Origin of the sequence: Cytobacillus gottheilii, from assembly GCF_900166665.1 — a bacterium.
GTDB classification, from domain to species: domain Bacteria; phylum Bacillota; class Bacilli; order Bacillales; family Cytobacillaceae; genus Cytobacillus; species Cytobacillus gottheilii_A.
The window spans coordinates 2154158-2330322 of sequence record NZ_LT800494.1; the positions used below are offsets into that span (position 1 = coordinate 2154158).

Genomic DNA, 176165 nt, shown 5'->3' on the forward strand with positions numbered 1-176165 from the left:
AAGCTTGAATCAGTTCTTCGTCCGTCACTGTAAAAGCCTCATCTGAGATTCCCATTTCGGCAGCCAGCAGCCTGAAAACCTCAGTATTTGATTTTGCTTCACCAAACGGTTCAATAACCGGCTGCTGCAGCTGGACATAGTGATGCCAATAGGATGCATAGAAATCAGTGTTCTCATAAGACGAAGTTGCGGGCAAAACAATATCTGCCATCTTCGCTGTTTCCGTTAAAAACAGATCATGAACAACTAAAAATAAATCATCACGGAGCAGGCCTTGTCGCACCTTATTTGCACTTGGTGCCACAACAGCAGGATTGCTGTTATATACAAACATGGATCGCACAGGATCTTCGGTTTGAAGCAGGGCATCACCGATTTGGTTCATATTAATGACACGGGTTTCTTTGTTTGCCAGTAAGTCCGGTCGCTGTAGCTGATCTTCATTGTGAGCCAGGAACCCGGAATTAGATTTGATGGCTCCTCCGCCCTTTTTTGCCCAATGTCCGGTGACAGCAGGCAGACAGGAAATGGCTCTAGTCGCCATTCCTCCATTATCATGATGCTGAAGACCGTTTCCAATTCGTATAAAAGCGGAAGGAGAAGTAGCATACATAGTGGCCAGCTCATGTAGATCTTCTACTGATACCCCGGTAATCGCAGCTGTTTGTTCGGGAGTAAATGATTTTACATGCTCTCTCAGCTCTTTATGACCAACTGTATGTTCCTGCATAAAGGCTTCGTCAACTAGATTATTGTTGAAGAGAATATGCATTAAACCAAGTGCAAGCATGCCGTCGGTACCTGGCTTGATAGGAATAAACCAATCCGCAAGCCTGCCAGTCTGGTTTTTATGCACATCGATGACAACTATTTTAGCTCCATTTTTTCTCGCTTTCTGAGCAAGCATAACCTGGTGCATATTCGTGCTGACTGCATTTATTCCCCAGAAGATGATGAGTTTAGAGTGAATGGTATCCTCGGGATCTACGCCGATATTTCCCCCCATCGTATACGAATACCCTTTTGTACCGGCAGATTGGCAGATTTTTCGGTCAAGCTGAGAAGCGCCTAATTTATTGAAAAATCGCCGATCCATTCCTTCTGATGTAATGAGACCCATATTTCCATAAAAGCTATACGGCAAAATACTTTCAGTACCATGTTCCTGGATTAGCTTTTTCCAGCGGGATGTTATTTCTGCGATCGCTTCTTCCCATGAAATACGCACAAATTTGCCTTCACCTTTATCTCCAATTCGCTTAAGCGGATATTGCAAGCGATTTTCATCGTATAACCTGCTTGTCATATGTCTTACTTTATTGCAGATGCTTCCCTGTGTTACAGGGTGATTAGGGTCTCCTTCGATTTTAGTGATTTTTCCGTCTTCCTTATGAATAAGAAGCCCGCACTGATCAGGGCAATCAAGAGAGCAAACAGATGGAAAGACTCCGTTTTTTTGATCTATATAAGATGTCATAAAAATAAACTCCTTTATTGAATGGCAGACTGTTAGTTGAAAATGATAAAAGGATCAGAAGGATAAGTAAATGTAAAAAACGATAAAGATTCAGTAAAAAACAGTCTATCGTAACTTTATAATTTATAAATTATTACTATCATAAGATAGTTTATTTCAACCCGCAATAAGAACGTATTGGCTATTGATGTTTTTCTTTAAGGATAAGGTATAAATCTGTGTAAAAACGTTTCTGCTGCTATTGCCAAAAAAGAATATAATATAAGATAATAAAGGGTGTTTCGGATTCCTAAATAAGCAACAAGTAAGGAGTATACTATGCATCAAACGAATACAACTTTAGAAAAAATAAAGCAAATCACCATTCTTTTACTTCCAATCTTAATTACTCAGCTTGGAATGTTCTCGATGGTATTTTTTAATACGATCATGTCAGGGAAGTATCATTCAAGTGATCTTGCAGGAGTTGCGATCGGCACGTCTATCTGGAATCCAATCTTTACAGGTTTAAGCGGAATATTAATTGCTGTCAGCCCGCTTGCTGCACAAAAATTCGGTGAGAAAAAAACAGAAGATGTTGCCTCTATTGTTAAGAATGGGATACATTTAGCCATTGTGATTGCTATCATCGTCCTGTCAGCTGGATATTTATTTTTAGATGAGTTATTGCTTTTTATGAGTTTAGAGCAGCATGTTCATCATACTGCCTATCATTACTTAATTGGTCTTAGTTTTGGCATCCTTCCACTATTTCTCTTTAATGTATTGCGTTCCTTTATATATGCCTTAGGGAAAACAAGAATCATTATGGTGATTTTATTAATGGCACTTCCAATCAACTTAGTACTAAACTATGTGCTAATTTTTGGCGCATTTGGGTTTCCGGAACTCGGAGGAGCGGGAGGAGGGTATGCAACTGCGGTTACTTATTGGTGTATCCTTGCTATGACTTTGCTTGTCATAATCAAACAAGAACCGTTTTCTCGGTTTAAGATAATGAACAATTTGCGCGGTTTTGATCCAAAAGGAAGTGCAGAAATTTTAAAAATAGGTGTGCCGATGGGATTATCGACTTTTTTCGAAACAAGTATGTTTGCCGCTGTAACGATCTTAATCAGTAAATTCAGTATTACTACTATAGCATCCTATCAAACTGCCTTAAATATTGTCTCCTTTTTATATATGATTCCAATTAGTGTATCAATGGCGCTGACAGTGTTAGTAGGCTTTGAAGTGGGAGCCAAACGCTATAATGATGCAAGAATTTACAGCTGGCTGGGCATAAGCATGGCCATGCTCGTTGCTCTTTTTACGGGATTATTGGTTGTACTGTTCAGGGAACAGGTGGCAGGGTTTTATTCGAATGAACCAGCAGTTATTTCATTAACTGGAAGCTTTTTAATTTATGCGCTGTTTTTCCAGGTTTCAGATGCTCTGCAGGTTACCGCACTGGCTGCTTTACGAGGGTACAAAGATGTAAATATAGCATTTGTAATCACCTTGATTGCTTATTGGGGTGTTTGTCTTCCTCTTGGTTATTTTTTATCCCACTATACAGAGATGGGGGCAACAGGTTATTGGATTGGCCTAACTGCGGGGCTATTGGCTGCAGGAATTGCTCTGATGGGAAGGTTGCTGCTGATTCAAAAGCGCCTTAAGATGGGGATCAGACAAAGCCATGCCTAGATAGAATGCTGTGATATCTTAACGTAACAGGTAGTATTGATAGAAATAGCAAACAACGATCTTGGCTGAACTAAGTAAGAGTACTTCCGTGCAGCTTTATATATGAAGTTGCAATAAAAGAAGCTGAGAAGATATTTATCCTAACATTAAAGCCAAACGAGGGATTAATATTTATTTGAAATGAAGCGGAGGACACTCGGCTCATAGTGAAATAGAGGAAAGGGGGAGACCCCTCGGAATGCGAGTGTCCGCAGCGCAATGTAAAGGACTTGTTGCAGCTAAAGGAATGCTATTATATTCGTTTTTACAATAGTGATTAAAGTTTTGACTAATTATATTTCGCCAGATTGTCCCCATTCTTCATATAAACCAGTTCCGTTGCAGCCATGGCAATTTAGAGATTCACTATTATACAAATACATGCTTGCTGGAAAAATAAGAAATCCTCGGCCATTGCAATCAGGGCATTTATTTTCTTCTTTCATTTTAGACATGTGATCTTCATATTTTGCGTTTTTCCAATTTTGAAAGGAACCAAACAATCCCATTGCTATTCACCTCGCATTTTTCCTTATTTTGTATAAGAAACTTTTATTTTATACATTATATTAAAGGTCAGGCGAATTGGTTTATGCTCATAAGGAGAGAAACAAAATTTTTATTATGCAATTTCAAAAAAACAGGAGTATAATAACCCATTAATAGCTATAAAAAGCTAGAGTGTAGACAAATTAACTTAAAAAAGGAGTCTTTGTAATGGAGATTTTGCAGCAGTTATTGGACACATATGCCTCGTTTTTTGATTGGAACATGTGGGGAGAAGTTTTAAGTGACCCTGTTTCATGGGGGTACATTGGCACACTGGTTGTACTTGAAGGCCTTTTATCTGCAGATAACGCTCTTGTCCTGGCTGTAATGGTTCGGCCGCTGCCTAAAGATCAGCAAAAGAAAGCATTAACATATGGACTTATCGGTGCATATTTTTTTCGTTTTTTATTTATCGGGTTAGGGATGCTGCTTATTAAGTTCTGGTGGATTAAAGCGCTTGGTGCAGCATATTTAGCGTGGATTGTTGTGAAACACTTTTGGCTGGGAGAAAATGAAGAGGAAGTTACAGAGAAAAAGAACAAAGGCTGGCTGACCAAAACCTTTGGCGTTTTTTGGGCTACCGTCATTTCGGTAGAATTATTAGATTTAGCTTTTTCTGTTGATAGTATTTTAGCTGCCTTTGCTGTTTCTGAAGAGGTTTGGATATTATTGATCGGCGGTATGCTTGGCATTTTAATGATGAGAACAGTTGCAAAAGGATTTTTGTACTTAATTGAAAGAGTCCCTGAACTTGAAAATACTGCATTTATTCTTATTGGAATTATAGCAGCCAAAATGCTTCTGAGCGTTTTCGGAATTGAAATTAGTCATATGGTATTCTTTTCAATCATTATATTAGCCTTCTTATGTACATTTGTTGTTCATTTCTTAAATAATAGACATAATCATCATGATAAAACGATTTAAATATAGATAGTTATATCACTTATAAGATAGTAAAGGCATCCTGTGATGGTAGATGAGACAAAATTAAATTAACATTTCTAAAACACGAATATTCAATATTATGGTTTGGATATTTAAACATGCCCGTTACATTGCGCTGCGGACCCTCGCTTTCCGTGGGGAGGAAGCTGAGCCTCCTCGGAGCAAAGCTCCTGCGGGGTCTCACCTTTTCCTCTATTGCCCACAGGAGTCGAGGGTCCTCCGCTCCATTTCACTCATTAAAGAGATATAATTTAAAATAACAAATAATAATAAGCCGAATGATTAGAAAGAACATTTTCTGATCATTCGGTTTTTTTAGTCTTGTTAAATATTTATGCCTATTCTCTCCTTTTGTTTCAATGACCATCAATTTTCCATCTGTCAATAAAATAAAATTGATCTTACACATAAAGCCTTAATGTTAAGCACAAAAGCATTCAGAAGAAGTTAATTGGAAAAGCGTTTACAAAATAGGAAGTCTGTACTATTGTAAACATCTGTCAAAGTTTTTAGAATAATTATATATTTCAGAATAAGGGAGTGAAGAGATAAATGGAAAATACGGCTAAAGAGCTGAAAAAGACAGAAGAGACTATTAACTATGAACAAATCGCAAACAGTACAGAGTTTAAGCAGCTTATTCAGCAAAAGAAAAGGTTTCTCGCACCATTAACTATTTTCTTTTTAGTTTTTTATTTCACTTTGCCTATCTTAACATCCTATACGACTATACTGAATCAGCCAGCGATCGGCTCAATTACATGGACATGGGTTTACGCTTTTGCGCAATTTATAATGACTTGGGTTTTATGTATGATTTATGTAAGAAAAGCAGCTAAATTTGATCAGGATGCAGATGCAATTGTTGATCAGTATACCGATAGGGGAGATCAAACAGAATGAGTACTATTGGATTGAGCTTATTTGTTTTTATCGTTGCTGTGACATTAGTGATTACTTATTGGGCTGCCAAAAGGACAAATACAACAAGTGAGTTTTATACTGCAGGAGGCGGTCTGACAGGCTGGCAAAACGGACTCGCTATAGCCGGTGATTATTTATCAGCGGCCTCGTTTCTGGGAATTGCAGGTGCTATTGCTTTGTTTGGGTTTGACGGTTTCTTTTATTCCATTGGTTATTTGGTTGCTTATCTAGTTGTGTTATATATTGTTGCAGAACCGTTGAGGAATTTAGGGAAATATACAATTGCGGACATGATTAATGCGCGTTTTGATCAAAAAAAGGTTAGAGGCGTTGCAGCATTAAGTACGATTACAATCGTCATTTTTTATATGATCGCACAACTGGTCGGCGCAGGTGCACTTATTCAATTACTGTTAGGCATAGATTATTGGATTGCTGTTTTATTAGTTGGTGTGATGATGACAACATATGTGCTTTTCGGCGGAATGACAGCGACAAGCTGGGTCCAGATCATTAAAGCAGTTTTATTAATGCTTGGTACCGTGATTATTTCAGTTCTTGTATTAGCAGAATTTAATTTCAATATTTTCTCTATGTTTGATCAAATGAAAACGTTAACAGAACATGGAGAGAGTTATCTGAATCCTGGAGTTAAATATACGAATTCCTTAGACACAATCTCAATGATGGCAGCGCTTGTATTAGGTACGGCGGGCTTGCCTCATATCTTGATGAGATTTTTTACCGTAAAAGATGCAAGAACAGCAAGAAGCTCTGTTGTTACGGCTACTTGGGTAATTGGAATCTTCTATATTTTAACCATTTTCTTGGGTTTTGGAGCTGCTGCATTCGTAGGTTCAACAGATATCATTGCAGCCAATTCAGCCGGAAATATGGCGGCACCACTGCTGGCACAGGCTCTTGGCGGTGATTTGCTTATGAGTTTTGTAGCAGCAGTTGCATTTGCGACCATTTTAGCCGTTGTTGCAGGTCTTGTTCTTTCAGGTGCTTCGGCTTTTGCACATGATATTTACGGGCAAATTATTAAAAAGGGCAAGATCACGGAGAAGGAGCAAATGGTTGCTGCCAGGTATGCGTCTGTAGCAGTGTCGGTTTTATCTATTTTGCTGGCTCTATTTGCACAAAAAATGAATGTTGCCTTTCTTGTTTCGTTGGCCTTCTGTGTCGCTGCAAGCGCTAATCTGCCAGTCATCATCTTTACGATCTATTGGAAGCGATTTAATACTGCAGGTGCTATGACGGGAGTTCTCACAGGGTTAATCACTGCGTTAGTACTTGTTGCCATTAGTCCAAGTGTTTTAAGTCCGGAAGCTGGCGCTGCGATCCTTACAGGAGATCCTATATTCCCATTAACAAATCCTGCGATTGTCTCCATACCAGCAGGCTTTATAGGAGCATATATTGGCACGATCGTTTCAAATAAAAGAGATGAAAAGAAATACGCGGAAGTGATGGTTAAAGCGAATACGGGCATAAAGTAAAGGAAAAAAGAGGCTGGGACATAAGTATTTAACACAACCACAGAACCGAATGATTAGGGAGTGAATATTTCTAATCATTCGGTTTTTTATTTGTTTAACATTTAACATTACTAAACATGAGTGAAATGGAGCGGAGGACCCTCGACTCCTATGGGCAATAGAGGAAAAGGTGAGACCCCGCAGAAGCTTTAGCTTCGAGGAGGCTCAGCTTCCTCCCCATGGAAAGCGAGGGTCTGGAGCGCAATGGAACGGGCTTGTGTAAACACGTAAACCTTAAAATGAACATTCGTGTTTTACAAATAGGAATTTTGTTTTGTCTAACCTCTTTTTAAATTGGAGATTTATTTCTAAAATTAGTCAATCTCTATTGACTTACAGTAAATAGGTATGATAAATAATTTATGTTAGCACTCTTGGTTTTAGAGTGCTAACATAGAAGTAGAAAGGGGAGATTACAATGGAAAAAAAGCAATTCCAAGCCGAATCAAAACGCCTTTTGGAAATGATGGTTAACTCTATTTATTCTCAAAAGGAAGTGTTTCTGCGAGAATTGATCTCAAATGCAAGTGATGCGATTGATAAGATTTATTATAAAGCTCTAACAGATGATCAGTTAACGTTTAGTAAAGACAGTTATTACATAAAAATAACCCCAAATAAAGAAAATCGTACTTTAACAATCCGTGACACTGGAATTGGGATGACAAAAGAAGAATTGGAAAATAACTTAGGAGTAATCGCAAAAAGCGGCTCCCTGGCCTTTAAATCAGAAAATGAGATTAAGGATGGCTATGATATCATCGGCCAATTTGGTGTAGGGTTTTATGCAGCGTTCATGGTCGCTGATACTGTCACGGTCATCACCAAATCTCTGCATAGTGACCAGGCATTTAAGTGGACTTCAGATGGAGCGGATGGTTATACAATTGAGCCTTGGACAAAAGACGATGTAGGAACGGAGGTTATCTTATCAATAAAAGATAACTCAGAGGAAGAAAACTATGATGACTATTTAGAAACATATCGTCTTCAATCCATTATTAAAAAGTATTCAGACTTTATTCGTTATCCTATCAAAATGGAGACAACGAAAAGCAGCCTAAAAGAAGGCACTGAAGATGAGTATGTAGATGAAACAGTTGAAGAAACGATTAACAGCATGGTTCCAATCTGGAAAAAGAATAAAAGTGAGTTAACAGAAGAGGATTATGAATCTTTTTATCATGAGAAGAGATATGGCTTTGATCAGCCGTTAAAGTCCATTCATATTAATGTAGATGGAACGATCAGATATAATGCGATTTTGTATATCCCTGAGACTGTTCCTTTTGACTATTATTCAAAAGAATTCGAAAAAGGACTTGAGTTATATTCCAGCGGTGTTTTAATCATGGATAAGTGTTCAGATCTGCTTCCGGATCATTTTGGATTCGTGAAAGGGCTGGTCGATTCTGAGGATCTTTCTTTAAATATCTCCCGTGAGATGCTGCAGCAGGATCGTCAATTAAAGCTGATTGCAAAAAATATCAGCAAAAAAATCAAAAGTGAACTGCAAAGCTTATTAAAGAATGACCGTGAAAAATATGAAAAGTTTTATCAGGCATTTGGCCGACAGCTTAAATTTGGCGTATACAATGATTTTGGCGCCAATAAGGAAGCATTGCAGGATCTGTTAATGTTCTATTCTTCTAAAGAAAAGAAACTCGTCACGTTGGATGAATATATATCCAGAATGCCTGAGGATCAAAAATACATCTATTATGCTACAGGAGCTACGAATGAGCGCATCAGCAGACTTCCGCAAACAGAGCTTGTAGCCGACAAAGGCTATGAAATTCTGTATTTCACAGATGATGTAGATGAATTTGCCATTAAAATGCTGATGAGCTACAAAGAAAAAGAATTTAAGTCTGTATCCAGCGCAGATCTTGGCATAGAAGATGACCAGCAGGATGATCAGGAAGAAAATAATGAGCAATATGCAGACCTTTTCAGCAGCATGAAAGAACTGCTGGAAGGAAAGGTGAAAGATGTTCGTCTTTCAAAACGGTTAAGAACCCATCCAGTTTGTCTAACTGCTGATGGAGAAGTAACAATTGAAATGGAAAAGGTTCTCAGCATGATGCCGGATAACCAAAATGTACAAGCTGAGAAGGTATTGGAAATCAATCCGCATCATGAAGTAATGACTGCTCTTCAGCAGGCATTCAACCAAGATCAAGAAAAACTGGCATTGTATACAAACCTTCTTTATCATCAGGCATTGCTGATTGAAGGCTTGCCGATCGAAGACCCTGTGGAATTCACCAACAATATCTGTAAGGTTATGGTATAAATCATTTTCTAATGGATTGATAAGGATTCATACTTTTTTTGATTAAATAATTTTGAAGTGGCTCAGACATAAAGATGTAACACGACCATATGAGGCTGGGACATAGGTATTTAACAAACGCATAGAACCGAATGGTTAGGAAGTCATCTTTCTAATCATTCGGTTTTTTTATTTATGATTATAAAATATATCTTATTAAAATGAGTGAAATGGAGCGGAAGAGACTCGAATCCTGTGGGCAATAGAGGAAAGGGTGAGACCCCGCAGAAGCTTTGCTTCGAGGAGACTCAAGCAACTGATCCCACGAAAAAACAGGGTTCGCAGGGCAGGCGGAACGGACTTGTTTAAATATTCATTTTATTGTTGTTGTAAACTAATGTAAAATACTTACTAATGAATGCTTAAAACCTTGTCATTAGCATCTTAGGAAATCTGTTATATAAGACTTTTTACACTCACAGATCACTTAAACGTCAATCAAAAATGCGTCAATAGTTTGAATTAACAAAATAATCGATAGAATTATTGTGAAGATCATAAAAATGACGCTAAAATATAAAAAGAAGAATAACGGCAATTCAACTCTTATGAGACAGCTTTGTAAAGGGGAGTAAGTGAAGATGGATTTACTTATACGCAGCATGACGGAGGGATATGCCAAAGCAATATTAGACTGGAAATATGAGAAACCTTATGATTTTTATAATATTGAACCAGAGGAAGGACAGCTTCAAGAACTGTTAGATGGTACGTATTTTGCCGTTGTAAACAGTGTTGATGAATTATGCGGCTTTTTTTGTGTCGGCAATGCAGCAAGAATACCTGCAGGACATCAGGCAAGTGTGTATGAAGCTAACTGTGTGGATGTTGGTTTTGGAATGAAACCAGAACTTACCGGCCTAGGCAATGGCAGCTATTTTTGCATGCTAATTTTAGAATTTGTAGAACGGGCCAATCCATGTTTGCCACTAAGATTAAGCGTTGCACATTTTAATAAAAGAGCAATCAAATTGTATAAAAAACTTGGCTTTGAAATGGAGAAATTCTTCAGTACTGAAAACGGCTTATTTGTTACAATGATAAAACCTAATACAAATGGATGAGCCAGCGTACATTGATTGACATAGGGCTCTATCATATAAGAATGAAAACTGATGAAACGTTAAGGATACGAAGCTGTGGCATAGGTATACAACATAACGGGAAATCCGAATGATCGAAAGTATTTCTAATCATTCGAATTTCCCGTTTTTTTTATTATCATCTTTAAACAAGAATGAAATCAAGGGGAGGCGATTTGTCTGGAATGTGCTAATGAGGGAAAGTGTATTCTCTTTTATATGTTTTCCAATTCTTTTAAAGGAATTAGGAAAATTCACAAATAAAAAGTGGCGTCCATATTAGACACCACTTTAAAAGGTCAAGCTTTCTTTCTTATGATTAAGCTCATATACAACAGAATGGAAATAAGAACAGATGCAGCAGATACAATATAGATACTGCTATACCCTAGCATGTGAGCCACTTGGCCGAATGTAATCGCTCCGATCCCAACTCCTAAATCAAAGGAAGAAAAAAATGTAGCATTTGCCATGCCTCTGCGGTTAGCAGGAGCTTCCTTTACTGACCATGCTTGAAGTGCTGGCTGGACGGTGCCAAAGCCTAAACCATACAAAACAGCGGCAGCATAAAGAACGAAACTATTCGGCAGCCAAGCAAGTAAGCACATAGCAGCCATAATCAGCAGTGCCCCTGGAATAAAGACGGCCCGATGTCCTTTTTGGTCATATAATCTGCCTGCAAAGGTTCTGCTGATGAGCAATGCTACTGCATACAGAAGGAAATACCATTCTATTCCTGAAATATTGCTTTGAGCTGCATAAATGGGTAAAAATGATGCGATTCCTCCGAATGTAACTGTAATAAAAAATAATAGCAATGAAGGCTGAAGCGCGCTCTTTTCATATACATCCCATTTTTTCTTTGCTTGAAGGGTCTGTTTTTCTACTTTCTTATATTTAATATTACCTGCGAGGAGTAACGAGGTTAATCCAAGTGCACCGCATATTAAAAATAGCTGCTGAAACGTTAAAACACCAACGAGTGCCAGACCTAACGTCGGACCAAAAGCAAGAGCGATATTCCCTGAAAGCCCATAATATCCCATACCCTCGCCGCGGCGCTTTGCGGGTATGATATCTGTAGCGATTGTGCCGGACGCAGTAGTGGAAAAGCCCCATCCAATTCCCTGGATAATCCTGATGGCGAGCAAAAGTGCCAGACTGGTTGCAAATCCAAATGATCCAACAGATAAAACAAAGATTGCTAGACCAATTAAATAGACGTATCTTCTTCCTTTAGACTCTAAAGCATGGCCTGCATAAGGTCTAAGCAATAAAGCAGAGAAGGTAAATATGCCTACGACAATTCCAATGAGCTGATCATTTCCGCCAAGTTCTTCAACAAAGAGGGGAAGTGTTGGCAATGTCATTTGAAAACCGAGGAATACAAAGAAATTAGCCAGACAAATGAAAACAAAGTCCTTTGTCCAGATTTTCTCGGGCTTTCCTTGCGTCTTGGCATCATCTGCTTGTTTTGATTGCCCCATTTATACTCCTCCTTTTAACCGATAAATGTTCACTTATTTAGTTTTCCTAAATACAACACTCACTATTGTACAGGAAAAAGATAGAAAAGCATATCTTAAAGACCTAACAGTGTCTGTTCATATCAAATGTTTAAATAGTGGCATGCTGTGGTAAATTAGAAATATAGGAAGAAAAAAGAATTGAAAAATCAGAAAACTTTTGCTATAATTGAAAAAAGTCAAGGGGTTGATTTCAAATGGAAAGACACACGCTATATTCACCGCATCAGTCTGAGGAAAATATGGTCTCACACCTAGCGGAAAAGGTGTTAAATGAAGCATTACTAACGTATAAAATTCAAAAGCTTCGCAATGAAATTGATAAGACCCTAGAAAATCGCGACCAAGCGTTATTCATGAAATTGACAAAAGAGTTAAATGACCTAACAGAACAATTAAATTAATGAACTCAAACAGTCCTTCACTTAAAGGGCTGTTTTTCTGTTCGGCCATTATAAAAAAATACATAAGTAAAGAAAGGATTTACGATGAAATCAAAAAAAATCGGAAGCTATAAAAACGGCCTGAAAAACTGTATTACGGATGTAGAAGGTGTTAAGGTTGGTCATGTGACAATTGATGAACCATTGGACCATACAGATGAATATGCCTGTACAGGGGTGACCGCCATTTTACCTCATAGCGGCAATCTCTTTAAAGAAAAAGTGATTGCAGCAAGCTATGTTATAAATGGGTTTGGGAAAACGACGGGACTTGTGCAGCTTGATGAGCTAGGTACAATAGAATCTCCAATTATGCTGACCAATACGTTTGCTGTCCCAGCCGTAACTCAAGGAACGCTGCAATATATGCTTCAGCACAATGAGGAAATTGGAGATACAACAGGAACAATTAATATTATTGTAGGGGAATGCAACGACAGCTATTTAAATTCTATAAGAACATTCCCTGTAAAGCCGGAAGATGCCATATCAGCAATTGAAAAGGCAGCAGATCATTGTGAAGAAGGAGCAGTTGGAGCTGGAAAAGGAATGGTCTGTTTTGGCTATAAAGGGGGGATTGGGACAGCATCCAGACAAATACCGTATGTGGATAATCAAGAATTTGTCATTGGCTGCCTTGTGCTAAGTAATTTTGGCAACCCAGCTGATTTTAATTATAAAAAATACATAAATGATATTGATCCTGATTCAATAAATAAACCAGAAGATGGTTCAATCATAATGGTTATAGCTACAGACGTCCCTTTAAGTGATAGACAACTTAAACGGCTGGCCAAAAGAAGTGCGGTTGGTTTAAGCAGAACAGGCAGTCATATAAGCCATGGCAGCGGTGATATTGTCATAGCCTTCTCAACGGCCAATAAAGTGCCTCATTACTCTGATGCGTCTTTTACTGAACAAGGCAGCATTATACGTGAAGAGCAAAAAATCATGGATGACATTTTCTCCTCTACTGCAGATGCAGTAGAAGAAGCAATTATTTCTTCATTAGTAAATGCAAAAACGACCTTAGGTAGAAAAGAAAGAGTCGTTAAATCAGTAATTGGATAAGAAAATCATTTCATGCCGGAAAATCTGCTAATTTTTCCGGTATTTTTTATGTTTTTTTCCTCATACTAACAAGTATAAATATTGGCATTACTGCTAACATTCTCTTTCTGGAGTGTGGAAAAATGTTCTGGTCAAGAAAAAAGAATCAAGCTTCAGCAGAGGAAAAAAAAACAATAGAAACGATTCAGACGGTATTTCATCAATTAAGTGCATCAGATGATTTTAAACAATCTTTTGTTACAAACAAAAATAGAATATTTTGCATCGGGTATTATGAAACACTTACCGATTCAAATGTGCTGCATAGCGATATTCTGCCTAACGTGCAAAAAGCAATGAACATTGAAGAGTTTACGTCACTCCTGCCATTTGAGGATCTGACGATATCCAAAGACGTAACGATCATTCAGGACGCTTTACTGAAAGGATCTGTCTGTATTTTTGAAAGTAAAAGTACACATCAGTTCTGTTTAATAAAGGCAAAGTCAGCGAAAGAGAGACAGGTAGCACCGCCTGAGGTAGAGTTTAGTGTTGTTGGTCCTAAGGAAGCATTTGTAGAAAGCTATGAAACGAATATTCATTTAATTCGTAAAAGATTACCTGTTTCAGATCTAATTGTGAAAGAGAGGACGGTAGGAAGACTCTCAAAAACAAAAGTAGGCGTATTATATATTGAAGGCATCGCAAATAAAGAAAATTATAACACTGTTCTTCAGCGGATAGAGGACTTGAATATTGACCAAATTGTTGATAGTTCATATTTGACTCAGCTGATTCAAGATAATCAAAATTCACCGTTTCCTCAGTTTATTGATACTGAGCGTCCAGATCGGATTGCCAGTGTGTTAGGAGAAGGAAAAGTTGCCATTATTGTGGATGGAGCGCCACATGCACTGATCGGCCCTACAACTATATTTGAATTTTTCTCAGCATTTGAGGATTACTATTTAAATTGGCTCGTTGCATCGTTTTTTAGATTAGTCCGCTTTTTTGCTGTTTTATTTTCTATTTTGGTCACACCGCTGTATGTAGCGGTATTAACTTATCACTACGAACTGATACCCAAAGACATGGTTAGCACGCTTGTGACATCACGGACAGCTATACCGCTTCCGCCCATACTTGAAGCACTTATACTAGAGCTGGCGATTGAATTGCTTCGTGAAGCAGGAGCAAGACTGCCGACAAAGGTTGGACAAACAATCGGTATCGTTGGCGGGATTGTTATTGGTACTGCCTCAGTTGAAGCGGGTTTAACAAGTAACGTACTATTAATTATCGTGGCTTTGGCTGCTTTGGCTTCTTTTACTACACCAGTTTATCAAATGGGCAATACGATCCGTCTAATCAGATTCCCTTTTTTGCTTATGTCCCACTATATTGGTCTAATCGGTGTCGCAATCAGTTTTTGTTTTTTGCTGATTCACCTTCTGCGCCTTTCTTCACTAGGCAGACCTTTTCTTGAACCGCTTTATCCGTTACGAATATTTGACCTGAAGGATGCACTGATCCGTTTGCCTTTTTTATATCAATCAAAGCGTCCAATTCAGGCACAAACAGAAGACACACTAAAGTTTAGTGCAAGCAAAGCGAAGCAAAAAAACGAAGGAAATTGAATTTAAGTGAAATGAGCGATTCTTATGCAGCAAAAAGAAGTACAGGTATCTCCTTTTCTCGTTTTCTTTTTAATACATGCCATTCAAGTGGGCGTAGGGATATTAGGCTTTCAGCGAATTGTGATTAGGTCAGCGGGCAATGATGGCTGGATTGCTGTTATTGCTGCTGGAATCGTCGTAAGCATCGTCATTTTTATCATGTATATGCTGCTAAATCGCCACAAAAAAGACATTCTGCAAATACAGCAAGAGCTATTTGGGAAATTTATTGGCTCTATATTTGGTCTCGTATGGATCATTAATTGGATATTATTAACAGTAACAGTTTTAAGCAGTTTTATTGAAATCGTAGAAGTATGGGTTTTTCCAACGATTAATATTTATATAATTGCATTTATCTTTATCATTCTCATCTATTATTGCTTAACAGGTGGATTTCGAGTAGTTGCAGGGATCTGTGTATTAGGAACGATTATTCCGCTCTATTTATATTTAACCTTCTTATTCCCTCTTGAACACACTCACTTACGCAATATACTCCCTATCTGGAATCATCATCTAAAAGAGATGACGATTGCCACGAAGGATATGTCGTTAAGTTACTTAGGGTTCTCAACCCTATTAATGTATTATCCTTTTATCAAACATGCTCATAAATCACAAAAATGGGCTCATTTTGGCAATATATTTACCTGTTTCATTTATCTTTTCCTCATGATCATCACAATTGGTTACTTTAGTGAAAAGCAAGTAAGTCATCATATTTGGGCAACTTTATCACTATGGAAAATCGTAGAGCTACCGTTTGTGGAAAGGTTCGAATATATAGGGATTACATCCTGGGTATTAATGATACTGCCCAATATATGTGTGCTTGTTTGGTCAGCATCACAAGGGATCGGCAGAATGGTTAAGATTAAACAAAAAAAAGTGGTTATAGTTATACTCACGACCGTATACGTCTTAACCGTTTTCATGAAGGGCAGGGAAAGAATCGATTATCTTAATGAACTTTCAGCTAAATTAGGACTTTTCCTATTATTTGGATATATTCCTGTCTTAACTGTTTATTCTTATCTTAGGAATAAAATAAAGGAGAAGAAGAAATGAAGAAAATGCTCTATATCTTAATAGCCGCTATTAGTCCCTTTTTAAGCGGCTGTATGAATATTAATACAAATATTCTTGATGAGATTCAGTTATCTTCCGCAACAGGCTATGAATTAGTAGATGAAAATCTATATGAAGTCACTGTCGTTTATCCAGTCTATCAAAGTGGAGGTGTTGTTAAAAATAAAACTTTAACAACGACTTCTGACTTAAGCAAGGAAGTTAGAGATAAATTGAATTTAAAGTCAGAAAAACCGTTGTTAAGCGGAAAAATTGAAGTAGCATTATATGGCGAGAAGTTGGCGAAGAAGGGAATCTCACCAATATTGGATTCGCTGACCAGGGATCCATCAGTTGGCTCAAACGTTGTCATAGGAGTGGTTGAGGGCAGCCCTAAAGAAATACTAGAGCAGCAATATGGAGAAACAGATAATGGCATATTTTTATCTGACTTGATTGAACAAAATATTGAAGCAGGCATAATTCCAAAAACAAATCTCCATTTATTTATGTATGGGCACTATGCAGAGGGACTGGATCCGATCGCACCAATTATTGGATTGGCAAATGGTGAACTTACGTTAAAGGCAATTGGGTTATTTGATCATGACCGACTTGTAAGTCAAGTGAAAGAGAAGGATTTTTCCCTTTTAAGAGTATTGATGGAGCATAAAAGCAAGAATGATTCGTTTTCAGTAGAAATTGATGATCATGAGAGAGCTTCTATTTCTGTTATTGGAACGACATTAAAATATAAGATTACAAAGCCGATGGAGCCGAGTGATATTCACATCCAATTAAAAATAAATGCATATATTCGAGAATTTGTTGATGGAGGATTAAAAAGAATAAAAGTAGAAGAAATTGAAAAGGCATTTGAAAAAGATATCAAAGAAAGAGGAAATAGACTTGTGAAGCATTTTCAAGACCTAGGGATTGATCCGCTTGGAGTGGGCGAAGAAGTTAGAACAAGAACCCGCAATTGGGACGCTGAGAAATGGGATGATCTCTATTCATCAATCAGTATTCATATTGAACCGGAAATAAGCATCACGGAAACGGGCGTCTTAGAGTAGCTGATATCAAACAGTATTGTAAGTTACAACCTTGATGATTATTTGTTCTTCCTCTAGAATGGATGTATAACTGAGAGTATAAAAGATAAGTGTAGATTTCTGCTCTTACATATGGAGGGGTAAATAATGATTAAATTCGGGGTTATTGGAACGAACTGGATTACAGAAAGCTTCCTGAAAGCTGCAAATGAAATTCAAGATTTTCAATTACAGGCTGTGTACTCAAGAACAGAGGAAAAGGCTCGGAAATTTGCAGATCAATATGGGGTAAGCACCATTTTTACAGATTTAGAGGAAATGGCAATGAGCAGCGAAGTTGATGCAGTATACATAGCTACTCCAAACTCTCTGCATGCAGAGCAAGCAATTCTCTTTTTGAAAAATCAAAAGCATGTCTTATGTGAAAAGCCTATAGCATCGAATCAAATAGAGTTTAAAGAAATGATGAGAACAGCAAAAGATCACAAAGTGCTGTTGATGGAAGCGATGAAATCCACATATATGCCTATATTTAAAAAGGTAGAGGAACAAATCGAAAAAATTGGACAAGTACGCAAATATTTTGCCAGCTATTGTCAATACTCTTCCAGATATGATGCTTATAAAAATGGTCAGGTCCTAAATGCTTTTGATCCTGCATTTTCCAATGGATCCTTAATGGATATTGGCGTATATACGATCTATCCGCTTGTGAAACTGTTTGGTAAACCAAAGGAAATATTGGCTTCTTGTATCAAGCTTGAAACAGGTGTTGATGGTCAAGGAAGCATCATTATGAAGTATGATGACAAGGAGGCGGTTGTCTTCTTTTCTAAAATTGCTGATTCAAATCTTCCTGCTGAAATTCAAGGAGAAAAAGGAAGCATTATCATTGATCGAATCAGTTCCCCACAAAAGGCAGGAATTGTATTTAGAGGCGGAGAATCAGAAGATCTCACAGTCTTGCAGGAACATGATCCAATGTATTATGAAACGAAAGCATTCATTGAACTGATTAAAAATGGGAAAACAGAATCTGACGTGAATTCTTTTGAAACGTCACTCGCTGTATTAGAAATTATGGATGAAGCGAGAAAGCAAATGGGAATTGTTTTTCCAGCGGATCAGAAGGCACTAAACAATTAAAGTAAACATATGTAATGGCAACCCAGGGTAACTTTAAGCAGGGGTGCTGAGCCTGCACAAGAAGCTCGCATTGATCAGGCACAGCACCAGCCCCGCCGAAGAGTGATAATTAGATGATCTCTCTAAGAGCAACAGATTTGTTCCAAGCAGCCTTTTGGTAAGCTCAAATCAGGTTATTGCGGCAGTCAATATTACAAATATGAAAAAGCCTATCATTGCAACAATGCCAACCGGCAGACCAAATTTAGCCCATTCCTTGCTGGTGATTTGAAGTTTCCCGGCAGCAATGATATTCGGGATGTTTCCAGGTATTAACATTCCGCCGCTTAATAAAAGACCCATTAAAATCATTTGCACGGTAAATTGTGACATAGAAGAGCTAATTTCAGCAGCAGCTAGTGTGGCATTATCAAGAAGTGCTGAAATGATATTAATCCAATATAAATAAAAAGGATCAAGAGCTAGCAAATAGCGATTAATTAATGGTTCAAAGCCTGCGCCAAGGAAGGTTAACCCCATGACAAAAAAGTAGATCTTTAATGCCCGAACAAAGATCTCTTCATAGCTTTCCGAATTTGGCTTCTTACTGAAAGAAGCCCGCCCATCTGCTGGCGGATGAACAAATAGAATGGTTAACAGGGCAAAGAAAAGAATGGCAGCAATAACCTGTGGTCCAATTAAAGTAAATAATAAGAAGAAATCACCATGTAATTTGCTTACAGCAATGGTTGCCAGCGGTTCGCCAATTGGCGTTAATGCGGCACCAGAGCCAATTGCAAAACAAGCCAGTACGACAAATCGAATCTCGGATGCCCGGTCCAGCCGCAAAGCACTTACAATTACGACAAGTACCAACGCAGCAATAATTGCTGTAATCAAACTGGAAATAATGCCAAGCAAAATGACTACACTTGCTGAGAATAATCGAAAGGGCATTTTTCTGCTGAATCGGATAATCGATTTCTCCAGAGGAATCTGCAGCCATTTGAATAATAACCCTGCAATAAATACAGCAATAGCAATATTAATTGGATCACTCGCAGCCTTAACGAATAAGACTCCATCAAAAACTCCGCTCAAGACAGCTGCCAGCAACCCCATCGTAAATAAGAAAAATTCTAAGTTTTCCTCAACAAATCTTACAGTAAAAGGTAATAACATAACGAGCGCAAATATAATGAGCAATCCAAAAAACATAATCAAACTCCAATTAATTGTATTTCCACTTTATGATGCGGATATTTGATGTATATGTTTTAGATTGGACAAACTTTACAACTAGTTCACTTTGTTATGCTATAAACTGTTTAACGCCGTGCCTGTAATATTAAATTCAGGCTCTTTGATTGCAAGCTTCGGAGTTTGCCGTTCAATACTGTTTTCACTTCCCATTAAAAAGTCTCCAACTTGTGCAGAGGAAGCCCCTTTCTGATCATCTAATTGATTATAAATGAATTTTTCCATCATGCATCTCCTTTCATTTAGAACAAAAGGGGACTATGTAACACCTTCTGCTCCAGTCGTTTTTTTATTATATTGTTATGCTTTGCCTAATGTGTAACATATTCAGGAATTTATCGTTCCTTTTTAACGTATAAAAAAGGAACTGAGGCAAAGAGTTAAAAACCGTATTTAATTGTTATTGGCATATAATAATAGGAAGCTGTATAATACAGATATTGTACCGCAAAACAGAGAGGTGTATAACAATTGGAAATCGGCATTACATTTTTAGGACATGCAGCAATCGCTATCTTTTTAGCTATAGACGCTCCGAAACATGGAAAGAGTTCTGTCTTGTGGGCTATCTTAGGGTTTTTCTTCGGAATACTTGCTTTAGGAATATATTTTATTCAAACAGGAAAAAAAGTAGTCGGATGGATTTTAATTTTGATCTTTGCCCTTATTGTCATCCTTTTTTTTATTTTCTTTGCCGTTCTTCTTTCATTTTTATTTCAGTCATTTACTTAATCCATGCTGGCTTTCGCATGGATTTTTCTTTTTTTTAGAGAACTGAATATAAAGTGCTGTTTATTTATTTGTGCAATGATGCTTTACTGCGGTAGAATAAAGGGTATGAATTTTGTTGAAAAGGTGATGTTTTTGAATAAGAGAAAGCTGCATGTTATGGATATTGCTCATCATCTCTTTATTGAAAAAGGCTTTCAGGCAACTTCTATACAAGAAATCTTAGAAAGCAGCCGAATTTCCAAAGGGACTTTTTACAATTATTTTTCCTCTAAAAGTGAATTATTAATCGAAATAATTAAATGGCTTCATGAAAAGCTCGAAGATGAACGAAGTTCCATGCTCATTGGAGCTGATTTAAAGGATAAATCGGTTTTTTGCAGGCAAGTGGTTATCCAAATGAAAAATAATAAACGAAATAAGCTGTTAAATTTATATCGTGAAATCTTTGCCAGTAAAGATGCGGAACTCGTTCGTTTTATCAAGCATCGTCAAGTAATGGAAATTCGCTGGTTGATGAAACGATTCAGTGATATTTGCGGAGAAGATAAGAAGCCATATTTGCTTGATTGTGCCATCATGTTCTTGGGAATCATTCATCAAAATATTCAATATAACAGATTAGATGAAGATACAGAAAACGATAATATTGAAAGGGTAATTGAATACAGTGTGAATCGCATATTGTATATGGTTGAAGAGGTATCTCTTCATGAAGCACAGTTGTTAGATCCTGCGATTATTAATAAATGGCTGCCAACTCACTCAAAGGAAGAAATAGAATTCAGTGAGCGAATTGAATTGCTTCACGCTCAGCTGCAAAATATTATCCATAATTCCCATTTTGATACGGAAGAGAAGGATCGATTGACAGAGCTGATTGAATTTATTAAAGAGGAATTATTAGAAGTTAAGAAAGTTAGACATTTTGTTATTGAAAGCGCATTGAAGTCAATATCAACCAATGAAGTCATATCGCAAAATGTTTATTTTCAAAGGTACATGGACATCGTTCGGCATAACATTCACTGATGTTCAGTGATGTCAATAAGCAGAGATAGACAAAACATTCATAATGAACGAACAGGATGGATGAGCAACGTAAATATAAAAATAAACATACTAAGATTAGTAGCACAGACCAAGGCCATGGTTTGTGCTACTATTTTTATATAGTAGAAGTGAAGGAAGGTCGAACAGCCTCTGGGGCCACATAAGAGTCCGTATTAAAAACAGACCAACTTCACACCCTTATTTGAATCAGTTTAGTATGTTGGGTCCATAGAGATCGTGTATAAGAAAATGGAATCGGTAAGGCAATGTGAAGACTTCTATGATTGGCTAAAAAGGAGAAGGTTTTATGCAACATGTCATCGCTTTAGATATAAGTAAAGGCAAAAGTCATTTTGTCATTTACAACCGTTATAAGCGCTGTGAATTTGAAGGAGAAATACATCATACACGTGCTGATTTTGAACGCCTTCAAAGTCGTATTGAGGAGCTATCTTCTCTCGATGGGGAACAACCTGAAATCGTGTTTGAAGCAACAGGCGTGTATTCAAAACCGATAGAAAAGTTCCTTTGTGATTACGGTTATACCTATTACCGAATGAATCCACTAGAAGCGAACTTACAAATGGCTACAATGCGTCGCCATAAAACAGATATCAATGATGCACACGAACTTGCCAAATCACATTTTAAAATGGAACGCGAGAAAACCTATACGCAAGATGAGTATTATGAACAAATGCGTGCAATAACACGGTATTATGATGAAACAGCTGAAGAGATGACCTACTTACGCAGCCGAATGCATGCAATTTTACAATTATCATTTCCAGAATTGGAACGGCTAATTACACCTAAATCAGCTCTGTTTTTAAATTTTGTCCAGCTGTACCCACATCCGGCATTATTGTTGGCCCATTCAAAAACAGTCATCAAAAATAACTTAAAGAGGAATACACAAAAGAACTTATCTGCAGAACGTGCTGAGAAAAAAGCCATTGTTTTACTTGAAGCTGCACAACATTCGTATCCGGCAATTGAATCCAGTGACATTCGCTGTGAGCAGGTAAGAGATTACGCACGTCGGATTGCGGATTTAAAGGACAAAAAGGAACAGCTCATTAGACAAATGGCTGAGCTATCTATGAAAAGAAAGGAGTTTAAGATTTTACGTTCTATTCCTGGAATTGGTGACGCAACGGCATGCCGATTAATTGGGGAGCTAGGTGATATTAGACGCTTTAAAAACTCGAAGCAAATAAACGCTTATGTTGGGATCGATATCATGCGGTATCAATCTGGGAATACACATTATCAAGATCGTATCAATAAGCGAGGGAATAAGAAATTAAGAAAGATTCTTTTCTTTATGATGAAAACAATGCTTATGAGAAAAAAAGTGCCTAATCATCTCGTTGACTATTACTACAAACTAAAAAAGCAACCTCAAGGTAAGCCCCATAAGGTTGCGATTGTAGCGTGTATGAATAAGTTTTTGAAAGTCGCATTTCATCTTATTACACACGGCATATTATACGACTATGAGTCCGCACTACCAGCTCAAAAATCGTAAGTAAGGATAATTAAACTATAGCACAATGGCCTTGCGAAAAAAAGTAAACTCGTTAGGTCTTTTTGTCATACACATGATTTATTTACTAGAGGGCTGTCCCCCTGCTAGACAAAAAACATAACCTCGAGCAAATAATTTTTAAAAAAACTATTGACTGGAGGTAAGAAAGAGGCTGGGACATAAGTATTTAACACNGCATAACATTCACTGATGTTCAGTGATGTCAATAAGCAGAGATAGACAAAACATTCATAATGAACGAACAGGATGGATGAGCAACGTAAATATAAAAATAAACATACTAAGATTAGTAGCACAGACCAAGGCCATGGTTTGTGCTACTATTTTTATATAGTAGAAGTGAAGGAAGGTCGAACAGCCTCTGGGGCCACATAAGAGTCCGTATTAAAAACAGACCAACTTCACACCCTTATTTGAATCAGTTTAGTATGTTGGGTCCATAGAGATCGTGTATAAGAAAATGGAATCGGTAAGGCAATGTGAAGACTTCTATGATTGGCTAAAAAGGAGAAGGTTTTATGCAACATGTCATCGCTTTAGATATAAGTAAAGGCAAAAGTCATTTTGTCATTTACAACCGTTATAAGCGCTGTGAATTTGAAGGAGAAATACATCATACACGTGCTGATTTTGAACGCCTTCAAAGTCGTATTGAGGAGCTATCTTCTCTCGATGGGGAACAACCTGAAATCGTGTTTGAAGCAACAGGCGTGTATTCAAAACCGATAGAAAAGTTCCTTTGTGATTACGGTTATACCTATTACCGAATGAATCCACTAGAAGCGAACTTACAAATGGCTACAATGCGTCGCCATAAAACAGATATCAATGATGCACACGAACTTGCCAAATCACATTTTAAAATGGAACGCGAGAAAACCTATACGCAAGATGAGTATTATGAACAAATGCGTGCAATAACACGGTATTATGATGAAACAGCTGAAGAGATGACCTACTTACGCAGCCGAATGCATGCAATTTTACAATTATCATTTCCAGAATTGGAACGGCTAATTACACCTAAATCAGCTCTGTTTTTAAATTTTGTCCAGCTGTACCCACATCCGGCATTATTGTTGGCCCATTCAAAAACAGTCATCAAAAATAACTTAAAGAGGAATACACAAAAGAACTTATCTGCAGAACGTGCTGAGAAAAAAGCCATTGTTTTACTTGAAGCTGCACAACATTCGTATCCGGCAATTGAATCCAGTGACATTCGCTGTGAGCAGGTAAGAGATTACGCACGTCGGATTGCGGATTTAAAGGACAAAAAGGAACAGCTCATTAGACAAATGGCTGAGCTATCTATGAAAAGAAAGGAGTTTAAGATTTTACGTTCTATTCCTGGAATTGGTGACGCAACGGCATGCCGATTAATTGGGGAGCTAGGTGATATTAGACGCTTTAAAAACTCGAAGCAAATAAACGCTTATGTTGGGATCGATATCATGCGGTATCAATCTGGGAATACACATTATCAAGATCGTATCAATAAGCGAGGGAATAAGAAATTAAGAAAGATTCTTTTCTTTATGATGAAAACAATGCTTATGAGAAAAAAAGTGCCTAATCATCTCGTTGACTATTACTACAAACTAAAAAAGCAACCTCAAGGTAAGCCCCATAAGGTTGCGATTGTAGCGTGTATGAATAAGTTTTTGAAAGTCGCATTTCATCTTATTACACACGGCATATTATACGACTATGAGTCCGCACTACCAGCTCAAAAATCGTAAGTAAGGATAATTAAACTATAGCACAATGGCCTTGCGAAAAAAAGTAAACTCGTTAGGTCTTTTTGTCATACACATGATTTATTTACTAGAGGGCTGTCCCCCTGCTAGACAAAAAACATAACCTCGAGCAAATAATTTTTAAAAAAACTATTGACTGGAGGTAAGAAAGAGGCTGGGACATAAGTATTTAACACAACCACAGAACCGAATGATTAGGGAGTGCATCTTTCTAATCATTCGGTTTTTTATTTGTTTAACATTTAATATTTCTAAACATGAGTGAAATGGAGCGGAGGACCCTCGACTCCTATGGGCAATAGAGGAAAAGCTGAGACCCCGCAGGAGCTTTGCTCCGAGGAGGCTCAGCTTCCTCCCCATGGAAAGCTAGGGTCTGGAGTGCAGGTGGAACGGGCTTGTGTAAACACGTAAACTTTGAAAATGAACATTCGTGTTTTACAAATAGTAGTTTCGTTTTGTCCCAGCCTCTTTTTGTAGCTCTTTTCCAATGTTACTACATTATGAATTCGAATTGGACCCAGTGAAAAATAAGCGGAGATTTTACCCTTTTTACGAAGAAGTCCATTGCCCGCCATTTACATGCAAGGTTTGCCCAGTCATAAAGCGGGAGTCATCTGAGGCAAGGAAGACAAATGCTGGTGCTAATTCAAATGGCTGACCCATTCTGTTCATTGGATTTCCAGCCAGTGCAACCTGATCGGCTGAAAAACTGGAAGGAATTAGCGGTGTCCATACTTTTCCTGGAGCAAGCGCATTTACACGAATGCCGTCCTTTACTACATTATTTGCCAGTGCACGCGTGAAGCCAACATTCGCAGCCTTTGTAGCTGTATAGTCAATCAGCAGATCATTGCCTTCATATGCAACAATCGAAGCCGTATTGATGATTGAACTGCCTGCCTTTAAGTATTTCAGTGCTGCTCGTGTCGTATAAAAATGAGAATAAATATTCACTTTAAATGTATCATCAAATTGTTCATCACTTATATCCAATAAGCTATTTTGGTGGAATTGAATGCCGACATGATTGCATAGAATATCGAGCTTTCCGAATACTTCTACCGTTTCTTCTACTATTTTTATACACTGCTCTTTATCCCGCAGATCTCCTGGCAATAATAAACAGCGTTTGCCGATTGCTTCAATTCTTCTTTTTGTCCGATCAGCATCCTCGTGTTCATCGAGATAGGCAATGGCGACATCGGCACCTTCTTTAGCAAAAGCAATGGCTGCGGCTGCACCCATTCCGCTGTCTCCACCAGTAATTAAGGCCGTTTTTCCGCTAAGTTTTCCGCTTCCTCTATAATTAGGATTTTCAACAATCGGTTTTGGCACCATTAAACTTTCTTCACCTGGCTGGCGATATTGACGCTGCTCTGGTACTGCGAGAGGAATTTCCTCATATCTTGTTATTTTCCCGAAATTCGGATACATTGGATATTCTTGCTTTCCAAGATGTTCATACTCATTGTTAGACACAGTATTGCCTCCTTTTCGTGCAGTCAAATTACCTTATGATGCATATGCCCAATTTGTGCCTGGGTATTGATGCATGCCTTTAAAAAAGACATGCTCAAATCTAGGAGGATTTGCATATAGTGTTCACGACTGGAGTTAAGGGAGGAGACGAGAAAGAAATGCTGCCATATTACGTAAATTTAGAAGTGAAATACTTACTGATCGACGAAACAAGTGACAAAGAGGAAGTTTTTTATGCTAATAACGAAATTCCATTTGAATTGGCTAAAATTGGCCCAAGACCGCCTTACTATACAAATCCTAAATACGAGCCATATTTTACGAAGCTATAAGAGTTACCTTACTGCGATGACAATTGTTAAGATTTATTGTTTCACGCATAAAAAAAAGGAATCCAAGAATATACTGGATTCCTTTTTCAATGCCTTTAATGACCATTTATCCTTCTATTACAATACGTACATAAACACGCTTAAAAAATGAGCAGTGGTTCCAAGCATAATAAAAATGTGAAAAATTTCATGAAACCCCAAATGTTTGAACTCAAGAAATTTTGGCTTAACGGCATAAATAACTCCGCCAATTGTGTACAAGACACCACCGAAGATTAATAAGAAAACACCTGTAGTGCTTAATGTTTCACTTAACGGTGCAAACGCAAAAATAATAATCCAGCCCATTCCAATATAAAGGGCGGTAGAAAGCCAGCGAGGGCAGTTAAACCAGATCATCTTAAAGGTAATACCCAATACTGCAATAACGGATACGATTGTAAATAAAACCCACCCGGTTACTCCGTTTAGACTAATTAAACAGAAAGGAGTATAAGAACCAGCAATCAAAACAAAAATCATTGAATGGTCCAGGCGTCTTAGAAAAGCAATCACTTTGTCCTTTGCAATGACCATATGATAGGTCGCTGAAGCGGCATAAAGCAAAATCATACTAATTCCAAAAATAATCACAGCTGTAATGGCAATTGCAGATGTTGTTGTCATTGCTGCCTTGACCACCATGGCAAGTAAGGCGATAAAAGAGAGTATCGCTCCGGCAAGGTGGGTAAGTCCGTTAATAGGTTCTCGAATATAAGATGTCATGGCTGCATCCTCCTTCATTTTTACATCATTGTGCTATCGTTTTTATGTAGTATTGATAACTACTTATAATAATATACGTATTTTATCATGTAGTCAACATTTACATACTAGAAAATATAAAGTAATATGAACATACTAATACTTTGGAAATAGAGGGTTTAAACAAAATGAAGGAAATGACTGATATCTTGAATAATATGGCTTTGGACAAGCATATTTCATTAGAAGAAATCCCGCAGATCGACCTATATATGGATCAGGTTATTCAGCTGTTCGAAAATAAATATTTAGAAGCAAAACGTAATGAAGATGAAAAAGTATTAACCAAAACAATGATTAACAACTATGCAAAAGGGAAACTGTTTTTTCCTGTTAAAAACAAGAAATATTCTAAGGAACATATCATCCTGATTAGCCTCATCTACCAATTAAAGGGAGGCTTATCTATAAATGATATCAAAACAACACTGGATGGGCTTAATGAAAAGCATCATGATTCAGCGTTTGAATTAGAAGATTTCTATAATAGTTACCTCAAAATTTTCAAACAAAACATCGAAGATTTTAAAAGTCATGCGGAAGATAAGCAGAAAGAAACCATTGATCTGATACAGCAATCGTTTCAGGAACAAGAGGACGAGCTAAAGCAAATTCTTCTAATAACATCCATTGTACAGATGAGCAATTTGTACAGACGGCTGGCTGAAAGATTAGTGGATGAATTAACTCCACCACAAAAAAGCTAAAGCCTAGCTAGTATAAGGCAGTGAATAATGAATATGAAAAAGGCTCTCCATACCCCGACATAGGATATTGGAAAGCCTTTTTGCATTTTTATTTATTGTTATATTTTTTCATTACTTCTGAAACAATCTCATAGGAACGCAGTCGGTCACGATGATCATAGATTTGTGCATTGACAATGATTTCATCTGCACCAGTCTCAGCAATAAAAGAAGACAATTTTTCTTCAATTACGGAAGCATCTCCAACAATGGAGGATCCCAGCTGCTTATCAAGAATTGCCTTTTCATATGGAGTACAAAATGCTTCAATTTCATCAATTGGCGCTTTTAATTTTCCCCGTTCATTGCGGATTAAGCCAAGAAAGGATTGCTGCATGGATGTGGCTATTCTTTTGGCTTCTTGTTCTTCATCTGCTGCAATTACATTTACACCAACCATAACATAAGGCTCGCTAAGAACAGGGGAAGGAGTGAAGCTTCTTCTGTATAAATTAATAGCAGGAATGGTATTCTCAGGTGAAAAATGACTAGCAAAGGAGAACGGCAATCCAAGCTGACCCGCAAGCTGTGCACTAAAACCGCTTGAGCCTAACAGCCAAATCGGAATGGAAAGACCTTCACCTGGAACTGCAGATACAGCCGGAGTATGTTCACTTAATGAAGGATTAAAATAAGCTCTCAATTCCTCCAGCTGTTCAGGAAAGTCATTGCCGTCACTGTGCCGATCTCTGCGCAATGCCATTGCCGTCACTTGGTCTGTACCCGGTGCGCGTCCTAATCCAAGATCAATTCGGTTTGGGAAAAGGGATTCAAGTGTTCCAAACTGTTCAGCAATGACTAATGGAGCATGATTGGGCAGCATAACACCGCCTGAACCGACTCTAATGGTTGAAGTGCCTGCAGCAACATGGCCAATAACTACTGAGGTGGCAGAGCTTGCAATGCCAGGCATATTATGATGTTCTGCCAGCCAGAAGCGCTCATACCCCCACCTTTCTGCATGCTGTGCTAAATCTAAAGTGTTCATTAAGGAGTCTCTCACCGTACTATTTTCAACGACAGGTGCTAAATCCAGTACCGAATATTTTACGTTTGTCATCTGTTCTCAGCTTCTTTCTAATAAAAATGTAAGTACATACATTCTAACAATTGTGTCCGCTGTGACCAAAAATAATGCTTAAGATACTGGTAACCTTATGTTATAAAAAAGCTTTTGTTTTATAGAAAAACAAAGTAAATGACAATGGCCAAAACAATGCGATAAATGGCAAAAGGTATCAGTTTAATTTTGTTAATAAGCTTTAAAAAGAATTTAATCGAAAGCAGTGCAAAAAGAAAAGCACTAATAAAACCGGCAATAAAAAAGGGTAATGCTTCTAATGTAAAGTACTGCCAATTTTTTAATAACGATAAAAAGCTGGCACCAGCCATAATGGGAACTGCCATAATAAAAGTGAAGTCAGCGGCAGCCCGATGGCTTAATCCCAATAAAACACCGCCAGAAATGGTGGAGCCAGAACGTGAAAAGCCAGGCCATAGTGAAAAACATTGGATAAGTCCAATTGAAAAAGCCTGCTTATATGTAATCTGTTCCACTGTGTCAACCTTTGGCTTTTTAGTGGAAAGTAAATCAGCAGCGATCATAAATAATGCTCCAATAACGAGGCCGATTACGACTGTTTTGGTTGTAAACAAATGCTCGTCAATATAATCCTCAAATAAAACGCCTAATATACCAGCTGGAATTAAGCCTACAATGACAGTTGAAAGCTTAAGCTTTTGTCGATTTTCAGATGTGTTTTCCTTTTTCTTCGATAAACCTAGCATTTCTATAAATCGGTCTTTAAAAATAATAACAACCGCCAAAATGGATCCCAGCTGAATGACAACTTTAAAAGTGTTCGCCGTATATTTTGATAAAAAAGATTCGGTCTGCAGCCACATATCATCCACAATAATCATATGACCAGTAGAGGAAATAGGGGCAAATTCCGTTAATCCTTCCACTATACCTAAAATAATTGCCTTCAAGATCATTAAAATATCAAATTCCATTTTTTGTTCTCCTTTTTCTTTTCTTTTCTTTTCATGCCACTTAATAGACGAAGAAAGTTACCATATTCCCTTCAAGTAAACCATTAAATTTTTTAATGGCTCTTTTCTAATATATTGTTGTTTTTGGACAAGTTTTCTATTTATAAAAAACTAGTGGATTGGAGCATAAGATGAGAGACTCCTGCGAGAGGAGTGGGACGGGTGAAATCCCGCAAGACCGTAAGTGACGATGATGCTCAAGCTGACCACCCCGCGGAAAGGAAGCATCTGGAGCGGAAATTAACTCCTGCTCAATAAAGTTCCTAGCACCAGTTTTTGCGAAAACAGCCTTTATAATTTTGATATATAAAAGGGAAAATGGCATCCGTATTTTGTATATGTAATAGGTAAGAATAAAAATCTGTAAGTAATATAATGATAAAAGTATTTAAAGAACGTCATTTTGCAGTGTAATTATTGGATATTTAGAATAAAAAAAGGTTATTATGATAGGAATGAAGGGTACAAAAAAACAAAAATGATTGAAATGGGGAAGATTTTTTGGTTATTGCTATTATATTTTTCATGTTAATGTCTTTTTTCTTATCTGGGAGTGAAACAGCATTAACAGCTGTTAACAAAATGAAATTAAAGACGCGTGCTGAAAATAATGATAAAAAAGCTGCTAAATTACTTGATACCGTATCAAAGCCAGACGAATTGATTACGGCAATTTTAATTGGTAATAACATTGCCAACATTATGCTGCCAACATTAGTCACGATCATTGCCATTGAATATAACTTTAATGTTGGGGTTGCGACTGGTATTTTAACGGTTGCACTTATTATCTTTGCGGAAGTATTACCTAAATCTATTGCGGCCTCTCTTTCCGAAAAAGTTTCTTTTATTGTATTCCCAGTTATTAGAATCTTAATGTTTATATTAAAGCCATTGACGTTCCTGCTTTCCAAATTTACGAGAATGGTTATACGACTGGTATCAAAAGATGATCCAGATGCGGTTTCCGTTTCTAGAGAAGATTTGATCACGATGGTTGATATAGCAACTGTTGAAGGTACATTTAAGTCTGAAGAAAAACAAACGATTAAAGGTGTTATTGATTTTTACAGCTTGGATGTAAGGGATGCCCTTAAAACTCCGCGAATGGATATCATCGGGATTCCATATGATTCTGAATTTGAAGTTGCACGTGATATTGTGTTAAACAATCATTACACGAGATATCCAGTTTATAAAGACAATATGGATAATATCATTGGTGTTTTTCATTCTAAATATTTATTATCCTGGTCTGTAGAGGATGGCAAAACACTTCATGATTATACAGATAATGAACCTCTTTTTGTGTATGAGTTTCATTCAATTGAAAAAGTCTTTAAGCTCATGACTAGAGAACGAAAGCACTTGGCGATTGTCCTGGATGAATATGGTGGTACTCGAGGAATTATCAGCCATGAAGATATTATTGAAGCGATGCTTGGACAAGAAATTGAGGATGAAACAGATGAAGATGCTACCATTTTAATTGATGAACTAACAGATACGCATATTATCTGTAATGCCAAACTGGCCATAAGACGAATTAATGATGTATTCAAAAGCAGAATTCCAGAAGATGAGGACATTCTGGCAGGCTTCTTATTAAAAGAGCTTGGCTATTTCCCTGAAGAAGGGGAAAAGTTTGATTATCAGCACCTGGAATTTGAAATATTGTCAGTTGTCGATAACCGAATTGATCAAGTAAAGATTGAAAAGAAAGTGCCCATAATTGAATAAAACAAATTAAATAAAAGTAAGCTGGAAGTAATTTTCCAGCTTGCTTTTTTACATTCGGTGCTTCAAAAGGTTTTGACCCACCAACTATTTTAATCTGTATAGAAATTCTCAGTATAGTAAGGCTGCCGATTTTCATTGAAAGCGACTCCGACTCCCAGGTATTCATAATCATCACGAAGAATATTTTCTCTATGTCCTAATGAGTTCATTAATCCTTCGTGTGCGAAAATACTGCTGAATTGTCCAGACGCCAGATTTTCACCCGCAATTCGAAAGACAAGGTTATCTTCTTTCATTCGATCAAAAGGAGACTCGCCTTCAAGATTATTGTGATCAAAATAATTGTTTTCTGCCATATCATCACTGTGTTTGCGAGCGGTAACTCTAACATGATCATCCCAAGTTAATGCATTAATTCCTCTGCTTACTCTTTCAGCATTGGTAATATCAAATAATTGATATTCAAAGCCTTCCATTAATGCCTCATTTGGTTCACCATAGAATCCGCTCTTTTCAGCTTCTAAAGACCCGTCAATGATTTGCATTGCTTTCACCTTATGATCGTTATGCTGATCATAAAAAACGGTTACATAGCTGTCGTTTAACTCGAATATATCATAATCGCGAACTTCCTCAAATTGATAGTAGGTAAATCCTTTTCTTATTTTCGATAGCGGAGTGCCTAATTGTTCAAGAACAGCTTGCTTATCCGATCCAAAGGCGATTGTATAGCTAGAAGTGATGACATCCTGATTAGAGTACAGTCCGGCAGCCAAGTCATCCATATAAGTAACCATTACAAAATTGTGATAGTTGTCATGATAAGTATGCCATTGCTGACCATATTCGTTTGATGTCGACCGCTCAGGTTTTCCTAATTTATTTTCAATATCAGAACGGGAATCGCCCATTTCAATATTCATTATGGAAAAGCTTGCTGCATCTGGTGGTGTTAATTCCGGCTGTTCAACTGAAATTTCATCTTGCTGTTGTTCCTGATCGGCTACGCCTTGGAATGTAGAAACAAGGTCATTAATAAAAGCTTCTGCATTTTCTTTGAAGGATGTGAAGAATGTAGAAACTTCTTCACTTTCTTTTAAGGCTAGCAAATCGTTCTTTAAATTTTCCAGAACAGAGGCATCTGCTTGTTGTTCTGCTTCATTTGTCAATGCCGGCCAAGCTGTATATAAAACTGCAACGAAAAGAGACAAGACAATTAATTTACGCACATGTTCACCTGCTTAAAAATGATTAGTTTATTACATCATGAAGAAAGTTGAAAGACAAGAGGATTAGGAAGGTTTTCTTCCTTCCTTTTTTACCCTTAATTTAGAGAAAATAAAACACAGATCTATTCCTTTTGTTTTTTCAGCTCTTAAATGGGTAACATAAGAGAAAGAAGATACCTGTTTTACAGGTTGAAGAGGGGGATAAAATGAAACTGACACCAGAGCAGAGAATTGAATTGCATGGATTTAATAACTTAACAAAATCATTAAGCTTTAACATGTATGATATTTGTTATACAAGAACAAAAGAAGAAAGAGAAGCATATATTGAATATATTGATGAACAATATAATGCAGAGAGATTAACTTATATCTTAAAGACTGTTTCTGATATTATTGGTGCTCACGTGCTAAATGTTGCTCAACAGGATTATGTTCCACAGGGAGCTAGTGTAACAGTATTAGTGTCAGAAGGACCAGTTGTGGAGGTGCCAACAGAATCATTTGATGAGTCACCAGGACCATTGCCTGATTCAGTTGTCATGCAGCTGGATAAAAGTCATATTACGGTTCATACATATCCTGAGTACCACCCGGATGAAGGAATCAGTACCTTTCGTGCAGATATTGATGTATCAACCTGCGGGGAAATTTCCCCTTTGAAAGCCTTGAATTTTTTAATTCATTCGTTCGATACGGATATTATGACGATAGATTATCGGGTCCGAGGGTTTACGAGGGACAAGGATGGGCAAAAGCTATATATTGACCATGATATCAGCTCAATCCAAAACTATATCCCTGAAGAAGTGAAAGAAGAATTTGATATGATCGACGTTAATATTTATCAAGCTCATACGTTTCACACAAAATGTAAAATAAGGGAGTTTGATCTTAACAATTATTTATTTGGCTATACGAAAGACAAACTCACTGAGCAAGAGGAAGAAGAAATAACAGAGCGGCTGCAGACAGAGATGGATGAAATATTTTACGGAAAGAATATTCTTTAGCAAAGAGGCTGGGACATAAGTATTTAACACAACCACAGAACCGAATGATTAGGGAGTGAATATTTCTAATCATTCGGTTTTTTATTTGTTTAACATTTAATATTTCTAAACATGATTGAAATGGAGCGGAGGACCCTCGACTCCTATGGGCAATAGAGGAAAGGGTGAGACCCCGCAGGAGCTTTGCTCCGAGGAGGCTCAGCTTCCTCCCCATGGAAAGCGAGGGTCTGGAGCGCAGGTGGAACGGGCTTGTGTAAACACGTAAACCTTAAAAATGAACATTCGTGTTTTACAAATAGTAATTTTGTTTTGTCCCAACCTCTTTTTGTTGTAAATTAATTTAGAAAATTTTAACTATTGGCGTGATTTCTATATTATAATCTTAGCAATATATGAAAGGGGGAGTATCCTGTGAGTGCCTGTTTTATTTGCAATAAATATGCTGGTGACTTGCCTGCTTCAAATCTGCTCATCTATGAAGATGAGTATGTGTATGCTGGTCATATTGATCGAGATGGTCAGCCAAACTACCTTGGTCACATGATGATTGATTTAAAAAGACATGCGCCATCGCTTGCTGATATGACGATGGAAGAAGCAAGATCTTTTGGGATGATGATGACTAAATTGAGTAGGGCACTAAAAGAAAGTGAGCAGGCTGAACATATTTATGCCTATGTGATGGGTGATGCAGTCCCGCATTTGCATATGCACCTTGTCCCAAGATATCCTGGTACACCCAAGGAACATTGGGGTCCAAACGCCGTTTATCATTGGGATGAGGCTCCAATGGGAAATGAAGTTGAAGTTCAAAGTCTTTGCTACCGTATAAGAAAACATCTGGAAAATGTAAATGAATAAATATGATGATTTTAAATGGATCGGCAGTCAGGAGACCTTTATAGATACGCCCAATCTAGTAAGAATTCATTCTCTCTCCTTGGGAAGGTTTGGCGGTCATTCAAGTGCAGGTCAGGCAAAAAATGAAGATGGTTGTTTAATCTGGTGTGATGAAAAAGAAGATTGGGAGTTTGTCATTCTGCTTGATGCCCATCATTCTGCAGAAAGTGCTCAGTTGATTTTAGATGAATTTGAAAAGGAAAAAAGTACGATAAAGAACGTGCTATCAGAGCCTATTCGAGGTGCTTTTAAAAAGCTTGAACAAACAGTACTCCAATTGTTTCATTCGGAAGAGTTTATAGCATCTTGCCAACAGGTTACAGGAGAAACAGCTTGTTTGATCGTATTCCGTAAAGATCAATATGTCTGGTGGTTTTCTGTCGGTGACTGTGTATTTTATCTGTTTCATAAAGAATTGGCCGCCTTAGGTCAGTTTGCAGTTAATCAAAGACAATTTTATGAATGGATCGGCAGGGTCAATACTTTTGAACAGGAAGTTCCTTGTTATAGTGTTGGAATTCGGGAATTAAGAACGGGAGAAAATCGTCTGTTTTTAACAACAGATGGTTTGCTTGAATGTCCAAATGAACCATACGCTCACCCAATACATATATATAATTCTTTCGTAAATTCAAAAAACGATACAACCGCCATGTTGTCTATGTTAAAGGTGATTCAGCATAATCATGTCAAAGATAGTACGACCATGGTTACATGGAAAATTAATAACAATAAGGAAGCTGCTCAGCCAAGCTTATAGGAATAAAGAGCAGGTATCCAAAATAAAACTCTATAACAAACTCAACAAGGCTACTTTTATGTACCCTTGTTTTTTTTATTTTCGGCAGTGAGCAATTTCGAGACGTTTCAAGTTTTTTCGGGTCGTCACTATAACGTAAAAAAATTGTACTACGAAATGCTCATGACTCATATCATAATTACTAGAAATGAGTCTGGGACATATGTATTTAGCCTAGTGGTACTTCCGAATGATTAGACGAAAAAACTTCTAATCATTCGGTTTTTGTTTGTGATTTTTGAGTGAATTGGTGCGGAGGAGCCTCGACTCCTTTGGGCAATAGAGGAAATGGTGAGGTCCAGCAGGAGTAGATTTGACGTGGAGTATCAGCTTCTGAGTCTACGAAAAAAGTGTTCCGCAGTGCAATTGGAACAGACTTATTTAGATACCCAATCCATGAAATTAAACATTCGTGTTTTAGAAATTTTATTATTTCGTTAATCAATACTTGTAAAAAGAACATACAGGCCTTTTAAATGCCTTCTCGAAAATGCCTGAAATTCCAAAATAATCTCAAAAATGAAATAAACGGAAGATAATTGAAGGATATCGTTAAAAAGGGTCGTAAATTGGCGAATATTTCTTTTTGTGTTCTTTTTATAATAGTTATATATTCTATATAACGAACAAAAAAGGATGATGAGTGATCGTGACTATGTATGGATTGACGTTCAAATACGCAGTATTAACTTTATTATTTCTATTGTTATCATTTGCCGATGAGATTAGTGTTCACGCTGATCTGCCTGACTCGGCTCCGCGTGTTGTGATTGTTTACTCATCCGAAACAGGAGAAGTAACCGAAAATGTTAAGCTGCTTGATATGCTGATTGGCCATTTTACAGCCGATATGACGTTTATTCATACTAGTAAATTAGAAGAAAGTGATATACGAAATGCCGATGTCCTATTTTACTATGGAGAAGTGGTAGAAGTGCTGCCGGCTAAAATGGAGAGGATATTTGAATCTTTTTCAAAAACAAAGGTGGCATTAGGATACAATGTCGAGTATTTAGGAGAAGACTACGATTTTATTCAAATAGGCGACAATGTACTGATCAATGAGCTGCTGCTGGTAGAAGGGAATAAAAAGAACGAGCTTGGAGATCGGCTTATTTTTCAAATGAAAGAGGAAGAGGAAACCGAGGTTCTGGTAAAAGGGGTTGGAAATGGAGTTGAGTATCCTCTTTTTGTGAAAAAGAACGAGCTTNAATAGTAATTTTGTTTTGTCCCAACCTCTTTTTTATGGATTCAGCATTATTTGAAATCACTCGACATTAATTCGTTAATTTTATATTCAAGCTGCTCAAGCTTCGTTTTAACCGCGTCCATTTTCTTTTGCAGTTCTTCCAGTTGAAAGCGATCTTTTTGCTTAGAAGAATGTTTGTCAACTGAGTTTTTTTGTGTGGACATATGCGATCACCTTCTCAATTAGATTTTTTTGTGAATTTGGTAAAAAAATCATAAACAGCAGCGTAACCGTTTTATATTATCTACTACAAAAAGAGCTGTATATTATTAGCAATTACCCTTTTTTCAATAAAACATGTAAGAGCTTATGGTTATTTCCAAAATTGCCACCAGTTTTTTTGAGGACTTTCTTCAGCTGCGGCTGTGTTACGAAAAGTTTCAATGAAATTTTGAAAACGATCCTCCCGCTCACGTACCTGCTGCCAATAAATTTCACGTTCCTTTTGAATCGATTCTATATAGATTTCACGATCTGAATTTAATGTCTCAATTAATGTACTAATTTCTCCGCTTGTCACTTCAGCTGAACTTGAAATGTAATGAATCATCGTTTTAAATTCCTCTGAAGAAGCATCAGATGATTCAGATATTCTTTTGGTCAAGGCATGATAATGATCGGAATGGCGTTTTGAAGCTCTCGAAACCCTTTTTGACAACGTTCCGACTACTTCGGAGGTTTGTTCCGAGGATTGTTGGATATGATCAGAAAGGAGATTAATTTCTGCCTTCGTATTTTCATTTGATTTATAAATTGAATCGGATAAACTTTTCACTGTATAGAGCGCGCCTTTTGAAATCTCCTTCTTAACTTCATCGATTACTTCCTTACGAATATTGATGCTTATTTCATTTTTTATCTCACTGAGCAGCTCCGTTTTAAACTGTTCAATGGAAGGAAGGCTGTTTTGCTCAGTTTTCTGTTCAATTTCTGCTGACTGTTTGGTGTGTTCCTGTTTTTCATTTATAGAATCAGATTCAAGCTGAAGATGGGCTTCTAAAAGCTGATGAATCATTTTTTGGCTAAGGTTTTTATCGCGCATTTCTTTAATTTTCTTTATAAGGTTAATTTCATAATCTGTATAAAATCGTGCCCCGTTTTTAGAACGTGGAATATATAATAAACCTTTTAAATCTTTTTCCCACTGTCTAAGTGTCCCAGCCGGTACTGATATTTTTTTTGCTACCTCATTAATTGTATATGCTTTTGTAAATTGGTTAGTCATGGATTTCGCCCTTTCGCATGTTAGTTAGTTTTGAATGCTCCGGAACCTGATTCCGAATTCCCGTTTTATACGTAACTAATTCAGCATCCATATTCTGTTTTTCCTGCATGACGACAAAAGCTCTAAAAACAAGACGAAATTCAGCAAGAAGAGCGAAAAAACGGAGAGAATACAGGAGATTTGCCAACTAACGAAAATATAGAGGCTGTGATAAAACGAAATTAATCTTTCTAAAACCCGAATATTTATTATCTTGGTTTGGGTATTCAAACAAGTCCGTCCCACCTGCGCTGCGGACCCTCGCTTTCCGAGGGGAGGAAGCAGAGCCTTCTCGGCACGCCTGCAGGGTCTCACCTTTTCCTCTATTTCCCTCCGGAGTCAAGTGTCCTCCGCTCCGTTTCACTCATGTTCATAAAATATATTTTATGAACATAAAAAAACCGAATGATTCGAAAGATGACTTCCTAACCATTCGGTTCTATGGGTGTGTTAAATACTTATGTCCCAGTCTCTTTCGTATTTGCAGCGACAAGAAAAGTGGGTTTTTGATATCATTCAGCAATTTTCGGCGCGTTCATGTGACAGCCTTCCAAAAAGCCATTTCAAAAACGGCGGAACAATAAAATAAATAAAGAATAGACGAAATAGCTGATAGCTGGTAACGACAGAGAGGTCTGCATTGACTTCATGGGCCATAATCGCCATTTGATCCATTCCACCTGGTGCGAGACTTAAAAAGCTTGTTGGAGGGGAGAAGTGCAGTATATGACTTAATCCCAAGCTCATTAGAATTGAACCGCCTATCAGAACTAAGCTGCTGACGATCGCAAGAATAAAAATTCTCCGCTTATTTTTTAACTGTTTTGGTTTCAATAATAAGCCGACATAACAGCCAATGCAAAGTTGAGCCAGATCTAATACAATCGTCGGAATGCTCGCCGCATCTAGACCAGTTAAACCTAATAAAGCAGTTGCTGCAAGCGGACCGAGTAAATAAGGTGTTGGAGATTTTATTCTTTTGCCTATTAAAGTAAAAAGAATGGCGGCAGGAACATAGATAAGCAATAGCAAATAGTTCCCTGTTTCACTCACTGCTGCAGAATAACTCATAGCGGCACTTTGATGAAATAAAGGTCCAAATAGGAGAAAAGGGACTGTAATAACAATCATTATGACTCTGGTTACTTGTAAAAAAGTGACGACAGTAAGATTGATTCCTTTTGCTTCTTCTGCAAACACAAGAATTTGGGATAAGCCCCCAGGAATGCTGCCAACTAAAATAGAAGGGTAATCGATTCCTGTCATTTTTGATATGATTTTGGCTGTCAAGGCGCAAAATACGATAAGTAAAAGCGTGAATGTCAGCATATAGGGCAGACTACTTCCCATTTGGATCATACTTTCCCTTGTAAATGAAAGTCCCATAGAATAGCCGACAATCATGATGCTTATATCCCGGAGCTTCGATGGAAAAACAGGAGCACTTATGCTAAATGAAGAAAAAAGCAAAGTGGCAGCTAAGGATCCAAGCAGCCATGGGACAGGTATGCCTAGAATTGAGAAGAGCAAAGCTCCCAGTACAGCGAAGCACAGTGTTAGTATAAAGTTTTTGGTCTTATTGTTTTTCATAACAAACCTTCTTTTATTTCAAGTCTCGAAAAATATGTAACTATTTTAACATATTGCCGCTTTAGTTGCTTCATGTCCTACAATCATTGTTATAATGAAATGGAATAAAGGGGGATACAAGATGTTTTTAAAGCGGATCTCTTTGCTCTTAAAAGGACATGAGGATGTAAGTAAATATCCATTTACGATCGCATCAATAAAAAACTTAAAAGAATTGCAGTTAGAGAAAAGGGTCACTTTTTTCGTTGGCGAGAATGGATCAGGTAAATCCACACTTCTAGAAGCAATTGCCGATAAATGTGAATTTAACACAGCAGGAGGGGGCAGGAATAATCTATTTGAAGTCGACCAAGCTGAATCTGCACTAGGAGATTTCATACGATTGTCATGGATGCCAAAAGCTACAAACGGTTTTTTTCTAAGAGCAGAATCCTTCTACCAATTTGCTTCCCATATTGATGAGCTTGCAAGGCAAGACCGTGGTATTTATGACCAATATGGAGGAAAGTCTCTCCACCATCAGTCACATGGTGAATCGTTTTTAACACTATTTCAGCATCGTTTTAATGGTGATGCTCTATATTTACTAGATGAGCCAGAAGCCGCATTATCACCTGCCCGTCAGCTTGCTTTTCTTCGTATTATCCATGATTTAACTGAAAAAGAAGATTGTCAATTTATTATCGCTACCCACTCACCAATTCTGCTGGGCTATCCAGATGCTGATATTTATAGTTTTGATGATGGAGAAATTAGAAAAGTTGCTTTTGAAGACACGGATCATTTTCAAATAACAAAATATTTTTTAGATAATCGAGACCGGTTTTTAGTAGAGTTATTTAAAGAAGATGAAGTGTAAAATTTATATTATTTTTTTCTGAATTTTTTGTAAAAAATGTTAAAAAAAGCATATCCTTAGAATAATTTTTCTCATTCCTTTTATAATAGGTGTAGAAAAGGGAGGTATGCTTTGACATGTTGGAGTCTAAAAACACACCAGAAATTAAATTAATCGCCCTTGATATGGATGGTACACTTCTGAATAGCAATGGAGAGGTTTCTCCTGAAAACAGGGCGGCCATTAATGAAGCTAAGGAAAAAGGAATACAAATTATTCTAAGTACCGGCAGATCAAAATTGACTTGCGGTGAATATGCTAAATCACTGCAGCTGAATTCTTATTTGGTTACGGTAAATGGCAGTGAAATTTGGGGGCCTTCTGGAGAATTGGTGCAGAGAAATAACGTAGATGCTGAATTAATTCAATGGATGTGGGAATTGTCTAAGACACACAGTACGAAGTTTTGGGCAATTGGCTGTGAAGGGGTCTGGCACAATGAAATGCCTGACAATCTTTTAGAGATCAATTGGCTGAAATTTGGCTTTGAAATTGATGATGACCGAATTAGAGAAGAGATAAAAAATCAATTATCCGAAAAAGGTGCTCTTGAAATAACAAACTCAAGCTTAACCAATTTAGAAGTAAATGCACTTGGAATTAACAAAGCGATGGGTATAAAGGCAGTATGTGAAAAACTTGATATTTCCATTGAAAATGTAATGGCATGCGGAGATAGTTTAAATGATATTGCCATGATTAAAGAATCCGGCTGGGGTGTTGCCATGGGCAATGCACAAGAAATTGTTAAGCAAACAGCAGATGCTGTAACAGATCACCATAATCATGATGGAGTTGCCAAAGCTATTCGTAAGTGGGCGTTAAACACTGTAGAAGTTCATTCGTAAAAAGAGGCTGGGACATAAGTATTCAAGCGAGATCGTGCACGAACATAGAACCAAATGGCTAGGAAGTGAATCTTCCTAATCATTTGGTTTTTTATGTGTTATTTTAAAATATATCTCTCAAAACATGAATGTAATGGAGCGGAGACGCATACATGCTTTTAAAAATTTATACTACTATAACAAGCCTTGTGCTCTAATTGAATTTAATCATCAAATCTAATTCAATCTCTACATTCCCTTTTAATGCCCGTGAAATCATACAGGAAGATTCCGCTTTATGCGCGAGTTTTTCTGCTAATAATTTCTGCTTTTCAGATGCATCTGCCTCTAATAGAAGCACAGGTTTATGAATGATTTTTTTATAGGTAATCACCCCTTTATCAACTTCTACTAGGCCAATCGAATCCATTGAAAGCATCGTCTTATTGATTTTGCTTCGTTCTAACATGGCGGCTAATGTAATGATATAGCATGTGGCTGCCGCGCCAAGCAGCATTTCATCCGGGTTTGTTCCGATACCAGGTCCATCCATTTCTGGCGGTATGGAAATTTTGGAGACTAAGCCGGTTGTAGATAAATCGCCAATGTCATTTCGATTCCCAGGCCAATTTGTATGTAAATGAAATTCATGCATTGCCATGAAGTTCCCTCCTTTTCTATACCTTTTCTATTAAGTAAGTGTATCTACTTAAGATCTATCATATCAAAACAGATAAGAAGAAAAAATGCCTACTTATTGTATTGAAATTAACCCCATTATTTTTTGTGTAAATGATGTTCTTTTAAAAACGCTCCCAATCATGTAAACTATTTTTATACATGGTTGGTTATTAGGAGGAGAATGTGAAATTAGTAGATTGGTTATTTAAAACGAGACATACGTTAACAGAATTTATTGCCGTTTGTATAGGTTTCTTTTTTGCTGTTTTAGTTCCAAACTTCCTGAATTTCGGCCGGGGACAAACGGTTATTTTTATAGTGATCATATTTTTATTGACTAGAGCTTTGGAGTGGATTTTGGCTAAGGCAGCAGGCGAAAGAGACAGAGAGATCCCCTCTTTTTATTATTTTGGCTTGATTATCTTTATTCCTGCTCTTGTCTATCTATCTGTTGTTTTCTTTAAATAAGTTGCATAGTAAGGAGTTATTACAGCATGAAATTGGTTTCGTGGAATGTTAATGGAATAAGAGCATGTGTTAAAAAAGGGTTTTTGGATTATTTTCTGGATGTGGATGCTGATATTTTCTGCATTCAGGAATCTAAACTGCAGGAAGGGCAGATTGATCTGCAATTAGAAGGATATCATCAATATTGGAACTATGCTGAAAGAAAAGGTTATTCAGGTACGGCTGTTTTTACTAAAGAAAAGCCGCTATCCGTTTCTTATGGAGTTGGTGAGAAGGTTTCTGAAGATGAGGGAAGAATTATTACCCTCGAATTTGAAGCTTTTTATCTTGTAAATGTTTATACGCCAAATTCCAAAAGAGATTTAACAAGGCTTTCCTATAGGCTTGAATGGGAAGAGGAAATACGTACATATTTAGTAGGGTTAAACGCTGTTAAGCCGGTTGTATATTGTGGAGATTTAAATGTTGCACATGCAGAAATTGATCTGAAAAATGCAAAATCTAATCATGGAAATTCAGGGTTTACCGTAGAGGAAAGAAGTGAGATGACGAACTTACTTTCGAGTGGGTTTGTTGATTCATTTCGATACTTGCATCCTTATCAAGAAGGTGCATACACATGGTGGTCCTATATGGCAAAAGTAAGAGAGCGCAATATTGGCTGGCGCATAGATTACTTTTTAGTATCTGAGAGACTTAAAGAGCAAATAATAGACGCTCAGATTCATTGTGATGTTATGGGCAGTGATCATTGCCCGATACTGTTAGAACTATCCTGAATAAATGAAAGGACCTTTTGTTTAATAAACAGAAAGAGCTTTTGCAGTCGTTAAGCTAGAATTTAGGCGCTCACCAGCGCTGCAAAATATGAAAAGGCAGCACGAATTAATTTTTATAAGAAACAAGGAGATGGAACAATGGTTAAGGACACGATTGGCCAATTTCGCTTAATGGGATTTATTGAAGGCGGTTCATTGCTTGTGCTGTTATTTATTGCAATGCCGTTAAAGTATGCAGCAGGTATTCCGGAGGCGGTGCGGATAGTCGGATCACTGCACGGTTTTTTCTTTATTTTGTATCTTTTTGTGATTGCTTTTGTAACAATTAAAATAAAATGGTCTTTCATTTGGGTTGTTAGTTCGATTGCCGTTGCTTTTATACCATTTGGTAACTTTATATTAGATCGTTATTTAGTAAAGTCTTCTTATACTCGTCAATAATCATTCCTGCCGCAGCTGTTTGCTGTGGTTTTTTTATGTGAGAATTATCAGGGAAAATCTTTTTACTGTGGCAGCGAAAAGGCCCTTTCTTAAAAAAAGCTTCTTTCTGATGAAATAAGAATGGTTTGTTCATTATTGACTTATACTATCTTTATCCAATAAATGGAGTGGATAGGATGAATGAAGCGGCGGTTGTACTGGTAAGATCCATTATTGCGTTTGGATCACTGCTGATTTTTGCTCGTTTTCTTGGTAAACAGCAAGTAAGTCAGATTACTTTTTTTGATTATATTTTGGGCATTACGATAGGTTCAATTGCAGCTAATTTAACGACAGACCTTACAAGTGAAGCTTGGCCACATTGGATTGGTCTGATTTCATGGACTTTTATGGTATATATTCTTCAGATTGTTACACTGAAATGGAGAAAAGCATCTGTCTATTTAGATGGTGAGCCGGCCATTGTTATTATGAACGGCAAAATTATGGATGCTGTCATGAAGAAACTTAGGTATCGAATATCTGATTTACAAGAACAATTAAGGGAAAAAGGCGTTTTTAATCTCGCTGAGGTTGAGTATGCGATTATCGAAAAAGATGGTCAAATTTCTGTCATGAAGAAGGCAGAATATGCGCCTTTAACTGCAGAAGCGATCCACCTGAAGCCTGCATATAAAGGGTTAGGTACGGAATTGATCTATGATGGCGTCATTATAGAAAACAATCTGCATGCTGTTCAACAGAATAAAAAATGGCTTGCAGAGAAAATAAAGGAACAAGGATATAAGGACTTTACAGAAGTTTTTCTTGCGATCCTTGATCCCTCGGGTTCTCTGTTTATAGATGGTTATCGCGACTCTTTAAGCCATTTTACAGATATAAGTGATTACAAAGGACTAGAGTGAAATGAAACGGTTTATGCTATATAAACTTATACCTGTTATCATTCTGCTTCTTTTTATCGCTATTATGCAATCTGGCATTCCTTTAAAACAGCCATTTACTAAAAAGGAGGATATCCTCTTTTATATGGATCGTATTGAAAAACACATTCTCTCAGAACAATGGGAGGTCGCTTCAGGGGATTTACACAAGCTTGAACAAGCATATTCAGTTATAAAAAAGCGCATACAATTTAGTGTAGAAAGAGATGAACTGGATTCATTTACAACAGCAATAAAAAAAGCAAGTGGATATATCCATGCCCATGAACAAGGTGGTGCTTTAGCAGAATTGAATGAAGCACGGTATTTGTGGGAAGGGTTAGGGAAATAAAAAAGTTGATTTTTCAGCCTATGTGTGTATAATTTGTGGTAACTGAATAAAAGCTTTCTAGGGTTCCGCAAGCCTGCAGCTTGGACTGGTCCGAGAGAAAGCGCACAATAGATTGCTATTGTGACACGGAGGGACAAAAGCCTGGGAGATGACTGTTATTAGACAGAATCTCTTTAGGCTTTTTCACGTTTAAAATGTATCTAATGACATGTTGAGATAACAGCCAATTATAAAAGAGAAGAGGGATTTATATGACTTGGTTTATCGTTTTTATTGCAGCATTTTTTGAAGTGTTTTGGGTAATTGGTTTAAAACATGCGGAAAATCCATTCCAATGGGCAGGCACTTTTGTTTGTATTGCTGTTAGTTTTTATTTAATGATCTTAGCAGCGAAGAATCTGCCAGTAGGAACTGTATATGCGGTTTTTGTTGGTTTAGGGACAGCTGGTACCGTAATTGCGGAGATGGTGTTTTTTGGAGAACCATTCAAATTGTCAAAAATGATTTTAATCGGAATTTTATTGATTGGAGTAGTTGGGTTAAAACTAGTGTCTGACGAGAAAAAGGAAGGTGAAACATCATGAGCTGGATCTATTTAATCCTTGCAGGCTGTTTTGAGATGATGGGCGTCACAATGATTAATTCAATTTACCAAAATAGAAACTGGCGATCTTTTTTCTTGTTATTTGCAGGCTTTGGGTTTAGCTTTCTTTTTCTATCACTAGCCATGGAAGATCTCCCCATGGGAACAGCCTACGCAGTTTGGACAGGAATCGGGGCTTCTGGCGGCGCTATTTTAGGCATGGTACTATACGGTGAACCAAGAAGCTGGAAACGAATCTTCTTTATTCTTTTAGTACTGGGAGCAGCAGTCGGTTTAAAATTAGTAGGCTAATTCCTCTATTTAGTGATTTGCTGCGCAAAGCTTTCATATGATATATGGAGTGGAAAATCTGCTTACACCGCGAAAAAGGAATTTGTATACTTTTGTCGAACTAATTAAGAGCTGCAAATGTTCACGGAAGTTCATCGTGATACTTACAGAATACGTTATTTAATTTAGGGTTGGTGACATTCAATGAAAGACGAACAAGATTTAAGAGAACATGCCGGGTTTTGGATTAGACTGGGAGCAGTGCTCCTTGATGGATTAATTATTCATATCCCAATTCTTATTATGATCTACATGATAACAGGAGACCTTAATACGAACTGGATGGATACTTGGATTTATACTCTTCTAAATGAAGCTTATTTAACGATATTACCTGTTATATGGGGAGGATATGTCGTTGGGAAGAGAATTTGCGGGATTAGAATAAGAAGAGTGGATGGTGAAAAATTAACACTATTTACGATGATCTTGCGCGAAGTAATCGGCTTATATTTACTTGCTATTATCACTTTTGGTATATCTACCATTGTCAGTGCCATAATGGTCGGAGCTGGAAAACAAAAGAGAGGGTTACATGATTTAATTGCAGGAACCTATGTTGCCCGAAATAATTACTGAAAACATCATATCATTAAACAAAATGATAACTGTTATAAATGAGAAAGCCAGATAGAAGCTACCTAATGAAAGGTACTTTCTGTCTGGCTTTTCGTATAGTATCACTGGACGATTTTTGGCGGTTTTTTATCTCGCACCTCTTGAACTTCAAGTACATCTAATAAGAAAACAAACACTGGAATCCCAACAATCAGTCCCCAAACACCAAAGAAATGCTCAGAGAAAATCAGGACGATAAATGTATAGAAAACGGGTAAATCTGTTTTTGATGACATAAGCTTAGGGTTTAAAATATATGCTTCGATTGCATGGATAATCATGATAACCACTAAGATGTAGATGACGTGCATAATACCGCCAACCGTGTAGGCGATCGTACATAACGGGAATAAAGATATAATCACACCTGCCACTGGAATTAATCCCAGGAAGAAGATTAATATGGATAAACCCATTAAATGCGGAAAATCCATAATCCAGAGAGCAAAAGTAGTCAGTACGCAGTTTACAGTAGCGATAATAAATTGGGCTTCAATAACTTTTCCGAACGTTTTTACAAACTTTGAACCAAAAAAAGCAATTTCATTATAGAATGCACTTACTTTGCTGCTCTGAAACTTTTTGGTGAATTGAACTAATTTTGGCTTTTCTATTAAGAAGAATAAGCTTAAGATTAATGAAATCATGATGTGCATTCCAATTTTGCTCACATCAGAGAAATATTTCAGCAAAAAGGTAAATCCTTGTTCTAAATAGCTGGTAATTTCATTTCTTGCCAGCATTTCAGTTAAGTAATTTAAAATTGGGTTATCATGCTTTTGAGTAAAGAAAAGTTCGAGCTGGTTAACGAGCTGCGAAATCTCAAATATGATAACAGGCAGATATTTAACAATTCCGACAGACAGAAGTCCAATAATGGACAAATAGAGAATTAGGACAGTTACGGTTCGGTTAATATTTATTCTTCTCTGAACTAAATTAACTAATCTGTCCATAAGAAAGGAAAGTATAAACGTAAGCAAAATGACATTAATCATGCTTTTTAATAAAAACAAAGCAACAACAAGAATGCCAAAAATGATAAACCTTTTCATACCGTTATTCTCAACCCAAGCTTTAAATGTATTCATTAATGTTGTTTTCCTCCAGTGCAGATAAGATCCCCTTTTAAAAGTTATGAAAGTGTTCTCTTTTTATTCATCATAGCACAACTTGCTCATTACTTCTCAAGAGATGATTCAACAATATAAAGATTGTTATTATTATTTTATATTATTTTAAATTGTTTTCATATGCAAAAGTGCGATGTCAGAAAAAAAAACTAGAGAATTAGTACTAAATGTATGAAGGACAAAGCAGATGAAATGAATTCATGAAACATTGCTAGAGTAATCTTTGAACTAGTTTAAGAGTGAAGTGTAATTTTTTAAAAGGTGAGACTATCTTAAAAAGCTTGCTGCTTACAATTGTTAGGTAAAAGAAGCTTTTAGCAATATGCCTGTTGATTGAAACGGATGGGTGCGAGACTCCTGCGGCACGAGTGGGGAGCTGAGACCCCACAGGAGCGCAAGCGACGAGGAGGCTCAGCACCCGCCCCGCCGGAAAGCGAGTACCCAGGAGTGGAAATCATTTAAAAACACTCCTTAAAAGCGACATAGTTTGCGATAATAAATAATAATAAATTATTTGTCAAGTTTTTTACGATCCTTATTGATATTAACGCTTTATTAAACTAAAATATGATATTAGTATGATTGTTGAACATTGTCATTTATTGAAGAAACAGAAACAGCAATCATGAATTATTTATTTAAAAAGGAGAAATAAATGGGAGAGAATACGATAATTCGTTTTGAACATGTTACAAAACAATATGATAATGATTCTCCTGTTCTGCAGGATGTGTCTTTTGAAATTGAAAAAGGAAAGTTTTATACACTTCTAGGTCCATCTGGCTGTGGGAAAACAACCGTTCTTAAACTGATTGCCGGCTTTATTGAGCCTACAAAAGGCAATATATACTTTAATGGAAAGGTCATTAACAATTTACCGGCCAATAAGCGCCAAGTAAATACTGTCTTTCAGGATTATGCTTTATTTCCGCATTTAAATGTGTTTGAAAATATAGCATTTGGATTAAGAATTAAGAAAATAAAAAATGACGAAATCACTCGTAAAGTAAAAGAAGCTTTAAAGTTCGTCAACTTAGAAGGCTATGAAAGTCGCGAGATTAAAGAAATGTCAGGCGGTCAGAGGCAGCGTGTTGCCATCGCACGTGCGATCGTGAATGAGCCGGAAGTTATTCTCTTGGACGAGCCGCTTTCGGCACTTGATTTGAAGCTTAGAACAGAAATGCAATATGAGCTGCGCGAACTGCAGCGTAACCTAGGCATCACATTTATTTTTGTTACGCATGATCAGGAAGAAGCCTTGGCGATGTCTGATGAAATATTTGTTCTGAATGGCGGTAAAATTGAGCAAAGCGGCACACCTACAGATATTTATGATGAACCGATTAACCGGTTTGTTGCAGACTTTATTGGGGAATCAAACATCGTTTCTGGAACAATGCTGGAAGACTATGTTGTGAAATTCACAGGAAAAACATTTGATTGTGTTGATGCTGGATTTAACCAATCTGAAGATGTTGAAGTTGTCATCAGGCCAGAGGATCTTGAAATCACATTACCGGAAAAAGGAAAGCTGCAAGTTAAAGTTGATTCACAGTTATTTAGAGGTGTACACTATGAAATCAGCTGCTACGATTCAGAAGGAAACGAATGGCTTGTTCATTCAACAAAGAAGGCCATTGTTGGAGAGGAAATTGGGTTATACTTTGATCCGGAAGCCATTCATGTTATGAGACATGGTGAAACCGAAGAAGAATTTGATAAGCGCCTTGAAGCTTATGAAGAGGTAAATGGATGAAGAACAGATCACGTAATTTCTATTTAATTCCATATGTAATATGGATTGCTCTGTTTGTCATTGCACCTCTGCTTTTGGTCTTATATTATTCTTTTTTCAACATTGAAGGGGAATTTACACTTTCTAACTATCAAAAATTCTTTACACCTGTCTACTTGAAAATGACATTTAGTTCTTTTTGGTATGCATTTCTTATCACGTTATTTACGTTAATAATTGCATATCCAACTGCTTATTTACTGACAAAAACGAAACATAAGCAGCTTTGGCTTCTATTAATTATCGTTCCCTCATGGATCAATCTATTACTGAAAGCTTATGCTTTTTTAGGGATTTTTGGTACATATGGAGCAGCTAACAGTATATTAGAAGTGATTGGAATAGGCAGTCAGCAAATACTATTTACTGATTTCAGTTTTATTTTTGTATCGGTCTATATTTTCTTGCCGTTCATGATCCTGCCGATTTTTAATGCGCTGGATGAGATAAATCCATCTTTGATTTATGCATCAAGCGATCTTGGCGCATCACAATGGAAAACAATAACACGTGTTATTTTCCCTTTAACATTAGATGGTGTGAAAGCCGGCTGTCAGATTGTTTTCATTCCTGCATTATCACTATTCATGCTGACGAGGCTGATTGCAGGAAACCGTGTCATCACCCTTGGTACCGCAATAGAACAGCACTTTCTTGTTACACAGGACTGGGGCATGGGCTCTACCATTGCCGTGTTTTTAATTTTGGCTATGGTGCTCATCATGATCTTTACGGGTACTAGGAAAAAGGGGGTACTCTAAAATGAAAAAGAGTTCAATGTTATCTAAAGGGTATTTGCTATTAATTTTTTTCATTTTGTATGCACCCATTTTCTATTTAATTTTCTACTCATTTAATAGCGGTGGAACAATGTATCAATTTGAAGGCTTTACTCTAGATTGGTATAGGGAATTATTTCAGGATACCCGCCTGCTCACAATTGTATTAAATACAGTTATTATTGCCTTACTTTCAGCAACTGTATCAACTATTCTAGGGGTTGCAGGGGCTTTAGCTATTTTATACGCCCGAAAAAGAAGAGTGAAAAATACACTTCTCTCTTTAAATAACGTATTAATTGTAAGTCCGGACGTCATTATTGGTGCTTCATTCCTAATCCTGTTTACAATGATCGGCATTAAACTTGGTTTTATTTCGGTACTGCTCGCTCATATTGCGTTTAGTGTGCCGATTGTCGTCTTAATGGTGCTGCCAAAACTGGAAGAAATGAGTGAATCAATGATTTACGCTGCTCTTGATCTTGGTGCAAGCCGATTTGATGTACTGACAAAAGTAATCCTGCCATATATTACACCAGGTATTTTTGCAGGCTTTTTTATGGCTCTTACGTATTCTTTAGATGATTTTGCTGTTACATTCTTCGTTACTGGCAATGGATTTACAACACTTTCTGTAGAAATATATTCATTGGCAAGACGAGGTGTTTCTCTAAATATTAATGCACTTTCTGCTTTATTATTTGTGTTCACCATGATTCTTGTAGTTGGCTATTACTTTATTACGAAAAAAAGTGAAAAGCCGCGCGGTATGGGGGTGAGACAGTGAAACAGCTAGTTAGAGCATTTGTTGCCGTACTTGCCATTTCATTTTTACTGTTATATATCGTTAATCGATTAAATTCTGCACAAGGTTTAACCGAAGGGAATGTACTGACTGTTTTTAACTGGGGAGATTATATCGATGCTGAGCTTATCGACCAGTTTGAAGAGGAAACAGGCATTAAAGTGATTTATGAGACGTTTGATTCTAACGAAGCCATGCTTACCAAAATCCAGCAGGGCGGTACTACTTACGATATTGCAGTTCCTTCTGAGTATACGATAGAAAAAATGAAAGAAGAAGACCTGCTCTTGCCTGTCGACCATAGTAAGATTCCGAACTTGAAAAATATTGATGAACGCTTTATGGATCTTTCTTTTGACCCTGGCAATGAGTATTCAATTCCTTATTTTTGGGGTACTGTTGGAATTGTTTATAATACAGATATGCTTGAAGAGAAAGGGATGACCCTCACAAGCTGGAATGATTTGTGGGATCCTCGTTTGAAAAATGAAATTCTTCTCATTGATGGTGCCAGAGAAATCATGGGTATGGGCTTAAATAGCCTTCATTATTCTTTAAATGACAAAAATGACGCTCATTTGATTGAGGCAAAAGAAAAGCTGGATTCATTAACACCAAATATTAAAGCAATCGTCGGGGATGAAATCAGGCTGCTCATGGAAAACGATGAAGCAAGTATTGGTCTTGTTTGGTCAGGTGTTGCTGCAGAGCTGATGTGGGAGAAAGATAATTTAGAATATGTTGTACCTGAAGAGGGGTCTAACCTTTGGTTTGATAATATGGTTATTCCAAAAACAGCTAAAAATATCGATGGTGCACATCAATTTATGAACTTTATCTTAGACGCTGAAAACGCAGCACAAAATACCGAGTATGTTGGATATTCAACTCCAAACAAAGCAGCTGTTGCATTACTGGATGAGGAAATTGTAGGAGATGAACGCTTCTATCCAGATGAGGAAATGACAGCAAGATTAGAGGTTTATGAAAACTTGGGACCAAGATTGCTATCTCGCTATAATGATCTGTTTCTTGAATTCAAAATGCATAGAAAGTAGTAAAACAATAGCCGATCCTAAATAATAGGATCGGCTATTGACACAATATAGACAGTATAGAGAAAAAGAAGGGGGTTAATGCAATGAAAAAAGAACTTGAAAGCTTAAAAGATGAGATCAAAGAATTGTATCAGCATTTGCATGAACATCCTGAAATCAGCTGGCAGGAAGTGGAGACAACAAAATTCATTAGCGCTTATTTACAGGATAGAGGATATCAAGTAAGTAATTTTAAGGAACATACAGGTTTGATAATGGAAGTCGGAAGCGGGAATACCTGTATTGCTGTAAGAACCGATATCGATGCTTTGTGGCAAGAAGTGGACGGTGTATTTAAAGCAAACCATTCCTGTGGTCATGATGCGCATATGACCATGGTGATAGGTGTATTTCTCTTGCTCGAGAAATTAGAAAAATTAAATAATAATGATATAAAATTAAAGTTTATCTTTCAGCCGGCAGAGGAAAAGGGTACAGGCGCCTTAAAAATGATTGAGCATGGTGTATTGGACGATGTCGATTACTTATATGGCGTCCATTTGCGACCGATCCAGGAATTGAGAGATGGTTTTGCAGCTGGAGCAATCCTGCACGGTGCTTCCATGTTCCTAAACGGAGAAATAAATGGAATTGATGCCCATGCTGCTCGTCCGCATTTGGGACAAAACGCGATTGAGGTAGCAGCTGCCATTGTTAATGAAATTAATAATATTCATATAAATCCATTAGTGCCGTATTCGGCTAAAATGACAAAATTACATGCAGGGGGAGATTCAGCGAATATAATTCCTGGCCGTGCTTCCTTTACAATCGACTTACGGGCACAAACAAATGAAATGATGGAACAATTAAAAGCCAAAATCAACATGATCTTAGAAGGAATCAGTCTGATCCATAATGTGAAAATTAATTCACAGATCTGTGCGACAATGCCTGCTGCAACAAAAAATTCAGAAGCAATAGAACTAATGGAAAAAGCGATTGCCGCATCAATTGGCAAAGAGAAATTAATACAGCCAATTGTAACAACTGGCGGCGAGGATTTTCATCATTATACAAAAAGCCGTCCGCACCTTAAGGCAACCATGCTGGGCTTAGGCTGTGATCTTCAGCCGGGATTACATCATCCGCATATGAATTTTAATGAAGAATCAATGTTCACTGGAATTGAAATACTGGCAAGAACAATCCTTCATACGATAGAAAGAGTACAAACCTGTTAATTGGGGTGGTTGAATTGATTATAAAAAAAGTCATCATGAATCATGTGAAAATGCGCTTGCATGAACCGTTTAAAACTAGTTTTGGCACCATTCAAGATAAAGATTTTGCTCTTTTGGAAGTGGTTGACGAAAATGGAACCACTGGCTGGGGTGAATCCGTTGCATTACCTGATCCAACGTATACGGAAGAAACATTTAAAACAAGTTGGCATATACTTGAAGATTTTCTAATTCCAGTTCTTTTAGATAAAGAAATTAGCCACCCGGATGAAGTCGAAGAGATTTTTTCGCCAATTCGGAGAAACTATATGGCAAAAGCTGCAATTGAGGGAGCTGTCTGGGATCTGTATGCTAAACGGAAAAATCTCTCTCTAGCAGCTGCGCTAGGGGGCACCAAAAAGAAAATTGCAGCAGGAATTAGTATTGGCATTCAACAATCGAAGGAAGAACTCTTAAATAAAATTGCAGGTTACATAGATGAAGGTTATAAGAGAGTGAAGATCAAGATTAAACCAGGCATGGATATTGAAGTCATTAAAGCAGTCCGAAGCCGCTTCCCTGATGTTCCTTTAATGGCAGATGCAAATTCAGCCTATACGTTAGAGGATATTGATCATCTGCGCAAGCTCGATGAATTCAATCTTTTAATGATTGAGCAGCCATTAGGTGTTCATGACATATTGGATCACGCAAAGCTTCAGCAATCGATTAAAACACCTATTTGTCTGGATGAAAGTATTCAGAGTCTTAATGATGCTAAAAATGCAATAGAACTTGGCAGCTGCCAGATTATTAATATTAAAATTGGCAGAGTCGGCGGCTTGTCACCGGCTCGGCAAATACATCAATACTGCAAAGATAAAGGCATTGCTGTCTGGTGTGGAGGAATGCTGGAAGCAGGAATAGGGAGGGCTTTCAATATCGCTATCAGTTCTTTAGAAAATTTCACACTGCCTGGTGATACTGCCGGTTCTTCTCGTTATTGGAAAGAAGATATTATTACACCTGAAGTTGTCGTTCAAAATGGCTACATTGATGTTCCTTCAAACATTGGTATTGGATTTGAACCTGATCGAAAACGAATACAAAAATATACAGTGAAAACAACAATTTATAATCATTAATATAAATGTAGAATTTCCTTTGATATTTGGGGAAACTAAAAGTCAGAGGTGATTCTATGAGAAAGCTGCGAATATGTTTCATTATGGGGCTGTTCATTCCGCTGATATTTCCAAGTGGCATAAAGGCTGAAGAAAAAAATGAACTAGCGATAGTCATTGATGATCTTGGGAATAAAATGGAGGGGACAGACGAGATATTAAGCTTGCAGGTGCCGCTGACGATTGCCATTATGCCGTTTCTTGAATCGACAAAAGAAGATGCAGAAAAGGCATTTAATAAAGGCCATGAAGTCATTGTTCACTTGCCGATGGAGCCGAAAAAAGGCAAACGAAGCTGGCTTGGTCCAGGCGCAATCACATCGGATCTTTCTGACCAAGAGATTCGTAAGAGAGTGGAAAAAGCAATTGAAGATGTACCGCATGCAGTTGGCATGAATCATCATATGGGATCAAAGGTGACAGAAGATGAACGAATCATGCGAATTGTTCTGCAGGTCTGTAAGGAAAAAGGTTTATTTTATTTGGACAGCAAAACGACTGGCAAAAGTGTCATTACAAAGCTTGCGTCTGAATTAGAAGTTCCTTTTTTAGAAAATAATATTTTCTTTGATGATATTTATACGAGACAGCATATCACAAAGCAAGCAAATATGTTAGCCGAGAAAATTGTAAAAAGAGAACAGCTTATTGCAATTGGACATGTTGGTATTACAGGCAAGAAAATGGCAGAAGTTTTGGAGGAATACATCCCCGTCTACCAGCAGAATGCCGATATTGTCCGCTTATCGGAGTTAATTCCAGGATATGAGCTTATTGATAAAGGGATATAGATTTACCATTAAATATGGATCAAGATGTCTTTTTAGAAAAATTCACACAAAAAAAAAGAGCCGCCCACAAAATGCTTTGGTTAGTCCCGCAGTCGCTGCGTGAAAGTCGTGGGCGGCTCATGAAATAGTATATACAGTGATAGAACATTTTATGTTGTCTTTCTGGTTGAGATCGCAATTAGAAATGTCCAAAATGATTTTATGTTTGAAAATTTAAAAATTATTTCTCGGGAAAGCGCATAATCAGACAATTTTGTACATTAATAGCTGTTTTATGTAAAATAAACAATGAATAGAATTGTTTTTGTCGTATTTTCTTTGAGTTTTAACCTATTTTTGTCGAAATTGCACAATGACCTTTAGAAACAAGAGGAAATAGTAAGGAAAATGTAGTTCCGCACTTCTCTTTACTATCGATTTTATAATCACCATTCATGCGTTTGATAATATCAAAAGAGATCATAAGCCCTAAACCAGTTCCCTTTGTTTTCGTGGAATAGTAGGGTTGTCCTAGCTGGATTAATTGCTGATCAGAAAGACCAATCCCTTTGTCTATAATTTCAACAACACCTTCGCCATCTCTTTCATATACCCTAATGGTTAATTTACCTCCCATTTGCATCGCTTCAATTCCATTCTTAATAATATTAATAAGGACCTGCTTCAATTCATGGGTATTTCCTAATATAAATAAATCTTCTTTTATATGACTTTCAATAATCACATTGGAGATATTTGCATATGGTTTCATAAATTCATATACTTCCTCAGCTGTTGTCGTTAAGCAAATTAGATCAGTCGCTTTCGATTCAGGACGTGCCAATGAAAGAAAGTCACTAATGATTTGATCTGTTCTTTTTAATTCTTCGAGTGATATGGAAATAAACATTCCTTGTTCTTCTGTTAAGTTTTTATCACTTTTAATTAACTGCAAAAAGCCTCTTACAGATGTCATAGGATTGCGTATTTCATGTGCTACCGATGCAGCTAATTGACTAATTGCATTTATTTTTTCAGAATTCTGCAGTTTAACCATTGTAGAGAGCTGTATTTGATTTAGCTCAATAAGGTAGATCACAATCGTTAAGGTGATGGCTGACATAAGTGAAAAGAGAAATAGGTTTAGAATCTCATCAGAATTGCCTGATTTTACTATAGCAGAAAACCTTGTTAGTGTTATAGGGATATAGAATAGTGCTCCAAACCATATTTTACGCATAAAGGAAAGACGTTTATAAAATTTCGTCAAGACCATAAATAAGATAGAAATAATTCCATAATTCAGGAATAAAAATAACACTTCTCCCGGGTTAGCAAGAGATTTGAATACAATAATGGTTCCAACGAACAAAATACCTACAGCAGGGCGAATATAAAAAAATACAATAAACAAAGGAATAAATTTCAAATCAAAAAGGATGTCGCCTGTAATATTAGCAGGGAAAGACATCGTTAAAAACAATGCTGCCAAATTGGCAATGGTGAAAAGGATAGTGGCTCTCATATCCATTTTTCTTCTATAAAGGATGAAGCAGCTAAGCGGGATGATCATCATAACAAAAAAATGTAAAGCTAACTCAGCAACAAACTCATACACAATAAAACCTCCGACTACAGAATTTACTCTTAATTGATTAGACAAAAAACGAGAAAATCCTTGTTTGTAAACGAAAAAATCGGCAAGCCTTCTTTAATTGGTCCTTTTGATTTAGATAGAGTAGGGAAGGCTTATTTTTCATTTTTTAGCACAAAATATGGGGGGAAAGAGGGAACAGAGAGATTCATATGTATTTTTTATTCTCTATATATAAAAACCTCCAGTCATGGAGGGAACTCCACAACTAGAGGCAGCTTCATTTATTTACACAATAATTAAATGTTCGGGTGGTTCAGATCCAACATGATCAACGATTCTTTGTACTTCTGAACCTTCAAGAGTTTCATACTTTAATAATGCCTCAACAAGATCATCAAATTGAATACGATTATCAGCAATGATCGTTTCTGCTTTCTTTAATGCTTTGTAAAAAAGCTCTTGCATATTCTCTTCTTTTTGTTTGGTATTAAACGTAAGAGTAAAGCCATCTTCAAGTAAGCCTGTGTCAACCATTTGTTCTATGATTGATTTAGCTTGTTTAACATCACCGCTGACACCAATACTATGCTCACCAAGAATGACTCTTTCAGCAGTACCTCCAGCTAAAATCATTGCGACTTGATCTAAAAGCTCAGACGCGGTGGAAAGCTGCAGTTCTTTAGTCAAAGGTGCAACATAGCCGAGTGCTTGACCACGCGGAATAATGGTAGCTTTTCGGACGGAGCCCGGTTTTGTTTTGGCAGCCACAAGAGCATGTCCAGCTTCATGAATGGCAACTCTTCTTTTTGTATCCGCATCTTGTAAAGCGCGGCTGCTTGTTCCAAGAATGGTTCTGTCTAAAGCGAAATCAAGATCATCGCGTGAAATAATCTCTTGCCCAGCTTTAGCCGCTCTTCTGCTGGCTGTCTCGAAAAGAGAATGCAGATCAGCACCTGAGAATCCAGACGTGCTTTCAGCTAATTGGCCTAAAAATGATGCTACATCGGGAGCTAATTGACGGTTTTTTGAATGAATATCGATTATTTCTTTTCGTCCCTTAGTATCCGGAAGGGGAACATGGAAAGAAAAATCGATTCTTCCTGGCCGTAAAAATGCTTCATCTAACATATCGCGTCTGTTTGTTGCGGCAATGAAAAGAATTCCATCGTTTGAAAGTCCTCCATCTAATTGGACAAGCAGTTCAGTTAATGTTTTTTCGCCTTCTTCACCGCCATGCTGCTTTCTGCGTCCGGCAAGGGAGTCAACTTCATCGATAAATACGACTGCTGGAGTTTGTTTTCGGGCATTTTGAAAGAGAGAGCGTACCCGCGATGCACCAACACCTACAAACATTTCATTAAAAGCTGAACCACTTGTACTAAAGAATGTAGCGCCAATTTCTTTTGCAATCGCTTGAGCAAGTAAAGTTTTGCCTGTTCCGGGCGGCCCGTACAATAATATTCCTTTAGGTGGTTTAATTCCCAGACGCAATGCTTTCTCCGGATCTTTAAGAGTGGCTAGTGTCTGTAAGATTTCATCTTTCATTTCCTCTTGAATCCCGCCTACATCTTCTAAAGATACAGTTGGCAGTTCTTTCGGCTTTGAAACACTCTGTTTCATAGAATTAGCAGCACCTAAACCGCCTTTTCCTGATTTAAATAAGTAAAAACCAAAACCAGCCATTACTGCGACTAGAAATAGTAAAGTGAACATTGTGTATGGATTTGCGGAAGAATAGCTATATTGAACTTCATAGTTTTCAACAAACTTGTTTACCATGTCGCTATTTGGGGGAACATGTGAAATATATTCTTGTTTATCAGCGGTGATAATTAATTTTCCGCTTTTAAATTCTTCTATGGATTTTTCATCTGAAGATGAAATTATATTTTCAACCTGGGAAAATGGAATCGTTGCCTCTTTGTCTTTCATATTCATGAAAGTAAAAAATAATGCTAAAATCACGACCGAAGCTGCTGCTAACCAAAGAAATGATGAGCCTTTTCTAAAAAGTGATTTCAACCTCATACCTCCTTATATATCTATCTATATTATAGACTACTTGTCCGCTAAGTGTTAGCGATAGACTGTTTTTAAACGTGGTAATTGTTGGTTAAATGAAGGGTGATCCTTTAGATAACTAAAGAAATGAATTGGAAAACCTATATATTCCAATTATGATGATGATGTTTAATGAGGTTAGAAAAAGTCAATATATAAATATAGAACATTTTGTGAAAATAAATTGACAATTTTGTGAACAAAGGAATATTATAGAGATACAGGAGGGTGATGGATATGAGTAAACATCGAACCATGTTAAAGGCAATTAGATACTGTGGAATTTCAATTTTATCAATTGGCATTATTCTGTTTACAATAGGTTTCCTTGAAAGCGGTTCCAGTATTCTTACCCCAATAGGAATCGGAACAGTAATGGGAGCAATTTTTATTTTCTTAATGGGTGTGTTCTTTGTAGCAACTGAAGAAACACTTGAAAAAACAGAAAAGACTTCAGGCGGATTTTTATTTAAAAGATAAAAAGGAGCGACGTTAGTCGCTCCTTTTTGTTTGCTGCGGTTTATACATAACCCCATACCATTGTCAGTAAAGTACCTAGTATTGTAACAATGGCAATAAAGATTCCATAATAGACATTTGTGTAAATATGAGCTTTGTCTTCTGATTCTCCAGCATGCATAAACATAACCAGCTGCAGACCTGCTTGTATAAATGCTGTGACAAGCAGGATTGTCATTCCCGCAGTAAAAGACATATCAAAGAAATAAACGGCTAATGCTACTGCTGTTAAAACAAGAGAGAAGATAAAGCCCATAACTTGTTTTATAGGAAATAATTCTTTCATATTACATCATTCCTTTCAAGTAGATGAAGCTGAAAATAAAGATCCAAACTACATCCAGGAAGTGCCAGTAAAGAGAGAATATGAAAGATTTATTAGCAGTTTGAGGTGTTAAACCACGCTTCTTAATTTGAATCATGATGAATAATCCCCAAACAAGACCAAATGTTACGTGAGCTCCATGCGTCCCGAGCGTTGTTAAAAGGATGGAGGTGAATGCACTTGTCTGCAAGGCAGCACCCACATGGATATAATGATTAAATTCGTAAATCTCAACACCTAAGAATGCAAGACCAAGAATTAACGTGATTCCAAAGAAGACTAACATTGGTTTTGTTCTTCCAAGTCTCATCGCGTGGATCGCAAGTCCAATTGTGAAACTGCTTGTTAAAAGCAGAATAGTTTCTGCCAGCACTGGTGTTAATTCAAAAATAGAAGAGCCAGCAGGGCCGCTTCCAGTTCTGTCGGCTAGGACAAAATAGGAAGCGAATAGTGTAGCAAATAGCATGATTTCAGCGCCAAGGAAAATCCAAAAGCCTAAAATTTTCATTTGATTTTCTTGTGTACTGTATTCAAGAGGGAGTGAATGATCTATTTTCATACGGTAGGACCTCCCAGTTTTTCTTCAGTTTCTTTTATTTCTTCAACAGAGATGTAGCGGCCATGATCTTTTTCAAATGACTGATAAGCCATGCAGCCGAAAATTCCGAGCGTTGCAATAATTAATGGAATCCACATTGCAAATACGAATGAGAAGCCCCATACAAAGAAGATGCTGCTCAATATGAAAGGAATTGGACTGTTGTTTGGCATGTGAATCTTTTCAATTTCACCTTTAAACAACTTATGGCCTTTCTTTTTAGCGTCCCAGAATGCTTCAGTTGATTCAACATTAGGGACAATTGCAAAGTTGTATTCCGGTACTGGGCTACGTGTAGCCCATTCAAGTGATCTTGCATCCCATGGATCTGAACCGATATCTCTCGGAGCGTAACGAATGCTATAGTAAATATTATAGACAATCAATGCAAAACCAATTGCAAGGCCGATAGCTCCGACAAAAGAAATCATATTCCACATTGTAAAGCCTGCTTGTTCAGAGTATGTGTACATTCTTCTTGCTTGGCCATCGAGACCAGAGAAGAACATTGGAATGAAAGCAACCAGTGTACTGATGGAAATAATCCACGCACTTAATTTTCCAAGTTTTTCATTTAACATAAAACCAAACATTTTTGGCCAGTAGTAAGTTAATCCAGCAAGCATTGCGAATACGACACCTGGAATAATAACTAAGTGGAAGTGAGCAACTAGGAACATCGTATTATGATACTGGTAGTCAGCTGCTGACATTCCCNCTGATTTAAATAAGTAAAAACCAAAACCAGCCATTACTGCGACTAGAAATAGTAAAGTGAACATTGTGTATGGATTTGCGGAAGAATAGCTATATTGAACTTCATAGTTTTCAACAAACTTGTTTACCATGTCGCTATTTGGGGGAACATGTGAAATATATTCTTGTTTATCAGCGGTGATAATTAATTTTCCGCTTTTAAATTCTTCTATGGATTTTTCATCTGAAGATGAAATTATATTTTCAACCTGGGAAAATGGAATCGTTGCCTCTTTGTCTTTCATATTCATGAAAGTAAAAAATAATGCTAAAATCACGACCGAAGCTGCTGCTAACCAAAGAAATGATGAGCCTTTTCTAAAAAGTGATTTCAACCTCATACCTCCTTATATATCTATCTATATTATAGACTACTTGTCCGCTAAGTGTTAGCGATAGACTGTTTTTAAACGTGGTAATTGTTGGTTAAATGAAGGGTGATCCTTTAGATAACTAAAGAAATGAATTGGAAAACCTATATATTCCAATTATGATGATGATGTTTAATGAGGTTAGAAAAAGTCAATATATAAATATAGAACATTTTGTGAAAATAAATTGACAATTTTGTGAACAAAGGAATATTATAGAGATACAGGAGGGTGATGGATATGAGTAAACATCGAACCATGTTAAAGGCAATTAGATACTGTGGAATTTCAATTTTATCAATTGGCATTATTCTGTTTACAATAGGTTTCCTTGAAAGCGGTTCCAGTATTCTTACCCCAATAGGAATCGGAACAGTAATGGGAGCAATTTTTATTTTCTTAATGGGTGTGTTCTTTGTAGCAACTGAAGAAACACTTGAAAAAACAGAAAAGACTTCAGGCGGATTTTTATTTAAAAGATAAAAAGGAGCGACGTTAGTCGCTCCTTTTTGTTTGCTGCGGTTTATACATAACCCCATACCATTGTCAGTAAAGTACCTAGTATTGTAACAATGGCAATAAAGATTCCATAATAGACATTTGTGTAAATATGAGCTTTGTCTTCTGATTCTCCAGCATGCATAAACATAACCAGCTGCAGACCTGCTTGTATAAATGCTGTGACAAGCAGGATTGTCATTCCCGCAGTAAAAGACATATCAAAGAAATAAACGGCTAATGCTACTGCTGTTAAAACAAGAGAGAAGATAAAGCCCATAACTTGTTTTATAGGAAATAATTCTTTCATATTACATCATTCCTTTCAAGTAGATGAAGCTGAAAATAAAGATCCAAACTACATCCAGGAAGTGCCAGTAAAGAGAGAATATGAAAGATTTATTAGCAGTTTGAGGTGTTAAACCACGCTTCTTAATTTGAATCATGATGAATAATCCCCAAACAAGACCAAATGTTACGTGAGCTCCATGCGTCCCGAGCGTTGTTAAAAGGATGGAGGTGAATGCACTTGTCTGCAAGGCAGCACCCACATGGATATAATGATTAAATTCGTAAATCTCAACACCTAAGAATGCAAGACCAAGAATTAACGTGATTCCAAAGAAGACTAACATTGGTTTTGTTCTTCCAAGTCTCATCGCGTGGATCGCAAGTCCAATTGTGAAACTGCTTGTTAAAAGCAGAATAGTTTCTGCCAGCACTGGTGTTAATTCAAAAATAGAAGAGCCAGCAGGGCCGCTTCCAGTTCTGTCGGCTAGGACAAAATAGGAAGCGAATAGTGTAGCAAATAGCATGATTTCAGCGCCAAGGAAAATCCAAAAGCCTAAAATTTTCATTTGATTTTCTTGTGTACTGTATTCAAGAGGGAGTGAATGATCTATTTTCATACGGTAGGACCTCCCAGTTTTTCTTCAGTTTCTTTTATTTCTTCAACAGAGATGTAGCGGCCATGATCTTTTTCAAATGACTGATAAGCCATGCAGCCGAAAATTCCGAGCGTTGCAATAATTAATGGAATCCACATTGCAAATACGAATGAGAAGCCCCATACAAAGAAGATGCTGCTCAATATGAAAGGAATTGGACTGTTGTTTGGCATGTGAATCTTTTCAATTTCACCTTTAAACAACTTATGGCCTTTCTTTTTAGCGTCCCAGAATGCTTCAGTTGATTCAACATTAGGGACAATTGCAAAGTTGTATTCCGGTACTGGGCTACGTGTAGCCCATTCAAGTGATCTTGCATCCCATGGATCTGAACCGATATCTCTCGGAGCGTAACGAATGCTATAGTAAATATTATAGACAATCAATGCAAAACCAATTGCAAGGCCGATAGCTCCGACAAAAGAAATCATATTCCACATTGTAAAGCCTGCTTGTTCAGAGTATGTGTACATTCTTCTTGCTTGGCCATCGAGACCAGAGAAGAACATTGGAATGAAAGCAACCAGTGTACTGATGGAAATAATCCACGCACTTAATTTTCCAAGTTTTTCATTTAACATAAAACCAAACATTTTTGGCCAGTAGTAAGTTAATCCAGCAAGCATTGCGAATACGACACCTGGAATAATAACTAAGTGGAAGTGAGCAACTAGGAACATCGTATTATGATACTGGTAGTCAGCTGCTGACATTCCCAGCATTACACCTGTAACACCACCGATTGTAAATAACGGAATGAAAAGCAGAGAGTAAAGCATAGGTGTCGTAATAACAATTTTTCCTTTCCAGAGTGTAAAGAGCCAGTTAAAGATTTTTACACCTGTTGGGACGGCAATAGCCATTGTTGTGATTGAGAAGATACTGTTAACAAACGCACCTTGACCCATTGTAAAGAAGTGGTGAACCCAAACAAGGAACGAAAGCAATGAAATAATAACCATTGATGCGACCATTGATTTGTAGCCGTATAGGTTTCTGCGCGCGAAAGTTGAAATGATTTCACTGTATATACCAAAAGCAGGCAATACTAAAATATATACTTCAGGATGTCCCCAAACCCAGAACAGGTTGGCCCATAACATGTCCATACCGCCATTATTGGTTGTAAAGAAATTTGAAGCAAAGAGTCGATCAAGTGTACCCATTGCAAGAGCAACTGTTAAAACTGGGAATGCAAAAACGATAATAATATTTGTGATAAACGCTGACCATGTGAACATAGGCATTTTCATTAAAGTCATGCCTGGTGCTCTCATTTTTAAGATGGTTGTCATAAAGTTGATTCCTGTCGCCAGAGTACCGATCCCGGCAATCTGCAGGGCAATCATATAGTAGTTGGTCCCAACAGACTCACTAAATTCTGTACCGGCAAGCGGGAAGTATGATGTCCAGCCTGCATCCGGTGAACCACCGATGACAAATGAGATGTTAAAGAGCATAGCTCCCATGAAAAATAACCAAAAGCTTAGTGCATTTAAGCGAGGGAAAGCTACATCTCTTGCACCAATTTGCAATGGTATAACGAAGTTCATCAGTGCCATAATAAATGGCATAGCCATGAACATGATCATAACAACTCCGTGAGTTGTAAAAATTTCATTATAGTGCTGTGCATCTAATAATTTGTTCTCCGGCATTGAAAGCTGAGCTCTCATCATGATCGCATCAGCGCCACCGCGGAAGAGCATAAGAAGCGCAGAAATTAAATACATAATACCGATTCGTTTATGGTCAACTGTTGTTAACCACTCGCGCCATAAATAGCCCCATTTTTTAAAGTAAGTTAATCCAGCGAGAATAGCAATTACGGTTAATCCAATAGCGACCATGGATGCGTATATTGCTGGGCTTGGATGCGGTATGGCGAATCGTTCAAAGAATTCCATACGATTATCTCCCTTCAAGTATAGCAGTCAAGTTTTCTAGCTTTAAATATTCTAATCTATCAATTAATGATGATGTTCCGATTCTTCGTGATCATGCTCTTCATCATTATGTTCTTCATGATGATCGTCATCAGATTCTTCTTCATTAGTAGAAGAGCCATGGTTATGTCCTCCGTGTTCTCCTTCTGGAGCAGGGCGGAAATCAAGATGTGTTCCTGTAAATGTTAATTGGCCAAGATGACCTGGTTCAAGAAGTTCATCAAATTTATCTTCTGTAAGCGGGGAAGCTGTTTCTTTGACTTCTTCTACCCATTCATCAAATTCAGTTTGTGACATAGCCGTTACATTAAATGTATTTTCAGCGAACCCTTTTCCATTAAAGTTTGCATTTCTTCCCATGTACTCACCAGGAACATCTGCAGCAAGGTGTAGCGTGTTTACCATATCGGACATGGCATACTTTTGTCCGCCTAATTGCGGAATCCAGAAGCTGCTGATTGTTCCAAAAGAATATAATTTAAATTCAAGTGCCCGGTCAGTTGGAACATAAAGATAATTGACTGTTTCAATTCCTTCTTCTGGATAGCTGAAATGCCACTTCCATGCAGAAGAAGATGCATATACTACTAAAGGTTCTTTGTCTTCATATCCTGCAGGTGTAGCTTCAACTTTATAGTTGCTTTGAACAGACATGAAAGAGAGAACTGCAACAATGAGTACTGGAATCCCAACACAGATTGTTTCAACGAGAATGCTGCCCTCAATATGTGGAGGTTCATAATCTTCTGATTGCTTTGAAGCTCTGTATTTAATTAACATGTAGGCTAAAATACCAAAAACAGCTATAACAATAAACAACATGATGACAGCTGAAATAATAATATCATTTGCCTGTACTGCAGCCTGCGGACCTTTTGGATCTAGAACAATTAATTGTTCACACCCCGTAAGCACTGTGGCAATAGTAATAACAAGAAAGAGAATTGCCGATTTAAGTTTCATTATTGTGCTCCTTTCAAAAATGAATGAAAAATATTATTCATCATTACTAAACTATTAATGTTCACTTTAACAGTCTCTATATTAGTATCATATAATGTTAATTACAATCATTTGTGATATGTGTCACAAAAAGTTCATGATTAAACGAGCTGTTTTTGTCACAAAATGTTCAAAAATAGGCTAGTAAATGATTGGTAATCTTGAAATCATGTTAGTAATTCTAAGTATCTTAGAGTATTATTAGTTTTTTTATCTGCTCAGAGCAGTATGATTAATGTTTTTCTACTATAATTCGTTCTTGTAATGTTATATCATTTTTGACGTTTATATATGTACATATAAGGGTAAATTACATTACAACTGACTATACCCCCAGAAAAATGTCTTTAATCACGAAATGTATTGTAAACTGCAAAGTTCAATACATTGTCACATTTTTTCTTTTGAATCATTTATTATACAAGGAGTCTGATTATGAAAATCTTTGATGGTGATATTGACCAATTATTAGACGATACATCTGATATGGCTGATGAAGATATTTCTCATCTAATCAGACATATTGAAATAGATCTATTGCTGGAAAGCACTCAAGATTGGTGAAAGTAATTCAGTTTAATATATTATTATTTCATCCGAGCATAAGAGGTTGAAACATAAGTATACAGTACATATTTCCGAATGGTTGGGTATTCATAGCCCTAGTCATTCGGTTTTTTTATAGGCTCAATTTTTAAATTTTTTTTAACAGGTTTCTGCCAGTATAACTTGTAATTATTCGCTTGTGGACATAGGCATTTTATTTTTTTCCCGCTCTCTTGTGAACCTTTATTAATTAAATTAACTAATGGTGATAAGCTGCTAGAAATTTAGTGCATCATTGTAACCTGCTTCCAGGTATTCTCGTCAAAAGGGATAAAGGGGTGTTATCAATGAAAAGAAGATGGCTTGTTATGATCCTTTTGCTGCTTATACCAGCGGCAATCAGTGCTGTTATTATGGGTACACAACTCAAGGTTGTCAGCCAGATTGATACTGTAGACGCGAAGGTGCTCAGTAATAAAACGTGGAAAATTTATTTTTCACAAAAACTCGATCATCATACTGTAAATGCTCAAACCGTATACGTGGTCAATGATGAAGGGGAGAAACAAAATGTTACTCTAGATCTAAGTGATGATCAAAAGGCCATTTTTATCAGACCTCCTGAAACAGGATATGAAGCAAGAGCAGGTTCATACAAGCTATTATTGTCAGATGATATTCAATCTGTGCATGGCAGGAGCTTAACTGCACAAAGAGAACAGTCATTTAGTGTCGAGCTTACATTGCCGAAAGCGGAGTCGGTAGCTCAAATAAATGACCATTTTCTTTCACTTTTAAGCAGTAACAGACGTTCAAATAAGTTTGAACTTTTCAGCAGTTCGGAGTCTGTAGAAGAAAGCAGTATGGATAACAGCGGCGCAGCAGAGGGAGGAGGGCAGCATTCTGAAACAAATATCCAAGTTGAAGGTGTCGACGAAGCAGATGCAGTAAAAACAGATGGTCAATACATTTACCGGGCAGCAAATGGAGAAGTGCAAATTGTTTCTGCTTATCCGGCTAATAAAATGGAAGTCATGTCCGTGCTGAAATTCAATCAGGAATTTAGTCCAGAGTCATTGTTTTTGCATGAGCAACAGCTTGTGGTTATTGGACATAGTTATACTGAAAATAGAAAAAGTGTGGAAGGTTATGTTCAAGACACATCTTTTCCCGCATATTATCAAGGTGTAAAGGCGATTGTTTTTGATATTGAAAATAAAAAGGACCCGAAAGTAATACGTGAAATTGAAGTCGAGGGTTACTTAACAGCCGCACGGATGAAAGAAGGAAAGGTATTTATGCTTGCTAATCAATATCCAGATATTTGGATATTAGAGGAGAACCCTGAAGCAGATCTGCGCCCAATGTTTAAAGATACCGTAAAATCTGATTCCTTCGAGCGTGTGGACGTAAAGAATATCAGTTATATACCAGCATCAAAAGATCAAAACTTCACAAATATTGCTGTCTTTGATTTAAATCAAAAAAACAAAGAAGCTGTACTCTCCACTTTTATTGGCAGCGGTGACAATATATATATGTCAAAAGATTATCTTTATATGGCGTCAAATGATTTCTCCTTAATGCCATTGCGTCAAAATAGTATTGATGATTTTAGTCCAGATACAACCATTTATAAATTTAAGTTTGAAGACTTAAAAACCGTTATGATGGCAAGTGCAGAAATTAACGGAACCATTTTGAATCAATTTTCGATGGATGAGCATGAGGGTTATTTTAGAATTGCGACAACCAAAGGTAGTACATTTAATGATGACAGGCCTTCAGCTAACAATTTATATATTCTAGATGAAAATTTACATGAAGTTGGAAATGTAGAGGATTTAGCACGAGGGGAAAGAATTTATTCTGCACGTTTTATGGGCGATAAGATATATATTGTTACCTTTAAGGAAACAGATCCACTGTTTGTGATAGACAGCAGTGATCCTCAGTCACCTAAAGTTCTTGGCGAGTTGAAAATTCCTGGTTTCAGTAATTATTTACATCCTTATGATGAAAATCATTTAATTGGATTCGGTTATGATACAAGGGTGGAAGCTGGTAAAAACGGAAGCGAGCCGCTCGTCTTTACAGAGGGCATTAAAATGTCACTCTTTGATGTTACTGACATGAAAAACCCAAAGGAAAAATTTACAGAGATTATTGGCGGCCGGGGCACCTATTCGCCATTAAATGATGACCATAAAGCATTATTGTTTAATAAAAAGAAAGATATTTTCGCATTTCCCATTACGGTATATGAAAACAGAAAAGATAAACAGTATGATAGTAAATACACCTTCCAGGGCGCATATGTATACGGAGTTGATCTAGAGAATGGGTTTACGATAAAAGGAAAGATGACCCATCAGGACAATGATGCCATCTATGAAGAATGGGAAGATACTATTGACAGGCTAGTTTACATTAACAACACCATCTACGCATTATCCCCTGAAGCCATATCAGCATATGATATGGACACATACAGAAAAATAAATGTAATGGATATCAACTAGGAAGAAAACGAGACTGGGACATATAAGTATTTAATACGAACATAGAACCGAATGGTTAGGAAGTCAATCTTTCTCATTATTCGGTTCTTTTGTTAAGTTAAAATATATCTTTTAAACATGAGTGATATGGAGCGGAGGGCACTCTACTTCTGTGGGAAATATAGGAAAGGATGAGCCCGCGCAGCAGCTTCCTCCCCAATGAAAGCGAGGGTCCGCAGCGAAAGTGGAACGTATTTGTTTACATGTCTAAATGATTTCATTAAATACTCCTTCAAGATATGCCTATGATGCATGGTAATTCACATTAGCAGAAAAATCCAGTAAAATAAAGAAATAATCCGATTGGAAAAGAGGGAATTAAATTGAATTTTTTACAAATAGATCATGCCAAAGAGCGTTTGCACGCTCTTGAGAAAATAGCTGAAAACTTTCGTAAAAGAGCAGATGCACATGATACGGAAGGGACATTTCCTTTTGAAAATATTAGTGAGTTAAAGCAATCAGGCTATACGGCATTGACAGTTCCTAAAGAATATGGAGGCCAAGGAATTTCATTGGCAGAACTTTTACACCTGCAGGAAACAATAGCAGAAAGAGATGGATCAACTGCTCTCTCAATTGGCTGGCATATGGGAATAGTCCATAACCTATTTGAAAAAAAAGAATGGGATAAACATATTCTTCAGTGGATTGCTAAAGAAGTACTTAATGGTGCCCTTATTAATACATTGGCAACTGAAAAGCAAACAGGCAGCCCGACAAGAGGAGGCAACCCGCATACAACTGCAAGAAAACAGAATAATGAGTGGATCATTAATGGCCGTAAAAGCTTTGCAACCATGTCACCTGTACTCGATTATATGATTGTAACCGCGACGATTACAGAAACGGAGGAAGTTGGCAGTTTTATCATCCCCGCAAACAAAGAGGGAATTATAATAGAAGAAACTTGGGATAGTGTTGCAATGAAAGGAACAGGAAGTCATGATGTTATTTTTAAAGATGTAGTCATTAAAAATGATCATTTAGTTGAAATTATGCAGCCATGTCCTAAGCGGGCCAATGGCTGGCTTCTTCATATACCTGCCTGTTATCTAGGCATTGCTCGTGCTGCCCAATCCTACTCCATTCAATTTGCGAAGAAATATACTCCTTCAAGTATTAGTAAACCGATTATTGAACTGCCCAATGTTCGTCAAAAGCTTGGCGAGATTGAGCTTGAGCTATCCAAGTCCCGCTATTTTATGTATGGAGTTGCAAAAGAATGGGATGAAAAAAAGAATGAAGCAAGAGATAACATGACACCAATTCTTTCAGCCGTTAAACACGAAGCTACAAATAGTGCGATCAAAATTGTTGATTTGGCTATGAGAGTTGCCGGTGCACATAGCTTGTCCCAAAGTAATCCGCTCCAAAGATATTACCGGGACGTTAGAGCAGGGCTGCATAATCCTCCTATGGATGATATGACCATCGAACAGCTTGCGGCGTTTTCAATAGACAAGCAGAAGTAAAGATTATCATATAAAAGCTCTTGTCATGTTATAATAATGGAAGTATATATTCACTAGGAGAACCTTATGGTGTTCATGATCTACTTGTTTGCATATTTTGCTGGAAATCTATTGACCGGTGTCTTAATCAGCAGTCTATTTAAAAAAGGGGATATAAGGGGAACAGGGTCCGGAAATCCAGGAGCACGAAACGCGGGACGGTTGTATGGAAAAAAGGCATTTATTTTTACATTTTTAGGAGATGCAGTAAAAGCAGCTATTGTTGTAGTAGTGTGTTCTATTTTTCAGTTATCGCCGAGCGAAACGCTATTTGCACTTCTACTGACTATTCTTGGGCATATAAAACCAATTCTTTTTCAATTTAAAGGCGGAAAAGGCATTTCATCCTTTATTGGCGGAATTCTTGTTATCGAGCCTATTATGGCCATTTTCATTATTCTCGGTTTTATTATCCTTTATCCGATTTCCAAAAGTTTTACGATAGCTGGGCTAGGGTCTTTTATAGTAATCCCATTTACAGCTTATTTTGTTTTTCACTATACAATGGCAGAGGTTCTTTTGATTTTCCTAATTATCTTAATCGTAATTGCAGCACACCAGAAAGATATAAGAGGTTACTTTATTAAAAAATTCACTTCCAAAAATACATAACTTAAACTAAAATCTTTTCAAAATCAGCAAAAGACCCGAACGATCAGAGCGAATCGTTCGGGTTTATTTATGGCTATATTTGATTCTGCTAAGGTTATGATTACTTGTTTTCTAAGGCTTTCCTTTCATTAAACTCGGCTGCAATGCCAGCTAAAACCTCAGTGTCAGTAATTAGCTTTAATGCAGTTAAGGCAAGTGCTTTAGCACCTGTAATCAATGCTTGATCTCCTTTTGGAGAAGCAGCTGCTTCTCTGAATGGAACAGTGTGAGGGATCAGACCACTTGAACCAATCTTAATATAAGGATGGATGGTTGGCACCACTTGGCTAATATTTCCTGCATCAGTCGAACCAAGCCCTTCGCGAACGCCCATAACTGTTTCTCCTAATTCTTCTGCAGCTTCTCTAAAGATCTCATCGTACTTTTCATTAGCAAGAAGGTTATCTACTGCATTTTGAAAAGCAATAACGTTTAATTTTGCCCCAGTGGCCAAGGCTGCACCTTCTGCAACTGCCTTCACTTTTTGAGTTACTTCATTTAATTTTGCTCTTGTTGCTGCACGAATAAAGAAGCGTGCTTTAGCATATTCAGGAATAATATTTGGCGCATCTCCGCCATGTGTGATAATCCCATGAATACGCACATCATCTGTCAGCTGCTGTCTTAATGCATTAATTCCATTGAACAATTGAATAACAGCGTCCAATGCATTAATGCCTTCGTGCGGGGAAGCTGCAGCGTGTGCTGGTTTGCCGGTATATTCAAAATCAAGCGGATCAACCGCCAGGGAAGGACCAGTCAAGCGTGTTTCACTGTTTGGGTGAATCATTAAGGCTGCATCTATTCCATCTGTTAGATTATGTTTTACAAAGCTTCCTTTTGCACTTCCGTTAGGTCCGCCTTCTTCGGCGGGTGTTCCGAATACAACCGCTTCACCGCCTGTTTCTTCAATAACTTTACTCAATGCAATGGCAGCAGCTGTACTTGTTGTGCCAATAATATTATGGCCGCATGCATGACCAATTCCTGGGAGAGCGTCATATTCAGCTAAAAATGCGATTGAGGGTCCGGGTTTGCTGCTCTTTTTGCGTGCGACAAAAGAAGTTTCGTGCCCTGCAACGGCCTTTTCTACAGCGAAACCTTCTTTTTCAAGCAGTTCAGTCAGAAGGGAAGAAGCAAAGAATTCTTCGTTTCCTATTTCCGGGTTTTCATGAATTTTATGACTTGTTTCGATGTATACTGATTTGTTATCTTCTACATTTTGAATGATTTTTTCTTTTAGAACAGCTGCTGATTGAGTTGATGTGCTCATTTTATTTCCTCCTTATAATGGAGGAGGTTCTTGCGTAAGACAAAAACCTCCTTGAAGATTTAGAGTAACGGTTTACCAGCCAATATTGCTTAGTGGTACAAATGTAGGGATTAAGTTGCCGTCATATTCTTTTTCAATAAACTCTGCTGTATCTTCTTCTTGGTAAAGCTCGGCGATTCTCTTATATGTTTCGTTATCTTTGTCTTCTGCATTGGCAGCAATAATATTAATGTAAGGTGTTGCCGTTTCGCTTTCATGATAAATAGCATCAGTCAATGGAGTAAGTCCTGCATCACGTGCAATTCCATTGTTAATAAGAGATACAGCAACATCCGGCAATGCTCTTGGCGTTTGAGCAGGAACCATTTCAACTAATTCAAGGTTTTTAGGATTATCGGTTACTTGGGTTAAGTTCCCGTTAGAATCAAAGTCTTCAGGCAGTCCGATAAGTCCTGCGTCTTCAAGAAGCATTAATGCACGGCCTTGGTTAGATGCATCATTTGGAAGTGCAATTTTTGCACCATCAGGAATGTCATTAACATCTTCGTATTTGTCAGAATAAATCCCCATCGGTGCAAGAACGGTTGTAGCAATGGGAACAAGATCCAGGTTGTGTTCTTCAATAAATACATCGAAGTAGGCAACGGTTTGGAATGCATTAAGATCCAATTCTCCTTCTGCAAGTGCAGTGTTTGGTGCTACGTAATCAGAGAATGAGACAATTTCAATATCAATGCCTTCTTTTTCTGCTTTTTCAGCAATGAAATCCCACGTTCGCGTATCTGTTCCGCTAATGCCGATCTTTACTGTTTCAGAGCTGTCGCTGGAGCAGCCTGCTGCAAAAGCTGCGAAACCTAATAGAATGCTAGATAGTAATAGTTTTTTCATGATGTGTTTCCTCCTAAATTATCTTCGTCTAATTTTTTTAGCAGTAAAATTCCCTAAGCTTTGTAACCCTTGCACAATAACAACGAGAATGGCAACGGTGATGATCATTGTAATTTCATCAAAACGCTGATACCCATATGTAATGGCTAAATCGCCAATACCGCCTGCGCCGACTGCTCCTGCCATCGCTGTTGCACCAACAAGCCCGATGGTTGCAATGGTAAGCGCAAGTACTAGGGAACTTAGAGCTTCAGGAAGCAGAAACTTAGAAATGACCTGCCATGGTGTAGCTCCCATAGCTTCAGCTGCTTCAAGAACCCCTGGGTCTACTTCTAATAAAGAATTCTCTACTAATCTCGCAATATATGGCCCTGCATAAAAGACAAGCGGGACAATTGCCGCTGCTGTCCCAATGGAAGTGCCAACAATTAATCTTGTGACTGGAATGAGCGCAACCAGTAAAATAATGAATGGTACTGAACGGAAAATATTAATGATTCCATTTAAAATATTAAAGACAGGCAAGTTTTCAAGCAGATGTCCTTTTCTTGTTACGACCAGTAAAATACCGAGCGGCAATCCAAGCAGGGTTGAAAATAAAAGTGAAAAAGTGACCATTTGTATCGTTTCAATTAAAGCTTCAATAATTTGGTCTGTATTAGCTAGCATGTTCATTCACCTCCTTAATGCTGATCTCCTTTTCTTGGATATAAGTTAAGGTGCGGGCAATTTCCTTTTCATCTCCTTGGAACTCAACTATTAAATTTCCAAACGGTATTCCCTGTAATTCTGTAATATTGCCAAAAAGCACATTTATATGAATATCAAACTTCTTGGAAATTTCCGATAATAATGGCTGTCCGGCTTTGTTGCCAACAAAGTTAATGCGGAATATTTTTTGCATGCCTGCATGCTGCTGAATCAGTTCCTGAATGGATTCTGGTAGCTGATCATTCATAACCGTACTGACAAAATTTCTTGCCGTTACTGTTTGCGGAGAAGAAAAGACATCAAATACAGACCCTTCTTCAATAATTTGTCCTGCTTCTATCACTGCAACACGATCACAAATCTCCCTAATAACTGACATTTCATGGGTAATGATTAAGATGGTAATATTGTATTCTTTGTTAATTTTTTTTAACAGCTGTAAAATCGAGCTGGTTGTCTGCGGATCTAATGCAGATGTTGCTTCGTCACATAGCAAAATGGACGGCTGTGTTGCTAAAGCTCTTGCAATACCAATTCGCTGCTTTTGTCCTCCAGAGAGCTGGTCAGGGTAATTATCTGCTTTGTCAGCTAGACCGACAAACTCGAGCAGCTCTTCCACACGTTTCTTAATCTGATCTTTTGGTGTATTCACTAAAGTAAGAGGCATTGCCACATTGGCAAAGACAGTTTTAGAATTTAGTAGATTAAAATGCTGAAAAATCATCCCGATATTCTTCTTTACTTTTCTCACCTCTTTGACTGATAGGGAGGTAAGGTCGTGTCCATCTACAATGACATGACCGGACGTCGGACGTTCAAGCAAGTTCACACAGCGAATGAGTGAGCTTTTACCAGCTCCGCTGAAGCCGATTACACCAAATATTTCTCCCTTATTGATTTTTAGATCAATTCCGTTAAGCGCAGCAACCTGCTGTCCGCCGCTATCGTATACTTTTCTGAGCTGCTGAAATTCAATCAAACTTTTCATCTCCATTTCCAGTTGTGTTTCATAGATAAAAAAATCTCCTTCTCGAAAGAAAGAAGGAGATTTGCAAACAAAATACAGCAATGAAGTCTCCTTATCTTTCAAGCTCTTCAGCTTGCTGGATTTGGCACAAACTTCAGATTGAAGCCGCTGCCGAGGTGTCATAGGGCCAGTCCCTCTACCTCTCTCGATAAGAATATTATTTAGTTAAAAATAAAAACCCTCTTCTACATAAGAAGAGGGCAATAGATAATAAACGATCTGACCTCTTCTCATCTTTCAAGACATGCTTGCTGGAGTTGGCACAGAATAAAATTCCGCTGCCGAGGTGTCATAGGGCCAGTCCCTCAACCTCTCTTGATAAGAAGTGTGTTCGTATTTTGTTTTTTAAACTTGATTATTAATTTAACGCATTAAATCATAGATGTCAAATATTTTTTTGAAATAATTTTATTTTTTATTAAATTCTTAATGTGAAATGCTACAAAATCCTTGCTTTATAGTCATTCTATTACTTTATTCCTCAAAATATTCTTTAATTTCTTTTTCATTTGATCCATTATAATAAGGATTTTCTTCTGTAGAGTTTTTCTCATCTAGATTCGTGCGAATGACTAACGATGGACTGGAAGAATGCTGTGCAATTAAACGATCGTCAAGTTTAGTGAACGGTGGCAATTTATCATTTCCGATGTTTTTGTTCTCCATAGTAAACACCTCCTGCTATTAGCTTTGCTAACAGTTATACAAAATATCCATATACGGTTTTGGTTTTAGCATATGCAAAAAAAGGTAAGATAATATTAAGTTATTTACCAAGGACGTGCTTTATGAGGGGAAGGAATTTTGAGTATGCTGGATACTATATTAGATATTATTGAAAAAAAAGGTCCCATCTCACTGCTTGCATTATGTGCAGAAATAAATCATAGAAACGAAAAAGCGGAAAAGGGGAAAACAGTACAATTAGCAGATGTTCAAACAGTGATTGACCGGAAGAAGGATTTATTCATAATACAAAATGGAGAGATCATAATTGATCCCAATAAAGACCCAATACGGCTGCGTGTCTCATTAGGAGGTCATCCCGGACCTTGGTATAAAATTAATATTGATTTTGAACAGCATCAATTTCATTATTTTGAATGGCATTTAAGCAGATTTTCTAATACCAATCGTTTTCCTCAAAAAGCAGGTAATATCGATGCGTTTAAAAGACAAATATACCGATATAGAATTTGGAATTGGCTTGAATTTTATGAAGATGACGGTTTGCGATTAGAAGATACCTATTGGGATGTGAAACTTGAGACAAAGGGAAAAGTATACAAAATGAAAGGGTATGATTCCTATCCAGCGGAATGGACTGAATTTTGTATATCATTGTCAGAATTGATTGGAAAGAGAATATGCTGAAACTTCTTTGAACTGTGAGAAAAACAGAGACAAGCGATGAATTACCTAAAGAATGACCCGAACGGATAGGAAAAGATTTTAGCGAATCTGGTATCGTTTGGGTGTTTCTTGTGTTTTTAACTCTTTATTTTATAATCACCAATAAACCTCCTTTAAGATAAATTTATCGGTATTTTTGTAGCTTTAATTAATCACTATCAATGATTCGCAGGATAAATGCTTCATTGATTTCATCAATAAATAGGCAATATTCATGCTCATAATCAACGTTTAATAATAATTGAAGTTCTTTCGGAATATAGACTGCACCGCTTTCAGAAATAATTCTCTTATTGTTTGTAGTGTTTGAGCGAGCCTTCTGAATAATCACCTGTTTCTTAACATACGAAAGTTCTGCAACCTTCCCCGGCAATAAACCAAATTCTTTTCTCCATTTACTAGGCAGCTGGATTTTTCCGGTTTTACTGAAATTTTTGCATTTATAAATATCAGGCATTGAAAATCATCTCCATTTTATTCTTATATACCTATTTCACCAAATCACAGGTTAAAAACATCACGCATAAAAAGACGCTCCAATCTTCAAACTGATTATATAAGGATGGGAGGCTAAAAAAGTGGATGAACAAAGAGAACAAACTCGCGATATAGATGAAAAAGACATTCTGCATCATTTATTGGAGGAACAAATTGCGTATATTTTAGTAGACGAAGAACGGGAAAGAACGAAAAATGAACATTTAAAAAAGGGAGAGCAGCATGACCTGGACTAAAAGTGTTTTTCTAATTTTTTCATTCATTTTTGCTGGTGACATAACGTCTTTAGAACCGATGGCCAACAATCAAGTGGTCATTCAAGATGGATATGCTAAATGGGGAAGATTAGCCGTCAAATCTGCAAAGAAAAAGTTTCCTAATGCTCAAATGGTTGATTATCGCTACGATGGACGAGTTGACAAAGATAAAATAGCAATAGAACAATTCACCCTGTGGGCTAAGGAAGGGGAAGAGGAATTCGGTGTCATAGTCATGATAGAAGTCGATCAAAAAACGAATAAGTTAATAAAAATTGACGTAAATAAAAAGTTACAATAATAATATTATGTAAACTAGTGGGTGGCTTGTCCTTTCAGCTTATAAAAAAACCGAATGATTAGCAGTTTATTGATTACTGTCTAATCATTCGGGTAATTTTGTTACTATATACGTTTAACTTTGGTGTGGTTGAGAATCTAGATGCTTTGGGGCATTTTCCAGCAGCATTCATGTCATTCTTCAATTAAATAAAGAACGGGTACTTCATCCTCACGGTCAGGTTCTTTCTTATAATAGATCCTAGCCGTTTTGGTGTGTTCGTCCACATGTTGGATAATTACTGGTTCATCCAAATACGTAATATTAAAGGTTTCTGCAGCAGAAGATATTTCAATGGCACGCCCAATATTCACTCATGTTCCTCCTAATTCCTGTATATAGGTTATTTTGTCAAGTCATTGAAATTTTATTCGGAAAAAATTAGTAGAAAGTAATCCATAGTTACTGTTGAATCCTATTTTTTATACTATAATGAAACAAAGTTCTAAAATAAAATATTGGTGCTTTTCATTAAAGTGGAGGAAGAAAGGGTGGAGAATTTTTCATGCAATTTCATGTTCATGCTGAGGAACTGGCGAGTGCAGATGATCCAATAGTTATTGCAACAGAAGATGGCATAGAAGTGATTCATCAATGTAAACAAAACCAATGCTTTATGTGCAGCGGTCATATTGATTATCCGCGAAATTTGAGATCTCCAATTGATCATGCAAAGTTTGTGCAAAAGGTTAAAGAGCCACTATATTTAGTTGAAATGTGTTAAGCCGGACAGTTGCCTTTTTCTATTAAGTAATGACAAAGAGGTCCATCTTAGCTTCATAATTGTTTTTTCGCTTGCCGAAATGGGCAAGTTTTTTGTGTTTCATAAGTTAACAATATTGAAAATACTTACATAATAAACCGAATGGCAATTCATTTTCTCAATATAAGTATTTTTCTAAAAAATAATATATTATTTTCCACTATTTTCGTGTTTTTATCTTTGTATCTATGCCTTTAACGTGTTAAAATGGCTATGGAAACGTTTTATCCTCTGAAAAATAATATTATTCACAATTTTTTCCGTGGTTTTTTAATCGGAGTATTTGAATATCATTTAAAGAGGATAAAATTTTAATATTATATAAAAAACATTTAAAAAGAGTTATGGAGGTAATTTTCCATGAAAAAGCCATCTAATGGCGAAGGGCCATTTGGTCTTGGTTTTCACGGCCCAAACCTCGGCTATGTAATTGAGCTTTATGAAAAATACTTAGAAGATCCACAATCAGTTGACGATGAAATGAGAACGTTTTTTGAAGAAAATGGATCACCATTCCAGGAAACTGGATCTGTATCTCAACCTGTTTCGAGTGCAGACCATGCAGTAACTGCAGGCCAATTGGAAAAAAGTCTGGCAGCGATTAAACTTGCTGACAATATTCGCTCCTACGGTCACTTGGGGGCAAAGATATTCCCTTTAAATGACCGGCCGGCTGAAGAAGCTCTATTTGATTTAAAAACATATGGATTAACAGAAAATGATTTATTAAATGTGCCTGCACATGTCATTTGCTCAGAAGCGCAAATTCCGCTTCGAAATGGAAAAGAAGCTATCGATTATTTAAAATCCGTTTATATGGGACCAATCGCTTTTGAATTTAATCATGTATATGATGCTAGTGAAAAAGAATGGCTCCGACGCAAAGTTGAAAGCAATAGTGTAAGGGCTTCCCTATTAAAAGAAGAGAAGGTTAAGGTTTATAAACGCTTAACAGAGGTAGAGGAATTTGAGAAATTTCTACATCGTACCTTTGTTGGTCAAAAGCGTTTTTCAATAGAAGGTTTGGATACAATGGTTCCCCTCTTGGACGAAATTGTATCAGAATCAGTAGGTGATGGTGCAAAGACAATAAATATTGGTATGGCACACCGCGGCCGTTTGAATGTTTTGGCACATGTGCTTGGGAAACCGTATGAAATGATTTTTGCAGAATTTCAGCATGCACCAAATAAAGATTTAGTCCCTTCTGAAGGCTCAATTGGCATAAGCTATGGCTGGACAGGAGATGTAAAATATCACCTTGGACTTGATAAGCAAATTAAGGCTGAGAATACGACGGTTGCACGATTGACATTAGCAAACAACCCAAGTCACCTTGAATTTGTAGGTGCAGTAGTTGAAGGCTACACAAGAGCCTCTCAGGATGATCGATCTGCTTCTGGCTATCCTGAAGTAAACCACAGCAGTGCGTTGTCCATCATTATACATGGTGATGCTGCGTTCCCGGGCCAGGGAGTGGTTGCTGAAACGTTAAACCTTGGACAGTTAACAGGTTACGACACCGGCGGTTCCATCCATTTAATTGCAAACAACACAATTGGATTTACGACAGAATCACATGATTCCCGCTCAACAAGATATGCGAGTGATTTAGCAAAAGGGTATGAGATCCCGATTCTTCATGTGAATGCAGACGATCCCGAAGCTGTTGTATCAGCAGCTAGATTGGCATGTGAATATCGTGCTAAATTCCAGAAGGACTTCTTAATTGATTTAATTGGCTATCGCCGTTTTGGCCACAATGAAATGGATGAGCCAATGACAACGAATCCATTAATGTACAACATTATTCACCAGCGTCCAACAGTTAAAGAGCTTTATGGGCAACGACTTTTAGAGGAAGCATCAATCTCTGAGGATCATGCAAAAGAAATTCACGGCGAAGTAATGGCAAAGCTGAAAGCTGCTTATGAAAAGGTGCCAGCTAAAAAGAAAACCGTTCAAATGGATGATATGAATCCGCCAGAATTCGTTGATAAGGAGCTTCCATTTATTCCTACAGCTGTTTCAATTGACAGACTGAAGCAAATGAATGAAGAGCTGCTGACGTGGCCTGAGGATTTTAAAGTTTTTGATAAGCTGGGTAAAATCTTAAAACGCCGTACAGATGCCTTAGAAGGAAATGGCAAGATTGATTGGGGATTAGCCGAAACACTTGCTTATGCTTCTATTTTAGCGGATGGAACACCAATTCGTTTAACTGGACAGGATTCAGAACGCGGAACTTTTGCACAGCGGAATGTTGTCCTGCACGACCATACAACGGGCAAAGCATATTCACCATTGCACAAGCTCGACTCTGCTAAGGCTTCTTTTGCTATCCATAATAGCCCATTATCAGAAATGGCTGTACTTGGCTTTGAATATGGATACAATGTTTTTGCACCTGAAACTCTAGTATTATGGGAAGCGCAATATGGGGATTTTGCCAACTCTGCTCAAGTAATGTTTGACCAATTTATTGCTGCTGGCCGTGCAAAATGGGGACAAAAATCTGGTCTTGTCATGCTCTTGCCTCATGGATATGAAGGACAAGGACCAGAACATTCAAGTGCAAGGTTAGAGCGATTCTTAATCCTAGCCGCTGAAAATAACTGGACTGTGGCAAACCTGTCATCATCGGCTCAATACTTCCATATTTTGAGAAGACAAGCAGCGATTCTAAATAAAGAAGAAGTTCGGCCGCTCGTCATCATGTCGCCAAAGAGTTTGCTTCGTAATCCACTTGTTGCTTCAAATGGCATCGAGTTGAGTGAAGGTGAATTTAAATCCGTTATTGAACAAAATGGTCTAGGTGAAAATCATGAGGCCGTAACACGGATTGTCTTAGCGACAGGAAAAATGTCGATTGATTTAGCAGAAAGTCTTAGTAAAAAAGAGGATATGGATTGGCTTCATGTTTTACGTGTTGAAGAAATCTATCCATTCCCTTTAATTAAAATAAATGAAATCATGAGCCGCTATCCAAACCTTCAGGAAATCGTTTGGGTTCAAGAAGAGCCGAAGAATATGGGAGCATGGACTTTCATTGAACCTCGTCTGAATGAAATCGCACCTGAAGGATCTGCTGTGAGTTACATCGGCAGACGCCGCAGATCTTCACCTGCTGAGGGAGATCCAAATGTGCATAAAATGGAGCAAGCGAGAATAATCGAAGAAGCATTAACACGTAAGCAATAAGGGAGGAAATTAAGGTGGCAGAAATTAAAGTTCCTGAATTAGCAGAATCGATTACGGAAGGTACGGTTGCACAATGGCTTAAACAGCCAGGTGATGCAGTAAACAAAGGGGATTACATCGTTGAACTTGAAACGGATAAGGTAAATGTTGAAATCATTTCCGAATACAGCGGTGTATTATCAGAATTAAAAGCACAGGAAGGCGACACAGTAAATGTTGGGGAAACGATTGCTGTTGTTAGCGAGGGCGGAGAAGCGCCTGCACCTGCTGCATCAAAAACAGAAGAACCACCAGCTGTACAAAAGCAAGAAGAACAAAAGGCACCTGCTGCTGCAGAAAAAGCTGAAGAAACTGCTTCAGCATCTGGCAAACAGCGTCCGATTGCATCACCTGCTGCCAGAAAAATGGCCAGAGAAAAAGGAATTGATTTAACTCAAGTGCCAACTGCAGATCCGTTAGGCCGAGTTCGTGCACAAGATGTATCTAGTTATAATCCTGAAGCAAAATCAGCGCCAGCTGCACCGGCACCAGTATCAAAAGCACCATCCCAGCCTGCTGCAGCGTCAGCAGACAGTAAGCCAGTTGAACGGATTCGCATGACTCGCCGCAGACAAACGATCGCAAAACGTCTTGTGGAAGTTCAGCAAACAGCTGCTATGCTAACAACGTTTAATGAGGTTGATATGACAAATGTTATGGACCTTCGCAAAAAACGCAAAGATAAGTTCCAGGAAGATAACGATGTTAAGCTTGGATTTATGTCCTTCTTCACAAAAGCAGTTGTCGCTGCTCTGAAACGCAGCCCATTATTAAATGCTGAAATTCAAGGCGATGAGCTTGTGCTTAAAAAGTTCTATGACATTGGAATTGCTGTTTCAACAGATGAAGGATTAGTTGTTCCAGTTGTCAGAGATGCTGATCGCAAAAACTTTGCCGAAATTGAAAAAGATATTGTTGGTCTTGGCAAAAAAGCAAGAGATAATAAATTAGCCATTTCAGATTTACAGGGCGGTACGTTCACGATTACAAATGGCGGTGTGTTCGGTTCATTACTGTCAACGCCAATTTTAAATGGACCTCAAGTGGGTATTTTAGGAATGCATTCCATTCAGCTGCGCCCAGTTGCCATCGATGCAGAAAAAATGGAAAATCGCCCAATGATGTATATTGCTTTGTCCTACGATCACCGAATTGTAGATGGAAAAGAAGCGGTTACGTTCTTAAAACGTGTGAAAGAGCTTATTGAAGATCCTGAATCATTATTATTTGAAGCATAAGAAAACGGGGGCCTTTGGCCTCCGTTTTTCATTTTAGTTTAACTGATCGAGTGTTGTTCTTGGTCATCGCTGCAAAGTTGAAAACTTCTTGTTTTGCATATGAGGAAGCGGTGAAAATAAGCGGAGATATTACCCTTATTTCCGAAATTGAGCTATTTTTTTGTGAAATAAGCGGAGTTTTCCGATTATGTTGAAAAAAATCGCTAATTTACAAGTTTTTCGGTCAGTTAGTCGGAGTTTCTCCTTTTATTTAAGCACAAATTTAGCAATTTTACGATTTAAACGGAATTCTTCCGTCTATTTTTAAGAGATTTATAAACCTATAGTTTTGGAAAATCAAATTAATTACTTTGCCTGTTGATTTGAAACATAAACGTGTGAGACACCTGCTTAGGATCAGAACCCTCTCTGTTAGAATAGGAGTACACGATCTGGACATCTTTGTACATATGGATGATTAAAAAAAAGTTTGCAAACCAGCCTATTCTAAAAAAATGGGTTTTATTTAAAGGATAAGTAAGGATTTAAAATTTTTGCATTAAGGAAACTTTTTGGCTTATGTGCATAAACTGTAGTAAAAGCAGGAGTGGTGATCATGAAAGGAAGAAAAGAAAAGATTGTCCTGTATAGTTGTCTGCTTAAAAAGATCGGTATTCTAACAAAAGAGGATTTACATTCAATCGCAAGCTTAAATGATGTTTCGCTGCATAAAGAGAACAAAGAGAAACATCTGTTTTAAAATAAAAAGAACGGAAGGGCTCCTTCCGTTCTTCATCAATCATTAATCTTTAAATGGTCTTAATCCGCGTCTTTGAATTTCTGATTTTAAAATCCTAATCCATTCCTCTTCTGACCCTGACTTCAATGCATCACGATACGAGACGACCAACTGCTCATTACTCATAATTTTCAATGTGCATACCTCCTGGTTAAATGGATTGAATTTTCTTTCTTTTGTACATTGTAAAGGATATGTTAAGATTTGAAAACCCATTTGTGCGAAAATATCACAAAAGGAATGAATTACCTATATTTCCAGTTGATGATTTAGTGATAAAAAGCATAAGGACAATATAACGTTTATATCTTACATTTTCTTTATACGGCTTATGAGTGATAAAATAGAGCCAATATGTCATCACTAGGAGGAAAAACATGGAGATTACGTTAGATCATATTGTCCATTTTATTGGGAATGACCCGCAGCATGTGGTACATACATTTCAGAACAAGGGAATTCATGCTGTAGCAGGAGGCAGTCACAAAAATTGGGGAACTTATAATAGTCTTCTGTATAGCGGGTTAGCTTATATTGAATTCTTAGCAATTGAACATGCTGAAATTGCAGCTAAAAGTGATAACCCTTTAGTTATTCACTTAAGAAATACGATTAAAAGGGAAGAAGGAATCGGTCAAATTTGCTTTCGAACAGAGCATATTGATAAGCTTCAGCAGCATCTACATAATCTCAACCTTAAAACATTGCCAATATTCCATGGGAGCAGGATTCGTCAGGATGGAAAACAAATAGAATGGAAAATGCTCTTTATAGAAGACAAGGATCCCTATATCCCGCTTCCATTTTTCATTGAGTGGAAGGAAAACGATGAAAGTAGATTGGCAGAATTAAAGACTGGCGGGTTTGTTGATTCAAATCTCGAAAATAGTCAAATTAAGAGAGTTGAATGGCCAGTTACTGACTATAAAAAAGCGGCATTGTCATGGAGTTCTCTATTTGGAGAACAAATGTATATGAATGATACTTTAAAAAAAGTGCGGATTATGGTTGGAAATACGGAGATTTGTTTTACTTCCCAAGATACAAATAGAACTAGTAAGGGAAAGCAATACAAAGTCATCCTCGATCCGCCTCTAATAGGTGGGCCAATCTGTGTAAATGGAGTTCAATATGAATAAAAAGTTATCAGTGATTTTTTTAGTGGTTGAGTCAAACAAGAACGTCACTTCTAAAACACGAATATTTAATACTTGGTTTGGGTAATCAAATAAGCTGTTTCCAATTCGCTGCGGACCCTCGTTTTCCGAAGGGAGGAAGCTGAGCCTCCTCGGCAGGCCTAAGGGGTCTCACTCTTTCCTCTATTTCCCTCCGGAGTCGACGCTCCATTACAATCATGTTTGTAAAAATAACAAATAAAAAGAATGACTTCTTAACCATTCGTTGCTATTATTGCGCTTAATAATTATGTCCCCGCCTCTTTAATTTTTCCATATATTTGATGGCCGAAGAGAATAATCGTCCCTAAAAATATTGAATATTATTAATTTTTTGATATTATAATATGAAAGCGTTTTAAATAACTCGTAAACAATCATTCTTTGAAAGGGCGGGTTTTATGAACCAATTGCTGAACACCACTGTAGGCCAATTGCTTGAGGAACAGGCATATATGTTTCCAGAGAAGGAGGCTCTTGTTTATTCAGATCGAAATTTACGGCTGACTTATAGTCAATTCAATGATTCTTGTAATATGGCAGCAAAAGGATTAATGAAACTTGGGGTTGCGAAGGGAGATCACCTTGCTGTTTGGAGCAGCAACATCCCTGAATGGGTGACAGTTCAATTTGCAACAGGAAAAATGGGAGCAGTTCTGATCACAGTAAATACCAATTACCGAAAGGCTGAGCTGGAATATTTGCTGAGCCAATCAGATGCTACAACATTGATTTTAATGGAAACATACCGGGATGCTTCTTATATTGAGTTGTTATATGAACTAATTCCTGAATTGACAGAGGCTGAGAGAGGGAACCTTCAAATTGACAGGCTGCCATTTTTAAAGAATGTCATCATTATAGGTGAGAATAACTATCCTGGTACATACAATTGGAATGAGATTATAGAAATGGGAAATCAAATTTCAGATGAAGAATTGAAAGAACGCCAACAAAGTCTGTCCGCTTATGATGTCATCAATATGCAATATACGTCTGGTACAACGGGATTTCCTAAAGGGGTTATGCTCACGCATTCTAATATCATCAACAATGCTTATCATATTGCAGGCTGCATGAAGCTTACAAGTCAGGACAGATTGTGTATACCTGTGCCGTTTTTTCATTGCTTCGGCTGTGTCATTGGCACACTTGCCTGTGTTTCAGTTGGTGCGGTAATGGTACCTGTTCAAGAATTTAATGCATCAGAAGTCTTGAAGACTGTAGAGAAAGAAAAGTGTACAGCCTTGCATGGAGTGCCGACTATGTTTATTGCAGAATTAAATGATCCTCATTTCGCTTCTTATAATCTGAGTTCATTAAGAACAGGGGTTATGGCAGGATCAAACTGTCCGATTGAAGTCATGAAGGATGTCATTCATAAAATGGGAGCTGCTGAGATAACGATTTGTTATGGACAAACTGAATCATCACCTGTCATCACGCAAACAAGAGCAAATGATCCTCTCGAGCTCAGAGTTGAAAGTGTTGGAAGAGCCTTGCCTATGGTTGATGTGAAAATTACAGAACCTGGTACAAGCAAGGAATTGCCATATGGGATGCAGGGAGAATTGTGTACAAGAGGATATCATGTGATGAAGGGCTATTATAAAAATCCGGAAGCCACTAAGAATGCCATTGATGAAGAAGGCTGGCTTCATACTGGGGATCTAGCGGTTATGGATGAAAATGGCTATTGTAAAATTACCGGGAGACTAAAGGATATGATTATTCGCGGAGGTGAAAATATATATCCTCGTGAAATTGAAGAATTCTTATATACACATCCCGCGATTTTAGATGTACAGGTTGTTGGCGTTCCAGATGCTGTCTATGGAGAAGAAGCCGCAGCATGGATCATTTTAAAAGAGGGTGCTGATCTAACAGTTGAACAGGTTCGTTCCTATTGTATAGGAAGCATTTCTCGTCACAAGGTTCCCCGCTACATTGAGTTTACAAAATCTTATCCTATGACCGCATCCGGTAAAATTCAAAAATACAAACTTAGAGAGCAGTCGATCGAAAAGACTGCCCATCAAAATTTATAAAAGCTAGGAATGTAATCGAAATTGCCTTTTTTATCTCTTATCCAGCGGATGTTTCTTAAAGGATTTTGTTTTTATGCTGAAGAATAAGGTAAAGAGATAAGCAAAGGAGGCTATTTTTTTGAGTGAAGTGTACAAGCTGTTCGTTTATGGAACACTGCGCAAGCATGAAAAGAATCATTTTCTGCTGGAAAAAAACAGTTGTCTTGCACAGCAAGCCTGGGTATATGGAGAATTATATGATACAGGTTTAGGATATCCGACAATGAAAGGCTCTGATCTGGAACATAAAGTGTACGGTGAACTATATGAAGTAAAATCTGAACAATTTAAAGATCTGGATGAGCTGGAAGATTTTATTCCTGGTGATGAAAATAATTTATACAACCGTATAGAACTCAATATTCATACAGATTCGGGTATTCATAAAGCCTTTGTTTATGTATCTAATCGAGATGACCTTTTGGGTAAACCTATTGTTCATGGAGATTGGAAGTTAAATAGGCTGATGGAGAGGAAACCTGAAAAAATTTATTATTTTGCCTATGGTTCCTGCATGGATATGGAACGGTTTAAAGCTGCAAAAGCGGATCAGTTTTTTCGTACCATTCGGGGAGTTGGCCTGTTAAAAGGCTATTCTATGAAATATGTTTTTCCAGGAACAGATGGAGGAAGAGCGGATATCGTTGAAAATGGCGGTGAAACAGAAGGGATCCTATATGAAATACCATATGAAGGGGTAGAGTATTTATTTCAAAGAGAAGGTTTTTATGGAGGCTGGTATCGTCCAATTTTTGTTGATATATGCTTACCAGATGGAAAGACGATTACGAATGCGTTAACCTTTCATGTTTACAATAAAAAAGAAGAAAAAGCACCGCCATTGCACTATGCAACCGAGATCTTAAGAGGAGCGAAGGGGCGGCTTAGTGATCGGTATTTTGCTCAGCTGGAGGAACAGCTTAAAGGTCTTGGTCTAAAGATTTAAAAAGAATGCAAGCATTCATGAAAATGAACAGGCACATCTTTTATAATATCGTGCAAAAATGTTTAATACATGCTGAGCTGGTGGTAAAGATAGATGCCAACAGCTTAGAAAGAAGGTCATTTAATGAATACTATTGCAGATTATGGATTAATCGAAATTGAATATAACCATGAGCAATATAAAAATATGGAATTCATTAGAGTCGATCGCATACAAAATATAACATATATTACGCTAAAAGATGTGTTAACAGGTGAAATGTATACATTCGAAGAAAATAAAATACAATCCATTCGCAAAAAAATGAAATATATGCCTGAAAAGACTCGTGTTCCGCAAAATCAGCTTGCAGATACTGATTCATATTCTTTATACTAGTAGAGAATGAATATGAAGGAGTGTCTGACAATGATTCATCAATCTTGGAATGAAAGACCAACAATAAAAAAAGTTAAATGTGTTCATACAGATGCAGCAAAATATATTGTTAACAGAGCATTAACAGCAGAAAAGACGTATGAAGTAAAAAATGAAACTGAAGAGTTTTATTTCGTTGTTGATAACTCTGGAAAAGTTAGCGGGTTTTATAAGGATTACTTTAAAGAATTGTAATTAAGAGAGAAGTGTTTGAGGGTCATATGTTATGGTGAATACGCTTTAAGTACGTATCTCTCTTCTAATTACATAAGAAAGGCAAGCTTTGGACCGTTCCAGCTTGCCTTTTCATGTTTTAAATAATATATATTGATTTGCTTAATCGTTTCGAGTAGGAAAAATTCGGCGCACCATTTCATTAAATTCGTCAAAGAATCCTTCGACAGGTTCACCATTGCGGATATTATCTGCATAATTGGTCATGCGATTGTTAAAATCAGGATCAAATGATACATATACTTGATCAATATCCTGATCAACGGACTTAACTTGGTCAGATATCTTATTCTCAAGTGTTTCTCTTGTTTCTAAGTTTCGAACATTTTCTAGTGAGGCGGCGACATATGCATTATTGTCTGTAACAATTACATTAGCAGTATCCACTTCCTGCATATCTGTAATTTTGTCTGCAACCCGATCAGCTACTTCCATTGAATGGTTGATCTCATCCTCTGCATTGTTTACACGATTGCCTCCGTATAACCTGTAGTCTTCAAGCCCTGGATTTCCATTATCATTTACATTATAGGAGCGGGTATTATCATTATCTTCATTCGGTCGGTTATTCCGGTCGTTGTTTTCATAATTGACTCGAAGTGGTTCATTTAAATTTCTATCATCAAATGCAGTGTCATTCAAGTTATTGTTGTTGGCTCCGCACGCTGATAGCATCATAGCAGCAAAAGCTGTTCCGATTATTACTTTTTTGTTAATCAACATGATCACTCCTTCTAGTTTATATCTTTTTTAGAATGCGTAAAATACATATGGATATGTAAGATCATAAAGTGGGAGTTATAGGCAATCAGCACGTGGTTAGGAGTGATGAAATGAAGTATTTATATGTTGGCATGGGCGGGATGATTGGAAGTTCATTGCGCTATGGCCTTTCCTTCATGCCGTATAGTACGGTTCATTCATTTCCATTTGCAACTTTCTTTACCAACATTTTAGGATCACTGCTTTTAGGGGTACTTGTAGCAAATTCAAAAAGATTTCGAATTAAAGCGGAGTATCAACTTTTCTTTGGAACAGGCATCATCGGTTCTTTTACGACCTTGTCAGCTGTAAGTGCTGAAACAGCAAGGCTTCTAGTGGAAGGGAATTATTTGATTGGATTTATTTATGTTTTAAGCAGTATAATCAGCGGTTTTCTGGGAGCAGCTTTAGGATTGAAAATCAGATTTAAGCAAAAGGAGGAATCATAAAGGTGACATTCCTTCTTGTAGCTGCGGGGGGGTTTTTAGGGGCCATTTGCCGTTATGCTATAACTTTGTTTTTCGCAGACAAAACGAACCGGCATTTCCCTATGGGTACTTTCCTAGTCAATCTATTCGGCTCCTTTTTATTGGGGTTAGTGGTCGGGAGCAGTATGAATGGAGGTTTTTACGCATTTTCTGCCATTGGCTTCCTAGGCGGATTTACAACCTTTTCTACGCTTTCTGTCGAGCTTGTTGAGTTATTTAAAAGTGGAAAATATAAAGCGTTTTTCTTGTATTTAAGCTGTACCTATTTAGGTGGAATATGTACAGCATTTATTGGAATGTTGCTAATGGTAGCTTTTATAAAGATGTAAAAAAGCGCAGATAATTTCTGCGACAAAGTGGCCCGACAGAAGAGAAAAACAGAGTTGGCGGGCACTAAAGATGGGGGAAAGTGCCCGCAGAAGAGGAAACTTGTGGTGGGGGGCACAAAAGGTGTGTGAAAGTGCCCGTCAGAAGAGAAAACCAAGGCTGGGGGGCACTAAAGCTACGACAAAGTGCCCGTCAGAAGAGAAAACCAAGGCTGGGGGGCACTAAAGGTATGTGAAAGTGCCCGCCAGAGGAGAAAATCAAAGCTGGGGGGCACTAAAGCTGCGCTATTTTTACATCTGTTATACCTCTGTATTTACTATTCCTGCTGTTTCTTTCCTCTGCTGATAGAGCTTACGGCCTAACCATGACTGGAATATTAAGAAAATACCTCCGACCGTCCAATAAAGCGGCAACGCAGCAGGGGCATTAAGCGAAATAAAAACGATCATGATTGGGGAAAGAAGCCCCATAAACTTCATTTGCTGCTGTTGAGCAGCAGGTAAGCTTGCCTGTGAAAACTTGAATTGCAGAAAATAGACAACACCAGCTAATGCTGTAATCCATATATCTGATTGTCCGAGGTTAAACCAAAGAAATGAATGAGTAGCAATTTCTTCTGATCCACGTATGGCATAATAAAAGCCCATTAATATTGGCATCTGTATAAGCATAGGCAAACAGCCGATATTAAGCGGGTTTACACCGTGTTTTTGGTATAGCCCCATCATTTCCTGCTGCAGCTTTTGCTGTTCTTTCTGATTCTTGGTTGATTTTAGCTTTTTTTGTATTTGATCCATTTCAGGTTTTAGCAAATCCATTTTTTCTTTCATTACCTGCTGATTTTTAAATTGTTTCATCATCAGCGGCATTAATAGCAGTCGCACTGCTAGTGTAATAATGATAATGGCGATTCCGAAATTATCATTAAAAAACATGCCCACATAATGGATGGAAACAGCGAATGGGTTAACAAATACGGAATGAAAAAATCCTCCGTCACTTCCCTGAGACTGACAGCCAGCAAGCAGTGCTGCAGTCATGATAAGCATCATAAGCATTAATATCTTTTTGTTTAATTTCAAATTTGTTCAAGTCCCTTCTGTTTTTCATTTTAACTATTGAATCAGAGAGGGAGGTGTGATGCTGTATCGTCATTTGGCGCTTCTTTTTTGCGAATGCAAATGCAAAGAAAACGCAATTTATAATGAATGTTTAATGAATTACTGATCTTTAAAATATAATCTTCTATATGAAGAGAAAATTGCTTTTGAAATTTGTTTGGCTTTAAATGAATGGATTCGGCATTCCAAAGCCATACAAATTTAGCAGTAAAGGCGATGAATAAACTAGCATATAATGTGTAATGAGCATAGTTATTGCTCATTTCTAATAGAAAATCCGTCATTTATTCACCTCTTTTTTTTGCAGTCAGTTCGTTGTGGTACATACAAATTATACAGCAATTTGGGTATTATCACAATGGCAGCAGGCATATGCAAAGTAGCGTATCATGCTTTGTTCTATACAGAAATAAGTGACTCATTCGCTGCAAGAGTGATGGTAAATCAGTGCTTTCAGGAGGTTAAGTATCGTTCGACTTATTTTTTTATCATAGCTATTGGGGAAGTTTTCCTTATATAATTAAATGATGTCTTGCTTTTTGTTGAAAATTCAGCAATTTGGAAGGTCAAATAGGAAGAAGTGATGGAGTGTTTTGACTATTATTAAAAAGAAACAAGTTATAACAATAGCAAAAGTGATTTTTCCATTGATTGTATTAACCATTATTTATTTTGAAGCACAGGGAATTCTAAAAGATTTTGATTGGGGTCTGCTAAATTTGTATATGGACAGGCTATCGCCACAGCATATTGTCTATATTTTTGTCTTAGGGCTCGTCGCAATCTTTCCGATGTATTATTATGATGTTATTCTCTTAAGATTATTTCAGATTGATGTTTCAAATAAAAAACTGTTTTGGATGTCGCTGTCGGCAAACGCGTATTCAAATTTAGTTGGATTTGGCGGGATTGCAGGGGCAACATTGCGATCATTTTATTATCGAAAATATGTAGATGATCAAGTGCCATTTATTAAAGTCATAGCCAAGCTTTCCTTATTTTATTTAACTGGTCTATCCATTTTGTCTGCAATTCTAGTTGTATTCGATAGCCCTTTCTTAGAACAGTTACAATTTGCAAAGCTTGCTGTGATAGCTGTTGCTGCGTATACGCCTATATTGCTTGCCATTTTCTCCCTCCGCAAGAGCACTTGGAATCTGGACAATATGAAAAAGGCTTATCTTAGTGAGCTATTGCTTATCTCATTTTTTGAATGGCTTTTTGTTGTCATATGTATATGGGGAATTTCCAACGTTTTGGGTGTACATATTTCACTTCTTTCTATTTTGCCTATTGTAATATTATCCTCTTGTGTAGGAATTGTCAGTATGATCCCCGGTGGAATAGGTTCATTTGATTTTGTTTTCCTGCTAGGTATGGAATTTTACGGAGTACCGGCGGAATTATCTTTGTTAATCCTTCTTTTTTATCGTTTAAGTTATTATTTATTTCCTGCTCTTATTAGTACACCGTTTGTGCTTGCGGAAATGATACAGGATCGGCGCACGAAATCTTTATAAAATAAAAACAAGAAGGCTGCAATACTTTGGGAAGTGGAGGAGTTGTTATGGATCAAACTCATTATGAAATCATGCATGCTTATAAAAATGGGCTGCTGACGGGTGCAATGCCTTATTGGCTGGAAATGATTGTTTCAGCAGAAGAAATTACACAAAATTACGAATCTGTTGAAGCGGTGAATCACTTAAGCTCAGCACACCTTTTTGATTATGTCTTTCAAACTCTTGCTATTCTCGAAGACATTAAACAGGATCACGACGAGATTTATTATATGTTATCAACCGTTCTTGCATACAGTGAAATATCTAAAGGCGGGAGCTACATTCAAAGAAAAAGCTGGCGGGACCAAGGGTATCAGCTGGAAATTCACAATGAGGCTTCAGCGTATATATTCCAAGATACTGTTTATTATGAAAATCCGAGACGAAAGAATCTTACCTTCCAGCTGATCTTTACACATGGATTAATTGGACAGTACATTAGGGGAGAATCACGTCTTCAGTCAACAGCGGATTTAGTTTACAGCTTGAAAAATTTTTATAGTGATACCAGTATAAAAGAAATGCTGATGATCTTAAATGAGTGTATTATAAGGGCCGTTTCGGAAAAGATCTGGTCCGAAGTAAAAGAGGAAACTGCTCAGATCCTAGATCAATTAATAAATGGGGAAATTAAGCAAACCATTATGGAGCGCTTATGTAAGTTAACAGATGGGAAGTATGTGGACGAAGACATTAACCCCAAAATCCGTTTATTTATTGAACAAGCTGATATATGGTATGCCTCTGCTGCCTTACATGACTATTCTCTTTTGGATCTGCTGACGATCATGGAACTGGCAGCAGATCGGTCTTCTGAGTTGCTTGTTAGGCATATCCATTTCGGCAGGCTTATGGTGCAAATGCATTATGATTATAAAGGGTTTAAACATACTAATATTTATCGAAAGCGAGTCATCGAAAAGTATTTGTCAGAACATCGTCAATCCGGAAAGCCCGATGAGACACATGTATCATTTAAAGTCGATTATGATCAAAATGCACAATGCGTTTTTATTTCTTTTCAGTTTTCTGATGTTGGGGAGGCTTTAATTCGCTTTTGTGTAGAAGCGGAAAAGGTAGATCTGATGCATTCAAGGGCGACCATTATGTTATTCGACTTTTTTGGCCTAAGAAGAGACCCTTATGACCGTTTTCATAATGAGGAAGAATATTTAGCTAGTATGAACAATGCAGCAGATGATAAGCGGATCATTTTAGATTATTTAAAAGGCGACAGTATTGTAGATATCGGACCTGGCGGCGGTGTCATGCTTGATCTAATTGAAAGTGAAACAAACAAAAAAGAAATCATTGGAATTGATATCGCTGAAAATGTTATTGAAAATCTGCTGAAAAAAAAGAATGCCGAGAATCGCAAGTGGAAAGTCATGAAAGGTGATGCACTTCAATTAACACAAACCTTTTCCGCTGATTCTGTTGACACCATCATATTCTCTTCCATTTTACATGAATTATTTTCATATATCCCATTTAACGGCCATAAGTTTAACCACGAAGTGATCGCTGAGGCACTGCAGAGTGCATTTTCTGTTTTAAAGCCTGGAGGAAGGATCATTATCAGAGACGGGATTATGTCAGAAAATAAAGGTGAATTCAGGAAGATCCATTTTAAGAATGAAAAATGGATGAGTTATTTAGAGCAGTATGTGAAAGAGTTTAAAGGCAGAAAAATACTCTATGAACAAATCGCTAAAAATGAAGTGATAATGCCGATTAACGATAGTATGGAAGCACTGTACACCCTAACTTGGGGACCAGAAGCGTTCGCACATGAAGTGCAGGAGCAATTTGGCTACTTTACACCGTCAGAATACGATCAATTTATCAGGAAAACACTAGGAGAAGACGCGAACATTATTTGTTTGCAGCATTATTTACAAGATGGTTATACCATTCATTTACAAGATAAAATAAAGTATATGGATGAACTTGGAAAAGAAGTGCCTTTGCCAGATAGTACATGCTTGATTGTAATTGAAAAGAGAGAAACTAAATCCGAATGATCGCTTTATGTTGTATTTCATCGATTATTCTGTGATTTTGCCTAATAGGCATATTTTCCTCAGACTGCTTAAAATGTATGATACAATCCTTATATAAAGTGATTACATGAAAAGGAAAGAATATGTGGTAATGGCAAATAAACATGAAGAGATAACAATACAGAAACAACCATTTACAAAAATTTTAGCTGCAACAGTGAAAACAGGAATTATTAAATCAAACTTAATTCCTATGTTTGCTGGACTTACACTGGCAATATATACGTATGATTTAGATCTTATAGATCAAATCCCGAATATACTTTTTGCCCTTATTGGTTCAATTTTAGTGATGGGAGCAGCTGGTGCATTTAATAACCTGTATGATCGGGATATTGATGCCATAATGGAGAGAACGAAGCAAAGACCAACTGTAACCAATGAAATTTCGTTCTCCAAAGCATTGTGGCTGGCAATCATCATGACCATTGCTGGAGTCATTTCGCTGGCTCTAGCCTCACCGTTAGCTGCCATTATTGGCTTTGCAGGTTTGTTTTTATATGTTGTTCCTTATACTATGTGGAGCAAGCGCAGAACGGTTTATAATACGGAAATCGGCAGTCTGTCCGGAGCTACACCTCCGTTAATTGGCTGGGCTGCTATTAATCCAGAGATCACGCATCCTGCTGTATTAGGACTATTTATTATTACGATCATCTGGCAAATGCCGCATTTTTACGCAATTGGCATTCGCAGGCACGATGAATATAAAAGAGCTGGAGTGCCAATGCTTCCTGTTGTAAAAGGAATCAAACGAACTTATTGGCAAACGAATGCGTATTTAGTTTTATTAATTTTAACAAGCTTTTTGTTCAGCTCTTTAAGTATGGGGTTAACCCTTGTTTCTTTTTTGCTTGGAGGCGGCTGGCTGGCTTTAAGTATTTATGGCTATCATAAAATGGATCCAGAAAAATGGGCAAAAACCATGTTCATCTACTCACTTCTGCATATGACCATTTTGTTTTCAACCGTCATTGTCTATTCATTGGTGGGGACGATCTTTAATTTGTAATGGAAATTAAAATAAGCCAAAGCTCCGAATGGACGCTTTGGCTTCCTTTGTTTATTTAAGCAGATTTCTTTGCTGTATACTCTGTAGGCAGCAGGAGTTTGGCTGACTGCAGTCTTTTCCTTACTAAAACACCAATCCATGCAGCTAATGCAGCTTTAATTAGTCCGACAATGATAAAAGGTGTAAATCCGCCGGCAAGAGCAGCAAGCCAGGACATATCAGCTGCGATCTTTAACCAGACAGTACCGAAAACAAGAGCGATCAGCATACCGATTGTGTTTGCGATCATTGAGTGCAAAAAATTAAAGGCTGTCTTTTCCATATATAAACCCATGATGAAAACAGCTGGAATAAAGCCAATTAAATATCCGCCTGTTGGACCAATTATGGTAGAAAATCCACCTGAGAATTCCGCAAAAACAGGAACACCCGCAGCGCCAATCATTAAATATAGAAGAACAGAAAAAGTACCATATTTGGCTCCCAAGATGGTTGCTGCAAGTCCAATTGCCAGTGTTTGTCCTGTAATAGGAACGGGAGGGATGGGAATAACCATTTGTGCCATAACTCCAATTACAGCAGCAAATAAGGCGGTAACGATCATTGATCTAAGCTTAATTTGTTCATTATTCATATGTATCTCCCTTTCTATATATGTAAACTATAAACCTTTGTTAGTTTACATTATAAAGAAGAGGGATGATTTTAGTCAACTTATTTTTCATTAAGTTAACTGTTTAACTCCATAAATAATCACTTAACTCACCGCGAAATAAATTTGTATCGATATTGCATGTCTGTGCGTCAAGACCATATTGCCAGCCATAGACGAGTGATCCTTCAGGAGCTTCGGGATTGTATGCTGGTGCATTTTCCTCTGTCGTAATTCCTTCCTGTGGAGAAGCAGTCCAAAGAATTAAGTCATTTTGCAATTCAGCATTATTTTCAGCTGCTGCAGTATATTCTGTAAATAATGCCTGTTCTGAATCGAATACTCCATAAACACCAGGCACATAAGATGATTCACTCATTCCCTCATAAAATCCTTGGATAAATTCTGCATCAACGGGATAGTTAGGCTCAATATCAGCAAAAATAGCTACTCCTTCTGGTATGCCTAACTGCTGAGCTTCTTCAATTGCTTGTCTTGCTTCATTTTGTCCATTTTCATAGCCTGTTGCATCGGTAAAGTGGTTCCAAATAACAAGGATCTCTATGCCTTCATTTTGAAGAAGCTGAACCTCTTCAGAAGTTAGACCAGCTGATACACCTTCCTTTTCCCCTAAATATCGGCCCCAGATTGCTGGGTCACCAAAATTTTCACGTACACAGGAAAGCAAGTCGTTTGTGGTTAGACTTGCTGAATCTACACCCCAAACGACCTCTTCACTTTCATTGCCATTTCCGCTGGCATTTTGGTCGCTGCTTTGATCAGAGTTTTCTCCGCTCGAATTCTGATCGTTTCCAGCTTCATTATTGTCATCTGAGCTAGAATCTTCATTTGTTGAAGCACCATCAGTATTGTTTGTAACATCATTCTGAACGTTAACATCCACATTGACATTGATATTGTTTGTTATATTGTTATCAATTGAATTGTTGTTTCCGTTCTTTATTTGATTATTGATTGAATTAGTAATATCGGCATTATCACTATTTACATCGTTCTCAACATTATTGGTAACGCCGCTTTCTCCGCCGCTGGATGAATTAGCGTCTTCCGTTTCATTTGCATGTGTATCTCCGCTTGGATTTACTTCCTTACTGTCAATAAAAGAAAATAGAAATATAGACAAAACCGCCGCAGCAAATGCTGTGATGGCATAAGATAGCCATTTTTTTCGATTCAATGTTCCTTGCCTCCTTCGGCATATAGTTGTTGTCGATCCTTTGTGAGGTAGGTCCATACATCCTATGCAGTAAGAGAGTCAGCCGTGAAAAAGCAAAAAATGTGAGTAAGAGAAAAAAAATAGGGAAAATAAAGTAAAAGACTTTCATTAAAGTAGAAGTTTGCATATAATAAAATTAACAATTAACATTTTGTTAAAAGTAAGGCGGTGACGTTTTTACAGTTGAATAACAAACATAAATATCGTACACCTGATGGCTATACGGCCGACATTGCTGTCTTCACGATTGTGACTGAAAAGAGAGAAGTCTTTAAACCTCCTATTATGTCATTAAAAATTATGCTGATTAAGCGCAGCGAATTGACTGCTGAAGGAACAGCTAATATTGAAGCAGGAAAGTGGGCACTGCCTGGAGGATTTGTGAAAGAAAGTGAAAATGGTCTCGAAGCGGCTAGAAGAGAACTAATGGAAGAGACAGGTATTCAAGATATTCATATGAAGCACTTTGCTGTGTTTGATCAGCCTGGACGGGACCCGCGCGGATGGATCCTTTCAAACGCCTTCTACGCTCTAGTGCCTGAACATTTATTAAAAAGCCGGCAAGCAAATGATGATGCGGCAGCTGTTGCCCTTTTCTCTGTTAACGAGGTGCTGCAATCGGAATTAGCTTTTGATCACCTGGAAATAATCAAACAAGCACTTGAAATGGTTACTAAGGTTATGCTTCAGACAACCGCAGCCAAAAATTATCTGCCAGAAGAGTTCACATATTCAGAGCTCCAAGCTGTGCTGTCAACGGTCACTGATGATTCAGCCATCTTAAATGAACAATCGTTTGCTAGAAAGATTAAGACATTGCCATTTATTGAATTAGCAGAGGGAAAAACAACACAGCGGACATCCAAAAAAGGAACAAAGCTTTATCGCTTTATTGATATGGATATCGTAAACCCGATCTATACCGCCAGATATTGATGAGGAGGAATCAGCGTGAAGAAAGCTTTAATAGTGATTGACTACACGAATGATTTTGTTACCGGGGCATTGCCGTGCGGGGAACCTGCTATCAAGATTGAAGATACAATCACTTCACTAACGGAAGAATTTATACATGCAGGCGATCCAGTTTTTTTCGCCATTGATTTGCATCATGAAGGAGATTCTTTTCACCCAGAAACTGCATTATATCCCCCGCACAATATTGCTGGAACTGAGGGAAGAAATCTATATGGGAAGCTTGCAGATGTGTATAAGAAATACAAGTTGGAAAACCATGTAATATGGAAAGATAAAACAAGGTATAGTGCATTTGCCGGTACAAACATTGAATTGCTGCTGCGGGAAAGAGGCATTGAAGAATTGCATCTTGTTGGAGTCTGCACGGATATTTGTGTGCTTCATACAGCTGTTGACGCCTATAACAAGGGATTTAAGATGACGATTCACAGTGATGCAGTTGCGAGCTTTAATGAAGCAGGACATGAGTGGGCACTTTCCCATTTTAAAAATACTTTAAATGCGAACATAATCTAATAGGAGAAGGTGAGTCACCATGGGTACAATTTATGAAGATGATAGCTTAGGACTGCACACGGATCTCTACCAAATCAATATGGCATACACATATTGGCAGGACGGCATTCATGAAAATAAAGCTGTATTTGATCTCTTTTTTCGCAAGCTGCCTTTTGGAAATGGGTATGGCATTTTTGCAGGTCTGGAGAGAGTGATTGAATATCTGCAAGGTTTTTCATTTTCAGGCAGTGATATTCAATTTTTACGTAAACAATTGCACTATCCTGAAGACTTTCTCACGTATTTAAGTGAATTGCGTTTTACAGGTACATTAAAAAGCATGGAAGAGGGAGAATTGGTTTTTGGCAATGTGCCGATTTTAAGGGTGGAGGCATCCCTGGCAGAAGCTCAATTGATTGAAACAGCTCTCTTAAACATTATTAATTATCAAACATTGATCGCAACAAAAGCGGCAAGAATTAAAGAGGTTGTTGGAGATGAAGTTGCCATGGAATATGGATCTCGCCGCGCCCAAGAGCTTGATGCTGCAATTTGGGGCACTAGAGCAGCTTTTATCGGCGGATTTCAGGCTACATCTAATGTAAGAGCTGGGAAAAAATTTGGCATCCCAGTAGCTGGTACTCATGCTCATTCTCTCGTTCAGGCATATGGAGATGAATATATAGCCTTTCATAAATATGCAGAGAGTCATACTGATTGTGTTTTTTTAGTAGATACTTATAACACCTTGCGATCGGGCGTTCCTAATGCTATTAAAGTGGCCAAAGAGCTTGGAAATAAGATCCGTTTTAAAGGAATTCGACTAGACAGCGGCGACTTAGCTTATCTATCGAAGGAAGCGCGCAAGATGCTTGATGATGCTGGGTTCACGGATACAAAAATCATTGCATCTAATGACCTTGATGAGTATACCATTATGAATTTAAAGGCTCAAGGTGCTAAAATTGATATATGGGGAATCGGGACAAAGCTAATCACTGGCTATGATCAGCCTGCATTGGGAGCAGTATATAAGCTAGTCAGTATTGAAAGAGACGGCGAAATGACCGATACCATTAAAATTAGTGCAAATCCTGAAAAAGTATCCACACCAGGACTTAAAAAAGTTTACCGAATCATCAATAAGGCAAATGATAAATCAGAAGGCGATTATATTGCCCTTGATCATGAAAGTCCGCAGCAGGAGGAACGGTTGAAGATGTTCCATCCAGTTCACACGTATATTAGTAAATTTGTGACAAATTTCGAAGCAAAAGAACTACATGTACAAGTTTATACAAACGGCGAGCTAACCTACCTTAAGCCGAAGATTGAGGAAATTCAGCAAAAAGTAAAAACAAATCTCAATCTGCTCTGGGATGAATATCGCCGTGCGCTAAATCCGGAAGAATATCCTGTTGATCTAAGTCCTATGTGCTGGGAAAACAAAATGAGTCATATTGCCAGTATTAAAGAGAAAGTAAAACAAAATGAAAAATAGAGAGGATGCTGCAAAAATGAGCTTGCAATCTGAAATTATTTCAGCATTAAATGTAAAACCGGAAATTAACCCAAAAGAAGAAATTTCAAGCCGAATTCAATTTCTGAAAGATTATCTGAAAAAAACAAACGCAAAAGGTTATGTACTTGGCATTAGCGGGGGGCAGGATTCTTCTTTAGCCGGACGCCTTGCTCAGTTAGCTGTTGAAGAACTCCGTTCAGAAGGATATGATGCTACCTTTGCAGCAATCCGGCTTCCTTATGGTACACAACGGGATGAAGAAGACGCACAGCGGGCATTAGACTTTATTAAGGGAGATCAAGAATTTTCATTTAATATTAAAACAGCAGTGGATGCTGTTCAAGAAACATATAATTCTTCTGCAGGTGAAGATGTGCTTAAGGATTATCATAAAGGCAATGTAAAGGCAAGAATGAGAATGATCGCACAATATGTTTTTGGCGGACAAAAAAACTTGCTTGTCATTGGAACAGATCATGCCGCAGAAGCTGTCACTGGCTTCTTTACAAAGTATGGTGATGGCGGAGCGGATGTTCTTCCTTTAACAGGCTTATCCAAAAGGCAAGGAAAACAGCTGCTTCAAGAGCTGGGAGCGGAAGAGAGAATTTATCTAAAAGTTCCAACAGCTGATTTACTTGATCAAAAGCCTGGTCAGGCAGATGAAACAGAGCTTGGAATTTCTTATGACCAGCTGGACGATTATTTGGAAGGCAAAACAGTTCCAGCAGATGTTGCAGAAAAAATTGAAAAACGCTATATGATGACAGAGCATAAACGTCAAGTGCCAGCTTCTATGTTTGATGCATGGTGGAAATAAGAAACATGCTGTTGCGTAATGCAGCAGATCATGAAAACCCAAACGATAAGAAGAAAATATTTCTTCTTACAAATCGTTTGGGTTTTTTATATAAAGAATCTTAAAAAATGGAGCAGAGTAAGAGAACAAATAAGTGTAACAGGTTTATGACAAAGAATTCAGGTTATAGTGAAATATCCGTAACATTTTAAGCGATATTACGTCAAATAGAGAAAGAAAGATTTTATATTGAAATCATTTTGTAACAATTTTGAAATATTTATAGAAAAAAATGTAACTTTTCTTTTTGTTGCATCGTCTAATAAGTAAAATATCAAAAGATAAAAGGAGTGTATGATTTTGAAGAAGAAATGGATTTCTATTTTAGTAGCTGCTATGTTCTTTTTTGCTACCGGAGCATTTTATTATGGAGGCAAACCAGATGATGCTTCAGCGAACGAAGAGCAAGTAAAAGAGGAGATTAAAAGTGAATTTCAGGACGATGTGACTGTAGCTGAAGATGAAGAAACGGATTCTGAGAATGAAATAAACTCGAAAGCTCCTAGTGATGCAGCAGAACCAGTAAAAGAAGAAGTTGATCAAGGATCCAAAACAGAGCCAGCACAAGTTGGAAAGCAAGAAGAAAAGACGGACATCGAGGATAAAAAGCCTGAGACCATTGTATCTGAAGATGGGTACACTTATCATTTAATTGAAGACAAAACGAAATATAGCAATCTTGTAGAATTGATTGATTTAGCTGCAAGTTTTAATCTATCTTTATATGGTATTGATGGTTCTGATGTCTTTGCGCTTATTAAGGATGGCAAGGTAATCGGCGGGTTATCAACAGGCAGTTTATCTATTGATCCGGAGTATAAAAGCTTTGCCATTCAAAAACACAGCTTTTATAAGGATAAAGGGCTAGAAGAAAATATTGATCTTGCCATTCGTACCGGTGCTAGTATTACTGTTAACTTTGAGGAATATACTGGATATCATATTCAATATAAAGATGGAACAATTATTATCAATCATTGATTATATTGGCTTTCATTAATTATTTATAAAAAGGATTGGGAAATCTTCATAGTATAGTTGTTTAGGTATTTAACCAAGCCGGTTCCACTGCACTGCGGACCCTCGCTTTCAGTGGGGAGGAAGCTGAGCCTACTCGGCATCTTACCATTTTCTCTATTGCCCACAGGCGTCGTATGTTCTCCGCTCCATTTCACACATAAAAAAATATACCTTATAATAACAATAAAAAACCGACTGGTTAGAAAGATTTACTTCCTAATCGGTCGGTTCTTCTTTTGCCATGTTTAATACTGTATCCCAGCCTGCTGGTATGAGTATTTAGTATTGTGTTGTTAGCAGCTGGTAAGCCCATTCGGCAGTTTCTTCACTAGGTGGTTCAATATCCTTTAAAGGATAATCGAGTCCAAGAGCCTCCCATTTATAGACGCCAAGTTTATGATAAGGCAATACCTCTACCTTTTTTACGTTATTTAATGTGCTAATAAAGCGGCCTAATTGAATCAAGTCTTCTTCAGAGTCAGATATAGTTGGAACAAGCACATGCCGAACCCAAACAGGGATATTTTGTTCTGATAAGAATTTGGCAAAAGTCAGGATATGTTCGTTCGTTAATCCTGTTAATTTCTTATGTTTTTCTTTATCAATATGCTTTAAATCAAGCAATATTAAATCGGTGTATTTCAGTACTTCTTTTAATTGACTTTGAAAATGAGGGGAGTTGGAATAACAGCCTCCTGAAGAGTCAATCGTCGTATGAATCCCAAGTTTCTTGCATTCTTTGAATAATTCAATTAAAAAGGGGAGCTGCAATAAAGGTTCTCCGCCGCTGACTGTAATCCCTCCACCTGATGACTCAATAAAAGGAAGGTATGTTTTTAAATCAGCAATGATTTCGGAAACAGACATTTGTTTACCTGTACCAATTTCCCAAGTATCTGCGTTATGACAGAACTGGCAGCGCAGAAGGCACCCCTGCGTAAAAATGACGTATCGAATGCCTGGTCCATCAACTGTTCCAAAAGTTTCTATTGAATGTATATTTCCGTTCATTGTGATCTTCCTTTCATAATTCAAGAGTATAGAAGGGGAGAAATCAGCAATAGCTGATTTCTCATTAAATTAGATTAGCGAGCGCCTTCCGCATTTCGTGTTGTCCAGTTGCAGGCGCTAGGGACTCGAGGTCTTAAGCCAATCCAGTCAAAAGGTCAAAGAACGACCTTCCGCCTGGCTCGTCTTAAGCTTGTCGTCCCTGGGCAAGCGCCTTCCGCATTTCGTGTTGTCCAGCTGCAGGCGCTAGGGACTCGAGGTCTTAAGCCAATCTGTCCAGAAGGTTAAAGAACAACCTTCTAGCCATCTTGTCTTAAGCTTGTCGGGGCTGGGCAAGGCGCTTTCGCTTTTCGTGTTGTCCAGCTGCAGGCGCTAGGGACTCGAGGTCTTAAGCCAATCCAGTCAAAAGGTCAAAGAACGACCTTCCGTCTGGCTCGTCTTAAGCTTGTCGTCCCTGGGCAAGCGCCTTCCGCATTTCTTGTTACATTGTTTCGTGGAAGGTTCTGTTGATTACGTCTAGTTGCTGTTCTTTTGTTAGTTTAATAAAGTTTACTGCGTATCCTGAGACGCGAATGGTTAGCTGCGGGTATTCTTCAGGGTGTTCCATAGCGTCTAGTAGTGTTTCTCTGTTAAATACGTTAACGTTTAAATGGTGGCCTTCTTTAATGGAATACCCATCAAGGATGGAAACAAGGTTGCTCTTTCTTGATTCATCATCTTTGCCAAGTGCTTTAGGTACGATTGAGAAGGTATTAGAGATACCATCCTGTGCGTAATCGTAAGGAAGTTTTGCTACAGATGATAGAGAAGCAAGTGTTCCTTTACGGTCACGGCCATGCATTGGGTTAGCACCTGGTGCAAATGGTTCACCAGCACGGCGGCCATCAGGTGTGTTGCCAGTCTTCTTACCATAAACAACATTAGAAGTAATGGTTAAGATGGACATTGTATGCAATGAATTGCGGTATGTCTGGTGTTTGCGAAGTTTTGTCATGAAAGTTTCTACAATATCAACCGCGATGCTGTCTACACGATCATCGTTGTTTCCGTATTGTGGATATTCACCTTCTGTTTCAAAATCAACAGCCACTCCATTTTCATCACGGATTACTTTAACTTTTGCATGTTTAATGGCACTTAATGAATCAGCTACAACACTCAATCCAGCGATACCTGTTGCCATTGTGCGAAGAATTTCTGTATCATGTAATGCCATTTCAATTCGCTCATAGCTGTATTTGTCATGCATGTAATGAATTACATTTAAAGTGTTGATATATAATCCTGCCAGCCACTCCATAACATTATCAAACTTTTGCATTACTTCTTCATAATCAAGTACATCAGAAGTAATCGGAGAGAAGGTAGGAGCTACCTGGATTTTCAGTTTTTCATCTACACCGCCGTTAATTGCATATAACAAGGCTTTAGCAAGGTTGGCGCGTGCACCGAAGAATTGCATTTGTTTGCCGATTTCCATTGCGGATACACAGCATGCAATTCCATAATCATCGCCATATTCTGGTCGCATGATGTCATCATTTTCGTATTGGATAGAACTCGTATCAATTGACATCATCGCACAATATTTCTTAAATCCTTCAGGAAGATCTTTGGACCATAGTACAGTTAAATTTGGCTCTGGTGCTGGTCCAAGATTCTTTAATGTATGAAGGAAACGGAATGAGTTTTTTGTTACAAGCGGACGGCCGTCAATTGCCATACCGCCGATTGATTCAGTTACCCAAGTTGGATCACCGCTGAATAGATCGTTATAATCAGGTGTACGGGCAAATTTTACTAAACGAAGCTTCATGATGAAATGATCCACAATTTCTTGTGCTTCGACTTCAGTAAGCGTTCCATTCTCGATATCTCTTTCAATATAAATATCAAGGAATGTAGATACACGTCCAAGACTCATTGCTGCACCATTTTGTTCTTTTATGGCAGCAAGGTAACCAAAGTATAGCCATTGGAATGCTTCTGCAGCATTGTTAGCAGGTTCTGAAATGTCGAAGCCATAACTTGCCGCAAGCTGTTTTAATTCATTAAGAGCTCGCACTTGCTCTGAAAGCTCCTCGCGAAGACGGATTGTTTCTTCAGACATTACGCTGCTTGTATTTTTGATATCTTCTTTCTTAGCCTCAATTAAGCGATTAACTCCATATAAAGCTACACGTCTATAGTCACCAATGATTCTTCCGCGGCCATAAGCATCTGGAAGTCCGGTAATAATTGCTGCTTTTCTAGCTAATTTCATTTCATCTGAATAAGCATCAAATACACCTTGATTGTGTGTTTTGCGGAAATCTGTGAAGATTTTTTCCATTTCTTTGCTTGCTTCAAATCCATACGATTCACAAGCTTGAACGGCCATGCGCACACCGCCAAATGGCTGCAGTGAACGTTTGAAAGGTTTGTCAGTTTGAACACCAACTACTTTTTCTAAATCCTTGTTTAAATATCCAGGACCATGAGAAGTAATGGTTGAGACAATTTCAGTATCCATGTCAAGGACACCGCCATTTTCTCTCTCCTGTTTTGTAAGATCCATAACTTGTTCCCATAATCGGTCAGTTCCTTCTGTTGAACTTACTAAGAAGGATTCATCTCCATCATAAGGTTTAAAATTCTGAAGAATAAAATCGCGAACATTCACTTCTTTATTCCATTTGCCGTCTGTAAAACCATTCCATTGTTTCATTATCAAGTCACCTCTGTAAATATGATTTAAATATCTTATAACAGTTGATACAACTTAACTACAATTTGAGTATAACAGACTTATTGTGAAAAGAATCACAATAATTATGAACGTATTGTGAACACTTGGTAAATAAGGATTCTTTTCGATGTTTACAACATGTTCGTAGTGTTAAGTGTTCATCTGTACTATATTATTAGGTGGGGAATGGTGATCTGTTATATATAGTAATCTATGGGGCGTTTTTATGAAAATAGGCAACTTCGGCAACATTTACCGCTATTTAAATAGCAATTTATCTGTTTTAATTAAGACTATGAAAAAACTACTTTTAACTTTCATGTTGTCCGTTACTCTAGTCTTTGGATTTTATAGCTCAGCATCTGCAGCATCTGTTCACAGCGTTCAGACAGGAGATACAATGTGGAAGATTGCTCTAAAATATCAGGTAGGAGTTTCTGAGATTATTAGTGCAAATCCATCTGTTTCTAATCCTAATATGATTTATCCTGGACAAAAGCTTAACATTCCAGCTTTAGCGGCTTCAACGCTAACTGTTGAAGAAGAAGTTGTACAGCTTGTAAATCAAGAAAGAGCAAAATATGGCTTAAAGCCATTAACCTCAAATTGGGAAGTTGCAAGAGTTGCAAGATACAAATCTCAGGACATGATTAATAAAAACTACTTTGATCATAATTCTCCTACGTATGGTACACCATTCCAAATGATGAAGAATTTTGGAATTACCTATAAAACGGCAGGTGAAAATATCGCGGCAGGTCAAACGACAGCACAAGCTGTTGTTAAGGCGTGGATGAATAGTGAAGGACACCGCAAAAATATTCTATCTTCAAGCTACACTCAAATTGGTGTCGGTTATGTAAAAGGCGGATCTTATGGCCACTACTGGACACAAATGTTTATTTCAAAATAAAAAATCGTTCATTAAAAAGGATGTCCAATGACTATTCAGGACATCCTTTTTTTGCATATCTAAAAACTGGGAATGAGAAGCATCGAATGATTAGGGAAAGCAGCAAATTGAAGTCAATATGTCTGTGGAAGAATCAAACTAAGCCGTTGCTTAAGTCTTGCCCATCATATAACACTTTTTAGAAATAAGCCTATTTGTTAATCTACAACAATATAAGCAATCATCGTACCATGATTTTCATGGTGAGAATGAACATCGCATACAAGCTTATATGTTCCTTCTTTAGAAAAATTCAGTGGAACGACCGTTTCTTCACCCTTTTTAACAACACCTTTAATGTCAGTTCCTTCGATATAAAAAGGATGCTCACTGCCGTTTACCCCTAAGATCTTTAAATTCACATTTTCCCCTTTTTCAAGAAAAATTGTACCAGGATCCCAGCGATAAACCTCCATTTCCTTTCCATCAGCAGTAGTAGTTGTAAATTCTCCAGTCACCATGTGGATGTCTCTAACATTCTCCCCGGCAGCAGGATTAAATGCTGTAACATTTTCAGATTTTGTGTAAATAACAGCAGCTGCACTTGCAATCACAGTTAACACGGCTAGAAACAAAAAAATGGTTCTCTTCTTTAAAACAAAAAATGTCATCCGTTTTTCTCCCCTCAAATATGTTTGTTCATTATAAAGGTATGCGTATTGTATAGGGGAACTTGTCTACTTTTCCGTTTTTTCTCAATAAAATTTTATAACCTATCTGTACCCGCGATTAGGATTAAAAATCTATAGACAAAAAGAGGGAAAAGTGTAAAAATTTAATTAAATTCATACTCTAATTGCAAGATCCATTTCATACTGATGTATACCTATAGAAAATGGGGGAGATATAATGGAATTTTTGATTGTTATTTTAATAATGGTGTTGTTTGTTGTAGGGATTACCGCTGCTAACAAATCGAAAAATCGCGGTTTGTCATTAAAGAATACACCTTTACCCGATGATTTAGGTCTGCAAATCGAAGCTGCTTTAGCTATCGAGAAAAAATTAGAGCAAACTCTGCCATTCTCATATGAAGAAAATGTGCTAAATAGAGTATTACATGAATATCCAAAAACAACTTCTTTTGAAGTGGATTGGGCTATTTATGAGTTAAAAAGATATTTTGTCATGAATGCGATATTAAAATCTGTTCCAATGTTTAGTGCTAAGGCGGATGAGGTTTGGCATGAAATGCTGATGTTTACCAGGGAATATCAGCAATTTTCCAATCAATTTTATGGTGGTTATTTGCATCACGCACCAAACCTGGATGCTGAACCAATTCCTGGGAAGCGAGCATTTTTTGACTGGGTATATATAAGTTTATTTAAAGTTGAAGAAAACAGTAAGATTATTTGGGGTGGTTTCCTTAAAAATGCAATAAAACAAGAAATTCTAGAGGATTTTTACCATCTGGATGAAAGAGCTTTATTGGATAAATATTTTAAAGCTGGCGATGAGTTTATGGATGTTAAGATGTATTTAATCCATAAAATGAAAGATGATATGATAGATGCAAAAAGGCTTAAGGACAATGGGGATGTTTTTACTCTCGACAAAGGAACATCCAATTCCCAAGTATATATGTATGCTAGTAGTGCGGTCATCTTTTACTCCCTTTATGAGCCAGACCTTTTTGAAGAGCATATGAATGAGTTGTTGCCTAAAGAAATGACGAAGGACCATTATTCCGGAGGATCCTCTTGTTCAGGTTTTGGCTGCAGCAGTTCTTCTGATTCCGATAGCGGCGGCGGGGGAGGTTCAAGCTGTTCAAGCTGTGGCGGAGGAGGCTGCAGCAGTTAAAAAATTAGTCGTTAAGTAATGGGAGTAAATTCTTAGAAACTTTCATTTTTTTCAAAAAAAGGAAGAAACATTTCATTTTATTAACAATTTTATATCAATGATAAATCACAAACAATATTTTGGTACAATCTATTATGGTTAAAGGCTAAGTATTGGATGTGTTATACTGTGAAAAAAACTTTTTGTGCTGTACTAGTATCGTTCATGATTATTACGTTTTCAAATTCAGTTTACGCAGAAACCGAGAGCATTGCAGAAGAACCAGAGAATCCAGAAATTGTTAGTGAAGCAGCTATTTTGATGGATTCTGATACGGGTGCTATACTTTATGAAAAAAATGCACAGGAAAAAATGGTTCCGGCCAGCTTAACTAAAATAGCAACAGCTATATATGCGATTGAAAACGAAGAATTAACAGATATCGTGATTGTTAGTGAATCTGCAAGAAATGTTGTTGGTACTCGTGTTTATCTCGAAGCAGGGGAACAAGTATCACTTTTGAAGCTTCTGCAGGGAATGCTCATTAACTCGGGCAATGACGCGGCATGGGCAATTGCAGAATATACAGACGGAAATATCGAGCGGTTTTCAGAACACGTAAATGAATATTTAAAAGAAAAAGTTGGAGTAAAGAATACGCATTTTACAAATCCTCATGGTTTATATGAAGAAGATCACTATACCACGGCAGAGGATTTAGCACTTATTACGAATTATGCCATGCAAAATGAAACATTTCGCCGAATTTTTGGTGAAACAGAATTACCATGGAATGGTGAGTCTTGGGATACTACCCTCTATACCCACCATTTAATGCTTTTAAGTCAGTATCCGTATGAATGGGTGACTGGCGGAAAAACCGGGTTTGTGAATGAAGCCAAGCAAACATTAGCGACCACGGCTTCTAAAGGATCCTTGAATTTAACTGCCATTACATTAAAAGCTGACTTTAAACGTGATATCTATCAAGATACAATTAAGATGTTTGATTATGGGTTTAATACGTATGTACATGATGTAATTGATCAGAATGAAGTGTATCAGGATAAAGAAAACAAGTATACAACAAACGGACAAAATATTGAAGTTACCGTTCCGTTCAATAATGAGTATAGAGAAGAATTATCAGACGATGGAGAATTACGATTTTTCAATGAGGATGGTACGTATGTGCAGTCCATTCAGCTTCACCTTAAACCATCTGAAGAGAATATATCTCAACACTTAAAAAGTGCAGCACCACCACCCCCTGAAGAGGAGCCTAGCCAGAAAAACTGGATAGTGAACTCCATATTGGCTGCCGGAATGCTGGTAATGGCCGTTTTTGGATATAGAAGAATAAGAAGCCGATAAAACAAAAATGCGAGAATTGCTTAACGAGCAGTTCTCGCATTTTTTAGTTAGAAATCTAAGAGGTATACATGTTCCAAACGAATAAAAACAGAACACTGAAGAATGATAAGTATGGAGGTGGTATGAATGGGAAAGCGAAAAAAGGATGCTTCAAAGACTGGATTAAGTTCACCTGAGGTAAAAGGACAAGGAACAACAGAAACAGAAACTGGCGTTAGTTCCTCATCAGCTCGTCATAAAAATAAAAAGCACTGAAAAAAAGAGTCAGCCTCCCTAAGCTGACTCCTTCAAAATTATTTATACATCCCCGCTACTTTCTTTTGCAATTCATGATCTTCGAGGTATTCATCATAAGTCATTTGCTTGTCAATGATTCCAGCAGGTGTTAGTTCAATAATACGGTTTGCAATGGTTTGAATAAATTGATGGTCATGAGAAGCAAAAATCATCGACCCTTTAAAATTAATTAAACCATTATTTAACGCAGTAATAGATTCTAGGTCAAGGTGATTTGTAGGCTCGTCAAGAAGCAGGACATTGGAACCGCTGAGCATCATTTTTGAAAGCATGCAGCGAACTTTTTCCCCTCCGGACAGAACTTTAGCGTTCTTCAATACTTCTTCACCAGAAAAGAGCATTCTGCCTAAGAAACCGCGCAGGAAGCTTTCACTTTGATCATTTGGTGAAAATTGACGCAGCCAATCAACTAGGTTCACATCACTATTTTCAAAATACTGCGAGTTATCACTTGGAAAATAAGATTGTGATGTAGTCACACCCCACTTATAAGTACCTTCATCAGGCTCCATTTCTCCTGCAAGGATTTTAAAGAGGGTTGTTTTTGCTAATTCGTTTGTGCCGACTAAGGCAATTTTATCGTCTTTATTCATAATAAAGCTAATGTTATCAAGTACTTTGACACCATCAATCGTTTTGCTGATTCCATCGACACGAAGAAGGTCGTTCCCAATTTCGCGGTCAGGTGTGAAACCTACAAAAGGATAACGGCGAGATGATGGTCTAATATCATCTAATGTAATTTTATCTAACAGCTTCTTACGGGAAGTAGCTTGTTTCGATTTTGACGCATTAGCACTGAAACGAGCAATAAAGTTTTGCAGTTCTTTTATTTTTTCTTCCTTCTTTTTGTTCGCATCAGAAGCCATTCTTTGTGCAAGCTGGCTAGATTCGTACCAGAAATCATAGTTCCCTACATAAATCTGAATTTTTCCGAAATCTAAATCGGCAATATGCGTACATACCTTATTTAAGAAATGACGGTCATGGGATACAACAATAACTGTATTCTCAAAATTAATTAAGAATTCTTCAAGCCATTGAATCGCTTTAATATCCAAATGGTTTGTAGGCTCGTCAAGAAGCAGCACATCTGGCTTCCCAAATAAAGCTTGAGCGAGAAGAACCTTTACCTTCTCCGAACCAGAAAGATCAGCCATTGTCTTTGTATGAAGTTCTTCTTCAATCCCTAATCCTTTTAAAAGAATTGCCGCTTCAGACTCTGCTTCCCATCCATTAAGTTCGGCGAATTCACCTTCAAGCTCAGCTGCTTTCATACCATCCTCGTCTGTAAAGTCAGCTTTCATGTAAATTGCGTCCTTCTCCTGCATAACCTCGTATAAGCGAGCATGACCCATAATGACGGTTTTTAAAACTTCGTGTTCTTCGTATTCAAAATGGTTTTGCTTCAAAACTGCCAGACGCTCGCCTGGTCCCAATGAAACCTGACCAGTTTGGGATTCAATCTCACCAGAAACAATTTTTAAAAAGGTAGATTTTCCCGCACCATTTGCTCCGATCAAACCGTAGCAGTTCCCAGGTGTAAATTTAATATTAACGTCTTCAAAAAGCTTACGATCTCCATAACGAAGACTGACATTGCTAACACTTAACATTTATTTAAATTCCTCCAAATGTACATAATCTCTAGAATTATAACATTTACAGTGCAGATTATAAAGGAATTAAGAAAATCGCGGAGAATATGTTTAAGGCAGAACGTTTATATAAACACCAGCAGGGAAAATAGAGAAAAAAGAAAAACAGAAAAAAGAACAACTTTTTTAAAATTGTTCATAGTTTTTTCATAATTATCCTGTACAATGAATTTATAAACGGCAGGTAAGAAGGAGAGTATGTCAAATGGCCAAAAAGCAGCTCGTAGAATTAGTTAATCGATTAAAAAAGTCGGGTATTAAAGTTAGCTTTACTAAGCCAAGAACTCAAGCGATTTTGTCCTTACATGCAAGTAAATCATTGCCTACTGCCTCGAATTAAACATTGTACTTGTTATTATGACAAAATGCTGGAGCTGGCTCCATTTAAGATTGGCGCCGTTGAAGTATTGTATGAAGTGGCGCCTTGTGATCTACATAATAAATGATAAATAAAAAAGCGAGTGCATAAGCATTCGCTTTTTTACTGTTATAGCATCAAATTAAATTTCTTTCATAATTTTTGTGTATACATCTTCTTTGCTGAATTCTTCGCCCATTGGAAATTTCTTTAGATAGCGGTTATTTTCATCTAAGAGATAGACAAAGGTGCTATGAACAAAGAAACCATCTCCTGGATCTCGATATTGAAATTTGAAGGTGTTTGCCAGATCAAGTATTTCTTGCTGATCTTGCTTCATATCTTCCTGATCACCAGTAAGCATAATCCAGTTTCCATCATCTTCAATTTCAAAGGTATTCATATAATTTTTCATTATTTCAGGTGTGTCACGATAGGGGTCAATCGTAATGGTAAGAAACTGAACATTTTCCCCAAATACACCTTCTTTTTGTAAGTCACTTTTCAATAAATTCATTTTTTGCGTAGTTGTCGGACAAATATCAGGACAATGAGTATACATGAATTCCACTAGCTTTAATTTCTTATCCGACTGGGCAAAATCATATGTTTCTCCATTCATGGTCACAAGGGTTGTGTTTTCTGGAATTGTCGCCATATGATCGCGAATGATAAAAAATGAAATGCCCGCAGTAATGCCCACTGCTACAATTAAGCTGCAAATAATATAGATCTTTCTCATTCTTTCCCCTCCCACTATTAAGATAATGAATACCGTAAAAAATTCCTATGGATAATATGTGAACACGCTAATAAAGTGACAATTGTGTGAAAAGTCACTTTGTTTATATAGGTAGAGGGCAGATAAAAACAAAAGAGACTCGGACAAATGTCATGGTTTGGTATTTAACCAAGCCCGTTCCACCAGCGCTGCGGATCCTGTTTTTTCGTGGGATCAAAAGCTGAGCCTTCTCGTCGCTACGCGCTCCTGCGGGGTCTCACCTTTTCCTCTATTACCCACAGGAGTCGAGTGTTCTCCGCTTCATTTCACTCGTGTTTAAAAAGTGAAATTTCTAAAATAACAAATAAAACCAAATGATTAGAAAGTTTTCACTTACTAACCATTCGGTTCTATTTTCGTGTTAAATTTGTATGTCCAGTCTCTTTGTCTTAAATCAATTCATGTTAATCCATACACTTTTGACTTCTGTGTAATTATCCAGTGCATAGGAGCCCATTTCACGTCCCATACCGGATTGTTTATAGCCGCCAAATGGAGATGCAGCATCAAAAACATTGTAGCAATTTACCCAGACTGTACCAGCACGCAAGCGGTTTGCAATATAATGACCGTTCTTAATATCCTGCGTCCAAACGCCAGCTGCTAGACCGTACTCGCTCTTATTGGCTCGAGCAATTAATTCATCTAAGTCATCGTAAGGCATGGCCGAAATGACTGGTCCAAAAATTTCTTCTTTTGCAATAGTCATATCATCATGAACATTAGCAAAAATAGTAGGGGAGACAAAATATCCTTCTTCCTGCGGTTTATTTCCTCCAACGACTAGCTCAGCACCTTCATTGAGGCCGTTTTCAATATAACCTAGCACACGTTTTTGCTGCTCAGTGGAAACGAGCGGTCCAATTTCCGTGTCACTATGCAAGCCGGCCCCTTGTTTAATGGATTGAGCATGACTGACCATATCAGAAACGACATTATCGTAATGTTTCTTTTGAATAAATACACGAGAGCCTGCGCAGCATACTTGTCCCTGATTAAACATAACACCATTTAAAGCACCAGGTACTGCTTTCGTTAAATCTGCATCAGGTAAAATAATATTCGGTGATTTGCCTCCAAGTTCCAGCGTTACTCGTTTTAGAGTTTTTGAGGCGTTTTTCATAATCATCTTACCTACTTCAGTTGACCCTGTAAAAGCAATCTTATCAACAAGAGGATGGTCAACGAGCGGCTGTCCGGCTGTTTCGCCAAAACCAGGAACAATATTTATAGCGCCTTCAGGGAATCCAGCTTCATCGATTAATTCAGCCAGATACAAAGCAGATAAAGGCGTTTGTTCAGCAGGCTTCAATACGACCGCACATCCTGTTGCTAATGCTGCACCGAGCTTCCACATTGCCATCAGAAGAGGGAAGTTCCATGGAATAATTTGGCCAACCACGCCTACAGCTTCATGCCGTGTGTAATTAAAATAAGGACCGTTGACTGGGATGGTTTGTCCTGTGATTTTGGTAGCCCAGCCAGCATAATAGCGCATATGTTCTATGGCGAGCGGAATATCTGCTGCAGAAGTCTCCCGAATCGGTTTGCCATTATCAAGTGTTTCTAATTGGGCAAGTTCTTCACTGTTTTCTTCCATTAAATCGGCCAGTTTATACATAAGCCGGCTTCGATCTGCAGCTGTCAGCTTCGACCAGTGACCTTCATCAAACGCTTTTCGGGCAGCTTTAACTGCCAGATCAATATCTTCTGCAGTAGCTCCATAAACATGAGCAAGAACTTCACCTGTTGCAGGATTAAATGTTTCAAAGGTTTTCTGTAATTTGCTATCAACAAATTGTCCGTTAATATAAAGCTGCTTTTTACCATTTAAAAACCTTTCAACCTTTTCTTTTAATGCTGACGTTAATTGACTCATCTACTATTCCTCCTTAAATATGGTAAGATAGGGTAAATCGCCAATAGGAAAACGCTTACAAATTAAGGTTAACACCAACACTAGTAAACTTTCAATCATAAATAGAAGAAAAATTCTGATAAATTTAGACAAAATCTACTTTTCATAAATAGATTACGAATAAGAGGGAGGACGCACAAACGAAAATAACCATGCTAAGAGAAGTAGGAGCTTAATATAATATGATATTCTAAAACAAAAATATTCAATATCAAGGTTTGGGGATATATCCAATTAAAAAGAGATATTTTATAATAATCAAATAAAAAATCGAATGATTAGAAGAATTAACTTCCTAACCATTCGATTCTGTTTCCATGTAAAATGCTTGTAAGTAAGCCACACTTACTTTATTAAAATAGCATACCTGCAATTGCAGCACTTAATAGGGAAGCGAGAGCTCCAGCAATAACAGCTTTTAGACCAAGTTTTGCAATATCATTTCTTCTGTCAGGAGCCAGGTTTCCAAGACCGCCAAGTAAGATGGCCATAGATGAAATATTAGCAAAACCGCAAAGAGCAAAACTGATGACAACAGCTGTTTTTTCTGAAAAATCTCCTATTACAGGTGCAAAATCCGAATAAGCAACAAATTCATTTAACACAAGTTTTTGTCCAATAAAACCACCGGCCTGTACAGCTTCAGACCATGGAACGCCAATGGCAAATGCCAGAGGTGAGAACAAATAGCCCAGCAGCATTTCTAATGTCAGGTCTTCGAAACCGAATAGACCGCCTACAAATCCAAACAAGCCATTAATTAACGCTACTAAAGCAATAAATGCTAATAGCATAGCTCCGATATTTAAAGCAAGCTGAAGACCGACACTTGCTCCTTTAGCCGCTGCATCTACAACATTTACAGAATCAGTATCTTTTTCGATTGTAATGTCATCTGTTGTTTCGGATTTCTCGGTTTCAGGAATCATAATTTTTGCCATGATCAAACCAGCAGGTGCGGCCATGAAGCTGGCTGCCAATAAATATTCTAAAGGAACACCTAGCAGTGAATAACCAATTAACACTGAACCAGCTACAGATGCAAGCCCACCAGTCATGACAGCAAATAGCTCCGATTTTGTCATCCGATTAATAAATGGACGAACGATTAAAGGAGCTTCTGTTTGTCCGACAAAGATATTGGCAGCTGCTGAAATAGATTCTGCCTTACTGGTGCCGAGCAATTTAGCAAGTCCGCCTCCAATAAATTTAATCACCACTTGCATAATCCCCGTATAATAAAGGACCGAAATGAGTGATGAAAAGAAAATCACAACCGGAAGAACTTGAAACGCAAAAACGGATCCAATATTCGTTCCTTCTTGAAAGAAACCGCCAAAAAGAAAGTTTATCCCTTCATTCGCATAACCCACAATATCATTCACTACAAAGGTTACTTTTTCAAGGGCAGCTTTACCTAAATCCCATTTAAGGACAAGAAAGGCAAATATAAATTGAATGAGAAGGCCGCCGATGATCGTTCTTATATTGATTGCTTTCCGATTATCTGATAAAAGAAAAGCGATCATGAAAATCGTAAAAATACCAAACAATCCCCAAATAATATTCATTAATAAACACCTCATTTGATAAATTCTAGCTGTCATTTTTACATGCAGGTTATTTGAAAACGGTTCCTTTAAGAACAGACGTCTGACATCCAACATGTTCGTTTTATATTGTAACATGAATCCGTTTTCAGTAAAGGGTTAATTTTAATTTTCTTTAAGACTCATATATAAAGTTTATTAACTTGCATGACCTAAACAGAGAAAATTGATATATATTAGGAATTACCTATCAAAAAATGCTAAAATATACTTTATGCTTGTTTGAAGAATCAAAAGATGACAAATATGAAAGCTACAGAAATGGTGATTTATATGACATCAATAAAGAAAACAATTTTAACCATGCAAGGATTTTACTTGCTTACTTTTTTTGCAGTAGGCAGCATGATGCCGCTGTTAAGTGTTTATTTGAGTGAAGCTGAAAACTTAAATGGATATCAAATTGGCATCATTATGTCGATTAACCCCGTTGTTATGATCTTTTTTCAGCCTTTATGGGGCATGATCTCTGATAAAACAAATTCTCCTATTAAAATTCTCACGTTTACTACCTTTATTGCAGGAACTTTAGCTTTAGGATATTTAGCGTTTAGCGGATATTCTGCCATCTTCTTTATCGCTGTTCTTGTAGCCATTTTTCAGAGTGCAATTATCCCAGTCTCGGATAGTATTTCGATTAGTTATACGAGTAAAGTCCAATACAATTACGGAAATATCCGCCTATTCGGTTCATTAGGGTTTGGTCTCGCAGTCTTTATAATGGGGAGACTTTCAGAATGGAATAACCAGGTTATCTTTATTTCGTTCTTTTTAGCGCTAGTGCTTGCCTCTATTTTGGCGTGGCGAATGCCCTCAGAAAAAAAGAAACAAAAGCCAAATCTTTTGCTTGGTGTTAAAGATATTCTTACGATGAAAAAGTTTTTGCTGTTCCTTCTTGTTACATTTCTGATTTTCGGCCCTAATCTTGCTAATAATACGTATTTTGGTCTCTTTATAGAAGGAAGCGGTGGGACCTATACGGGCATAGGGGTTGCTTTTTTAATTGCGGTTTTATCAGAAGCACCATTTATGAAAGCTGCTAATGGTCTCATTCAAAGACTGGGTTTGCTGAACATTATGCTGCTGGCCTCATGTGTTTCGTTGATAAGGTGGGTTCTTTATTTTACAGAGCCAAGTTTATGGATTGTTTATTCAACCGCTGTTTTTCAGGGGATATCAATTGGTCTATTCATTCCAGCCGCCCTTCAATATTTAAGAGAAATTACGCCTACACACATTACTGCTACGGCTATAACCCTGTATTCGGCAATAGGCAATGGACTTGGCAACTGGTTTTGTACGTTTTTTGGCGGGATCATTTTCGAGGAGTTCAGTATTTTTCATGTGTACCTTTTCTACGCGATTTTAGCAGCGCTTGGAGTCATCCTGACCATAAGTCTAATCCAAATGCAAAAAACAGAACAAAAGAAATCGATCGCAACTACAGGCTAAGCAAAGAGACTGGGACAAAACTATTTAACAAAACCACAGAACCGAATGATTAAGAAGTGAATCTTTCTAATCATCCGGTTTTTAATTTGTATTTAACATTTAATATTTTCTAAACATGAGTGAAATGGAGCGGAGGATCCTCGACTCCTGTGGGCAATAGAGGAAAAGGTGAGACCCCGCAGGAGCTTGCTCCGAGGAGGCTCAGCTTCCTCCCCACGGAAAGCGAGGGTCCGCAGCGCAATGGAACGGGCTTGTGGAAAAACACAAAACTTGAAAAAATGTTTAATGCTTTGGACAGGACCAAGCTATTTGTGTGGCATGAATTTTTCCTTTGCTCACCTTTCTTCAAATATGGGAGGGCTTTTTTGAACGCTTCCTGTATGTTCTTGGAAATTATGTTTAACAATAGAGGAGGAAGGGAGGGTTTTTATTCATGCAAGAAGAAAAAATTCCGATGAAGGAAGTCTTACATGTAGAAACAGATGTGTATGTTCCGTTTGATGATTATTCATCAGGATTAATTGGCGAGGAAACAATGTCATATCCGCCACATGAAGATGAAGTCTCACAAGGCTATGTGGAAGAAGTCGATATTTCGATTTCTGTGAATGGGAAGCAGATTTAAAAAAGAAGGAAATAAAAAATAGCAAAAAAAGGATTTTTATCATAAATTCCCCTTGTTTGTCCATACTAAGCAATAAAAGGGGGCGTTATGGTGTTCTTCAACAGAAAAGGCCAAGATGATACACCTGAAGTAGTTATGCTGGATACGGAAGTCTATTCATGCAGTACAGAAAGCTGTAATGGCTGGATGCGTAAGGATTTTGCATCTGCTGATTTAAAATGTCCATTATGTGGAAATGAGACAACGGCTGAAATCAGAGAGCTGCCAGCTATTCAAAACTAAGGAATGACTAATTCTGCCTACTGAGTATAGCTGCAGACAATACTTGTAAAATGTATTGCGATCCGCTAATTTAACTTTTTATAAAGTGTAAAAAACCCTCTCCAAAGGTGGAGAGGGTTTTTTTCGCTTTCATTTTAAGCATACTCAAGTCAGCTGCTCAAATAAGCGTATTGATGTAAAATAAAGACTTTCCAACTGGCGTTGCTGGATAGTTATTGGAAACTATCCTCTAATTCCTGGATTAGAGTACCAACATAGTGTACGGCACTCTTAATCGGCTCTGGCTGAGACATATCAATGCCAGCCATTTGAAGAAGATCTAATGGTTTCTTTGTACCGCCGGCTTTTAATACGTTTAACCAGCTTTCTACAGCTTCAGTTCCATTTTCCTGAATTTTAATCGCCATTGCGGTTGAAGCTGTTAATCCTGCAGAATAGGTATAAGGATATAATCCCATATAATAATGAGGCTGTCTCATCCATGTCAAGCTAGCATCATCATCAATGATCACTTCATCTCCCCAGAACGAAGACAAAACTTCTTTCTTTTCTGCACATAGCTTAGCAGCAGTTAACGGAATGCCTTTCTCAGCTAAATCGTAAACCCTGCGCTGGAAGGCTCCTTCTAATAGGTGGGTAACAAAGTTGTGATAATACGTACCGAGAAGCTGCAGAATAACCCATCTCTTCATTTTTACATCATTCGTATTTGACATTAAATGCTGTGCCAGCAGGAGTTCATTTAATGTTGAAGGCGCCTCTACAAAGTAAGTTGAAGGTCTCGTATTCATGACCCGCTGCTCTTTATTTGCCAAGTAAAAATGTCCAGCATGCCCAAGTTCATGAGCAAGAACAAATGCTCCACGCATTGTATCAGTCCAGGTCATGAGAATATAGGGATGTGCTCCATATGGACTTGAGCAGAAGGCACCTGTTGATTTTCCAATATTATCAGATAAATCAACCCATCGGTCTGTTAATCCTTTTTTCATGATTTCGCTGTATTCAGGTCCCATTACCTTTAGAGATTCCAGTATTGTATCGCAAGCTTCTTCATAGGTTGTATTTGGGTTGAAATCCGGATCAAGCGGTGCTTTTAAATCGGCAAAATGCATTTCATCAAGTCCGAGAATCCTTTTTTTAAGACTTGCAAACTTTCTCATATGAGGAGCAAGTTCTGTTTGTATGATGTCAAGTTGGTTATGATACATTTCTTCCGTTACATTCTGAGGATCTAATAGCATCTGTGTGACAGACTCATATCCTCGTAACTTTGAAAGTGCAACCTGTTTTTTAACTTCGGCTGAATAAGTTGCTGCAAATGTATTTTTATAGTGATGCAGAGTTGAAGAAAACGATTTAAAGGCATTTCTCCTCACATCTGCTTTCGGTGAAAATTCATATTTATCTTCAAAAAGAGCAAATGAATTTTGCAGCACATTGCCGTCTTCGTCAGTAAAATCTTCAAACGGCATGTCAACTAGCTTGGCTGCGTTATAGATTCTGTATGGAGATCCATGAACCTCACCAAGAGAAGCTAATGCTTCTTCAGTTTCTGGGGATAGACGGTGCTTTTTAGAATCAAGCAAGTCAGTTAAATAACGGGCAAAAGGAGCAAATCTTTCTTCGTTTTGAAGGATTTCTTCCACTTTTCCATCTGGAAAAAGAAGAATTTCAGACTCAATGAATGAAAGACTAGCATTTACTTGTGCCTGCAAAGAGGCGATTACAGAAGAATCAGCTTGGTTTTCCGGATCCGTTCCATCGCCGGATTGCTTAAGTGATGCATATGTAAAAGCTTGTATGCCTGAAATAAGTAATTTTTCGTAAGATAGCAGGCATTCATATAATGTATCACTGCTTTCATTTAGTTTGCCTTTATATGAAGTGATTTCCGGTAAGGAATTCTCAATCGCTGTTATAGCCTTTTGCCAGCTCTCATGAGAAGAAAATAAAGCAGTTAAATCCCAAGTTAACTTTTCAGGCACTTCAGATCGGTGCAGTCTTTTCGTTACAGTTTGTTCCATTCTAATCCTCCTAAAAGGTTTTATTTCGATTCTCTAACTATTATACACAAAGTAGCGATAATTTTATAGAGTTTTCTAAATAATCAAATATGAAAGAGGCTGGAACAAAACAAAATGAATTTTTCTAAAACACGAATGTTCAATATCTTGGTTTGGGTAATTAAACAAGTCCGTTCCACCTGCGCTCCGGACCCTCGCTTTCCGTAGGGAGGAAGCTGAGCCTACTCGGAGCAAAGCTCCTGCGGGGTCTCACCTTTTCCTCTATTGCCCACAGGAGTCGAGTGTCCTCCGCTCCATTTCACTCATATTAATAAAATATATTTTATAATCATAAAAAAAACCGAATGATTAGAAAGATAACTTCCTAACCATTCAGTTCTATGAGTGTGTTAAATACTTATATCCGAGCCTCGAAGTATACTGTTCCTGCTTTATATGGACAAGTAAACAAGTTTTTAAAATAAATGAATGGTTCAGCCTGCAAAATGAAAAGTAGACATGGGAACTAGTATAGAGCAACTAATAAAAATAGATTCATTTTTTGATATTGTCAGACGAGCAGTCCTGGCATTCCATTAAATAGGACTCAGCTTGTTCTGAAAATGTGTGGCCGCAATTAGGACATTGTTTCTTAGGCAGGTTTCGAAAGAATTCAACTGGGCTTTGAATCATTAATATCGCTCCTTTTTTATAATACAGTTATTTTAATTAATTACTGTTATGATACAGTATACTGTATTTCAAAACGGTTGTGTAGGTTTTTTTCTTATTTTTAAAAAATTATTTTTGAGCTGAGTATGGCTTTTGGAAAATCCTCTTCCATCTAGAATGTGTTTCCATTACAATCAATATTGAAAGCTTATAAAAAGGAGTGCTGAACAAATTTAATGAATGAAATGGTTTCCTTCAGCCCAATTTTAATATTAGTAGCCATTGGTCTTACCTTTATGGCAACATATACAGCTCTAGACTTATTCAGTTTAATACACTCAAAGGAAAGCAATAGAAAGTTCTTATTTATAGGTGGAACGTTTTCATTAGGAATTGGTATTTGGCTGATGAATTTTATAGGAATGCTTGCCTTTAATATAGAAGGTTCAGGCAATTATCATATGATCTTTATCTTTTTATCAATGGTGTCCGGTATTTGTTTTACCGGCTTGGCATTCTTGAATATCATTAATAAAAAAATGACTTACTATAGAATTCTGATCGGAGGGTTCTTTTTAACACTGGCTGTATTAGCCATTCATGTAACAGGGATGTTTGCGATCGGAAAGTTAATTACGTTTCATCCGATTCTTTTGGTGATCTCAGTACTCTTAATCTTCTTATCTTTTTCATTTTCACTTTGGCTTATGTTTTTCAAAAAGCCTGTTTCTAAAAGGTACCACAGCTGGTTAAAACCGGTTAGTGCCTTCATTATGACAGGTGCCAATATAGAAGGATATCTGCTCCTTATCCGAGCATCTTCTGTACAATCAGCGTTTCAGCCATCAGAAAACATGGACCCTAGTTCTTATGCCATTTATTTGCTTGCATTTGTAGGGTTTGTCATTCTAGGTGGCGTGGTAGGTTCGAGCAGTGTGACCAACCGAAAACTTTCAGCTAGTGATCACCTTCTGGCAGATATTCAATCTGCTTTGGATAAATCATCAATTGTAGCTATAACAGATCCAAAAGGCGTTATCACATATGTAAATGACAAATTTGTTGAGATTTCTAAATATTCACGTGAAGAATTGATTGGCAAGACGCATCGTATCCTTAATTCTGATTATCATCCATCATCTTTTTTTGAAGAGATGTGGAAAACGATTTCTTCAGGTGGTACGTGGAGAGGAGAAATTAAGAATAAGGCGAAGGATGGAAGTATGTATTGGGTTGAAACAACGATTGTTCCTTTTCTAAATTCAAAAGGGAACATATACCAATATGTAGCAATACGCACAGATATTACGCCTTTAAAAACAGCAGAGATTGATCTTAAAGAGAGTTTAAAAGAAGTTAGTGATATTACGTTCGCCTTAAATCAATCTTCCATTGTGGCATTTACCGACGCTCGGGGCAGGATTACTTCCGTGAATGACAAGCTTTGTGAAATATCAAAGTACTCAAGGGAAGAGCTAATTGGAGAAGATCATTCTATATTAAACTCAGGCTATCATACCCGCTCATTCTTTAAAGATCTTTGGGCAGTTATAGGAAACGGAGATGTTTGGAAAGGTGAAATTCGAAACCGGGCAAAGGATGGAAGCTACTATTGGGTAGATACCACGATTGTTCCCTTTCTCAATGATGCAGGAAAGCCATATCAGTATTTAGCGATCCGCAATGATATAACAGAAAGAAAGCATTCAGAGGAGTTATTGCATAGACAGGATAAACTGGCAGCGGTAGGACAGCTGGCAGCAGGGGTCGCCCATGAAATCCGTAATCCGCTTACTTCTATGAAAGGGTATGCTGAGTTTCTTTTATTGGATGAACAAAATGAAGAACGCAGAGAGTTTATTGATATCATTTTAGATGAAATTGATCGTGTAGATACAATTGTGGAGGATTTTATGGTGCTGGCAAAGCCCAAAGCCATTCAACTGGAAGAGAAAAACATCATTCCCATTATTGAAAATGTTATTTCTTTACTTGAATTTGAAGCGAGAAAGAGAAATGTAGCGATTCATTTTGAGCCAGAACAGCCTATTATCCAAATAGAATGTGATGAAAATCGTTTGAAGCAAGTATTTTTAAACTTTATTAAAAACGGAATTGAAGCGATGCCTGATGGTGGTAAGATTAATATAACAATTGAAAATATCAATGACAAAATAACAATAGCTATTCAAGATACTGGTGTTGGAATTCCCGAGGATAAACTAAAAAAGATTGGCGATCCTTTTTATACAACGAAAAAAAACGGGAATGGACTAGGCTTGATGGTTAGCTTTAAAATTATAGAAAGTCATAATGGCAAGGTGTATATTGAGAGTGAGTTGAACAAAGGTACCATCTTTAATATTGTCCTTCCAGCCAAAATTGCTTAGTTGCGTATTTTTTGAATTATCAAACGATTCGTCATCTGCCTGTTATGTTTCTGTTATAACTGTAACTGTATTATAAAGCGGCTGTTCTTTTTATGAGCGATTTTCATGATATGATTAATCCCGTTAGCGAATACAAGCTATACGAGGAGGTACAACATGAAAAAATCATTCGTAACTATGGCAGCCGCAGCTGTTTTCTTTAGTACAGCAGGTGCAGCCGTTCAAGCAGAAGAAGTGACTGTTCAAAAAGGAGATACACTTTGGAAGCTTGCAGGACAATATGATGTCAGCGTTGAGCAAATAAAAGATTGGAATGAGCTGCCATCAGATCACATCGTCGTTAATCAAGTTTTGGATATTCATAGAGAGAAAGAACATACAGTCTCAAAAGGAGATACACTTTGGAGCATTGCCAAAGCCAATCAAGTAACTGTGGAACAATTACAGAATTGGAATCACATTACCGGAGACATCATTGTGCTAGGGCAAAAAATCGTTATTTACCCGACATCACGATCTGAAGATCACACAGCAACAGTTGAAACTGCTGCACCACAGAACGTAAGCACAGCAAAGCAGAATGCGGTGACAGAACTGACTGTTGAAGCAACTGCTTATACGGCAAGCTGCGAAGGCTGTTCTGGTACGACAGCAACAGGCATTAATTTAATAGAAAATCCGAATCAAAAGGTAATCGCCGTTGATCCTTCCGTTATTCCGCTTGGAAGCAGGGTTTATGTTGAAGGCTATGGAGAAGCAATTGCTGCTGATACCGGCGGAGCGATAAAAGGAAAGAAAATTGATTTATTCATGCCCGAAAAGCAGGATGCAATCAACTGGGGAAGAAAAACAGTCAATGTGAAAATCATAAATTAAACGGATACATAGTTTGTAAAAGCTAATGTTTAGAAGTTTGATAGAAATGCCCAATGCTCATTTATTGTCTGAGCATTGGGCATTTTTTTGTCGTCCCTGGGCAAGCGCCTTCCGCTTTTCTATGTGTCTAGCTCCAGGCGCTAGGGACTCGAGGTCTTAAGCTGATCCAGTCAAAAGGTTAAAGAGTAACCTTTCACCTGGCTCATCTTAAGCTTGTCGTCCCTGGGCAAGCGCCTTCTGCTTTTCTATGTGTCTAGCTCCAGCGCCTAGCCCCTCGAGGTCTTAAGTCAATCTGTCCAGAAGGTTAAAGAGCAACCTTCTAGCCATCTTGTCTTAAGCTTGGGGCTCACAGGATGTGAGTTGTGCAGACGTTGCCACAGGAGGTGGCGGTTTTAGTCTGCGTTTCTTAATTTGAGCAAGGCGCTTCCGCTTTTCTATGTGTCTAGCTCCAGCACCTAGCCCCTCGAGGTCTTAAGTCAATCTGTCCAGAAGGTTAAAGAGCAACCTTCTAGCCATCTTGTCTTAAGCTTGGGGCTCACAGGATGTGAGTTGTGCAGACGTTGCCACAGGACGTGGCGGTTTTAGTCTGCGTTCCTTAATTTGAGCAAGGCGCTTCCGCTTTTCTTGCTCCTATAATTTTTTTTGGTTTTCTTCTTTGTTTTCAGTTTCTTGTTTAAGGAAAAAGCTTTGTACGGGTTTGGCAAGAAGTTTGAAGTGTGTTTCAAATTTTTCGGAAAGATGAGAAGATCTTTCATAAATGGCGGATTTAAGAGAATCGAGCTGACGCATGATTTTATCTGTTAAAGCTTCCTGCTGGTCTAGTCTTTCCATCACAGTTGTATGAAAGACTTCTTGGACATCCATTTTGCGCTCTAATTCTTCGTTCACAAATTCCTGTGCTGTCATTTTTTCCGTCATCTGTTCCGAAAACGTTTCTAAGACATCCAGTTTACGTGTTAAGGCTTGTGTAGATGCATCCTGATAGTTTAGCTGATTTAGCATTTCCTTTTGCACGATTTCTTCTTCCTCAAGCACTTTCACAATTTTTTTATGATCTTCTTCTAAGGAAGTTAACCGTTCCATAATTTTAGCATTATAATGTTCCTGCTTTTCTGTAAAGAGCACCAATTGAGATAAAAAAGCATCCTGGTTTTGCAAATGCACTACTACCTGTTCATATTGCTCCTGATGAGTGTTTTTTAATGCAAGAACTTGATGATTCATGGCATGGTAAGTGGATGATAATTGATCCTCCATACTTCGATTCTGATCGGTAAGCTGTTCATTTATATCAGCCTGCTGTTTCAAGAGATCCTGCAGATAATTAAGGCGATAAGAAACTTGGTTATTATGACTTGGATGCTGTTCTGCTTGTGTAAATAGTTTTAAAGATCCTCCTTGATTTTCTTTATTTAACAAAATAACCACTCCAATTAGCTTTATATTCCTGTTGTTAGTTGTCAGTATATGTATTTGCCCCAAACTATGTGGCAAAAATAGGCAGATCCCCATCTAATAGACAGAATTTTGCAGTTTTACAACCATATCTGTTTACTGGATAGATGATAACGTTTAAACTAATAGTGTACATATGTATCAAAAGACTGCACACTTGAGGAATCTGTTACAATGCTTAGCATCTTGGTGCTTTCGTGAATTAAAACAGTCTGCAAGAAGGTCTTTGAATTTAACATTTTATTTATAACAATGAAGGGATGATTTAAATGGCGATTTCATTATCAAAAGGACAAAAGGTTGATTTAACAAAAACGAACCCGGGACTATCAAAAGTAATTGTAGGTCTTGGCTGGGATACAAACAAATACGATGGAGGAAATGACTTCGACTTAGACGCAAGTGTGTTTCTTCTTGATGCTTCAAACAAATGTGCTTCTGAAAAAGATTTTATTTTCTATAATCAGCTTGAAGGCGGAGCTGGCTCTGTCGTTCATACGGGGGACAACCGTACTGGAGAAGGGGATGGAGACGACGAGCAAGTAAAAGTTAATTTATCAGCTGTACCAGCTGGCATCGAAAAAATCTCTTTTGTCATTACCATTCATGATGGAGAAAACCGCGGTCAAAATTTTGGACAAGTTTCCAACGCTTTTGTTCGTATCGTGAATGAAGAATCTAATGAAGAAATTATCCGTTATGATTTAGGAGAAGACTTCTCGATTGAAACAGCTATTGTTGTGGGTGAATTATATCGTCATGGGGGCGAATGGAAGTTCTCTGCAGTAGGTTCAGGCTACCAAGGCGGACTTGCACGCATAGCTACTGACTTCGGTCTGCAGGTTTAATTATTTTTAATAAACATGTGTAAGGAGGCGGCTTAGGGAAGATGGGTATACAGCTTTCAAAAGGACAGAGAATAGACTTAACAAAAACAAATCCTGGCTTAGTAAAAGCACTTATTGGTTTAGGCTGGGATACAAATAAGTACCAAGGCGGTCAGGATTTTGACCTTGATGCATCTGCTTTTCTAGTTGATGCTCAAAATAAATGTGTAAATGATCATGATTTTATCTTTTATAATAACCTCCAGCATCCAAGCGGCGCCGTCATTCATACCGGCGATAACCGCACAGGTGAAGGAGATGGAGATGATGAGCAGCTGATCGTTGATTTTTCAGCTATTCCTTCCTATGTGGACCGAATCGGAATTACCGTTACCGTTCATGATGCAGAACTAAGAAAACAAAACTTCGGGCAAGTCTCAAATGCATTTGTTCGATTAGTTGACGAAGCAACGGGTCAAGAATTGCTCCGTTTTGACTTAGGCGAGGATTTCTCGATTGAAACGGCAGTGGTTGTGTGTGAATTATACCGCCACGGGAACGATTGGAAATTCAATGCTGTTGGCAGCGGCTTCTCTGGCGGTCTTGCCTCACTTTGCAAAAACTATGGATTGCAAGTATAATATGGTATCAAAAAGAAGAGCGCACTGACGCTCTTCTTTTTACTTTTTAAAGAACGGTATAGAGGGATAAAATGACAACTGTTAAAACATATATAAAAGAATGGCAAAAGGCATTGCAATCAGAGATTATGTTTTTGAAAACAAAGGGCAGCACTAAGTATCTGCTTTTAAACGGCCGGTTACTTTCTAGGCAAGATACATGCCATTATTATTTTGATACATCCATTCAAATGAAGATTCCTGTTGGTTCACTTGTACGTGTCATATGGGGAAACAAAGAGGTTCAGGGACGAATTCTTTCATCAGAAGGCGAAAATATTATTCTGGCACTAGATGCATTTTTGGGAGAAGAACTATTGGAACTGCAGTTGTATTATGACCCATGGGAATTGTTAGATGAATTACATATGAGACTCGAAGAATTACTTAAAAGTAAAAGAAAACGGGCTAGAGTTCAGCGTCTCATGAATCCGAATATGGAGGCTAAGCATCCAGCTGAAAAGGCTAGTTCTAATGTCCATGAACTTGTTCTTCGGTCAAAGTATAATCCAGTAACCTATGTATGGGGCCCGCCTGGAACAGGAAAAACGTATACACTGGCTCGTACAGCTGCGAATAAATACTTAAAGAATCAAAAAGTACTCATTCTTGCTCAAAGTAATCAGGCAGTAGATGTTCTTATGGCGGAAACCGCTGCATTTCTGAAAAAGAAAGGAAAATTCCAAGAAGGCCGTCTGCTTCGCTATGGCAGCGGAACAGGTGAAATGCTTGCAGAGCACCCGGAACTGATTGCATCATATTTATTATCAGCGGATCAAGGGCAGATTGGTCAAGAAAAGGATGAGTTATTGCAAGAAAGAAGGCAATTAAAATATGATCTTTTCAACTCATTCAGCGGAAGGGATACGGATGCACTGCTTGCAGTTGAAAAAAAGCTATCAAGTCTGCTTGAGAAAATCCGCCAAAAAGAAGTGAAGATGGTAAAAGCTGCTGATATTGTTGGTGTCACACTTTCAAAAGCTGCTAGAGATGCCAGCATTTATGAAAGTGAGTACGATGTGATTATCATTGATGAAGCAAGTATGGCGTATACGCCGCAAGTTGCGTTTGCGGCTTCTATCGGTAAAAGAGTAATTGTTTGCGGTGACTTCAAACAGCTGCCTCCAATTGCTTCAGCAAAAAGTCCGATGGTCAATCAATGGCTGAAGGAAGATATCTTTCATCATGCAAAGGTAACGAATTGGATTGGAGAGGGTGAGCTGCATCCACACCTGTTTCTGTTAAAAGAGCAAAGAAGGATGCATCCGCAGATTTCTTCCTTTACAAATAAACATGTCTATCACTCCCTTGTTGATGATTTTCCAGGGATAGAACGAGCCCGTGATTTGATTGCAATTAAACATCCATTTCCGGGAACTGCCTCGATATTGCTGAATTCTGCTGGTGCTGGGGCATACGGCATGACGGAAAGAACATCACGCTCCCGTGTAAATTTATGGCAGCTCCTTTTATCTTTTCAAGTATTGCATGAAGTGTTTTCTGCTGGAATAACGTCAATTGGCTATGTATCACCATACCGTTCACAGGCGAACTTAATGGAACAGCTTTTGACCGAGTTTTATGGTACGGATTTGCAAAAGGCTGATATTCTTGCTGCAACGGTTCATCGTTTTCAGGGCAGTGAAAAGGATGTAATGATATTTGATTCAACAGACAGTTATCCTCATCATCGAGCGGGAATGCTTTTAACAGGAAAAGATAGTGAAAGATTAATAAATGTTGCAATTACAAGATCTAGAGGGAAATTTATTCATGTAGCAGATGCCAATTTCGTTCAGAAAACGGTTGCTAAGGAGAAAACATGGCGGAAGCTCGTTTCCCATCAAGAAAAATATAATGCAGTCGTTTCACAGCAGCAGATTGGAAGCTGGATTCAAACACCACATCTAAATCTTAAATGGCTGCATGCCAGAAGACTTGACCTAGTAAGAGCAGATATTCAGCGTACGAAAAAAGAAATTGTTTTCGGACATTCCTCCTCTTCTGTATTGCCAGAAGAATGGATTCATCTATTAAATGACAGACCAGCCGGTGTAAAATTGTCTTTGTTATCTGATCAGAAAAATGAACAGCTGGCAGCTGACTCGCAATATTCAAATCCGCTGCCATTTCCATTTCTCATTTTTGACGAAAAGGTCATCTGGCTGGGTATGCCGGTTGAAGCGTTATTGGGAGCCAAACCTCCGCATGCAGCTGCAAGAGTGCGTTCTCACGTGCTGGCTTCGTTTTTAATGACGCAGGTGAAAGGCAGTGAAGTAAGGTATAATAAAAAAAGATAATTAAACAGAAAGCGGTGGCAAAAAAAATGAAACTAAAACCCATATTAGGTCATCACCATGTTTCAGCCATAACAGCAAACGCACAGAAAAACTATCATTTTTATACTGAGATTCTTGGGTTAAGACTTGTAAAAAAAACAGTAAATCAAGATGATCCGAGCATGTATCATTTATTCTATGCAGATAATTTTGGGTCTCCAGGGACTGATTTAACCTTCTTTGAAATAAAAAATGCAGGGAGAACCTACCCTGGGCATAATAGTATATCCCAAACAGGTTTACGAGTTCGTGATGATGATGCACTCTTATATTGGAAAGAACGCTTTGTGCAATATGGAGTAAAATGCGAAGAACGATCAGAACACGCTGGCAGAAAAGTGCTTGTTTTTGAGGATCATGAGGGCCAGCGGCTGTCTCTTGTATCAGATGAGAATAATCTTGGAGTCAGTGGAGGTCAGCCTTGGGAACATGGGCCAGTTCCCGTTGAGCATGCGATTATAGGACTAGGTCCAGTTCTGCTGACAGTAAGAAACTTAAAGGATACAGCCTTTATGTTAACAGACGTCCTCCATTATAAAGAAAATGGCAATTATACGAGTATAAAGGAAGGCCATTCATCCATTTGCTACGTTTTTACAACAGGTGAAGGAGGTACAGGCGCCGAGATTCATGTCGAGGAACTGGCCGACCTGCCAAAAGAGCGTCCGGGCAGGGGGAGTGTACATCATGTTGCCATAAGGGTGGAAGATGAAGATGAATTAAATAAGTGGGCTGAACATTTAAAGCAATTGCGGATCGCCAATTCAGGCATTGTTGAACGCTATTATTTTAAATCTATCTATTTTCGTGATGAAAATAGAATTCTGTTTGAACTAGCTACAGATGGACCGGGTTTCTTGCAGGATGAACACATCGATACCTTAGGAGAAAACCTGGCGCTGCCGCCTTACCTGGAAAGTAGAAGAGAAGAAATTGAAGCGAATTTAACTCCGTTAGAAACGGATTGATCTATGATTACAGGTTTTAATAGGCCAGTGACAAACGTTTTTATTGTTTTAATGTGAAACCTTTCTCACTATTTTACGTTTAATATATAGTAATAGTATCTACCATCAGGATGAGCGAGTTTTTCAGATACTTTAAAGGAGAAAGATATGAGCAGATTACAGCCCGTTTGGGAAAATTTAAAACGTTACTGGAAAAAGTTCCATATAACACAGATTATTTTATTGCTTGGATTATCAGCAATACTATTTACCATATTATTTTTTGCATTTTTAGCTGCAACCGCAAATGTAGAAACCTTAAAGGATGGTCTTAGGCAGTCTACGGTTATTTATGATAAAGATGGAGATGCTGCAGCAAAACTTGCCTCAAATCGAGCCGAAGGTGTTTTAATTGAAGAGATTCCAGAACATGTAAAGAACGCTGTCATCTCGATTGAGGATGAACGCTTTTATGAACATAATGGCTTTGATGTCAAAGGGATCGCCCGAGCTTTTTTCAGCAACCTGTTTGCAGGGAAAATTACTGGGGGCGGCAGCACACTGACACAGCAATTAACCAAAAATGCCCTTTTAACGACAGAGCAAACGTATCGACGCAAAGCAGAAGAGCTTTTCTTAGCAGTAGAAATAGAGAAAAAATATGAAAAAGATGAAATCCTGCAAATGTATTTGAATCAAGTATATTTTGGAAGCGGAGCATGGGGCATTAACAGCGCAGCAAACACATATTTCAGCAAAAAACCTTCTCAGCTTACCATAAGTGAAGCTGCCGTTCTTGCTGGACTTCTTCAGTCACCATCTGTTCTTGATCCAAATAAAAACTATGATCGTTCCATGGAACGGCGGAATGTGGTTCTAAGTAAAATGAATGAACTTGGTTACATAACAGACCAAGAGTTCACAGATGCAAAGGAAGAAAAAATTGTTTTACACGAAGGCTCAGGGACAGCAATGGAACGGAAATATCCATATTATGTTGATGCTGTTTTAGACGAAGCCATTCATACGTATGGCTTAACACAAGAAGAGATATTTACACGAGGCTATAAAATTTACACAGAACTCGATCAAAATCTGCAATCTGGTTTAGAGCATGTGTACAGCAGAGACTCGTTATTCCCGCAAGGAAGAGGCGGAGAACTCGTTCAAAGCGGCGGCGTGTTGCTAGATCCTGCCACTGGGGGCGTTCGTGCTCTAGTAGGAGGAAGAGGAGAACATGTATTCCGCGGCTTTAATAGAGCTACACATATTAAAATGCAGCCAGGTTCTACATTAAAGCCTCTTGCTGTTTATACACCTGCTTTGGAAGAAGGCTACACTGGAGAATCAATGCTGAAAGATGAACTTCAAACGTATGGTGATTATCGGCCTGAAAATGCTTCCAAGCAATATGCTGGAGAAGTAACGATGAAAAAAGCCATCGAACAATCAATTAATGCACCAGCTGTCTGGCTCCTGAATGAGATTGGGCTCGATAAAGGAATTGATTCTTTAACTAGATTTGGCATTCCATTACAAGACGAAGATGAATATTTAGGTATCGGATTAGGCGGCATGCGAAGCGGTATTTCACCGTTAAAGCTGGCAGAGGCATATGCAGCATTCCCAAATGAGGGAAAGAAAAATGATGCACATCTTATTACGAAAATTGAAGGACCTACAGGGAAGGTTATTGCCGAAAGAAAGAAAATAACGGTTAAAGTGACTTCGAAAAAGGTTGCTGAAGAAATGACAACTCTGCTTCAGGGAGTAGTAGATGAGGGTACAGGAACAGGCACCAAAATGGATGGCATTCAGATTGCTGGCAAAACCGGTTCAACTCAGCTGCCGTATGCGGATATTAATGGTACAAAGGATCAGTGGTTTGTAGGGTATACGAAAAACTTAGTTGGAGCTGTCTGGCTCGGTTATGACAAAACGGATCGTGAGCATTATTTATCAACCAGCAGTTCCGAAACGGTTGTCCCTGTATTCCGTGCGATCATGGAACAATCAGTTCAGCATATGGAAATGGAAAATTTCACTGAAGAGCGTTTCAATGAGGAAGAAATCCGAAAAGATGTTGAAGAAACCTTAAAAGAACAAGCAGAAAAGCTTGAAGGAAAGCTAAAAGAAGAAATGCCAAAATGGAGGGAATCCCTGAATAAGGGCATAGAAGAATTAGACCAATTTGGCGACTACTTAAAAGAAAAATGGGGAGACATAAAGGGGAATTAGAATTAATTCCTTCGTGTCACACCTATATACTATTTATTATTTGAAAGATTCATACGAACAACAGATAGACAAAGGATCCGAAAAATCTTTTGTCTATCTATTGTTCTTTTTTTTGTTAGGTTTACTTGTATATAATATTATATATTTATAAATGTCTTTTATAAGAGCTTGTCAAAAGAATTCCTTTTAACAGTATACATGTAGATTGAAACGAAAGAGTGCAAGGACTCCTGCCCCGCCCGATCGTATGAATATTTATGATATCATCTGCTAGCACTTTGCTATATTTATGTTATCATATGCTATAAGAGGTGATAGACATGGATTCGGAAGAAAGAATACAAGTAAATGTTCGATTAAAAAAAGATACCAATAATAAGTTAGATGAAATCGTTGAATATTACCAAGAGAATACGAAATTTGGACGTGTTTATAAAGGCGATGTTCTAACCGATATAATCGAAAAATCATATGATATTATGTTAAAGCAAAAAAAGATGGGTAAAAAACCGTAAGATAATTGTTATAAAATTTTGGTGATGGTAAGGAGAGTGAAACATGAGGGATGTTACATTAACTGATATCTATCAGCACAGGATCGCACAAAAATACGTCACACGTTCAGGTCTAGCTCATGCTATTGCTGTCAGTTATCATGCATTTCGCCTGGCAAAAGAGCAAGGTGTTGACCCAGACAGTGCTGCTAAAGCAGGCTTCCTTCATGATATTGGACATTACACCTGGTACAAAAATGGAAAATGGGATTATGATTTATATAAAAAGAATGATATTCACGCCATAAAAGGCGCAGAAAGAGCCCATAAACTGCTGATCCGACTAGGTGAAAATCCTGTCAAAGCGAAGGAAATTGCTTTAGCAATTCTATTCCATACTGACTCATTTATGCCAGGCGGTGAAGTCATCCGTACTCCACTGCAAACAATTGTCAAAACAGCCGACGAACTAGATGAAGAACCAGGCGGTGCCCATCACTACCGCACCTTAGAATACGACCGCGCCCTTAAAAGCCTGCAAGAATTGGATGAAAGAATTGAGAAGTTCCTAAACCAAAATGAATAAGGTGTAAAAAACGTAAAACTAAAAAGAGTAAAACAACTATTCATCTGATAAAGTTATAAAAGCTTTTTAGACATTAGATTTTTGTTTTTCTTATTATTGTGCGATTACTTGTTAGTGAAATGGAGCGGAGGACCCTCGACTCCGGAGGGAAGTAGAGGAAAAGGTGAGACCCCGCAGGCTTGCCGAGTTATCATGAACGAAACTAGCCCCTACACGTAATTTCGTAGGTTAATTTGGTGAAAATGTTAATGCTAAACAAATACCAAATCAGAGCTACATTACGGAAGGAGCTAGTTATTATGCAGGATACCATAAAATATATAGGTTTAGACGTATCTAAAGAAAAAATTGCGGTGGCAATCGCTGAGGAAGGCCGTGGTGAGCCTCGTTATTACGGGATGATCCCACATAAACCGGAAGCGATTAGGAAGTTAGTTAAAAAGCTTGGAGGTCCTCATTCGTTAAGAGTATGTTATGAAGCAGGTCCAACGGGTTATCCGTTATATCGACTTTTTCTTACTTTAGATATTCATTGTGAAGTAATTGCACCATCTCTAATCCCTAAAAGACCAGGTGAGCGTATAAAAACAGATCGGAGAGATTCGGTTCGACTTGCACAATTATATCGTGCAGGAGAATTAACATCCATTCATGTTCCAAAGGCTGAAGACGAGGCTCTCCGGGACTTAGTTCGTGCGCGCGAAGACGCGAAAGAGGATGAATTGAGAGCGAAACATCGATTAACCAAATTCTTATTACGTAATAACTTGAATCCACCGGAAGGAGTTAATAAATGGACAAAAAAATATCGTGAATGGTTAAATGCCTTAAAATTTAAACATTCAGCTCTTAAGGTTGTTTTTCAAGAATATTATCACCAGTTAAAAGAACTTGAGCAACGTCTTCTTAGTTTTGAAGAGGAAATAAATAAACAAGCAACTGAAGGAATCCACGCTCCTATGATTCAGGCCTTACAAGGGTTGAGGGGTGTAGCTCTTATAACTGCGACTAGTTTAGTAGCTGAGATAAGCTCGTTTGAACGTTTTGCCACGCCAAAGCAATTTATGTCTTATGTTGGACTAATTCCAAGCGAATTTTCAAGTGGTGAAAAAAGAAGACAAGGTGGAATTACGAAGACAGGAAACCGTCATGTGCGCCGTTTACTGGTTGAATCAGCCTGGAGCTATCGCCACGGACCTGCAGTAAAAGGAAATCTGAAGAAAAGGTTAGATGGGTTGCCACCTTCTATTCAAGCGATATCCTGGAAAGCACAAAAACGGCTGCATTCAAGATATTATCGATTACTTTCTAGAGGAAAGGAACAGGGAAAAGCCATTACCGCTACGGCAAGGGAGTTGGCAGGATTTATTTGGGCGATTACGAGAGAAGTAGAAGCTATGAAAACAAGTGGTTGAAGAAAATGAATTGGTGATTAAAGTGAGTAAGGTAATAGAGAATGGTAATTAAAATAGAGGACTGAGAATAGGGCTCGAAGGCAAAGAGTAAAACCGGAAAGGATCATCCACGTGCCTCCTTTGTGCTAATCCTAATAGGATGAACGCACGTTCCGAGTTAGTGGAAAGGCCTTTATACGGAAAGATAAAATGTGTGAACCCACGAATATCAGAATACTAACCGCAGTTGAGATTTTTGCCTTCGTGCCGTGTTCTTACCTTCTATCAAATCAACAATTGAAGGAGGTAAGGCAATAAAATAATATTCCTTCTTAAGCTTATAGAAGTGTCCCAGATCTTGGAATGGCAGTCAAGGAGAACGCTTGACAGCCATTCCAAGATCTGAGGTGGGCTGGCTAAGCTCAAGAAGGAGTTTCCTTAGCCTAAAGGCTAATACATCAAAATTGGAGAAGAAGCCGAAATTAGCTTCTCTTCTTAAAGAAGGCCAAATTTCATTCCCCTACAAAAAAACAGTGGGTTGCTTGACAGTTTCGTTCATATCAGGAGGCTCAGCTTCCTCCCCTCGGAAAGCGAGGGTACGGAGCGCAATGGAACTGACTCGATTTACATGTAGCGATACTTTAATTATTCGTATGTTTCATTTACCTCTTCCTATTTAAGAACTGTATATTTTTTTAGTCCTTTTGACCTCTTTTTAGCTGAACAACCCCGCTAATCCCTCTTTTTGTCGTAATAATATTGTCCTAAATCTCATTTTTGGATACTATCTAATTAAGGAAGGTGATAAGATGCGCCCCAGAACGAGAAAATCAGCAATCTCATTTGAAAATGTTAAATACAATCTAACAACCGTTTTCTTGCATTTATCATTTTACGGAATTATTATTTTAATCTTACTTTTATTTTTTGAATTTTTTAGTTGAATCATAATATTCTGAAACCGCGCATTTCCTATTATTAAACTGCAAATAATTTTGTTCTTGTACAGTTTAATGGTAATATGTAAGAGGATTTTAAACAAAGGAGATGCTATTAATGACTAAAAAAGGATACATACAATTGCAAAACGGTAAAAAAGTCGAATTCGAATTATACCCTAATGAAGCACCTGGAACAGTTGCAAACTTTGAAAAGCTTGCAAATGAAGGGTTCTATGATGGATTAACATTCCACCGTGTAATTCCTGGATTTGTTAGTCAAGGAGGCTGCCCTAGCGGAACGGGTACTGGCGGACCTGGCTACACAATCAAATGTGAAACAGAAGGAAATCCACATAAGCACGAAGTTGGTTCTTTATCAATGGCGCATGCTGGTAAAGATACGGGCGGAAGCCAATTCTTTATCGTACATGAGCAACAGCCGCACTTAAATGGTGTGCATACTGTATTTGGTAAAGTAACATCAGGTATGGAAGCAGTAACAGATATGAATAATGGCGATGTAATGGAGAAAGTAGTCGTTACTGAAGCATAATCATTTGAAAAAGAGTCGATGTCGGCTCTTTTTCTATGTGTTTTTCTATACTATTAAAACAGAGGTGCCCTATGAAGCCAGTAAATGATATTATATGCCCGGATTTGGATGTGTTATTTATTGGTTTTAACCCCAGCATTAAATCATCCGAAACCGGCCATCATTTTGCAAACCGAAGCAATCGTTTTTGGAAGATTCTACATCAAGCCGGCTTAACGCCTTATCAATATTTGCCTGAACAAGATCGAGATTTATTAGAGTTAAACTATGGGTTAACGAATATCGTGGCACGCCCGACAAAGGCTGCGGATGAAATAAGCAAAGAAGAATACAATGAAGGACGATTACTACTGGCTGAAAAGCTACAAACATACCAGCCTAAAATTGCCTGTTATGTAGGAAAGGGAGTATATGAGCAGCTGGCAAAAAAGAAAAAGATCCCTTGGGGTATTCAAGAAAATTCTGTTGTACCAGGAATCATTGATTTTGTCGCTCCTTCATCGAGTGGACTTGTTCGCATGAAACTCAATGAGATAGTCGATATTTATAAGCTGGTAAATAAACAATTAAGAGAGTTACAGCAATAAGAGAGTTACAGCAATAAGAGAGGAGGTATTTCAGTATGCTGCCTTTTACAGAAAAAGTACTGGAAATTATTAAAGAAATACCTTCTGGCAGTGTAATGACTTATGGTCAAATTGCTGCCATTGCAGGCAGCAAAAGGGGTGCGAGACAAGTAGCCCGAATTTTGCATTCTATGAGTGAAACGTATTCGCTGCCATGGCATCGAGTGGTGAATGCGCAAGGTGAAATTGTTTTACAAGATCAAGAGCAAGCTAACAGGCAGAAGGAATTACTGGAAATCGAGGGTGTACTCATTCAAAAAGATCAGAAGATCGACTTAAACCATTATAAATATACGGGTGAAATGGCATTTAAAAAAGAACCAGAAGACTTCCCTTGGGAATAAGAAGTCTTCAGGATGTTCCTAATTTTTCTGCATATTCTTTAACCATTTCTGCCGTGACGATCTTTCTTTGCGGAACAGATCCCAGCTTGGCTAATTCGTTCATTTTTACTGTGATTGCATTTATTTCGGTCACACTAAATTCCTTACCAGTCTGACAGTTTTGTATGGCAATATCAATATAACGTTCTCTCTCATGATCAAGTCTGATAAACTCTGTGATTCTGCTGTTTTGTTTTTTCACATGCTTAGTAATAGCTTTATGTACACTCATCTATACTTTCCCCCTGAATCATTGTATCAGTGACACAATCATACTATGTGGACCAGATAAAAGAAAGCACTCTGATCATTTTCAGAGTGCTTTTTTGTTTGACAATTATTCAGCTTTAGCTGCTTGAAGTTCAAGCTGGATTTTTACTTTGTCGCCTACTAGTACGCCGCCTGTTTCTAGTGCTGTGTTCCAAGTTAGACCATATTCGCTTCTTTTAAGAACACCCTCAACACTGAAGCCTGCTTTTTCATTTCCCCAAGGATCTTTTCCAGAACCTTCGTAAGTTGCATTTAATGTTTCAGATTTAGTAATGCCGTTTAATGTAAGATCACCAGTAATTAGATAATCTCCATCACCTTCGCTTACGATGTTTGTTGCTTTGAACGTTAATACCGGGTGGTTTTCTACATCGAAGAAATCAGCTGAACGAAGGTGGTTGTCACGGTCTTCGTTTCTTGTATCAATGCTTGCAAGATCTACTGTGAATTCAATCGCAGCTGTTGTTAAATCAGCAGTATCAGCTTCAATCACTGCATCAAATTTTTTGAAAGAACCTTTAACATTTGCAATCATCATGTGTTTGATTGAGAAATCTACTGCACTGTGTGTTTGATCTAAAGCCCATTTTGTTTTAGCCATTTTAAATCTCCTCCAAATAGTTATTATTTATTTATCTTTAATTCAAGATATATTAATTCTAGATAAATTATATGAGGATTTTGATGAGGTGTCAATTCTTTTTTTCAGAACTTTACAGTTGTTTTCAAAAAATTAATACTACTGCAAAAAATGATAAGCTAATACTCATGTTCAAGAGAGAAGAAGGGTGTATTATGGATATTTTCACTTCGTAACTTCATAATAAAGGATAAACAGCCATGTATACGTAATGATCATGATACAATAAGAAAAATAGACGTTATATTACATAAAGGGGTACATAAATGGAGTTTCTCGATTATATTCATAAGGACGCAGTTCAACATACAAAAGAGAAAATTATAGAAGATTTGGATGCTTATCTAGGCAGCAGGAGTGTGCAGCCATCCTTTCAAGAATATATGCAGGATCGTTTAATTTATATTGAACAAATTTGGAAAAATGTCTGGGTGAATAAGGCACACAATAAAATGTCCAGACATAAGAAACGGCAGTATTTAGAAGACAAGGGCATTGAGACCGTTTCAGCTGACAAAAAACTGATCAATCAGCTTTTTAAAAAAGAGATTAGTGATTACCGGCCATTTGATGCTGAAAGATGGCTGCTGGAAGGATTCTCTCATCAGGATGATAAATGGAATGAGCGTTTTAATCACGCTCGAAAACAATTTAAGTTAAAGCAGGCTGTCCGCAATAAAGAGATGGAAAAGCAAAAACTTCATGAAGTGATTGAGAATTTAACAGAAGGTTTAATTATTCAAAATGAAAGATCTCTTTACCTGAAATTAAGATATCATATTGCAAAGCAGCTTTTAAATGATGTATCAGCAAAGATTCGATATAGAAAAATTGAAACAACAGCACTTGAAGAGCAGCTGGAAGAAATCGGAGCTTTTTCATTTGAACCATTCAGCAAAATGGGAGACTTCTTTGAAGAGCTTACAGGCAATATTCATAAGACCATGTATAGAGGAAGATGGTATTTTGAATATGAAACCTACTTTTATATTTATGAACGAGCTATTCGTTCCTTTTTATCAGAAGCCTTGCAGGTAATGCTGCTGGAAAATATGCCTCATTCCATTTTTGAACAATACGAAAACGTTTATGAGAAAGCACTAACTGGCAGTATTTTAAAGAAGAAGGTTTCTTATTTGTTTGGAGAATTGACGGAGCATTTTATTGAATTAATTCAAGATGAGTATGCGGAAAATTTGTTAGTATTAGCGGGTCTTCCATTTGATGAATCTGTTCATGATCAGCTGTATGAAGAACACCTCGCTGAGCGGAAAAAACGGGAACAGGAGGAGCGGGCAGAGCGAAAAAGGAAGAAAGAAGAAGAAGAGAGAATGCTTTCTGATATATTTGGAGCCGAATATAGTCCGTCTGTTGATCGGCCAGTGAAATTTACGCTCCACATCGGTGATACAAATACAGGAAAAACATATCATGCGTTAGAAGAGATGAAAAAGAAAGATAGTGGCATTTATTTAGCTCCGCTTCGCCTCTTAGCATTAGAGGTGTTTGAAAAGCTAAATCAAGATGGTACACCATGTTCTTTAAAAACGGGTGAAGAAGAAAAAATCATAAACAATGCTGCCCATATGGCTTGTACCGTCGAAATGTATTATGAAAAACAATATTATGACATCATTGTGATTGATGAGGCGCAAATGATTACCGATAAGGATCGCGGTTTTTCATGGTACAAAGCGATTACAAAAGCGAATGCAAAAGAAGTTCATATAATCGGAAGTAAAAGTGCAAAACCAATGCTGCTTCAGCTGCTCGAGGATTCTGATGTCACTGTGAAAGAGTATACCAGGGATACGCCGCTGCAAGTCGAGGATCGAGAGTTTCAGTTTAAATTTGTTAAAAAAGGAGATGCCCTTATTTGCTTTTCACGCAGAAAAGTACTTGAGACAGCTTCAAGACTGCAGAACGCAGGACATTCAGTCAGTATGATCTATGGCAGTATGCCGCCAGAAACAAGAAAAAAGCAAGTACAGCAATTTGTCAATGGCCAGACAACTGTTATCGTTTCAACTGATGCTATTGGAATGGGACTTAATTTGCCAATCCGCCGCGTTGTTTTCCTTGAAAATGAGAAATTTGACGGCACAAGGCGCAGGCAGCTTACATCACAGGAAGTGAAGCAAATTGCCGGCAGAGCTGGAAGGAAGGGTCTTTACAATAAAGGAATGGTCAGCTTTGTCAGAGACGTGAAGGAGATGGGGCAGCTTCTGCTTATGAAGGATGAACCAGTTTTTTCCTTTGCAATCGCTCCTACACAGGGTGTTTTCGAACGTTTCCAGAGATATTCCCGCGATCTTGGCTGGTTTTTTGAGCTATGGGATAAATTCGAAAGTCCAGCAGGCACAGTGAAAGCGGCACTTCATGAAGAACGGGAGCTATATAGTATTGTTCGCGGTACCGAAATTGAGGCAAAACTGTCTTTAACCGATCTATATGGTTTTTTACATCTCCCTTTTTCAAAAAAAGAGACAGACTTAATCAGACTTTGGGAAGAAACGATGTATGCGATTGTCGATGGATCTGAGATGCCAGAGCCGCGTTTAAAAAATAAGAACTTAGAAGAACTAGAGCTGAGCTATAAAGCAATTGGGCTTCATTTGTTATTTTTGTACAGGCTCGATCAAAGAACGGAAGCACTGTACTGGGAACGAGTAAGAGAAGAAATCAGCCAGCATGTACATGACAAGCTAAATTCAGATGTTCGCAACTTAACGAAAAAATGTAAACGATGCGGCAAACAGCTTCCTTGGGAACATGATTTCCAAATCTGTGATGATTGCCATCAAACCCGCCCATATCGACAAAGATATTATAAAAGGTAAAAACAACTGCAAACAAAAAAGACGCAATATATTCACCTGTTATGTGAAGGTATTGCGTCTTCTTCTATGTTATGGTTTCAAAACAACTTTAATACAATCATCTTCATGATTGTTAAACACCTTGTAGCCTTTAGGGGCGTCATCTAAGGCGATCTTATGTGTGATTATTTCAGTTGGATCAAACAATCCATCTGTAATCTGCTTATACAACTCTGGCATAATCGGTATAACTGGAGCCTGTCCCATCTTTAAAGTAACGTTTCTTGAGAAAAAAGCTCCAAGCGGGAAGAGATTGTAATTTCCTCCATACACACCTGTCAATTGAACAACACCTGACTTTCGGACGGCTTTTGTAGCAATTTGAATAGGACCAAGCGTCCCGCCTTGAAGCTTCATTTTTTGTTCAATATATTCGAGCGGTGATTTTTTGCCATCCATGCCGACACAATCAATGACGACATCAGCTCCGCCTTTTGTGATTTCTTTTAAATGTTCTCCCATATCTGGATAATCGGTAAAATCAAAGGTTTCAACTTTATTCGTTGCAGCAGCATGCTGAAGGCGGTACGGTAAATGGTCAACGGCGATTACCCGTGAAGCTCCTTCAAGCCAAGCAAACTTTTGCGCCATTAAGCCGATTGGCCCGCTTCCTAAAATAATGACAGAATCACCCTTTTTAACACCAGCATTCTTGACACTCCAATAAGCTGTTGGGATAACATCTGATAAGAAAACAAGGGATTCATCTTCAAGCTCACAGGATTCAGGGATTTTAAAGGGAGTAAAGTTGCCAAAAGGCACCTTTAAGTATTCTGCTTGCCCTCCTGGGTGATCACCAAATTTTTCTGAATAGCCGAAATAGCCGCCTGAATCATAGTGTGGATTTGAATTATCACATTGGCTGGTTTCATCACTTTTGCAATATTGACATTCTCCGCAGGAAACATTAAATGGAACAACAACTCGATCACCTTTTTTGACCTTTGTCACTTCTGGTCCCACTTCTTCCACAATTCCCATTGGCTCATGTCCGATAATGTATCCTGGCGGCAAAGGAAAGTTTCCTTTATACAGATGCAAATCTGACCCGCAAATGGCTGTAGTTGTAATTTTTACAATGATATCATCTTTTTTAGTTAAAGCAGGATCTTCTACTTGATCTACTGATATTTGATTGGGTCCCTGGTAAGTTACGGCTTTCACTCATTTCACTCCTATTCTTCATATTCCATGCTTAGTATTCGTTCAAAACTATATTTCGATGCTTAAAGAATTGTATGGACAATTAACATAAAGTATCTATGATGAAAGAGTGGAGGGGATGGCATATAAATTATGTAGGCATGAATTGGTCTAGCACTGTATAAACATGGTAAGGAGCTAGTTTTAACTTCAAAAAAAGGAGCGTCATCCATGCCAAATTATAGTTATGATGTGCAAGTAAATTTGCCAATTCAGCATTTGTGGAATTTTGTTCATGTAATGGACAATTGGGCACCGCTTGTCCCGGGGTATATTAGTCACCGAAGAGTGAATGACAGCCAATCGTTATGGAGCTTTTACACAGATATTGGAGTAGTGAAAAAGAAAATTGAATTACAAGTCGATATAACAGAATGGTCAGAGCCAGAGAAAGTAGCCTTTAAACTGACTGGCATTAATGAAAAATTATCAGGAAGCGGCTATTTTTCAGCAGCAACAATAGATGAAAAGAAAGTTCAGATGACAGGGTTTTTAGATTTAACGGCAGAAGGCATGATGGCAAAAATGGCAAATTCTATTATGAAATCTTCTTTGCCGGAGATTACGAAAGAACTGACAGAAGCGGTAGCTGCCAAAGCAGAAGATCAGCTGACACATATTCAAAGAAAATAAGCGTCAAGGTTGGATAAAGAAAATTTGCTGATGCTTATGAAAAGATAAAAAACAGGCTTAAAAAGCCTGCTCATTTTGTATACTTATTTGCGTAGCTCGATGCAACAAATGCATCGGGCTTTATAACGGGTTCAAATCCTGCTGATTGAATTCTTGCAACCATTTCCTGTACATATTCTCTTGTTTTGTTCCGCTTGCCTGCTCCTATATCCAGGTGACCCTCCATGACAAAGGATGCGCCGCTATAAATAAATGGAAGTACAATATCCACCAATTGTATTTTTTTTTCATTCGTAAATAAAGAAACGACCTCTTCAGTTAGAGCTGTTTCATACGAGATCCGTTCATGAAGTGAATGCATTTTTCGTTTTAAACTCGTTTTTTTAATACAAGCCCATGCTCCTTTTCCTTCTTTCTGAATAACAATTCCGGTGATAAATAGCGTTTTATCAGGATGTACCTGTGAATCTGTTCCAACCATCAGACGAAAACTTGAGCGAGGATCCATCCTCATAAAAGAGATGATATTTTTGAATACATCATGAAATGACATGGCAGACTCTTGAAGATTTTGAAACACAAAGCTATTTTCCTGTTCGGTTTGCATCCTATCACCACATTATTTTGTATTGGCCGTCCAGATCATTCGTATCTCTGCTTGTTACAGTATATTGCTGAATTCATGAAAGATTGTCACTTTTTTCATTAAGTGTTCGTCTAATTCTATCTTGCAGAGTCATAAATGATGTTTATGAGCATCAATTCAGCGTTCTTGTTTAACAATATGCTATGATGATGGCAAGAGAGGATGATAAATATGAAAATTCAAGTTTGGTCAGATTTTGTATGCCCATTCTGTTATATAGGAAAGAGAAGATTAGAAAAAGCGATTGCATCTTTTGAGCATAATGAGCAAATTGAGGTAGAATTTAAAAGCTTTGAACTTGATCCTAATGCAAAAAAATATAGTGGAGAAAGCATCCATGAGATGCTTGCTGCTAAATATGGCATGTCAGTAGAGCAGGCGAAGCAGGCAAATGAAGGGTTAAAACAGCAGGCTGCTGCGGAAGGGCTAACCTTTGTTTTTGATGAGATGAAGCCGACCAATACGTTCGATGCTCACAGGCTGGCAAAATTTGCAGGTGAAAAGGGCAAAGAACATGCTGTAACGGAAAAACTGCTTGCTGCCTATTTTACAGAATCAAAGAACTTAAGCGATCATGAAACGCTTCTTGCAGTGGCAGAAGCAGCAGGGCTTTCCAGAGATGAAGCAGAAGAAGTTCTGGCGGATGAAACCAAATTTGCAAATGATGTTAGAGTGGATGAAGCGCTGGCACAGCAATACCAGATTACTGGTGTTCCTTTCTTTATTATCAATAATAAGTATGCCATTTCTGGAGCTCAGCCTCAGGAAACATTTGAAGGAGCGCTCAAGAAAGTATGGGAAGAAGAGAACGCTGCGCCGGTTCTTAAAACGTTTGATTTTGATACGAAGGCAGAGAGCTGCTCTGGGGATGAATGCGAGCTGCCAGGAAAAGACGAAAACTAAGCAATACTTGAAGGCTGCATCATCTATGCAGTCTTTTTTCTTTGTGAAAAGTCAGCTAAATCATAAGCATTTATTTGTACACTTGCATTTTTTTGGATTTACAAGCATGATATGTATCGAATACATAGAAGAAAGTAGGAAGATGTTTGCCGAACTTTGAACAATTAGGATTATCTCCTTCCATTGCAATGATGGTGGAACAGGCTGGATATATCCATCCAACAGATATACAAAGCAAATCGATTCCCAAAATTATGGAGGGAAACGATGTTGTTTCCTTAGCACAGACCGGAACAGGAAAAACATTTGCATTTATACTGCCAATTATAGAAAAAGTGGATCCAAGCATTGATGCTATTCAGGCGTTAATTGTGACACCGACTCGAGAGCTTGCTCTTCAAGTCACAAGTGAACTGCAGAAATTGATTCATGTTAAAGAAAATCTCAATGTGCTTGCTATTTATGGCGGTCAAGATGTGGAGAAGCAGCTTGCAGTTCTCAGCAAATCCATCCATATTGCTGTTGGGACACCTGGGAGATTGATTGACCATATGAACAGGGGGACCGTTGATTTATCTCAAGTTTCCATATTGGTCCTCGATGAAGCAGATCAGATGCTGCATATCGGTTTTCTGAGCGAAGTCGAAAAGATTATTTCTGCGTGTACTTCCCCTCATCAGACTCTGCTTTTTTCAGCTACAATGCCGGAAGAAATCAAGACGCTGACTGCATCATATATGACGAATCCACAAATGATTGAAACGAAAAAATTATATAAAAAGGCTGATCATATCAAACAGCTTGCATACTTTACGACGGACAGAGCAAAACAGCAAACCTTGCTGGAAATCCTGCGAACACACCGGCCGTATTTGGCGATGATCTTTTGCAGAACACAAAGAAGAGTGACCAAACTGCATCAGGCTTTGACAGAAAAGGGTTTTGTATGTACAGAATTGCATGGCGGGCTTTCTCAGGCAAAGCGTGAAGAAGCGATGCGAGCATTTAGAGAGAATGAATTTCAGCTGTTAGTAGCAACGGATGTGGCGGCTCGTGGCCTCGATGTTGAAGGTGTTACACATGTTTTTAATTATGACATTCCACTAGATACAGACAGCTATATTCATCGGATTGGCAGAACGGGAAGAGCCGGCATGAGCGGGCTGGCGATTACGTTATATACAAAAGCGGAAATGTCTAAACTGGTAAAGATTGAAAAGGATCTATCAGCTACATTTGCAAAGAGAACACTGGAACAGCATCAGCACTCATCTTCCAGTGAACAAAGACCCCAAAATAGAAATAGAAAACAACGATAAAATAGAAGAGGTGTACGAATGCTCCATACTGAAATAAAAAAACTTATAGATCAAAATCCAACTCGTCTTTTTGAAGAGGAAAAAGACTATGCTATTGCCAATAACCTGATCTCAGCTGATGAAAGTACTGAGATTTTGCCTGCCGGGAAAAGATGGGCAGATATATATATAGAACGCGGACATAAAGAGACAGAAGAATATTTAGGAGAAGAAACACCATCATTTTTAAAAGAAAACATTTCCTATTTGAAAACACACCAGAATGAATTTATATATGTGGAATCAAAATGGTTTGAAATACTGGGAATAGAGGGAATCATCTTTGAAGAAAACGATGTCTTTCGAACGTATGATACTATTTTCGGTCTAAAGGTACAAAAAAAGCATGGTGACCTGCTTCGTAAAGTCATTTTAGAAGAATTCTCTGCAGATGCGAAGTATTCAATTCTTTTTAATGGCAATGATGGTTTATGGGATATCAATTTGCCGATCAGCCATTTAAATGGATTTTCTGAGAATATGACGATTGAAGAGGTATTGTCGCTAACCTATCAGCTTCTATTTAAATTGGTATGGGAATTAGAAAGAAATAAGTGACCATGACATTTATCATGTTTTGTGCATGACAGCTATGTCTTTTCGGATTGATATCGTTTTCTTAAAATAGAGGTATAAGCCCATGAAAGGAAATGAATTCATGACAAAACAGCTCCTCACTAGCTTAAAAAAAGAAATGGCGCCATTTGAGAAGGCGAATAGAAATGCAAGCATAAGACAATTACTTAACACCCTAATTCCTTTTTTCGCTTTATGGTATGGAGCCTATTTAAGTTTAGAGGTATCATATCTGCTAACCTTGGCTCTATCTGTCATTGCATCAGGTTTTCTAGTCCGGATTTTCATCATCTTTCATGACTGCTGCCACAATTCGTTCTTTAAGAACAAAAAAGCAAATAAAATTATTGGCACCATTACAGGTGTAATAACACTATTTCCGTTTAGCCAGTGGCAGCGTGATCATTCTATCCACCATGCGACAAGCAGTAACCTTGATAAGCGCGGAACCGGAGATATCTGGGTTTTGACGGTACAGGAATATATCGATGCTCCGTTTTGGACAAAGGTTGGATATAGACTTTATCGCAATCCGATCATCATGTTTGGGTTAGGACCTATCTATCAATTTTTAATTGTAAATCGCTTTAACCGCAAGGATGCAAAATGGAAAGAGCGTCTGAACACATATATTACGAACGTTTCAATTGTTGCGCTTTATAGTGGCATGTGCTGGCTAATTGGCTGGGAAGCATTTCTTCTCGTTCAGCTTCCGATCTTCCTTCTATCAGGATCTGCCGGGATCTGGCTGTTTTATATTCAGCATACATTTGAACAATCATATTTTGAAGTGGATTCCGAGTGGGAGTATGTGAAGGCGGCAGTTGAAGGAAGTTCTTATTATAAACTTCCGAAAATCCTGCAATGGCTGACTGGAAACATTGGTTTCCACCATGTGCACCATCTAAGCCCTAGAGTGCCCAACTATCTTTTAGAAGAGGCGCATAATGAATCAGAAGCACTACAGCATGCTCCAACAATTACGATCGCCAAAAGCCTGGAATCTCTTCGTTTTAAATTATGGGATGAAGAAAATAAAAATTTTGTTGGATATAAAGCGGTGAAAACATTTATTCAAAAAAGCAATAACGTTGTAACAGATAAGGCATAAAAGTAAAAACTCCTTTGTTTTATGCAAAGGAGTTCTATTTTATCCATTAAAGCAGTGCAGCAGCACTTTTGGCATCATGTCTAAAAGCAGTTGCTGCCAGCTGTTAAGCTTCTCTATTTTCCGCGTGCAGGAATGAAAGACAGACATAAGTAAATTGAGGGATATTATGGCTAAAAAGTATATCGCATTTTTAAAAAATCCAGGAATCTCTCCATACATTTGGATTCTATTAAGCATTCTGCCTTTTTATTTTATTTTTCAGTCTTCTTCTACTATTGAAATTGCTGTTGGAATACTATTAACTATTACTTTCTTTATTGCTTACCGATTTGCTTTTATTTCTGACAGATGGCCAGTGTATTTATGGTCTGCCATATTGATTGCCATCTCCATGACCATGGCCATTTTGTTCTATTACATCTATTTTGCTATCTTTATTGCAAACTATAATGGCAATATAAAAAACAAGGTTGCGTTTTATACGATCTATGTGGCACATCTGGTTGTAACGACTGCAGCGATCAATTTTAATATTGTAATAGGTGAGCAGCTCTTCCTAACTCAGCTCCCTTTTATTATCATTATTTGGATCAGTGTCATTCTGCTGCCATTTACCATTTCCAATAAGCATAAACAAGAAAAGCTTGAACGAGAGCTTGCTTATGCGAATAAAAGAATTGCTGATTTGGTTAAACAGGAAGAGCGGCAGCGCATTGCACGTGATTTGCATGATACTCTCGGGCAAAAGCTGTCTCTAATTGGATTAAAGAGCGATTTAGCTCGAAGGCTTATTTATAAAAATCCAGAACAGGCGCGTGATGAACTAAAAGATGTACAGCAAACAGCCAGAACCGCCTTAAATGAAGTGAGAAAAATGGTTTCACAGATGCGGGGCATTCGGTTGAAAGATGAACTGGTCAGTGTGAAACAATTGCTAAAAGCAGCAGAGATTGAATATATTGGAAGTGACATGATCAAGCTTGTCAATGTTTCGCTGTTTATTGAAAATATATTAAGCATGTGTTTAAAGGAATCCGTCACAAATGTTGTTAAACATAGTGGTGCAAGCTATTGTAAAATACAGTTCATCCAAACAGAAAAAGAAATAAAAATTATCGTCGAAGATAATGGGGTCGGTTTTGATCCTGCTGAACATGAAACTAAAGGCAATGGCTTGATTGGCATGAAAGAAAGGCTTGATTTTGTTAACGGTACGCTTGATATCCATTCTGATGCTGGCACAATGGTGACCATGAGTGTACCAACCGTTATACGGGCAGTTGAACAGGAGGGTAAGGACATATGATAAGCATTGTCATTGCAGAAGATCAGCGCATGATGCTCGGTGCGTTAGGCTCGCTGTTAAGTTTAGAGGAAGATATGGAAGTGGTTGGCAAGGCAAACAATGGTGCTGAAGCAGTCTCCCTCGTTCATAAACTGAAACCAGATGTGTGCATTATGGATATAGAAATGCCAGAAAAGAATGGTCTGGAGGCAGCAGAAGAGCTTAAAGAATTGAATTGTAAGGTAATCATTTTAACTACCTTCGCTCGAACTGGCTATTTCCAGAGAGCATTGAAAGCTGGTGTTGGCGGCTATTTATTGAAAGATAGTCCCAGTGAAGAACTGGCAGACTCGATTCGCAGTGTCATGGCCGGCAAGCGATTATATGCTCCAGAACTCATGGAAGATCTTTATAGCGAAGAAAACCCGCTGACTGACCGGGAAAAAGATGTTTTGGAACTGATCGCAGAAGGAAAAAACACAAAAGAGATTGCCAGCAATCTGAATATCAAAACCGGCACAGTCAGAAACTATATTTCTGCCATTATGGAAAAGCTGGAAGTCACCAACCGAATTGAGGCAATCACTCAATCAAAGAAAAAAGGCTGGTTTAAATAGTTTCATATTCAGGAACAGAGTCAGCAGGCTCTGTTTTTAGTTTTTTTTTTTAGAAAAGTTGCTAGGAGCCTTCTGGAGCAGAAAGCAACTTCTCTCTTTAAATTCATAGCAACAATCTTTGATTTTTTATACTTTCTATTATTGAGTCTAAGAAAGAATACCTTGAAGTGGAAATTGGACTCCTTATGAATAGAGCAGTGTTTACAGGATCATCCTGTAAAAAAGAACAAGAAATAATCTAAATACCTTGTTGACTTTTGCAAAAAGTAGGTTCATAATATTTTAAAAAATCAATATGCTTTATTTATGAACTGCTTTTATGTGTTAAAGTGAAATTGAGTTGTTTGAAACCATTATTTCTAAAACAGGGAGACTGAGTGCTGATGAATGACTATGATCAAATCAAGGTGCAATTAACATCAAAAGGGAAAGAGAAACCGCCATTTGATAAGCTGCAATTTGGAAGGAATTTTACAGACCACATGTTTGTAATGGATTATAAGGAAGGCCTTGGCTGGCATGATGCTCGAATTATTCCTTATCAGCCCCTGCAGCTCGATCCATCAGCAATGGTTTTCCACTATGGGCAAAGTGTATTTGAAGGTTTAAAAGCGTATTTAGGTGCAGATGGAGATGTTTTACTATTTAGACCATCTGATAATATGAAAAGGCTGAATCGTTCGAATAACCGGCTTTGTATTCCGCAGATTGATGAAGAATTTGCAGTCGAAGCATTAAAGAAGTTAATTCAGATCGATCGAGAGTGGGTTCCCAACGGAGAAGGAACATCTTTGTATATACGGCCATTCATTATTTCAACAGAACCTTTTCTTGGAGTCGCCCCTTCAAAAGCATATCAATTCTATATCATTATGTCTCCGGTTGGCGCGTATTATAAAGAAGGAATTAATCCAGTTAAAATAGCTGTACAAAGTGAATTTGTTCGTGCTGTTAAGGGTGGAACGGGCAATGCAAAAACAGGAGGCAATTATGCAGCTAGCTTAAAAGCGCAGGAATCTGCAGAAGCAGTAGGTTATTCACAGGTTTTGTGGCTTGACGGCAAAGAACATAAATACATCGAAGAAGTAGGCAGCATGAACATATTTTTTAAAATTGACGGTGAAATCGTAACTCCTGAATTAAATGGAAGCATCTTAGAAGGCATAACAAGGAATTCGGTTATTCAGCTTATAAAGCACTGGAATTTACCGCTGATTGAAAGAAAAGTGTCTATCGATGAAATTTTCCAGGCCCATAAGGATGGCAAACTTGAAGAAGCATTTGGAACCGGAACAGCAGCGGTCATTTCCCCGATTGGTGAGTTTTTCTGGCAAGATGAGAAAATTGTCATCAATGACCATAAAACAGGAAAAATTGCTAAGCAATTATATGAGACATTAACAGGAATTCAAAAAGGAATTGTCCCTGATCCGTTTGATTGGTCCATTCCTGCATATAAATCGCCTAATACAGTTTCAGCCGTGAACTAATAATAGTAAGAATGAGACTTAAATGTTTCAATCAACAATAAAGGAGGCTGGGACATAAGTATATTTAACACACTCATAGAACCGAATGGTTAGGTAGTCATCTTACTAATCATTCGGTTTTTTATGATTAGAAAATATATTTTATTAACATGAGTGAAATGGAGCGGAGGCCCCTCGACTCCTGTGGGCAATAGAGGAAAGGGGGAGACCCCGCAGAAGCTTTGCTTCGAGGAGGCACAGCTTGTGATCCCACGAAAAAACAGGGGCCGCAGCGCAGGTGGAACGGACTTGGTTAAATTGAATATTCGTGTCTTAGAAAGGTTAATTTCGTTTTATCCCAGCCTCTTTTTTATTTGTTCTTAACATTTAATATTTCTAAACATGAGAGAAAGGCATCGGAGGATTTTTCTTTATAATACAGCGTTTTATGTTCATTTTTTCACAAATAGATTAAAGCTAAATTTGTGAAAAAAAGTGTATTTTGAAACTTTTACAGTCTTCTGTTCGTTTATTATAATAAGAAAGAATAAATCTTTAGGAAAGCGCTCTAAGAAGCCAAATGCAAAAAGAGAGCGGTTACGGAGACTTGTTTTACAAAAATTGCTATTATTTTTATATAATAGTATATTCATATATATGAAAAAGGGATATAAGTGAATTTCATATATTTAAAAAGGGTATAGAAAGGGAAAGATTACGGATTCAGAAGAATATCCAAGCAGAAAATCATATGTGTAACTATTTGTAATTATAAACAGCTTTTAGCATCATACATAGGAGGATAATCATGAAAGACATCTCACTCATTTATAAGGTAGCTGCAGATGAAGATGAATACAAACAAATATATGAGCTGAATTATCAAACATTTGTTGAAGAAATTCCGCAGCACCAAACAAATACAGAAAAGAAACTGATTGACCAATTTGATGATGAAAATACATATATTATTGCAAAAGACGGAACAGAAGTAGTAGGCATGATTGCTGTGCGTGCAAATCGTCCTTTCTCACTTGATCGAAAGCTTGATAATGTCGATTCATACTTGCCAAAAGGAGCAAGGCCATGCGAAATCAGATTGCTTTCTGTTAAAGAAAAATATCGAAGTACGTTTGTATTTTTTCAGCTTTGTGAAATGCTAGTAAGCTATTGTCTAGAAAAAGACTATAATCTTGCCCTTATTTCAGGAACACTGAGACAAACAAAGCTCTATAAACGCATCGGATTTACAAACTTCGGCCCAGAGGTTGGGAAGGAGGATGCACGCTTTCAGCCGATGTATTTGACAAAAGAGCGTTTTGAGCAGAATACACGTGCTTTCAAGGAGCTGATGCGAAAGAAAACGGCAGAAGCTTATTCCTTTTTGCCTGGGCCGGTGCCAATGGATGAGGAGGTAACTGCAAGTTTATCTAGAAGTCCACTTTCTCACCGGGATTCTGAATTTACCACGGCCATTCGGAATGTCAGCACAATGATCTGTGAATTAACCCATGCACAATATGCAGAGGTAGTGCTTGGCACAGGGACTCTTGCAAATGATATCATTGCGGCACAGCTGTCCAGAATGCCTGGAACAGGTTTGGTGTTAGCCAATGGAGAGTTCGGCTATCGGTTGATTGATCATGCGAGCAGGATGGGGCTTCACTTTGAAACCATTCAGAAAGATTGGAACATCCGGATCCATCACACTGAGATAGAAGCTAAGCTGCAAGAAAATCCTTCCATCAGCTGGGTATGGACCGTGCATTGTGAAACCTCGACAGGTTATTTATATGATATCGATAGAATCCAGGATATATGCAGGCAGTTTGGGGCAGAGCTTTGTGTTGACAGCTGCAGCAGTGTTGGAACAATTCCTGTAAATTTAAAAGATATTTACCTTGCGACTGCTGTGAGCGGAAAGGGATTAGGAGCTTATCCTGGCTTAGGAATCATTTTACATAGAGAAAAAATTCGACCAGATGTGAGCATTCCCCGCTATTTAGACTTAGGATTATATGCGCTTTCTGATCGTGTGCCTTTCACGCATTCTTCCAATTTATTATTCGCACTTGAAACAGCGCTGAACAAACATGCAGGTTTTGATAACACAATGCTTGGTATAGAAATAAAAAACAAACTCATAAAATCTGGGTTTTTTGTATTGGGAACTGAAGAGTATTCTCCGCATGTTATAACGATTCAGCTGCCAAAGGATGTTTCGTCACAGCAATTTGGGGATCGATTAAAAAAGAAATTAATTTATCTAAGTTATGAAAGCAAATACTTGCTTGATAGAAACTGGATTCAAGTAGCTATCATGGGGAAACATAGCCGTATTCCTGCTTTAAGAGCAATTAAATCAATGATCCAGGAGTATTCTGCCATCACCCAGGTAAGGCATGAGATCGGATGAAGAAAAGAAAGAAGATTTATACAAGCATGAATCCCCAAAAATTAGTCATCATTGCAGCTATTATTTTATGGCTTAAAACCGTTATTGTATCACTAATAGGTTTTAGTTTTCATATTCAGTCAGCAGCAGATATTCTCTTAATTTTGCTTAATCCGATTGGATCCCTGTGTTTGATTTTGTCAGCTTGTTTTCTTTTTAGAAAAAGATTTAATAAGACGATTTTTATTTTGATAAACGTGCTAATTACTGGTCTATTATACGCTGATTTGCTGTATTACCGCTTTTACACTGATTTTGTAACCGTACCAATTTTATTTCAGTTCAAGAATGTTGGGGGGCTTGGCCCAAGTACGCTTGAATTGATGAGCTTTTGGGATCTGCTTTTATTCGCTGATCTTTTCGTCATCATTTTGCTGGCGTTAAAAGGTAATAAAACAGTTTCTATTCAGAAATCCTTTATGAAGAAATTTGTACTTACAGGAATTGGCTTATTTGTTATAACTGCTGGTCTAGCTCTTTTAAAATCACCATATCTTTTTTCGACAGCTTATGACCGTGAACAGATGGTAAAATCCATTGGACCCTTTAATTATCATTTATTTGATATTTCTTATGCAGCTTTTTCACCGTTAAAAAAAGTTCTTGCTACGGAAACAGATACCATTGCTGCTGTTTCTTATACGGAAGCAAAAGAGGATAAAGAAACCACCGCCGAAGGCATAGCAAAAGGAAAAAATGTTGTATTGATCAGCATGGAATCAACACAGAATTTTGTCATTAACCAAAAAGTAAATGGAGAAGAAATAACTCCATTTTTAAATAATCTTATTGAAAATAGCTATTACTTCAATTCTATTTATGATCAGACGGCACAAGGTAAAACATCTGATTCGGAATTTATGATTGATACGTCATTGTATCCTTTACCGAGCGGCTCCGTTTTTGTCAGGAAGCCATCCAATGTCTTTAATGCACTTCCAAAGATTTTAAAAGAAAACGGACACTATTATAGCGCCGTTTTACACGGAAATGATGCCACTTTCTGGAACCGTGAAAATATGTATGCGGAGCTCGGCTATGATCGCTTTTTTTCAAAAGCGGATTATGAAGTGAATGAGGAGAATTCAGTTAATTATGGATTGAAGGATATTCCTTTTTTTGAGCAAAGTGCAGATTATATTGCCGAGCTGCCGCAGCCTTTTTATACAAGATTTATTACATTAACCAATCATTTTCCGTTTTTGCTTGATGAAGAAGATCAATATATAGCGGAAGCGGCTACAACACAAGATGTTGTCAATCGCTATGTGACAACGGTGCGCTATCAGGATGAAGCAATCAAGGTGCTATTCGATCGATTCAAAGAAATGGGATTATATGAAAATACGGTGTTTGTGTTATATGGGGATCACTACGGTATTTCAGAAAAATATGAAGATGGCTTATTAGAATTGCTGAATTTAGAGCCTTCTCCAGTAAACCATGTTGAGCTTCAGAAAGTACCGGTCATTATACATGTTCCTGGTCAGGAAGGAGAGGTATTTTCAAATATAGGCGGGGAGGTTGATATCCGTCCAACACTCCTGTCATTATTAGGCATTACCAATGTTGATACTCCTTCGTTTGGACATAATTTGATGAGTCGTGACCCTGATCAGCCTGTTATTTTTCGAGACGGCTCCTTTGTAACTGAGAAATTTATTTATATTAACAATGTCTGCTATGAGAAGGATAGCGGAAATGAAGCTAAGGAAGGCACATGTGAACCTTATTTAGAAAAAGTAAGAGATGAACTGAATATGTCAGATGAAATATTAAACGGAGACTTATTGAGGTTTTTGGATCTGTAATAGTACATGGATGATGTGGCCTTAAGTCTTCAAACTAGTGATAAATCCGAAAGATTAGAGCATGCATAATATAATCTAATCTTTCGGTTTTTTTATTGTTGCTTTTATAATTCATTTTTTTGACTGATATGGGGCGGATGGCCCTCGACCTCTTCGGGGCGCAGAAGGAAAGGGTGAGCCCCGGCAGGAGCTTTTGCAGCGTTGAGGCTCAGCCTATGATCCCTTAAGAAAAAGGTCCGCGGCGCAGGTGGAATGGGCTTATTGTTATAAATATACCGAAACGATGATAATTTGTATTCTTTTGTTCCGTTCCTTTTTAACATCAAGATGATTATAGATATGTAAGAATTTCATGCGCTATTTGTTCCGCTGACTTGTCAGCGTTAATACTATAATGATGTGTTTGATATATGGTTTGCCGTTCTGCAAAGATCCGGTGAATTTCACCTTCTGTTTTTCCTTGCAGCAGCGGTCTTGTAGGCACTAAGGAATCCAGTCTTTGCTTCCAAATGTCCCACGAAACGGAGAGGAAAAAGACTGTCCCATTGTTCATGCAGATATTCCGGATCTCCTCCTGAAGAAAGGCACCGCCACCAAGAGAAATCACCTGTGTTTCTGTATTTTCACAAATCCTTTTAACCTGATCCAGCTCCATTTTGCGGAATTCACTTTCCCCGTATTTTTCAAAAATCTCAGTCGTTTTCAATGAATAAGCTTGTTCAATTTGTTCATCTAAATCAATGAACGGTGCGTTTAACTCCCTCGCTATGATTTGACCAACTGTTGTTTTGCCCGATCCCATAAAACCTGTCAAAAAAATTTTCGTATGCATCTTGAGCGTTTGATCCCCATTTCTTTACATAATAAGAGAATTATAATATAGAAATAAATTACTGTAAAAATGAAAACCGCAATAATTCTGTCCAGTTAAAAATGATTCCCTTTTAACAAAATTGCACATGAAACATAGTTCGTCTTCGTATGCTGACTTTATTTTAACAAACAATTGTCTGTATAGCTGGCATTATACAGGGAAACATTATGGGAAACAGACAAATAGGTGAGTATGTGAAAATATTATCCATTGATGGCGGCGGAATACGGGGTATTCTGGCGATTACGGTCTTAAAAAACATTGAAAAACAATATAAATGTAAAATAGCTGATCTATTTGACGTACTGGCAGGAACGAGCACGGGTGCCATTATTGCGGCAGCAGCAGCGATAGGAAAAGAAATGGAAGACATTTACGATAGTTATTACAAGCATGGTGAAAAAATATTTGAAAGAAATGCGAAAGTAGGTTTTTTTAAAAGTATTTATACTAACCATCATTTGCGAAATTATTTACAAGATGCATATGGTGAAATTTTGCTGTCTGAAGTGAAAAAACCTTTACTATTGCCAGCGGTAGATATAAATAAAGGAAAGCCATATGTACATCGATCTCATGTACGGAGCGAGGGAGAGAAGAAGGAAAGCGTTAAACTGTGGGATGCTGTGCTTTCATCCTGTTCTGCTCCTGTTTATTTTCCTCCAAATGAAATGCAAAATAAACATTTGGCAATTGATGGCGGGTTATGGGCAAATAATCCTTCGTTAGTGACCATTACAGAGGCACTGAGTTTTTTTCATCAGAATCTTGAAGATATTCAAGTCCTATCCATTGGAACGGGCTTGCAATCCATTTCCTTTCAAGATCAGGAAGGCAGAGAATGGGGGGCTCAAAGCTGGCTGCCCTTCCAATTTCCATCAATGAGAATCACACCAAAACTGCTTGATCTTGCTCTGCATATTTCTTCAGAAGCAATTTCATATCATTGCCGCCATTTGCTTCACGATCATTATTTACGGCTGAATGCCGAATTGCAGAAGGAAATGCCTTTTGATGATGTAACATTCTTACAGGAACTGACTGTAATGGGGGAGAAACTTTATGAAGAACAAAAAAAGGATATTGAGCATTTTTTTGAAAAAGTATAACGTTTGCAAAATGGTGTAAAGATGATATGATAGTGTTGAAAAATGAATACTTCAAACACTAGGGGTGTCTTTATTAGACTGAGATGGCTGCAGCAGCGCCAAACCCTTTGAACCTGATCCTGTTTACACTGGCGTAGGGAAGTGATATAGATTGAACTTTAATTCTATACATATTCGCCACGCGTGTTTCCACGGGTGGTTTTTGTTTTGAATTCTGCTGGGGGCGCCTTTGGGCTGAGATGTACTCTTTGAACCTGATCTAGTTAGAACTAGCGTAGGGAAGCAGTTAACATTGGCACAGATTGTGCTAAAGGTTAACCGCTTCTGCTTTAGAAGCGGTTTTTTATTTGGCTTTTTACCCATTTTCAGTGACAAAGGAGAGAATACGAGAATTAAATTGTGTAAGTTTTACAACCAAACATATTAAAGGGGGAAATATTAATTATGAACAGAACAAAGAAACTAACCATTACGGCTTTTATTGCAGCCATTACAACGGTTTCCAGCAGTCTCATTTACATACCGGTTGGATTTGCAAAAATCTTCCCTATTCAGCATTTTGCAAATGTATTGTCAGCTGTTTTGCTGGGACCTTGGTACGCAGTCATTCAAGCCTTCCTTTCATCGACATTAAGAAATATGCTCGGCACAGGCAGTATTTTTGCTTATCCGGGCAGTATGATTGGTGCTTTTTTAGCGGCCGTATTATACTCGAAAACTCGTAAACTAAGCTTTGCTGCCTTTGGGGAAGTTGTTGGAACAGGAATTTTAGGAGCGATGGCGACTTATCCAATCGCTGTTTTATTTCTTGGACAGGAAGCAACACTATTTGGATTTGTGCCTGCATTTATCTTTAGCAGCTTTACAGGTGCTTTGATGGGTTACGGATTATTAAAAGTGATGGTGAAAAATAAAGCTTTAGGAGGCATTTTACAATGAAGACAGCATTGACGATTGCAGGTTCTGATTCAGGCGGAGGCGCAGGCATTCAAGCAGATTTAAAATCATTTGCGGCAAATGGTGTTTTTGGGATGTCGGTCATCACGGCCATTACTGCACAAAATACACAAGAAGTACGGTCTGTACAGGATATTGATCCAGACATTATTCAAGACCAAATAGAAGCAGTGTTTGATGATATCAGTGTGGATGCGGTGAAAATTGGCATGCTTTCATCTACAGCCACCATTAAAATAGTAGCAGAAGGATTGCAACAATATGCTCCAGCTCATATCGTTCTGGATCCTGTAATGGTCTCAAAAGGCGGTCACCATCTGCTGAGAGAAGAAGCGGTTGAGGGTTTAATACAATACATGCTGCCACAAGCAACATTGATTACGCCAAATATTCCAGAAGCTGAGGTCATTCTTGGTTTTCAGATCACAAGCAAGGATCTGATGGAAAAAGCATGTGTTGAAATTACAGCGCTGGGAGCTAAATCCGTTTTGTTAAAAGGCGGACATATGCAAGGAGATCCAGATGACTTATTTTATGATGGAACCGATTTTCATTGGATAAATGGTAAAAGAATTGATACAAAAAATACACATGGAACAGGCTGTACTCTTTCTTCAGCTATTGCAGCAAACCTTGCTCGGGGACTGGATATGCTTGAAGCGGTGAAAAGAGGCAAATCATATATTCATACGGCGATCCAGCATAGCCTCGATATTGGAAATGGACATGGGCCTACCCACCATTTTTATGATTTATATAGGAAAGCAAATATGTACCAGGAGGAAGAGAAACAATGGAGCAAATAAATGTCAGTTCAATTTTCAAACTCTTAGAAACAGGCAAACCATTAATCCATCAAATTACGAATAATGTTACGATCAATGATTGTGCAAATGCTACATTGGCTATTGGTGCTTCTCCTGTTATGGCGACTAGCTTAGAGGAAGTGGAAGCGATGGCTGGACTTGCAGATGGACTAGTCATTAATTTTGGCACGATTACCTCTTCTATGTATGAATCAATGGTACGTGCAGGAAAAGCAGCAAATAGAAAAGGAATTCCAGTCGTATTTGATCCGGTGGGGGTTGGCGCCACATCATTTAGAACACAAAGGGCGATGGATTTCTTAAAAGAAGTGAAGGTTGATATTGTCAGAGGCAATGGAACCGAGGTATTGGCTTTGATTGGAGGAAAAGCAAATACGAGAGGTGTCGATGCTGGCGAACTATCGTTAGCTTCTGCAGATTTAGCCAAGCTTGCTGCTGAAAAGTTAAATGCCATTGTCGTCATTAGCGGAAAACAGGATCATATTTCTGATGGAACAAGAGTAGCAGAAATCGACAATGGTGACATTTGGTTAACATCTGTAACAGGTACCGGATGCATGACAACCGCTTTAATTGCTTCTTGTGCAGGAGTTACAAAAGATTATTTTTCTGCGGCGGTTGTTGGTATGGGTGTTATGAGTCTGGCTGGCGAGCGTGCTAAGGGAAGAATGAAAGAAGGAGAAGGGATCGGTACCTTTAAAGTAAAATTAATGGATGAAATTTTTCTGATGGATGATAGTGTTTGGGAGAGAGAGGTTCAATTACGATGAGGGTAGACTACAGCGTTTATTTGGTGACGGAGGAATCCCGTAATCTAAAAGATTTGCTTTATATCGTTGAAGAAGCGGTTAAAGGCGGGGCAACTATTGTTCAACTGCGCGAGAAAACGAGTGAAGGAAAGCTGTTTTATGAAAAAGCCCTGTATTTGAAAAAGCTATTAGATCAATATCATGTTCCTCTCATTATAAACGATCGAGTAGATGTAGCTTTAGCTGTTCAAGCTGCAGGTGTGCATGTTGGTCAATCAGATTTGCCCTTAAGTGCTATCCGGGCAATCGTGCCAGCTTCCATGATTGTTGGGGTGTCTGTTTCCAATCCAGCAGAAGCAATGGCTGCAGAGCAAAATGGAGCTGACTATGTCGGTGTAGGGGCAGCATTCCCAACAACCTCAAAAGGAGATGCGAACCTGCTTCCGTCCGGCATGCTGGAAAAAACAGCCAAATCCGTTTCTATTCCTGCGGTGGCAATCGGCGGTATCAACCTTAGCAACATCACACAACTGTACCAAAAAAACCTTGCAGGAGCTGCAATCGTCTCAGCAATCATGAATGCACCATCTCCTCGCGAAGCAGCAGCCGGGTTTAGAGGAGCTGTTTCAGGGGAAGGTTTTAATTTGTCTTTAGAACTGTGAGAGATTAAGGATATCAAAGATTAGATTAGAGCCAGGAAAACCGTCTTCCTGGCTCTTGGTCCATTAATTCCTGTATACTAAAGATATCAATAGAAGGAGGGATACATAATGAGATTAAAGGATAAGAAAGTCATTGCACTAGTTGAGAGTGAATTTGAGGATTTAGAATTGTGGTATCCCATTTTACGGCTTCAGGAAGAGGGAGCGACGGTTGATTTAGTCGGGAAAGAGGCGAACAAACAATATATCGGAAAATATGGTGTTCCTGCTCAATCTGCATATGCGTTTACAGAGATCAATGTGGAGGAATATGATGCGATTCTTGTTCCAGGCGGATGGGCGCCTGACAAATTAAGACGATATCCGGAAGTATTGAATATGGTGAAGCATATGGATGAAAAGAAAAAAGCAATCGGCCAAATTTGTCACGCAGGCTGGGTGCTCATTTCCGCAAATATTTTACAAGGTAAAAAAGTTACTAGTACCCCTGGCATAAAAGATGATATGACAAATGCAGGTGCTATTTGGAGTGACGAAGCTGTTGTCACAGATGGCCACATCGTGTCTAGCCGCAGACCGCCAGACCTGCCTCCGTATGTGAAGGCATTTGCGGATGTATTGGCAGAACAAAAATAATCTTAACGTTTCTTTCAATCTTATATGACTAACATGTAAGGTCTGTTCCTATTAGAGGAGCAGGCTTTTTTTGTGGGAAATGACGATAGCATTAATAGCTTTCAACCGTTTGCGCAGGTGAAATGGTGTTCTCTCAATTTACATGAAAGGCCGAGAAAATTCGTTTCATCGTTTTTTAAGAAATTCTTAAGATTTTTGCTATCCATTTGTTAAGATTTTTCTAGTAAGATAGGAATTAATAAAGTAGTGAGAAGGAAGAAGGCTGGACAGAACGATGGCAAACTATAATGTGCTAGTTGTGGATGATGAAAAGGAAATCCGTGATGCAATTGAAATTTATTTAAAAAATGAAGGCATTACGGTGGTAAAAGCAAGCGATGGAGTGGAAGCATTGGAAGTACTTCAGCACCGCGAAATACACCTCATAATCTTGGATATCATGATGCCAAGATTAGATGGAATTGGAGCAACCTATAAAATTAGAGAAGAAAAGAATATCCCGATTATTATACTAAGTGCGAAAAGTGAGGATACAGACAAAATTTTAGGACTTCAGGTAGGTGCAGATGATTATGTCACCAAGCCTTTTAATCCAATGGAGCTAGTTGCACGAGTAAAATCCCAGCTGCGCAGATATGTAACCTTTGGGAATTTTGAAGGAGCAAAAAAAGAGATTAACCTAAACGGACTGACATTAAATACAGCTGCAAAGGAAGTCTGTTTGAATGGAGAGTCCATAAAGCTGACACCAATCGAATATAAAATAACAGAGCTGCTGATCACGAATGCTGGCACCGTTTTTTCGATTAATGAAATCTATGAAAAAGTATGGAAAGAACCTTGTTATAACGCAGAAAATACGGTTGCTGTACATATACGCAAAATACGTGAAAAAATTGAAATTGATCCGAAAAATCCAAGGTATTTAAAGGTGGTGTGGGGCATTGGCTACAAAATGGAAAGGTAAGTTCCTCATCTTTATTTGCTCCATGCTGCTTGCTTATGGAACGAGCGGATTATTCACAGCCATATTGTATTCAAATGAATTCTTTCATAAAGACAATTATTTTCAGACCGATGAATTTCAAATGAATTTAGGACAGTTTGCAGCTTTACTAAATATATATGAATTAAACAATGTCACACTCGAAGAAGCAAAAGAAAATATTATGGTCTCAAAAGAAGACATTGAGGAACATCGATACAGATACGGAGAACTGCAGGAACAAATTGATAATATTATGATGCAATATGAAGAGCGGGTTCAAACGGCATTAAATTCAAATAACCAGAAGGCTGCAGATGCGTATATTGAAGAGAGAGACAATAAAATAGAAGATATCACCCAAAACTTCGAAAGCGATGAATATGTTATACCAAAGGTCAAGGCTGAAAAACAAGCAAAACTCGAAGAATTTTATCAAGAAAAAGAGCGCTTTAAAGAACATTTTACTGATTCTGCTAAAACATTTACCTATTACTTTGAAAACACGGTTACAGGAAAAACGTATACAAATTTAGAAGCTGACGCGACAGCGGATACTTATTTTACTAGTGAACATACATACTTTTTCACTGATTATACAATTGGTGATGTGATGTCAGACTTTTATATGCTGCCGCTTGGAGAGCTGCCAAGAGAGCTAGAAAAGGTTGACTACAGTGAATTCAATGGAAAAATTGCTTTAGCTCGTTCATTGCCAGAACAAAATCAATATATCTATGAAATGCATAAATTTGAAGATACGCAGAAGCTGTTTATTCTGCTGGCTGTAACGAGTCTTATTCTGCTGATCCTATCAATCGTAATAATCAGAAAATCGAAGCTTATTACCGCAGAAATTCATCAAATAAAGCACTACTACGAAAAATTACCAATCGATACTCGTGTGATCCTTTGTATTCTAGCTTTTATCGGTGCATTTATGTCACTGGATTTTATCCATCATAGTACTCGCTACCTATTAGATGATAGCTATTTTCTAAACGAATTAATTGTATCCTTCCTAGGCTATTATATTTGTTTTTCACTCGCCATTATTCAATCCGTTTTTCTATTTGGCGTGCTGACTGATCCTGCTGCAATTGCGGATGACTGGAAGAATGGAATCAGCTACCGGCTTCTTTCAGTATGCCGCAGGTGGTTCAAGAATCTTAGGGGAGACATTAAAGGTGCCTTCTTAGATCAACCGCTGGGAACACAAGTCATGCTGCTGCTCGGAAGCATTTTCTTTACTGGTCTATGTGGTTTTACGATGATGATTCATCCTCTTTTTATCGTCATATATCTTCTTCTTTTAGGAGTGGTATGCATACCAGCGATCATCTTGTTTGTGAGGAATGTGGGTACGCTTCAGCAGCTTGCCAAAAAAACAAACGAGCTGGCACAAGGAAAGCTTGGGGAAGATTTACATATTCCTGAACAAACAGATTTGGCAAACATGGCGAAGGATTTGAATGCGCTTAGACAAATTGTAAAAGCATCGCAAAAGGAACAAGCCAAAAGTGAACGGCTAAAAACAGAGCTTATTACGAATGTTTCACATGATTTAAGAACGCCTTTAACATCGATCATTAATTATACAGAACTGCTCAAGTCACAACAGCTAACAGACCAAGAGCGTGCCTCGTATCTTGACATCATTGATCAAAAATCGAATAGACTAAAAGGCTTAATTGAGGATTTATTCGAAGTCTCTAAGATGGCAAGCGGAAACGTCGAGCTATCTAAAGAAAAGGGAGATTTAGTGCAGCTGCTTCATCAGGCGATTGCCGAGTATGATACAGACATACAAAATTCGAATCTTCAGTTCAGACTGTCGATCATGGAAAGCCCCGTATTTGCTCTAGTAGACGGGCAAAAAGTCTGGCGGGTTTTCGATAATTTAATATCAAATATATTGAAATACTCTCTTGAACATTCACGCGTTTATATATCGCTTTTAGAAGAAAATGATCAGGCTAAGATTATATTTAAAAATATCTCAAAATATGAATTAAATGATGAAAGTGAAGAATTATTTGAGCGTTTTAAAAGAGGAGATACTTCACGGCATACGGAAGGTTCTGGATTAGGACTTGCCATTGCAAAATCAATCATAGATTTGCATGACGGAGAATTAGTCATTGATACAGACGGTGATTTATTTAAAGTTAGCATAGTGCTTCAAAAAGTAAATATATAAAAAAGTAGGGACCATTATGGACGAAGATTATTTCAATGAATTATATGAACGTTATTTTAATCGGCTCTATCACGTTGCCTATCGAATCACTAGAGATCAGCAGCTGGCTGAGGATGCTGTGCATGAAACATATATTAAGGCGATTAAGAATATACGATGTGTTGAAGATTCACAAAAAGTAGGGGCTTGGTTAGCTGTGATTGCTGCTAGAACTGCAATTGATATTGTCCGAAAAGAGAAAAAAGGCTTTGTGATGTCTATGGAGCATATCCAGCTCGAAGCAAGTTCGCTGCAGACAGATCAAAATGTCGAAAAGGATGTAGAGGCATCACTATTTAATCAGAATTTATATAAGGCTATTCATCAGCTGTCAGCACGTTACCAAACCATTCTGCTATTAAAGCTTCAACAAGGGTTGAAAGAACAAGAAATCGCGGATCTGCTTCGTATAAACCAGAATACCGTAAAGACACGCTTATATCGGGCCAGACAGAAGCTGAAAATTCTAGTCAGCAGGTTAGAAACAGCATAAAAAAAGAGGGAATCCCCTCTTTTTTTTGTGTTTATGTTTATCTCTTCAATTAAGAGGTAAATGGATTATGTTTCATCCGCTGAAATCCATTGCTGAGACCATTTTTCAACCTCAAGTAAGACAGGTTCTAAAGAAATGCCTTTCTCTGTTAAAGAGTACTCAATAATCACGGGGGTTTCAGGGATAACTTTTCGTTTAATAATTCCTTGCTTTTCCATTTCTTTTAAGCGTTCGGATAATACCTTCCCGCTAATGCCTACGGCTGATTGAATCGTTCCGAAACGTTTTGGCCCAGTTAAAAGCTGGTGAATCAAAAGAGCTGTCCAGCGTTGGCTGAGAATCGAAATGGCTTTTTCAAAGCGAGGACAAATGTCGTTTTCTTTCATCATTCGTTCACTCCTTATAGTATTTATTATATCATTTGTAGGAGAGAAATGAAATTACATAAGAAAACTCAGTTACTTGACAGAAATTAATTAATAAAATATACTAACTTACATAAAGTAACTAATTAGCATTTTGTATTGCATGTAGGGTAACAGAACACAGTTATGCAAGAAATAAGGGAGGCAATTAAGATGGCAAATTTAAAAATTGGAATAATATTAGGAAGTACGCGCGAAGGCCGAGTAAGTCCGCAAGTGGGAGAATGGGTAAAAGGAATTGCAGATCAGCGTCAGGATGCAAATTATGAAATCGTAGATATCGCTGATTATAACCTGCCGTTTTTAGGTACGACTAGTGAAGCAGAAGGCATTAAAAAATGGTCTGAAAAACTTACTAGCCTAGATGGATTTGTTTTTATTGTTCAAGAATACAACCACAGCATCACAGGTGCACTTAAAAATGCCTTAGACTTAGCACGCGATGAATGGTATAACAAAGCAGCTGGAATTGTAAGCTATGGCTCAACAGGAGGAGCACGTGCAGCTGAACACTTACGGGGAATTTTAGCTGAGCTTCAAATCGCTGACGTACGTACACATCCTACACTTTCCTTATTCACAGACTTTGAAAACTTCAGCGAGTTCAAACCTGCTGATCTTCATTTGGAAAATGTGAATACGATGCTCGAACAAGTGAATGCCTGGAGCAGGGCTCTGAAAACATTGCGATCTTAACCTATTTTGGTTGAGATGCAGGGAATGAGCAGCGCAAAAGAGGATGGGACAAAATAAAATTAATCTTCTAAAACACGAATATTCAATATATCTTGGTTTGGGTATTTAAACAAGTCCGTTCCACCTGCGCTGCGGACCCTGTTTTTTCGTGGGATCAAAAGTTGAGCCTCCTCGGAGCAAGCTCCTGCGGGGTCTCACCTTTTCCTCTATTGCCCACAGGAGTCAAGTGTCCTTCGCTCCATTTCACTCATGTTAATAAAATGTATTTTATAATCATAAATAAAAAACCGAATGATTAGAAAGATGACTTCCTAACCATTCGGTTCTATGGGTCTGTTAAATACTTATGTCCCAGCCTCACTTATTTCTCCAATCTTACGCGTGCTTCTCAAAAAGCAATCATTTCTCCAGTCTCAGCAGCAATACCTGATCTCCTGCTTCCAGGACCATTTTATCCTTTAATGTAACAAATGTCAGATTGCCATTTTTCCGTTTAATGCATAGAGGTATCCCGTCAAGCTGTAAATCTTTTTTTAGAACAGTTTGTTTTTCTTCCATAGTAATGGTTTGCAGCGTATAGCCGATATTTACTTTTTTATTGAGTTCGGTAAATGTCTCCTCTTCACCAAACAGCAAGTTCCCTTTAATCGCGACAGGTATTTCTTTGTGATCCGTTTGATGTCCTCCGACAGGAAGGGAAAATATATGGTTATAGCCGAATTCGGGCACATATGTTTGACAGACAAGTGCATTATACGCAGCGTCTCCCTTTAAAGCTAAGATAGAATCATACGGTGACATATCGATTTCAAACTCACTATGTTCAGACAAAATTTCTCCATGATAAGTAGGAATTCCAAGCTTTCTAGCACGAAATAATTTATCGTCAGATGTATCTGTAATAATAACGGATATCCCCATGTCTTTTAAACTCTTGGCAAAGGAAATGGAAAAACTGCTTGCGCCAACCATTATAGCGCCTGGCGAATCTGTAGTGGTCAAACCCAGTTTTCGAGCTAATGGTGCGATCGTAAATCCATGAGCACATACTGTGATAAAGACTAATGCTAATGTAAGCGGAGTTAAGATGGAAACATAGGGATAGCCGTCATTACTTAATAACTCAGCAAAATATCCAGATACAGTTAAAGCAACGATTCCTCTGGGCGCGACCCAGCCTACCAGTGTTTTTTCATGTAATGTTAGCTCCGTCCCAATGGTAGAAATCCAAATGGATAATGGCCGAACAAGGAAAAGCATACAGAAAACGAAAAGGAGGATTGGCCATGTAAATACATCCATAATGGTTTCTCTTGTTAGGGAGGCTGTCAATAAAATGAACACAGTCGAAGTAAGCATAACAGAGATGTTCTCCATAAAATGCCCAATGCTTCCAATCGAATGAACATATTTTTTGGACCTCGCTAATGTTAATCCCATAACAGTAACTGCCAGCATCCCAGTTTCATGCATAATGGCTTCACCAAATGTAAAACAAATTAATACAAAGCAAAAGATGATCGGGGATTTTAGATATTCCGGAAATAACCCCTTGCTAACTAAGAAGCTAAGGACAATTCCAATCGTGTAACCTACCGATATGGCTAAGATGGAATCTATAAAAAATGGTATGAAATCCGTGAATTGAAAAGGGTCCGAAGTTATTTTTATGATCTCATAGGCAAACAAAGCCAGCAGCGGACCAATCGGATCGACAATAATTCCTTCCCATTTTAATACAGAAGAAACACGCGGCGGCAATTTTGCTTGTCTTAGCATTGGAATAATGACTGTAGGCCCAGTTACAACAAATAATCCGCCAATGATAAAAGAAATCTCAAGACTTAGACCCGCAATAAAATGGGCCGCCAGAGAACCCCCAATCCAGGCCAAAAGAGCACCAAGGCTGACAATACGAAAAACCGATTTAGAAATTCCCTTCAGTTCACGAATATCAAGGCTTGTGCTGCCCTCGAATAAAATCAGTGCCACAGCAAGAGAAATAATAGGACTATACAGTTCCCCTAATCCTGCTTGCGGATTTACAAGACCCATGACTGGACCAATCAAAAGTCCAGCTATTGTCATGATAACTATTGACGGCCATTGGATTCGCCAGGCAAGCCACTGTGAAAATATGCCAAGCGCAATGACGATCACAATGCTCATCATCGTTAATTCGTGCTGAATAACAATCACCCTCTTCTAGAATAGAGACAGTTTATCACTCCCAAATATAAGAGTAAAGGCGACCTACTATAAGAACGTACATGAAACTTATTTCAATTCTATACGTATACATTAACAATCACTAATGAGTGGTGAGTAAGGTGAGAGATCATAAAGATGGAAGAGAGCAGAGCACAAAAGGCTGGCATAATGGCTGAAATAGGCTCTTTTATGGCAGTCCAGCCATTGGCGAATTGCTTGGGCGCTGGTACCAAGTTTTCATATTTGATCTTCCGCTAGAGGCCAGTGACTTAACGATTAAATTTAGTGAGTTCCTATCAGAAGACCAGACATCTTTAAAATCTTGTCTTTATGTTTTCTGCTCACACCTGCGAAGCTAATTCTAAATTCGATCAGATTTGTATATATTTAATATCACTCATGAATAGTTTAAGAGAATGTTTCAATGAAATAGTATTTAAAGATAACTATTATTCTGCTTTATCACCTGCCAGTCGAGGGAGAGATTATTGTGCAATGGGAAATTGCGATCGAATCACTATCTAAAATAACAGTTTTATCAAATCCAAATAATGAACCAGTAACGATAATAGGGGAAGTAGAGGATCTTAAGTGCATCGGAGTTGGTACAGATGCTGCCGTTTTTCAATATCTGGCTGCCCCGCAATATGCCTACAAAGTGTATGCAAAAGATAAAGTAGATAAAGTAAAGGTTGAAGCTGAAGTCTATCAAAAAATTGGTGATTCTCCATTTTTTTCAACCTATTATGGTTCTGGTGAAACTTTCATTGTGGTAAGTTATGAAGAAGGTAAAACCCTTTATGATTGTGTTCTTCAAGGCATTCATATTCCAGAACAGGTAGTTAATGATGTTGAGCTTGCTCGAGATTTTGTTCGAAGTAAAGAATTGAATCCTAGAGATATACATTTGAAGAATATATTGCTGCAAAATGGCAGAGCAAAAATCCTAGATGTATCAGAATATGTTCAACCTGGGAATGATCTTAGATGGGAACACTTAAAAAAGGGTTATGAGGAATATTATCATCTAATCGATGGGAAATCGGTTCCATTTTGGATCGTTGAAACTGTCCGAAAATGGTATCACCAGCAAAATAAATATTTTCCTTTCTTTGATGACTTTATGAAATTAGTACAGAAGCTGAATTTTATGAAATAGGTTTGATTATAATAGATGATTGCATTCATAAATTAATAAAAAAGCATCGATATTAACGTATCGATGCTTTTTTACATAGATTATTACCTATATTCAGGTACTAAAAAAAAGAAAGACAAGGATATGTTAAACTGTTAAATATAGTAAACTTGTATCCTCAATGATTCTTTTCATGAAAGAACTATAGAGGGTGTAGGTTTGTAGATGCTTATGTTGGCATGATTTTAGAAGAATAAGGGGGAGCAGAAAAGTTGAGCCAAATGAGAGGAATAATACTAGAAGGCTACTCAAATTCAGGTAAAACATCGATTTTAAATGAATTGAAAAAACTTCATTGTCATGATCATAATAATGAACGCAGTTTCATCGTTCTTAGTGAACATTACTCTCAAGTATTACATAGGGTGAATGGAGAGTTGAAATTCCTTAATCAAGATGAACATCTACACATTCTTACCGAAAGGGTTAAGATGTTGAAACAATTAAGTTTGTGGGCTAAAGGAGTTGGGGCTTCACATCGTTCCAAAGGTGTTTTTTTCATTCTTGAAAGATTTCATTTAAATCATCGAACGGCGTTCTCCCATTCTGGATTGCATAAAATTAAGGAAATTGAAGCAGAATTGTGCGGGCTTGGTGCAAAGTGTGCTCTTCTTACAATTTCCACAGATCAAGCTGAGAATAGATTAAAGAGCAGAAACCCAGAACATTGGAAAAGTAAAACGGAAAAAGAAACACAAAAGGCAGTTGATCATCTAATACATACACAGCATAACCTGAGACAACATGCAAGTGACACAATTATCCCTACCCTTGAATTAAACACGGATCAGCAAGATTGGGAAAGTTATGCAAAGGTCATTTATCCTTCTGATTAACCAAGAGGCTGTACATTTTAGAGGGAATTATTTGAATTTTATGTTAATATAATACTATTAAAGAAAGGCGGGGATTTTAATAGTACATAATATTGGAATAAAGTTGAACATAAAATTAAAGGGCAGGCTTTTCGAGTAATTCAAAAGGAATGCTCGGAAAGTAACTTTATAAGTTGGAGGAACATTTATGTTAAGTCAACAAGGATTCGATTTATGGGCAGATCAGTACGACAAGACTGTTCAAATTAGTGAAGACAAGAATCAGTATCCTTTTGCAGGCTATAAAAAGATCCTAAACGCTATTTATAATGAAATTATGCAGCACAAACATGCAAAGGTTTTAGATATTGGTATGGGTACTGGTGTACTTTCGAGTAAACTATATCAATATGATCATTTAATTGATGGAATCGACTTTTCACCAAAAATGATTTCAATTGCTCAATCAAAAATGCCAGCTGCTGCATTAATAGAGTGGGATATTTCAAAGGGTCTTCCTAGAGAGAGAATGAGAAATGAATATGATTTCATTGTCAGCACTTACACGCTCCACCACCTGGCAGACAATGAAAAAATCACTTTTATAACGGACTTGCTTTCTGTTCTGACTGATGACGGCAAGATTTTAATAGGTGACATCGCTTTTGCCAGCAGGGAAGAACTGAATCAATGCAAGCAGGATCATCAGCAGAACTGGGATGATGATGAATTTTATTTTGTTTATAACGAAATCAAAACACCGCTGGAGCATCTATGCAAATGCGAATTCGTACCCATTTCTCACTGTGGTGGTGTATTTATTATTTCGAAGTAATCTCTAAGGGGCAGCTATTTTTAGCTGCTTCTTTTTATGGTGGGTAATTTATATGGAAAGGAAACGGGTTTAGGAAAAACAATTCTTCTATAGCAGTATAGTTTCATTGATTTAGATCGTATAAATTATGAACCCTGTAACTCATGGGAATCGTCTTTTAAATAAGCAGCAATGAAGAGGAGGGAAGTCTGTGGACCCTGATTTTAATAAAATAGTTGAACTTCATGTAAATGACATACGAAAAATCGTTTTTTCGTATGTGAAAAATCATCACACAATGGAAGATATCACGCAGGAGGTATTTATATCAGCATATCATAACATCAGTCAATTTCGAGGCGACAGTTCCATTAAAAATTGGTTATTAAAGATCGCAGTAAACAAATCAAAGGATTATTTAAAAAGCTGGCATCACCGTAAAGTACAAATGACCCATTGGTTTGGTAAAGAAGAACAGGCAAACAAAGATACGGAAGAAACAGTTTTAGCTCAGGTAAGAGATCGAGAATTAGCAAATGATATTATGCAGCTTCCAGTTAAATATAGAGAAGTTATTATCCTATATTATTATCAGGATCTGGATACCAATGAGATTAGCAGTCTTTTAGGATTGAACGTTAATACAGTTAAAACAAGATTAATCCGAAGCCGAGATCTATTAAAAAGGAGGTTTGATTTTTAATGGATGCCAACAAGAATATTATTAAAAAGGTTCTTGATGATCATGTATTTACCGAACTGAATCTAACTCAAACGGAGGTAGAACAATTTACAGAATCAATAGCTCAAAAATCGAAAGAGACCAAAAAAACTAAAAAATCTTATAAATTCGTATTGCCAGCGGCAGCGGCCTTATTGGTTATTTTGTTATCAGGAATTCTGTTAAGTACGTTCATGACGGATACAAATAATCCAACAGCATCCATTGAAGAGAAAGCTGAACTGCTTTACGGAGAACCGATTTTGATTCCCGAAATAGAAGGTTTTCATATTCTATTCTCTGCTATTACGATGCTTCCAGTTCAGATGGATCAGCCGACTAATTTAACGATTTCATACGGGAAAGACAAAGGCGAAATAGATGCTAATTTTAATAGTGAAGAAAAGCAAAAACAATGGGAAGAGCAGCAGAATAGCATTTTGCTTTATGGACCCTTTACCGGTGAAAACGTCATTAGTATCCAATATAGAAAAGGACCGATAGAACTTGGCGGAGGTAGTGGGGAGGAAAAGATCATTAATGGAATGGCTGTACAATATGAATACTTACAAAGAGATGCGGGCGATTTTGTGTTAGCGATCATTCATTCAGAAGATGGCAGCTATAGTGTAGAAATGTTCATTACAGATGATTTAACCTTAGAAGAATCAGACGAAATTTTAGAAGAAATAACGAGGCAGTTGAAGAGTTAATAAAAACATTTTATAGGATTGAATAGTTTAAAATAGTGCAGATAAATATTTTTTCAATGGTATGAAGCTGGGACATAATTATTTAACACCACTACAGAACCGAATGATTAGGGAGCGAACCTTTCTAATCATTCGGTTTTTTGCTTGTTTAACATTTAATATTTCTAAATATGAGTGAAATGGAGCGGAGGACCCTCGACTCCTATGGGCAATAGAGGAAAAGGTGAGACCCCGCAGGAGCTTTGCGAGGGCACTGATTTTCTTAAGGTTTTTCGTTTTTCTTTAACCTGGTAAAATCTTATAAAGATAAAAAAGCCAATTTCTGTCTATTATTAGAAAGAAATTGGCTTTATTTTTGTCTGAATCCCTTAATTTTGGACTATGTTGTCCATTTTCTTACTTTATTAACTTTAGAATTCGTTTTATATTTACCGCAAATATGGTGGTTGCCCCTTGAATTTGCATGCCAAATAAACCCGAGGATTTCGCTGTTTCATACTCGTGTGCATGTTTTAATTCGCTATTCTTAGCCTCAATCTTATATCGATTTCGAGATAGCTCTTTAAATTTAACCGTCTTTTGAAATGCTTCCTGATCTTTATGCTCTGTCGATTTTATTGTGACAGAATAGGATTTTGTTTTCGCTCCTTTTTTATAACAGCCCTCTTGTAAGGGACAAGTGTTGCATTTATTCGTATCAAATAAATATTTAATTCTTGGATTTCGATCTTGACCTTTTCTTTCTTCAAATTTCTTTTGGATCGCCAAATGGCCAGCCTTACACACATATATTCCTGCATCTTTATTAAACGTGAATTCGTCCTCTTTTTTTCGCGTACCATGCGTTACATGTGGATGCAATTTTGAAACAAGTTCCAAATTTTCTTCTTTTATATAACGAATATTTTCTTTCTCAGAATAGGCCGTATCTCCAATAACCGTTTTAATTTCCATTCCTGTTTTGATGCTTTTTTCAACTAATTCTTGAAGATATTTTCCATCACTTTTCTCTCCAGTTGTGATCACCGCTGCCGTAATAATCCGTTCGTTAGCCATTGCCAAATGTGTTTTGTATCCAAAAAAAGAGGAGTCTGCCGATTTATGTCCTACTTTGGCATCTGGATCCATGGAAAAACTCAACTGTTCTGTACAATCCTCAACGACTTCTTTTAATACATTTAACTTTTCTTTCACCGCAGGTAATTCTGAAATTCTTGGCTCTGATTCGATGGCGGTAATAAGATCTTCGCAGTACTGTAATTCATCTTCAACACTATTCGTTGTTGTTTTGGCCGGTAAATTCTCTTTCATCGATTCATCGATTTGGTAGACAGACCGACGTACATTCTTTGATTTTTCCTGTAAAAATTCTTTAACGGACTTTTGATTATAACGGGATTTTGTGTGAGTTGAGTCAACAATAATCGTTTTACTTTTAATGATGTCTTTCTCTAATGCGATTTCAACACTTTTATTTATAAGCATATCTAATAAATCCACATCTTTTAGACGAAGCCTACGAAACTTCGTTAGGGAACTGGGGTCAATAACAGGATCTTCTGGCGCCATTTCAAGGAAGTATTTAAAGGACATATCATACTTTGATCGTTCGACCACATCTACATCTGATAAATTAAAAATGGATTTAAGCAAGAGATATTTGAACATACGGATCGGGTGAACGGCATTACGACCGTTATCTAGACAGTACTTTGATTCTAACTCTTCTAGAATAAAGCTGAAGTCCACAAGATCATTGATTTGACGAAGCATATTATCTTGTGGAACAACAAGATCGTATATCTGTAAATAGGGGCTGAAACTAAGGGATTGTTGGTTGGAGATCATTTTATATACCACCTGCGATAAGTTAATACCTCTATTATAAAACAAAAAGCCAGTGAAACAGTAAATGTTTCACTGACTTAAATGGACTTTTTCAGTGCCCTC

At 37.7% G+C, this 176165-nt stretch carries 167 protein-coding genes, 1 pseudogene and 5 riboswitches (1 of these 173 cut by a window edge); of the genes and pseudogenes, 113 read left to right on the plus strand and 55 right to left on the minus strand.

Features of this window, described 5'->3' with window-relative positions; all coding sequences use genetic code 11:
• Positions 1–1477, minus strand: partial view of a molybdopterin oxidoreductase family protein gene (locus B7E07_RS10725; RefSeq protein WP_080845864.1) — the 5' portion only. Its footprint begins 566 nt before the window's first position; only the first 1477 of its 2043 coding nucleotides appear in the window; its start codon is at positions 1475–1477; the stop codon falls past the left edge of the window.
• A 318-nt stretch (positions 1478–1795) separates the two neighbouring features.
• On the opposite strand from B7E07_RS10725, the gene B7E07_RS10730 reads away from it, so the two are divergent.
• Positions 1796–3163 carry an MATE family efflux transporter gene (locus tag B7E07_RS10730; protein ID WP_080845865.1) on the plus strand — a complete coding sequence of 456 codons (1368 nt, stop codon included), beginning with the start codon at positions 1796–1798 and terminating at the stop codon, positions 3161–3163.
• 332 nt (positions 3164–3495) lie between these two features.
• Here B7E07_RS10730 and B7E07_RS10735 read toward each other — a convergent pair whose 3' ends face one another.
• Positions 3496–3711, minus strand: a complete 216-nt coding sequence (locus B7E07_RS10735) for a methionine aminopeptidase (protein WP_080845866.1) — start codon at positions 3709–3711, stop codon at positions 3496–3498.
• Positions 3712–3919: 208 nt separating this feature from the next.
• On the opposite strand from B7E07_RS10735, the gene B7E07_RS10740 reads away from it, so the two are divergent.
• The 5 genes from B7E07_RS10740 (at position 3920) to B7E07_RS10760 (ending at position 10563) form a co-directional block, all read left to right on the plus strand.
• On the plus strand, positions 3920–4678 hold the full coding sequence (locus B7E07_RS10740; protein ID WP_080845867.1) for a TerC family protein: 759 nt from the start codon (positions 3920–3922) through the stop codon (positions 4676–4678).
• Between the two features lie 573 nt (positions 4679–5251).
• Positions 5252–5602 carry a DUF485 domain-containing protein gene (locus B7E07_RS10745; protein WP_080845868.1) on the plus strand — a complete coding sequence of 117 codons (351 nt, stop codon included), beginning with the start codon at positions 5252–5254 and terminating at the stop codon, positions 5600–5602.
• The gene (locus tag B7E07_RS10750; protein ID WP_080845869.1) at positions 5599–7125 is read left to right on the plus strand and encodes a solute symporter family protein; all 1527 of its coding nucleotides are present in this window, start codon (positions 5599–5601) and stop codon (positions 7123–7125) included. The genes B7E07_RS10745 and B7E07_RS10750 overlap by 4 nt, the downstream gene beginning before the upstream one ends.
• Before the next feature lie 457 nt (positions 7126–7582).
• Entirely contained in the window at positions 7583–9460 is a 1878-nt protein-coding gene (gene htpG, locus B7E07_RS10755; RefSeq protein WP_080845870.1) for a molecular chaperone HtpG, read from the plus strand.
• A gap of 620 nt (positions 9461–10080) precedes the next feature.
• Entirely contained in the window at positions 10081–10563 is a 483-nt protein-coding gene (locus B7E07_RS10760) for a GNAT family N-acetyltransferase (RefSeq protein ID WP_080845871.1), read from the plus strand.
• Between the two features lie 317 nt (positions 10564–10880).
• On the opposite strand, the gene B7E07_RS10765 is transcribed toward B7E07_RS10760, so the two are convergent.
• Positions 10881–12068: an MFS transporter gene (locus B7E07_RS10765; protein WP_080845872.1), complete on the minus strand. Its 1188-nt coding sequence runs from the start codon at positions 12066–12068 to the stop codon at positions 10881–10883.
• A 236-nt stretch (positions 12069–12304) separates the two neighbouring features.
• Here B7E07_RS10765 and B7E07_RS10770 point away from each other — a divergent pair, with 236 nt between their 5' ends.
• From B7E07_RS10770 to B7E07_RS10795, 6 genes are all read left to right on the plus strand, one after another.
• On the plus strand, positions 12305–12511 hold the full coding sequence (locus tag B7E07_RS10770; protein WP_080845873.1) for an IDEAL domain-containing protein: 207 nt from the start codon (positions 12305–12307) through the stop codon (positions 12509–12511).
• 84 nt (positions 12512–12595) lie between these two features.
• A complete protein-coding gene (locus tag B7E07_RS10775) occupies positions 12596–13621 on the plus strand; it encodes a P1 family peptidase (RefSeq protein WP_080845874.1) in 1026 nt (341 codons plus the stop codon).
• 122 nt (positions 13622–13743) lie between these two features.
• Positions 13744–15237, plus strand: coding sequence for a spore germination protein (locus B7E07_RS10780; RefSeq protein ID WP_080845875.1), 1494 nt, complete (start codon positions 13744–13746; stop codon positions 15235–15237).
• Positions 15238–15261: 24 nt separating this feature from the next.
• Positions 15262–16347 carry a GerAB/ArcD/ProY family transporter gene (locus tag B7E07_RS10785; protein ID WP_080845876.1) on the plus strand — a complete coding sequence of 362 codons (1086 nt, stop codon included), beginning with the start codon at positions 15262–15264 and terminating at the stop codon, positions 16345–16347.
• Positions 16344–17423 carry a Ger(x)C family spore germination protein gene (locus tag B7E07_RS10790; protein WP_080845877.1) on the plus strand — a complete coding sequence of 360 codons (1080 nt, stop codon included), beginning with the start codon at positions 16344–16346 and terminating at the stop codon, positions 17421–17423. The genes B7E07_RS10785 and B7E07_RS10790 overlap by 4 nt, the downstream gene beginning before the upstream one ends.
• Positions 17424–17549: 126 nt before the next feature.
• Positions 17550–18548 (plus strand): Gfo/Idh/MocA family protein, encoded by a 999-nt coding sequence (locus B7E07_RS10795; protein ID WP_080845878.1) that lies wholly within the window; start codon positions 17550–17552, stop codon positions 18546–18548.
• Positions 18549–18716: 168 nt separating this feature from the next.
• Here B7E07_RS10795 and B7E07_RS10800 read toward each other — a convergent pair whose 3' ends face one another.
• On the minus strand, positions 18717–19745 hold the full coding sequence (locus tag B7E07_RS10800; protein ID WP_080845879.1) for a DUF1646 family protein: 1029 nt from the start codon (positions 19743–19745) through the stop codon (positions 18717–18719).
• A 99-nt stretch (positions 19746–19844) separates the two neighbouring features.
• On the minus strand, positions 19845–20015 hold the full coding sequence (locus B7E07_RS23720) for a hypothetical protein (RefSeq protein ID WP_218970414.1): 171 nt from the start codon (positions 20013–20015) through the stop codon (positions 19845–19847).
• Positions 20016–20258: 243 nt separating this feature from the next.
• Here B7E07_RS23720 and B7E07_RS10805 point away from each other — a divergent pair, with 243 nt between their 5' ends.
• The 4 genes from B7E07_RS10805 to B7E07_RS10820 all read left to right on the plus strand — a co-directional run bounded on the left by B7E07_RS10805 (position 20259) and on the right by B7E07_RS10820 (position 24863).
• Positions 20259–20519 (plus strand): hypothetical protein, encoded by a 261-nt coding sequence (locus tag B7E07_RS10805; protein WP_080845880.1) that lies wholly within the window; start codon positions 20259–20261, stop codon positions 20517–20519.
• Positions 20520–20651: 132 nt separating this feature from the next.
• Positions 20652–21548, plus strand: coding sequence for a TetR/AcrR family transcriptional regulator (locus B7E07_RS10810; protein ID WP_176215176.1), 897 nt, complete (start codon positions 20652–20654; stop codon positions 21546–21548).
• Between the two features lie 328 nt (positions 21549–21876).
• Positions 21877–23100 carry an IS110 family RNA-guided transposase gene (locus B7E07_RS10815; protein ID WP_080845490.1) on the plus strand — a complete coding sequence of 408 codons (1224 nt, stop codon included), beginning with the start codon at positions 21877–21879 and terminating at the stop codon, positions 23098–23100.
• Between the two features lie 539 nt (positions 23101–23639).
• Positions 23640–24863 (plus strand): IS110 family RNA-guided transposase, encoded by a 1224-nt coding sequence (locus B7E07_RS10820; RefSeq protein WP_080845490.1) that lies wholly within the window; start codon positions 23640–23642, stop codon positions 24861–24863.
• Between the two features lie 567 nt (positions 24864–25430).
• Here the strand turns inward: B7E07_RS10820 and B7E07_RS10825 are convergent.
• Positions 25431–26315 carry an SDR family oxidoreductase gene (locus tag B7E07_RS10825; protein WP_080849163.1) on the minus strand — a complete coding sequence of 295 codons (885 nt, stop codon included), beginning with the start codon at positions 26313–26315 and terminating at the stop codon, positions 25431–25433.
• Positions 26316–26479: 164 nt separating this feature from the next.
• On the opposite strand from B7E07_RS10825, the gene B7E07_RS10830 reads away from it, so the two are divergent.
• Positions 26480–26692: a hypothetical protein gene (locus B7E07_RS10830; protein WP_080845882.1), complete on the plus strand. Its 213-nt coding sequence runs from the start codon at positions 26480–26482 to the stop codon at positions 26690–26692.
• A gap of 117 nt (positions 26693–26809) precedes the next feature.
• Here the strand turns inward: B7E07_RS10830 and trhA are convergent, their stop codons facing one another.
• Positions 26810–27457, minus strand: a complete 648-nt coding sequence (gene trhA, locus B7E07_RS10835; protein ID WP_080845883.1) for a PAQR family membrane homeostasis protein TrhA — start codon at positions 27455–27457, stop codon at positions 26810–26812.
• 167 nt (positions 27458–27624) lie between these two features.
• Between trhA and B7E07_RS10840 the strand changes: the two genes are divergently transcribed.
• Positions 27625–28203: a DUF1836 domain-containing protein gene (locus B7E07_RS10840; RefSeq protein WP_080845884.1), complete on the plus strand. Its 579-nt coding sequence runs from the start codon at positions 27625–27627 to the stop codon at positions 28201–28203.
• An 88-nt stretch (positions 28204–28291) separates the two neighbouring features.
• Here B7E07_RS10840 and B7E07_RS10845 read toward each other — a convergent pair whose 3' ends face one another.
• Together B7E07_RS10845 and B7E07_RS10850 are read right to left on the minus strand one after the other, a co-directional pair.
• Entirely contained in the window at positions 28292–29302 is a 1011-nt protein-coding gene (locus tag B7E07_RS10845) for an LLM class flavin-dependent oxidoreductase (protein ID WP_080845885.1), read from the minus strand.
• Positions 29303–29421: 119 nt separating this feature from the next.
• Positions 29422–30258, minus strand: a complete 837-nt coding sequence (locus tag B7E07_RS10850) for an undecaprenyl-diphosphate phosphatase (RefSeq protein ID WP_080845886.1) — start codon at positions 30256–30258, stop codon at positions 29422–29424.
• Positions 30259–30798: 540 nt separating this feature from the next.
• Here B7E07_RS10850 and B7E07_RS10855 point away from each other — a divergent pair.
• Complete coding sequence (locus B7E07_RS10855) at positions 30799–32037, plus strand: hemolysin family protein (RefSeq protein ID WP_080845887.1); 1239 nt, start codon at positions 30799–30801, stop codon at positions 32035–32037.
• An 89-nt stretch (positions 32038–32126) separates the two neighbouring features.
• Here the strand turns inward: B7E07_RS10855 and B7E07_RS10860 are convergent, their stop codons facing one another.
• Positions 32127–33266: a CAP domain-containing protein gene (locus B7E07_RS10860; protein ID WP_080845888.1), complete on the minus strand. Its 1140-nt coding sequence runs from the start codon at positions 33264–33266 to the stop codon at positions 32127–32129.
• Between the two features lie 206 nt (positions 33267–33472).
• Here B7E07_RS10860 and speD point away from each other — a divergent pair, with 206 nt between their 5' ends.
• From speD to B7E07_RS10875, 3 genes are all read left to right on the plus strand, one after another.
• The gene (gene speD / locus B7E07_RS10865) at positions 33473–34279 is read left to right on the plus strand and encodes an adenosylmethionine decarboxylase (protein WP_080845889.1); all 807 of its coding nucleotides are present in this window, start codon (positions 33473–33475) and stop codon (positions 34277–34279) included.
• A gap of 411 nt (positions 34280–34690) precedes the next feature.
• The gene (locus B7E07_RS10870; RefSeq protein WP_080845890.1) at positions 34691–35140 is read left to right on the plus strand and encodes an HIT family protein; all 450 of its coding nucleotides are present in this window, start codon (positions 34691–34693) and stop codon (positions 35138–35140) included.
• On the plus strand, positions 35133–35939 hold the full coding sequence (locus tag B7E07_RS10875; protein WP_080845891.1) for a protein phosphatase 2C domain-containing protein: 807 nt from the start codon (positions 35133–35135) through the stop codon (positions 35937–35939). The genes B7E07_RS10870 and B7E07_RS10875 overlap by 8 nt, the downstream gene beginning before the upstream one ends.
• Before the next feature lie 1296 nt (positions 35940–37235).
• On the opposite strand, the gene B7E07_RS23725 is transcribed toward B7E07_RS10875, so the two are convergent.
• The 3 genes from B7E07_RS23725 to B7E07_RS10890 form a co-directional block, all read right to left on the minus strand.
• Complete coding sequence (locus B7E07_RS23725) at positions 37236–37391, minus strand: hypothetical protein (RefSeq protein ID WP_176215177.1); 156 nt, start codon at positions 37389–37391, stop codon at positions 37236–37238.
• A gap of 149 nt (positions 37392–37540) precedes the next feature.
• Positions 37541–38452 carry a MerR family transcriptional regulator gene (locus B7E07_RS10885; protein WP_080845893.1) on the minus strand — a complete coding sequence of 304 codons (912 nt, stop codon included), beginning with the start codon at positions 38450–38452 and terminating at the stop codon, positions 37541–37543.
• 555 nt (positions 38453–39007) lie between these two features.
• Positions 39008–40081 carry an AbrB family transcriptional regulator gene (locus tag B7E07_RS10890; protein ID WP_080845894.1) on the minus strand — a complete coding sequence of 358 codons (1074 nt, stop codon included), beginning with the start codon at positions 40079–40081 and terminating at the stop codon, positions 39008–39010.
• 121 nt (positions 40082–40202) lie between these two features.
• Here B7E07_RS10890 and B7E07_RS10895 point away from each other — a divergent pair, with 121 nt between their 5' ends.
• Positions 40203–40940, plus strand: a complete 738-nt coding sequence (locus tag B7E07_RS10895) for an AAA family ATPase (protein ID WP_080845895.1) — start codon at positions 40203–40205, stop codon at positions 40938–40940.
• Positions 40941–41056: 116 nt separating this feature from the next.
• Positions 41057–41827, plus strand: coding sequence for a Cof-type HAD-IIB family hydrolase (locus B7E07_RS10900; RefSeq protein ID WP_080845896.1), 771 nt, complete (start codon positions 41057–41059; stop codon positions 41825–41827).
• Between the two features lie 193 nt (positions 41828–42020).
• On the opposite strand, the gene B7E07_RS10905 is transcribed toward B7E07_RS10900, so the two are convergent.
• On the minus strand, positions 42021–42467 hold the full coding sequence (locus B7E07_RS10905) for an OsmC family protein (protein WP_080845897.1): 447 nt from the start codon (positions 42465–42467) through the stop codon (positions 42021–42023).
• A 203-nt stretch (positions 42468–42670) separates the two neighbouring features.
• Between B7E07_RS10905 and B7E07_RS10910 the strand changes: the two genes are divergently transcribed.
• From B7E07_RS10910 to B7E07_RS10945, 8 genes are all read left to right on the plus strand, one after another.
• Positions 42671–42955 carry a hypothetical protein gene (locus B7E07_RS10910; protein WP_080845898.1) on the plus strand — a complete coding sequence of 95 codons (285 nt, stop codon included), beginning with the start codon at positions 42671–42673 and terminating at the stop codon, positions 42953–42955.
• 26 nt (positions 42956–42981) lie between these two features.
• Positions 42982–43734 carry an exodeoxyribonuclease III gene (locus tag B7E07_RS10915; protein WP_080845899.1) on the plus strand — a complete coding sequence of 251 codons (753 nt, stop codon included), beginning with the start codon at positions 42982–42984 and terminating at the stop codon, positions 43732–43734.
• A gap of 138 nt (positions 43735–43872) precedes the next feature.
• On the plus strand, positions 43873–44175 hold the full coding sequence (locus B7E07_RS10920; RefSeq protein ID WP_080845900.1) for a DUF3817 domain-containing protein: 303 nt from the start codon (positions 43873–43875) through the stop codon (positions 44173–44175).
• Positions 44176–44351: 176 nt separating this feature from the next.
• Entirely contained in the window at positions 44352–45080 is a 729-nt protein-coding gene (locus B7E07_RS10925; RefSeq protein WP_080845901.1) for a DUF421 domain-containing protein, read from the plus strand.
• A 1-nt stretch (position 45081) separates the two neighbouring features.
• Positions 45082–45450: a DUF4363 family protein gene (locus B7E07_RS10930; protein WP_080845902.1), complete on the plus strand. Its 369-nt coding sequence runs from the start codon at positions 45082–45084 to the stop codon at positions 45448–45450.
• A 46-nt stretch (positions 45451–45496) separates the two neighbouring features.
• A riboswitch (guanidine-I (ykkC/yxkD leader) is annotated at positions 45497–45600 on the plus strand.
• Between the two features lie 101 nt (positions 45601–45701).
• Positions 45702–46034 carry a DMT family transporter gene (locus B7E07_RS10935; RefSeq protein ID WP_080845903.1) on the plus strand — a complete coding sequence of 111 codons (333 nt, stop codon included), beginning with the start codon at positions 45702–45704 and terminating at the stop codon, positions 46032–46034.
• Complete coding sequence (locus B7E07_RS10940) at positions 46031–46345, plus strand: DMT family transporter (protein WP_080845904.1); 315 nt, start codon at positions 46031–46033, stop codon at positions 46343–46345. The genes B7E07_RS10935 and B7E07_RS10940 overlap by 4 nt, the downstream gene beginning before the upstream one ends.
• A gap of 183 nt (positions 46346–46528) precedes the next feature.
• Positions 46529–46963 (plus strand): RDD family protein, encoded by a 435-nt coding sequence (locus B7E07_RS10945; RefSeq protein ID WP_080845905.1) that lies wholly within the window; start codon positions 46529–46531, stop codon positions 46961–46963.
• A gap of 101 nt (positions 46964–47064) precedes the next feature.
• Here B7E07_RS10945 and B7E07_RS10950 read toward each other — a convergent pair whose 3' ends face one another.
• Complete coding sequence (locus tag B7E07_RS10950) at positions 47065–48093, minus strand: AI-2E family transporter (protein WP_080845906.1); 1029 nt, start codon at positions 48091–48093, stop codon at positions 47065–47067.
• Between the two features lie 697 nt (positions 48094–48790).
• Here B7E07_RS10950 and B7E07_RS10955 point away from each other — a divergent pair.
• The 7 genes from B7E07_RS10955 (at position 48791) to B7E07_RS10985 (ending at position 55749) form a co-directional block, all read left to right on the plus strand.
• Positions 48791–49891 (plus strand): ABC transporter ATP-binding protein, encoded by a 1101-nt coding sequence (locus tag B7E07_RS10955; protein WP_080845907.1) that lies wholly within the window; start codon positions 48791–48793, stop codon positions 49889–49891.
• Complete coding sequence (locus B7E07_RS10960) at positions 49888–50691, plus strand: ABC transporter permease (protein ID WP_080845908.1); 804 nt, start codon at positions 49888–49890, stop codon at positions 50689–50691. The genes B7E07_RS10955 and B7E07_RS10960 overlap by 4 nt, the downstream gene beginning before the upstream one ends.
• Before the next feature lies 1 nt (position 50692).
• A complete protein-coding gene (locus B7E07_RS10965) occupies positions 50693–51496 on the plus strand; it encodes an ABC transporter permease (protein ID WP_080845909.1) in 804 nt (267 codons plus the stop codon).
• Positions 51493–52572 carry an ABC transporter substrate-binding protein gene (locus B7E07_RS10970; RefSeq protein ID WP_080845910.1) on the plus strand — a complete coding sequence of 360 codons (1080 nt, stop codon included), beginning with the start codon at positions 51493–51495 and terminating at the stop codon, positions 52570–52572. Before B7E07_RS10965 ends, B7E07_RS10970 begins: the two co-directional genes overlap by 4 nt.
• Positions 52573–52655: 83 nt before the next feature.
• Entirely contained in the window at positions 52656–53795 is a 1140-nt protein-coding gene (locus B7E07_RS10975) for a M20 peptidase aminoacylase family protein (RefSeq protein WP_080845911.1), read from the plus strand.
• 14 nt (positions 53796–53809) lie between these two features.
• On the plus strand, positions 53810–54919 hold the full coding sequence (menC, locus tag B7E07_RS10980; RefSeq protein WP_080845912.1) for an o-succinylbenzoate synthase: 1110 nt from the start codon (positions 53810–53812) through the stop codon (positions 54917–54919).
• A gap of 56 nt (positions 54920–54975) precedes the next feature.
• Entirely contained in the window at positions 54976–55749 is a 774-nt protein-coding gene (locus B7E07_RS10985) for a divergent polysaccharide deacetylase family protein (RefSeq protein WP_080845913.1), read from the plus strand.
• A 325-nt stretch (positions 55750–56074) separates the two neighbouring features.
• On the opposite strand, the gene B7E07_RS10990 is transcribed toward B7E07_RS10985, so the two are convergent.
• Both B7E07_RS10990 and B7E07_RS11000 read right to left on the minus strand, forming a co-directional pair.
• Positions 56075–57391, minus strand: coding sequence for an ATP-binding protein (locus B7E07_RS10990; protein WP_218970415.1), 1317 nt, complete (start codon positions 57389–57391; stop codon positions 56075–56077).
• 219 nt (positions 57392–57610) lie between these two features.
• On the minus strand, positions 57611–59353 hold the full coding sequence (locus tag B7E07_RS11000; protein WP_080845916.1) for an AAA family ATPase: 1743 nt from the start codon (positions 59351–59353) through the stop codon (positions 57611–57613).
• A 270-nt stretch (positions 59354–59623) separates the two neighbouring features.
• Here B7E07_RS11000 and B7E07_RS11005 point away from each other — a divergent pair, with 270 nt between their 5' ends.
• Complete coding sequence (locus B7E07_RS11005; protein ID WP_080845917.1) at positions 59624–59866, plus strand: hypothetical protein; 243 nt, start codon at positions 59624–59626, stop codon at positions 59864–59866.
• A gap of 40 nt (positions 59867–59906) precedes the next feature.
• Here B7E07_RS11005 and qoxD (B7E07_RS11010) read toward each other — a convergent pair whose 3' ends face one another.
• The 3 genes and pseudogenes from qoxD (B7E07_RS11010) to B7E07_RS11020 form a co-directional block, all read right to left on the minus strand.
• Positions 59907–60191, minus strand: a complete 285-nt coding sequence (gene qoxD, locus B7E07_RS11010; protein ID WP_066445065.1) for a cytochrome aa3 quinol oxidase subunit IV — start codon at positions 60189–60191, stop codon at positions 59907–59909.
• 1 nt (position 60192) lies between these two features.
• The gene (gene qoxC / locus B7E07_RS11015; RefSeq protein WP_080845918.1) at positions 60193–60789 is read right to left on the minus strand and encodes a cytochrome aa3 quinol oxidase subunit III; all 597 of its coding nucleotides are present in this window, start codon (positions 60787–60789) and stop codon (positions 60193–60195) included.
• Positions 60786–61607 (minus strand): annotated as a pseudogene (locus B7E07_RS11020) (cbb3-type cytochrome c oxidase subunit I); the annotation flags it as partial. The pseudogene B7E07_RS11020 and the gene qoxC (B7E07_RS11015), both read right to left, overlap by 4 nt.
• 588 nt (positions 61608–62195) lie before the next feature.
• On the opposite strand from B7E07_RS11020, the gene B7E07_RS11025 reads away from it, so the two are divergent.
• On the plus strand, positions 62196–62438 hold the full coding sequence (locus B7E07_RS11025) for a hypothetical protein (RefSeq protein ID WP_080845917.1): 243 nt from the start codon (positions 62196–62198) through the stop codon (positions 62436–62438).
• Positions 62439–62478: 40 nt separating this feature from the next.
• Here the strand turns inward: B7E07_RS11025 and qoxD (B7E07_RS11030) are convergent, their stop codons facing one another.
• The 4 genes from qoxD (B7E07_RS11030) to qoxA form a co-directional block, all read right to left on the minus strand.
• Entirely contained in the window at positions 62479–62763 is a 285-nt protein-coding gene (qoxD, locus tag B7E07_RS11030; RefSeq protein WP_066445065.1) for a cytochrome aa3 quinol oxidase subunit IV, read from the minus strand.
• Position 62764: 1 nt separating this feature from the next.
• Positions 62765–63361, minus strand: a complete 597-nt coding sequence (qoxC, locus tag B7E07_RS11035; RefSeq protein WP_080845918.1) for a cytochrome aa3 quinol oxidase subunit III — start codon at positions 63359–63361, stop codon at positions 62765–62767.
• On the minus strand, positions 63358–65307 hold the full coding sequence (gene qoxB / locus B7E07_RS11040) for a cytochrome aa3 quinol oxidase subunit I (protein WP_080845919.1): 1950 nt from the start codon (positions 65305–65307) through the stop codon (positions 63358–63360). The genes qoxC (B7E07_RS11035) and qoxB overlap by 4 nt, the downstream gene beginning before the upstream one ends.
• Before the next feature lie 63 nt (positions 65308–65370).
• On the minus strand, positions 65371–66309 hold the full coding sequence (gene qoxA / locus B7E07_RS11045) for a cytochrome aa3 quinol oxidase subunit II (protein ID WP_080845920.1): 939 nt from the start codon (positions 66307–66309) through the stop codon (positions 65371–65373).
• A 474-nt stretch (positions 66310–66783) separates the two neighbouring features.
• Here qoxA and B7E07_RS24440 point away from each other — a divergent pair, with 474 nt between their 5' ends.
• The 4 genes from B7E07_RS24440 (at position 66784) to B7E07_RS11060 (ending at position 71581) form a co-directional block, all read left to right on the plus strand.
• Positions 66784–66912 carry a hypothetical protein gene (locus tag B7E07_RS24440; RefSeq protein WP_257391433.1) on the plus strand — a complete coding sequence of 43 codons (129 nt, stop codon included), beginning with the start codon at positions 66784–66786 and terminating at the stop codon, positions 66910–66912.
• 329 nt (positions 66913–67241) lie between these two features.
• Complete coding sequence (locus B7E07_RS11050; RefSeq protein ID WP_080845921.1) at positions 67242–69416, plus strand: beta-propeller domain-containing protein; 2175 nt, start codon at positions 67242–67244, stop codon at positions 69414–69416.
• Positions 69417–69778: 362 nt separating this feature from the next.
• Entirely contained in the window at positions 69779–70930 is a 1152-nt protein-coding gene (locus B7E07_RS11055; RefSeq protein ID WP_080845922.1) for an acyl-CoA dehydrogenase family protein, read from the plus strand.
• Between the two features lie 66 nt (positions 70931–70996).
• Positions 70997–71581, plus strand: coding sequence for a glycerol-3-phosphate acyltransferase (locus B7E07_RS11060; protein ID WP_080845923.1), 585 nt, complete (start codon positions 70997–70999; stop codon positions 71579–71581).
• A gap of 100 nt (positions 71582–71681) precedes the next feature.
• Here B7E07_RS11060 and B7E07_RS11065 read toward each other — a convergent pair whose 3' ends face one another.
• From B7E07_RS11065 to B7E07_RS11085, 5 genes are all read right to left on the minus strand, one after another.
• Positions 71682–72893 (minus strand): M20 family metallopeptidase, encoded by a 1212-nt coding sequence (locus tag B7E07_RS11065; protein ID WP_080845924.1) that lies wholly within the window; start codon positions 72891–72893, stop codon positions 71682–71684.
• Positions 72894–72965: 72 nt separating this feature from the next.
• Positions 72966–73781 (minus strand): MetQ/NlpA family ABC transporter substrate-binding protein, encoded by an 816-nt coding sequence (locus tag B7E07_RS11070; RefSeq protein WP_080845925.1) that lies wholly within the window; start codon positions 73779–73781, stop codon positions 72966–72968.
• Between the two features lie 18 nt (positions 73782–73799).
• Entirely contained in the window at positions 73800–74450 is a 651-nt protein-coding gene (locus tag B7E07_RS11075) for a methionine ABC transporter permease (protein ID WP_080845926.1), read from the minus strand.
• Positions 74440–75471, minus strand: coding sequence for a methionine ABC transporter ATP-binding protein (locus B7E07_RS11080; protein WP_080849164.1), 1032 nt, complete (start codon positions 75469–75471; stop codon positions 74440–74442). The genes B7E07_RS11075 and B7E07_RS11080 overlap by 11 nt, the downstream gene beginning before the upstream one ends.
• A gap of 97 nt (positions 75472–75568) precedes the next feature.
• Positions 75569–75674: riboswitch (SAM riboswitch) on the minus strand.
• Positions 75675–75746: 72 nt separating this feature from the next.
• Positions 75747–75844, minus strand: a riboswitch (SAM riboswitch).
• A 149-nt stretch (positions 75845–75993) separates the two neighbouring features.
• On the minus strand, positions 75994–76185 hold the full coding sequence (locus B7E07_RS11085; protein ID WP_080845927.1) for a hypothetical protein: 192 nt from the start codon (positions 76183–76185) through the stop codon (positions 75994–75996).
• 138 nt (positions 76186–76323) lie between these two features.
• Between B7E07_RS11085 and B7E07_RS11090 the strand changes: the two genes are divergently transcribed.
• Positions 76324–76893, plus strand: a complete 570-nt coding sequence (locus B7E07_RS11090) for a hypothetical protein (RefSeq protein WP_080845928.1) — start codon at positions 76324–76326, stop codon at positions 76891–76893.
• A gap of 187 nt (positions 76894–77080) precedes the next feature.
• Here the strand turns inward: B7E07_RS11090 and B7E07_RS11095 are convergent, their stop codons facing one another.
• Positions 77081–77389: a hypothetical protein gene (locus B7E07_RS11095; RefSeq protein WP_080845929.1), complete on the minus strand. Its 309-nt coding sequence runs from the start codon at positions 77387–77389 to the stop codon at positions 77081–77083.
• A gap of 121 nt (positions 77390–77510) precedes the next feature.
• Between B7E07_RS11095 and B7E07_RS23730 the strand changes: the two genes are divergently transcribed.
• Positions 77511–77666, plus strand: coding sequence for a hypothetical protein (locus B7E07_RS23730; RefSeq protein WP_176215178.1), 156 nt, complete (start codon positions 77511–77513; stop codon positions 77664–77666).
• Entirely contained in the window at positions 77653–77988 is a 336-nt protein-coding gene (locus tag B7E07_RS11100) for a DUF3889 domain-containing protein (protein WP_080845930.1), read from the plus strand. Before B7E07_RS23730 ends, B7E07_RS11100 begins: the two co-directional genes overlap by 14 nt.
• A 173-nt stretch (positions 77989–78161) precedes the next feature.
• On the opposite strand, the gene B7E07_RS11105 is transcribed toward B7E07_RS11100, so the two are convergent.
• Complete coding sequence (locus B7E07_RS11105) at positions 78162–78341, minus strand: H-type small acid-soluble spore protein (RefSeq protein ID WP_080845931.1); 180 nt, start codon at positions 78339–78341, stop codon at positions 78162–78164.
• A 191-nt stretch (positions 78342–78532) separates the two neighbouring features.
• Between B7E07_RS11105 and B7E07_RS11110 the strand changes: the two genes are divergently transcribed.
• The 4 genes from B7E07_RS11110 to B7E07_RS23735 all read left to right on the plus strand — a co-directional run bounded on the left by B7E07_RS11110 (position 78533) and on the right by B7E07_RS23735 (position 84007).
• Positions 78533–78751 carry a hypothetical protein gene (locus B7E07_RS11110; protein WP_080845932.1) on the plus strand — a complete coding sequence of 73 codons (219 nt, stop codon included), beginning with the start codon at positions 78533–78535 and terminating at the stop codon, positions 78749–78751.
• A 399-nt stretch (positions 78752–79150) separates the two neighbouring features.
• Positions 79151–81991: a 2-oxoglutarate dehydrogenase E1 component gene (locus B7E07_RS11115; RefSeq protein WP_080845933.1), complete on the plus strand. Its 2841-nt coding sequence runs from the start codon at positions 79151–79153 to the stop codon at positions 81989–81991.
• A 14-nt stretch (positions 81992–82005) separates the two neighbouring features.
• Positions 82006–83268 carry a 2-oxoglutarate dehydrogenase complex dihydrolipoyllysine-residue succinyltransferase gene (gene odhB, locus B7E07_RS11120; RefSeq protein WP_080845934.1) on the plus strand — a complete coding sequence of 421 codons (1263 nt, stop codon included), beginning with the start codon at positions 82006–82008 and terminating at the stop codon, positions 83266–83268.
• A gap of 595 nt (positions 83269–83863) precedes the next feature.
• Entirely contained in the window at positions 83864–84007 is a 144-nt protein-coding gene (locus tag B7E07_RS23735; RefSeq protein ID WP_176215179.1) for a hypothetical protein, read from the plus strand.
• 42 nt (positions 84008–84049) lie between these two features.
• Here B7E07_RS23735 and sda read toward each other — a convergent pair whose 3' ends face one another.
• The gene (sda, locus tag B7E07_RS11125) at positions 84050–84172 is read right to left on the minus strand and encodes a sporulation histidine kinase inhibitor Sda (RefSeq protein ID WP_373886071.1); all 123 of its coding nucleotides are present in this window, start codon (positions 84170–84172) and stop codon (positions 84050–84052) included.
• A 251-nt stretch (positions 84173–84423) separates the two neighbouring features.
• On the opposite strand from sda, the gene B7E07_RS11130 reads away from it, so the two are divergent.
• The 5 genes from B7E07_RS11130 (at position 84424) to B7E07_RS11150 (ending at position 88866) form a co-directional block, all read left to right on the plus strand.
• A complete protein-coding gene (locus B7E07_RS11130; RefSeq protein WP_080845936.1) occupies positions 84424–85185 on the plus strand; it encodes a VOC family protein in 762 nt (253 codons plus the stop codon).
• Between the two features lie 446 nt (positions 85186–85631).
• A complete protein-coding gene (locus B7E07_RS11135) occupies positions 85632–87269 on the plus strand; it encodes an AMP-binding protein (RefSeq protein ID WP_080849165.1) in 1638 nt (545 codons plus the stop codon).
• A 127-nt stretch (positions 87270–87396) separates the two neighbouring features.
• Positions 87397–88254 (plus strand): gamma-glutamylcyclotransferase, encoded by an 858-nt coding sequence (locus tag B7E07_RS11140; protein ID WP_080849166.1) that lies wholly within the window; start codon positions 87397–87399, stop codon positions 88252–88254.
• 123 nt (positions 88255–88377) lie between these two features.
• The gene (locus B7E07_RS11145) at positions 88378–88632 is read left to right on the plus strand and encodes a hypothetical protein (protein ID WP_080845937.1); all 255 of its coding nucleotides are present in this window, start codon (positions 88378–88380) and stop codon (positions 88630–88632) included.
• Positions 88633–88662: 30 nt separating this feature from the next.
• Positions 88663–88866 carry a DUF6501 family protein gene (locus tag B7E07_RS11150; protein ID WP_080845938.1) on the plus strand — a complete coding sequence of 68 codons (204 nt, stop codon included), beginning with the start codon at positions 88663–88665 and terminating at the stop codon, positions 88864–88866.
• A gap of 141 nt (positions 88867–89007) precedes the next feature.
• Here B7E07_RS11150 and B7E07_RS11155 read toward each other — a convergent pair whose 3' ends face one another.
• A complete protein-coding gene (locus tag B7E07_RS11155; protein ID WP_080845939.1) occupies positions 89008–89628 on the minus strand; it encodes a YhcN/YlaJ family sporulation lipoprotein in 621 nt (206 codons plus the stop codon).
• A 110-nt stretch (positions 89629–89738) separates the two neighbouring features.
• Between B7E07_RS11155 and crcB the strand changes: the two genes are divergently transcribed.
• Both crcB and B7E07_RS11165 read left to right on the plus strand, forming a co-directional pair.
• The gene (gene crcB / locus B7E07_RS11160) at positions 89739–90116 is read left to right on the plus strand and encodes a fluoride efflux transporter CrcB (protein ID WP_080845940.1); all 378 of its coding nucleotides are present in this window, start codon (positions 89739–89741) and stop codon (positions 90114–90116) included.
• A 2-nt stretch (positions 90117–90118) separates the two neighbouring features.
• Positions 90119–90484 (plus strand): fluoride efflux transporter FluC, encoded by a 366-nt coding sequence (locus B7E07_RS11165; protein ID WP_176215180.1) that lies wholly within the window; start codon positions 90119–90121, stop codon positions 90482–90484.
• 297 nt (positions 90485–90781) lie between these two features.
• Here B7E07_RS11165 and yidC read toward each other — a convergent pair whose 3' ends face one another.
• Together yidC and B7E07_RS11175 are read right to left on the minus strand one after the other, a co-directional pair.
• Positions 90782–91564 (minus strand): membrane protein insertase YidC, encoded by a 783-nt coding sequence (yidC, locus tag B7E07_RS11170; protein WP_080845942.1) that lies wholly within the window; start codon positions 91562–91564, stop codon positions 90782–90784.
• A 41-nt stretch (positions 91565–91605) separates the two neighbouring features.
• Positions 91606–91887, minus strand: a complete 282-nt coding sequence (locus B7E07_RS11175) for a hypothetical protein (RefSeq protein ID WP_080845943.1) — start codon at positions 91885–91887, stop codon at positions 91606–91608.
• 309 nt (positions 91888–92196) lie between these two features.
• Between B7E07_RS11175 and B7E07_RS11180 the strand changes: the two genes are divergently transcribed.
• The 3 genes from B7E07_RS11180 (at position 92197) to cyoE (ending at position 96240) form a co-directional block, all read left to right on the plus strand.
• Positions 92197–93123 (plus strand): lysylphosphatidylglycerol synthase domain-containing protein, encoded by a 927-nt coding sequence (locus B7E07_RS11180; RefSeq protein ID WP_080845944.1) that lies wholly within the window; start codon positions 92197–92199, stop codon positions 93121–93123.
• A gap of 47 nt (positions 93124–93170) precedes the next feature.
• Positions 93171–95189 (plus strand): class I SAM-dependent methyltransferase, encoded by a 2019-nt coding sequence (locus B7E07_RS11185; protein ID WP_080845945.1) that lies wholly within the window; start codon positions 93171–93173, stop codon positions 95187–95189.
• A gap of 130 nt (positions 95190–95319) precedes the next feature.
• A complete protein-coding gene (gene cyoE / locus B7E07_RS11190; RefSeq protein ID WP_080849167.1) occupies positions 95320–96240 on the plus strand; it encodes a heme o synthase in 921 nt (306 codons plus the stop codon).
• 55 nt (positions 96241–96295) lie between these two features.
• On the opposite strand, the gene B7E07_RS11195 is transcribed toward cyoE, so the two are convergent.
• Entirely contained in the window at positions 96296–96874 is a 579-nt protein-coding gene (locus B7E07_RS11195; protein WP_080845946.1) for a biotin transporter BioY, read from the minus strand.
• Between the two features lie 103 nt (positions 96875–96977).
• Positions 96978–98090, minus strand: coding sequence for a glycoside hydrolase domain-containing protein (locus B7E07_RS11200; protein ID WP_257391435.1), 1113 nt, complete (start codon positions 98088–98090; stop codon positions 96978–96980).
• A 222-nt stretch (positions 98091–98312) separates the two neighbouring features.
• Between B7E07_RS11200 and B7E07_RS11205 the strand changes: the two genes are divergently transcribed.
• The 5 genes from B7E07_RS11205 to B7E07_RS11225 all read left to right on the plus strand — a co-directional run bounded on the left by B7E07_RS11205 (position 98313) and on the right by B7E07_RS11225 (position 102964).
• Positions 98313–99065: an NUDIX hydrolase gene (locus B7E07_RS11205; RefSeq protein ID WP_257391436.1), complete on the plus strand. Its 753-nt coding sequence runs from the start codon at positions 98313–98315 to the stop codon at positions 99063–99065.
• 15 nt (positions 99066–99080) lie between these two features.
• Positions 99081–99623 (plus strand): cysteine hydrolase family protein, encoded by a 543-nt coding sequence (locus B7E07_RS11210; protein ID WP_080845948.1) that lies wholly within the window; start codon positions 99081–99083, stop codon positions 99621–99623.
• A gap of 19 nt (positions 99624–99642) precedes the next feature.
• Positions 99643–101106 (plus strand): nicotinate phosphoribosyltransferase, encoded by a 1464-nt coding sequence (locus B7E07_RS11215; protein WP_080845949.1) that lies wholly within the window; start codon positions 99643–99645, stop codon positions 101104–101106.
• Positions 101107–101122: 16 nt separating this feature from the next.
• Complete coding sequence (gene nadE / locus B7E07_RS11220) at positions 101123–101944, plus strand: ammonia-dependent NAD(+) synthetase (protein WP_080849169.1); 822 nt, start codon at positions 101123–101125, stop codon at positions 101942–101944.
• Between the two features lie 339 nt (positions 101945–102283).
• Positions 102284–102964 (plus strand): hypothetical protein, encoded by a 681-nt coding sequence (locus B7E07_RS11225; protein WP_080845950.1) that lies wholly within the window; start codon positions 102284–102286, stop codon positions 102962–102964.
• A 318-nt stretch (positions 102965–103282) separates the two neighbouring features.
• On the opposite strand, the gene pflA is transcribed toward B7E07_RS11225, so the two are convergent.
• On the minus strand, positions 103283–104014 hold the full coding sequence (gene pflA / locus B7E07_RS11230; RefSeq protein ID WP_080845951.1) for a pyruvate formate-lyase-activating protein: 732 nt from the start codon (positions 104012–104014) through the stop codon (positions 103283–103285).
• Between the two features lie 478 nt (positions 104015–104492).
• Positions 104493–106718 (minus strand): formate C-acetyltransferase, encoded by a 2226-nt coding sequence (pflB, locus tag B7E07_RS11235; protein WP_080845952.1) that lies wholly within the window; start codon positions 106716–106718, stop codon positions 104493–104495.
• 316 nt (positions 106719–107034) lie between these two features.
• Here pflB and safA point away from each other — a divergent pair, with 316 nt between their 5' ends.
• Positions 107035–107652: a SafA/ExsA family spore coat assembly protein gene (gene safA, locus B7E07_RS11240; protein ID WP_176215297.1), complete on the plus strand. Its 618-nt coding sequence runs from the start codon at positions 107035–107037 to the stop codon at positions 107650–107652.
• Between the two features lie 197 nt (positions 107653–107849).
• On the opposite strand, the gene B7E07_RS11245 is transcribed toward safA, so the two are convergent.
• Complete coding sequence (locus B7E07_RS11245) at positions 107850–108302, minus strand: cupredoxin domain-containing protein (protein ID WP_080845953.1); 453 nt, start codon at positions 108300–108302, stop codon at positions 107850–107852.
• Positions 108303–108540: 238 nt separating this feature from the next.
• Here B7E07_RS11245 and B7E07_RS11250 point away from each other — a divergent pair, with 238 nt between their 5' ends.
• The 3 genes from B7E07_RS11250 (at position 108541) to B7E07_RS11260 (ending at position 111102) form a co-directional block, all read left to right on the plus strand.
• Entirely contained in the window at positions 108541–109494 is a 954-nt protein-coding gene (locus B7E07_RS11250; protein WP_080845954.1) for a glycine-rich domain-containing protein, read from the plus strand.
• 204 nt (positions 109495–109698) lie between these two features.
• Positions 109699–110847, plus strand: a complete 1149-nt coding sequence (locus B7E07_RS11255) for a D-alanyl-D-alanine carboxypeptidase family protein (RefSeq protein ID WP_139785723.1) — start codon at positions 109699–109701, stop codon at positions 110845–110847.
• A 126-nt stretch (positions 110848–110973) separates the two neighbouring features.
• Positions 110974–111102, plus strand: coding sequence for a YuzL family protein (locus B7E07_RS11260; protein WP_080845956.1), 129 nt, complete (start codon positions 110974–110976; stop codon positions 111100–111102).
• A gap of 38 nt (positions 111103–111140) precedes the next feature.
• Here the strand turns inward: B7E07_RS11260 and B7E07_RS11265 are convergent, their stop codons facing one another.
• The 4 genes from B7E07_RS11265 to B7E07_RS11280 all read right to left on the minus strand — a co-directional run bounded on the left by B7E07_RS11265 (position 111141) and on the right by B7E07_RS11280 (position 117430).
• The gene (locus tag B7E07_RS11265) at positions 111141–112760 is read right to left on the minus strand and encodes an ABC-F family ATP-binding cassette domain-containing protein (RefSeq protein WP_080845957.1); all 1620 of its coding nucleotides are present in this window, start codon (positions 112758–112760) and stop codon (positions 111141–111143) included.
• A gap of 542 nt (positions 112761–113302) precedes the next feature.
• A complete protein-coding gene (locus B7E07_RS11270; protein ID WP_080845958.1) occupies positions 113303–113902 on the minus strand; it encodes an SCO family protein in 600 nt (199 codons plus the stop codon).
• Positions 113903–114335: 433 nt separating this feature from the next.
• Positions 114336–115820 carry an aldehyde dehydrogenase family protein gene (locus B7E07_RS11275; RefSeq protein ID WP_080845959.1) on the minus strand — a complete coding sequence of 495 codons (1485 nt, stop codon included), beginning with the start codon at positions 115818–115820 and terminating at the stop codon, positions 114336–114338.
• 392 nt (positions 115821–116212) lie between these two features.
• The gene (locus tag B7E07_RS11280; RefSeq protein WP_080845960.1) at positions 116213–117430 is read right to left on the minus strand and encodes a NupC/NupG family nucleoside CNT transporter; all 1218 of its coding nucleotides are present in this window, start codon (positions 117428–117430) and stop codon (positions 116213–116215) included.
• A 306-nt stretch (positions 117431–117736) separates the two neighbouring features.
• Between B7E07_RS11280 and B7E07_RS11285 the strand changes: the two genes are divergently transcribed.
• The 3 genes from B7E07_RS11285 to B7E07_RS11300 all read left to right on the plus strand — a co-directional run bounded on the left by B7E07_RS11285 (position 117737) and on the right by B7E07_RS11300 (position 119828).
• Positions 117737–118921, plus strand: coding sequence for an MFS transporter (locus B7E07_RS11285; protein ID WP_080849171.1), 1185 nt, complete (start codon positions 117737–117739; stop codon positions 118919–118921).
• Between the two features lie 433 nt (positions 118922–119354).
• Entirely contained in the window at positions 119355–119546 is a 192-nt protein-coding gene (locus tag B7E07_RS11295) for a hypothetical protein (protein ID WP_080845962.1), read from the plus strand.
• A gap of 87 nt (positions 119547–119633) precedes the next feature.
• Positions 119634–119828, plus strand: a complete 195-nt coding sequence (locus B7E07_RS11300) for a cold-inducible protein YdjO-related protein (RefSeq protein ID WP_176215181.1) — start codon at positions 119634–119636, stop codon at positions 119826–119828.
• Positions 119829–120040: 212 nt separating this feature from the next.
• On the opposite strand, the gene pepF is transcribed toward B7E07_RS11300, so the two are convergent.
• Both pepF and yhfH read right to left on the minus strand, forming a co-directional pair.
• Positions 120041–121855, minus strand: a complete 1815-nt coding sequence (gene pepF / locus B7E07_RS11305) for an oligoendopeptidase F (protein ID WP_080845964.1) — start codon at positions 121853–121855, stop codon at positions 120041–120043.
• A gap of 534 nt (positions 121856–122389) precedes the next feature.
• Positions 122390–122527 (minus strand): protein YhfH, encoded by a 138-nt coding sequence (gene yhfH, locus B7E07_RS11310; protein ID WP_080845965.1) that lies wholly within the window; start codon positions 122525–122527, stop codon positions 122390–122392.
• A 215-nt stretch (positions 122528–122742) separates the two neighbouring features.
• Between yhfH and B7E07_RS11315 the strand changes: the two genes are divergently transcribed.
• Complete coding sequence (locus B7E07_RS11315) at positions 122743–124896, plus strand: PAS domain-containing protein (RefSeq protein ID WP_080845966.1); 2154 nt, start codon at positions 122743–122745, stop codon at positions 124894–124896.
• A gap of 156 nt (positions 124897–125052) precedes the next feature.
• Positions 125053–125772, plus strand: coding sequence for a LysM peptidoglycan-binding and 3D domain-containing protein (locus tag B7E07_RS11320; RefSeq protein ID WP_080845967.1), 720 nt, complete (start codon positions 125053–125055; stop codon positions 125770–125772).
• A 630-nt stretch (positions 125773–126402) separates the two neighbouring features.
• Here B7E07_RS11320 and B7E07_RS11325 read toward each other — a convergent pair.
• Positions 126403–127254: a hypothetical protein gene (locus B7E07_RS11325; protein ID WP_218970416.1), complete on the minus strand. Its 852-nt coding sequence runs from the start codon at positions 127252–127254 to the stop codon at positions 126403–126405.
• A gap of 242 nt (positions 127255–127496) precedes the next feature.
• Between B7E07_RS11325 and B7E07_RS11330 the strand changes: the two genes are divergently transcribed.
• From B7E07_RS11330 to B7E07_RS11380, 11 genes are all read left to right on the plus strand, one after another.
• Positions 127497–128075 carry a TerD family protein gene (locus B7E07_RS11330; protein ID WP_080845969.1) on the plus strand — a complete coding sequence of 193 codons (579 nt, stop codon included), beginning with the start codon at positions 127497–127499 and terminating at the stop codon, positions 128073–128075.
• Between the two features lie 41 nt (positions 128076–128116).
• Entirely contained in the window at positions 128117–128695 is a 579-nt protein-coding gene (locus B7E07_RS11335) for a TerD family protein (protein ID WP_080845970.1), read from the plus strand.
• A 71-nt stretch (positions 128696–128766) separates the two neighbouring features.
• Complete coding sequence (locus tag B7E07_RS11340; protein WP_080845971.1) at positions 128767–131034, plus strand: AAA domain-containing protein; 2268 nt, start codon at positions 128767–128769, stop codon at positions 131032–131034.
• 26 nt (positions 131035–131060) lie between these two features.
• Entirely contained in the window at positions 131061–132041 is a 981-nt protein-coding gene (locus tag B7E07_RS11345; RefSeq protein WP_080845972.1) for a ring-cleaving dioxygenase, read from the plus strand.
• 147 nt (positions 132042–132188) lie between these two features.
• Complete coding sequence (locus tag B7E07_RS11350) at positions 132189–134258, plus strand: transglycosylase domain-containing protein (RefSeq protein WP_080845973.1); 2070 nt, start codon at positions 132189–132191, stop codon at positions 134256–134258.
• A 320-nt stretch (positions 134259–134578) separates the two neighbouring features.
• Positions 134579–134773, plus strand: coding sequence for a hypothetical protein (locus B7E07_RS11355; protein WP_080845974.1), 195 nt, complete (start codon positions 134579–134581; stop codon positions 134771–134773).
• A 43-nt stretch (positions 134774–134816) separates the two neighbouring features.
• Positions 134817–135338, plus strand: a complete 522-nt coding sequence (locus B7E07_RS11360) for an HD domain-containing protein (protein WP_080845975.1) — start codon at positions 134817–134819, stop codon at positions 135336–135338.
• A 299-nt stretch (positions 135339–135637) separates the two neighbouring features.
• Entirely contained in the window at positions 135638–136753 is a 1116-nt protein-coding gene (locus B7E07_RS11365; protein WP_139785620.1) for an IS110 family RNA-guided transposase, read from the plus strand.
• Between the two features lie 1035 nt (positions 136754–137788).
• Complete coding sequence (locus tag B7E07_RS11370) at positions 137789–138226, plus strand: peptidylprolyl isomerase (RefSeq protein WP_080845977.1); 438 nt, start codon at positions 137789–137791, stop codon at positions 138224–138226.
• 71 nt (positions 138227–138297) lie between these two features.
• The gene (gene mug, locus B7E07_RS11375; protein WP_080845978.1) at positions 138298–138813 is read left to right on the plus strand and encodes a G/U mismatch-specific DNA glycosylase; all 516 of its coding nucleotides are present in this window, start codon (positions 138298–138300) and stop codon (positions 138811–138813) included.
• A 35-nt stretch (positions 138814–138848) separates the two neighbouring features.
• Entirely contained in the window at positions 138849–139196 is a 348-nt protein-coding gene (locus B7E07_RS11380; protein WP_080845979.1) for an MGMT family protein, read from the plus strand.
• A 7-nt stretch (positions 139197–139203) separates the two neighbouring features.
• On the opposite strand, the gene B7E07_RS11385 is transcribed toward B7E07_RS11380, so the two are convergent.
• Together B7E07_RS11385 and B7E07_RS11390 are read right to left on the minus strand one after the other, a co-directional pair.
• A complete protein-coding gene (locus B7E07_RS11385; protein WP_080845980.1) occupies positions 139204–139467 on the minus strand; it encodes a DUF2533 family protein in 264 nt (87 codons plus the stop codon).
• A gap of 105 nt (positions 139468–139572) precedes the next feature.
• Positions 139573–140106, minus strand: coding sequence for a YceI family protein (locus B7E07_RS11390; RefSeq protein ID WP_080845981.1), 534 nt, complete (start codon positions 140104–140106; stop codon positions 139573–139575).
• Positions 140107–140411: 305 nt separating this feature from the next.
• Between B7E07_RS11390 and B7E07_RS11395 the strand changes: the two genes are divergently transcribed.
• A complete protein-coding gene (locus B7E07_RS11395) occupies positions 140412–142985 on the plus strand; it encodes a helicase-related protein (RefSeq protein ID WP_080845982.1) in 2574 nt (857 codons plus the stop codon).
• Between the two features lie 69 nt (positions 142986–143054).
• Here B7E07_RS11395 and B7E07_RS11400 read toward each other — a convergent pair whose 3' ends face one another.
• Positions 143055–144188 carry a zinc-dependent alcohol dehydrogenase gene (locus B7E07_RS11400; protein WP_080845983.1) on the minus strand — a complete coding sequence of 378 codons (1134 nt, stop codon included), beginning with the start codon at positions 144186–144188 and terminating at the stop codon, positions 143055–143057.
• Between the two features lie 210 nt (positions 144189–144398).
• Between B7E07_RS11400 and B7E07_RS11405 the strand changes: the two genes are divergently transcribed.
• Positions 144399–144860, plus strand: a complete 462-nt coding sequence (locus B7E07_RS11405) for a CoxG family protein (RefSeq protein WP_080845984.1) — start codon at positions 144399–144401, stop codon at positions 144858–144860.
• Between the two features lie 70 nt (positions 144861–144930).
• Here B7E07_RS11405 and B7E07_RS11410 read toward each other — a convergent pair whose 3' ends face one another.
• Complete coding sequence (locus tag B7E07_RS11410; RefSeq protein WP_080845985.1) at positions 144931–145467, minus strand: ribonuclease H-like YkuK family protein; 537 nt, start codon at positions 145465–145467, stop codon at positions 144931–144933.
• A gap of 210 nt (positions 145468–145677) precedes the next feature.
• Between B7E07_RS11410 and B7E07_RS11415 the strand changes: the two genes are divergently transcribed.
• The 9 genes from B7E07_RS11415 to B7E07_RS11455 all read left to right on the plus strand — a co-directional run bounded on the left by B7E07_RS11415 (position 145678) and on the right by B7E07_RS11455 (position 157091).
• Positions 145678–146409, plus strand: coding sequence for a DsbA family oxidoreductase (locus B7E07_RS11415; protein ID WP_080845986.1), 732 nt, complete (start codon positions 145678–145680; stop codon positions 146407–146409).
• Positions 146410–146555: 146 nt separating this feature from the next.
• The gene (locus tag B7E07_RS11420) at positions 146556–147728 is read left to right on the plus strand and encodes a DEAD/DEAH box helicase (RefSeq protein WP_080845987.1); all 1173 of its coding nucleotides are present in this window, start codon (positions 146556–146558) and stop codon (positions 147726–147728) included.
• 18 nt (positions 147729–147746) lie between these two features.
• The gene (locus B7E07_RS11425) at positions 147747–148325 is read left to right on the plus strand and encodes a hypothetical protein (protein ID WP_080845988.1); all 579 of its coding nucleotides are present in this window, start codon (positions 147747–147749) and stop codon (positions 148323–148325) included.
• A gap of 100 nt (positions 148326–148425) precedes the next feature.
• On the plus strand, positions 148426–149454 hold the full coding sequence (locus tag B7E07_RS11430) for a Delta(5) desaturase DesA (RefSeq protein WP_080849172.1): 1029 nt from the start codon (positions 148426–148428) through the stop codon (positions 149452–149454).
• A gap of 166 nt (positions 149455–149620) precedes the next feature.
• Positions 149621–150760: a sensor histidine kinase gene (locus B7E07_RS11435; RefSeq protein WP_080845989.1), complete on the plus strand. Its 1140-nt coding sequence runs from the start codon at positions 149621–149623 to the stop codon at positions 150758–150760.
• Positions 150757–151356, plus strand: a complete 600-nt coding sequence (locus B7E07_RS11440; RefSeq protein WP_080845990.1) for a response regulator transcription factor — start codon at positions 150757–150759, stop codon at positions 151354–151356. Before B7E07_RS11435 ends, B7E07_RS11440 begins: the two co-directional genes overlap by 4 nt.
• Positions 151357–151739: 383 nt before the next feature.
• Positions 151740–152846 (plus strand): branched-chain amino acid aminotransferase, encoded by a 1107-nt coding sequence (locus B7E07_RS11445; protein WP_080845991.1) that lies wholly within the window; start codon positions 151740–151742, stop codon positions 152844–152846.
• Between the two features lie 787 nt (positions 152847–153633).
• Positions 153634–155241, plus strand: a complete 1608-nt coding sequence (locus B7E07_RS11450) for an aminotransferase class V-fold PLP-dependent enzyme (protein WP_080845992.1) — start codon at positions 153634–153636, stop codon at positions 155239–155241.
• Entirely contained in the window at positions 155238–157091 is a 1854-nt protein-coding gene (locus B7E07_RS11455) for an LTA synthase family protein (protein ID WP_080845993.1), read from the plus strand. Before B7E07_RS11450 ends, B7E07_RS11455 begins: the two co-directional genes overlap by 4 nt.
• A gap of 331 nt (positions 157092–157422) precedes the next feature.
• Here the strand turns inward: B7E07_RS11455 and B7E07_RS11460 are convergent, their stop codons facing one another.
• A complete protein-coding gene (locus B7E07_RS11460) occupies positions 157423–157923 on the minus strand; it encodes a shikimate kinase (protein WP_080845994.1) in 501 nt (166 codons plus the stop codon).
• Positions 157924–158132: 209 nt separating this feature from the next.
• On the opposite strand from B7E07_RS11460, the gene B7E07_RS11465 reads away from it, so the two are divergent.
• From B7E07_RS11465 to B7E07_RS11505, 9 genes are all read left to right on the plus strand, one after another.
• Positions 158133–159074 (plus strand): CBASS cGAMP-activated phospholipase, encoded by a 942-nt coding sequence (locus B7E07_RS11465; protein ID WP_257391437.1) that lies wholly within the window; start codon positions 158133–158135, stop codon positions 159072–159074.
• A gap of 50 nt (positions 159075–159124) precedes the next feature.
• Positions 159125–159231, plus strand: a riboswitch (TPP riboswitch).
• A gap of 52 nt (positions 159232–159283) precedes the next feature.
• A riboswitch (TPP riboswitch) is annotated at positions 159284–159372 on the plus strand.
• Between the two features lie 146 nt (positions 159373–159518).
• Positions 159519–160013, plus strand: a complete 495-nt coding sequence (gene thiW / locus B7E07_RS11470; protein WP_080845995.1) for an energy coupling factor transporter S component ThiW — start codon at positions 159519–159521, stop codon at positions 160011–160013.
• On the plus strand, positions 160010–160837 hold the full coding sequence (thiD, locus tag B7E07_RS11475) for a bifunctional hydroxymethylpyrimidine kinase/phosphomethylpyrimidine kinase (protein WP_080845996.1): 828 nt from the start codon (positions 160010–160012) through the stop codon (positions 160835–160837). The genes thiW and thiD overlap by 4 nt, the downstream gene beginning before the upstream one ends.
• Entirely contained in the window at positions 160825–161628 is an 804-nt protein-coding gene (gene thiM, locus B7E07_RS11480) for a hydroxyethylthiazole kinase (protein ID WP_080845997.1), read from the plus strand. Before thiD ends, thiM begins: the two co-directional genes overlap by 13 nt.
• Positions 161601–162269, plus strand: coding sequence for a thiamine phosphate synthase (thiE, locus tag B7E07_RS11485; RefSeq protein ID WP_257391438.1), 669 nt, complete (start codon positions 161601–161603; stop codon positions 162267–162269). Before thiM ends, thiE begins: the two co-directional genes overlap by 28 nt.
• A 108-nt stretch (positions 162270–162377) precedes the next feature.
• Positions 162378–162905 carry a type 1 glutamine amidotransferase domain-containing protein gene (locus tag B7E07_RS11490; RefSeq protein ID WP_080845999.1) on the plus strand — a complete coding sequence of 176 codons (528 nt, stop codon included), beginning with the start codon at positions 162378–162380 and terminating at the stop codon, positions 162903–162905.
• Positions 162906–163179: 274 nt separating this feature from the next.
• Positions 163180–163872, plus strand: coding sequence for a response regulator transcription factor (locus B7E07_RS11495; protein WP_080846000.1), 693 nt, complete (start codon positions 163180–163182; stop codon positions 163870–163872).
• Positions 163850–166090 (plus strand): sensor histidine kinase, encoded by a 2241-nt coding sequence (locus B7E07_RS11500; RefSeq protein WP_080846001.1) that lies wholly within the window; start codon positions 163850–163852, stop codon positions 166088–166090. Before B7E07_RS11495 ends, B7E07_RS11500 begins: the two co-directional genes overlap by 23 nt.
• Before the next feature lie 16 nt (positions 166091–166106).
• Positions 166107–166622, plus strand: a complete 516-nt coding sequence (locus tag B7E07_RS11505; RefSeq protein ID WP_080846002.1) for an RNA polymerase sigma factor — start codon at positions 166107–166109, stop codon at positions 166620–166622.
• A gap of 65 nt (positions 166623–166687) precedes the next feature.
• On the opposite strand, the gene B7E07_RS11510 is transcribed toward B7E07_RS11505, so the two are convergent.
• Positions 166688–167008, minus strand: coding sequence for a winged helix-turn-helix transcriptional regulator (locus tag B7E07_RS11510; protein WP_080849174.1), 321 nt, complete (start codon positions 167006–167008; stop codon positions 166688–166690).
• A 192-nt stretch (positions 167009–167200) separates the two neighbouring features.
• Between B7E07_RS11510 and B7E07_RS11515 the strand changes: the two genes are divergently transcribed.
• Positions 167201–167743, plus strand: coding sequence for an NADPH-dependent FMN reductase (locus tag B7E07_RS11515; protein WP_080846003.1), 543 nt, complete (start codon positions 167201–167203; stop codon positions 167741–167743).
• Between the two features lie 399 nt (positions 167744–168142).
• Here B7E07_RS11515 and B7E07_RS11520 read toward each other — a convergent pair whose 3' ends face one another.
• Positions 168143–169912 (minus strand): cation:proton antiporter, encoded by a 1770-nt coding sequence (locus B7E07_RS11520; RefSeq protein ID WP_080849175.1) that lies wholly within the window; start codon positions 169910–169912, stop codon positions 168143–168145.
• 526 nt (positions 169913–170438) lie between these two features.
• Between B7E07_RS11520 and B7E07_RS11525 the strand changes: the two genes are divergently transcribed.
• From B7E07_RS11525 to B7E07_RS11545, 5 genes are all read left to right on the plus strand, one after another.
• Positions 170439–171113 (plus strand): serine/threonine protein kinase, encoded by a 675-nt coding sequence (locus B7E07_RS11525; protein ID WP_080846004.1) that lies wholly within the window; start codon positions 170439–170441, stop codon positions 171111–171113.
• A gap of 260 nt (positions 171114–171373) precedes the next feature.
• Complete coding sequence (locus tag B7E07_RS11530) at positions 171374–171988, plus strand: hypothetical protein (RefSeq protein WP_257391543.1); 615 nt, start codon at positions 171374–171376, stop codon at positions 171986–171988.
• Positions 171989–172175: 187 nt separating this feature from the next.
• On the plus strand, positions 172176–172802 hold the full coding sequence (locus B7E07_RS11535; RefSeq protein ID WP_080846006.1) for a class I SAM-dependent methyltransferase: 627 nt from the start codon (positions 172176–172178) through the stop codon (positions 172800–172802).
• Between the two features lie 190 nt (positions 172803–172992).
• Complete coding sequence (locus B7E07_RS11540; RefSeq protein WP_080846007.1) at positions 172993–173484, plus strand: sigma-70 family RNA polymerase sigma factor; 492 nt, start codon at positions 172993–172995, stop codon at positions 173482–173484.
• Positions 173484–174215 (plus strand): hypothetical protein, encoded by a 732-nt coding sequence (locus B7E07_RS11545; protein ID WP_080846008.1) that lies wholly within the window; start codon positions 173484–173486, stop codon positions 174213–174215. Before B7E07_RS11540 ends, B7E07_RS11545 begins: the two co-directional genes overlap by 1 nt.
• 396 nt (positions 174216–174611) lie before the next feature.
• Here B7E07_RS11545 and B7E07_RS11550 read toward each other — a convergent pair whose 3' ends face one another.
• On the minus strand, positions 174612–176063 hold the full coding sequence (locus tag B7E07_RS11550; protein ID WP_080843532.1) for an IS1182 family transposase: 1452 nt from the start codon (positions 176061–176063) through the stop codon (positions 174612–174614).
• Positions 176064–176165: the final 102 nt, after the last annotated feature.

Coding starts and splice junctions, on each gene's coding strand:
- B7E07_RS10730 (WP_080845865.1), top strand. CDS start 1,796: ATGCATCAAACGAATACAACTTTAGAAAAAATAAAGCAAATCACCATT.
- B7E07_RS10735 (WP_080845866.1), bottom strand. CDS start 3,711: ATGGGATTGTTTGGTTCCTTTCAAAATTGGAAAAACGCAAAATATGAA.
- B7E07_RS10740 (WP_080845867.1), top strand. CDS start 3,920: ATGGAGATTTTGCAGCAGTTATTGGACACATATGCCTCGTTTTTTGAT.
- B7E07_RS10745 (WP_080845868.1), top strand. CDS start 5,252: ATGGAAAATACGGCTAAAGAGCTGAAAAAGACAGAAGAGACTATTAAC.
- B7E07_RS10750 (WP_080845869.1), top strand. CDS start 5,599: ATGAGTACTATTGGATTGAGCTTATTTGTTTTTATCGTTGCTGTGACA.
- htpG (WP_080845870.1), top strand. CDS start 7,583: ATGGAAAAAAAGCAATTCCAAGCCGAATCAAAACGCCTTTTGGAAATG.
- B7E07_RS10760 (WP_080845871.1), top strand. CDS start 10,081: ATGGATTTACTTATACGCAGCATGACGGAGGGATATGCCAAAGCAATA.
- B7E07_RS10765 (WP_080845872.1), bottom strand. CDS start 12,068: ATGGGGCAATCAAAACAAGCAGATGATGCCAAGACGCAAGGAAAGCCC.
- B7E07_RS10770 (WP_080845873.1), top strand. CDS start 12,305: ATGGAAAGACACACGCTATATTCACCGCATCAGTCTGAGGAAAATATG.
- B7E07_RS10775 (WP_080845874.1), top strand. CDS start 12,596: ATGAAATCAAAAAAAATCGGAAGCTATAAAAACGGCCTGAAAAACTGT.
- B7E07_RS10780 (WP_080845875.1), top strand. CDS start 13,744: ATGTTCTGGTCAAGAAAAAAGAATCAAGCTTCAGCAGAGGAAAAAAAA.
- B7E07_RS10785 (WP_080845876.1), top strand. CDS start 15,262: ATGCAGCAAAAAGAAGTACAGGTATCTCCTTTTCTCGTTTTCTTTTTA.
- B7E07_RS10790 (WP_080845877.1), top strand. CDS start 16,344: ATGAAGAAAATGCTCTATATCTTAATAGCCGCTATTAGTCCCTTTTTA.
- B7E07_RS10795 (WP_080845878.1), top strand. CDS start 17,550: ATGATTAAATTCGGGGTTATTGGAACGAACTGGATTACAGAAAGCTTC.
- B7E07_RS10800 (WP_080845879.1), bottom strand. CDS start 19,745: ATGTTTTTTGGATTGCTCATTATATTTGCGCTCGTTATGTTATTACCT.
- B7E07_RS23720 (WP_218970414.1), bottom strand. CDS start 20,015: ATGATGGAAAAATTCATTTATAATCAATTAGATGATCAGAAAGGGGCT.
- B7E07_RS10815 (WP_080845490.1), top strand. CDS start 21,877: ATGCAACATGTCATCGCTTTAGATATAAGTAAAGGCAAAAGTCATTTT.
- B7E07_RS10820 (WP_080845490.1), top strand. CDS start 23,640: ATGCAACATGTCATCGCTTTAGATATAAGTAAAGGCAAAAGTCATTTT.
- B7E07_RS10825 (WP_080849163.1), bottom strand. CDS start 26,315: ATGTATCCGAATTTCGGGAAAATAACAAGATATGAGGAAATTCCTCTC.
- trhA (WP_080845883.1), bottom strand. CDS start 27,457: ATGACATCTTATATTCGAGAACCTATTAACGGACTTACCCACCTTGCC.
- B7E07_RS10840 (WP_080845884.1), top strand. CDS start 27,625: ATGAAGGAAATGACTGATATCTTGAATAATATGGCTTTGGACAAGCAT.
- B7E07_RS10845 (WP_080845885.1), bottom strand. CDS start 29,302: ATGACAAACGTAAAATATTCGGTACTGGATTTAGCACCTGTCGTTGAA.
- B7E07_RS10850 (WP_080845886.1), bottom strand. CDS start 30,258: ATGGAATTTGATATTTTAATGATCTTGAAGGCAATTATTTTAGGTATA.
- speD (WP_080845889.1), top strand. CDS start 33,473: ATGAAACTGACACCAGAGCAGAGAATTGAATTGCATGGATTTAATAAC.
- B7E07_RS10875 (WP_080845891.1), top strand. CDS start 35,133: ATGAATAAATATGATGATTTTAAATGGATCGGCAGTCAGGAGACCTTT.
- B7E07_RS23725 (WP_176215177.1), bottom strand. CDS start 37,391: ATGTCCACACAAAAAAACTCAGTTGACAAACATTCTTCTAAGCAAAAA.
- B7E07_RS10885 (WP_080845893.1), bottom strand. CDS start 38,452: ATGACTAACCAATTTACAAAAGCATATACAATTAATGAGGTAGCAAAA.
- B7E07_RS10890 (WP_080845894.1), bottom strand. CDS start 40,081: ATGAAAAACAATAAGACCAAAAACTTTATACTAACACTGTGCTTCGCT.
- B7E07_RS10895 (WP_080845895.1), top strand. CDS start 40,203: ATGTTTTTAAAGCGGATCTCTTTGCTCTTAAAAGGACATGAGGATGTA.
- B7E07_RS10900 (WP_080845896.1), top strand. CDS start 41,057: ATGTTGGAGTCTAAAAACACACCAGAAATTAAATTAATCGCCCTTGAT.
- B7E07_RS10905 (WP_080845897.1), bottom strand. CDS start 42,467: ATGGCAATGCATGAATTTCATTTACATACAAATTGGCCTGGGAATCGA.
- B7E07_RS10915 (WP_080845899.1), top strand. CDS start 42,982: ATGAAATTGGTTTCGTGGAATGTTAATGGAATAAGAGCATGTGTTAAA.
- B7E07_RS10920 (WP_080845900.1), top strand. CDS start 43,873: ATGGTTAAGGACACGATTGGCCAATTTCGCTTAATGGGATTTATTGAA.
- B7E07_RS10925 (WP_080845901.1), top strand. CDS start 44,352: ATGAATGAAGCGGCGGTTGTACTGGTAAGATCCATTATTGCGTTTGGA.
- B7E07_RS10930 (WP_080845902.1), top strand. CDS start 45,082: ATGAAACGGTTTATGCTATATAAACTTATACCTGTTATCATTCTGCTT.
- B7E07_RS10935 (WP_080845903.1), top strand. CDS start 45,702: ATGACTTGGTTTATCGTTTTTATTGCAGCATTTTTTGAAGTGTTTTGG.
- B7E07_RS10940 (WP_080845904.1), top strand. CDS start 46,031: ATGAGCTGGATCTATTTAATCCTTGCAGGCTGTTTTGAGATGATGGGC.
- B7E07_RS10945 (WP_080845905.1), top strand. CDS start 46,529: ATGAAAGACGAACAAGATTTAAGAGAACATGCCGGGTTTTGGATTAGA.
- B7E07_RS10950 (WP_080845906.1), bottom strand. CDS start 48,093: ATGAATACATTTAAAGCTTGGGTTGAGAATAACGGTATGAAAAGGTTT.
- B7E07_RS10955 (WP_080845907.1), top strand. CDS start 48,791: ATGGGAGAGAATACGATAATTCGTTTTGAACATGTTACAAAACAATAT.
- B7E07_RS10960 (WP_080845908.1), top strand. CDS start 49,888: ATGAAGAACAGATCACGTAATTTCTATTTAATTCCATATGTAATATGG.
- B7E07_RS10965 (WP_080845909.1), top strand. CDS start 50,693: ATGAAAAAGAGTTCAATGTTATCTAAAGGGTATTTGCTATTAATTTTT.
- B7E07_RS10975 (WP_080845911.1), top strand. CDS start 52,656: ATGAAAAAAGAACTTGAAAGCTTAAAAGATGAGATCAAAGAATTGTAT.
- B7E07_RS10985 (WP_080845913.1), top strand. CDS start 54,976: ATGAGAAAGCTGCGAATATGTTTCATTATGGGGCTGTTCATTCCGCTG.
- B7E07_RS11000 (WP_080845916.1), bottom strand. CDS start 59,353: ATGAGGTTGAAATCACTTTTTAGAAAAGGCTCATCATTTCTTTGGTTA.
- B7E07_RS11005 (WP_080845917.1), top strand. CDS start 59,624: ATGAGTAAACATCGAACCATGTTAAAGGCAATTAGATACTGTGGAATT.
- qoxD (WP_066445065.1), bottom strand. CDS start 60,191: ATGAAAGAATTATTTCCTATAAAACAAGTTATGGGCTTTATCTTCTCT.
- qoxC (WP_080845918.1), bottom strand. CDS start 60,789: ATGAAAATAGATCATTCACTCCCTCTTGAATACAGTACACAAGAAAAT.
- B7E07_RS11025 (WP_080845917.1), top strand. CDS start 62,196: ATGAGTAAACATCGAACCATGTTAAAGGCAATTAGATACTGTGGAATT.
- qoxD (WP_066445065.1), bottom strand. CDS start 62,763: ATGAAAGAATTATTTCCTATAAAACAAGTTATGGGCTTTATCTTCTCT.
- qoxC (WP_080845918.1), bottom strand. CDS start 63,361: ATGAAAATAGATCATTCACTCCCTCTTGAATACAGTACACAAGAAAAT.
- qoxB (WP_080845919.1), bottom strand. CDS start 65,307: ATGGAATTCTTTGAACGATTCGCCATACCGCATCCAAGCCCAGCAATA.
- qoxA (WP_080845920.1), bottom strand. CDS start 66,309: ATGAAACTTAAATCGGCAATTCTCTTTCTTGTTATTACTATTGCCACA.
- B7E07_RS24440 (WP_257391433.1), top strand. CDS start 66,784: ATGAAAATCTTTGATGGTGATATTGACCAATTATTAGACGATACATCT.
- B7E07_RS11050 (WP_080845921.1), top strand. CDS start 67,242: ATGAAAAGAAGATGGCTTGTTATGATCCTTTTGCTGCTTATACCAGCG.
- B7E07_RS11060 (WP_080845923.1), top strand. CDS start 70,997: ATGGTGTTCATGATCTACTTGTTTGCATATTTTGCTGGAAATCTATTG.
- B7E07_RS11065 (WP_080845924.1), bottom strand. CDS start 72,893: ATGAGCACATCAACTCAATCAGCAGCTGTTCTAAAAGAAAAAATCATT.
- B7E07_RS11070 (WP_080845925.1), bottom strand. CDS start 73,781: ATGAAAAAACTATTACTATCTAGCATTCTATTAGGTTTCGCAGCTTTT.
- B7E07_RS11075 (WP_080845926.1), bottom strand. CDS start 74,450: ATGCTAGCTAATACAGACCAAATTATTGAAGCTTTAATTGAAACGATA.
- B7E07_RS11085 (WP_080845927.1), bottom strand. CDS start 76,185: ATGGAGAACAAAAACATCGGAAATGATAAATTGCCACCGTTCACTAAA.
- B7E07_RS11095 (WP_080845929.1), bottom strand. CDS start 77,389: ATGCCTGATATTTATAAATGCAAAAATTTCAGTAAAACCGGAAAAATC.
- B7E07_RS11100 (WP_080845930.1), top strand. CDS start 77,653: ATGACCTGGACTAAAAGTGTTTTTCTAATTTTTTCATTCATTTTTGCT.
- B7E07_RS11110 (WP_080845932.1), top strand. CDS start 78,533: ATGCAATTTCATGTTCATGCTGAGGAACTGGCGAGTGCAGATGATCCA.
- B7E07_RS11115 (WP_080845933.1), top strand. CDS start 79,151: ATGAAAAAGCCATCTAATGGCGAAGGGCCATTTGGTCTTGGTTTTCAC.
- B7E07_RS23735 (WP_176215179.1), top strand. CDS start 83,864: ATGAAAGGAAGAAAAGAAAAGATTGTCCTGTATAGTTGTCTGCTTAAA.
- sda (WP_373886071.1), bottom strand. CDS start 84,172: ATGAGTAATGAGCAGTTGGTCGTCTCGTATCGTGATGCATTGAAGTCA.
- B7E07_RS11130 (WP_080845936.1), top strand. CDS start 84,424: ATGGAGATTACGTTAGATCATATTGTCCATTTTATTGGGAATGACCCG.
- B7E07_RS11145 (WP_080845937.1), top strand. CDS start 88,378: ATGAATACTATTGCAGATTATGGATTAATCGAAATTGAATATAACCAT.
- B7E07_RS11150 (WP_080845938.1), top strand. CDS start 88,663: ATGATTCATCAATCTTGGAATGAAAGACCAACAATAAAAAAAGTTAAA.
- B7E07_RS11155 (WP_080845939.1), bottom strand. CDS start 89,628: ATGTTGATTAACAAAAAAGTAATAATCGGAACAGCTTTTGCTGCTATG.
- crcB (WP_080845940.1), top strand. CDS start 89,739: ATGAAGTATTTATATGTTGGCATGGGCGGGATGATTGGAAGTTCATTG.
- B7E07_RS11175 (WP_080845943.1), bottom strand. CDS start 91,887: ATGACGGATTTTCTATTAGAAATGAGCAATAACTATGCTCATTACACA.
- B7E07_RS11185 (WP_080845945.1), top strand. CDS start 93,171: ATGGATCAAACTCATTATGAAATCATGCATGCTTATAAAAATGGGCTG.
- cyoE (WP_080849167.1), top strand. CDS start 95,320: ATGGCAAATAAACATGAAGAGATAACAATACAGAAACAACCATTTACA.
- B7E07_RS11195 (WP_080845946.1), bottom strand. CDS start 96,874: ATGAATAATGAACAAATTAAGCTTAGATCAATGATCGTTACCGCCTTA.
- B7E07_RS11215 (WP_080845949.1), top strand. CDS start 99,643: ATGGGTACAATTTATGAAGATGATAGCTTAGGACTGCACACGGATCTC.
- nadE (WP_080849169.1), top strand. CDS start 101,123: ATGAGCTTGCAATCTGAAATTATTTCAGCATTAAATGTAAAACCGGAA.
- pflA (WP_080845951.1), bottom strand. CDS start 104,014: ATGAACGGAAATATACATTCAATAGAAACTTTTGGAACAGTTGATGGA.
- pflB (WP_080845952.1), bottom strand. CDS start 106,718: ATGAAACAATGGAATGGTTTTACAGACGGCAAATGGAATAAAGAAGTG.
- safA (WP_176215297.1), top strand. CDS start 107,035: ATGAAAAAACTACTTTTAACTTTCATGTTGTCCGTTACTCTAGTCTTT.
- B7E07_RS11245 (WP_080845953.1), bottom strand. CDS start 108,302: ATGACATTTTTTGTTTTAAAGAAGAGAACCATTTTTTTGTTTCTAGCC.
- B7E07_RS11250 (WP_080845954.1), top strand. CDS start 108,541: ATGGAATTTTTGATTGTTATTTTAATAATGGTGTTGTTTGTTGTAGGG.
- B7E07_RS11255 (WP_139785723.1), top strand. CDS start 109,699: ATGATTATTACGTTTTCAAATTCAGTTTACGCAGAAACCGAGAGCATT.
- B7E07_RS11260 (WP_080845956.1), top strand. CDS start 110,974: ATGGGAAAGCGAAAAAAGGATGCTTCAAAGACTGGATTAAGTTCACCT.
- B7E07_RS11265 (WP_080845957.1), bottom strand. CDS start 112,760: ATGTTAAGTGTTAGCAATGTCAGTCTTCGTTATGGAGATCGTAAGCTT.
- B7E07_RS11270 (WP_080845958.1), bottom strand. CDS start 113,902: ATGAGAAAGATCTATATTATTTGCAGCTTAATTGTAGCAGTGGGCATT.
- B7E07_RS11275 (WP_080845959.1), bottom strand. CDS start 115,820: ATGAGTCAATTAACGTCAGCATTAAAAGAAAAGGTTGAAAGGTTTTTA.
- B7E07_RS11280 (WP_080845960.1), bottom strand. CDS start 117,430: ATGAATATTATTTGGGGATTGTTTGGTATTTTTACGATTTTCATGATC.
- B7E07_RS11295 (WP_080845962.1), top strand. CDS start 119,355: ATGCAAGAAGAAAAAATTCCGATGAAGGAAGTCTTACATGTAGAAACA.
- B7E07_RS11300 (WP_176215181.1), top strand. CDS start 119,634: ATGGTGTTCTTCAACAGAAAAGGCCAAGATGATACACCTGAAGTAGTT.
- pepF (WP_080845964.1), bottom strand. CDS start 121,855: ATGGAACAAACTGTAACGAAAAGACTGCACCGATCTGAAGTGCCTGAA.
- yhfH (WP_080845965.1), bottom strand. CDS start 122,527: ATGATTCAAAGCCCAGTTGAATTCTTTCGAAACCTGCCTAAGAAACAA.
- B7E07_RS11315 (WP_080845966.1), top strand. CDS start 122,743: ATGAATGAAATGGTTTCCTTCAGCCCAATTTTAATATTAGTAGCCATT.
- B7E07_RS11320 (WP_080845967.1), top strand. CDS start 125,053: ATGAAAAAATCATTCGTAACTATGGCAGCCGCAGCTGTTTTCTTTAGT.
- B7E07_RS11330 (WP_080845969.1), top strand. CDS start 127,497: ATGGCGATTTCATTATCAAAAGGACAAAAGGTTGATTTAACAAAAACG.
- B7E07_RS11335 (WP_080845970.1), top strand. CDS start 128,117: ATGGGTATACAGCTTTCAAAAGGACAGAGAATAGACTTAACAAAAACA.
- B7E07_RS11340 (WP_080845971.1), top strand. CDS start 128,767: ATGACAACTGTTAAAACATATATAAAAGAATGGCAAAAGGCATTGCAA.
- B7E07_RS11345 (WP_080845972.1), top strand. CDS start 131,061: ATGAAACTAAAACCCATATTAGGTCATCACCATGTTTCAGCCATAACA.
- B7E07_RS11350 (WP_080845973.1), top strand. CDS start 132,189: ATGAGCAGATTACAGCCCGTTTGGGAAAATTTAAAACGTTACTGGAAA.
- B7E07_RS11355 (WP_080845974.1), top strand. CDS start 134,579: ATGGATTCGGAAGAAAGAATACAAGTAAATGTTCGATTAAAAAAAGAT.
- B7E07_RS11360 (WP_080845975.1), top strand. CDS start 134,817: ATGAGGGATGTTACATTAACTGATATCTATCAGCACAGGATCGCACAA.
- B7E07_RS11365 (WP_139785620.1), top strand. CDS start 135,638: ATGCAGGATACCATAAAATATATAGGTTTAGACGTATCTAAAGAAAAA.
- B7E07_RS11370 (WP_080845977.1), top strand. CDS start 137,789: ATGACTAAAAAAGGATACATACAATTGCAAAACGGTAAAAAAGTCGAA.
- mug (WP_080845978.1), top strand. CDS start 138,298: ATGAAGCCAGTAAATGATATTATATGCCCGGATTTGGATGTGTTATTT.
- B7E07_RS11380 (WP_080845979.1), top strand. CDS start 138,849: ATGCTGCCTTTTACAGAAAAAGTACTGGAAATTATTAAAGAAATACCT.
- B7E07_RS11385 (WP_080845980.1), bottom strand. CDS start 139,467: ATGAGTGTACATAAAGCTATTACTAAGCATGTGAAAAAACAAAACAGC.
- B7E07_RS11390 (WP_080845981.1), bottom strand. CDS start 140,106: ATGGCTAAAACAAAATGGGCTTTAGATCAAACACACAGTGCAGTAGAT.
- B7E07_RS11395 (WP_080845982.1), top strand. CDS start 140,412: ATGGAGTTTCTCGATTATATTCATAAGGACGCAGTTCAACATACAAAA.
- B7E07_RS11405 (WP_080845984.1), top strand. CDS start 144,399: ATGCCAAATTATAGTTATGATGTGCAAGTAAATTTGCCAATTCAGCAT.
- B7E07_RS11410 (WP_080845985.1), bottom strand. CDS start 145,467: ATGCAAACCGAACAGGAAAATAGCTTTGTGTTTCAAAATCTTCAAGAG.
- B7E07_RS11415 (WP_080845986.1), top strand. CDS start 145,678: ATGAAAATTCAAGTTTGGTCAGATTTTGTATGCCCATTCTGTTATATA.
- B7E07_RS11425 (WP_080845988.1), top strand. CDS start 147,747: ATGCTCCATACTGAAATAAAAAAACTTATAGATCAAAATCCAACTCGT.
- B7E07_RS11430 (WP_080849172.1), top strand. CDS start 148,426: ATGACAAAACAGCTCCTCACTAGCTTAAAAAAAGAAATGGCGCCATTT.
- B7E07_RS11435 (WP_080845989.1), top strand. CDS start 149,621: ATGGCTAAAAAGTATATCGCATTTTTAAAAAATCCAGGAATCTCTCCA.
- B7E07_RS11440 (WP_080845990.1), top strand. CDS start 150,757: ATGATAAGCATTGTCATTGCAGAAGATCAGCGCATGATGCTCGGTGCG.
- B7E07_RS11445 (WP_080845991.1), top strand. CDS start 151,740: ATGAATGACTATGATCAAATCAAGGTGCAATTAACATCAAAAGGGAAA.
- B7E07_RS11450 (WP_080845992.1), top strand. CDS start 153,634: ATGAAAGACATCTCACTCATTTATAAGGTAGCTGCAGATGAAGATGAA.
- B7E07_RS11455 (WP_080845993.1), top strand. CDS start 155,238: ATGAAGAAAAGAAAGAAGATTTATACAAGCATGAATCCCCAAAAATTA.
- B7E07_RS11460 (WP_080845994.1), bottom strand. CDS start 157,923: ATGCATACGAAAATTTTTTTGACAGGTTTTATGGGATCGGGCAAAACA.
- B7E07_RS11465 (WP_257391437.1), top strand. CDS start 158,133: ATGGGAAACAGACAAATAGGTGAGTATGTGAAAATATTATCCATTGAT.
- thiW (WP_080845995.1), top strand. CDS start 159,519: ATGAACAGAACAAAGAAACTAACCATTACGGCTTTTATTGCAGCCATT.
- thiD (WP_080845996.1), top strand. CDS start 160,010: ATGAAGACAGCATTGACGATTGCAGGTTCTGATTCAGGCGGAGGCGCA.
- thiM (WP_080845997.1), top strand. CDS start 160,825: ATGGAGCAAATAAATGTCAGTTCAATTTTCAAACTCTTAGAAACAGGC.
- B7E07_RS11490 (WP_080845999.1), top strand. CDS start 162,378: ATGAGATTAAAGGATAAGAAAGTCATTGCACTAGTTGAGAGTGAATTT.
- B7E07_RS11495 (WP_080846000.1), top strand. CDS start 163,180: ATGGCAAACTATAATGTGCTAGTTGTGGATGATGAAAAGGAAATCCGT.
- B7E07_RS11505 (WP_080846002.1), top strand. CDS start 166,107: ATGGACGAAGATTATTTCAATGAATTATATGAACGTTATTTTAATCGG.
- B7E07_RS11510 (WP_080849174.1), bottom strand. CDS start 167,008: ATGAAAGAAAACGACATTTGTCCTCGCTTTGAAAAAGCCATTTCGATT.
- B7E07_RS11515 (WP_080846003.1), top strand. CDS start 167,201: ATGGCAAATTTAAAAATTGGAATAATATTAGGAAGTACGCGCGAAGGC.
- B7E07_RS11520 (WP_080849175.1), bottom strand. CDS start 169,912: ATGAGCATTGTGATCGTCATTGCGCTTGGCATATTTTCACAGTGGCTT.
- B7E07_RS11530 (WP_257391543.1), top strand. CDS start 171,374: ATGAGAGGAATAATACTAGAAGGCTACTCAAATTCAGGTAAAACATCG.
- B7E07_RS11535 (WP_080846006.1), top strand. CDS start 172,176: ATGTTAAGTCAACAAGGATTCGATTTATGGGCAGATCAGTACGACAAG.
- B7E07_RS11545 (WP_080846008.1), top strand. CDS start 173,484: ATGGATGCCAACAAGAATATTATTAAAAAGGTTCTTGATGATCATGTA.
- B7E07_RS11550 (WP_080843532.1), bottom strand. CDS start 176,063: ATGATCTCCAACCAACAATCCCTTAGTTTCAGCCCCTATTTACAGATA.